Genomic DNA, 174,704 nt, shown 5'->3' on the forward strand with positions numbered 1-174,704 from the left:
CGCGACGCCCGGTCGTCCGGAACGACTGGCGGCCCGGACCATGGCGGGCCGCAACGGGGTGCCGGAGGACTTCGCCGGCGTGGTCGTGTTCCTGGCCTCGGCGGCGTCGTCGTACCTGACCGGGCAGACGATCTTCGTCGACGGCGGCTTCTCCGCCACCTGACGCCGGGCGAGACCGGGGTGTGGCCGGCTCAGGCGACGCGCGGCCGCCACGCCGCCGGGTTCGGGGTGTCGGACACGTAACCGAGGTTGGCCAGTTCCGACAGGTCCGCGGTCCGGATGTCGTACCGGCGGTCGTACGCCACGTGCGAACCGGGGTGCGACTTGGCGACGCTCTTCATCTCGGTCGCCACCGCGACGGCCTCACGGGGATCGGTGAAGTGCCGCTGCTGCGACAGCGCCACCCCGATCGACAGGGTCGGCAGCTTCGCCTGGATCGGCCTGCCCTGCCTGTCGTGCGATTCGATGTAGCCCCGTTCGGCGTCGTGCGGGTCGCACAGCGCCGCCGCGCGGGTCTCGAACTCGGCGATCGCGTGCCGGGTGATCGGAGCGACCAGCAGCGGGTCGCACATGATGATGAAGTCGTCGCCACCGACGTGCCCGATGAACGCGTGAGGTGGACCGGCGGCCAGTGCCGCCCGGTGCAGTGATCCGGCGAGCGCCTGGATGAACTCGTCGCCCCGGACGAAGCCGTAGGCGTCGTTGACGCTCTTGAACTGGTTGATGTCCACGTAGCCGAGGGCGAACGGCTCGCCGCTGTACACCCACTCGGCGATCTCGGCCAGGATCCTGGCGTTGCCGGGCAGGCCGGTCAACGGCGAGACCTCGCGGATCTCCCGGTGGCGGCGCAGGGCGGAACGCACCCGCGCGACCACCTCGGCGGCGTCGAACGGCTTGACGACGTAGTCGTCCGCCCCGACGGTCAGTCCGGCGATCCGGTCGGCCGACAGGCCCTTGGAGGTCACCATGATGACCGGCAGGCTCGCCGTCATGGGGTCACCGCGGAGCTGCCTGGTCAGTTCCAGGCCGTCGATCAACGGCAGATCGACCTCCATCAGGACCAGGTCGGGGCGGCGCCGGGATATCTGCGCCAGCGCCTGGTAGCCGTCGCGCGCGATCGACGTCTCGAATCCGTTGTCGCGCAACTGTCCGGCGAGGTATTCGGTGAGCTCCGAGTCGGGGTCGACGACCAGGACGAGCTCTGAGGGGGTGTCGAGGGGGCCAGTCATCAGATCACCGGTCGGGTTCGGGGGTGGTCGCGTCGTCGACGAGTCCGCGCAGCCGCCGGATGGCCGCCGCCGGGTCCTGTGCGCCGTAGACCGCGGTCCCGGCGACGAACGCGTCGGCGCCCGCCTCGGCCGCCGCCTCGATCGTGTCGGCGGCGATCCCGCCGTCCACCTCGATGCGCAGTTCGAGGTCGCCGGCGACCCGCCTCGCGGCGCGCACCTTGTCGAGCAGTTCGGGGATGAACGCCTGGCCGCCGAAGCCCGCCTTGATGGTCATGATCAGCAGGGTGTCGAACTCGGGCAACAGGTCCAGGTACGGTTCGACCGGGGTGTCGCGGTCGATGGCGAGTCCCGCCTTGGCACCGGCGGCCCGCAGGTCCCGGGCCAGTCCGACGGGGTCGTCGCACGCCTCGGCGTGGAAGGTCACGTTGTACGCGCCCGCCTCGGCGTAGCCGGGCGCCCAGCGCTTCGGGTCGGTGATCATGAGGTGGCAGTCGAGTGGCAGCGGTGTGGCCGCCTTGAGCGACTTGACCACCGGGAGCCCGATGGTCAGGTTCGGCACGAAGTGGTTGTCCATGACGTCCACATGCAGCCAGTCGGCCTCGCCGGAGACCTGCTGGGCCGCGTCGGCCAGCCGCGCGAAGTCGGCGGACAGCAGACTGGGGGCGATCACGGTTCGTCGGGTCGGCACCCGGACAGTGTATTCGCTTCACCGCCGGGGCGTACAGGCCCGACTACGCCACAATTTCGCAACGTGAGATCACTCCGGCCGGTCGGGCCGGTCACCTGCGGTTTCACCGGTTCGGCCCCGGCCGCCATGATTAGCAGTCGCGAAACATCGCAAAGCCCGGCCCGGGCCACCCGCGCGGAGCGGTCGGCGCCCGGCCGTGACCTGCCGAGACGAGGAGTCGACGCCTTCGTCGGTGGCGATGCGGGTCCGGCGACCGGACCGTCGGCGCCGGGCGATACCGTCCCGTTGCGTCGTCACCCCCAAGGAGCCCCAATGAAAGTCGTACTCGCCGGTGGATCGGGAACACTCGGTCGCGCCATCGCCGCGGACCTCACCTCCCGAGGCGACGAGGTGGTCGTCCTGACGCGCGACCCGCGCCCCGACCTGCCGGTCCGGCAGGTGACGTGGGACGGCCGCACCGTGGGCGACTGGGCGGAGGAACTGGTGGGCGCCAACGTGATCAACCTCGCCGGCGCGCTCGTCGACCGGCCGGCCACCCCCGCCAACGTGGAGCTGTTGACCCGGTCGAGGGTCGAGCCGACCCGGGCGCTGGTCAAGGCCGCCGAGGGTCTCGACACTCATCCCGAGGTGTGGCTTCAGATGAGCACCCTGGCCATCTACGGGCACGCGGGCAACGCCGCCCTGACCGAGACCGCCCCGATCCCCGCCGACGGGCCACCGCAGATGACCGGGGTGGCCACCGCGTGGGAGGCGGCGGCCGGCACCACCCCCGCGCGCCGCCTGGCGCTGCTTCGCACCGGTGTGGTGCTGGACCGGGGTTCCCCCGCGATGCGACGTCTGACCGGGCTGGTCCGGTGGGGACTCGGCGGCCGGGTCGGCAGTGGGCAGCAGTGGGTGAGCTGGATCCACATCGCCGACTTCCTGCGGATCGTCCGGCGCTGCCTGGACGACCCGCAACTGTCCGACGTGGTGCATGTGACGGCTCCGCACCCGGTCCGCAACGTGACGTTGATGTCGTCGCTCCGCACCGTGCTGCGCCGTCCGCCCGCCCCGCCGACACCCGCGCCGCTGGTGAGGCTGGGCGCCCGATTCCTGCGGACCGACCCGGCGTTGGCGTTGACCGGGAGGCACTGCGTTCCCGCCAAGCTCATGCAGGCGGGTTTCGAGTTCCGCCACCCGATGCTGCTTCCCGCACTACGGGATCTGTTGCGGGACTTAGAGGCTGTCTTTGGACCTCGTTCGTGGCGAGCGGCGATCCGGTCGAGTGCATTCGCAAGGCGGAGGAGGTCCTACGTACCGGTGTTGTACGCAGGACCTCTGACAACGCCGCGAGGCGCCGACCGGTCGTCGCGCAGTAGAACAGCAGGTTCGAAGACAGCCTCTTAGAGGCGGCCTACTCCTCGTCCTCCCCGGTCGGGTCCGGGGTGCTGTGGTGGCGCCAGAATCCGCAGAAGGTGATGCGGTCCTTGGCGATGCCGCGCTCGTTGACGAGGTGGCGCCGGACCGCCCGCACCATCGACGACTCGCCTACGACGAGGATCTGCGGGTCGCCGTCGGGGAAGTCGGCCGAGGCGACGGCCTTCTGAAGCTGTTCGCTCTCGACCACCGACCGGCCGTCCCGGGTGAACCATTCGACGCCACCTCGGGCGGGGACGGTCACCGGTTGGCGGTCGGCGTCGACGGGGACCTCCACGAAGGCCGTGACAACCCGGTCCTGCCCGATCGAGTCGAGGACGCCCGCCACCGCCGGCAGCCCGGTCTCGTCGGCCACCAGGAGGAACCAGTCGGCGTCGTCGCGCGGGACGAACATGGCGCCCTGGTCGATGATGCCGAGCCGGTCGCCGGGCCTGACGGTCTGCGCCCAACGGCTGGCGGGGCCCTCGTCGCCGTGGACGACGAAGTCGACGTCGATCTCGCGGAGTTCGGGGCGGGCGGCGCGGACGGTGTAGTTGCGCACGACGGGACGCTCGTCGTCGGGCATGGCGTAGTACGCCTCCCACAGCCGTTGTCCCGGCGCCGGCTGCGGGAAGACGGGGCGTTCCTGGCCGGGCAACGGCAGGATCAGCCGGAACCACTGGTCGTGTCCGACGAACTCGAAGTGCCGTTCGTCGAGTTCACCGACGGTGACGCGCACGAAGTTCGGGCTGATCCGGGCGACACCGGTCACCACTGCGGGGAACGGGGTGGTCATGTCACGGCTCCTGCTTCCGGTCGGCACGGCAAGCCTCACGGCTACCCATGAAGGCGAGCCTAACCTAACCCATGCGACCCCGTCGCGCCATCCGCCCCACGGACCACGTCAGTCGCGACGCCGCAGCAGCGCGCCGAACATGGCGTCGGTGCCGTGCCGGTGCGGCCACAACTGCACGTGCGGGCCGGGACCGAGGTCGGGCATGTCCGGAAGGAACCGACGGGTGTCCAACGGGTCCACACCGGACGCTCCACCGACGATCTCGACCGTCTCCGACACCACCGGTGAACAGGTCACATAGGCGATGACCCCGCCCGGCCGCGTCAGGCGGACCGCCGCCGCCAGCAACTCCCCCTGTAGACCGACCAGGTCCGGTACGTCGTCGGCGGACCGCCGCCACCGCGCCTCCGGCCGTCTCCGCAAGGCGCCGAGCCCACTGCACGGGGCGTCCACGAGCACCCGGTCGAACAGGTGGCCAGGGTCGAACTCCCGCCCGTCGGCGTGGACGACGTCCACCGGCAGTCCCCGTGTGGTCTTCCTCACCAGCTCGGCGCGGTGCTCGGCCACCTCCACGGCGGTCACCGCCGCGCCGCGCCGCGCCGCGAGCGCGCCCAGCAACGCCGCCTTCCCGCCGGGGCCGGCGCACAGGTCCAGCCACCGGTCGTCCGGTCCCTCGACGGGCACCGCCGGCAACGACTCGGCCAGGAGTTGACTCCCCTCGTCCTGCACGTGGGCGCGGCCGTCGGCGATCGCGGGAATCCGGCCGGGATCGCCCCCCTCGGTGAGGTGGACGGCGTACCGGGACCAGTAGCCGGGCAGACCGTCCGCCCGCGCCGCCAGTTCCTCGGGCGTGATCAGGCCCGGGCGCGCGCACAGGTGCACCGAGGGCGCCAGGTTGTCGGCACCCAACGCCTCGGCGAGTTCGTCGTCGCCGCCGAGGGAACGGGCGAACTCCCGCACGATCCACTCGGGATGGGCGAACTCCAGTGCGAGGTCGGCTACCGGGTCGCCGGTCGCCAACGAGTCGAGCCACGACCCCGCGTCCCGCTGCGACACCTTCCGCAGCACCGCGTTGACGAATCCGGCGGTGCGGTGCCCCGCGACGCGGCGCACCAGCGACACCGAGGTGTCGACCGCCGCGTGGGCGGCCACGCGGGTCTTGAGTAGCTGGTACGCGCCCAGTCTGAGCACGTCCAGGACCGGCGGGTCGATGCGTGCGGCCTCGCGGCGCGCAGCCGCCTCGATCACCGCGTCGAGCGTGCCGCGGTTGCGCAACGTGCCGTAGGCCAACTCGGTCGCGAACGCGGCGTCCCGGCCGCCGAGGTGGTGGAAGTCGAGCAGCCGGGGCAGCACGAGGTTGGCGTAGGCGTCGTCCTCGGTGACCGCCGCCAGGGCGCGGTAGGCGATCAGGCGGGGATCGTCGTCGGTGGCGGCGCGCCCGGTGCCGCCCGGAGTGGAACGCTCCGTCACTCGAATCGGATCCCGTCGGTCTCGCGCAGTCCCCGGGTCCACGCGGTGGCGTCCATCATCGCCTTGCCCGGTGGCTGCACCCGGTCCAGCACGACGGGGTCGGTGGCGGTCCCCACCGCGACCGTGTGCTTGTCGATCCGCAGCTCGCCGGGCGCCAGGCGCGACCCCGACGTGTCCACTGCGACCGGTCCGATCCGGAACCGCTCGCCCTGCCAGGTAGTCCAGGCGCCGGGTGCCGGTGTGACGGCACGGATCCGGCGGTCGACCGCGAACGCGGGGTCACTCCAACGGACCCGGGCGTCGTCGACGCCGATCTTGGGTGCCGAGGAGACCCCGTCGGACGGTTGCGGCACCGCCCTGGCCTCCCCCGCGTCGATGCCGTCCAGGACCTGGCGCAGCAGGACCGCGCCGGTGTCGGCGAGCCGGCCGAGCAGGTCGCCGGAGGTGTCGGTCGGCCGCACGGCCTCGGTCACCGTGCCGAACACCGGCCCGGTGTCGAGACCGGTCTCCAGTTGGAAGACGCTGGCGCCGGTGACCTCGTCGCCGTGCAGCACCGCATGCTGTACCGGCGCCGCGCCACGCCACGCGGGCAGCAGCGAGAAGTGCAGGTTGATCCAGCCGTACCGGGGAATGGCCAACGCGGCGGCGGGCACCAGGGCACCGTAGGCGACCACCGGCACGCAGTCGGGGGCCAGGTCGGTCAGGCGTTGCAGGAACTCCGGCTCCCGTGGCCGGGCCGGGGTCAGGACCTCCACGCCGCGCGCGTCGGCCCAGGCCGCCACCGGGGAACGGGACAGCCGGCGGCCTCTACCGACCCTGGCGTCCGGGCGGGTCACCACCGCCACCAGTTCGTGACCGCTGTCGGCGATCGCCTCCAGCGACGGGACGGCGACCTCCGGCGTGCCCGCGAATACCAGCCTCATCACCTGTGGAATACCCCTCGTCGCGGTTCGTGCGGACTGACCTTCACCTTCACCGCGTCGTTGTACCACTCGGCGGCGCGGATCTCCTTCATCGCCGCCTTACGGCGCTCGGCGTCCATCCGTTCGATGAACAGGACACCGTCGAGGTGGTCGGTCTCGTGTTGCAGGCACCGCGCCATCATCCCGGTGCCGACGATCTGCATCGGGTCGCCGTACTCGTTGTAGCCCTTGGCGATCACGTTCATCCTGCGGACCGTGTCGAAGTAGAGCCCCGGGATGGACAGGCAGCCCTCGGGGCCGTCCTGCTCCTCCTCGTCGGGGAACTCCAGCACCGGGTTGACCAGGTGGCCCATGACGTCGTCCACGTCGAACGCGAACACGCGCAGGCCGACTCCCAGTTGCGGTGCGGCGAGCCCGGCGCCGCCCTCGTCGAGCATGGTGTCGGACAGGTCGCGGACCAGGCGGCGCAGTTCACGGTCGAAGGTGACGACCTCGTCGGCCGGCGTCCGCAGGACGGGATCACCGAACAGCCTGATGGGTTGGACAGTCATGCCGGCCTTCCGTGGGGTTCGACATCTGGAGACACAGGGTGACAAGTCTAGTTGCCCGGTATCCCGTGCCGTCGCGGCGCCGTTGCCGCGACGGTGGCGGGTCCGTGGCGCGGCGATGATCGACGCCACGCCGGAACGGGTAAGCAGGGGTGGGACCCGGTCCGGTGTGATTCCGGACCGGCTACCGCAGCCGCGGCGAGCGTCTACGGTGGTCACGGAGGCGGTCCCGCCGACATACCGGAGAACGTTTCGCCTGGGTTGGGCGCGGGCGAGACCTCACGGGTGCCCGGTGGGACGGCGATCCGGGGACGTCGCCGCCGCCGCGGCTCCGCACGTTCAGGAGGAGGTAGCACCGGATATGACCACGATCAAGTCACCGTTGTCGAAGGAGGCGCGGGAGGTCGCCGGAAAGGCGTTGCAGGGGGCGCTGGTCGACCTGCTCGACCTGGCGCTGGTGGGTAAGCAGGCCCACTGGAACGTGTACGGCAGACACTTCCGCTCGATTCACCTGCAGCTAGACGAGGTGGTCGCGTTCGCGCGCACCTCGTCGGACACCGTCGCCGAGCGGGCCGTGGCGATCGGGGTGGCCGCCGACGGCCGTGCCTCGACGATCGCCGAGACGAGTGGGCTGCCCCCGATCGACGCGGGTCAACTGTCCGACGACGACGTGGTGAAACTGTTCATCGACGCGTTCGGCACGATCATCGGGCGGATGCGGGAACGCATCGACGTGACCGCCGACCCCGACCCGGTGACCCAGGACGTGCTCATCGGCATCACCTCGGAGTTGGAGAAGCAGTACTGGATGTTCCAGGCGGAACTCGCCTGACGCCCCGCGCGCCGGCCGAACCTCGGTCGGCGCGCGGCGGCCGGTCGCGGAGACCTCCGGGCACCGGCGGAGTGAGGCACGGCGGGCCGCTCAGTGCGTCCGGCAACCGATCGGCGCGTCCTTGAGCAGCAGGCGGTTGGCCACGACGAGCACACCGATCATCACGACACCCACCGCGACGCCCACCCGGGTCTCCGGCAGCGGCAAGTCGAGGTCCACTCGCCAGATACGGCCGCCCCAACTGACACCCATCGCGGTCTCGGCCACCACCACCGGCAGGAAGGCCGGCAGCGCCGACGGAAGGGCCTTGAACGGGGACAGGCGCGTGAACAGCGACGCGATGACCCAGCCGGCGAAGAAGTGGACGGTGAAGACGACCGCGAACTCCACGAACACCAGTCCCCACCGCCCACCGTGGTCGAACAGGTGGGGGCCCTCGATCTGGTAGTGCCACCCGTTGGCCTGGAACACCAGGTACTCGACCAGGTACGCGGCGGCCGAGGCGGCGGGGAGGATGACCCCGCAGACCGCCAGTGCCGCCCACGTCCCGCCCCAGGTGAAGCTCCGCCGGGTGACGCCGTGGGCGACGTAGGGACGCAGACACGCGGCGGTCAGGATGATGCCGGTCGTCAGCAGCCAGTAGCGCGGGGCGTAGGAGGCGAAGTCGAGCACGGAGACGTCCGGCGTTCCCAGTACGGAGACCACGGTGAGAATTCCGGCGGTGATCAGGTACAGCAGTGCCCACACGTACAGGAAATAGCGCAGGTTGATCCGCAGGAGGTCGCGCGCGACGTCCCACGCCGAGGGCGCGGTGTGGTGACTCATCGGTTCCCCTTCCGGGACGTGGGGAGTCGCCGGGGACTCCGGGGTGTGCCGGTCACGGTCGACCGGCGGGGCCGGGTGGGACGGGAAGGTTCCGGCCGGACCGGTGGATGAAGAGCGCGGTGGCGAGGACACCGGCGAGGACGATCAGGTTCTCGACCCGGACGCCGGTCTCCCCGGCGACAGGGGCCAGTAGGCCGGTGCGCCACTGCACCGACTCGGCGTAGAACGGCAACATCAGCAACGGCACGAGCAGAACCGTTCCCACGAGTCCCCCGTAGCGCCGGTATCCGGTCACGATCGCCCACCCGGTGACCAGGTACGCCAGATACAGCAGCGCGAACTCGGCACCGTGCCCGACGACGGCGGCGGGTCCGGCGACCAGGTCGACGCCGTCGGGGAACTGGGTCCCACCGCTCCACCGGAACACCAGCCGTTCCACGAGGAATCCGATCTGCATGATCGCGGCGTATCCCACGGCGGTGCCGAGTACGACGGCGAAGGCGGCGGCGTCGAACCGGCGGCGGGTCACGCCGTGCGCGATGTAGACCGGCAGGAACCGCGCCGAGAGCATGGTGCCGAGGAAGAGGACGAAGTACTGCGGTATCCAACGCGCCCCCTGCCACACGCTCGACGGCTCGTCGGCGACCGACAACACGATCGACGCGATGACGATGAACGCCGCCACCACGATCACCCAGAACCCGGCCGAGGCGAGCGCGAACCGGGTCGCGAGCCCGGTCGCCGGAGTGGCCGTTCCGGGCCGCGCGGCGGTCACGGTGTCTCCCGCTCGGGGTCGGTGAGGTGGATGAACAGGTCCTGCAGCGGGACCGGGCCGATCTCCAGGCCCGCCGAGGTGGCCTGGCGGCGCTGTTCGGCGTCCAGGCCGCCGAAGACGGTCACCTGGCTGGTGGCGCCGAGTGTCTGTCGTCCCAGGACGCGCATGCCGGAGGTGAAATCCTCGACGTCCCGGCTCGGGCCGGTCACGGCCGCGCCGCGTTCCCGCATGTCGTCGGCGGACTCGTGCAGCACCAGTCCGCCCCTGTCGAGGATGACGACCTCCTCGAACAGTGACGAGACCTCCTCGATGAGGTGGGTGGACAGGATCACGGTCCGCGGGTGGGCGAGGTAGTCGTTGAGCAGTTCCTCGTAGAACGCGTACCGGGAGGGTGCGTCCATGCCGAGGTGGACCTCGTCGAAGAGGGTGACCGGTGCCCGGCTCGCCAGCCCGAGGGTGACGCCCAACGCCGAACGCATGCCACGGGACAGCTGGGTGACCCGTTTGCGGGTGGGGATCCGGAACCGTTCGACGAGCTGGCCGGCCCGTTCCTCACTCCAGTAGGGGCGATGCGCGGCGGCGAACCGGAGGACGGAGGACACCCGGTCGCTCTCGAAGACGTCGCCGCCCTCACGGATGAGGCAGATCTGGGAGACGATCTCCGCCGCCTCGAACGGCGCGGTGCCGCCGACGGTGATCTCACCGGACGTGGGGCGGCGGAACGCGGCGGCCAGGGACGCGAACGAGGTCTTGCCGGAGCCGTTGCGTCCCAACAGGCCGTAGATCCTCCCGCCCTCCAGGTGGAGGTTCAGGTGGTCGAGGGCGCGGGTGTCACCGTAGTCGAGGACCAGATCGTCGGCGGTGATGGACAGGGTCATGAGGGCTCACCGATCTCGTGCTGTCGGATGTGGTCTACGACGTCGTCGAGGGGGACGCCGATGGTCTCGGCCTCGGTGATCATCGGATCGACGACGTCGGTGAAGAAGCGTTCGCGGTGTCGCGTGCGCAGCCTTTCGCGGGCGTCGGCGCTGACGAACATGCCGACCCCCCGTCGCTTGTAGAGGATGTCCTCGTCCACGAGCGACTGGAGGCCCTTGGCCGCGGTGGCCGGGTTGATCCGGTATGCGACCGCGAACTGGTTGGTGGACATGACCTGCGCCCCCTCCGCGAGCGCCCCGGACAGGATGTCGCCCTTGATCCGTTCCGCGATCTGCCGGTAGATCGGGCTGCGATCGTCGAACACCGCCGCCTCCTGGCCCCGAGGTTCTATGGTTCATTACTTGACCAATGAACCATAGGACAAGAGCCGTCGACCCGCCCACCCAGGGGACCGGCGGCGGTCAGGACGCGGGCCGGACCGCCCCGAACGGGCCCTCCCCCGGGCGCCACACCGTCCAGGCGCCGTCACGGAAACCACCGAGCATCGCGATCTCCACAAGCTCGTCGGTGCCGGGATGCCACGCCAAGGCCACGTCCCCGAAGTCGATCGTCAGCCCCGATCCGGGTTGTGCGGACGTCGCGGTCACGACGAGCCCGATCAGCGAACGCAGCGCGTCGGTCCATCCGGCGGCGGCCGCGGTGACCGGGCCGGCTCGGGAGACGACGACGGGCGGCACGAAACAGGAGAGCACCGGTTCGTCCGGGCCCGTCTCCGTATCGAACCTCAGCTGCACGTAGTCCTGAACGAAGATCACCGAGTAGAGCCGGCAACGGACGAGCCGCGCCGACAACGACGGCAGGGGTTCCCTCACGCGGGGGAGCCTAGCGGCCGGTGGGGCGTCGGGTCACCACAGTTCGCGGGGATCGACCTGCACCCGCACCACGTCACCGGGCTTCTTGAGACTGCGGGCCGCCGAGGCGCGGTGCAACTCCGCGGCCAGCCGCATCCCGTCGCGCCGGGTGGTGCGCAGCAACAACCGCTCGGTCTCCGCGTCCACCGGGATCGGACCCAACACGTCGGTACCGGTCGGGAGTTCGGTGAGCGCCATGAGCTCCGCGACCGACGCGGGACGCCCCGTCAACGCGACCATCCGCACCAACGGTGGGAACCTGAGCTCGTTCCGGGTGCCCAGTTCACGCGCGGCGAACCACGCCGGATCCCAACGCAGCAACGCCTGCACGGTGGGCAGACCGCCGTCCGCGACCACCACGACGCTTCCGCCGTCCGCCGCCGGGCGCGCCAGGGCCGCGGCGGCGAACCAGCGCCGCAACGCCTCCTCCTCGGCGCGCAGGTCCGCGCGGCTCAGCAACGCCCAGGTGTCCAGCAGCAGTACGGCACCGTACCCGCCGACGGCGACCGGTTCCGCGCCCGGCGTCGCGACCACGATCGCGGGACCGGCGGCGACCTCGCCCAGGATGCGGTCCCCGCCGGAGGTGTGCACCGGCACCCCCGCGAAGGCCCGGCCCAGCTCCTCGGCGGTCCGGGCGGCGCCGATCACGTTGGCCCGCAACCGCCTGCCGCCGCAACCCGCGCAACGGTGGTCGGCGGCCGGACGGCCGCACCACCGGCAGGCCGGTGTCGCCCCCGACGACGGCAGCCCCAGTGGGCCGGAGCACTGCGCGCACTGCGCCCTGCGACGACAGTCCGCGCAGGAGACGGCCGGAAGGTAGCCCCGCCGGGGCGACTGGACCAGTACCGGATTCCCGTCCCGAAGCGCCTTCTGCGCCGCCCGCCACGCCGGGGTGGGCAGCCGCGCCGCACCGGAGTCGGGGTCGGCGGCCAGGTCGGCGTCGTCGCCGACCGGCACCACTCGCGGCGACGCCCGCCGCACCGTCTCCCGTTCGGCGGTCACCGCCGTGGCCCAGCCGCTCTCCACGAGCAGCTCCGCCTGGGTGCTGCGGGTCCAGCCGGCGATCACCGCGGCGCAGTCACCGAGTTTCGCACGGGTCAACAGCACCTCCCGCGCGTGGGGGTAGGGCGCGTGCGGCTCGGCGTGCGAGTCGTCGCCATCGTCCCACAGCACCACCAGGCCCAGATCGGCCACCGGCGCGAACACCGCCGCGCGTGTCCCCGCCACGACCCTGACCGTCCCGCGCCGCGCCGCCAGGAACGCCCGGTACCGCTTGGCCGGTCCCATCGCGGCCGACAGACAGACGTGCCGGTCGGGTCCCAGGACCCGGGTGAGGGCGGCGTCGAGGGCCTCGAGGTCACGTTGATCGGGCACTATCAGCAACGCGCCCCGGCCGCCGGCCGCGGTGGCGGCGGCGGCCTCGGCGAGCCTGGTCCGCCAGTCCTCCCCCGGGAGCGCCTGCCACACCACCCGGGGGTGCCTGCGGGCGCTCAACGCGGTGAGGAAACGCTCCCCGTGGGCGTAACGCCGCCATCCGGCGGCGGGCGGTTCCACGATCGGGCCGGCCCGCCCCGGCGGCTCCTCCTGCTCGATCCGGGCCTGACGCGGTGGAACCGCCAGCCGCAACACGTCCGACAGGTTTCCCGCGTAACGGTCGGCGATCTCCCGGGCGAGTTTCGCGACCGGCTCCGACAACACCGGTTCGGGTGACACCAGCTTCTCGATCGGATGCAGTCTGCCCTCGTACCGGGTGTCGGTGGCCAGTTCGATCACGAAACCCGACAGCAGCCGTCCCGCGAAGCGCACCTTGACGCGGCAACCCGGCCGCACCCGGTCGGCCGTCTCCTCGGGCACCAGGTAGTCGAACAACCGGTCCAGGTGTGGAAGCGGGCTGTCGACACACACACGGGCCACGGTCCGAGGGGGCGTGTCGAACAGCATGCGCCATTTCTACCCGGTGCCGCCGACATCTCGCGGCGGCACCGGGGTGGGGCGTCTCACCAGTAGTAGCGCGGCGAGTGGGCGCAGTCGAGCCCGTCGGCGGCCTCGACCTCCGCCGAGGCCAGCCACCGCGACAGGTTCCACGTCCAGGGCGCGTCGTCCTCCTCGCCCAACGCGGCGTCGATGAACGACAGGGCGCACCGGCGTTCCTCCCCGTCGAGGCCGTCCAGGCCGCCCACCGTGTCGGCGGAGAGTCCACTCAGGTAGTCCCAGTCGGTTCCCGCCACGCCGGGATCGTCGAGGTTGTGCCGGAGGATGAGCGCGTCGGGGTTCACCGCCGCCAGGCCGAGGACGGCCGCGGCGCCGGTACACATGACGGCCCGCGACAACCAGCCCGCCCGCAGTCGCCGGCCGCAGGCCAGCACCAGGACGAAGACCACCGCGATCCACAGCTCCACCACGAAGATCCAGACCCGCAGCCGGGTGAGGCCGTACGCCTCGGAGTACAGGGTCATCCGGAACAGCGCCGACGCCACGACCAGCAGCGACATCACCGCCAACGCCCCCAGCGCGCCCCGCAGCAGGAGGCGGTCGGCGCGGGTGTCGCGGGCCGCGCGCCACGCGACCACGGCGATGACCGCCAGACTCAACACGCTGACGACCGACAACTGCCAGAACCCGGAGCGCGCGTACTCGGCGTAACCGACGTCGGCGTCCACAAGGTACCGCGCTCCGCCGAACAGCACGCCCGCCTGCACCGCGATGAACACCGCGAACACCAGGTTCACCGCCAGCAGCGGGATCAGCCATTCGAGCCGTCGCGTGCCGGGCGTCGTGTCCCCCAGGGCGTCGTCGAATCGCGGCCGGGTCACCGCCTGGTAGAACAGGCCGACCAGGAGCGGCAGCACGAACACCGCCAGTACCGTCCGGAACACGAGCGGGCCGACCGCGAAGTCCGGGAGCACCAGGTCGACGACCCGGGCGAAACCGGGGTCGGCGGCGGCGAACAGCCCTCCGAACACCAGCAGCAGGACGACCGAGGTCAGTCCTATTCGGACACCGCGCATGCTGCCGCGACGTGCCGCGTCGCGCACTCCGCGCCCGAACCACATCCCGGCGCCCGGCAACGCCAGCAGCGGCGCCAGTCCCAGCGGCAGCCAGGCGGCGAACCGCCGGGGCAGCGCCACGGTGTACCAGGTCATCACCAGGGCCACCAGTACGGTCAGGGCGACGAGCCACCCGGCGTCACGCCACGTCGGGACCGTCCACAGTGCTGCGGTCAACGCCGCGGCCGTCCAACGCACCGGGCCGCCCCGGCGGTCCAGCCACAGCGCGGTCGCCAGTACGGCGAGCCCCCACAGCGTCACTCCGACGCCCACGTACGGCAGGTACGGGATCAGGCACGCCACCGCGAACGCGAGGCCGGCGGCCACCGCGAGCAACCACCCGGACATGCTCCGGGGTGTGCCGCGCCACCAGTCCCCGATGTCCACCGGGCGCGGCGTGCCCGGCGGCGCGCCCGGGGGCGGCACCGGCGGCGGCACCGGCGGCGGCACGGTCATCGGTTCAGAATTCGACATCAATGTCCTCCGATTGAGGTAGAACGACCTCGACGGCACAGCCGACGGGGGTGTCCGCGATCCGGATGGCGCCGCCGTGCGACTCCACGGCGGACTTGGCGATGGCGAGGCCCAGACCGGTTCCGGCGCCGGTGGCGCGCTGCCCCCGGGTGAACCGCTCGAACACCCGCAGGCGTTCGCCGGGTGGGATCCCCGGCCCGGTGTCGGCGACCCGGATCGTGACGGTCACGCCGTCCCGCCACGCCGACACCCGCACGGTCGCACCGCGCCCGCCGTGCTTGACGGCGTTGACCACCAGGTTCCCCACCACCTGCCGCAGCCGTTCCCGGTCGGCGTGGACGGTGAGGGCCTCGGGTACGGCGACCGTCACCCTGCCGGCGGACTCGGGGACGGCCGCGAGGCAGTCCTCGATCAACGGCCGCATCGCGAACCGTTCCCACCGCAGTGCCGTCGCCCCGGTGTCCAGCCGGGACACGTCGAGCAGCTGGTTCACCAACGTGCCGAGCCGTTCGGTCTGTGCCGCGGCCTCGGCAAGGGCGGCGGGAGTGGCGTCCGATACGCCGTCCGCCAGGTTCTCCAAGGTGGCGCGCAGCGCCGAGACCGGTGTCCGTAGTTCGTGGGCGACGTTGGCGATGACCTCCCGGCGCTGCCGGTCGGCGGCGGCGAGATCGGCGGCCATCAGGTTGAACGCGTCGGCGAGTTGGCCGACCTCGTCCCGCGCCGTCGCCCTGACCCGGCGGCTGTAGTCGCCACGCGCCATCGCCTTGGCCGCGTCGGTCATCTGACGCAGTGGCGACGTCATTCCGTGCGCCAGGACCTGTGAGGTCACCACGGCGGCGACCGCGGCGGTGGCCGTGGTCTTGGGCGGCATCATGCCCAGGCCGAACCACAGCACGCACAGTCCCGCCCCGCCGGAGCACAGCAGCAGCAGGCCGACCTTGACCTTCAACGAGGGGATCGGGTCGAACGGTCGGGGCAGAAGGTCCATGAGGGCACGCAGACGCCGGCGCATGAGTCATCGCATTCGGTGGTCGGGTCGGTGGGGGCGGACGGGTGGGGGTCAGCGGTCGGGCGGTTGGAGGGCGTAGCCGACGCCGTGGACGGTGCGGATCAGTTCGGCACCCAGTTTCCGGCGCAGCGAGCGCACGTGACTGTCCACGGTGCGGGAGGCGGTCGGTCCGGCCCAGCCCCACACGGCGGTCAACAACTGTTCGCGGGTGGCGACGGCGCCCGGTCGCCGGCACAGCCACCAGAGAAGGTCGAACTCCAGCGCCGTGAGGTGCACCGGCTCCCCCGCGCGGGACGTCTCCCGGGTCGCCGGATCCACGACGAGGTCACCGAGGTGGACCGCAGCGTCGGTCTCGGCTCCGGGGTAGCGGCTGACACGTCTGAGCAGAACGCGCACCCTGGCCGCGAGCTCGCGCATGCTGAACGGCTTGGTGAGGTAGTCGTCGGCGCCCACGGCCAGACCCACCAACAGGTCGGTCTCCTCGTCGCGGGCGGTGAGCATGAGGACCGGTACCGGTCGCGCCGCCTGCACCCGGCGGCACACCTCCAACCCGTCGATGCCCGGAAGCATGACGTCCAGCACGATCAGGTCGGGCCGGAAGCGGGCGGCGTCCTCGACGGCGGCGAGGCCGTCCGTGCTGACCTCGACCAGGTGCCCCTCCGACCGGAGCCGCGCGGCCACGGACTCGGCGATGACCGGCTCGTCCTCGACGACGAGGATCCGGTGCGGCGCGGGGGTGCTTCTGTCCATGCCCCGAGGTTAGAAACAGTTCGTGCAGACGACGCCTCGGGCATGTGAAGATTCTGTGATGATCCGGCCGTCAGTCGAGGATGGTCTGCCAGCCGTCCCGGCGGGCGACCACCGCGCGGTCGCCGCGGATCACCACGGGCCGTTCGATGAGCCGCGGGTGGGCCGACATCGCGGCCAGCCACCGGTCCCGGTTCTCGGCGTCGCGGGGCCAGTCGGCCATCCCCAGGTCGCGGTACTCGGCCTCCCCGGTGCGGCACAGTTCCCACGGTTCCAGGCCCGCGCGGTCGAGCACGTCGGCGAGTTCGGCCGGGGTGGGCGGATCGGCGCGGTAGTCCCGCACGGTGACCGGCAGGTCGCCGGAGGTGAGGAGGGTGTGCGCCGCCCGGCTCTTCGAGCAGGCCGGGTTGTGCCAGATCGTCACCGGTTCCATGGCGGTCCTCTCGTCGTGTCCGGACCCGGAATCATCTCATCCGCCGCCGAACAGCACGTCAGGCGGCCCGGTGCCCGGCCATCCGCTCTCGCAGGCGTCGGCGGACCTCCTCGATCGGCGGACCGAACGACTCGCGGCGGAGGGCGGACAGCCGCGACCGGAACTCCCGGACGACGTCGGCACCGGCGGTGCCGAACTCGGAGACGAACTCCGGCTCCGGCAACCCGAAACCCTCGTCGCTGATCCTGACCTGCCATCCGGTCATACCGACCGTCCGGATCCTGATCGTCCTACCGGGAGCCGCGCCGACCGCCGTCAGCTCCCCCGCCGCGGTGAGGAAGCCCCGTTGCGCCGGGTCGGTCGCGGTGGCGGGGTCGGTGAGCCGCGTGACGCCGTGGACGTCGAGGAGACGGTGGTAACCGCGCAGGTAGCCCGTGCTGAGCAGTCGCAACAGTGCGGCCAGCTGGTGTTCGAGCGTGTCCTTTCGGTACTCGCCGAACGCGCGCGGCCGGAAGGCGACCGTCGCGGAGTCACCCCGCCCGGTCATCTCGGCACGGATGCGGTTGTCCGGTGACACGACCTTGACCGTGATGCGGGCGGCACGTTCCGCGAGCGTTCCCATGCGCTTCCCCTTCGAGGCGAAGTGTTCCGGATCCCGTAACCCCGAGTCCAGACTGGAGCGGCGGTCACCGCGCGACACTTGCGCCCGGCTTCCACCGAAGACCGAATCCACCTGTCGCAAGTGAACGGACGGAACCGAGGACATGACCTCAGAGTTGAGAATCGACGACATCACCGACCTGTGGCGGACCGGCGCGGTGCACCTTCGCACCGCGGCGGTCCAGTTCGCCAAGGCCGCGCAGAGCGCACACGACAGTGCCGCCGACCAGGACGCGGCGTTCACCCGTACGTCCGGTGGCCGGGGGCCGCTGTATCCGGTGTGGACGGCGCTGCGGAACCGGTTGCAGGACGAGGTGTTCGTCAAGAGCCGCGACAACCTGGTACGCGCGGGCGAGGTGCTGGCGGCCGTCGCGGTGGACTTCGCCGAACGGGACGCCGGGCACTCCGCCGAACTCGACCGGGTGCGCGAACAGGTGGAGGACGGCCCCGAATACGAGCGCCCACCGACGGTGCCCACCGCACCGTCCAGCGACGACCCGCAGTGAACCCCGCACACCCGCCCCCGATGGGAGACCCGCATGACCGACGTCGATCCGGATTTCGCCGGACCCAGCCGTGACAAGGCCGCCGAGATCGCGCTCGTCGACGACGCCGCGATCGAGGCGGCCGTCGACCGCGTGATCGAGGCGGCGGTACGACAACGCACGAAGGAGGTGAACTCCGACCTGGGGGCCTCGGGCATCCCCGGCCCGTACCCCGACGACATGTTCCCGACCGAGGCGGACTACCAGTGGGTGAGAACCTGGTTCACGCCGTTCTACGACCGGGATCCCACGCTGGTGACCGGGATGGCGGCGTCCCTCGCCGGCGCCAAGGGCGCGTTGAACTCCGGTCGCGCCACCGTGGTGGCGAACGCCTCCAGCGCGGTCGAGCAGTGGGCGGGCGCCACCCGTGACGACTTCAAGACGTACTTCCTGGATCCGTTCCCCAACGCGGTCGCCAACCAGAAGGTGGTCGTGGACGAGCTGTGCGTGGTGTTGGCGGGATACGAGGCGGTGCTCCGGCAGGGCCGCCGTGACGCCGAGAAGATCGCCGACGACACCGCGAAGGTGCTGGACTCGCTGGACGACTGCACCAGCGCGGAGGTGTTGGTGGTGCTGGGCATCATCACGGCCGCCACCACCGTCATCGGCGCGATCCCGGCCGCCGGGGCGGCACTCGGGCTGGGCGGCTCGATGGCACTGATCCGAGGCGGTGCGCAGTTCGGCGCCGCAGGCGTGGAGTCGGCCAGGATCAAGGGGGACACCGTGGAGGGGGTCCTCCAGTCGATGGTCGACGGCTGCAAGGCGCTTCAGGACACGATGGACGGTGTGGAGCAGGGCCTGGCGGACGCGCTGTCGGAGAGCGGTGAGGCGGTCGGACGGGTGTTGTCGGCCGGGAATCCGCTCGACGTGACCGCGTTGCTGCCCCACGAACCGAACGGGGACGGCGTCACCGACGTGACCGACGGTGACCGGCCGGGTTCCGAGGAGTGGCGCGGTAGACGGTGACGCGGGCCGGGACCGGGTGGGACCGTCGGTCCCTCCCGGTCGTCAGTGGTCCGTTCAGGACGGCCGGTCGAGGTGTTCCGCCAGTTCGCGGAGCATCGCCTTACGGGACCGGACGCCGCACAACACCCGCCGCAGGACACCGCCGTCGATGACGAGCTGGATCGGCAGGTGTTCGCCGGTGACACCCCATTCGGCGGCGCGTCCGGGTGACTCCGCGACGTCGACCACCTCGACGCGCAGGCGTCCGGTGGTCAGCGCGACGATCTCGGCGAGCTGGCGCCGGTAGACCCGGCTGCTCAGGTCGGTCTCTGCCGTGAAGACCAGGAGGGTGAGGTCGCCGACCGGCGCGGTGACGCCCTCTGGGGCCTGGACCGTCTCGTAGTGCGGGTCGCGCCGCCATTCCACCATGGTCTTCCAGCGGTTGTCGCCGGCGTGGTAACTGAGGAAGGCGTCGTCGAGCAGCGCCCGCGAGGTGGTCGTGAACGTGTAGTGCCGGTGGCAGTCGCCGTCCCTGAATTCGAGCGAGAAGGCGTCGGACTGGGGCAGGAAACAGGTCTGGATGTATTCCTGCGGGGCGGTACCGAGGATGGCGATGGCGTGTTCGCCGCGTCCCAGTGATTCGAGGTGGGTGGAGATCTGCGCGGGGGTCGCGTCGTCGGAGATCCGGTCGAAGTCGGATTCGAGGAACATCGTCAGTCGTCCTTCCCGGTGGCGAACGACCACAACAGCTCCGAGACCCGGTCGAGGTCGCATCCGGTGTGCGGCGGATCGGACTCCCAGGTGAAATCGGTGCCCCAGTCGTACTCGATGTGGATGGTCCGTCCGCGGTGGTTCTCGCACTCGACCCGGCCGGAGCGTCCTCCGGCGATGAACCGCAGGATCGACTCGACCTGTGAGGCGTCGCCGGGGAATCCCTCGTCGCGGACCACCTCCGGGCGGCCCTGCTGCGTGAAGGCGAAGGAGTAGCGCAGGAGAGGGCTGGGGCGGCGTTCCCAGTCGCTGTAACGGATGTCCCGGCGGATCCGGCGCCGGGCCAGGTCCTCGGATTCGGTCATCGACACCTCGCACTCCCAGCCGGGGAACAGTCCGTACACCCGCCGGTCGATCGCGGGGTCTCCGGAGGGGGTCAGGTCGGCGGCGGCGGGAAGGACCGCGACGGCACTGTCGAATCCGTACGTGGCCAGGCGCAGTCCGCCGACCGCGATCATCGGCGGCGCGGTGAACAACTCGTCCAGGTGGCCGCGCGCGAACGACACGAACCGCCGCACGTCCGCCTCGTCGGTCCGCCGCGCGACGTTGACCTGGAACAGGACCCGTTCACCCGGGTGAGGCAGGTACAGGATCCGCACCCTCGGACCGCCGGTCCCCTCCCAGGTGTCGTCCAGCCCGGGCACCGGCTCCAGCGGCAACTTCTCGCGCAGTGCGGCGAGCACGTCCATGTGGATTCCCTTGTGGCGAGTGGGGGGGTGTCGGTCGTACCGTAACCGGGTGCGTCAAGCCGCCGGGGCGATCGGATAACGTGGCCGTCCATGACCCGTTCCATCGCCGTCGTCAGCGGATACTTCAGCCCACTCCACGTCGGCCACATACGGATGATGCGGGAGGCGCGCGGGCTCGCGGACCTGCTGGTCGTCGTCGTCAACAACGACGCCCAACAGGTCCTCAAGAAGGGGCGGGTCGTCATCCCGGCCCGTGACCGGGCCGAGGTCGTCGGAGCCGTCGGCGTGGTGGACGAGGTGGTCCTCGCCGTCGACGAGGACCCGTCGGTGCGGGAGACGTTGCGGCTCTTGCGGAAGCGGTACCCGAACGATCGGATCGTCTTCGCCAACGGTGGTGACCGCAGTGACGCCGGGCTGATCGCCGAGGCCGACGTGTGCGCGGAGTCGGGCATCGAGATCGTCTTCGGTGTCGGCGGGGCGGACAAGGCCGACTCCAGCTCGCGGATCATCGCCGAAACCGGCCTGTGAAGGGCGACCGCCGGCGCCGGGCGTCCTCTCGGAACGTGACGGCACGGCGCGGCGAGCCCGGCGTGCCGTCACTCCGGGCTCGCCGGTTCGTCGCCTCAGTCGCGCGCGTGCCAGGCGGCCAGGATCTCGGCCTCCTTCTCGCGGGTGAGCGCCTTGTACCGGCTGCCCTCGGCGTTGGGGACGGGCCGCTCGTCCAGCGTGGCGTACCAGTCGCGGGCGGTCTCGGCCAGCGGCCGGATGCGCAGGCCGGCGGCGATGGCGGTGCTCGTGTCGCGGCTGAGGAAGCCCGCGTACTCCGGCAACGGCAGCCACAGCCCCAGGCTCTGCTCCCCCGACCAGGGTTTGACCCCGTGCTCCTGCAGGAACTCCTGATCGACCCAGGTGAAGCGGGGTGAGACGTCCAGCCCTTCGGCGATCTGCGTGAGGAAGTCGGCACGGGTCATCGGGAGGCTGATGCCGTCGTACACGCCGGTGGTGTCCGATTCGGCGGCGTCGAGGATCCACTCCGCCAGGTCGCGGACGTCGACGTACTGGACGAGTTCGTCCGGTGCGCCCGGCGCCAGTACCTCGCCGCCTTCGGCGATCCGGTCGGGCCAGTGGCCGAAGCGGTAGCTCGGGTCGCCGTTGCCGACGATGAGTCCGGCGCGGACGACGAACGCCCGGCCGGGTTTGGCGGCGAGGACCAGGTTCTCGCAGGTGACCTTGCTGGCGCCGTACTTCTCGATGTCGGGGTCGAGGCTGTCGTCGGGGACGGGGTCGCGCAGGACGCCCGTCTCGACGGTCTGCCCCGGTGTCGCCTCGTCGGCGTACGCGCTGCACGAGGACACGAAGGTCCAGTGCCCGGTCGTGGCCGCGAGGGTGTCCAGGGCGCTCTTGACCTGGCCGGGGAGACGGGCGACGTCGACGACGGCGTCGAAGTGTTCGCCCGCCAGGGCGCTCAACCCGTCCGGGGAGTCCCGGTCGGCCTTGACGAAGCGGGCGCCCTCGGGCGGTTCGCCGCTCTCGCCGCGCGCGACGACCGTGACGTCGTGTCCGCGTGCGAGGGCGGTGACGGCGACGGCCTTTGACAGGAAGACGGTTCCTCCGAGGACAAGCAATCTCATCGTTTCACCTTGCCGCATCGGGCCCGGTGGGGCCAACCGCATTCGCTGACGGCAGATACGTCAACCGGAGTTGACAACACCGGATTGTCAATGTAAGTTGACAGCATGACCGACACCACCGAACTGGTCACGGCCGCCGCCGGCGCCGATCCCGCCGACGGACTCCGCGCGGTCGCCGCGCTGCGCCGCCTGCTGGAACACCTGGAGGCCGCGCAGGTCCGCAACGCCCGGGAACAGGGCTGGCCGTGGCAGCGCATCGCCGTCGAACTCGGCGTGACCCGACAGGCCGTCCACAAGAAACACCGTAGGAGCTGAGGCACGTGTTCGAGAAGTTCAGCCGTCGCACCGTCCGGGCGGTGCACACCGCCGTCCGCACCGCCCAGCAGGACGACTCGCCGACGATCGAGGAGGAACACCTCCTCTTCGGCATCCTGTCCGAAGCAGGACCCGTCTCGCGCCGGGTCCTGGGATCGCGGATCACTCCAGAGGCACTGCGCGAGGCCTTCGCCCGCGCCCGGCGGCGCGGCGACCTCAGCGAGACCGACATGGCCGCGCTCCGCCGGATGGGCATCGACGTCCGGTCCGCGACCGCGGCCCTGGAGTGGCGCGACGAACCACGCCGTGCGCGACCCCGGCGCCGCTTCGGAGGCGGTCACCGGCCGTTCAGCCCGGACTCCAAACGCGCCCTCTCGGGCGCGGTGGCCGAGGCCCGTGAGATGGGGGCCCGCCGGATCGAGGACGTGCACGTCCTGCTGGCGGTGCTGCGCGGCGGCGGTCTGGCCTCCGGCGTCCTCACCGACCTCGGCCTCGACTACCAGGCGGTCCGCCGCGCCCTGGGTGGCGGCTGAGCACGCGGCGCCCCGACCGTCGCGGGCCGGGGCACCGCCGCGCCCGTCGTCCACCCGGCCGCCAACCAGGTCAGTACCGCCAGCGTCAGGAACGTCGGTACGACGAACGAGTACGGCACGGCGTCGGGGAACACGTTCCACAACACGCCACTCAACCGGTTGGCGATCATCAGGTGCAGATGGGACACGGCGGCACCGACGGGGAAGGCAAGCAGCACGAGACCGACACCACGCCGGCCCAGCGGCCCTCGGGCCGCGACACCGAAGGCGACCAGGGTCGGCAGGACCGGCACCGCCCAGATCGCGATGTCGGTCGGTCGCGGCCACCACGCCAACGCCACCAGGACCACACCGGACGCGGCGCCGACCACGGCGAGGCTCCGGAAGGCGGGGCGGGGCGCCACGGCGCGCGTGGCCACCGCGGCCACACCGAGGAGCGCGACGATCACTGCCGCCTGCGCCGCGTTCCAGCCGCCGGTGAACGACGCGCCGAGGCCGAACTCCTCCGACCACAACATGGTCGGCGCACCACCGGCGGCACTCATCGCCACGACGGCCAACCCGTTGCGCGTGGACGCCGCCACCGGCCGGGGCCGGGAACGGCTCCACCACTCCGCCACGACCACCGCCACCACGACCGCGGTACCGGCGGCGACGAGCCGGGCGGGTGTGTCGTGGTCCTGTGTGAACAGGTTGACCGGCGACGACACCACCGCCAGCCCGAGCACGGGCGACACGGCCGTTCCGAGACCGGCGAACCGTACCGCCATGCCGAGCACCAGCAACGCCAGTCCCGCCCATCGGAACTCCCACAGCCAGCGGACTTCCCACGGACGGTCGGCGTCGGCGAGTCCCAGCCACCACGAGCCCGCGCACCAGAGCGCGATCCCGGCGACCGCCGCCGCGGTCCCCGCGGGCACGAGGAGACGGCGGTCGACCGGGGCCGCCGGAGGGGGTGCCGGAACCGGCCGCGCGTGTCGTCCGGTGTGGAGCCAGGTGAGCACGAAGGCCGTGACCGGGACGAGCACCGGCAACACCCGGGACGCGACCGGATACACGCCCTCGGCCACGAGGCCCTCCCCCACCGCCGTGAGCGACTGCAGGAACCACCACGGCGCCTCCGCCGGGGCCGACGCGACATCGTCGGTGTGGCCGACGAGGACTCCCAACCCGACTGCGATCAGGTGCAACAGGGCGACCGCGCCGATCGTCCCGGTCAGCATCGCCCCGGTGCGACTTGCGCGCCGCGCCGTCACGGCGAGCAGTGGGATCACCGTGGCGCTCCACAACGCCACCGACAGCAGGGCGGGCCACGGCCACAGCCGGGTGTCGGGCAGCCACATGACCAGCAGCGCCACCGACAGGAGCAGTACACCGGTCACCGGTCGGGGGCGCCGGTCACGGAGGCGGCTCCCCACCAGGCCGAACGCGGCGGCGATCAATCCGATGGCGATGAACCGGCCCGCGCTCGCCAGGCGCGAATCGGGGTGGGGAGAGTATCCGCTCAACAGCACGGTGACGATCGGCCAGGCGGAGGCGGCCACGGCCACCGCCACGACCGCCGAGGCGACCGCCCGCAACAGTGGCACGACCGCCGACGGGTGTGCGTTCGGCCGCTCCCGCCCGGTTTCCGGTGTGCTGGTGGCGAGGCTGAGGGCGAAGCGCAGGCTCCGCAGTGCCGTGGTCCATCGGGCGGCGCCGGGGGTGTCCCGCAGCCAGGCCACCTCGGCCCGCCATTCCCGGTACATGTCGTCGGCTTCTTCGGAGGGCCATCGGTCGGCGGCCCGGCGCAACAGCCGGTCCACCAGGGTGTCGAGTGGTCTCATGCGGTCTTCGGCCTTCCCACTCCGGGCACTCCCGAGATCTGCCGGTACAGCGCGTGCAGTTCCGTCCGGGCGTGTTCGGCGCCGTCGGGCGTGAGCGTGTAGTAGCGCCGGGCCGGCCGGCCGGCGTCCCGGGGGTCTACGTCCTCCCAGGAGGCCGCGACCCAGCCCGCCAGGGTGAGCCGCCGCAGGATCGGGTACAGGGTGCCGCTGGGCAGGCCGGTCTCGGTGATGAGTTCCATGCCGTATCGCGGCGTGTCCGGTTCGGTCAGCAGGGCGGTCAGCACCGCCGCCAGGGCGGGTGTCATACGGAGTCCGTCAACCATGCTCGGAATCCTACATAGGTCAGTATAGAAAAACAACATAGTCGCGACCTGGCATTACGCCCAGACACCTCGGGGGGAGTCACCCGGCGACACCCGGAAGAGCCGCACCGGGCGACCGTCCGGTCACCGGTATACCGGTCGATCACCGGATGCCGTTTGGTTCGATGTAAGGACTCGTATCTCTTCTGAAGGTGACACATGACTGAGCCGACCATCGCGTTCACCGGCGCGACGATACTTCCGATCGACGGCGACCGGATCGACGACGGCGTGGTGATCATCGAAGGCGGTCGCATCGCGGCCGTCGGCGGATCCGGCACACCGATTCCCGCCGGAGCCGAGATTCGCGACGTCAGCGGCAAGTGGATCGTCCCCGGCCTCGTCGACGCCCACGTCCACCTCGGCACCAGCGAGGAGGGCGAGGGCTGGGCCGGTAACGACACCAACGAGATGACCGAACCGGTCACCGCCCACGTCCGGGCGCTGGACGCCATCAACCCCGCCGACCTCGGTTTCGGCGACGCGGTGGCCTCCGGGGTGCTCGCCGTCAACGTCAACCCCGGCTCGGGGAACCCGATCGGCGGCCAGACCGTGGCGATCAAGACGGTCGGCCGGACCGTCGACGAGATGGCGATGCGCACCCCCAGCGGCCTGAAGTCGGCGCTGGGCGAGAACCCCAAGCGGGTCTACGGCGAGCAGAAGAAGACCCCCAGCACCCGGTTGGGTACCGCCGCCGTCATCCGGGGCGCGTTCGTCGACGCCCAGAACTACCAGGCGAAACTGGCCGCCGCCGAGCCCGGCAAGCCCGTCGACCGCGACCTGAAGCTGGAGGCGCTGTCCCGGGTGCTCAACCGGGAGATCCCGTGGCGGCAGCACTGCCACCGCGCCGACGACATCGCCACCGCCATGCGGATCGCCGAGGAGTTCGGCTACGAGCTGGTGCTCGACCACGGCACCGAGGCCCACCTGCTGGCGGACATCATCGCGGAGAAGGGCATCCCGGTTATCATCGGCCCGCTGATGGTGTCCCGCACCAAGGTCGAGGTCCGCAACCGCTCGATCGCCAACCCCGGCAAGCTGGCGGCCGCCGGCGTCACCATCGCCATCACCACCGACCACCCGGTGGTGCCGATCGGCAACCTGATCCACCAGGCGGCGCTGGCCGTCAAGGAGGGCCTGGACCGTGACGAGGCGATGCGGGCGCTGACCATCACTCCGGCGACGATCATGGGAGTGGCGGACCGGATCGGTTCTCTGACGCCGGGCAAGGACGCCGACTTCTGCGTCTGGTCGGGCGACCCGCTCGACCTGTACAGCAGGGTGGAGGTCGCCTACGTCGAGGGCGCCGAGGTCTACCGGCACGAGTCGGCGGCCTGACGCCTCCGGGTCACCGGGTGGCGGAACGCGCGCGCCCACCACCCGGTGACCCGACCGGACGCCCCGTCTCCCGGTGTCTCCCGCCGACCGGAGCCCACCCCGACGAGCTCTCTCCACAGTGGTCATGGTGCGTCGAGGCCGGTGGACACGACACCCGACTTGCGTTGTCTCCCAATGCTTGGCATGATCTGCCGAATCGAGGAGGGTTCCGCGCGGCCTGAGGACGCCGCCACACCCGAGCCGATGCGGTCCCTTTGGAGGGGGACCGTCGTCATGCCCACCGACCGTGTGTCGGCGGCCGCGCCATACCTTTTCGGCGCTCCACCGAGCCACACGGCCACCTGAAAGGCAACACGGTGAAGAGACGAACACCCGCCATCGCGGCCATCGCCGCACTGACCGGGCTCTCAATGCTGGGAGCCGGTCCGGCACACGCCACCGCGTACGACACCACGACGGTCGGCGTCAACATCGTCGGCGGTTCCCCCGCCACCGAGGACTACGAGTTCATGGCGTCCCTGCAGTACAAGGACCAGGGCGACCGCCACAGCCCGGTCCGCTGTGGAGCGTCGCTCATCGACCCCGAGTGGCTGGTGACCGCCGCGCACTGCATCGCCGGTGGCGACGGCACGCCGCTGGATCCGGCCGAGTACATCGTGAGTGTCGGCTCGACCGACCACACCACCAGCATCCGCATGGAGGTGGAGAAGTTCATCCCCCACCCCACCTGGGGTGAGTTCGGTGAGTCCATGGGCGACATCGGGCTGATCAAACTGGCCCAGAGCGCACCCTCCGCGGTGGACACCACCGGCCTGATGCAGTCACCCGCCGTCGGCACCGAGGTGCGCACCCTCGGCTGGGGTTTCACCGAGGTGGACGACCCGACCTCGATGCCCGTCGAACTGCAGCAGATCGACACGACGGTGCTGGACGACAAGTCGTGCGTGAACGGCGACTTCTACGACATCACCCTCAACGACGTCTGCCTGGAGACCGAACCGGCCGTCTCGGGTCCCTGCACCGGTGACTCCGGAAGCCCCGCACTGCGCAGGTTCGGGGGCGTGTGGCGGGTCTTCGGCGTCAACAGCCGCGGCCCCGGCGAGACCGGCTGCATCAACGGCAACCAGGTGTTCACCGAGACCTGGCCGTACAACGAGTGGATCCGCGAACACGTGTTGAGCGACAAGTGATCCCGCGCTGGTGAGAAGCCGTCCGCGGTATCGGCGCCGACACACCCGCACCGATACCGCGGACGGCTTGATCCGTCACGCTCCGAGGGTCGGCCGCCCCGTCTTCCGTCGTGTCACACGGGTTTGGCATGATCCTCCGATCGAGAAGGGTCGATGCGGCTGGAGGACGCCGCCGCGGCCCCGTCGATGCGGTCCCTTTGGAGGGGGACCGTCGTCATGCCCACCGACCGTGTGTCGGCGGCCGCGTCGTGCCTTCACGGCGCTTCGTCGAGCCACACGGCGACCGAGAGGTTACAAGTGAATCGAAGGACACTCGCCATCGCGGCGACCGCCGCGCTGACCGGACTCTCCCTGCTGGGAGCCGGTCCGGCACACGCCACCGAATACGACACCACGACCGTGGGTGTCAACATCGTCGGCGGCTCACCCGCCACCGAGGACTACGAGTTCATGGCGTCCCTGCAGTACAAGGACCAGGGCGACCGCCACAGCCCCGTCCGGTGTGGAGCGTCGCTCATCAGCTACAAGTGGCTGGTGACCGCCGCGCACTGCATCGCCGGCGGCGACGGCACGCCACTCGACCCGAGCGAGTACACGGTGAGCCTCGGCTCGACCGACCACACGGCCGGAACCGAGATCGACATCGAGAAGTTCGTCCCCCACCCGTCGTGGGGCGAGTTCGGTGAGTCCATGGGCGACATCGGCCTGATCAAACTGACCAGGAGCGCACCGTACGGCCTTGAGAAGGTACGGACGGCCCCGGCCCCCGCCGTGGGATCCGACGTCCGTGTCCTCGGTTGGGGCTTCACCGCCGTGGACGACCCGGCGTCGATGCCCACCGAGCTCCAGGAGCTCGACACCACCCTGCTCGACAGGGAGTCGTGCGTGCACGGCGACTTCTACGACATCACCGACAACGACATCTGTGTGGACGTCGACCCCGGTGTGCAGGGACCATGCACCGGCGACTCCGGCGGCCCGGCCCTTCACGAGGTGAACGGCCGCTGGGTGGTCATCGGTGTCAACAGCCGGGGCCCCGGCGAGACCGGTTGCATCAACGGCACCCAGGTGTACACGGCGACCGCACCGTACTACAAGTGGATCGTCTCGCACCTGTTGAACGACGTATAACCGAGAACGGATTAAGAAGCCGTCCGCGGTATCGGCGCCGACACACCCGGCACCGGTCCGCGGACGGCTTCGTCCGTGGCCGCTGGAACGCTACAGCGGCACGACCTTCGTGTCGGCCCAGACCCGCCACTCGGCGAGTGCGGTACCGACCACCGCCAACTGCGAACGGACGGCGGTGGGGCCGGTGGAACCCGGCGTGGTGCGGCCCGCCAACGCCCCCTCGACGGACAACACCTCACGTACCTGCGGCGTCAGGTGCTCACTGATCCCCGCCAGGTCGGAGTCGGAGATCTCGTCCAGTTCGATGCCGAGCTTGCCGCAGTGCGCCACCACGGCACCGGTCACCTCGTGGGCGTCCCGGAACGGCACGCCGCGGCGCACCAGCCAGTCGGCGATCTCGGTCGCCAGCGAGAAACCGCGAGGCGCCGAATCGGCCATGACGTCGGTGTTCACCTTCATGGTCCGGATCATGCCGGTGACGGCGGGCAGCAGCAGGGCGAGGTTGTCGAGCGAGTCGAAGACGGGTTCCTTGTCCTCCTGGAGGTCCTTGTTGTACGTCAACGGCAACGACTTCAGGGTGACCAGCAGCGCGGTCAGGTTGCCCACCAGCCGGCCGGACTTGCCGCGCGCCAGTTCCGCGATGTCGGGGTTCTTCTTCTGCGGCATGATGGACGAACCGGTGGCGTAGGCGTCGTCGAGTTCGATCCAACCGAACTCCGAGGAACTCCACAACACGACCTCCTCCCCCAGCCGCGACAGGTGGATGCCGACTGTCGCCGCGACGAACAGCAACTCGGCGGCGAAGTCACGGTCGGCGACACCGTCCATGGAGTTCGCCGCGCAGGAGTCGAATCCCAGTTCGGCGGCGACCGCCGCCGGGTCCAGCGGCAGCGAGGATCCCGCGAGCGCGCCCGAACCCAACGGTGACACGGCGGCGCGGCGGTCCCAGTCGCGCAGCCGTTCCAGGTCACGCAGCAGCGGTTGGACGTGTGCGAGGAGCTGGTGCCCGAATGTCACCGGCTGGGCGTGCTGCAGGTGCGTCATGCCGGGTACCGGCGCGTCGACGTGAGCGCCCGCCTGCGCCACCAGGGCGTCGATCAGGTCGATCAGGTCGGCCGCCAGGCCACGGGCGTGGTCGCGGCAGTACAGCCTCAGGTCGGTGGCGATCTGGTCGTTGCGGGAACGTCCGGCGCGCAGTTTCCCGCCCAGCGGGCCGAGCCGTTCCACCAGGCCGCGTTCCAGCGCGGTGTGCACGTCCTCGTCGGCGATGCTCACCTCGAATCCGCCGGACGCCACCGCCTCGCCCAGTTCGGTCAGGGCGGTGAGCATCTTGTCGAGTTCCGCGTCGTCCAGCAGGCCGGCCCGGTGCAGTACCCGGGCGTGGGCGCGCGACGCGAGCAGGTCGTACGGCGCGAGCCGCATGTCGAAGGTGATGCTGGCGTTGAGCATCTCCAGTGCCTCGGCCGGGCCGCCGGCGAACCGGCCCCCCCACAGCTTGGTCACGGTGTGTGGCTCCTCGTCGTTCGGAAGTGGTGCGGGGCGTCCGTCTCCGGACGCCCCGTGGCGGATCAGAGGCCCTTGACGCGGGCGTCCCGCGCGGCCGCCAGTTTGGACGGCAGGCTCCACAGTTCCACGAAGCCCTTGGCGAGCGACTGGTCGAAGGCGTCGCCCTCGTCGTAGGTGGCGAGGCCGAAGTCGTAGAGGCTGGCCTCGGAGCGCCGTCCGGTGACGGTGGCGCGTCCACCGTGCAGCGTCAGCCGCACCTCACCGCTGACGTGCTTCTGCGTATCGTCGATGAACGCGTCCAGCGACCGCTTCAGCGGCGAGAACCACAGGCCGTCGTAGACCAGTTCCGCCCACCGCTGATCGACGCCCCGCTTGAACCGGGCCACGTCGCGTTCCACCGTGACGTTCTCCAGCTCCTGGTGCGCGGTGATGAGCGCGATCGCGCCGGGAGCCTCGTAGACCTCGCGGCTCTTGATGCCGACGAGCCGGTCCTCGACCATGTCGAGCCGTCCCACGCCCTGCGCGCCGGCCCGGGTGTTCAGTTCCGAGACGACCTCCAGCGGGGTCTTGGTCTCGCCGTCCAACGCGACCGGGATACCGCCGTCGAAGGTGATGACGACCTCGTCGGGGTCGCGGGCCACGGCCGGATCCGAGGTGTAGGAGTAGATGTCCTCGATCGGCGCGTTCCAGATGTCCTCGAGGAAGCCGGTCTCGATGGCGCGGCCCCACAGGTTCTGGTCGATCGAGTACGGCGACTTGGCCGACACGTCGATCGGGAGGTTCTTGGACTCGGCGTACTCGATGGCCTTGTCCCGGGTCCACGCGAAGTCACGCGCCGGCGCGATCACCTTCAGGTGCGGCGCCAGCGCCGCAAGGCCGGCCTCGAACCGCACCTGGTCGTTGCCCTTGCCGGTGCAGCCGTGCGACACGATCGTGGCGCCGTGGGCCTTCGCGGCGGCGGCGAGGTGCTTGACGATGAGCGGCCGGGACAGCGCCGACACGACCGGGTAGCGATCCATGTAGAGGGCGTTGGCGCGCACCGCCGGGAAGCAGTACTCCGAGGCGAACTCGTCGCGGGCGTCGACGACCTCCGACTCCACCGCGCCGCACTCGATGGCGCGCTTGCGGATCAGCTCCAGGTCCTCGCCGCCCTGGCCGACGTCGATCGCCACCGCGATCACCTCGCCGCCGGTCTGCTCCGCCAGGTACGGAATCGCCACGGAGGTGTCGAGTCCTCCGGAGTAGGCGAGCACTACGCGTTCAGTCATCTCTCTCTTCTTTCGGATCAACAGGTTCCGGTCTCGCCGGTACGTCTACTGTGTTGTCACTCCCGGCTGTGCCGGGTGCTTTCCCGCCCAGGTGAGCAACTGCTCCCCCAGTTCGGCGCCGGTGAGGCCGTCCCTGGCCACCACCAGGATCGTGTCGTCACCGGCGATGGTGCCGACGATGTCGCGAAGCCCGGTGCGGTCGATGGCGCTGGCCAGGAACTGGGCCGCCCCGGGCGGGGTTCGCAGTACCGCCAGGTTCCCGGAGTGGTCGGCGCCGGTGAGGAGTTCACGCAGCAGCCTCAGCAACCGGTCCGGCGGCTGGGTGGCCGCCCGCAGCGGCCCCTCACCCTCGGGTGGCAGGACGTACGCGGGCGGGCTGGCGTCGGTACCGCGGACCTTGACGGCGCCCAGCTCCTCCAGGTCCCGTGACAGGGTGGCCTGGGTGACGGTCACGCCGTCCTCGGCGAGCAGTTCGGCGAGTTCGGTCTGGGAGCGGACGGGCCGGTCGCCGATGATCCGGCTGATGCGCGCATGCCGCGCCGCCTTGGTGAGAGGTGTGTTCATACCTCCACCTCATCATCCGCCGGGACCGGGGACGTCGCCATACCCGGCAGCGCCCGCAGGTCCGTGTTGAGCAGCCAGGCCAGCAACGCCTTCTGGGCGTGGAGCCGGTTCTCCGCCTGGGTGAGGATCCGTGACCGGGGGCCGTCCATGACCTCGTCGGTGATCTCCTCGCCCCGGTGGGCGGGGAGGCAGTGCAGGACGATGCCGTGGTCGGCGGCGTGGCCGAGCAGTTCGGCGTTGACCTGGAACTCCGACAGGGCCGACAACCGAGCCGCTCCGTCGTGCTGGCCCATCGACACCCACGTGTCGGTGGCGACGACGTCGGCACCGGAGACGGCGGCGACGGGGTCGGTGAGGACGGTGACGCTGCCGCCGGTGGTCCGGGCGAGCCGGTCGGCGGCGTCCACGACGGTGGGGTCGGGTTGGTAGGCGGCCGGTCCCGCGACCCGGACGTGCGCCCCGGCGAGGGCCCCGGCCAGCAGGTAGGAGTGCGCCATGTTGTTGGCGGCGTCGCCCACGTAGGCGATCGTCACGCCCGCGGTCCGGCCGAACTCCTCCTCGACGGTCATGAGGTCGGCCAGGAGTTGGCAGGGGTGGAAGCCGTCGGTGAGGGCGTTGACGACCGGCACCCCGGAGGCGTCGGCCAGCGCGCGGATCCGTTCGTCGCCGAAGGTCCGGATGACGATGCCGTCGACGTAGCCGCTCAACACCCGAGCCGTGTCCTGAATGGATTCTCCCCGGGACAGTTGGCTCGACTGGGCGTCGATCACGACCGGATTGCCGCCGAGTTCGGCGATGCCGACCTGGAACGAGATGCGGGTCCGGGTGGACTCCTTCTCGAACAGGACCGCCACGGAACGGGGTGCGGGGGGCACGGCCTGGTCTGCCCCGGTGAGTTGCTGACGCGGCATGGCCCCCGGTGTGGGCCACGCCAGCAGCGGGCGCGCCCGGTACCGGTTCGCCTTGAACCACTTGCCGGACTCGATCAGGTACCGCTGTTCACCGGCGGTGAGGTCGTCGTCGCGCAGGAAGTGTCTCACGGTCGACCTCCCGGCGGGTACACCACGTCCAGGGCGGATCCGAGCGCGGTCAGGAACCGGTCGACGTCCTCGGCGCTCACCGTCAACGGCGGCGCGATCCGCAGCACGTCGGGCCGCACCGGGTTGGCGAGCACGCCCAGGTCGCGAAGCGCCGCGTCGAGGTCGGCGGCACGATCGTCACGCAGCACGATCCCCCACCACAGGCCCCGGCCACGGACGGTCGCCACTCCCGGGTGCGCCATCGCGGTGACACCGGCGACGATCTGGTCGCCGCGCTTGACGACGTCGGCGAGCAACCCCTCCGCCTCGACGGTGTCGAGCACCGCGAGGGCCGCCGCCGCCGCGACCGGGTTGCCGCCGAACGTGGAACCGTGGTCTCCCTTGCCGAACAGGTCGCCGTGGCCGCCGACGCCGATGCAGGCGCCGATCGGCAGCCCGCCGCCCAGTCCCTTGGCGAGGGTGACCACGTCGGGGGTGACGCCCTCGTGCTGGTGGGCGAACCACGCGCCGGTACGACCGACACCGGACTGGATCTCGTCGAGCACCAGCAGCGCGCCGTTGTCGTCGCAGATCCGCCGGGCCGCCGCCAGGTAACCGCCGCCACCGGGGACGACGCCCGCCTCGCCCTGGATCGGTTCGAGGAACACCGCGGTGGTGTCGGCGTCCACGGCGTTCGCCAGCGCCTCGACGTCACCGTGGGGAACGAAGTCCACCCGGTTCCCGAAGGGCGCGAACGGTTCCCGGATGGCCTCCTTGCCGGTCAGCGACAGGGCGCCGAGGCTGCGGCCGTGGAATCCGTCGACGGCGGCCACGAACCGGGTGCGGCCGTTGGCGGCGCCGTACCGCATCGCCAGCTTCAGGGCGCACTCGTTGGCCTCGGTGCCGCTGTTGGCGAGGAAGACCTTGCCGGGCAGTCCCAGCAGCGCCAGCAGCTTCTCCGCCAGGGCGACCTCGGGCTCGTGCAGGAACAGGTTCGAGGTGTGGGCGATCCGGCCGACCTGCGCGGCGACCGCGCCGGTCAGCGCCGGGTGCCCGTGTCCGAGCACACTGGTGGCGATGCCGCCGATGAAGTCCAGGTAGGGCTTGCCGTCCACGTCGTAGACGGTGGTGCCGTCGCCGTGGGACAGCGCCACGGCGGGGACGCCGTAGTTCGGCATCATGGCCGCGGTGAACCGGGTGCGCAGGGCTTCGGTGTGACTCATTCGGGCACCACCATCGTGCCGACTCCTTCGGAGGTGAAGACTTCCAACAGGACGGAGTGGGGTACCCGTCCGTCGATGACGTGGGCCTGCGGGACGCCGCCCTCGACGGCGCGCAGGCAGGCCTCCATCTTGGGGACCATTCCGGCCGACAGGTGCGGAAGCATCGCCGACAGTTCCGGTCCGGTGATCTGGCTGATCCGGCTTCCCGGATCGGGCCAGTCGGCGTACAGGCCGTCGACGTCGGTCAGCACGACGAGCTTCTGCGCGCCGAGCGCCGTCGCCAGGGCGCCGGCGGCGGTGTCGGCGTTCAGGTTGTGCAGTACGCCGTCCACGTCGGGTGCCACGGTGGAGATGACCGGGATGCGCCGGGCGTCGAGCAGGTCGGTGATGGCGGCGGTGTTGACCGCGGCCACGTCGCCGACCTGGCCCACGTCGACCGGGTTGCCGTCGACGACGGCGTGCCGCCGTTCGGCGGTCAGCAGCCGGGCGTCCTCACCGGACATGCCGACCGCGAACGGCCCGTGTTCGTTGATCAGCCCGACCAGTTCCCTGCCCACCTGGCCCACCAGCACCATGCGGACCACGTCGATGGCCTCGGGGGTGGTGACCCGCAGGCCGCCGCGGAACTCCGACTCGATGCCCAGCTTGTCCAACATAGACGATATCTGCGGCCCACCGCCGTGGACGACGACCGGCTTGAGCCCGGCGTACCGCAGGAAGACCATGTCCGCGGCGAACGCCGCCCGCAGCTCGGGGTCCACCATGGCGTGGCCGCCGTACTTGACGACCACCAGCTTGCCGTGGAACCGGGCGAGCCACGGCAGCGCCTCGATGAGGGTCTGCGCCTTACCGAGTGCGTCCCGGACTCCGGGGCTCATCTGATCGAGTGTCATGACGAGTACGCCGAGTTCTCGTGCACGTAGGCGTGTGACAGGTCGTTGGTCCACACGGTGGCGGTGTGCTCACCGGCGTGCAGGGCGATCTCGATGGCGACGGTGCGGCCGGTGAGGTCCACCTTGGAGCGGTCTTCGGCGGCGGCTCCGGCGCGGCAGATCCACACGCCGTTGACGGCCACGTCCAGGGCGTCCGAGTCGAACGCCGCGTCCGTGGTGCCCACGGCGGCCAGGATCCGGCCCCAGTTGGGGTCCTGCCCGAACAGTGCGCACTTGACCAGGTTGTTGCGCGCCACCGACCGTCCGACCGTGACCGCGTCGGCCTCGCTCGCGGCGCCGGTGACGGTGATGGCGACCTCCTTGGTGGCGCCCTCGGCGTCGGCGAGCAGTTGCATCGCCACGTCACGGCAGGCCCCGGTGAGCGCGGCGGTGAACTCGGCCGGGTCCGGGGTCACGCCGGAGGCGCCGGAGGCCAACAGCAGGACGGTGTCGTTGGTGGACATCGCGCCGTCGGAGTCGAGCCGGTCGAAGCTGAGCCGGCACGCCTCGCGCAGCGCCGCGTCGGCGATGGCCGCGTCGAGGGAGGCGTCGGTGGTGAAGACGCACAGCATGGTGGCGAGGCCGGGCGCGAGCATTCCGGCGCCCTTGCCCATGCCGCCGATCCGGTAGCCGTCGGCGTCGACCGCGACGGTCTTGGGAACGGTGTCGGTGGTCATGACGGCCTCGGCGGCGTCCCGGCCTCCGTCGGGCGTCAGTGCGGCGACAGCGGCGTCCACGCCCGGCAGCAGCCGGTCCATCGGCAGGAACTCGCCGATGAGCCCGGTCGAGCAGACGGCGACCTCGACGGCGCCGACCCCGAGTCCGGCGGCGACCCGTTCGGCGGTCTCGTGGGTGTCCTGGAAGCCCTTGGGACCGGTGCAGGCGTTGGCTCCGCCGGAGTTGAGCACCACGGCCTTGAGCCGGCCGGTGGTCAGTACCTGGCGGCTCCACTTGACGGGGGCGGCGTGTACGCGGTTGGCGGTGAACACACCGGCGGCGGTGTACTCCGGGCCGGTGTTGACGACCAGGGCCAGGTCCTTGGCGCCGGAGGACTTGATCCCGGCGGCGACGCCGGCGGCGGTGAATCCGGGTACGTCGGTGACGGTCACGGCGCGACTCCGTCCACGGAGAGTCCGGCGGTCTCGGGGAGGCCGAGCATCAGGTTGGCGCACTGCACGACCTGGCCCGCCGCTCCCTTGCCGAGGTTGTCGATGGCGGCGGTCACGATGATCCGGTCGGCGTCGCGGTCGACGGTGGTCTGCAGGTGGCAGGTGTTGGACCCCAGCGTCGCGGCGGTCTGGGGCCACACCCCCGGCTCCAGCACGTGGACGAAGGGTTCGTCCCGGTACGCCAGGGCCAACGCCTCGTGGACGTCCTCGGAGGTCAGGCCGGGGCGGGTGGGTTTGACGGTGACGGTCGACAGGATGCCGCGCGGCATCGGGGCGAGCACCGGCGTGAACGACAGGCTCCGGGCGCCGGTCGCCTGCTTGATCTCGGGGACGTGCTGGTGCGCGCCCACCTTGTACGGGCTGAGGGAACCCGCGACCTCGCTGGCCAGCAGGTGCGGCTTGGCCTGACGGCCCGCGCCGCTGGTGCCGGACGCGGCGACCACCACGACGTCGTCGGGCGAGCCCAGTCCGGCCGCCAGGACGGGGGCCAGGGCGAGCGTCGTCGCGACCGCGTAGCAGCCGGTGGCGGCGACCCGCTCGGCGGTGGCGATCTTCTCGCGCTGGCCGGGCAGTTCGGGCAGGCCGTAGGTCCAGGCGCCCGCGTGCGGGCCGGAGTAGTAGGCGGCCCAGGCGTCGGCGTCGGTGAGCCGGTGGTCGGCGCCGAGGTCGACGATCCGGGTGCCCTCGGGGAGCCGGGCGGCGAGCGCGGCGGACTCGCCGTGCGGGAGCGTCAGGACGACGAGGTCGGCGTCGGCGAGGGCCTCCGAGGTGGTGGGGACGAAGTCGCGTCCCGCCAGGGATCGCAGGTGCGGGTGCACCTGGGTGATCGGCGCACCGGCGTTGCCGTGCGCGGTCGCCGCGACGACCTCCAGATCCGGATGCCCGGCGAGCAGTCGCAGCACCTCACCACCGGCGTAGCCGCTGGCGCCTGCGATCGCGACCCGATGTCCCACGGGGGTTCCCCTTCGAGTGAGTTCTCAGCCCTGAATTTCTATGCATCAGACCGTATCATAATGCGTGAGAGGTCGGCAGCCGGTTTTTCGGCGGCGTGTTCGGGCAGGTCACGACGGTGCGGCGAGATTCACCCGGTGGCCATGCGGCGTGACCCGATTGGTCACCCATGTCACGGCAAGCGCTGTCATACTCAGTGGTCTTCGCTGGTCTCGCCAGTCGCGAGACCCACTCCTCTCCCCCAAGGAGCCGGCCGATGAAACGCCGAACCGTCCTGCGCGGCGCCGCCGTTGGCGCCGCACTCGCCACCACCGGACTGATGGCGGGCACCGCCTCAGCCAACTCACCCCACGCGTCGGTCTGCGTGACCGAACAGCGGACGAACCGACTGCTCACCTTCCGCCGCGACACCGAATGGACCGAGGAGAACGTCGTCTGGAGCTGGAACCCCGGCGTCGGCGGCTGGTACAACCTGTCCGACGTACGGTTCCGCCGCGCCACCGGATTCGGCAGGGTGGCGCTGGCCGCCGCCAGCGGAGGCAACGCCGGGATCATCCGGCTCACCGGCAACCGGGAACACGACCTGGACGACCTGCTGTGGTACGGCGAGCCGGGCGGCAACCCGCACGCGATCGAACGCGTCCCCGGTTCCGGCGTCGTGGTGACCGCCTCCTCCCACGGCCACCTGGACGTCTACGCGCCCTCCCGGCCGTCACACCCCGACACGCTGCGGCACGTCCAGACCGTCGAACTGCCCGGCGCGCACGGCGTGCTGTGGAGCCCGAGCCTGCGGGTGCTGTGGGGCATCGGCGACGAGGTGCTGAAGGCGTACGAGGTCACCGGGAACGGCCGGGACTCCCGGCTGGTCGAGACGGGCGCGCAGGTCACCTTCCCCGGACTGGGCCACGACCTGCAACCCGATTACGGCCACAAGGGACGGTTGCTGATCACCGACACCTACGCGGCCTACGAGGTGGACACCCGCAGCCTCACGGCGACCGTGATCCTGGAGGGCAGGCTCATCAAGTCCTACGTCCGCGACAAGTGGGGCGAGGCGATGTGGCTGCAGGCCGAGGACCTGCCGCCGCGCCGATGGAGTAGCGACGTGGTCCACTTCGACACCGAGGACAAGCTTCACCCGGAGGGCCAGATCTACAAGGCCCGCCTACTCAACCCCGAGTTCGACTGACCCGTCTTTTTCGGCTTGGTTGGCCATACGACCATCGAAGGGCGTCGAATCGTACCTGATGTCCGATTTTTCGGTGTCGTATGACCAACCAAGCCGGCTTTTTGACCAACCAAGCCGCGCTCAGGGGTCAGGACTTCACGGCGGCGAGGAAACCCACGAAGTCCGTAACCGAGACGTCGAGCACCGGGGAGTCGTCGCCCAACTTGGAGTCCCGCAGCTTAAACCGCCCGGCGAAAGCCCGCCCTCTACGCAGTTGTTGCCTGAGTTCGCGCTACTGCGTCGTGCTCTACGCCAGGTTGAGGCAGTCATCACTTCTCGCATCTTCCCTGCGAAAATCAGGACTTCACGGCGGTGAGGAAGCCCGCGAAGTCCGTAACCGAGACGTCGAGCACCGGGGAGTCGTCGCCCAACTTGGAGTCCCGCAGCTGAAACCGCCCGGCAAACGCCCTGCCCTCGACACAATTCGCGCCCTGCGGTTGGCTTCGGCTGGATTTACGCCACGTACCTGTGGTCATAGCTCAAACTCCTCAATCGGTACGGAAACCTACGTTGCGGGAGTCTTAACGATACAGCTGGTTGCCGGTTCATCACACGCATCGATCGTCCCGAAGCCGACCAAGCCCCGCTCAGGGATCAGGACTTCACCGCGGCGAGGAATCCCACGAAGTCCGTAACCGAGACGTCGAGGACCGGGGAGTCCTCACCCAACTTGGAGTCCCGCAGCTGAAACCGGTCCATCCGCGACCGCGCCTCCACGCAAGCCCCACCAGAGTTATTGCTGCGGCTGGGCTTCCGCCATGCAGTCATCGACGAACTCCTCGATCGGTACCGAAAGCCGCTCTATCTCGTTGAAGTCCTTACGATACATCTCTACCGTTTTCGGCTCGGAATCGTATCGGCAGCCGGCACGCGTCTCGATGTATACGACGGGAGGCTCCTCCGCGTCGAAGTCGATGAGGATGAAACTGCCTGCCATTGCCGGATGAGAACCGACACTGAAAGGCAACACTCCGATTGTCACGTTCTCGCGGCCGGCCGCGTCCCGGAGTGTTCGGATCTGTTCGCCCGTCACCTCTTGACCTCCCACCGCCCGACGCAAGGCCGCCTCATTCTCGATCAGGTGGATCGCAGGTCGGCTCGGCTGCATCGCGAGGTGGTGCTGGCGAGCCAGCCGAGCGTTGAGAATCTTGGCGGACGAGGCGGAATCATGCAACCAGTCGCGTTCGTGGTTGGCGCGAATATAGCCCTCCGTCTGGAAAAGGCCGGTGGTGAATTCGGATTCATAAATGAAGATACGGGCTGCACGCCGCTCCATCTCGATGTACTTCTGTGCGTAACGCGGAATACCGCCCGCATACTGTTCCATCCAACTGTGCTTCTCCTTGGACTCCGCCAACGCTATGAGTTCTCGTTCCTGCGCTGTGGAAGCGCCGTATATCCGACACAATCCCACGATGTCCATGATGGCCAGCCTGGTACCGCCCGCTTCGATCGCACGGAGCTTGGCACGCGATATACCGAGTGCTGCCGCCGCATGACTGATGGACCATGCCCTCGCCTCGCGCAGTTGCCGGAAGGAGTTGCCGAGAGCGCGGCGGGGAAACGGTGGGAGGTCGTCCATCGGGTCATTATCACCGCGCAGTCACTCATTGTCACTGTCGGGAATGAGCAGAACACGGTGGCGATTTCCGCCGGCGTTTTCATGCCAAGTCATACCGACGGTCGCATCCTGCCGGTGGCCGGACGGGGGTCTGAAACTCCGGGGCTACGTGCCTTCAGATGACAGCCTGCGGCGCCTAGCGTCGTGAGTGGTCGGTGTGGTGACCTCCCGCATTCACATCGGCTCGGCGGTCCCGGTGCGCCCGCGCCGGGACCGCCTTCATCGACGACGCGAGACGGAGGCCGGACATGGAGACGGGGAGACCGTTGCCGGGCAGGCACGAGGACTACGAGGGCTGGTGCCGCGACTGCGGCGCGTACTTCGGTGTGGGGATCAGGTGGCCGTGCCGGTCCGCCCGGATCGTGGGCACCGCCGCGCGGAGCGGGGGTGACCACTCGTGACCACATCGGACGGAATCGTGGATCTGGGAAGCCTCGACGTGCGCGGAGTCGTCGTCGGTGGCAGGTGGGAACCGGGCAGCACGACGGTATGGCTGGTCGCCGACCTCGGCGACGGGACAGGGCTCACCGACGTGGGTTACTGCCAGATGGCCGACCCGGCCTTTCCGAACCTGGTGGTCTTCCCGCACCACCAACGCTGGGTGCGCGACCGCGACGCCAGGCCCGACGTGATCGCCGCCGCGCGCCGGATGTGGCACGAGACGGCCCGGCACCGGGAGGCCACGCCCGGAACCCGTGACCGGAGACCGAATCCCGCCGCCCGGCACCGGGAGCCGTCGTGAAACCCGAGATCTGCTCGCTGTGCCCGGACTGCCTCGGCCGACCCGAGGCACGGGCGGCCTGCGTCCGTTGCGCCGGAACCGGTCACGTCCCGTTCCGGTGCGGCCGCCCCACCCGCAGGACCGCACCGTGAGGGGTTGAAGCCGCCCGGGCCGGAACCGGTGGGGGTTCCGGCCCGGGCCACTCCACGACTGCGGCGCAGCACACCCCGGACCGGCCGAACCGTTGCCGGAGTGGCGGTTCAGGTGGCGTCGAGGTACCGCAGCACCGCCGCCACCCGCCGGTCGGACTCGCCGTCCGGCGACAGGCCCAACTTCGCGAAGATCGACCTGATGTGCTTGTGCACCGAGTTGTCGGTGATGAAGAACCGTGCCGCGATCGCGGTGTTGCCCAGTCCCTCCGCCATGGCGGACAACACCTCCCGTTCCCTCGGGGTCAGCCCGGCGAGCCGGTCGGCGGAACGCCGCCTCGCGAAGAGCTGCGACACCACCTCCGGGTCGATCGCCGTCCCGCCCTCGGCGACCCGCCGCAACGCGGTGACGAACTCCGAGACCCGGCCCACCCGCTCCTTCAGCAGGTAGCCGACACCCCGGGAACCGTCGACGAGGAGGTCGGTCGCGAAACTCTCCTCCACATAGGCCGAGAGTACGAGCACCGCCAGGCCCGGTTGCGCGCGTCGTGCCGCCACCGCCGCCCGGATGCCCTCGTCGGTGTGCGTCGGCGGCATCCGCACGTCCACCACCGCGACGTCGGGACGGTGAGCGGACACCGCCGCCAGCAGCCCGTCCGGATCCGCCGCCGAGGCGACCACGTCGACGCCCTCGGCCCGCAGCACCAGGGCCAGTCCCTCGCGCAGCAGCGCGTCGTCCTCGGCTATCACTACCCGCACGGCAACTCCACCTCCACAAGGGTCGGTCCCCCGACCGGACTGTCGATCCGGGCGGTGCCGTCGTGTGCCTCCACCCGGCGGACGATCCCGGTAAGGCCGGAACCGTCACCCGCCGCCGCACCGCCCCGGCCGTCGTCACGGACCTCGATCCGCAACACGTCCCCGGTGCGCCGCACCGTGACCGCCGACTCGTTCGCACCACTGTGGCGTGACACGTTGGTCAACGCCTCGGCCACCACGAAGTACGCGGTGCTCTCCACCCCCGCCGCGCAACGCACCGTCACGTCCACCGTCACGGTGCACGGGACCGCGCAGTCGGCGCCCAGCGCGCTCAACGCGCCCGCCAGTCCACGGTTCTCCAGAACGGGAGGCAGGATCGACCGGACCACGGTACGCAGTTCCGCCAGGGCCTGTTCGGCGGCGTCCTGGACCCGTTCCAGTATCGGGTCGGCCTGTTCCGGGTCACGGCGGACCACCTGCCGCGCAGCGCCGGTCAACATGGCCACCGCCACCAGCCGGTTCTGCGCGCCGTCGTGCAGGGCACGTTCGATCCGGCGGAGTTCGGCGGCGTGGGCGTCGAGGGCGGCGGCGCGGCTGGCGGTGAGCTGGGAGACGCGGGCCGACAGGTCCACGCCGGGGTGGGGACGCAACATCCGCCGGCCCCACCGTGCCTGGAAGTCCGCGATCCGGGGGCTCACCACCAGCCACAGCGCGAGCCACACCGGCGAGGTCGCCGCCACGATGAACGCCTCCCGCCAACTGGTGATCTGCACCAGGCCGTTGAGGGCGCCGGCCTCCTCGGGGGGAAGCAGCGTCCACCACAGCGGCGCGGTCGCCTCGCGGACGGCGTTGACGGGGAACTGGAATCCGATCAGGCACACGAGGCTGCCCGCGACGCCGTGCGACACCAGCCACACCAGATCCCGCCGGATCGACGGGTCGTGGAAGCCCTCGGCGATGCCGGTGGGCAGTGGCCCGTACGGCGACGGCACCGGTTCGCCGAAACGCGCGAGGCGACGACGTTCCAGGTCCGCGACGGCCCTGATCACCCGCAGCCACGGTCGCACCAGGAACCACCCCACGCCGATCAGGCAGCTCGCGGTGACCGCCAGTGTCGCCGCCGCCGTCACCAGCGCGAGCATCCCGGTGACCAGCCCCAGGAACAGCCGCCCGGCCGCCGTGAGGGCACGGCGGAACACCGTCGCGACCGCGCCGGACCGGGATCGGGGTGGTGACACGTCGTCTCACGTTTCGTCGGGGGATCGACTGGACTGTACGTGCCTGCCGGGTCCGTCACCAGTCCCGGGCCGGGCCGGTGGCGAAGAGTACAGCCTGCTGTACCCCGGATCGGGTAGCTGACGGGATTGGTGTGGAAGGCCCCGGTCCATAGCGTGTCGAGTGTCCGAACGACATCGACATGGAGGCGTGTGATGACCGATCCCTACCGGATCGACGACCCGGCAACTTCCACCGGGGAGGCCCCCCGTCCACGGCGGGGATCCGCCCTGACGACGACGCTGTGGATCCTGGCGGCGGCCCTCGCGGGTACCAACACGGCCATGTCCGTGACCGGGAACGAACTGATCGGCGCGTTCTTCGGGGCCGCCGCCCTGGTCTGCGTGACGGTCGCGATCGTGCGGCACGTGAAGGCGCGCCGGTCATGACCGTCTCGGGCACGACGGAGGCGCCGGCCGGTACCGCGACCGCGATCCGCCTCGACGGGGTGTGCAGGCGCTACCGGGACGGCGACCGGACGGTCACGGCACTCGACGCGGTGGACCTGCGCATCCCGGTCGGCCGCTTCACGGCGGTCATGGGGCCGTCCGGCTCGGGCAAGAGCACCCTGCTGCACTGCGCGTCGGGGCTCGACACCCCCACCTCGGGAACCATCCGCATCGGAGATACCGAGATCACGGGGATGCGCGAGACCGCCCGCACCCGGCTGCGGCGGGAACGCGTCGGGTTCGTGTTCCAGTCGTACAACCTGATGCCGTCGCTGACGATCGGCGACAACATCACGCTGCCGTTGCGCCTGGCCGACCGGCGGCCCGATCACGCCTGGCTCCACGACCTGATCGGGCACGTCGGCCTGCGTGGCCTGCTGAACCGCCGACCCTCGGAGTTGTCTGGCGGACAGCAGCAGCGCGCCGCGCTGGCGCGCGCCCTGGTCGCCCGACCCGACGTGGTGTTCGCCGACGAACCCACCGGGGCACTCGACCTGCGCACCGCCGCGGAGGTGCTGGACCTGTTCGGCCGCATGGTGTCGGAACTGGGCCAGACCATCGTCATGGTCACCCATGACCCGGTCGCGGCGGCCCGCGCCGACGTGACGGTCGTGATGTCGGACGGCCGGATCGCCGACACGCTCGCGCGTCCGTCCGCGGAACGGCTCGCCCACCGGCTGGCCCGTCTGGAGAGGGGCGCCGCGTGACCCCGATGCTGGTTCCGGCGTGGCACATGGCCCGCGCCCGGCTGAGCGGCCTGGTCGCCGTGGTGTGCGCGGTCGCCGGCGGCGCGGCGATGGTCACCGCCACCGGCGTGATGGTCGAGACCGGTGTCGCCGGGGGTGTGCCGCCGCAACGCCTGTCGGCGGCCGACGTGACCGTGTCGGCGTCGCAGTACGTCGTGCAGGACGAGGAGTTCGACGTCCTGCTCCCCGACCGGGTGCCACTTCCGGCGGACGTGGCCGAGGTCGTCGCCGGAATCCCGGGCGTGGCGGCGGTCGCGGGCGACGTGAGCTTCCCGGTCACCGTCACGACCGGTTCCGGAACGGTGGCCTCCACCGGCCACGCCTGGGAGGTCCTCGCCCTCGGCGCCGCCGGCCCCGGCACCTCCCCCGGCGAGGACGAGGTCGTGCTCGACGACGACCTCGCCGCCCGCGCGGGCGCGGCGGCGGGTGACACGGTCACGTTGCGGGCGGGCGGGCACGAGACGACCGTCATGGTGTCGGAGGTGGCGGCGCTGCCCGGGACCGGGCTGTATCTCTCCTCCAGCGCCGCGACGACGCTCGCCGGTCGCGACGCCGGCCCCCGTTCCGGCACGGTGGACGCGTTGGTCGTGGACGTCGCGGCCTCGGCGGACGTGGCGGCGACCGCCGACCGGATCCGGGCGGCGCTACCGGAACTCGTCGTCGCCACCGGCGCGACGAGGGGCGACGTCGAGCACCTGGCGAGCGGAGCGGGCCGGGCGACCCTCATCGGTCTGGCCGCCTCCATGGGCGGGACCGTGTCGCTGATCGTCGGCTTCATGGTGGCCGCGGCGTTGTCGGTCTCGGTCGCCGGGCAGCGGCGTGAACTGGCACTGTTGCGCGCGGTCGGGGCGACGCCCCGCCAGGTACGGCGGCTGATCGCCGACCAGTGCACCCTGGTCGCCCTCGCCGGTCTCCCGGTGGGCGTGGCAGTCGGATACCTGTCCGCCGAGTGGTTCGGAGAACTGTTGTCGTGGGCGGGGCTGCTGCCGGAGGGGATGCCGCTGCGGTTCGGGCCGTTGCCGGGGGTCGCGGCCGTACTGACGTCGCTGCTGGTCGTACGGATCGCGGCGGCCTCGGCGGCACTGCGGGCGTCCGGGATGTCCCCGACCGAGGCCGTCGCCGAGTCCAAGGTGGAACCGAGGCGGCCCGCCCCGTGGCGGTTGCGGGCCGGTCTGGCGATCATGGCGTTGTCGGCGGCGACCGGTCTCACGCCGCTGCTGCTGCTGCCCGGCGAAGCCGCGGTCGTCTCGGCGGTCACGGGTGTCGTTCCGGGAATGGTCGGGCTGGCGTTGGCGGGTCCGTCGCTGGTGCGGGCCGTCACGGGCCGACTCCGCCGGCGGCTGCGCCCCGGCGGCCCCGTGTCGGTCTGGCTGGCGGTGCACAACAGTCACGGCTACGCGCTGCGTACCGCCGGGGGCATCACCGTGCTCGCGTTGGCACTGGGCCTGACCGTGGTGCAGGTACACGGCCAGACCACCATGTCCGAGGCGGTGTCGGCGGAACGCGCCGCCGGGATCGACGTGGACGCCACCGTCACCGTCGCGGGCGGCACCGGCGACCGGACGCTCGTCGACGCGCTCTCCGACCGGCCCGGGGTCACCGCCGCCGTCCCGTTGATCCACACCAGCGTGGTGTGGCCGTACGAACAGGACGGAAAGGCGCGCGCGGAACAGTACCCGGTGTCGGCGTTCGGAGCGGACCTGTCGGCGCTGATCGACCTCGGAATCGTCGACGGCGACCCGCGCCGGTTGACCGGCGACACGGTCGCCGTCGACGCCGCCACCGCCTGGGTGGAGGACGTGTCCGTGGGTGACCGGCTCGACCTGATACTGGCCGACGGAACACCGGTGTCACCCGAGGTGGTGGCGGTCTACCGGCGCGGTATGGGCTTCGGCCCGATCGTCGCGTCGGCGGACCTGATCACCGCACACACCGGGCGCGGCTACGACACGGTCCTGGTAGCCGGGGACGTCGAATCGGTCCGGCGATGGGCCGAGTCGACCCCGGGCGTGTCGGTCCGGGCCGGAGTGTCGGCGGCGGGACTGGGCGACGACGGACTGACTCCGGACCAGTGGGTGAACCTGGTGGTGTCGGCGGCGCTGCTCGGATACGTACTGCTCGGCGTGGGTAACAGCCTCGTCGCGGCCACCACGCGGCGGCGCGGCGAGTTCGCCGTGCTGCGGCTGGTCGGTGCCACACCGGCTCAGGTGCGGCGAATGATCCGCCGCGAGACGGCACTCGTCTGCGGTATGGCGGTGGTGGCGGGCCTGGCCCTGTCGGTACCGGTGATGAGCCTGCTCGGGTGGGGACTGCTCGGACATCCGTGGCCGCAGGGACCACCGTGGCTGATCCCGGCCACCGTGGCGCTGGTGTGCGCCGTCGCCTACCCGGCCATGCTGCTGCCGACCCGGCGCGCGTTGCGGAGCAGCCCGACGGTCGCCGTCGCGGTGGCGTGAACCATCCGGTGGGCGGCCGAATACGGGTGCGTCCGGCCGCCCACCGGAGCTAGGGTGAGCCGCATGACGACCGAGACCACGACCGAATCCGGCGCTCCGTTGCCCAAGTTCGAGCTGGCGTTCCCCGGCCCGCTGCGCGACACGCTGGTAGCGGCGGTGCTGTCCGGGGCGAAGACCTCCACCACCGGTCTACTGGCCGGTTACGAACTGGAGAACGAGCCGCTTCCGCAACCGGGCGATCGCTCCGTCCTGGTCGACTCCGAGGACCGGCCGGTGGCGGTCGTGGAGATAAGCAGCGTCCGCGTGGTGCAACTGTCCGACGTGGACCTCGCCCACGCGGTGGACGAGGGTGAGGGCCACACCACCATCGAGGACTGGCGGGCCGACCACGAGACGTTCTGGCACGGCCCGGAGTCCCGCGCCGAGCTGGGCGCCGACTTCACCGTGACAGATTCCACCCCGGTCGTCCTCGAACGGTTCACCGTGGTCGAACGGCTCGACGGGGCGGCTGGCGGCTGAGCCCGGCGCCTGCACCCCGGTCGGTGACCCACCGTCACACGCGGCGCCGCCGCAACGCGAGGAGACCCACGCCGATCGCGATCAACATGGCCGCCGCCCACCACAGGCCGCCCACCGGGGAACCGGTCACCGGCAGGCCGTCCGACCCGTCACCCACGGGTCCGGCGTCGTCATGGTCGCCGGGACCGGCCGCGTCATCGTCGCTCGGCGAGGGCACCGGCCCGGTCGAGACCGTGGCGCTCGGGTCGGGAGAGTCGGTGGACGTCGGGGTCTCAGTGGGAGACCCACTCGGATCGGGCGAGTCGGTGGGGTCCGGTGAGTCGGTCGGGCTCGGTGAATCTGTCGGATCAGGCGAATCCGTGGGGCTCGGCGAATCCGTCGGATCGGGCGAATCCGTGGGATCCGGCGAATCGGTCGGGCTCGGCGAGACAGTCGGATCCGGCCCGGGATCCACCTCGGTGTCCTGGCAGGACTCGTTGTTCGTGGTGTCGGACTCCCTGCTGCCGGTGTAGACCTGGGCGCAGTTCGTCAGCACGGTGCCTGCGGGCACGTCGGGATTCACCCGCACGGTGAAGTCGAAGGTCACATCATCGCCGGGTTCCAGGGTGCCCAACGGACAGGTCAGGGTGAGGCCACCCCCCGGGCACTCCTGTGGGCGATCGACCACCGTGATGGTGGTGCCGTCGAGTGAGTCCTCGACGGTGACGTCGACGGCGGCCGAGGGACCGTGGTTGACGACCGTGATCGTGTACGTGACGGTGCCGTCCGGGTTGACGGTCGCCGGTCCCGTCTTGGTGATCTCGACGTCGGTCGTCGTGTACGCCGGGGTGATGGTCTGCGTCTGCGCGGAGCCGGCGTTGGAAGCGGTCGCGGAGGCGCTGTTGACGATGTTGGTGCCGTCGGACAGATCCGGATCCACCGTCACCGGGATCTGGAACTCGACCGATTCGCCCGGACCCAGCGAGGTCCCCGCGCCACCACAGGTCACCGTCGTGCCCGAGATCGTGCACCCGGCGGGCGGATCACCCGGGATGAGCCCGGCACCCGGTACGTCGGTGACGGTGACGTCCTCGGCCGTCTCGTCGCCGTCGTTGCTGACCGTCACGGTGTACACCGCCTCGGCGCCGATCTCCAGCGGGTCCGGGGAGACCGACTTGTCGACCCGCAGTTCGGCCGCCTCGGTCTCCCGGCTCCCGTCCGCTCCGGCCGCGCCCGCCGCGGTCGGCCCGGTCGCGATCGACCCGACCAACCAGGTCGCCGCCACCACCGCCACCGACAACGCCGCGATACGCCGTCCACCGTCGACCATCGATGTCCCCCGTGTTCCCCCGTGATCGACCTCACGGTAGACAATCGGACGGCACATGTCCCGGATTCCGGCCCGGGTGTCCCGCTCCTGATCGTGCTCGCCGAAGCAGTCACGCCCAGGCGACGGTCGCGCGGAGGTCGCCCCCGGGCGGGCGGACTCCCCCGAAGCCCCCGATGTCCTCACCAGGCTGCCGGTTCCAGACGGAACGTCAGCCGATCAGATCGCACCAGAACGACACCCGCGACGTCTCTCCGATGACGCCTTCGGTGGCGCCGAACTCGCGACCGACGTAGTCGGCCAGGTCGGTGCCGTAATAGATGGTGTCGATGCCCCAGACCGAGAACACCGGATCGCCCGAACGGTCTCGACCTCCCGGCAGGAACCGGTGCGCGTACACCGGTATCAACCGGGGAGCCCGTTCCAGCAGTCCACGCGCGGCGGTGACCGCCTCCGCCTCATCGGTCGGTTTCGGCCCCCATACCGGGTGCCAGACGCCCCGGCGAACGTCGTCGAGGACGGTGCGGATCGGCCAGTCGATCCACCGGCGCAGTTCCGCCGGGTCGCCGTCGCGCCAGTCCGGCCACGGCGCGTCCCAGGCGTAATACGCGTCCGGGTCGCGGGGTCTCAGAGGCTGTCTTTGAACCTCGTTCGTGGCGAGCGGCGGTCCGGTCGAGTGGATCGCAAGGCGGAGGAGGTCCTGCGTACCGGTGTTGTACGCAGGACCTCCGACAACGCCGCGAGGCGCCGACCGGTCGTCGCGCAGCAGAACAGCAGGTTCGAAGACAGCCTCTCAGTCGGTCACCGGTAGACCGGCGGCCAGGAACTCGCGGTGGTCGGCGGCGAATTCGATGCCGAACCGGGCTTCCAGCCGGGTGAACTCGGCGTCGGTCAGGCCGGGTGCGATGCCCGCGACACCCGACTCCGCCAGTCGTCGGGCGGCCGCGGTACCGGGGCGGGTCGTCGTCATCCGGCCACGGTATCCGCGGCCTTCACAGGCACGCGCGCAGGGCCGCGACGATCCGGGCCGCCCGGCGGTCGCGAATCCGTCCATGGTGGAGTCCGTTGGTCACGTAGCCGAAGCCGATTCCGGTGTCCGGGTCGGCGAAGCCGAGAGCGCCGCTCATACCGGCGAACCCGAACGCGCGGGGACCGTACCAGGACGTGTCGCGGGTGGGCAGTGCGAAACCCAGCCCGAACCGGCTCGGTACGCCGGTGACGAGGTCGATCCCGGCCGACTCCTCACGTGTGGCGGCGGCGACCGTGTCCGTGGACAGGATCCGGTGCCCGTCCGGTGCCGACACGAGTGCCGCGTAGAACCGCGCCAGCGCCTCGGCCGTGCCCGTCCCGTTGCTGGCCGGGATCTCCACCAGTTGCTCGGCGGGGTCGTCGTGGTCCAGCGGCGGCTCACTGATCACGAAACTCCTGTCCCGCAATGAATCCGTCGTCCCCCACGGGAGGGGCCGCCGACAGGTGGAGGCCGTCGCCGATCGCGTGCCGTCGGTTCCGGTGACGATCCGGGCGGCACGACGCCACTCCTCCTTCGGGAGTCCGATGTGGAAGTCGATTCCCGCCGGACCGGTGATCTCCTCGGCCAGGAGGGTGCCGAGGCCACGGCCGTCGACGCGGCGCACCAGTTCCGCGACGAGCCAACCGAAGGTGAGCGCGTGGTATCCGTGCCGCGTCCCCGGTGGCCAGCAGGGCGCCTGACGTTCCAGGGCCTTCACCACCGCCCGTCCGTCGAGCACGTCGGCGCGCGGCAGCCGGCGGTCCAGTGCGGACAGTCCGGCACGGTGGGACAGCAGCCACCGTACCGGAATCCGCGCCTTTCCGGCGGCGGCGAACTCCGGCCAGTATCGCGAGACCGGGGCGTCGAGATCGATCAGGCCGCGTTCGGCCAACAGCAGCGCGCAGGCGGCGGTGACCCCCTTGGTCGCGGAGTACACCACGGTCAGGGTGTCGCGCCGCCACGGTTCGCCGGTGAAAGGATCGGCGCGGCCGGCCCACAGGTCGACCACCTTGCGGCCGTGGTGGTACACCGCCACGGCCGCACCGGTCTCACCGTCTAGGGCGATGCCGCGCGCGAACGCCTCACACACGGCCGCGTACCCCGTCGCGCACTCACCGTGGATCGGGCTCACGGATCTCCTCCCCCGCCCGGCCGGAACCGGGGACATCGACCTGGTGTCCAGGTCGATGTCGCCGGCTCCGGTGAAGAGACGGGACGGGTCAGACGCCGCGCAGCTCGGCGCCGAAGCGTTCCGAGGCCACCGCCACGGCCCGGTCCCGGGCCGCCACCGCCTCCTCGGCCGTCAGCGTCCGGTCGGGGGCGCGGAACGTCAGCTTGTACGCCAACGACTTGCGCCCGGCGCCGACCCGCTCGTCCCGGTAGACGTCGAACAACCGGATGCCCTCCAGCAGCTCACCCGCGCCGTCTCCGAGGGCCTCGGCGACCCGCGCGGCGGGTACCTCGTCGTCCACGACCACGGCGACGTCGATCAACGCCACCGGGTAGTGCGACATCCGGGGTGCGGGCGTCACCTCCGCCGTCGGGAGCCGGGACAGGTCGAGTTCCATCGCCGCCACGCGGCGCGGGATCTCCAGGGCGTCGCACACGGCCGGATGCAGTTCTCCGGCGTGACCGATCACCTCGTCACCGACGCGCAGTGCCGCGCACCGGCCGGGATGCCACGGCGCGTACCGTGCCGCCTCCACCGTCACCTCCACACCGGCCGCCTCCGCGACCGTGCGGGCGGCGGCGACGGCGTCCGTCCAGTCGGCGGGACGCGGAGCGCCCCACCAACCGCCGGGTTCGGCGTCACCGGTGATCGCGACGGCGAGGTGTTGCGGCTGGTCGGGACGCAACCGCCCGGCGGCCTCCAACTCCTCGTCGGTGGGCCGCCGGTGCACCGGTAGCCGCGGTGGCTCCACCCGCTCCCAGTCCGGGCGCGGGTGGAACACCACGCCCAGTTCGAAGAGGCCCACGTCCCGGATGCCCCGGTCCACGTTGGTCTTCAGCGCGCGAAGCAGTCCCGGCAGCAGTGTGGTGCGAAGCGCCGACTCGCTCTCCACCAGCGGGTTGGCCAGCCGCAGCACGTCACGGCGCGGGTCGTCGTCCGGTAGGCCGAAACGGTCGAGGACCGCGGTGTCCAGGAACGGGTAGTTCAACGCCTCGACGTATCCGGCCTCGGCCAGGACCCGGCCGATCTGCCTGCGGCGCCGCTGGCGCGCGGTCAGGCCGCTGCCCGGTGGCGCGGTCGGCATCGCGACGGGCACCTTGTCGTAGCCGTCGAGCCGGACGACCTCCTCGACCAGGTCGGCCCGGTCGGTCACGTCGGGGCGCCAGCTCGGCGGGACGACCTCCAGGACCTCCCCGCCCGCCTGGACCACACAACCGGCGGCGGTGAGCCGGGCGATGACCTCGGTGTCGGTGTAGGGGACGCCCACGATGCGGCCGGGAAGCTGCGGGTCGAGGTAGATCGGCTCGCGCGCGACCCGGTGGTCGACGTCGGCGACCCGCGCGTCGGCCACACCACCGCCGTACTCGACGAGCAGTTCGACGGCACGCTGCACCGCGACGGCGCACAGGGCCGGATCGCTGCCGCGCTCGAACCGCTTGGCGGCCTCGCTGGCGAGGCGGTGGCGTCGCGCGGTCGCGGCGATGGACCGCATGTCCCAGTGGGCCGCCTCGAAGAGGACGTCCACGGTGGACGGCGCCACCTCGCTAGTCTGTCCGCCCATGACGCCCGCGAGCGAGATGACCCCGGTGTCGTCGCAGATCACCATGTCCTGCGGGTCGAGCCGGCGTTCCACGTCGTCGAGTGTGGTCAACCGTTCGCCGGCCCGGGCGCGGCGCACCACCAGGCCGCCCTTCAGGGTCGCCAGGTCGAAGGCGTGCAACGGCTGCCCGAGTTCCAGCATCAGGTAGTTCGTCACGTCCACGGCCAGTCCGATCGACCGCATCCCGGCGTGGGACAGCCGACGGCGCAACCACTGTGGACTCGGCGCGGTGGGGTCGATCCCGGTGACCGCGCGGAGCGCGAACCGGTCACAGCCCTCGGTGTCCTCCACCGACAGCGGGTAGGGGGACTCCTCGGTGGCGGTGGGCTCCAGCGTCGCCAGCGCCGGGTCCGTGAACTCCACGTCCAGCCGGTGGGCGACCTCCCTGGCGACGCCGCGCATCGAGAAGCAGTGACTCATGTCGGGCGTGACGGCCAGCTCGAAGATGACGTCGTCCAGCCCGACCGCGCCACGGGCGTCGGTCCCGGGTTCGTGTCCGGCGCCCTCGGGCAGCACGATGATGCCGTCGTGGTCGTCGCCCGCGCCCAGTTCCCGCGAGGAGGCGATCATGCCGTCCGACACGCGACCGTAGGTCTTGCGGGCGCTGATGGCGAATCCGCCGGGCAGCACCGCGCCGGGCAGGGACACCACGACGAGGTCACCCTCGACGAAGTTGCGTGCCCCGCACACGATGCCGCGCGGCTCGGACTCACCCACGTCCACCCGGCAGAACCGGATCGGCTTCTTGAACCCGGTCAACTCCTCTATCTCGACGACCCGACCGATCAGCAGTGGACCGGACACGTTGTCGCGCAGGTCGTGGACCTCCTCGACCTCCAGGCCCGAGGACACGAAGGCGGCGTCCAGGGTCGCCACGTCGATGTCGGCCGGCAGCGCGGCGTAGTCGCGCAGCCATGACAGTGAGACTCGCACGGGCCTATTCCTCCGTTCCGAGAGCCAGCGGGAAGCGCACGTCCCCGTCGAACATGTCACGCATGTCGGTGACGCCGTGCCGCAGCATGACGGCGCGGTCGACGCCCATCCCGAACGCGAAGCCACTGTAGACGTGCGGGTCGATGCCGCACGCGGTCAGGACCCGGGGATTGACCATCCCGCAACCGCCCCACTCGATCCAGCGTGGCCCGTCCTTGTGCGCGGCGAACCACACGTCCAGTTCGGCGCTCGGCTCGGTGAACGGGAAGTAGGACGGACGCAACCGGATCCGCACCTCCGGCCCGAACATGGTGCGGGCGAAGTGCTCCAACGTCCCCTTCAGGTGCGCCATCGTGATGCCCCGGTCCACCACCAGGCCCTCCGTCTGGTGGAACACCGGGCTGTGGGTGGCGTCGACCTCGTCGGTCCGGTAGACCCGGCCCGGCGACACCGCGTAGATCGGCGGCTCCTGCGTCAGCATCGTGTGGATCTGCACCGAGGAGGTATGGGTCCGCAACACCAGACCGGAATCCGACCGCCCGGCCGCGGCGAGGTAGAACGTGTCCATCATGGTGCGTGCCGGGTGGTCGGGCGCGATGTTGAGCGCGTCGAAGTTGAACCACTCCGGTTCCACCTCCGGCCCCTCACCGACCTGGTACCCCATCCCCACGAACAGGTCCGCGATCCGGTCGGTCATCAGGTTGATCGGGTGCCTCGCCCCGCGCCGCCGCCGCACCACCGGCAGGGTCACGTCCACCGTCTCCTCACGCAGCACCCGCTGCGCGGCCTCGGCGGCCAGCACCTCCGCCCGCGCCTCGTACTCGGCCGAGACCTCCTGCCGGGCGGCGTTGACCCGCTTGCCCGCGTCCGACTTGGCGGCGGGCGGCAGGGCACCGATCTCACGGCGCGCCAACGACACCGGCGCCTTGTCGCCGAGGTGCTGGTGTTTGATCTGGTTGAGCGCGTCGAGATCGGGCGCGGCGGCGAACGCCTTCCGCGCCGCGTCCACCGCTTCGGCTAGCGACTCCGGAGACAGGTACGCCACCTGCTTCGGGTCGTAGGGATCGCTGTGATAGCTCATCGATTGGTCACTTTCGGTGATCGGACCGGTCAGGCCCTCGGAAGTCTAAGGCGGCCACCGGGTCACCGGACCGGCTGATCCCCTTCGAGTGGAGGGCGGGACTCCGCCGTCAGCGCGGCCGGACACACCGGCGGTGCACACGGCTGAGCCGTCCGCCCACCGGGGCGCTGAGGCGGGTGAGATATGCGAGAACTACCGCCGCAGCCCGCCACCGGCGGGCCGGATAAACATGAGTACGGCCGGTACGCGGCCTGATCGACTCACCGGGGTCTCCTCTTGGCGTGTTCTCCGGCCGAAGCATACAGGCACACCGCCGCAGCCGTCGCCAGGTTAAGGCTCTCGGCGGCACCGTAGATCGGCACCCGGACCCGCAGATCGGCGGCCTTCGACAGGTCCGCCGGGAGGCCGTGCGCCTCGGAGCCGAACAACCACACCGTGGGTCCCGCCAGCGCACCCGAGTCGACGGCCTCGTCGAGTCCGGTGTCGCCGTAGGCGTCGGCGGCCAGCACCCGGCAGCCGTCGGAACGGAACGCGTCGAGATGACCGGCGGTGTCACCGCCGCGCACCAACGGGACGTGAAAGAGACTCCCGGCCGACGCGCGCACGCACTTGCCGTTGTACGGGTCCACCGTCTCGTCGGGGAAGACGACCGCTCCGGCGCCGGCCGCGTCGGCGGTGCGCAACACGGTGCCGGCGTTGCCCGGGTCGGACACGCCGTGCAGGACCACCGCGAGTCCGGTGCGGGGCGCGGTGCCGTCCAGGTAGTCGCAGACCGCGACGAGCCCCTGTGGACGGACGGTCTCGGCGAGCCCGGCTAGCGCCTCCTCGGTCACCGCCGTGACTCTCGGCGCCGCGGCCGTCAGTTCCGGATGGCGTCCCCCGGCCTCCGCCGTGGCGAACAACTCCACCACGACCTCGCGCCCCAACGCCTCGCGCACCGCCTGCGGTCCCTCGGCGAGGAAGGTGCGGGTCTGGTCGCGGTACTTGCGGCGCAACAGCTTCCGGACGGCGACAACCCGGGACGACCGCGCGGAGAGCGGGGTCGTCCCGGGTTGGATGCCCGTCATCAGGCGGCGGCGTCGGTCGCCGGCAGAGCCGAACGCGCGGCCTCGACCAGCGCGGTGAAGGCGGCGGCGTCGGTGACGGCCAGATCGGCGAGGACCTTGCGGTCGACCTCGATCTCGGCGGCCTTCAGGCCCTGGATGAACCGGTTGTAGGTGATGCCGTTCGCGCGGGCGGCGGCATTGATGCGGGTGATCCACAGCCGGCGGAAGTCGCTCTTGCGGGCCCTGCGGTCCCGGTACGAGTACTCCATCGAGTGGAGCAGCTGCTCCTTGGCCTTGCGGTACAGCCGGGAGCGCTGGCCCCGGTAACCCTTGGCGGACTCAAGGGTGGTGCGGCGCTTCTTCTGGGCATTGATCGCCCGCTTAACGCGTGCCACGGGTTGTTCTCCTCATCGTGACCGGCCGGTCGGGGAACCTGACGGTCTTGGGTCTGGCGGTGCGGACGATTACTTACCGAGCATCTTCTTGACGCGCTTGACGTCGGCCTTGGCCATCTCGGTGGTGCCGGCCAGGCGACGGGTCAGCGTCGAGGCCTTGTGCTCCAGGTAGTGACGACGGTTGGCCCGCTGACGGAGGATCTTCCCGGAGCCGGTGATCTTCACGCGCTTGCCCATGCCGCTGTGGCGTTTCATCTTCGGCATCGGTGTCTCCTTTGGTGGTTACTCGGACGCGGTCTCTTGCTCGGCCACGTCCGACCTCTTACCCGGACGGGGTGCCGCCACAGGCTGCTTGGCGCGGTGAGGCGCCAGCACCATGATCATGTTGCGACCGTCCTGTTTGGGCGCCGCCTCGACGACTCCCAGGTCGGCGACCTCGTCCCCGAGCTTCTTGAGCAGCCGGAGCCCGAGTTCGGGACGGCTCTGCTCACGACCCCGGAACATGATCGTGATCTTGACCTTGTCTCCGGCCTTCAGGAACCGGATCACGTGACCCTTCTTGGTCTCGTAGTCGTGATCGTCGATCTTGGGGCGGAGCTTCATCTCCTTGATGACAGTCTGCTGCTGGTTACGCCTGGCTTCGCGAGCCTTCAGCGCGGTCTCGTACTTGTGCTTGCCGTAGTCCATCAGCTTGCACACGGGCGGACGGGCGGTGGGCGCAACCTCGACCAGATCCAGGTCGACGTCGGCGGCCAGTTGCAGAGCCTTGTCAAGTGAGACGATGCCCACCTGTTCACCCTGCGGACCGACGAGCCGGACCTCACGAGCCCGGATCTGTTCGTTCACGCGCAAATCGCTGATGTGGCCTCCTTGGTAGCGCGATACGTGCACATGGTGCATGACCGATCGCTCGCGAAGACCCCCGCCACACGACGAAAGCCCCGGCTGACGCCGAGGCCCCTGACTGCTCCGGTGCGCACCGGAGGGCGCGCACGCCCGCGAGGCGTAACCTCCACGGGCGACCGGACCCGGCCACTCTGCGGTGTGTCACCGTGGTGGACGGGTGGGAGCGGGGCTCCGCTTGCGGCGTCGCGAGCGCTCCGTCACCGATCCGCGGATCGACGCACGGTGAAACTCACGACGCGGTCCATGACAGCCTAGCAGATCAGCCGGAACGGTGATCGGCCAGCGCCGCCCGCAGCCGCTTGACCCCCGCCACCGCGTACTGCTTGTCCACCGCCTGGATGGCCATGACCGAGACCACGTCGTCGTCGGCGAGCTCCAACTGCGCCCAGGAGGCCCCCTTGGGGAACGACACGGACTTGACCACCTCCCAGGGCAGCTCGTGCGACCCGATGACGTTGCGAACCGCCACGCCGGTATCGGTGACCCACACCCGGGGACGGCTGAACAACAGGATGCCCCCGGCGAACAGCAGGCCCAGCCCGATCATCGTGTACTGGTCCGCCGCGTGGAATACACCGCCACCCTCGGTCGTCCCGCGAAGTCCGGTGGCCACGACGCTGCAGATCGCCACGACGGCCACGGCGGCGATCCAACACACCCGGCTGGTCTTGCGGGGCCGCGAGACCAGTTCCCGGGACGGGGTCGGCTTGTCCATACCGCCGAGTGTGCCAAACCGCCGTGACCGGCCCCGCCGCCGGGTACGGGAACCGTGACCGGGCACCGGCATCCCGGCACACCCTCGCCCGGGCGCCGGCCTCTAGCCTTCTCGGTGTGCATATCGACGATGCGGAACCCCTGGCGCCCGAACGGGTCACCGGCGCGGTGACGGCGGTGGTGGGCGCGGCCGACACCGCGCAGGTACTCGGATCGGGCGACGTCCCCGTACTGGGCACTCCCCGGGTCCTGGCGTTGGCCGAGGCCGCCACGGTGTCGGCGCTCACCCGCCGCATGCCGACCAGATGGACCAGCCTGGGTGTGGAGGCGTCGGTGCGGCACGTCGCGGCGGTCGCGGTGGGTTCCCAGGTGACGGCGGCGGTGGTGCTGCGGGCGCGGGAGGGCCGGGATCTCGACTTCGAGTTCACCGTCACCGAGGCGGGCGGCCGGCTGGTGGCCACCGGCCGGATCCGGCGGCGGCTCATGGAGCGCGCCCGGTTCCTGGAGCGGGTCGGCGCACCGGTGGTGGCGGATTCGCAGGCCCCGGAGGGGGTGCCGGTGCGGGTGGAGTGGGACCGGCTCCCGATCCGGCGGCGTACGGGACGCCCGGCCTGAGAGGCGCTCAGGGCAGCCGGTCGATCTCCAGGGTGGAGTCCATCGCCAGCAGTGGCCGTGGCTCCCCGGTCACGACCGGCCAGCCACGGCGGCGCTGCGCGCACCAGGTGACGTGCCCGGCGGCGAGTTTGCCGTGCTGGTGGGAGCGGGAGAGGATGAGGCCCACGTCGTGCGCGGCCTCCTGGTCGAGGTCGAGGACGACGGTCACCGGCAGCGACCGCAGCACCTTCAACGCGTCACGGTCACGGCGGGGGGCCTTGGACCACGCCTCGGCGAGTGCGCAGGCGGGGACCGCCAGCACGATGCCCTGTTCGGCGGCGGTCCACACGACCGCCTGGGGGTACGGGGACGATGCCGCGAATCCGACGATGGCCGAGGAATCCAGAATGCGGCCACCGATCACGAAACCGGTCCACCCTTCTCGTCGTTGACGCCGAGCACGTCGCGGGCCCATGCCAGGTGTTCGGCGCTGGGCTTCTGGCCCTTGCGCTCGAACAGGTCCCGAAGCTCCGACAGTGCCTGGTCGCGATCCAGGCGGGTCTGGATCGCCTCCACGACGTAGGTGGAGATGTCCGGTGCGCCACCGGATGCCACTATGCGCCTCACCTGTTCGGCCTGCGCGGCGGGCAGCTCGATGCTCACACGTTCGGTGTCGCTCATGGATTAGAACCTACCGCGCGCCCACGGTGGCCCGGCCGCCACCGACCCCTCCGCACCGGATGCCACGGGTGCTCACGCGCCCGACGGAACGCGCCGGTGTGCGCGCGTTCCGTCGGGGTCCGGGGCCGTCCCCGGCGGGCGTCAGTTGACGTAGGAACCCACGGCCGGCTTGGCCGCGAGCTGGGACGTGGCGCGGGTGACACCCGGGTCGAGTGACTGCTCCACGAAGATCGCGTGCCACAGGCAGAACACCAGGATCGTCCACACCTTGCGGCTGTTGTCGGCCTTGCCCTCCCGGTGGTCGCGCAGCAGGCCCCGCACGTATTCGAGGTCGATGAGGTGCCCGCAGCCCGCCGTGGCGAGGATGTGGTCGGCCCACTCGAACATCTCGGCGGCCAGCCAGACCCGGGTCGGCGTCGGGAAGCCCATCTTGGGCCGGTTGACGATCGCGGGCGGCACCACCTTGTTGAGGGCCTGCCGCAGCGCGTACTTGGTGTGGTTGCCGCGCAGCCGCACCTTCTCGTCCAACGGCACCTTCGAGGCGACCTTGAACACCTCGACGTCCAGGAACGGCACCCGCACCTCCAGGCTGTGCGCCATCGACATGCGGTCGGCCTTGACGAGGATGTCGCCGCGCAGCCACGTCTTCATGTCCACGTACTGCATGCGGGTGGTGTCGTCCAGGCCCTCGCACTCGGCGTAGATGGGGGCCGTGATGTCGGTGTAGACCACCGAGGGGTCGTAACGGCGCAGGATGCGCTGCTTCTCCTCCTCGGCGTAGATGTTGGCGTTGCCGACGAACCGGGTCTCCAGGTCGGTGGTGCCGCGTTCCAGGAAGCTCTTGCCCTTGACGCCCTCGGGGATGACCCTGGACACCGCGCGCAGTCCCGAACGCACCGACCTCGGCAGGCCCTGGATCGACTGGAGCGACAACGGCTCCCGGTAGATGGGGTAGCCCGCGAAGAACTCGTCGGCGCCCTCCCCGCCGAGTACCACGGTGACGTACTCGGCGGCCTTCTTGGCCACGAAGTACAACGGCACGAGCGCCGGGTCGGCCACCGGGTCGTCCAGGTACCACACGATCTGCGGCAGCGCCGACATCATCTCCTCGGCGCCGATCTTGGTGCCGATCGCCTTGACGCCCAGGTGCTCGGCGGACTCCAGCGCGACGTCGAGCTCGTTGTAGTGGCCGGGCACGTCGAAGCCCATGGTGAAGCTCAGGATGTCGGGGTTGAACTCACGGGCCAACGCGACCACGCCGGTGGAGTCGATGCCGCTCGACAGGAACGCGCCGACCGGCACGTCGGCACGCATGTGCATGCGCACCGACTCACGCAGGGTCGCCAGGATCTCGTCGTACAACCGCTGCGGGTCGTCGACGGGGCGGGGGTGGAAGGTCGGCTCGAAGTACTTGGTGGCCGTGACCGGGCTGCCCGCCGTGAACTGCACGTAGTGACCGGCGGCGATGCGCTGGACCGCCCGGTGCATGGTGCCCGGCTCCGGCGGATACTGCAGGGTCAGGTAGTGGGCGAGGTTCTTCTCGTCCAGGTCCTTGGGGTCGGTGAACGGCATGAGGGCCTTCTTCTCGCTGGAGAAGTAGACGCCCTCGTGGGTGTGCAGGTGGAACATCGGTTTGATGCCGAACGGGTCGCGCGCCCCGTAGCCACGGCGTTCCTGCCGGTCCCAGATGACGAACGCGAACATCCCGCGCAACCGGGTGGCGACCTCGGCCCCCCAGTAGTGGTACCCGGCGAGGATCACCTCACTGTCGCCGTCGGTGGCGAAGGTCGCCCCGAACCGCTCGATCAGTTCGGCGCGCAACTCCTTGTAGTTGTAGATCTCACCGTTGTAGGTCATGACGTAGCGACCGTCGGCGTACCACAGCGGCTGGTGGGAGGACTCGACGTCGATGATCGACAACCGCTTGTGCGCGATGACCACGTCGTTGTCGATGAGCTCGACACCGGTCTCGTCCGGTCCCCGGTGGTGCAGCCGCTCGTTGGCCTCGGCAATGGCCGCGCGATGAGCCGGAGCGCTCGCGTCGGCACTGATGTAGGTCAGCAATCCGCACATGCCTACATCCTCGCACCCGTCGCGCCGAACTCGACAAGGCGGGGAAGATCGGCATAGTGTCGATTCAGGCACGCTCGCCGCCGCCCCGTCACCGGCGAACGCCAGTACCATTGCACCGGCCGCCGACCTGCCCGGCCTCCGTCCGCACGCCCGCCGGTGCCCGGGTGACGGTGCAGGGCACGCGGCCCGGACGGTTCGGAGACCACAGCCACCTCACGCCGCACTTGAGTCGAAAGGGCTACAAGACGATGTCAGAAACACAGGCCGACACGCCCGCCGAATCCGGCGCCAAGTCCGGTGAACGCCCGCACGACCCCAAGTACCCCCAGAAGTTCCTCGACTTCATGCGAGGCGGCTGGGGATCCTCGGAACTCACCGGCCTGGTGGCGGTTCCGCAGGCGGTGCACCACGCCCGGCGACGCGACGCCGTGTCACAGGCGTTCCCTGGTGACGTCCTGATCATCCCGACCGGGCACGAGAAGGTCCGCGCCAACGACACCTTCTTCCGGTTCCGCGCCGGCAGCGACTTCGCGTGGCTCACCGGCGACTACGACCCCGAGGGCGTCCTTGTGATGCGCCCGCACGCGGGCGGCCACGACGCCGTCCTGTACCGGCGCCCGCGCAAGTCCAAGGACTCCGACGAGTTCTTCCGCAGCGCCCAGTACGGCGAACTGTGGGTGGGGCGGCGCCACTCCCTCGACGAGACCGCCACCCGGTTGGGGATCGAGACCCGCGACCTGGAGGAACTGGAGGGCGGCCTGACCGAGCTGGCCGCGGCCGGCCCCCGGGTGCTGCGTGGCTACGACGCCGGAGTCGACAAGGCGATCCCCGCCGAGACGCCCGTCGAGAACGAGGACGGCACGACCGCGATGACCCGGGACCGGGAACTGGCAGCGGTGCTGTCGGAGCTGCGGCTGGTCAAGGACGAGTGGGAACTCGCCCAACTGCAGGACGCGGTCGACATCACCGTCCGGGGTTTCGAGGACGTCGCGCGCATGCTGCCCGCCGACCGGTCGATCTCCGAGCGGGTCATCGAGGGCGTCTTCGGGATGCGCAGCCGCCTGGAGGGCAACGGCATCGGTTACGACTCGATCGTCGGCGCCGGTTCCCACGCCACCACGCTCCACTGGATCACCAACGACGGGCGGACCACGCCGGGCGAACTGATCCTGATGGACATGGGCACCGAGAACAACCACCTCTACACCGCCGACGTCACCCGCACCGTGCCGGTCAAAGGCACGTTCACGCCACTGCAGAAGCAGGTGTACGACATCGTGTACGCCTCACAGCAGGCCGGCATGGACGCCGTCAAACCGGGCGTGCCGTACCGGGACATCCACGAGACCTGCATGCGGGTGCTGGCCGAGGGCTTGAACGACCTCGGCATCCTGCCGGTGAGCGTGGACGAGGCGATGGCCGAGGACTCGCTGGTCTACCGCCGCTGGACCCTGCACGGCTTCGGCCACATGCTCGGCCTGGACGTGCACGACTGCGCGGCCTCCCGGATGGAGCACTACTGGAAGGGCGACCTGGCCGAGGGGCACGTGCTCACGGTGGAGCCGGGCCTCTACTTCCAGACCGACGACGAGCTGGTTCCGGAGGAACTGCGCGGCGTCGGCGTCCGCATCGAGGACGACATCCTCGTGACGGCCGAGGGCCACCGCAACCTCTCCGAGGGGCTGCCCCGCACCTCCGGCGACGTCGAGACGTGGCTCGCCGCCCAGCGTGAGGCGGGACCGCGCATCGCCGGGCTGGACTGACCCGCAGCACCGCATCGGGGCGGCACGCCGTGACGGCGCGCCGCCCCGTTCCGCGCCCGGACGGCGTCACCCGGTGGCCGCGTCGGGTTCGGCGCCCGGCAGCGGCACCCGCCACTCCACCCGGGTCCCACCGTCGGGGACGGGCGTGATCGTGAAGGAACCGGCGAGGCGTTCGGCGCGCACCCGCAGGTTGCGCAGGCCCCCCGCCGACTCCTCACTGCGCAGCCCCACGCCGTCGTCCTGGATGGCGAGCGCGATCTGGTCGGCCTCGGCGCGCAACGAGACCTCGACGCGGCCCGCTCCGGCATGCCGCGACACGTTCGACAACGCCTCCCGCAGCACCGCCAGGAGTTGGGGACGCAACCGTTCCGGGACGAGACTCTCCACCGGCCCGGAGAACGTCAACGCCGGCCGGAACCCCAGGCCCGGTGCCGCACCGTCGACCACCTCCCGGACCGCGTGGTGCAGGCCGTCCTCGTCGAACCGGTGTAGCTGGAAGATGCTCGCCCGCAGGTCTCGTATCGTGGCGTCGAGTTCGTCCACCGCCAGGTTCAGTCGCTCCACGACCTCGGGGCGGGCGGTGAGGTGGATGGCGCTCTGCAGCCGCAGTCCGGTGGCGAACAGTCGTTGGATCACCAGATCGTGCAGGTCCCGGGCGATCCGTTCCCGGTCCTCGAACACCGCGAGGTCGGCACGGTCCTGTTGCGCGCGGGCACGTTCCAGCGCCAGGGCCGCCTGGCCCGCGAAGCTCTCCAGCAGCGCGATGTCCTCACTGGAGTAACCCGCCGGGCTGGCGGGGGCGCTCGCGACGATCAACGCGCCGTGGCAGGTCTCGGTCGTGGCCAGTGGCGCGATGACGGCGGGACCGGTGCGCAACCGGATCGGCCAGTCGGTCGCGGTTCCCAGGTCGTGGACGATCGCCGAACGGCGACCGGTGACCACCTGACCCAGTGCGTCGCCGGTGAGGCGCAGACCGGCGCCGGCGAGTTCGAAGGTGCCCTCGGCGGTACCGGCCACCTCCACGGTGAGCCGGTCGGCGGTGGCGTGGTCGCGCAGGACGACCATCGCCAGGTAGGCGTTGCCGGTCTCGCGGGCGCGGCTGGCCACCAGGTGCAGGGCGGCCTCGGGATCGACGGTGCCCAGCAGCAGGTTGGTGATCTCGGCGGCGGCCTGGAACCAGCGTTGCCGGCGATTGCTCAACTGGTAGAGCTGGGCGTTCTCGATGGCCACCGCCGCCGCCGCGGACAACGCGGCGATGACCTCCTCGTCGTCCTCGTTGAACGCGGCCCCGCCGTGTTTGTCCGCCAGGTACAGGGCGCCGAACACCTGTTCCCGGATGCGGATCGGCACCGCCAGCAGGCCCCGCATCACCGGGTGCCCGGCCGGATACCCGGTGAATCCCGGAGCGCGGGTGACGTCGGCCAACCGGACGATGCGTTCGTGCCGGATGACCTCGCCCAGCAGGCCGTCGCCGGTGGGCTGCCCGGTCATCCGGGCGGCCTCCTCGGGGGTCAGGCCGTCGGTGTGGAAACCGACGATCGTCTTGTGCGGGCCGGTGACCCCCAGCGCGGCGTACCGCGCGTGGCCGAGGGTCCGGGCGGCGGCCACGATCCGGTCGAGGACGCCGGGCAACCGCAGGTCGCTGCCGATGCTGACCACGGCGTGCAGCAGCCCCCGGAGTCGTTCACGTCCACTGGTGACGTCCCCGACCCGGGTGAGCAGTTCGGACAGCAGTACGTCGAGTTGCACGGTGGACAGGCCGGACCGGCGGGCGGCGGCCGAATCCCCGGGTGGTGCGTCGGATTCGGTCACGGTTCCGATACTATCCGCCGCCGCGGCCATCCACGGTGTACGGTTCGCGGCGGAATCACCGGTACACCACGGCATCCGAGGGGATGCGCCGTGCCGCCGAATGCGGTAGACCGGAACGATGATCGGTGTCTTCCTGCTCGACGACCACGAGATCGTCCGCCGCGGCCTCTGCGACCTGCTCGACCGGGAGCCCGACATCGAGGTGGTCGGTGAGTCCGGGACGGTCGCGGAGGCGCTGGCCCGAGTCCCGGCGGTGCGTCCGACGGTGGCCATACTCGACGCCCGGTTGCCCGACGGCAACGGCATCGAGGTGTGCCGCGCGCTCCTGGCCGACGACCCCGGACTGCGGGCGCTGATCCTGACATCCTATGAGGACGACGACGCGCTGTTCGCGGCCATCATGGCGGGCGCGGCGGGGTACCTGCTCAAGCAGATCAGGGGGACCGACCTGGTCACGGCCGTGCGGACGGTCGCGGCGGGACGCTCGTTGCTGGACCCGGCGGTGACCGGACGGGTCCTGCAACGCATCCGGGCGGGCGCCGACGCGGGGCGCGCACTAGGGACGCTGAGCGAGCGGGAACGCGTCGTGCTGGAGCTCATCGCCGAGGGACTCACCAACCGCCAGATAGCCGAACGACTGCGGTTGGCCGAGAAGACGGTCAAGAACTACGTCTCCAGCCTGCTCACGAAACTCGACCTACGCTCGCGCACCCAGGCCGCCGTCCTGGCGACCCGGCTGCGGCGCCCACCGGAGTGACCGGCGACGCCGCCCCGAGAACTTTCTCGGCCGGGCATTGCAACCGCCGGTCGCAGAGTCTCCGTCAGTACCGGTGACGGCCGACCACTGAATGGGGACGCAGGTGAACCCTGAATCCGAAGCAGAGTACCGCGAGTTCGTCGTCTCTCGGTACGCCCAGTTGGGGCGATTCGCCTACGTCCTGTGCCGGGACTGGCACCAGGCGGAGGACGTGGTGCAGAAGGCGCTGACGAAGCTCTACCTGCACTGGCCCAAGGCGGTGATCCGTTCACCCGACGCGTACGTGCGACGCATCATCGCCAACGGTCTCAGCGACGACCGGAGAACCGGCTGGTTCCGCCGGGAGAGGCCGAGCCGTGAACTACCCGACCGGCCCCGCCCCGATCCGGCCGAGGGCTCCGCGGAACGGATGACGGTGCTACACGCGTTGTCCCGGTTGCCCGCCGGGCAGAGGTTGGCGGTCGTCCTCCGTCACTGGGAGGACATGTCGGTCGAGCAGGCCGCCGAGATCATGGGCTGTTCCACCGGCAACGTGAAGAGTCAGACCGCGCGGGGGCTGCAGACGCTGCGCGGCCTGCTTGTCGAGGAATCGAATCCGATGCAGGCCAATGGAGCGAACAGATGACCGAGGACTTGAGGGAACGTATCGACGCGGAGCTGCCGGATCCGCCCTTCACGATCGACGTGGACGAGACGGTGGCGAGGGGCCGGCGGATCCGGTACCGGCGGCGGGCGGTCACCGCGGTGGCCGCGGTGACCGCGTCCGTGATCGCGGTGACCGTGATCGCTCTGGCCGGGGACGCACTGCCGACCGCGGCACCTCCGGCGGACGAGGCCGACGTCACCTCGGCACCCGAACCGGAGCCGCAGCCGTGGCTGACGCTCCCGGAGCTCGACCCCGACAAGGAGTACGAGTGGTTCGACGAGGGGGCCGTCACGAAGACGGATGCGACCGACGCCTACTCCGCCGCCCTCCTGGAGTTCCTGGACCTGAGGTACCCCGGCCACGAACACCCCGACACGTCCTCGGGGACGAGCGTCGAGCCCGTCGGAGAGGAGGCGCCGGAGTTCTTCCGGGTGACCCGACAACTGATGGAACTGACCTGGTCGGGTCCGGACGACGGCTACGACCCGCGACCGGTTCACCTCCAGCCGCTGTACACCCTCGGATACGCGAGCGGGAACGACATACAGACACCCGCCTACATCAAACCGGAGGCGACCGGCGGATTCGAGGAACTGGCGGTCGAGATCTGGCCGGCGGGAGGTTACACGGAGGGTGAAGGGGGGCCGGTCGACCTCATCGAGTGCGAGTCGTACCGCGAGGTCACCGACTTCGACGGAGAATCCGTCGTGGACATCACCTGCACCGAACTGGACGGCCCCGACGGAGAACTGGTCCGGCAGTCCGTCACCGAGGTGTCGCACAGCAAGACCGGCGACACGTTCGAACGGATCCTCCGCACGGTGACGTACCGTCACGACGGGACGGCGGTCGTCGTCGAGAGCCGGGTGGCGTCCCTGGAGCGGACGCCGCAGACCCCGTTGGCCGACCTCGGCGACTGGTGGCCCGCCATGACACCGGAGGACCAGCGGGAGCTCATCGCCACCTTGCCCGACGCGGTCGTGAAGTGATCGCACACCGGTGGGCCGGCGACACGAGGACGCCGGCCCACCGGTGCGGTCAGCTCCCGAACGCGGGTTCGGGTTCCCGGACCCTGCCGGTGGGCGTCACCGCCTCGGTGGGCTCGCCACCGGTGACGGCCTCGTCGTCGCCGTCGAGCGGCTGCGGCGCGGCGCGGAACACCGCCTCGTCGAGCGTCTTCTCCGACCTCGACACCAGCACCGGCACGACGATCTGGCCGGCCACGTTGGTGGCGGTGCGGATCATGTCGAGGACCGGGTCGATCGCCAGCAGCAGTCCCGCGCCTTCGAGCGGGAGTCCGAGGGTGCTCAGCGTCAGCGTCAACATGACGAGCGCCCCGGTCATCCCGGCCGTGGCCGCGGAGCCGATGACCGACACGAACGCGATCAGCAGGTAGTCGCCCACTCCCAGTGGAACGCCGAACACCTGGGCGACGAAGATCGCCGCCAACGCCGGGTACACCGCGGCGCAACCGTCCATCTTGGTGGTGGCCCCGAAGGGCACCGCGAACGACGCGTAGTCGCGGGGCACGCCGAGCCGCCGGGTGACGACCGCCTGCGTCAACGGCATCGTCCCCACCGAGGAACGCGAGACGAACGCCAGCTCGATGGCGGGCCACGCCTTCCGCAGGAAGGTGATCGGGTTGACTCGGGCGAACACCCGCAGCAGGACCGGGTAGACCACGAGCATGACGATCAGCGAACCGACGTAGACGTCGACGCTGAAGGTCAGCAGCGGCGCCAACAGGTCCCAGCCGTACGAGGCGACGGCGTTGCCGATCAGGCCGGCGGTACCGACGGGGGCCAACCGGATCACCCACCACAGCGCCTTCTGGACCAGGTCCAGCACCGACCGGTTCAGGTCCAGGAACGGCTTGGCCTTCTCCCCCACCGCCACGGCGGCGGCACCCAGGACGATCGCGATGAACACGATCTGGAGCACCTGGACGTCCACGAAGGACTGGACGATGTTGGTCGGGACGAGACCGGTCAGGAAGTCGGTCCAACTGCCGGTGCGTTCGGGTGCGGCGGCGCCGTCGACGGCGATGTCCACGCCCTTGCCGGGATCGGTGAGCAGGCCGATGCCCAGGCCGACCGCCACCGCGATCAGCGAGGTGACCATGAACCAGCCGAGCGTCTTCCCGACCAACCGGGCCGCGCCGGAGAGCTTACGCAGATTGGCGATGCTCACCACCACGGCGGTGAACACCAGCGGCGGTACCGCCAGTTTGAGCAGTTGTACGAACAGCGTGCCGACCTGGTCGAGGGTGCCGGTCAGCCAGTCGAGCTGCCAGTTCCGCGCGGCGAAGCCCGCGGCCAGGCCGACGACCAGACCGATCAGCAACTGCGCGGAGAAGGGGACTCTCCTGATGAGAGCGAACATGTGAAGGACTCCAAGGGGATCGCGGCGCTCCGGGCGACGCGACGACGGATCGTGCTCAGGGGCACAGCGGCGCACGGCGGCATGACGCGGCGCACGCGCAGGCTGCGGGGAGAAGAGGGGTGATGCGGTGAGGGACCGCGAAGGTGTCAGCTACGACACAGCAGGGTGGACACGCGGCAGTAGTCGACGTGACGACGTCGCACCAGCCACACGGATACCACCGAGAAGTTCATCGCCACCCACCCTAGACCTCCGGGCGGTACGACGCCACCGAACGTGAGCCATGCCGCACCGGTGCACCGCCACGCCCGGATCCGCCGGTTATGGAACTTCTCTGGCCGACGTCGATAGCGTCCGCCTCCCCACTCGAACTTCGGGAAGGAAGCGACGCCCATGAGACGTAAGGGCCGCAAGGCCGCCCTGATCGCCGCGGTCGTGTCCGCGGTCATGATCGCGGGTCCCGCCGCAACCGCCACCGCCGACGATCCCGGCACGTCGGCGGCGCCGTCGGTGGCCGAGATCAAACTCGACAACGCCGCGCGTGCCGCCGCGGCCCCCACCATGTACTTCGGGGCGAAGCCGCTCTCGGACGTGACGACGGCTGCCACCGCAGCGGCGAACGCCGCCTCCTGCGCGATCACCCCCAAGTACGCCACCGCGCTGGTGATCGCGATGACCTGGCCGGAGGTCTCACCGAGCGGCGAGGCGCCGTCGCCGATGACGTTGTCCCGCTACGACACCCAGTCGTCGCTGGGCGACCCGCAGGACCGCGCCGACGGCCTGTGGTTCCATCCCGGCATCGGGATGTGGCAGCTCGACTCGGCGGGCCTGGGCACGACCTTCACCGCCATGGAGGCGATGGACACCGAGACGGCGGCGAACCGGATGGCGCCGTTCATCGTGAACAAGTACTGCGGCCGGATCAACGCCGGAGCCACCGCCCCGTCCGCCCGGGCGAGCGCGTGGGCCGACTGGGTGGCGTGCCGCAGCGGCGCGTGCGACACCATCTTCTGGCGGATCTACAACAACGGTGTGACGCCGGTGCAGGGCGTCGGACGCTACGGCGGAGGCGAGGCGCGGGAGTGCCGGTTCAACGGCGTCACGCAGGCGTGCCTGTACGTGGACCCGGCACAGGCCGAGGGCGCCGACTGGTGGGCGCGTCCCGGCGGTGGCCGCTCACCGGTGGCCGCGCCCTTCTACGTGTTCAAACAGCAGGTCAACGGTAAGACGACCGAGGTCCGCTACTGGCTTCGCGCCGACTCCGGCGCGGGCACCGACGTGGTGGCCACCCGTGCCTTCGGGACCAACGCGCGCGGCGGCCTGGTCTGGCGGACCGGGTCGGGCTTCTGCGACCTCACCACCGGCACCGGCTCCTGCTGAGCCGGTCGGCACGGCCGCGGCGTCGCCTCCCGGCGCCGCGGCCTCCGCGTGTCGCCCGTCACGCGACCGGGGTGGCGCCGACGACGCGGCGGTGTACCTCGTCGATACCGGCGGAGGGCCAACAGCCGGCACGCAGCCCCGCCAGCCAGGCCGCGCCCACCGCCGGGTCGGCGGCGACGCTGACCGGACCGTGGGGTCCGGCGGCCAGTCGCTCCAGGAGGGCGGCCCGGACGGGGGTGGGGCCGGCGAGCAGGCCGCCGGCGAGTACCACCGCCGAGTCGGCGGGCCCGTCGAGTTTCGACAGCGACGCCGCCAGCAGGTCGGCGGCTTCACGGGCGAGGCGGGCGGCGGTCCGGTCGCCCGCGTCGGCGAGCCCGCAGACCGTCTCGGCGAAACCGGCGATCTCCGCGGGCGGCATCCGGTAGCACTCTGCGACGATCTGCTCGAAGTCGTCGGTCCCGAAGTGCTGGGCGATGACGGCGCCCAGCGGTCCGGCGGGCCGTCCCGCCGCCATCGCGTCGACGGTGTGACGGATGGCCGCCCGGCCCAGCCAGAAGCCGGACCCCTCGTCACCGAGCAGCCAGCCGAGCCCGTCCACGGTGCGCCCCACCTGCCAGTCGGTGATGCGGGCGGCTATCGCACCGGTTCCGGCGATGAGCACGCGGCCCTCGGGGTGCGCGCTGCCCGCCGCGTACGCGATGACGGCGTCTCCGACGATCTCGACGGGGCAGGCCATGCCCAGGCGTGGCCACACCTCGCTGATGGCGGCGGCCACCTCCGGGCGGCTCGCCGCGGCGGCCCCGGCCATGCCGATGACCCCTGCCACCACGTCACCGGCGTCGATTCCGGTGAGGGTGGCGGTGACGGCGGCGTGGAGTTCGGCGGTGACGTCCGACAGTGCCACGGTGTGGGGGTTGGCGGCACCGGCACCGCCCTCGCCGATCACGCCCCCGTCCCCGTTCATGGCGATCGCGACGGTGGAGGTGCCGCCGATGTCGATTCCCAGCAGGATGGATGCCATGGCCTGATCATGCTCTGTGACGACGTCCTGCACAAGTCCACGACGTTCCCGGTCCGGAAGGTTGACCATCGCCGCCAATCGTAGTAATTATTGTCTATGTCTGAATGTCATGGAAGAAATTTCACATGACCGCCGCCCATCCTCCCGGCGGACTCCTCAACCGGCTCCGCACCGAGGCCCCCGGAATGCCGTCCGCACTGCGCCGGATCGCCACCCGCGTACTGGACTCCCCGGAGTCGGCAGCCACCGCGTCAATCATGGAACTCGCGGCCGCCGCCGGCACCTCACCGGCCACGGTCACGCGGTTCTGCCGCGCGCTGGGCCACCCCGGTTACGCCGCACTACGACTCGCCATCGCCACCGAGCTCGGCAGGGCGGCCCAGGCCAGGTGGGACACCGACATCGACCGGCAGATCGACCCCGGCGACCCGGTCGACCGGGTCGCCCGCGCGCTCGCCGCCTCCGGCGCGCGGGCGGTCACCGACACCGCCGCGCAGTTGCCCCCCGCACTCGTCGACGAGGTCGCGACCGCGATCGCCTCGGCGGGCCGCGTCGAGATCTTCGGCCTCGGCAGCTCCGGAAACGCCGCGCGGGAGATGGCGTTCCGGCTCGAACGCATCCGCGTCCCCTGCCGACACCGCGACGACACTCACAGCGCCTTGACGAACGCGGCGCTGCTGACCGAGACCGACGTCGCGGTGGGGATCTCCCACAGCGGACGCACCTGCGAGGTGATCGAGACGCTCACCGAGGCGGGCAGGCACGGAGCGCTCACCGTCGCCATCACCTCGTTCCCCGGCTCGCCGCTCGCCGACCGGGCTCGCGTGGTGCTGCCCACCCAGCCCTTCGACCCCGGCATCGGATTCGTCCCGCTGTCCACACTCCACGCCCAACTCACCGTACTCGACCTGCTCTACGTCACCGTGGCGCAACGGTCCTTCGCCCGCACCAGCGCGGCGCTCGACATCACCGCCGCCGCGGTCGCCGGTCACCGCCTGCCGGGCGGCGGCCGGCGCGGCGCCCCTTAAGCCCACGGGGGAACCGGGAGGTCAACGGCGACCACACCGGACACTCAACCGCCTTCGAGGGAGACCCTCATGACCACCAGACCCACGACCCGAATCGTCGCCGCGGCGGTGGCCGGCCTGCTGACGGCCGCCGCGCTGATCGCCACCGCCACGGCCGCACCCCGCACCGCACAGGCCGCCGACTGCGGCGCCCTCTTCGACGACTTCCACTACGACTCCCACACCGATGCCGACCTCGCCGCACGTGGCTGGACGGTCCGCGCCAACCAGGGCGGACCGGGCGTGCCGGGCGCGCAGTGGCCCGCGTCCAACGTGTCGTTCCCGACCGTCGACGGCGACCGGGCACTCCGGTTGACCGCCCAGACCGACGGGACGGCCGCGGGCACCTCACACGCCGAGATGTTCCACCAGCGCAAGTTCTACGAGGGCACCTACGCCGCCCGCGTCAGGTTCAGCGACGCACCCGTGGTCGGCGCCGACGGCAACCACCTGGTGGAGACGTTCTTCACCATCACGCCGCTGGCCTACGACATGGACCCCGACTACGGGGAGATCGACTTCGAGTACCTGCCCAACGGCGGCTGGGGCGAGACCGGGAACATCTTCTACCAGACGACCTGGGAGACCTACCAGAACGACCCCTGGGTGGCCGACAACATCCACACCTCGCAACGGCGGAGCTTCGCAGGCTGGCACGACCTGGTGTTCACCGTGTCGGGAGGCGAGGTGCGGTACTACATCGACGGTGCGCTCGCCGCGACCCACGGCGGGAAGTACTACCCCGAGACCCCGATGTCGATCAACTTCAACCTGTGGTTCATCGACCTGGCCGCGCACACCGGCGGCGTAAGCCGGTACGTGCAGGACGTCGACTGGCTGTACTTCAGCCAGAACGAGGTCGTCGCGCCGGCGGAGGCGGTCGACCGGGTCGCGGACCTGCGCGCCGACGGGGTCGGCCACACCGACACGGTGGACCCGTCCTGCACCCCGACCGGTCCCACGGACCCGCCCACCGACCCGACCGACCCCCCGGCCGACTGTGACGGGGCGACCGCCTGGCAGTGGAGCGCCGTCTACCTGGAGGGCGACCGGGTCACCCACGCCGGCAGGTTGTGGGAGGCCAACTGGTGGACCCAGGGCTCGGAACCGGGCCTCACCGCACAGTGGCGGGATCTCGGCCCCTGCTGAGAACACACCCGGACCGGGCCGACCGCCACCGTGGTCGGCCCGGTCGAGAGCTCCTGGATCATCGAACCGTCCGGCTCGGAACGCTCAGCCGTACAGCTTCTCCCGGTACCGGGGGCCGTAGTGCTCCACCAACTGCTCCAGGGTCTCCGGGGTGTCCTGCACGGCCTTGACGATGTGCGCGTGCGGCGGCATCGCGTCGGGGCGCCAGCTCTCCGGATCCCACAGCTTCGCACGTAGGAACGCCTTGGGACAGTGGAAGAAGATCTGCTCGATGTCGACCACGATCGCCAGGATCGGGCGGTGGCCGCGGACGATCATGTCGTCGAAGAACGGCGCGTCGCGCACCAACGTGGCCCGCCCGTTGACGCGGAGCGAGTCACCCCTGCCGGGGATCAGGAACTCCAGTCCGACGTGGGGGTTGGCCAGGATGTTGCGGTACCCGTCGGCGCGCCGGTTACCGGGACGTTCCGGCAGGGCGATCGTGGTGTCGTCGAGGACGGTGGCGATGCCGGGCGGGTCGCCCTTGGGCGAGACGTCGCAGTTGCCCTCGGCGTCGGAGGTCGCCACCAGGCAGAACGGTGAGGCGGCGAGCCAGGCGCGGTCGGTGTCGGTGAGCGCCGTCCGCTCCTTCGTCACCGCGCGGGCCACGGGTTCACCGATGAGTTCCCGCAGCTCGGCCTCGGTGTCGATGGTGACGATCTGGTCTGCTCCGGTCACGTCCACGTCTCCTCACGTCGGTGGCCCCCAACGTAGCGCGGAATCCGGGACTCAACCGGTGGAGACGGTGCTCCACTCCTCATCGGACAGCTGCACTCGGAAGTCCCAGTGGCGGCGGGTCTGCTGGACGTCGGTGAAGTAGACGGTCTTGCCGTAGGGCTTGTCGGGATCTCCGAAGCCGTAGAGGAGGTACTGCTCCCCGGCCCGGAACTCGAAGTCGCGGGTGGTGGACGCCGAGGCGTGCACGAACCTGCCCGGTTCGTCGAGGATCCGGAACGACCAGGTGTAGGGCGGCCGGCCGCGGTCGCCGATCGCCTCCACCCGCATCCAGGCGGTCGGCTGCATGCCGTCGAGCACCTGTTTGGCGTTGCCCGCGCCCACGGACCTCGACAGGACGAAGGTGCCCGCCAGGCCGATCACGATCATGGCGGGTGCCGCGATGTAGTTGGCCGGAGACTCCAACACGAGGTAGAGGAACACGGCCGCGACCGCGTCGGCCACCAACATGTACGGAATGAGCATCCGCATCCGGTTCTCGACGCGGACACGGGATGTCAAGGTGCCGATGTCATCGGAGTCCAGAGGCATGAGGGCATCATGCCACCGGTGCGCCAGTGCCGCCTCCGCCGTCGGCGTCGTCGGGGATCATCCGATGGACCAGTTCACGGATGACGTCGTCCAGCGGGTGCTCCGCGAGCACGTCCGGTGTGGTGAGCGTGTCGAGGAAGTAGCCCGACATGGTCAGGTACATGAGGACCACCGCCATACGGCCGCCGGGCATGCCGGTGCCGACATGGAACTCGGTGGTGTCGGCCAGCTCCGCCCGGAAGGTCTCGGTCAGCACCGCGGCCAGTTCCGGCCGGCGGGTGGCCTCCAACCGCAGTTCCAGCATCGCCAGGTGGCTGTCGGGGTCGGCGCGCATCCGGTCTACCAGTTGGTGGAGCAGGACGTCGAGGAGTTCGCGGCCCGGTGGGATCCGCATCGTCTCGTCCACGAGCGCGGGGTCGGGGGTGAGGCGCTCACGGGTGCGCGTGGTGACCTGTTCCAGCAGCCGCCCACGGTTGCTGAAGTAGTTGGAGGCCGTGCCGGTGGGAACGCCGGCCTCGGCGTCCACCGCCCGCAACGTCAATCCGCGCATGCCCTGTCCCGCGAGCACTCGGATCGCGGCGTCGAGCAGGGCGGCCCGGCGTTCCGGATTCTGTCGCATGGTTCCTCGTTTCGTGGTCGTGGCCTTCATCACTGCAATCAGAGTACCGCAAGTGAAGCACTTCAGATACAGTGGTCTCATCGCGTGGAAGGGCCACGCGGGAACCGGAGCCGAGATGCGAAAGCTCGTATACTACGTGGGCACCACACTGGACGGTTACATCGCCGGTCCCAACGGCGAGTACGACTTCCTGCCCATCGAACCGGATGTCACCGAAGCGCTCCTCCCGGAGCTGCCCGAGACCATCCCCACCCTGGCACGGGAACACATGGGACTGACCGACACCCCCAACCGGCGTTTCGACACCGTGCTGATGGGCAGCGCCAGCTACCAACCCGGCCTCGACGCGGGCACCACCAGCCCGTACGACCACCTCGACCAGTACGTCTTCTCCAAATCCCGGACCGGCGAGTACCCCGGCGTCACCATGGTCCGCGACGACGCGGTCGACTTCGTGGCCGACCTCAAACGCCGCGACGGCGCCGACATCTGGCTGTGCGGCGGCGGCAAGCTCGCCGCCTCCCTGGCCGGATTGATCGACGAACTGATCATCAAGCGCTACCCGCTCGTCATCGGCGCGGGCATCCCGCTGTTCGACGGTCCGTTCCGGGTGTCGCGGTGGACGCCGTTCCAGGTGCAGGAGTTCGCCAGCGGCGCCCTCGTGACCCGCTACCGGACGACGTGAGTCCCGGTGTGTCCTCGAAGGTGACCGGCGCGTCGAACGCGGCGCGCCGGGCCGCCCGCCGCAGCACCGCCAGCACGGCGGGGCCCGCCAGCAGGATCGCCACCAGATTCGTGACCGCGCGCCCGGTGTCCCAGCCGAAGGTGGAGGTGGTCAGGGTGAAGACCGCGAACCGGTGCAGGTTCTCCACCACCGGCGCGCCCGGAACGAAGGACAACTGGGTGTCGACGCCCGCGGTGAACGGCCAGAACCACATGTTCATCACGAAACCGAAGGCGTAGGCGGCCACCACCCCGTACCCGGCGAGCATCGCGATCTCCGCCCTGCCAGTGACCCGTTTCGGCAGCAGTCCGGCGCCCAGGCCGATCCAGGCCGAGGACACCATCTGGAACGGCAGCCACGGCCCCACCCCGGCCGTGAGCAACGCCGAGGCGAACAACGAGACCGCGCCCAGTACGAACCCGAAGCCCGCGCCGAAGACCCGGCCCGCCAACACCAACAGGAAGAACACCGTCTCGATGCCGGCGGTGCCGGCGCCCAGCGGGCGCAAGGCCGCGTTGACGGCCGCCAACACCCCCAGCATCGCCAGCGCCTTGGGATCGATGCCGCCCGAGGAGATCTCGGCCAGCACGATCGCCAACAACACCGGCATCACCAGGACGAAGAGAAGCGGCGCGTCGGCCGAGTGCGCCACGGCCTCCGGCTCCGGGGCGACGAACAGCGGCCAGAAGAACATCACCACGCCCGCCAGTCCGGCGAGCACCAGGATCACCGAGGTACGCGGCCGGATCCCGATCACCGCGCGGACACCGACGGAGGTCACGCCACGACCTCCGAGTCGGACAGGGCCGCCTCGACCTGCGCGACGGTCAACCACTGCTGCGGAGCCATGACCTTGGCCACCTGCGGCGCGAACGCCGGGGAGGACGTGACGATCCGCGCGGTCGGCCCGTCGGCGACGAACTCGCCCTCCGCCATGACGACGACCCGGTCGGCGACCGCGGCGGCGAACTCCACGTCGTGGGTCGCGACCACCACCGCGCGCCCCTCGTCGGCCAACCGGCGCACCACCGTACGGAAACGCTCCTTGGCGTGATGGTCGAGCCCCCGGGTGGGTTCGTCCAGCAACATCACTCCGGGCGCGGCGGCGAGCTGCACCGCCAGCACCAGGGCGAGCCGCTGTCCCTCCGACAGGTCCCGGGGATGCCGCGCGTCGGGAACGCCCGGCGCCAGGGTGTCGAGCAGCGCTCGGCACGTCCCCGGCGGCACCCGCGATTCACGGTCGCACTGGCGGCATTCGGCGGCCACCGTGTCCAGGTACAGCAGGTCGGACGCGGTCTGCGGCACGAGACCGACGAGTGCGCGCGCCCCGGCCGCGCTCACCCCGCCGGGGTCCACACCGGCGACGTCGACCACACCGGACGCGCGGGTTCCGGAGCCCTGCAACGCCCACAACAGCGAGGACTTCCCCGAACCGTTGCGGCCCATGAGCGCCGTGACCCGACCGCCCGGCAGGTCCAGGTCGACGCCCCGGACGGCGATGTCCCGTCCATAGGAGACCGTCAGTCCCCGTGCCCTCAACACGGGCGTCGCGTCGTTCGCCGGTCGCGGCGGTGGGCGCCGCCCGGCCAGCCGTTCCCGCAGTTCGGTCGCGCGCCTGCGCGCGTCGCGTACCGACAGGGGCAGCGGGTCCCAACCGGCCGCACGGCCCAGGCGCACCACCGGCGGCGCCACGTCGCTGTGCCGCATCATGTCGGCGGGTTCACCGGACACCACGGTCCCGTCTCCGGGCAGGTGCAACAGGCGGTCGGCGTACTGCAGCACCCGCTCCACCCGGTGTTCGGCGACGACCACGGTTGTCCCCAGATCGTGCACCAGCCGCAGCAGAGCGCCGAGCACGTCCTCCGCCGCGGTCGGATCCAACGCGGAGGTCGGCTCGTCGAGGACCAGGACGGCGGGATGGTTCGTCAGCACCGCGCCGATCGCGACCCGTTGCTGCTGCCCACCGGACAACGTCCGTAGTGGACGATTCCGGAGTTCCGCGATGCCGAGCAGGTCCAGGGTCTCCTCCACCCGTTTGCGCATCACCTCGGCCGCCAGGCCGCGCTGTTCCATGCCGTACGCCAACTCCTCCTCGACCGTGTCGGTCACGAAACCCGCGAGGGGATCCTGACCCACCACGCCGACGACCTCGGCGAACTCCTGCAGTGGCAGACGCGCCGTGTCCAGCCCGCCGACCGTGACGCGGCCTCGCAACCGCCCGCCGGTGAAGCGCGGAACCAGGCCGTTGACCGCTCCCAGCAGAGTGGACTTGCCGACACCGGTGCGTCCGGTCACCAGGCACAGCTCCCCCTCCGGGATGTGCAGGTCGACGTCGCGCAGTGCGTCGGAGTCGGCTCCGTCGTATCGGAACGACACCTTCTCGAACCGGATCACGCGACGGACTCCCTCGGTGCGGTGGTGGCCGGTCGCGCGGCGGCCGCCGGCGCGACGTCGATGGTCGTGACCGGCGGAGGCGCCAGCCAGGCGGGCAGCACGCCCGACAGGATCGCCACCACCGGCAGCACGGTGACCTCCGGCCAGGTCAGCGGGCTCAACGTCGGATACAGGTCGGCGGGGTCCACCCGCGTGGAGAGGAACATGAGCCCTCCGGTGGCGAGTCCACTGGCGACGACGGCGAACTCGGCCGCCCGCCATCGATCCGGGCGGTATCGGCTACGCCCGACCCGGCGGCCCCCCAGCAGGAGGCCCACGACCGCCACGGCCAGGCCGCCCACCAACATCGGGAAGCCCAGATAGCGGGGTGTCGAACCGTCCATGACCCCGTACATGCCCGCGCAGACTCCCAACATGCCGAGGATCACCAGTCCGCCGGTCAGCAACCGGGCCCGCGCCGGAAGCGGGCCGGTGCGGCCGTACCCCCGCGAGGCCATCGCGGCCGCCAGCGCGAGTGAGCGGTTGAGGGCGTCCTCCAAGACCGGGATGAGGATGCCCCGCAGCGCCCGCAGTCCGCGTTGCCGCCCCGCGCGCAGCCGGCGCGCGCGCCGCACCCGCAACACGCTCTCGACCAGTTGCGGCGCGACACTCAACGCCACCACGACGGCCGTCCCCACCTCGTAGAGCGCACCCGGGAGCGCCTTGAGCAGCCGTTTCGGGTTCGCCAGGGCGTTCGCGGCCCCCACACACACCAACATGGTGGCCAGCCGGAGACCGTCGTAGAACCCGCCGAGCAGTTGCTCGACCGCGACCGGACCGAACAGTCGGATACCGGCCGCCCACTCCGGCAGCGGGATCTGCGGGAGCGTGAACAGGATGACGTCGCCCTGTCCCCCGCCGAAGACGATGCGGAACACGACGCGCATCGCGATGATCACGCCGCCCACGATCAGGTACATCCGGAAGGCCAGCGCCCAGGGAGCGTCACCGCGCCGCCGGGCCACCACGAACCCGCACACCGCCAGGATCAGCAGCAGCAACAGCGGATTGGTGGTGCGGCCGGCGGCTGTCGCCAGTCCGATCGCCCACAGCCACCACGCGCCGGGGTGAAGGGCACGCGGCAGCCGAGTGTGTCGAAGGCCGGTCGGCGGCCGCATAAGGCCGCGTCGGCCCTCTGCCGCGACCGGCGGCGCCAGCCGACCACGCAACTGCCGGCGATCAGGGCGGCGATACCGCCCAGGGCGACCAGAGTGGACGTGGGGACACCGGACGCACCCGACTCCGCCGAGGTGTTGCGCATGTCGTCGTCGCCGCCCGTCCAGCCGGGCGCCTCGGTGGGAGACACCTCGGTGCCGGGCAGCGGCGCGTCCGACGGCGGGTCGTCGGCGGTGGTGGTCTCCTCCTCCGTCGGCGTGTCCTCGCCGGAGCCCGCGGAATCTCCGTCGCCGTGGTCCTCGGTGCCGTCCCCGGCGGGGCCGCCCGTGGTGCCCGCGTCGTCACCGGAATCCGGTGCGGCGGGACGGACCGGGTCGATCCGAGGCGGCGGGTTCGTCGTCTCGTTCTTGTCCTTGGAGAACGACCAGCCCTCGAAGCTGCCCGGCGGCGGCTTCCGGTTCGTCACGCCCCATCGGCTGTACGACCAGTCGCCACCGTCGGGAGAGTGCCAGTACGCCCAGTACGCGGTGGCGGGCGGGGTGTCGATACAGGACTCCTCGGCGGGTCCCGGCTTACCCTCGATGCGACAGATGAAGGCCTCACCCCAGCGGTTGGTGCCGGTGATCTGGATGCCCGCGTTCTTCAGCGCCGTCAGACCGGTCGCCTGGTCGCCCGGGGCGCAGCGGATGACGACGTCACCCCCGAGCTCCTGGAAGTCGACGACGACGGTCACCCCGTTCGCGTCGGGGCAGTAGCCGGGGGTTCCCCGGCCGTGATCGATGGCGTACGCGGCCGACGACGTCACCGGGCCGACGGCCACCAGCAGGCCGAACACGAGGACGAGTGCGGCACCGGCCGCGCGCGGAATGCGACCGAGTCGGCGTGAAGCGATCATCGGGTGGTCTCCTCACGACGGGTGATGTACAGGGTGACGACGCCCAGGACCAGCAGCGCCGCCCCGGTGCCGAAGACCGTCGCCACGGGGGAGCCCGTGACGGGCAGGGTGCCGCGTGGTGGCCCGGCCGCAGAGTCCTTCGGCGGGCCGGAGAGGTCGCCCGGCGGATCGCCGTCGCCCGGGTCGGTGCCGGGTCCGGGGTCCACGGTTCCGATGTCGCCCAACGAGACCCGGCTCAGCGCGAGCATCGCCTGCGCCGTCGCGCGCCGCCACTGGTCGCGCTGGAACACCGGGATGCCCTCTGCCCGCGCGGCGGCGAGCGAGTCGCCGTTGTAGGCGATGGTGCCGGCCTCCGCCGAGGCGGCCCCGGCGTCGTCGGCGGTGATCTGGTGCGCCGCCACCCATGCCGCGGCCTCGGCGGCCGCCTCGTCGTGTCCGGTGGCGGCGAGGGCCTGACCCGCCAGGCCGGTGCTGTTGGTGTTGGGTGCGGCCGTCGGACCCGAACCACCGAACGAACCGTCGTCGTGCTGGATGCCGAGCAACCACTCGGCGCCGAGGGCCGCACCTTCGGCGGCGCCGGCGGAGGAGTCGTGCGCGGCGGCCGACAGCAGCGCCTGAACGGCCATTGCGGTGGAGTCGGGGTCGAGGACGGCCGAGCCGCCCTGCGAGTCACAGTCGCCACCGACGGTGCCGCCCCCGAACGCGTACGGGTAGAGGCGGAACCCGCCGGAGGAGCACTGCTGGTCGAGCAGGAAGTCGACGGCCTCCTGCGGAACCCCGCCACTGCGCGCGAGTCCCGCCACCGCCAGCGACTGGGCGAAGGTGTTGCTGCCGTCGACCGAGGGCGCGAACACCTCGTCCTTGACCCGGCCGTGTTCCGGGCCCAGTTCCGGCCCGGCGATCAGGTCGAGGGTCTCCCGGCGCAGGTCGTACTCTCCGAACGCCTCGGGGTCGGAACCGGTGATGACGGCGGCGTACAGCAGTTTCGCGGTGGCGCCGGCGATCCGCTGCCCCGGTTCGCTCCAGGCGTCGAGGCTGTTGTAGTCGCGCACGTGGACCTTCAACGTCTCGGTGATCAGGTCGATCGTGCGCTGGTCTCCCCCGGCGGCCTCCAGGCCGATGAGGGCGTCCACGGTGAGGCCCCAGTCCGGGGTGCCGATCATTCCGGGGACTCCACCGGTGGTGGGGTCGACCTCGCCGGCCAGCCAGGCGGCGGCGGACGCGGCCTCGGCGTCGAGGGGTTCGGCGTGGGCGGGGGCGGCGAAGGTCGCCGCGACGGCGGCGGCCACGACGGCGAGGGCCGCCGTCCTCCGGGCGAGGAGTGGGGCACGGACCATGGGGGTCCTTTCGGGGCGAGCGCGCGGCGCCGACCCCTGGCGAACACCGAAGAATCGAAAAGCCCCAATGCATTCACGTGGTGAATGCGTCGGGGCCGGCCGGTTCGGACGTTCGCCGGGCTCCGCGCTGCAGACCATGACAGTGGAAGCGGTCACGTCGCACGTCAGGCATTCCGGCTCGCGGCTCACGCCACTCACGGTTGCAGGTCAGCGCCGGATTCCCACCGGCTTCCCCTGTGCGTGCGATGATTCGGTTGTGAGGGTCGGGTGACCCTGATGGCAGGATAGCCGCTACCGGAAGGGCGCACCAGCCCCCGGACCGCGACGAAGAACACAGGAGCCGCGGCGATCATCCATGATGGAGTCACATCGGGCGGCCGGCGTTCGCATCCGGATTCCCTCCCCCCGCCGACGATCCGCGTGATCTCCGCGCGAATCCGTTACGGTGAGGCGTGACGATCGACTCCCCCACGTCGGCACCGCCCGCGCCGCATCGCACCCACCCGATACGGGAACTGTGGCCGCCGCTGGTCGCCGGAATCCTGATCGGCGCCATCCTGGTCGCCGAGATCGGTTTCCTCCTCGTCCCGGCGCTCCAACCCGAGACCGGCAGGATGTCGCCGGCCCTGGAACAGGAACACGTACCACTGGAATACGTGATCGTGGACGACTCGGAATGGCTCATGCATCCCGGCACCCGGTGCGCGTGGCCCCGGCTCGGTTCCCCCTGGGAGGACGTCACGAGCGACTGGGATCACCCCGAGTACCACAACATGGGTGGACAGATCATCACGTTGAGCGACAACTGGGGAGCCACCTTCCTCGTCGGCCAGCTCAACAAGGAGTACGTCGGGTACTCCGGTCCGGACGACCTCAAGGACGCCAACGAGGACCAGGTCGACCACAAGATCGAGAACTACTACCACGACAGCGACGGCAATCCGCTCAACCCCGAGGAGAGCGACGTCGACACCTGGCGGTACGACTTCGGCGGGCACGCCGGTGTCGTCTCGGTGCGCACGCTGACCTGGGACGAACCCCAGGTCGGAGACACCTCCGAACTCCTGATCAACGCGGTGATCGACGTCGACGGCGACCGCGCGGTCGGGGTGGCGATCGCCCTGCCCGCCTCCCAACAGGACCAGTACATGGTCGTCATGTCCGCGCTGTTGCAGATGCGCTTCGTCGACGCGTGACCGACTCGCCGCGGTGACCGGCGGGCGGCGGCGCCCCCGCCCGCTCGGACACCGCCGCGCGGCTACGCCGAGAACGGCCGGCTCAACTCACCGCCTGCCTCACCAGTGCGACGATCCGCTTCTCGACGGCGGGGGTCATCGCCTTGAGGGCGTACGTCGTCGGCCACATGTCGCCGTCGTCCAGGTTCGCCGGGTCGTTGAAGCCCAGGGTCGCGTACCTCGACTTGAACTTGCCCGCGCTCTGGAAGAAGAACACCACCTTGCCGTCCCGCGCGTAGGCGGGCATCCCGTACCAGGTCTTCGGCGTGAGCTCCGGCGCCTCGGCGGTGACGATCTCGTGGAGCCGCTGTGCCAGTTCCCGGTCGGTGCCCTCCATCTCGGCGACCTTCGCCAACAGCGTGGCCTCGCCGTCGGCCTTCGAGGCACGCGATCCCCGGCGGGCCTCCGCCTTGATCTCCTGCGCGTGCTCCTTCATGGCGGCACGTTCCTCGGCCGAGAAACCGGCGGAGGACTTCGCCGCCGTGGCCTTGCGCGTGCTCTTCTTCGCGGTCATGGTTCTCTCCATTCGTTCCGTCCGACTTCCCGACCGGGTCGTCACGATGCTAAATCCGTCCGCGACCTGCGGTTCCGGATTCCGGATCGGTCCGCGGCCCGGTCGCCGGGGCCACGTCACCAGGTGACGCGATCCGGCGACCACCACGATTCCCGCCGTGGAGGGGTTCCGCATCCGTGCTCACCACCGAATCGACCACGGGACGTCCCACCGAGCGTCGCGGCCGTGCCGCGCCGACCTCCCGGTTTGCGTTGGAGTGCACTCCAGCGCCTAGCGTCGTGCCGTATCACGAGAGATGGAGAAGCGCATGGAACACCGTTATCTCGGTCGGACCGGACTGAAGGTCGCCGAACTGTGCCTCGGGACGATGTTCTTCGGAGGTGCCACCGACGAGAAGACAAGCCACCGGATCCTCGACGAGTACGTCGCGGCGGGCGGCGACTTCATCGACACCGCCGACGTGTACGTCAAGGGCGAGTCCGAGTCCGTCATCGGGCGCTGGCTGGCCGGTCGCGACCGTGACGACCTGGTCATCGCCACCAAGGTGTACGGCCGGATGGGCGAGGGCCCCAACGACGAGGGCCTGAGCCGCAGGCACATCCTGTCGGGGGTGGAGGCGAGCCTGCGCCGCCTCAAGACCGACCACATCGACGTCTACTACGCCCACGTCTTCGACGACGCGACCCCGCTCGAGGAGACCCTGGCCGCGTTCGACGCCCTGGTCTCCAGCGGCAAGGTCCGGTACCTGGGTGCCAGCAACTTCACCGGATGGCAACTGCAGAAGGCGCTCGACCTGTCGGCACACCACGGCTGGGCGAGGTTCGACGCGCTGCAACCGCTGTACAACCTGATCGACCGGGAGACCGAATGGGAACTCCTGGAGGTCTGCCGGCGTGAGGGACTCGGAGTCATGCCGTGGAGCCCGCTGCGCGCCGGCTGGCTATCCGGCCGCTTCGCCAGGGGCATGACGGAACCGCCCGCCGACACCCGGGTCGCCAAGGAGGGCTCCTGGCAGGCGTTGTCGAAGGACGAACGCGCCCTGCGGGTCTTGGACGTGCTGCACGAGCTGGCCGCCGAGACCGGCAGGACGGTCTCGCAGTTGGCGTTGCGCTGGCTCATCCAGGCCGACCACGTCACCTCGCCGATCATCGGCGCGCGCACCGAGGCGCACCTGGCCGACAACCTCGGCGCGGTGGGTTGGGAACTCACCCCCGAGCAGGTAGCCCGACTCGACACGGCGAGCGACCGGCCGAAGGTGTACCCCTACGACGTACTCGACCGCTTCGTGCGGCGGCCGAGCTGAGAGGGGGTCCCCGCGCGCCCCGGGGTGCGCGGGGACCACTCGTCACGGCGACGGGATCAGCAACGGCGGTACGGGTACTTGATCAGGGTGCAGTCGGTCCGCTGCTGGATCCAGCGCTTCCAGCACTCCATGCCGTCGCGGTCGTACTGCCACCAGCCGGCGTACTCGCACGACTCGCCGGCACGGGCGGTGGTTCCCGCGACCAACCGGCTCAGCAGGCGGTCCGCGAACGCGTTCACCTTGTACATTCGTTCTCCATTCGGATACCGGCCCCATGCGAGACCGCACGGGTACCCTTCGACCGTCTGGACCGGACATCCCGAACCCCGCGCGCGGCGCGTCGGTCACGTGGTGTCACGGCCGACGTGAAAATCAGGGGACTCCCACCGCGCCGGTGGTTAGCATCGCCCGATGAGACCCTTGACCGGCGCAGACTTCCCCGACCTGTTCGCGAACTGCTCCAAGCGCGAGGCGGCGGCGATCCCGCCACCGGACCTCGACGCGGTGGAGTGGGCCGAGATCGACTTCCTGGCCTGGCGCAACCCGCGCACACCGCAACGCGCCTACGTCGCGGTACCCCACGGCGCCGGGGTGATCGGCCTGGTCTTCCGCATGGCGGCCAACCGGAACACCGCCGGGGCCATGCGGTCGACGATGTGCGAGTTGTGCCACACCGTCCACTCGTCGGGCGGCGTCACACTCTTCACCGCCAACAAGGCCGGAGTCGCGGGGCGGCGGGGCGACAGCGTCGGCTGTTACATGTGCACCGACCTCGACTGCTCGCGTTACATCCGCGGCGTGAAACGCCCCAAACGGATCCAGCCGCCGAGCACCCTGACCGTGGACGAACGGCGGGACCGGCTCCGCACGAAACTCGACGGACTGGTGGGCATGGTCATGGCGGGCTGACCCGGTCGTCCGGTCGGGAGCGGCGGGAACGACTTCGAGGACGGGTACGGACACGACGTCAGGCTGGTGGGTCGTGGCACGACCCCGGCACGGATCGGGAACCGATTCCCGTGCCGGCGACGCGCCCCGACCGGCGGAGGTGGCCGTCCACCGGCGTGGACCCGCCGCCGTCGGCACACCGGAAACAGGCGTTCACCTGCCGGAACGCCGCACCGGTGCGAGATCGTCACCGCGCCGACCGCGGGCCGGGGCGACGCACGGGTGCGGCGTCGCGGGGTGATCGGGGCGGTCACCGGGCGGCGGGACCTGTTTCGATGGAATCCCCCGACGAAAGGTCCCCTGTGAACCTGTCACCTCCACCTCCACAGAATCCGGGTCCGCCCGGGTACCCCGGCGGCGCGTACCCGCCACCGCCGCCGCCCGAGCCGGGCGGCGGCCCGCTGCCGGGCCCCGGTATGCCGCCACCGGTCGATCTGGCCGCCACCGGCCCGAAGCCCACCGGCCGCCCGGTGACGGCGATCCTCACCGGCCTGGTCATGGGCGGTCTGGCGCTCTTCTTCATCATCGCCGCGATCATGGAGTTCGCGGAGATGGTGCCGACCGGCGTCCCCTACGACTCGATCCAGAACATCCGAGGCGCGTACTTCGCCCTGATGGGCGTGGTCGCGCTGGTGGCCGCCGTGCTGGTCATCGTCAACGGCGACTTCGGCCGGGTCTTCGCCGCGAGTGTGGCGGGTGCCGCCATGTGGGAGGCGGCGGAGTGGTGGCAGTACATACTGCTGATCCTGTTCGACGGCAACACCGGTGATCCGTCGGAGGACTGGTGGATCCGCGCGGTCCCGCCGTTGCTCGGCGGGTTCAGCGGGATCGTGGCGTTGATCATGCTCGCCATGCCCAAGTTCAGCGACTGGTCGTCCGACCGCCGGAGGCCGAGGACCTGAACGACGGCCCGGCGGCGTGCCGCCGTCGGGCCGTCCGGTGTTCAACGGGGGGCGAGGAACTCGATCCGGTTGCCGTGCGGGTCGTCGACGTAGAACCGGTGCATGCCGGCGGGGTTGACCGGTGAACCCTCCGCACCGTTGAGCCGCATGGGATGGTCGTGGAGTTCCTCGTCCCAGGTGACCCCGTGCCCGGCCGCGGTGAGGCGGTCGGCGAGGGAGCGCAGCGATTCCAGGTCGCCCCACACGATCCCCGGGTGTCCTTTACGGGCGGGCCGGAACTCCGCCTCGACGCCCAGGTGCAGTTCGATCCCCGGTTGCCCGTCGAGCCGGAACCAGCAGCCGCCTCGGGCGGCCAATCGGGCGGGTTTGGCGACCTCGGCCATGCCGAGCAGTTCGCCGTAGAACGTTCTTAGGGTGTCCTCACTGCCCGCCGGGCAGGTCAGTTGGACATGATGAACACCGAAATACATGCCGTCTCCGTTCGTGGGATGATGTTTGACATCTTAACAAGACGGACGTACGGTTTGTTTGAGAGGTGGCACCGGGCCCCGCAGTCCGGCACCGCCGACCACTTGTGCCGTCCGGCGCCGGCCACATGCGCGGTCCGGCACCGCCGGGCGTGGCACGTCCGGCAGACTGAACACGAATACGGACAAACGACTTGGGAGCATCAGTGCCGAGCATCGACACCTTCGCCGCGCGCGCCGACCTGAGAGTCGGCGACCAGAACTACGAGATCTTCCGGATCGACAAGGTCCCCGGCCATGAACGCCTGCCGTTCAGCCTGAAGGTCCTGCTGGAGAATCTGCTGCGCACCGAGGACGGCGCGAACATCACCGAATCGCACATCCGTGCCCTCGGCGGATGGGACCCCAAGGCCACGCCCAGTGTGGAGATCCAGTTCACGCCGGCACGGGTCATCATGCAGGACTTCACCGGCGTGCCCTGCGTCGTGGACCTGGCGACGATGCGGGAGGCCGTCGCCGACCTCGGCGGCGACCCGGGACGGATCAACCCGCTGGCACCGGCCGAACTCGTCATCGACCACTCCGTGATCGTCGACTACTTCGGACACCCCGACGCCTTCCAGCGCAACGTGGAGCGGGAGTACCAGCGCAACCACGAGCGCTACCAGTTCCTCCGGTGGGGGCAGACCGCCTTCGACGAGTTCAAGGTGGTGCCGCCGGGAACCGGCATCGTCCACCAGGTCAACATCGAACACCTCGCGCGCGTCGTCATGACCCGCGACGGCGTCGCCTACCCCGACACCTGCGTCGGCACCGACTCCCACACCACGATGGAGAACGGCATCGGCGTCCTGGGCTGGGGCGTCGGCGGCATCGAGGCCGAGGCCGCCATGCTGGGGCAGCCGATCTCCATGCTCATCCCCCGCGTCGTCGGCTTCAAGCTGACCGGGGAACTCCCCGCCGGTGCGACCGCCACCGACCTGGTGCTCACCGTCACCGAGATGCTGCGGGCACACGGCGTCGTCGGCAAGTTCGTCGAGTTCTACGGCGAGGGCGTCGGCGCGGTGCCGGTCGCCGACCGCGCCACCCTGGGCAACATGAGCCCCGAGTTCGGCTCCACCTGCGCGATCTTCCCGATCGACTCCGAGACCATCTCCTACCTGGAGCTGACCGGCCGGGACGAGCACGCCCTCGCACTCACCGAGGCGTACGCCAAGGCGCAGGGGCTGTGGCACGACCCGTCGCGGGAACCCGAGTACAGCGAGTACCTCGAACTGGACCTGGCCACCGTGGTCCCCTCGATCGCGGGTCCGAAGCGTCCCCAGGACCGCATCTCGCTGTCCGACGCGCAGGCGGCCTGGCGGTCCTCGGTGGGCGACTACGTCGACGGCGACAGCATCCAGGGCCCGGCCGACGAGGCCTCCGCCGAGTCGTTCCCGGCCTCGGACTCCCCCGCCGTCACCCGCGACGGCGAGGGGGACAAGCCGCACCCGGCGCACCTCGACGGCCGTCGCCCGCACCGGCGCACGCCCGTGACGCTCGCGGACGGCACCGAGTTCGAGCTGGACCACGGTCACGTGGTCATCGCCGCCATCACCTCGTGCACCAACACGTCCAACCCGTACGTCATGGTCGGGGCCGCGCTGCTGGCCAAGAACGCCGTCGACAAGGGACTGTCCCGCAAGCCGTGGGTGAAGACCTCGCTCGCGCCCGGGTCGCAGGTCGTCACGGGATACCTGGAGCGGGCCGGCCTCACGCCGTACCTCGACAAGCTCGGCTTCAACCTGGTCGGTTACGGCTGCACCACCTGCATCGGCAACTCCGGTCCGCTGCAGGAGGAGATCTCGCGGGCCGTCAACGACGCCGACCTGGCGGTCACCTCGGTCCTGTCCGGCAACCGCAACTTCGAGGGCCGGATCAACCCGGACGTGAAGATGAACTACCTGGCGTCGCCGCCGCTGGTCGTCGCCTACGCGCTCGCCGGATCGATGGACTTCGACCTGGGGAACGACCCGCTGGGCACCGACGCCGACGGCGCGCCGATCATGCTGGCCGACATCTGGCCGTCCGCCGAGGAGATCGCCGAGGTCGTGCACTCCACCATCGGCCGTGAGATGTTCACCCGGGACTACGCCAACGTCTTCGAGGGCGACGACCGCTGGAAGTCGCTGCCGATCCCGACCGGCGACCGTTTCGAGTGGGCCGACGACTCCACCTACGTGCGCAAGGCACCCTACTTCGACGGGATGCCCGCGCAGCCGGAGGCGGTACGGGAGATCACCGGCGCCCGGGTGCTGGCGAAACTGGGCGACTCGGTGACCACCGACCACATCTCCCCCGCCGGCGCCATCAAGGCAGACTCGCCCGCCGGAAGGTACCTGAAGGAGAACGGCGTCTCGCCGGCCGACTTCAACTCCTACGGGTCGCGGCGCGGCAACCACGAGGTGATGATCCGGGGAACCTTCGCCAACATCCGGCTGCGCAACCAGATCGCGCCGGGCACCGAAGGCGGCTTCACCCGCGACTTCACCGTGGACGACGGCCCCGTCACCACGATCTACGACGCCGCGCAGAACTACGCCGCCGCCGGCACGCCGCTGGTGGTGCTCGCCGGCAAGGAGTACGGCTCCGGTTCCTCCCGCGACTGGGCGGCCAAGGGGACGTCACTGCTGGGTGTCAAGGCGGTCATCGCCGAGTCCTACGAGCGCATCCACCGGTCGAACCTCATCGGGATGGGCGTGCTCCCGCTCCAGTTCCCCGAGGGCGCCTCGGCGGAGTCGCTGGGACTCGACGGCAGCGAGGAGTTCGATTTCTCCGGTGTCACCGGCCTGAACGACGGCATCCCGCAGACCGTCCACGTGACCGCCACCCGTCCCGGGGCGGACACGCCCACCGCGGAGTTCGACGCCGTGGTGCGGATCGACACCCCCGGTGAGGCCGAGTACTACCGGCACGGCGGCATCCTGCAGTACGTGCTGAGGTCGTTGATCGCCAAGAAGTGACCCTTCCACCTCGGCGGCGCGGTACCGGTCCGGTACCGCGCCGCCGTGCGTCACGGCCCGGTCGGCGCCGGAGCGCGGCCGGATCGGCAGTGCACTGTGGAACCCACTACGCGGCGGACGCCGGGCGGTCCAGGGCTCGCGCCATCCGTTCGACCGCCTCGGTGAGTACGGCCCGCGACGTGGCGATGTTGAGCCGCACGAATCCGGCGCCCTCGGCACCGAACGAGGTGCCGTTGTGGACACCGAGCCTGCCCTTCTCCAACAACACGTCGGCGGCGTCGGCGCCGAGTCCGTAGGCGCGCAGGTCCAGCCAGGTCAGGTACGTCGCCTGCGGCGGCCGGTAACCCACCTCGGGCAGCCGCTCGGCCAACAGCGCGGCGAGCAGCGTCCGGTTGTGGTCGAGACCGGTCCGCACCTCGTCGAGCCAGTCGACGCACTCGGCGAAGGCCGCACGCCCCGCAAGCGCACCGAACAGTCCAGCGGCGGCCCACAGGTCGTCGGGCAGGTCCGACACCTCGGCCGCCGGCCCCGGAATCAACAGGGCCGCCTTCAACCCGGCCAGGTTCCACGCCTTGGAGGCGGAGTGGAGGGTGAACGCGCGGGCCGCCGCCGGGTGGTCGATCGAGGTGAAGGGGATGTGCCGCTCGCCCGGCATGGTCAGCGGCGCGTGGATCTCGTCACTGATGACGGTGACGCCGTGCCGTTCCGCCGTATCGGCGACGGCGATCAGCTCCTCGCGGGTGAGCACGTGCCCGGCGGGGTTGTGCGGGTTGCACATCAGGTACACCGAGGCGCCCGCCAGGTCGGCGTCCAACCGGTCGGGGTCGAGTCGCAGCCCCGCACCGGTGTCGGCCAACGGGCTGGCGACCACCTTCCGGCCGGCCCGGCCCACGAAGGAGTAGAACGGCGGGTAGACGGGCGTGGAGATGACGACCCGGTCGCCCGGCCGGCTGACCGCGTCCAGTGCCGCGACCACGCCGCCCATCACGTCACCCACCAGGATCGGCACGGAGGGATCGAGGGACCAGCCGTACCGGTCGGACGCGAAGCCGCAGAACGCCTCGGCGTATCCGCAGTCGGTCGCGTAGCCGGTGTCACCGGCCTCGACCGCCTCCCGCAGCACCTCCCGGATCGGCTCCGCCAACGGCGTGTCCATCTCGGCCACCCACACCGGCAGCACGTCGGCGGCGTAGTGCCGCCACTTCACGCTGTGGCGTCGCCGCAACCGGTCCAGGGTCAGGCTCTCCAACGGGGAACTCGGTATATCGGCCATGCCTCATGATGCCCGAGCCGTCACCGGCTCGGCTATGGCGGAAGTCACCCGCCCCACCGATGCGCCCGCCCCACCCATTGACCGCCTTGGGTGGCCACAGGCCCTTCCAGGCGCCCGAAACATACCGAATGCCCGATTCATTCCCGGCCCCAGACCACCCATGGCGGGATCTCCGGGCCGCTCGGTGGCTGTCACACCGGTTTCCACAGCTCGATCGACGAATCGTTGGCGGTGACGATGGTGACTCCATCCGGGCTGAACGCGATCCCGGTGAGGTCGCCGCCCCTGTGCAGGAGCGGGCTGCCCGGCAGTGAAGTGAATCGCTGCCGGGTCGTCATGTCCCACAGATCCAGCCTGCCCGAGGTCTCAATCCTCCCGTTCGACGCCAGGATGGCACCGTCATGACTGAACTGGAGATGATTCCCGTTGCCGCCCGGTGCCTCCAACATGTCGGCCCGCTTCCAGTCGGCCACTTCGTACAGTTGGATACGGCCGGAACCCAACCCGCTGACCGCGAAAAGCGAGCCGTCCGGACTGAAAGCGACCGCACCGCCCAATCCGTCGAAGACCGCTTCCGGCGAGAACGTCCGCCGCCAAGTCGCCGTGTCCCATACCTCCAGGATCGTGCTCTCCAGACCACCTCCCACCGTCGCCAATCGGATGCCGTCCGGACTGAAGGCGATGCCCTCCAGACCGGTCACCTCCCATGCCGACGACGTGAGTGTCGTGACGGTCGTCCGCGTGGTCACGTCCCACACCAGCACCTGATCGTCGCGGCCGAAGGCTAGTAGGCGGCCGTCCGGACTGAACGCCATCGGGGTTCGCCGGTCTCCCTCGAGCGTGGCAAAGCGCTCGCGGCGAGAGACTTCCCAGATACCGACACCCTCACGGGATACGGCCAGCAGGTCGCCGTCCGGATGGAACGTCATCCGATCCCCGGTGTCGAATGCGGTCGGATCCTCCTCGTACGGGAGGACGTCGATACCCTCACCCGATGTGTTCCACAGTTCCAGGGCCTCCTCACGTGTGAAGGCGAGGACGGAACCATCCGGGCTCAACGCAAGCGCCCTGACGTCGACGTCCTCGAGGAAGGTCTCGGAAGCCCACCTCCGGCCGTCGCCGGAGGTGCTCGGCGATGGTGACGACGTCGCGGTGTCGTCGGATCGGGCGGGTGGGTCATCCCCACTCAACGCGAACGGGATCACGACCGCCGCCGCCACCCCCAGGCCACCCGCCAACAGCACCCGGCGGCGAAGACGAGCGGCCCTCGGCGTGACGTCCGCGCCGTCACCTTGGGCATCGTCCTGATCCTCGACCGGTGGGTCGGTGTCGGCGTGGTACATGTCGGAACCGCGTTTCGACGACTCGATCCTCTCGGGTGGGGAGTCTTCGTCCGTGCGGGTGCGCATCACCGCCGGAGTCACGGGTTCGGGATCGCCGGGTGTCGTCGCACGTTCAGGCGCCGGTGCCGGAACGGCGGGCGATACCGGCGCTGTCGTGGATCGGCTCGCGAGCAAGGGCGAATCACGTGAATCCGAAGCTTCCGACGGCGGCTTCACCGCAGCTGTATCGGATACCGTCGTGGACCGATCAACGTGGCCGCTCGACAACGCACCATGTGCGACGACCTGTTCCAACTGGTCGACGACGATGGGCGCGATCCCCAACTCCCGGTGCAGAAGTGTCGCCACCAGGGGCATACGGCTGGCCCCGCCGACCAGGAATATCCCGCCCAACTCGGTCGCGCGGACACCGGCCCCCTCGACGACCGACCGAACCACCGCGACCGCCCGGTCCAGCAACGGGCGCGCCAACGTCTCCAGTTCGGCACGCGTCAGATGGACATCGCGATCCAGGATCGGCACGTACAGGTCAGCGGTGGTCTGCCGGCTCAGACGTTCCTTGGCCAACCGGATGTCCCGATCGAGGTCGTGACGTCCTCGACGCTCGGCGGCGGTCCCGGGGTGCGAGAACCAGTTCCAGTCGCCCACCTCTCCGACACGTTCGCGAAGCTCGGCGGCGATGGCCGCGTCGATGTCGATGCCGCCCAGCTCGTCGAGACCGCTCGCGGCGGTGACGTCGAACCCGCGCGCTCGTCGGGTCACGACACTGACGTCGAACGTGCCGGCACCGAAGTCGTAGACCAGGATGGAGGTACCCGGTGCGACCGCGTGATCCAACTGCTCGACGAGGTAGTAGGCGGCGGCGACGGGCTCGGGAACCAGGCGGACCTTGGACAATCCCGCTCTGCCGCATGCTTTCCGAAGCACCTCGCGCCGTGGGGCACCCCACACGGCCGGGTGCGTGACCGCTACGTCCTGCGGGACTTCGCCCATGACCTGGACGCACTCGCGCCGAACACGCTCCAACACCGCGGCGAACAGGTCGACGACTCGCCACTCGCGATCACCCAACAGGACGGTACCGTCGTCGACTCTGCGTTTCGGATGTGGTTCCAAGCGGGCCGGTGCCGTCCTCGCCGATTCCAGTGCGTCCCGGCCTGTCACCAGTCGTTCGTCACCGTCGACGAACACCGCCGACGGCAACAGGGGCGACGAGTCGAACAGCAACGACTGCACCCGGCCGTCACGCCGCCTCACCACCGCGACAGTGTGGGAGGTCCCGAAATCGATGCCGAGCGCACCGTTGTGAGAAGGGAACACAGGTTCAAGCCTAAGTGAGCACGACGGGAGAACGAAACGTCCACATGGACCTCACGTGGCGTCGGTCTACTCACAAGTCGACGGATGCTCGGTGGCTGTGAGGATTCTCAGGAGCCGTCGCGGATCCGTGGCATGCTCGGCGGGTGAGCATGGACTGGACGCCGTACTTCGACAAGACGACCGGGCTACCACCACGCGAGCTGTACCTGGAGGCCGTGGAACGGTTCTCCGGGCCCGGTCTCGCCGTGGACCTCGGCTTCGGCGCGGGGAACGAGACGATGGATCTGCTGTCCCGAGGCTGGGAGGTCGTCGCGGTCGACGCCGACCCGGCCGCCGCACCCCGGCTGCACGCCAGGGCCGACGGCGCCGGTGCCGAACGGCTCACGACGGTCACCGGGACGATCGAGGACTTCGACATGCCGCGGGCGGACCTGGTCCACGCCGGTTCCAGTGTCTTCTTCGTACCGGCCGCCCGCTTCACCGAGACCTGGGACCGGATCGTGGCGAGCCTGCGGCCGGGCGGCCGGTTCGCCGGGAACCTACTCGGTGAACGCGACGACTGGGCGGCCAATCCGGCCATGACGCCGGTCAGTCGATCCACTCTGGACGAGATGCTGGCGGGCCTGGAGGTCGAACACCTCCACGAGCAGGACGAGGACGGCCGTTCGATGCAGGGTCCCAAGCACTGGCACGCCTACCACGTGGTGGCGCGGAAACCGTGACGGTTCAACCCGCGACGACGTCGTCCCCGACCCGGATCGTGCCGGTCTCCAGCGGCACGAGGTAGATCCCGAACCAGCTCGCACCGTCCCGCCGCCGGTGCTTCGCCAGGCTGCGCAACGGCTCGCGCCCGATGTCGCCGGTCTCCGGCGCGATGGTGGTCATGACACAGCGGTCGCATTCCGCCGCGACCCGGAAGCCGAGCCCCGCGACCGTGACGTGTCGCCACCCGGTCTCGGCGAACGGCACGGGTGAGTCCACCACGACGTTGGGCCGGAACCGGGACATCGGCACGGGCTCCACCGGCTCGTCCAGTTCGGACTGTCGTGCGGTCACCCACTCGTTGAGCCGGTCGAGGGACGTCGTGCTGGTCAACAGGATCGGGAAGGCGTCGGCGGTGGAGACGACCTCTCCGGGGCGCCCGGCCGGGTGGCCGACCCGCCGGGACGCCGGGTCGTCCTGATGCGTCAGCCGGACCGGGATCCCCAACAGGCCGGTGAACCACGCCGCGGCGGCCTCACCACAGTCGGCGGCGGTGAACCGGGTACCGAACACCGAGACCGCCCGGCGCGGCGCGTTCTCCGCCAGTCGCACGGTGAGCCCCGCCCCACCGGGCGCGTGGAAGTCCACCACGTCCGGCATACGGTACGCCGCCCTCACCCGCAGCAGCCGCGGATGCTCCCGGGCGGTGACCTGGGCACCGTCGCGGTCCACCAGTAGCAGTCGGCGGTCCCCCGCCAGCCCGTACGGCGCGACGGCGGCCTCGGCGACGTCGTTGGGCGCGATCGACTTCATCGGATGTACATGCAGTGACACGATCCGCATCCGCACGACTCTATGCCGCCGCCGGGTCGCACAGTGGAACCGGGTCCTCCGTTCCCGCCCGAGACGCCGGGCGGGAACGGAGGACCGCTCGGTCAGCCCGAGGTGACGGTGACGTCGTCGACGGCAGCCTCCACCAGGCTCGCGGAGCCGGCGTCCGCCGCCGTGACCACGATGCGCACCGTCTGACCGGCGTAGGCCGACAGGTCGTAGGCGTGGTCGCTCCACGCGGCCGCCCGGTCGGTGGCCGCGCCGGTGAAGGTCTGCAACACGACCGTGCCCGCGCCGGTCACGACGGAGATCCGGAGGTGATCGGTGGAACCGGAGTTGTTGAGGTGCGCCAGATACGCGCTCAGGGTCAACTCCGCCGACGCACCCGCCGGTAGCGCTATCGCGGGAGACGTCGCGGTGGTCACGCCGTTGTCCACGTCGTGACCGCCCGCGTCGGAGCCGGCGGCCGGCCCGGTGACCAGGCACTGCGACTCGCTGGCGCAGTCGCCGCGTTGCAGCACCGTGCCCAGGTACGTCGTCTGCGCGGGGTCGCCGCGCTGCCACTGACCGGCGGTCGCGGTGTCGCCGCCACCGGAGTTCACCGTCCACCCCTTGTCGGTGGAGAAGTCGTCGGAGAAGACGACGACCGGTCCGGTCACGGTACCGACCGTGAGGTCGAATTCGGCGGTCTTGGTGCCGGTGGTCCCGGTGGCCGTCACGGTGACGGTGTACTCGCCGTCGGGTGTGCCGGAGGTGGTCCCGACAGTGAGTGTCGCGGTGCCGCCGGAGGTGACGGTGCCGGGTGAGACCGAGGCGGTGATCGCCGACGACGAGGTCGCGGCCGACAGTGTCAGCGACTGGGCGGCGCCGGCGACCGTGGTGGTGGCCACAGTGGCGGTGAGGTCGTCACCGGCGTCCACCCGGCCGTTGCCGGGGTCGACCGACACCGCGAAGTCGCGGCCCGCCTTGGTGCAGGCGGGGTCGCTGCCACCGGGCACGCTGACGGCGTCGAAGGCCGCCTTGGCGGCGTCGTACTCGGCGCAGGTGGCGAAGACCGGGGTGCTGGCGGCGAAGTTGAGCGCCGCCCGCCGCGCCTGCGCGTATGTCCAGCCGGAGTTCTTGCCCAGCAGCGCGCCCATCCAGATCTTCCCGGCGTCCTCGATGCCGATGCCGGTGAGGGTGCTGCCGTCGCACGTGGTGCTGCCCGGCTTGCCGGGTCCGCCGGCGGCGGTGCCCTCGGCCGTCAGGTAGAACCAGTGGTTGATGGGGCCGGCCGCGGCGTGGACCTCGGTGCCCGGGATCGCGGTGCTCCAGCAGTCCGGGTCGCCGAGCGCGCCGGGGTCGGGCATGTTCCGGATGAGGAAGTCGGCGCGTTCGCCGACCAGGTAGTCCGGCGCGTCGTTCCCGGTGGTGGCGGGTTGGGCGTCGTACCACTCGGTGAGCGCGCCGAAGATGTCGCCGGTGCCCTCGTTGAGGCCACCGGTCTCGTTTCCGCCGCCGGAGCCGCCGGGCGTGGTCTGGAAGATGCCGTGTCCCAGTTCGTGCGCGACGACGTCGAGCGGGACCAGTTGTCCGCCCGGGGCGCGGCCGAAGGTCGCGGAGCTGCCGTTCCAGTAGGCGTTCTGGGCGCTGAGTCCGACGTAGAGCGGGTAGCCGCCGCCGTTGCCGTTGATGCCGTCGCGGTCGAGCCAGTCGGCGAGCATGTCCCACTGTTGTCCGGCCGCGTACATGGCGTCCACGCAGGCGGTCACGAGGTCGGAACCGGTGGCGTTGCCCCAGGTGTCGTCGGCGTCGGTGTACGGGCTGGATCCCTGGCGGGCGCACGAGAGGTTGGGGCGGGCGGGATCACGCATCACGTACGAGCCGCCCGAGGAGGTGGTTCCGAACTGGACCGTGCCGCCTCTGCCGTTGTACCAGGTGTTGCCGGTGCCGGCGCGGGTCCGGTCGTAGCGGGTGATCACGTCGCCGTCGGTGGCGTCGGTGAAGACGTGGGTGAGGGTGGGGAGTCCGTCGTCGGTGCGGCCGGTGACCACGGTCTCCCAGGCCAGAACCGGGTCGTCCCAGGCGAGTACGACCAGTTCCGGTGCGGAGGTGACCCGTCCTCCGGTGTCGTCGGCGGCGGTGCCGGCCGCCGCCGAGGCCGTCACGTCCGCCCGTACGTCGAGGTCGAGGACCTCCGACTGGCCGGTCTGGGTGTACCGGACGTCGCCGGCGCCGTCGGTGACCACGACGACGTCTCCGCCGACGACCGGCAGGTCGTGGTGGGTGCGGGAGTACGACACGAAGTGCAGGCCGAAGGCGGTGGTGACGTCGAGTCTGTGGAACTGGTCGCCGGGTGCGGCGAGGATGTCGGCGGTGGGGTCCGCCATCAGGCGGTCGGCTCCGTCGACGGCGTGGGCGGTGTTTCCGTCATCGGCGAAGGTACCGGGATCGCCGCCGGGTTCGGCCGACGCGACGCCGGACAGTGCTGCCACGGTGAGCCCGGACACCAGGCTCACGGCCAATAGCCGTCTCATAAGGAGGGTCTCCTCTCGGGGGCATCCGGCTGAGGAGGTGTTCAGCCGTCTGCCACGCACAGTGGCAGACCCGCGATCGAGGGTCAATCGGCCGCCGTTCAGCGAACCGGACACATTGACATTTACGCACGTCAATATGAAGCGCAGGTGGATTCAGTGAAATACCGCGCCGGAACGCTTACCCTCGAACAGATCGAAGGCGTCCGGCACCTTCACACGGTGACCGCGGAAGAGTTCCAGCTCGGCGGCCGCCGCCCGATCGAACCAGCCGACGTCGCACGTCTCGGAGGTGACCTGCGGCGTCCCCGAGACCCACTCGGCCCGGAAGACCGCGCAGTACGTCTGCACCCGCGGCGTGTCGGAGATCCGGCGATTGTCGTACAGGCCGTACAACGCGACCGCCCGCACCTCCATGCCGGTCTCCTCGCGCGTCTCGCGCTCGGCGGCCTCGGCGGGGGTCTCACCCACGTCGGTGAGACCGCCCGGCATGCACCACTGTCCACAGTCCCGGCGCCGCGTCAACAACAGCCTGCCGGAGCCGTCGAAGACCGCCGCGTCCGCCGTCGCCAGCGCCGTGCGCTCGGTCAGGTCCGCCAGGAACAGCCGTTCCAACTCGTCGGCGCTCCGGGTCTCGGTGAGCGCCAGCGCCTCCGCCGCCAGCCGCCGCACCCGGTGATACCTCGCCCGGTCGTACTCGTCCGTCCCGTAGTACAGACCCGCCGCCGCGATGCCGCGCAGTTCCTCGGCCAGTGCGATCAACCGGTCGGCCGGTGTCATCCCTCCACCTCGACGGTGTCGCGGACGGACAGGTCGGTGCGGAGATCGGACAGCATGGTGTGTGCCCGCCGGACCTCCGCCAGGCGCTGCGCCTCCAGGTCGGCGACGGCGAGACCGTTGGCCTTCCCCGGCGCCCGGTCCAACACCCTGCCCTCGGGGTCGAACACGGCACTGCCACCGCTGAGCGTCCACGGCGCCAGACCGCCCACACCCCCGGCGAACACCACGTAGAACGTGTTGTCCAACGCCCGTGCCGCGTGGTAGAGGTCGCGGCGGTGCTCACCGCCCACGTTGAAGGCGCCGCCGGTCACGTAGGCGTGGCAGCCGTCGGTGGCGGCGGCGCGGGCGTGCTCGGGGAACGTCGCGTCGTAACAGACGCCCACGCCCAACCGCCAACCGTTGACCACGACGGTCGTGCCCCGGTCCCCGGCCGTGAACGACGCCTTCTCGACCGCCACGAGGTGCTGCTTGTGGTAGACGTCGCGCACCACCCCGAACCGGTTGACCAGCAGCGTGGCGATGTGGCGGCGCGGCCCCTGCCGGACGCTCGCCCCCACCAGGACGCACAACCGGTGACGCTGCGCCATGTCCCGCAACGGGTCCAGCCGTCGGTCACCCACCTGGCCGTGGAAGTCCACCTCCAGGTCGCACAACGCCGGGCGGCTCTCCCACGTCGGCGGGTGGTACCCCGGCAGGAACAGCTCCGGGAACACGACGACGTCGGCCCCGGCGTGGTCGGCACGGTCGATCAGTCCGGCCGCGGTGTTGGCGTTGGCGATGATGTCGCCGGGGATCGAGGCCGCCTGCACCGCGGCCACCCGCAGGAACGCGGAGGGGTCGTCTGGGTGGGTCACCCCACCATGGTGCCAGCGGAGCCGTCCCGGCCGGCCGCCGCCCGCTCCACCGTGCCTACCACGGCGGGGAATCCGGCAACACATACGTCCTCATTGCGGACCACACGTGCGCCTGTCAGGATCAATGGGTGCCTAGGGTCAGTCCAGAACGTCTGAATTCCCGCCGCCGCGAGATACTCGCCGGCGCGCGGGCCTGCTTCGCGCGGCACGGTTACGAGGGCGCCACCGTCAAACGCCTGGAGGAGGAGATCGGCCTGTCACGCGGCGCGATCTTCCACCACTTCAAGGACAAGGACTCACTGTTCCTCGCCGTGGCCGAGGACGACGCGATCCAGATGGCGGACACCGTCGCCCGGCACGGTCTGGTACAGGTCATGCGGGACCTGGTGGACGACGCCGACCGGCCCGAGATCACCGGTTGGCTGGGCAGCCAACTGGAGGTGAGCCGGCGGCTGCGCACCGACGCCGACTTCGCCAAGGCGTGGGAGGACCGCAAACAGGCGATCGCGACCGCGACCCGGGACCGGCTGCGGCGGCAACGGGACGCCGGGAACCTGCGGACCGACCTGCCCGTGGAGGTACTCGCCGAGTTCCTCGAACTGGCCTACGACGGGCTCATCACCCACCTGGCGATGGGCAGTCCCGCCGCCGACATCACCGCGGTCCTCGACATGGTGGAGACGGCCGTCCGGCGGCCTGCCTGATCCACCGGTTCACGAGCCGTCGGCGGCGGGCCGATGATAGCCGTGGTTGACACCGTAGGCGCGGAAACCGATCGACCCGTAAAGCGCCCGCGCCGACGGGTACGCGTCGTCACCGCGGGCGCACACCCGGGCGTGACGGGCACCGAGTGTCCGGGCGGCGCGGAGCGCGGCGAGGATCGCCGCGGTGGCCAGGCCGTGCCGCCGGTGTTCCGGCGCGCAACCCACCGGTTCGAGGCAGACGGTGTCGATCCGTGCGTCGTACCAGACCAGGCAGAACGCCACCGGTTCACCGTCGTGCTCGACGATCCAGTCGAGCCCGGGCAGGTAGCCGGGTTGCCGCATCAGCTCCCGATAGGCCGCGGTGTCTACCCGCGACGGCGGCAGACCCGGCAACGAGAAGGCGGCACGGTGCACGGCGGCGCGACCGGGGGCGTCCGAGGCGTCGCGCACCGGGCGCAACCGGTACCCGGCCGGTACCCACGGCTCCGGCACATCCGTCAGGTCGCGACGCATGTGGACGAAGAACGGCCCACCGTCCCTCCTGGTGAACCCCCGTTCAAGGAGTGCCCGGGCGGCCCAGGTCTCGGCGTCGCGGATCGTGGCGGTGAGTGCCGCACCGCCCGCCTCGGCCGCACACCAGTCGACGACCTCCCCCGCCAAGCCGGGAAATGCCGGGTCCACCTGGAACTGGAAGCCGCCGGACAGGTCGAGCCACGCCCAGGCGACGGGCCGTCCGTCCTGCTCCCACCAGGCGGTGGGCCATTCCGGTTCGCGGCCGGTGTGCTGGAACCGCATCCAGATCAGTTCACCCGGGTGGATGCGTGCGTCCGGCCCCCACAGCCGTGCGGCGAGTTCCCTCAGGCGTGGCAGGTCTCGAACCGGATCGGTGAGGCGACGCGACGCGATCATCCGGGCAACCTATAGGCCGCCGCCGGCACCGTCAACCGGATTGCCCACCGGCCACACCATCGCCCGCAGCAGCCGTTCCGCCTCCGCCTCGGGGTCGGCGGTGAGTCCGGTGTGGACGGGACCCGCCCTGACCACGGTGCTTCGCGGCGCGACCAGCCACCGGAAGCGGGCACCCAGCCGTTCCGCGGCGGCGGGACCGGCCTCCGGGCCTCCGGCGCAGACCCGGGCGACCACGTCGAGCGCGCGGCGGATACTCGCCTCGTCGGCGCCCGGATCCAGTGCCCGCAACCTGTCGACGTCCAGCGCGAACCGCGCCGACAGGTGCAGTGGCCGCTGGCTGTACAGCAGCACACCGGCGTTCATGCACTCACCCCGGTCGACGCGCGGCACCACCTGCACGACCGCGTACTCGTATACGACCCGTCCCGCGTTCACCGGCGGTCCCCCCTCGCCCCGAAGCCGCGCAGCCAGTCCGGCCGGTTGTCCACCGGCGGTGCGGCCGCCCGCCCGGCCCGTACGGCCGCCGCGGCCGAGTCGAGCCAGTGTTCCCGCCGCGCCAGGCGGTCCGACAGCACCGAGACGTAACGGTCCCGCCGGGACTCCTCGTCCAGCCACTCCTCGGGGACCTGCGCCACCACCTCGGTCAACAGCTCCTCCGTCACCAGTGGAGCCAGCGCGGTGTCGGCCGCCACCAGGTCCGGTGAGGACTCCAGCAGCGCGTGGCCCCCCGCGTCGTACGGGCGGGCGGGGAAGGCGTCGGCGGTCGGCCAGTTGTGGTGGAAGGTCAACGCGGCCCCGTGGTCGATGAGGTACAGCCGACCGTGCCAGCACAGCATGTTGGGGTTCCGCCACGTCCGGTCCACGTTCCCGGTGAAGGCGTCGAACCACAGCACCCGGCCGGCCAGCGCCGCGTCCACCGGCTGCTCGGCGGCGTCGAAGTCGAGGGAACCGGGCAGGAAGTCCATGCCGAGGTTGAGGCCGGGGCTGTTGGTGAGCAGTTCCTGCACCTCCTGATCGGGCTCCGACCGGCCGAGTGCGGGATCGACGGTCACCGTCACCAGTCTGGGCACCGGCAGCCCCAACGCCCTGCCCAGTTCACCGCAGATCGTCTCGGCCACCAGGACGCGGCGGCCCTGCCCCGCGCCGCTGAACTTCACCACGTAGACGCCCAGGTCGTCGGCCTCCATGACCCCCGGAAGTGATCCGCCCTCGCGCAACGGCGTCACGTATCTGATCGCCTCGACCTCATCAAGCACGACATCAGAGCTTATGTGGTGCGGCGGCGCCACCACGCACCAGTGGCCGGTGGCCTCCGGCCCCCCGTCGGGCCGGTGTCCACCCGGCATCGGCCCGCGCCGGTGGCGCCGGAGGCGGCTACGGTGACCGCCATGGCGACGCTGTGGGAGCGATGGGGAGTGGTCCTGACGGTGACGGCGCTCGCCCTCCCGGTGGCGGCGGGTGTCGCGGCGGCGGCGACGCGAAGACGGCGGCGGCTCGGAGAGCCCACCGCCGTCGCGTGGTATCGGTCGTGTTGTGAGGTCGGGGCGGTGGTCGGGACCGTCCCGTGGCTGTGGATGGTGTTCACTCCGGCGGACGGACCCGGTGGTCACCGGCTCGTGCCGCTGGTGGACCTGGTCGAGGTGATCGGCCGGGACGTGGGAGACGCCGTCGTCCAGATCGGTGGCAACCTCGCCGTGTTCGCCGCCGCCGGTTTCGCGGCGGCGGCGAGGTGGCGGGTGCCCGTCCGGTGGATCGGGGTCGCGGCCTTGTGTGCCGCCTCGGCGATCGAGGCGGCACAGGCCGTGCTCGACATCGGACGTGTGTCCTCCGTCGACGACGTGCTGTTGAACGTGTGCGGCGCGCTCATCGCGGCGCGCCTGGGACGGCGGTTGTCAGTCCCGGCGGTCGCGCCAGCCTGACCGGGCGCGCTGCTCGGACCGGTCGTGGCGTCCCCGGTCGCCGAACCTGCGCTCGCCCCGGTCCTCCCAGCGTCCACCGCGCGAGTCGTCCCGGCGTCCACCGCGCGGGCGGTCGTCGAAGCGGCCGTTGCCACGGCCACGGTCGTCGCGCTGGTGGCGCCGGTCGCGGTCGTCATGTCGCGGACCGCCGCCCTGGCCCCGGTAGGGCTTGCCGCCGCCGTGCCGCTCGCGGGGTGGCCGGTCACGGTACGGACGGGGCTGCTCGGGTTCGATCAGGCCGGAACGTTCCTTCTCGGCGCGGTCGCGCAGCCGGGCGGCCTCGCCGTGGAGTCGGGCCGCCTTGGCGGCCAGCGCCTCGGACTGCGCCAGGAGCGCGTCGGCCTCCACCTGGGCGGCCTCCGCCTCACGGGCGACGGTGTCCGCCTCCATGTCGGTGAGCGACCGGGCGCCGGTGATGCGCACCAGTTCCTCGTCGAACGCCCCGGTCACCAGGTGACGGGAGACGTCGACGTCGACCCGCTCCAGCATCCCGAAGACCGTCTTACGCTGGTGCGGGAGTGCCAGGGTGACGACGATGCCGCTGCGGCCGGCGCGGGCGGTACGCCCGGCACGGTGCAGGTAGTCCTTGCCGTCGCGGGCGGGGTCGACGTTCATCACCAGGTCGATGCCGTCGACGTGGATGCCCCGGGCGGCGACGTCGGTCGCCACGAGCGCGTCCACCTCGCCGTCCTTGAAGTCGTCGAGGACGCCGGTGCGCGCCTGCTGGGTCATGCCGCCGTGCAGTGCCGCCGCGCGTACGCCCGCCTGGCGGAGCTGTGCGGCGACCCGGTCGGCGCCCATCTGGGTGCGCACGAACACGATGGTGCGGCCCTTGCGCCCGGCGATGGCCGCGGTCACGGGGGCCTTGGTGTTCGGTTTGACGACCAGGACGTGGTGGCTCATGGTGGTCACCGCGCCGGCGGAGGGGTCGACCTCGTGGGTGACCGGCTTGTCCAGGTAACGCTTGACGAGCGTGTCGATCTCGCGTTCCAGCGTCGCGGAGAACAGCATGCGCTGCCCGCCCGACGGGATCAGGTCGAGGATGGCGGTGACCTCGGGTAGGAAGCCCATGTCGGCCATCTGGTCGGCCTCGTCCAGGACAGCGACGGACACCCGGTCCAGGAAGCAGAACCGGCGGTCGATCAGGTCGCGCAGGCGGCCGGGGGTGGCCACGAGCACGTCCACGCCCTGCTTGAGCGCGTCGATCTGGCGGGACATGGACGTCCCGCCGCACACGACCTTCATCTCCAGGCCGAGGATGTTCGCGTAGGGGTCGAGGGCGTCGGCCACCTGCATGGCCAGTTCGCGGGTGGGGGTGAGGATGAGGCCGCGGGGCCGCTTGGCCTCGCTGCTCTCGCCGTCGGCCGCGAGGCCGACCAGCAGCGGCAGTCCGAAGCTGAGGGTCTTACCGGATCCGGTCCGTCCCCGGCCGAGGACGTCCTTTCCGGCGAGGGCGTCGGGGATCGTCGCTGCCTGGATCGGGAACGGCGTGGTGACGCCGCGCCGACCGAGTTCGGCGACGATCGACGCGGGCAGCCCGAGTTCGGCGAAGCCGGGTACGGCCTGCTCGGTCGATTCGGGCATGACGGGTTGCTCTAGTTGAGCAAGGGTCATCAAGGAACCTTCCACAGTAGTCAAAGCACGTACCGCGGAAAGACTCTCGGGATATCGCCTGTTTGCGATTCAAGTGAGAATTCGTCGGGACGCGCCCGGGGCGTCGGATTCTCGACGCCGGTAAATGGGTCAAACAGTGGTCAACTGTAGTGCACGGAATCGGCACCACCAAGGCGGGGCGGCAGCGCCGTCGGTCACATCGGTCGATACGCCTCCGCGCGGGTCTTCAACTCGGCCAACCTGTCGCGCCAGAACTCCCTGCGTGTGGCGGCGGTCTCCGGGTCGGGAAGTCGTTCGTGCCGAAGCCGAACGGCCGCGCGATGGTCTCCCCTGGACACGAGTTCGACGGCCACGCGGGTGTCGTCGGGGGTGAAGTCGAACCGGAGTCTGCGGGGGCGGTCGGCCGTGCGGGGCGACAGCGGATCGCCCGGCAGCCACCGGGCGCGACGGTCCGCCGAGTCCCACCAGTCGAAGACCTCGTCGGACGACAGGCCGACCGTGACGCTGACGCCGATCTCGAAGGTGCCGTCGGGACGTTCGCCCGGCAAGCGCATTCCACGGTCCTGCTCGTATCCGACGGTGATCGTCTGCGCCCACCACTCCGGCACCCGGTGTTCACCGGCCAGGTGGGCCGCGATGTCGGCGTGCCGCCTGGTCGTGGCACCCCAGGCGTCCAGCACCGCGAACCAGCTCCGCCAGTCGCCGCCGGTGTTCTCGATCAGCGCCTCGTCCGACGCCCTCCGCCGTGGTGCGGTCATGAGCCGACCATACGGGAAATCCGTCCACCGACCGGGCGAACCCGATCGGAACCGGCTGCGTCAGATCGACATGAGGAGATGGATTATCCCCGTGGCCGCCGTGGCACTGCTGACCGCGGCCTGTGGACGAGGCGAGTCGGACGCCGCACCCGCCGACGACGGAGGCGAGTTCGACACGCGGGCGCAACAGGTGGCGACCGCCTGGCAGGCGGTGGAACCCGCCGACTACTGGGGCGGTGACGCACCGGTGCTGTTGGACCGGCCGGTGGTCGCCACGCCGGACGGTGAGGAGTTGACCGAGGCGCAGTCCTCCGCCGTGGCGAACGGGTGGTACGTACTGGACGCCGCACTGCCGGACTCCTCCCCGCCGGGCGAGATACAGGGGATCACCGTGGACACCTGGTCGGCGGAGCAGGCGTGGGAGGCGCTGGCCATCGGCGGAGAGCCACCGGCCGACTGCCCGAGGGAGCCCGTGCCGGACGAGACCTCCGGCACCGGTGACGACGGCACCACCTCGCACACCGCCGTGTGCGGAGTCCTCACCGTCACCGACGTGCGGCCGGGAACCACGACCCGGTGGACCAGCCTGGGTTCGCTGGAGGTGCCCGCCTGGCTGTACACGGTGGACGGTCTGTCCGAGCCGATCAGCCAGGTCGCCTTCGACACCGCCGAATCCCCGCAACCGGCCCCGTTGGACGTTCCCGACTTCACCCCGCCCGCCGGACTGACCGGGGCGGCGGGCATCGAGTCGGTCGACGGTGCCGAACTTACCTACCTGCTCGCGGGCGGCGCGTGTGACACCGACTTCCAGCCGCTCGCGTACGAGACCCGGGACGCGATCGTCGTCGCCGGGACCATGAAGACCGACGACACACAGATGTGCACCGAGCAGCTGACGTACACGCCGGTCACGGTGGAACTGACCGAACCGGTCGGCGACCGCATGGTGATCGACGCCGCCAGTGCCACTGTCCTGCGCATCGGCGGGTACTTCCCCGCCTGACCGCCACACCACGGTCCCGGAACCACCGGCACGCGGGCCGGCCCCGGGACCGGTGCCGCCGCCCACGCCGGGCATGGGCGGCGGCACCACCACCGGCCGGTCAGGCGTCGCCGGGAAGGATCACCTGGGGACGGTCCTTGCGGAAGAACCGGTTGGACGCCGGCAGCGCGAGCAGGATGATGACCGCCAGATAGCACACGATGCTCACCACCATGGACACGACGGTGAACGCGCCGTACCAGGAGGGCAACACGGCCATCCCCGCCTCGGTGGCCTCGCCGATGTCGACGCCGTCGGTCGGGCCCATTCCGGACAGGAGGCCGGCCAGTCCGGCGGTCAGCAGGCTGCACACCAGCATCAGGCCGCTGAACACCCACGTGGTGATCCGGGCCGGGTTGCTGCCCCTGAGGTTGAACACCGCCAACACCAGGTAGATCAGCGCGGGAACGATGGTCACGATGAGCGTCAGGGCGTCACCGCCGCCGCTCACCGAGTTCACGATGTCGGGTGCGGCGCCCTGCTCCTCCAGATTGGCGCGCATCGCCTCGGTCATGTCGGCGCTGTACATGAGGCTGAACACGACGCCGACGGCCGTCAGCGCCACCACGAGGAACTGCAGCACTACGGCGGTGGTGACGGTGCCCGGGCGGGTCCGGGGCCCCGGTTGTGAGAACTGTGGCGCGGAGTTGGTCATTGTCTGCTCCGATGTCGTCCGACTCTGTCGCCACCGACCATATGGGTCCACCGGCCGGTTTCCGTCCGGCTTCAGGGGAAACACCGTCTACTGCCCACGGTCGGCCCGTCTCCGCCCCGGGGGTGGGCCGCTCCTACCGGGGGACGACGCGACCTCGTCCCGAGGTCGCAAACCGGGTGGCCGGGCAGACGCCGACAATTCGGAAGCGCTAAGTCCACCGGCACGAATCCGGACTCGAAGGCGCGGATCACCGCCTGGGTCCGGTCACGGACCGACAGCTTCGCCAACACCGCCGCCACGTGCGTCTTCACGGTCTCGGTGCCGAGATAGAGGTCGGCCGCGATCTCCGCGTTGGACAGTCCGGCGGCCATCAGTCGCAACACCTCGGACTCCCGTTCGGTCAGACCTGCCGACCGCAGGCCGTCACCGCGACCGCGGTGCGCCGCCGCGAGTCTCCGCACCGCCTCCGGGTAAAGCAGGGCGTCACCACCTGCCACCAGGCGCATCGCCGCGATGAGGTCGGCCGGACGGGTGCGCTTCAGGAGGAAACCGGCCGCTCCCGCCCGCAACGCCTCGTAGACGTAGTCGTCGTTGTCGAAGGTGGTGACCACGATGATCCTCGGGGCCGGACGGACGTCCCGGAGGATCTGCCTGGTCGCCTCGATGCCGTCGACGCGGGGCATCCTGACGTCCATCAACACGAGGTCCGGACGGAGGCGGCGTGCCTCGGCCACGGCGGCGACCCCGTCGTCGGCCTGCCCGACGACCTCGAAGTCGGCTTCCGCGCCGACGATCACCGCCATCCCGGAACGGATCAGCTCCTCGTCGTCCGCCAACAGCACCGTCGTCACGGCGCCGACCTTAGCGGGAGCGCGGCGGAGACCCGCCAGCGACCGTCGCGCGGGCCACCGTGGACCTCGCCGCCCAGGATGGCGGCGCGTTCGGTGAGTCCCGCCAGGCCGAATCCACCGCCGCCGCCGGCCCTGGTCATCCCGGCGGCCCCGATCGGGTTCACCACCTCGATGCGCAGCCACCCCTCGGTCTCGGTGATCGTGACCGTCGCACTGCCGTCGCCGTAGCGGAGCGCGTTGGTCACGCTCTCCTGCACGATGCGGTACGCCTCCCTGGACAGGTGCACCGGCAGTTCCGGCATCGGATCGGGGATCCGGGTGGTGAGCCGCAGTCCCGATTCGGCCAGCAACCTGGGCAGGGCCGACAGGCCGGGTCCGGCGTGGTGGGTGGTCTCGTCGCGCAGCACCTCCAACACCTGGTCGAGTTCGGCGACGGCGTCCCGGGCGGTCTCGGCCACGATGCGCAACGCCCGACGGGTGAACTCGGGATCGGTGTCGAACACGCGGTCGGCGGCCTCCGCCTGCACCGTCACCACCGACAGCGCGTGGCCCACCGAGTCGTGGAGTTCCCGGGCGATGCGGTTACGTTCGGCGAGTCGTCGTTCCCTGGCACGGCTCGCCGCCAGCCGGTCGGCGGCACTGGGGCCGAGCATCCGTTCCGCGGCCCGGCGGAGCACGGTGCCCGTCCCGGCGACCACGTACACCAGGCCGGCAGCCGCCACCGGAGCGATGATCGGTCCCCACCACGCCTGCCATTCCAGACCGGCGAGGACGCCGGAGGCGAGTCCGCGGTCGGGCAGAACCGGCAACAACGCGACCAGTGCCAGGAACGGCACCAGGGCCAGGGTCACACCACTGAGGACGCCGCCCACCCCCAGGTGGATCAGCAGCCATCCCGCCTGCCGGGAGCGGTCGGCCCAACCGGTGGCGCGGCCGGTCTCGGTGAGCCCGGTCGCACCCAGCAGCGTGCGGGCGAGGAACGCCGATGCCGGCCGGATCGGCAACAGCGCCCCGGCCAGCGCCACCACCGGAAGGCACGCCAGGAACAGCACCGGGTCCACCACCGACATCACCGCGGTCGGGGTGGGGCCGCCCCAGATCGCGATCCGGACGACCTCCGCACCGAGCATGAACGGCATGACCAGGCCGCCGCCCACGATGAGCCACAGCCATCCCCGGTAGGTGGCGGCGCTGGTCAACGGGCGCAGGATCACGCCGCGATCCTCGCACGACGTTCCCGCCCGCAGGAACGGCACGTCCCGGCCGTCGCCTGGTGGTAGTCGACGGTGACGAGCAGCAGGCCGGCGGCCCACACGGTGAAGCAGGTGTACACGAACCAGCCGACCCAGGTGGCCAGTCCGGTCTCCACCGGATCGAACAGGTGCGTCACGTTGACGGCGGTTCCGAAGACCGACACCGGGATGAGCATCGCCAGACCGAACAGCGACGGCGCCAGCAGCATCCAGCGCGGCAGCCGCCACCGGTGGGTCATCGCGACGGCCAGGCCCACGCCGATGGCGGCCATGACGGCGGTGTCGGCGAACCCGGGCGAGGTGAGGGTGACGCCGTCGAACACGTCCGGATCGGCCAGGCCGATGCCGCCGCCGAACGCCCAGTGCAGTTTCAGGGCCGCGTAGCCGCCCGCCGGGATCACCGTCAGGTACGCCGCGATCCGTGCCGCCCGGCTCAGGTCGCGGCGGGGTGCCTCGGCGCGGCCGCAGCGGGCACAGGCGCCCCGGGAGGTCCGCTGGTATCGCACCGTGCGCAACGCGAGGTAGCCGGCGACCGCCACTGCGGCCACCCGGCCCAGCATGCCGAGCCAGTCCGGTGCGAACGGCAGTACGTCGGTGCCGCCGAACAGTTCGACCACCGACAGGATCACGAGCATCAGGTCCATGGCGATCGCCCCCGCCCAGGTCGCGTACCCGACGAGCAGGGCGACGCCGAGCCAGCCCGCGGTGAGGACCAGTCGCCGGTGGGACGGTCGCGAATCGATGTGTGTCGTCATGTCTCCACGATCGTGGAGACGGGGGCGGACGCCCTCGCCTGCGCAGGTGATCCGGCTCCCCCACGCGGGGGAACGGTGGTGTGCACCGACCCGATCGCGGTGCGGGCCGTAGCGACAACGTCGGGAACCGGCTCAGGCGGCCGCCAGAAGCGCCTCGGCGGCGTCGGTACGGGTGTACAGGACGAATCGCCCGTCGCGGTGCCGGCTCACGAGACCGGCGGCGTGCAGCAACCCCAGGTGTTGCGACACCGCACCGTTGGAGAGGTCGCACTGCAACGCCAGGTCTCCGGTGGACCGTGGATGGACCAGGGCGGCGAGGATGGCCGCGCGGGACCGGCCGATGACCTCGGCGAGGGCCGCCGGCACCACCGGTGGCGGCGCCGTCGACCACAGTAGTCCCAGACCGCGCGCCGGATACCGGACGGTCGGCTGCCAGGGGCGGTTCACCACCGAGAACACCCCGTCGCCGACGAACACCGACGGCACCAACAACAGACCGCGACCCTCCAACGCGATCCGCCGGCGGAACGTGCTTCGGATCGTCAGTCTGCCGTCGTTCCACGACACCTTGTCCGAGAGTCCGGCGAACAGACGCACGGCGCCCCCCTCGGCCAGGCGGCGCGCCCGGTAGGTGACGTCCGCGTCGCACACCGTACGGATCCGCGGCCAGTGCGGCGCCAGCGCGACATCCCAGTACCGGCGGACGGCGTCGACGAGATCGGGCAACACGCGAGCCGGGTCGTCGCGCAACGCCTTCAACCGGTGGGTGGGTTCGCCCGGCAGCATGTCGACGCCGTCACGTATCCGTTCGGGGTCCATCGCGGCGAGCCCCGCCAGTTCCATGCCGATGTCTGGTCCGGTGACGGCCGGCGGCGGCGCCAGAAACGCCGGGAGCACTCTGCCCGGCACGGGCACGAGGTCCGACAGCAGGCCCAGATCCAGGTCGGCGGCCCGCAGCCTCGGCACGGTGTGGGACACCCACCAGGCGTGATCGGGGTGCGATCGGGGTTCCTTGAGGACCCGGAGACTGCCCACCACCTCCCACAGCGGAGACCTGGCCAGCCGGGTCACGGCCACGTCGTCGGCCGACATTTCGAGTTCGATCACTTCGGCTCCCGTCCGTCGGATTCGGCCCAGGCTAAATCCCGGGCGGGCCGAGGCTCCACCACGGACGTTGTGACGGTGACTACGACTCTTCCCCACGACGGCACCGCGACCCGGCGCCCACTGTTCCGGCAACCGGAGTTCCGCCGGCTCTTCATGTCGGCGGCGCTCGCCAGATTCGGCAGCCACGTCGGCCATCTCGCACTCCCACTGGTGGCCGTGGTGACGCTTGACGCATCACCGTGGCAGGTGGGCCTGCTGGGCGGCCTGGGAACCGCGGCCTTCCTGGTGGTGGGCCTCCCGGCCGGTGCCTGGGTGGACCGTATGCGGCGTCGCCCGTTGATGATCACCGCCGATCTGGTCCGTGCCGCGCTGATCGTGTCGATCCCGATCGCGTGGTGGTTCGACGCGCTGTCGATGCCGCACCTCTACGCGGTGGCGCTGGCCGCGGGAGTCGCTACGGTGTTCTTCGACGTCGCCGCCCAGAGCCTCCTGCCCCGGCTGGTCACGCGTCCCGACCTGACCTCGGCGAACTCCGCGCTGGTGTCGCTCGACTCGGTCGCGAACATCACGGGACGGGGTCTGGGCGGCCACCTGGTGCAGTGGCTCACCGCCCCCGTCGCCCTGTTGACCGAGGCGGTCGGCCTCCTGTGGTCGGCCGCGTGTCTGGCGAGACTCCGCACCCACGAGCCCACTCCGGAGCCCGCGACGGAACGGACACGGCTGCGCCGCGACGTCGGAGAGGGAGTGCGTCACGTGTTCGGGCATCCCCGGTTGCGTCCGCTGGCCGTCGGCGGGGTGCTCGTCAACCTGTTCATGACCATGCTGTTGACCATCGCCCCGGTCCTCCTCGTCGCCGAACGGGGGCTGTCGGCGTCGGTTCTGGGCGGATTCCTGGGCCTCGGCGGCGCCGCCGGCCTCGCAGGGGCCGCCCTGGCACGGCGGATCTCGGCCCGGCTCGGTTCCAGCCGGGCGATCTGGCTGGTCGGTGCGCTGGCGGCCCCGGGGGCGCTCTGCCTACCGCTGCTGGCGGTCCCGGACCGGTGGTGGCTGGCGACACCGGGTTGGCTGCTGTTCGCCATGGCGATCGGCGTCGACAACGTACTGAAGATCTCCTACCGGCAGGCCGCCACTCCCGACCGGCTGGCCGGGCGGATGAACGCGACCTTCCGGTTCCTGTTCACCGGCGTCGTGACGGTCGGGGCGGTCTCGGCCGGAGCCGTGGGCGAACTGTACGGCGCCACCACGGTGCTGTGGATAGCGGCGGCGGGCCTGGCGACCAGCTGGCTGGCCGTGTACTTCTCCCCGTTCCGGAAGAGCCGGGACCTACCGGTCGAGTAGGCGCCGTGAACCGGCGGGAATCGGCCGTCAGGCCAGGTCGAGGCCCTGGCCGCCGGGAGGGTTTCCCGGGTCGTCTCCCCCGTCGTCACCACCGTCATCACTCGTGGACGGTTCGGGCTCAGAAGGTGACGTCGTGTCGGTCGGTTCCTCGGTACTGGTCTCGTCCTCCGACGGTTCGGGAGACGACGGTGACCCGTCGGGCGACGGCGACTCCGATCCGCTCGGCGACTCCCACTGGCCGCCGTCTTCCCAGCCGCCGTCGTCCACGGAGCTCTCCTCCGCGTCGTCCTCGGGTTCCCTGGTCTGCACGGTGGTGCGGTCCCGGTCGTCGCCGGGTTCGGTGACCGCCGGGGTCTCCCACGGTCGCCACGCGGCGGCCGTGCCCACCGCGGCCAGGATCGCCACCGCCACGAGCACCGCGACGAGCTGGGAACGCCGCCTGCGGTCCGGCCGTCCGGTCGCGGCCTCGGAGGCCGGTGCGGCCTCGACGTCGGTCACCACCGGTTGCGACTGTGTGTCACCGGGTGCGGGGACCCGGACGATCGCACCGGTCGCGGTGTCGGTCACCGAGTCCATCGGCTCCGTCGAGTCGCCCTGCGGGAGTCCCGCGGCGAGGTGGCGGCACCGTTCGGCGAGGGCGGCACCGCTCTCCCAGCGGTCGGCCGGTGACTTCGCCAGGCACTTCATGACCAGTTCGGCCACCGGCGCGGGCACGTCCTCGGGCAACGGCGGGGGTTCCTGGTGGAGTTGCGCGTGGATGACGGCGGCGGGGACGTCCCCGGTGAACGGCTTGCGCCCGGCCAGGCACTCGTACGCGACGACTCCCAGCGAGTAGATGTCGGAGGCGCCGCCGAGTTCCTCGTCGTAGAGCTGTTCGGGCGACACGTAGGCGACGGTCCCCATGACCTGCCCGGTCGCGGTGAGGCCGGATTCGCCGTGGGCGCGGGCGATGCCGAAGTCGACGACCTTGATGTTGCCGTCGTCGAGGACGAGTATGTTGCCGGGCTTGACGTCCCGGTGGATGACACCGGCCTGGTGGGCCGCGTCGAGCGCCTGGGCGCACCTGCCGATGATCGCCATCGTGTCACCGGCGGGGAGCCTGCCCCGTTCGGCCAGCATCACCGACAACGCCCTGCCCGGCACGAACTCCATCACGAGGTAGGAGATGACGGTGTTGTCGTCGGGGTGGTCCTCCCCGTAGTCGTACAGGTCGACGATGCCGGGGGCGCGGAGCGCGGCCGCGGCCCTCGCCTCGGCGCCGAACCGTTCCCGGAACGCCTTCGTCGTCGACAGCGACGCGTGCAGGATCTTGACGGCCACCTGGCGGTTGAGCCTGGTGTCGGTGCCGCGCCAGACCTCACCCATCGCTCCGCCGTCGACGCGTTCGTCGAGACGGTAGCGCCGTCCGAGAATGTCTCCAACCTGCACGTTCAGCTCTTTCGGGTAGACCGGTCGTCAAATATGCCACGTCCGTCCGACGGCGCGAACCTCACGCCCCGGGACAGACCGGACAGCGGCGGAGGTGTATGGCGGCCCGTCACACCGCTGCGATACCCACAATCGGTGTCGTCCACTCGTCGTCGGGTCACGGCCCCCACCACGCGCGGGCGGTCCGCCCTATCCTGGTGGCATGCCTCGCTACGAATACCGGTGCCGCACCTGCGCACAGACCTTCGAACTGTCCCGCCCCATGGCCGAGTCCGGGGATCCGGCCCCCTGCCCATCCGGCCACGAGGACTCGGTGAAACTGCTGTCGACCGTGGCTCTGGCGGGTGCGCCGGTGTCGGTGTCCGGCGGCGGCGAGGGCGGTGGCGGCTGCTGTGGTGGCGGCTGCTGCGGCGGCTGACCGTCACGCCGCCGAACGCACCTCCGCCGGCTCGGCCACGGGCACCTCGACCACGTCGCCGTCGGTGTGCCCGTGGTCGGGCGCGTTGCGTCCCAGCGCGATCGTGCCGGCGATGAGCAGGACCGCGCAGCCGACCGCGGGCGCGATGAGCGCCGGGTCCTGCGGCAACGGCTCTCCCAGCAGTCCCGCCCCTGCCAGCACCGACGCCACCGGATCGGCGACCTGCGCGGCGGCGTAGGCGATTCCGAAGTAACCCACCGCGTAGGACTTCTGGAGCAACACGGTGGCCACGATCAGCATCGTGGGCACCACCAGGGTGAACCAGTGCACGAGGTTCGCCAGGTCGGTCTGCATTCCGGCGCCCACCAGGCGCACGAAGGTCGAGACGGTCCCGGTGGCGACACCGGCGCCGACGGCGAACACCAGCGCCTTCATCGGTCCGGAACAACGACGACCGAGGAGCTGGCTGACCACCACGACCGTCAACACTGCGGCCAGGAACATCACGGCCGCGCCGTCGGGCAGGACCGGGTTGTCGGCGTCGTGGATCGGGATCATCAGCATCAGCCCAGCCAGGCCGATCGACACCGCGACCGAACCGAGCAGTTCGGCCTTGCGCGGTCGCCGGCCGTGGAGTTTGGCCGCCAACGGCACGGCGTACACCAGCGTGGTCATGCTGATGGGTTGGATGATCGTCAACGGCGCCATGCTCAGCGCGACCGCGTGCAGGCAGGCACCGGTGAAGCTGATGGCCCCGCCTATCCACCAGCGCGGTTGCCGCATGAGCCGGCGGTTCGCCCCGAGTTTCACGGCGTCGAGTTGCTGGATCGCGGCGCCCAGGGCGTAGCCGAACGCGCCCGCGAAGGCGATGAGGACCCCCCACCATTCCTGAGTCATCGACGGATACCGCCACTCACAGCCGGTACGGTCATTCGACGATCGCCCTCTCCATGTCGCCCGCCACTGCGCCGCGATCCTGTCACACCCCTCCATTCCGGGGCGGAGCCGCGTCCGCACACCACCCGCGGTGATCCGACGGCGACTCGACCGGTGGGCTTATCCCGTTGCGATCGCGGGGGTGGGACTTCGAGAATAGGAGGTCATGACCACCTCGACATCGACGATTCGGCGGCTGGGCCCCGACGATCACGCCTCGTGCGTGGCACTTTCACTCGATCGCGGCTGGAGCCCCGAGTCCCGCAAGTGGCGGTTCCTGCTGGAGCACGGCACCGGTCACGGCGTCGTCGACGACTCCGGCCGCCTGATCGCCGCGGTGACGGTGACCGGCGGGGAGGGCCGCGCGGCCGTGGGGATGATGCTGGTGGCTCGGGACCACGCCCGTCGCGGCATCGGGGAACGGCTGATGCGGCACGTGCTCTCCGTCTCACACGGGTCGCTGGTGACGCTCTATGCCACGGCGGCGGGACGGCGTCTGTACCGGCGACTCGGATTCGAGGACGTGTCACCGGTGACCACGCATGTCGGCCGGTTCGTCTCCGGTGCCACGCCGCCGGGCCGGGTCCGGCCCGCCACCCCGGAGGACCTCGACGCGATCGCCGCGGTGGACCGGGCCGCCCACGGGAGTGACCGCCGAGCACTGCTGTCGGCGTTCGCCGGCCTGGCCGACCGGACGCTGGTCGTGACGGGGCCGGACGGCGGGGTGACCGGATTCGCGGCACGCTGGCGCAACGACGGCACGATGATGATCGGCCCGGTGGTGGCCGCCGGCGACTCCGACGCGCTGGCACTCATCGGGCGTCTCGCCGAGGACTCCGACCTGCCGGTCCGGCTCGACCTGGAACACCGGCTCACGGCGGTGCGTGAGTGGGCCACGGCCCACGGCCTGGCGCCGGGTTTCGACACGACGCTGATGGCGCACGGCCGGAGCGACCTGCCGGGGTCGCGGGAGCACCGTTTCCAACCGATGTCGGTGGCGATCCACTGATCCGCCGGGTGCGTGGTCGGCGGGCCGGGCCGGTCGCTCCGCTTTGGTAGAAAGTGACGGGGAGACACCGCGTCGCCGCCGCATCCGACGCCGTCTCCTCCGGCACCGTGACCGGTGTCGTCCCTACCGCCGAGAGGACCCTTCGTTGGTGCTTCGCAAACTCAAGGCCGCCTTCGCCGCCGGTGTCGAAGTCGACACCGTTCTGACCGAGACCCACGTCACCCCCGGGGGCACCGTCCGGGGGGAGGTCCGTCTCACCGGCGGGCGGGAGGACCATCGCGTCCAGCACGTCACCCTCGACCTTCAGTCCGATGTGGACGGGGCAGACCCGGTGGACCTGGTGTGCCACCGCGCCGGCGAGGGCTTCGCCCTGCCCGCCGGCAGTCCACAACGGGTGGAGTTCGCGGTCCCGCTGCCGTGGGAGACCCCGGTCACCGGCATCGGCGGCCAGGCCCTGGAGGGCGTCCGGATCGGCGTGGTCACCGAACTCGCCCTCGAACACGCCTTCGACAAGGGAGACCTCGATCCGCTCAGTGTGGAACCACTGCCCAGCCAGCACGCCGCCCTCAAGGCGGTCGACACGCTGGGGTTCGTGTTCCACCGGGTACGCATGTCCCCGGGCGGCCTCACCGGGTCCGAGCTGCCGCTGCGGCAGCAGTTCGAGTACTGGACGGCCGGTGGCTTCCGGGAGGCGTTCCGGCTGCTGCGGCTGGGTTTCGTGACCGGACCGGCCCATCTGGACGTCCACCTGGAGGTGGACAAGCACGAGGACGGCAACAGCACCGGCGGGGCCGCGATCGGCCACGTCCGGATCGGTCACGAGGACACCGACGTCTGGGACCGGCTGCGGACCGAACTGCAACGCCTCGCCGACCGCCCGGGCATGTTCGGCTGATCGGGTGTCACCGCCGCGCGCACGACCACCGGTTGCCGGTTAACCTGGTGCCAAGCTCGTTACCACCCCTCCCGAAAGGATCCATCCGTGGTTCTTCGCATCCTCAAGGCCGCTCTGGGCGTCGGAGTCACGGTCGACAGTGTCCTCACCGAACGCACCGTCACTCCAGGGGGGACGCTCCAGGGCGAGGTGAAGTTCACCGGCGGCGACGTCGACCAGAAGGTCGAGGGCATCACCCTGGAGTTCACCGCGCTCGTCGAGCGCGACGACAAGGGGGAGACCGCCACCACCACCCACCACTTCCACCGCGCCCAGGTGTCGGGTCCGTTCCAACTGGCCAAGGGCACCGCCCATTCGGTGCAGTTCGAGGTCCCGGTGCCGTGGGAGACCCCGTTGAGTTCACTGGCCGGTCGGCCGCTGCCGGGCATGACCCTGGGTGTGTCGACGGAGTTGGCCCTCGACAAGGCGTTCGACAAGGGAGACCTCGACCCGTTGACCGTCGAGCCGTTGCCGGTGCAGGCGGCCGTGCTCGACGCCATGGAGTCGCTGGGATTCGTGTTCCAGACCGCCGACCTGGAGGACGGGACGATCGCCGGATCCCACATGCCGTTCTACCAGGAGATCGAGTACTGGCCGTCCGGTGAGTTCCGTGACTCGTTCAAGGAGCTGGAGCTGACGTTCGTCACGGGAAAGACCACGACGGACGTCGTGTTGCAGGCCGACGACCACGGAAGCCTGCTGAGCCCGGGCCACGACACCTACCAGCGGTTCACGGTCTCCAACGACGACGCCGGTGACATGGTGGAGGCCCTGCGGACGCAGTTGCAGCAGTTGGCCACCCGCCGCGGCGCGGCTGGCTGAGACCGGCACGGTCGGTCCCGAGTCGCGGCCCGACGGCCGATCCCCGCACTGGCGCACCCCGGTTACTGTGGCGGGACGCGAAGTCCCTCACGGAAAGGACCACGGGAAATGGTCTTTCGTAAGCTAAAGGCGGCGTTCGGCGCGGGGGTGTCGGTCGACACGGTGCTGGCCGCTCCGCACGTCACTCCGGGATCGATGTTGCAGGGTGAGGTCCGGTTCACCGGTGGTGGCGTGGACTACCGGGTACAGGGCATCACGATCGAGTTCAACGCGGTCGTCGAGGTGGAGAGCGGGGACAACGAGTACCGCACCACCTACGACTTCCTGCGCGCCGAGGTGGCGGGGCCGTTCTCCCTGGAGTGCGGTGCCGCCCACGCGGTCCCGTTCCAGATCCAGGTGCCCTGGGAGACGCCGTTGTCGTCGGTGGCCGGCCACCACCTCCCCGGCATGCGGCTCGGCGTCGCCACGGAACTGAAGCTGGAGGGTGCGCTCGACAAGGGCGACATGGATCCGCTGGTGGTGGAACCGCTGCCCGTGCACAACCAGGTGTTGTCCGCTCTGGACCGTCTCGGCTTCGTCTTCCACAAGGCCGACCTGGAGGCCGGCACGCTGCGTGGATCGCGGATGCCGTTCTACCAGGAGATCGAGTACTGGTCGGCCGGTGAGTTCCGTAACGCCTTCAAGGCGCTGGAACTGACCTTCGTGACCGACGAACGCTCCACCCACGTGATCCTGGAGGTGGACCGGCCGGGCGGTTTCCTGAGCGCCGGCGGCGACGCCTACGGAAGCATCCGCGTCGGCAACGACGACCGGAACGACCTGCTCCCGGCGCTGCGGGACCAACTGACCCAGCTCGCACGCCGTCGCGGCCTGTTCCGGTGAGGCACGCACCGCCCGGGTGCGAGCCCGGGCGGTGCCGCCCGACGTCCCGGCGCGGCCGGGCGGCGGGTTGAATGGGGGGCGGCGCACGAGGGCGCCCGGGAGGTTACGGGGGGACGATGACGGACCGGCACCAGCGGATGGACCTGACCGCCACGGTGGACTTCGGCACCGCCGAACTGGTCGCCGACCCCCGCCACCCGGGCGGGTGGACCCTGCTGGTGAACGACGTCGCACAATCCTATGTGGATCTGGAAGATCCCACCCGGCTGGAGATGATGTACGCCCGGCTTGTGGCCGGGGTCGTGGACGCCGTCCTCCCCGAGGGCCGCGCCGTCGACGTACTCCACCTGGGCGCCGGGGGCCTCACCCTGCCACGTCACCTGGCGGCGTCCCGGCCCGGCAGCCGCCAACTCGTGATCGAGGTCGATCGCGGTCTCGCCGAGTTCGTCCAGTACGGCCTGCCGGTCCCGCCCGATTCGGGGATCAGGCTACGGCTGGCCGACGCGGCCGACGCGATCCGCGAGCACGCCCCCGACAGCACGGACCTCGTCATCTCCGACGTGTACCGCGGCGGCGACATGCCCACGGCCGTGTCGGGCACCGGTTTCGCGCAGTACGCCCGGCGGGCACTGCGACCGGGCGGCCTCTTCGTGCTCAACGCACTCGACGCCGCGGGACTGCTGGCGACCAGGCGACACGCCGCCACGGTGACGGCGGTGTTCGACCACGTCGCGGTGGTCGCCACCCCGCAGATGCTGCGCGGCCGCCGCGACGGCAACACGCTCGTCGTCGCCGCCGACCGGCCCCTCCCCGAACACGCGATCGTGGCGGCCTCCGGCAGACACGGCGCCACGGCGCGGGTGCTGACCGGTGAGGCGCTGGCCCGGTTCATCGGCGGCACCTCGCCGTTGCAGGGCTGACCCGCCCGGCACCCGAGAGGGTCGGGCGGAGGAGGTCCACACGGTGTGACGGGTCTCTCGCGCCGGAATGGAACCGGGCCGCGGATCGCTTAGCCGACCACACCCCAGGTCGACCGATCGGGCCGGCCCGGCCCGTCAGGAGGAGCCATGCCAGCCGTAACCCCCACGGACCTGCTGGTCCTGCCCCGGATCACCGCCACCGGTGGAAGGTCCCGGACCGTCACCGCCGTGGTGGACTCCCACCGGACCCTTGAGGGCGCCGGATTCCCGGTGCGGCGACCGTTCCCGATACCCGGGATGACGCAGGCCGACCCGTTCCTGCTGTTGGACCACATGCTGGCCGCCTACGAACCCCACGAGGCCAAGGGCGCACCGTGGCATCCCCACCGGGGGTTCGAGACGGTGACCTACCTGATCGACGGAACGCTCGTCCACCACGACTCCAACGGCGGCGGAGGCGTCATCGGCGACGGCGACACCCAGTGGATGACGGCCGGTTCCGGCATCCTGCACGACGAACTCCCCAGTGAGGAACTCGTCGTCAAGGGTGGCCGGTTCGACGGCGTGCAACTGTGGGTGAACCTGCCCAAGGCCGCGAAGTGGACACCGCCGCGGTACCAGGACATCAAGGGCGAACGGCTCACCATGCTGTCCTCGGACGACGGCGGCGCGATCGTACGACTCATCGCCGGGCGGATCGGCGCCCACGAGGGGCCGGGTCTCACGCACACCCCGATCACGCTGGCGCACGCGTCACTGTCGCCGGGTGCCCGGTTGACCGTCCCGTGGAGCCGTGACTTCTCGGCCATGGCGTACGTCCTCTCCGGGGACGGCCGCGCCGGAGAGGACGACCGTCCGCTGGGAGACGCTCAACTCGCCGTCTTCGGCGCGGGCGACTCGCTGACGGTCACCGCCGGACGGGAACAGCACGGCCGCACCGGCCGGTTCGAGGTCCTGCTGCTGGGCGGCCTGCCGTTGCACGAACCCGTCGCGCGCTACGGCCCCTTCGTCATGAACACCAAGGCGGAGATCCTGCAGGCCGTCGAGGACTTCCAGGCCGGCCGTATGGGAACCGTCCCGGCGACGCACCTGGGCTGACCGGTCCACCGGGGCACGCACGTCGTGTCCCGGTGGCGGGTCACCGATCGTACGGCGGGTCCTCGCCGACCAGGCCGTCCACCGACTCGCGGATCAGGTCGGCGTGACCGGTGTGCCGGGCGTACTCCTCCACCACGTCGACGAGCAGGCGCCGCAGACTGACCGGGTACTCCGCCGGCCGCCGCGTCGACTGGTCGAGGCCGCCTTCCGCCAGGGCCGCCGCGGTCGCGGCCCTGGAACGTTCCACCGCGGACTCCCACAGCGAGTACAGCTCCTGCGGTGTATCCCGGGCGGCGGTGTGCCAGACCCGGTCGGGGTCATCGTCCGGGTCGGCGCCGTTGAGCGGTGGACCGGGATCCTCACCGCGCAACCGCCAGACGAAGTAGTCGGCCTCGACGACCGCCAGGTGTTTGAGCAGACCTCCCAGCGTCATCGAGGAGGCGCCGACCGTGGCGGAGAGCCCGGCGGCGTCGAGGCCGCCGCACTTCCAGGCGAACGTCGCCCGTTGCCGGTCCAGAGACCCGAGGAGGGTCTCGATCTCGTCGCCGTGGGTGGGAGGTTCCCGCAGGATCGGGTAGTCGGGTGTGGTCATGGTGGAGAGGCTACGGCCGACCCCGGACGTTTCGCATGCGGACGCGGACCGCCGCGACGTCCGGCACCGGCCCGACCGCCCGGGCGCGGTTCCCACCGGAGTCGTGTCGCGGCCCACGACCGGCCGCTTCGCACCACCGGCGGGGCCGGCGGTGCGCGTCCCGGCGCGTCGTTCGGCGGTCGCGATCCTCGAGGGACCGTCCACCGGGCTCCCGCGAACCGGCCGCCTCCACACCGGACCGTTGCTACAGTGCCGGATGGGAGTGCCGTGACCGGCCTGATCCACACCGGCCGGCCGCCGCGCGGACCCAGCGGACGAGACGACCGGACGCGAGCGGAGCACACATGACGCAGACCGACCGGACGAACCCTCCCACCGCCAAGCTCACCTTCGGGACCATGACCACGATGGTCATCGGCTCCATGGTCGGCGCCGGGGTGTTCTCACTCCCCTCACGCTTCGCCGAGGAGACCGGGGTCGCCGGAGCGCTCATCGCGTGGGTCGTCGCGGGCGGCGGCATGCTGATGCTGGCGTTCGTGTTCCAGTTCCTCGCCACCCGACGCCCCGACCTGGACGCCGGTGTCTACGCCTACGCGAAGGCCGGTTTCGGCGAATACCCGGGGTTCTTCTCCGCCTTCGGATACTGGGCCAGCGCCTGCGTGGGCAACGTGACGTACTGGGTCCTCATCATGTCGACGGCGGGGGCGCTGTTCCCCTTCCTGGGAGCCGGGGACACCCTCGTGGCGGTCCTGCTCTCCTCGGTGGGACTGTGGGCGTTCTTCCTGCTGATCCGGCGCGGCACCGAGCAGGCCGCCGCCGTCAACCGCGTCGTCACGGTCGCGAAACTGCTGCCGATCGGGGTGTTCGTGCTGCTCGCCCTGTTCCACCTGGACCCGGCCGTGCTGGCCGCGAACTTCGCCGGAGACGACTACGCGGGATCGTTGTTCGACCAGATCCGGGGCACGATGCTGGCGACCGTGTTCGTGTTCCTCGGCGTGGAGGGCGCCAGCGTCTACTCCCGGCACGCGCACCGCCGCCGCGACATCGGGCGTGCCACGGTGCTCGGCTTCCTCAGCGTGTTCGCGGTGTTCGCGTCGGTGACGATCGTCTCCTACGGCATCCTCCCCATGGAGGAGATCGCGCGGTTGCGGCAACCGTCCATGGCCGGTGTGCTGGAGTCCGCGGTCGGCACGTGGGGTTCGGTGTTCATCGGGGCGGGCCTGATCGTGTCCGTGCTGGGCGCGTACCTGGCGTGGACGCTCATGGCCGCGGAGGTGCTGTTCGTGGCGGCGAAGGACCGCGACATGCCCCGGTTCCTGGCGCGGTCGCGCGGCGACGACGTGCCGGTGCCCGCGCTCGTCCTGACGACCGTGCTGACGCAGGTGGTCCTCGTCGTCACGCTGTTCTCCCAGGACGCCTTCAACTTCGCCCTCGAACTGACCAGCGCGCTGACGTTGATCCCGTTCCTGCTGGCGGCCGCGTTCGCGGTCAAGGCGGCCACCGGACCGGGCGCGGCCCGGACGCACACGGTCGTCGCGGTACTCGCGACCGGTTACACCCTGTTCCTGCTGTTCGCCGCGGGGCTGAAGTACCTCCTGGTGTCGTTCATCGTGTACGCCCCCGCGTCGATCCTGTTCGTGATGGCCCGCCGGGAACAGGGAAGGCGACTGTTCTCCCCCGGTGAGGCGGTCATCCTGGGGGTGTCGGTACTCGGCGCGGTCACCGGTGTGGTCGCGTTGGCGACGGGATGGATCCGGATCTGACGGCGACGACGGGAGAACCACATGACCGCGCAGGCGGCGACCCGGCCTCACGGGGTGTACTCGGAGGTCGGTGTACTTCGGAAGGTCCTGGTGTGCGAACCGGGCCTGGCACATCGCAGACTCACCCCGACCAACTCGGACGAGTTGCTGTTCGACGACGTCATGTGGGTCGATCAGGCGCGACGCGACCACGCCGGCTTCGTCGCCGAACTGCGTGGCCGGGGCGTGGAGGTCGTCGAACTCCACGAACTGCTGGCCCGGACCCTCGCCGTTCCCGGTTGCGTGGACTGGCTCCTCGAACGGAAGATCACCGTCGACGAGGTGGGCGCGGGCCTGGTCGACGACACCCGCGCCTTCCTCGGCTCTCTCGAACCGGCGGAGCTGGCGCGGTACCTGATCGGCGGGTTGGCGACCTCCGACCTGCCCGAGGAGTTCCGCTCCGAGTTCGTCGCCCTGGCCAGGGAGTCCACCGGGGCACGCGAATACCTCATGCCTCCGCTTCCCAACACCCTCTACACCCGCGACACCACGTGCTGGTTGTACGGCGGTGTCACACTGAATCCGTTGTACTGGCCCGCCCGGCATGACGAGACCCTGCTGATGAAGGCCGTCTACCGGTTCCACCCGGACTTCACCGGCGCCACCGTCTGGTGGGGCGATCCCGAACGGCACTGGGGCCGCGCCACGTTCGAGGGCGGTGACGTGATGCCGGTGGGTGGAGGGGTCGTGCTGATGGGCATGAGCGAACGCACCTCCCGGCAGGCGATCACCCAGGTGGCGGCGGCACTGTTCCGCGCAGGGGCGGCCGAACGGGTCGTGGTGGCGGGAATGCCGAGACTGCGGGCGGCGATGCACCTGGACACCGTGTTCACCTTCGTCGACCTCGACACCGTGACGGTGTATCCACGCATCGTGGACGGAGTGCACGCGTTCTCGCTGTACCCGGAGGACGGTCCCACCGGGCTGCGGGTGGTGGACGAGGGACAGGGCGCCTTCCTCCCCACCGTCGCCGCCGCCCTGGGCCTGCCGGAACTGCGGGTCATCGAGACCGGCGGCGACGTCTACGCCTCGGAGCGGCAGCAGTGGGACAGCGGCAACAACGCCGTGGCCGTCCGGCCCGGCGTGGTGTTCACCTACGACAGGAACACCCAGACCAACGCCCTGTTGCGGCAGGCGGGGATCGAGGTGATCACGATCGCCGGTGGCGAACTCGGCCGGGGACGCGGCGGAGGGCACTGCATGACGTGTCCCCTGATCCGGGATCCGGTGACGTACTGACCGGCGGCCTCTTCGGTGCCGTGCCCGTGAGGCCCGCTTTTTGCCGGCCGCCGCCCGGCTTCGGCGCGGTCGCACCGTCCCCGTCGCGCCGACGGCATTGCTAACGTCTTAAGGGACCGTCTGCAATCATCACCCTGCCGCCGGTACGCCGCCTCGCCGCCGTGCCCCTCCCCCGGGTTGACCGCATGGACCTTCACATCCGTCCCCGTCCCGCCCGCGGCCGCCGTCTCGTGCCGCTCCTGGCCGGGATCGCCCTGTCGATCGCGCTGACCGGCTGCGGCGGCTCCGACGACACGGCCGGTGAGGACCCCGCGCCACCGCGGATCCCACCGTCCTGCCCGGAGGACGACGGCACCGGCACCGTCACCGAACCGGCGCTGCGAGGCGAACTGCTCGCCATGCAGACCGCCGACCAGGAGGAGTTGACCTCCGCGACGGGCGCCGACGGTTCCCGGGAACGCACCGCGCGTCTCGGCGAGATCATCGACGAGTACGGCTGGCCCGTCGTGGACATGGTGGGCGCCGACGGCGCGAGTGCGGCCTGGCTCGTAGCCCAGCACGCCGACCTCGACCCGGACTTCCAGAAGCGGGCGCTGGACCTGATGTGGCAGCACGTCGAGGACTGCCAGGTCGACCCCACCGAACTGGCCTACCTGCACGACCGGGTCGCGGTCGCCGACGACCGGCCGCAGCGTTTCGGCACCCAGTTGCGGTGCGGCGAGGACGGTGCGGTCCCGGCGACGCCACTCGAGGACGAATCCGCCGTGGACGGGTTCCGTGCGGCGGTGGGCCTGGCGCCGCTGGCGGAGTACAAGGCGGAGTTCGAGGCCGGGTGCACCGACACCCCGCAGTGAGGCGGGACGGCACCGCCCCGGTGGCTCCCCGGATGCGGCGAAGTAGGACAATCAGAACGAATGGCCGGTGCGTGCCCACCCTCGCATCGGCCATTCCCGTGAGAACCACTCGCGCGCACCGGGACCGCACCACTCCACGATGGACCGAAGTCACGTGCGCGCACCGGAACCACCGGCCCGCGTGACCGTGGCTCAGCCCTTCAGGAAACGGCGGAGCCTGGTCAACGACCAGGTGTTGACGACGTCGTCGGGAGTCAGCCAGGCGCGCTGCGCGATGCCGATGCCGAACCGCTGGTGGTCGAGGTGCGGTATCGCGTGGGAGTCGCTGTCGATCGAGAACTTCACCCCGTGGTGCCTGGCGAGCCGGACGAGGTCGGCGGGCAGGTCGGAGCGATCGGGGTAGGAGTCGATCTCCATCACCGTGCCGGTGCGTGCCGCCGCCTTGAACACCGCCTCCCAGTCGGCGTCCACCGGCCCCCGCCTGCCGATCTTGCGGGTCGTCGGATGCCCGATGACGTCGACTCCGGGATTCTCGCAGGCGGCGATGAACCGGGCGGTCATCTCCGCCTTCGACTGCTGGAAGTGGGAGTGGACCGACGCGACCCGTACGTCGAACTCGGCCAGGATCTCCTCCGGCCAGTCCACCGAACCGTCCGGGCCGATGTTGAGTTCGGTGCCGTGCAACAGGTGCATCTTCGGGTGGGACGCCTGCAGCGCGCGCAGTGCCTCGCGCTGCGCACGTGCCTTGTCCAGGGTCATGCGCTGCATCGCCAGATCGGGGGCGTGATCGGTCACGGCGTAGTAGGAGTACCCGCGCCGGGCCGCCGCGGCGACCATGTCCTCGAGCGAGGCGATGCCGTCGGTCAGGTCGGTGTGGGTGTGCAGGTCTCCCTTGAGGTCGGAGATCTCCACGAGTGTCGGCAGTTCACCCCGCAACGCGGCGGCGACCTCACCGTGTCCCTCCCGCATCGGCGGCGGCACGTACTGCATGCCGAGCGCGGTGTAGATCTCCGCCTCGTCCGCCGCGGCCAGCACGGTGTCACCGTCGAACAGGCCGTACTCGGACAGCTTCCACCCCTTCTTGACCGCCATCTCCCGCACCGCGACGTTGTGCTCCTTGGACCCGGTGAAGTACTGCATCGCGGCGCCCCAGGACTCGGCGGGAACCACACGCAGGTCCACCTGCAGTCCGGCGGAGGTGCGGACCGACGTCTTCTTACGGCCCGAGGCGATGACCTCGGACACGTAGGGTTGCTCCTTGAACCGGTCCATGATCTCCGGTGAGGCCACCGCGAGCACGTCCACGTCGCCGACGAGGTCCTTCATCCGGCGCAGCGAACCGGCGTAGTCGATGCGTTCGGCGTACTCCGACAGCGACTCCACGACCCGTTCGGCGACCTCCATGGCGACACCGATGTGGACCTTGCCCTGCGCGGCCTCCAACTGTGCGATGCCGCGCAGCAGGTTGTCGAGGGTCTTCGGTCCCATGCCCTTGACGCCCTTGAGCCTGCCGCCCTCGATGGCCTCGGCCAGGGCGGCGGGCGAGTCGATCTGGAACCGATCGAACAACATCATCGCCGTCTTCGGTCCCAGGGTCGGCACCCTCGTGAGCCGCCGCACGCCGTCGGGCACCTTGGAGCGCAGGTCGTCCAACTGGCGGAAGCTGCCCCGTTCCAGGTACTCGGTGACCTTCTTGGCGATGGCGTCCCCCACTCCCGGCACCTGCCTGACGTCGGCGGAACCGATGTCGCGCGGGTATCCGGCGATCGCCTTGGCCGCCTTCTGATAGCTGCGGACCCGGAACGCGTCCCCGCCGGTGAGGGCGAAGAGTTCGGCGTACTCCTGGAGGGCGGCTGCCGCCTCGTCGTTTGTCCGTGGCATGCCGCCAGCTTAGGACGAGGGTGCGACGGTGAGACCGGTTTGCACCGGGCAGGCGGCGGTGTCCGCACCGTCGGGCGACTGTACCGGCCAGCCGGTACAGTAATCACATGACCGACACCAGGACCCGCCTACTGGACGCCGCGACCGACGTCCTGCTGCACGACGGCGCACAGTCCCTCACGTTGGAGGCGGTGGCCGCTCGCGCCGGCGTCTCCAAGGGCGGACTGTTCTATCACTTCCCCACCAAACAGGCACTCGCCGAGGCGATGGTCGACCGCTTCGTCGCGGAGTTCACGACCGCACTGACCGAGGCGGGCGACCGCCCGGGCGCGGCCACCCGCGCCTACCTGCGCGCCTGCGTCTCGGAGACCCACCCCGGCCCCGGTACCGGACGCGCCGCGGCGGCCCTGTTCGCCGCCGCCCTCGTCGAGCCGGCGGCCCTGGAACCGTTGCGGCGCTGCTACGACCGTTGGCAACACCGACTCGAAGACGACGGCATCGATCCGGCCGTGGCCACCACCGTGCGGCTCGCCGCCGACGGTTGGTGGCTCGCCCGGCTCGCGGGCCTGGCCGCCCCATCCCCGGGGCGGCACGAAGAGGTGTTCGCCCAACTGTCGGCACTCGTCGACGAGGCCGCCGAGGCATGACCCCGCCACGCTGGATCCTCCGAGGCATGTGGACGACCGACATCGGCTTCGCGGTCTACTGGACGGCGGTCGCCACGGGCCTCGTACGACCCTTCGGGCATCCGATACTCGACGACTGGAACTGGTCGTTCCTGGTGCTGGACCTGACCGCCGCCGCGACCGGGGCGTGGGCACTGCGGTCGCTGCGGCGCGGCGGCGACGGCCGGGTGCCCACCGCGGTGTCGCTGGCGTTGACACACGCGGCCGGCGTCACCGCCCTCAACTTCTGGACGCTGCGCGGCGACTTCGACCTCGTCTGGTGGCTGCCCAACCTGTGGCTGACGTGTTTCCCCGTCGTCGCGTTGATCGTCCTGACAGGTCGAGCGCACCACGCCACCGCCCGCACTCACCGACAGTGACGAGTCTCTGTGCGCACTGTAGGCGGATTGTGGGAGCGGCGGGCACAATCCATGCGGTCCCGGCATCCGGGCTCCTCACACATCGACGAAGCCGCCGCGAACCGGCTCCCGGCCGGGTTCCGTCACGACGATCAGGAGAAACCATGAGCATCCTCAACAGACTGGCCGACCGGGCGCTCGCGCGTCTCCTCGCCGACTCCACCGCCGAGGCCGGCGCCGGATGCCCCACCGAGTGCGGCGCCTGGAGCGCCTGCGTCATGAGCCCGGCCCACTGCACCGGCGGCTGGCACCGCAACCGCACCTGTGTGAACTCCGCCTGTAACACCTACACCCAGGTCGGCTGCTGCTGAGCCGCTTCCGGCGGCCCGGCGGGTCCCTCCAGTCCCCGGGCCGCCCCCCCGCACCGGCCGTCGCCGGGCGGGCGGTGTGACCGTCCGGTGATCGATCCGGCATCGTCGAACCCCTCCCCCTCGCCGCCGGAACCGGCGAGGCCCGTCGCGCCGAACAGTCGATGGACCGGCACCTCCGCCCGTGATCTGATCGGACGAACACGAGCCGCCGTATCCGTTCGCCGACGGCGAAAGACACCGCCGCGACGAGACGACCGCGGCATGCGACGGTCACGGACGTCGACGGGAGGACTACGATGCGGACCCTCACCCGTCGCGCCCTCTACATCGGATCGGCCTGGCCCCTCGGAGTCGCGATCGGGTTCCTCTCGGTGGTATGCCATCCGGCGATCGGGCTGCTCTGGCCGTCATCGCCGCCGCCGCGGCCCTGGACGGCCTCCTACAGTCCCGCAGGCTCCGCCGCGAAGCGCCCCACCCCGCCGACCGGCCGTGACACCGGAGCCCGGTCACGACGGCCGACTCGACCGTCACACCCGGTGCGGCTCCACGGCCAGTTTCACCGCGAAACCCGCCAACACGCCGCCCATGACGGCACGCTGCGCGCGCATCCAACCCGGCCGTCCGGTGAGGAACCGGGACAACGACGCGGCCGACAGCATGATCACTCCGTTCACGGCCACCGCCACCGTCACCTGCACCAGGCCAAGCCACAGACTCTGCGCCGCCACCGCGCCCCGTTCCGGTTCCACGAACTGCGGCAGCAACGACACGTACAACATCGCGATCTTCGGATTGAGCAGGTTGGTCACGTACCCCATGGAGAACAACCGCAGTCCCGACACCGGCTTCAACGGGCGGGGCGTGAACGGCGAACCCGCCCCCGGCCGGAACGCCTGCCACGCCAGGTACAGCAGGTACACGGCCCCACCGAACTTCAGGACCGTGTAGGCGACCGGCACGGTCGTGAACACCGCCGTCAGACCCGCCACCGCCGCCACCAGGTAGGTGAGGAAACCCGCCGCGACACCGCACAACGACACGACGCCGGCCCGCCGCCCCTGGGACAACGCCCGCGACACCAGGTAGAACATGTTCGGTCCGGGCATCAACGCCATCCCCAACGCGACGGCCGCCATCCCGGTCACCGCGGTCCACTCCACCATCCGCGCACCCTCCTCCATCGTGAACGGACCGACGATATGCCCGCCACCGGCCGCCCGGCGGGGGATGTGGTCCAACTCTCCACCGAGAACCGACACGCCCGAGGACGGATCGGGGACCCCGCGAGGACGACGTCACCGACACTGTGTGTGACGGGAACACGTCCGTCCCGTCACCTCCACCTCGAACAGGAAGCCCGAGACCATGCGAATCAGTTTCCGGAGTGTGGCCGCGACGGCATCCGCCGCCACACTCCTCGCGGTCGGACTGTCCACCGGCCCCGCCCACGCCACCGGAGAGATCCTCGGCGCCGACTCGCCCGACGCCGTCGCCGGTTCCTACATCGTCGTCCTGGACGACTCGCTCAGCGCCACCTCCACCGCCGACACCGCCGCGTCACTGGCATCCCGGTACGACGCCCACGTCACCCACACCTACACCGCCGCGCTGCGCGGCTTCGCCGCCGAGATGTCCGAAGCGGACGCCGAACGACTCGCCGCCCACCCCGACGTCGCCTATGTCGAGCAGGACGCCCGAGTGAGCCTCGACGGCACGCAGTCCAACCCGCCGTCGTGGGGCCTGGACCGGATCGACCAGCGCAACCTACCGCTCGACGCGCGTTACACCTACCCCAACACCGCCTCCAACGTCCGGATCTACGTCCTCGACACCGGGATCCGCACCAGCCACGACGACTTCGGCAACCCGAGCCGCGCGAGCTGGGGCACCAACACGATCGACGCGAACGACACCGACTGCAACGGCCACGGCACCCACGTCGCCGGCACCGCCGGGGGCGCGGCCCACGGTGTCGCCAAGGCCGCGAAACTCATCGCCGTCAAGGTCCTCAACTGCGCCGGAAGCGGCACGATCGCCTCGGTCGTCGCCGGCGTCGACTGGGTGACGGCCAACGCGGTGAAGCCCGCGGTGGCCAACATGAGCCTGGGCGGCGGCGCCAACACCACACTCGACAACGCGGTCGCCGCGTCCGTCTCGTCCGGGATCGTCTACACCCTCGCCGCCGGCAACAACAACGGCGACGCCTGCGGGCACTCCCCCGCCCGCGTGTCGCAGAGCTCGGCCGCGATCACCGTCGGCAACTCCACCAGCACCGACGCGCGCGCCTCGTCGTCCAACTGGGGGAGCTGCGTGACACTGTTCGCGCCGGGCACGTCGATCACCTCGGCGTGGCACACCGGCGACACCGCCACCAACACCATCAGCGGCACCTCCATGGCGGCACCCCACGTCGCCGGCGCCGCCGCCATGATCCTGTCCACCAACCCCGGCTGGACGCCGCAGCAGGTGAAGACCCGGCTGGTCGACGACTCCACGAAGAACGTCATATCCGACCCCAAGGGCAGCCCCAACCGACTGCTGTACGTCGGTTCGGGTGAACAGGGCACCGCCCCCGTCGTCGACTACGTCTTCTGCGAGAGCGGCAACTGGCGGTTCATCTGCCACATGTCGTACGCCGCCGAGGGCACCGTCACGATCCGGTGGACCTACAACGGGTCCGCGTACCCCGCCGGTGACGGCCGCACCGTCGTCAACGGCAACTGCGCACGCAACAGCAGCCCCCGCGTGACCGTGACCGTATCCAACGCCGCCGGCGCCGACACCGCCTCCACGGTGTTCCAGTGCCGCCAGATCTGGCAGTGACCGACGGGGCGCGGCCGGTCGGGAGACGCCCGCCGGCCGCGCCCGACCACCTGCGGATGTCCCACCCCGGTGGTTGAATCGGCGCGTGTACATCGCCCTCGTCCCCGGCCGCTCCGGAGACGGCTGGTACCTGCGGCTCGACGGGGACGGGGAACCCGTCGGCACCGCCCACCACACCGACGACCTCGCCGCCCGGATCCGGGAACGGGACCACCACGAGACCACGCCGCGCTGGGTGCTCGCCGAGACCCGCCGCGTCTACCCGCCACTGCTGGCCGCCGGCGCCAGGCTCGACCGCTGCCACGACGTCACCCTCGCCGAGGCGATCCTGCTCAGCGCCGAGGGGCACGCCGGGAGGCCACACCACCCGGCCGCCGCCCACGCCCGGCTCCACGGCCTGCCCGTTCCCGATCCCGAACCGGTCCACGTCGACGACGGCGCGCTGTTCGACACCCGCCCTCCGGCCGACCCGCGACGCACCCTCGACATGCTCGTGGAGGTGCACCGCGACCAACTGCGGCGCACGAGGACTCACGGCCCCCGGCTGGCCCTGTTGACGGCCGCCGAGTCCGCCGGAGCGCTCGTCGCCGCCGAGATGACCCACCACGGCCTCCCCTGGCGCACCGACGTCCACGACGCCGTCCTCACCGAACTGGTCGGCCCGCGTCCCGTGAAGGGCCTGCGTCCCAAACGGCTTCAGGCACTCGCCGACCGGATCGGCGACGCCTTCGGCCACCACGTCAACCCCGACTCACCGCAACAGGTCGTCGAGGCGTTCCACGCCGCCGGGCACCCCGTGGACACCACACGCGCCTGGGAACTGCGACGCGTCGACCACCCCGCCGTCGCCCCACTGCTCACCTACAAGGAACTGTCCAGGGTGTACACCGCGCACGGCTGGAACTGGCTGCGCGACTGGGTGTCGGACGGCCCGGCCGGTCCCGCCTCACCCGCCAAACGGTTCCGGCCCGAATACGTCGTCGGCGGAGTCGTCACCGGCCGCTGGGCCACCGACGGCGGCGGCGCCCTCCAGATCCCCAAGGCCGTCCGGTCGGCCTGCCACGCCGACCCGGGTTGGAGTCTCGTCGTCGCCGACGCCGCACAACTGGAACCGCGGGTCCTGGCGGCCATGTCCCGAGACGACGCCATGGCCGCCGCCGCAGGTGCCGACGACCTGTACGCGGCGCTCGCACCCACCTTCGGAGGCAGCAGGCAGGACGCCAAGATCGCCCTGTTGTCGGCCATGTACGGCGGCACCGCCGGCAACGCCACCGCGTTGCTGACGGTACTGCGACGCCGATTCCCCCGCGCGCACCGCTACGTCGAGACCGCCGCCCGCACCGGCGAGACCGGCGGCCTGGTCTACACCTGGCTGGGACGCGGCTGCCCACCGCCGTCCCAGCGCTGGTGGAGCGCACGCACCGAGTCGACCCGCGCCGGGCGTGATCGGGGACGGTTCACCCGCAACTTCGTCGTCCAGGGCACCGCCGCGGAATGGGCGATGGCGATGATGGCGCTGCTGCGCACCGGTCTCCACGACGAGTCCCTCGGCGAACTCGTGTTCTTCCAACACGACGAGATCATCGTCCACTGTCCCACCGAGAACGCCCCCGCCGTCGTCGAGCTGATCCAACCCTGCGCCGACGCCGCCACCCGGCTGCTGTTCGGCGACACACCGGTGCGCATCCCGCTCAACGCCAAGACCGTCCAGAACTACGCCGAGGCGAAGTTACCGTCACCCGGAGCCACGACGCACACGTCCCGGCGCGGCGTCACACGCGGATCCGTCGCCAACCTCGCGTGCGACTCCACGTCGAACCGCTCACCGCCGTAACACAGCTTCTCCCGCTCCACGCCCTCGGAGAAGAACCCCGCCCGCGCCGCGACCCCACCCGACGCCGGATTGTTCACGCGATGCCCCAACTCCAGGCGGTGAACCCCCGCCACGTCGTGAACCCACGGGACCAGCGCCGCCAACGAATCGGCGACCACGCCACAGCCCCGCGCCCGCGACGCCAGCCAGTACGACACCCAGCCGCAATCGTGCCGGTCGATACCGGTGACCGCGATGTTCCCCACCGGGACGTCGTCGGCGGCGGTGATCGCGAAGGCGAAACCACTGTCACGGGACACCAGGCCGCACGCCCAGTCCAGCCACCGGTTGGCGCTGGCGTCGTCGACGATCGGTTCCGCCGCCTGCTGCGCCATGTCCGGCGTCGCGAACGCCTGCCTGACCGCCGCCACGTCACCACGACGCCACGGCCGAAGAATCAAGGGAGTCTCCCGGTCGAAACGCATAAGCCACTGTCACATGCGGCGACCCCGCCCGGGGGGCCGGTCGGCGCGGTTGTGACCGCCGCACCGACCCGCCCCCGGCCGTCATTCGGTACGCAGGGCGGTGGCGATCGGTGCCCGCGCCGCGGCCCGCGCCGGCAGGTACGCACCCGCCGCGGCGATCAGCACACCGGCCACCGCGGGCAGGACCAACATCGGCGCGTCCCACACCCGCAGTAGCGACACCGGAACGTCCAACGCCGCCGCCTCGGCCGCGACCGGCACCACCACCGCGTGAACCGCCACCCCCAGCCCGATGCCGACCACCCCGCCGACCACGCCCAGCCACGCCATCGAGGTCACCATCATGGTCGTCACCTGGCGCGGCGTCATCCCGATCGACTTCAGCACGCCGATGTCGCGGCGGCGTTCCCGCGCGTTCAACACGACGGTGTGGAAGACGCCGAGGGCCGCCACCGTCCCCAACAACACCGTCACGGTCGTCGACAGTCCCGCAATGGTGACGGTGTAGGAACTCGGGCCGCCCTCCACCCTCGGGATCAGGCCGGGGTCGGCCGCCGTCACGGCGGCGGCGTACGCGGCGGGGTCCGTGTCCGGCGCCAACCGCACCTCGTACTGCACCCGGCGGTCGAGGTCCACGTCGACCGGTCCCAGCCGGGCCAGGGTCGACACGTCGCCGTACAGGACGGCGTGGTCACCGCCCATGATCATGCCGACCACCCGTACCTCGGTGCGGGAGTCTTCCACCGCGACCACGAAGCGGTCGCCCACGGCGATCCCGCGCTCACGTGCCAGGCGGGACGTCACCACGACGTCGCCCGGCGCGGTGAACCACTCCCCCTCCACCAGCTGCTCCGGGTAACCCATCACGGTCGAGTCGCCGCGAAGGAACTCGGCGTCGATCCCGCCGTTCATCCCGACGACGGTCACCGGCACGTACAGGTTCGCCACGACCTCGACCACACCGGGCAGTCCACCGAGCAGCTCCCGCGAGCCCTCACCGTTCTGCGACGGCGCGACCTCACCCACCTCCGGGTCACCCGGAAGGACCCGCACCTGCACCGCCTCCGACCTGGCCGACACCTCTCCGTGGTTCACGACCGTCACGACCAGTCCCGTCGCCAGGGACGCCGTGGTGATCCCCAGCACGATCGCCGCCAGCGTCAGGCCGGTCCTCCCCGGCCGCGCCAGCGACAACCCCAGTCCCAGGCTCATCGCGCGCGGCAGCCGGCGACCGGCCAGCCACCGTTGCGCCCGCGCCGCCCGGCCGTCACGGGGGAGCGCGCCGGCACTGATCGTCTCGGTGGCCGAAAGCCGCCGCGCCCGCGACGCCGGAACCGCCGCCACGGCGGCGACCAAGGACGGCACCCCCAGGAGCACCGCAACGTCCACCCACCGGTCCGCCGACACCACGCCCAGACCCGACGCCCGGAACGACTCCGACAGCAGCAGTTGCGCCCCGACGTCGCCCAGCACCGTGCCCGGTACCGTCCCGGCGACCGCCGGGATCGTCACCATCAGGAGATAGACCCACATCACCTGCGAGGGCGTGAATCCCAGCGACTTCAACACGCCGATGTGCCGCATCCCCGACACCACGGCGCCGCCCACCACGTTGGCCACCATGAGCACCGCCACCACCAGGCCCAGGATCCCGAACGCGGTCAGGAACACCACGTAGCGGCCCGGTCCCGCCGACACCGACTCCTTCACCACCAGATAGGACTGCGTCGCCGCCACGGCGTCCTCCGCCGGGCCGGCCGTCGCCGACGCCACACCCTGGGCGACCTGTGCCGCGGTGTCGTGCGCCGAGAAGCGGAACAGCATCTGCGCGGCCGTCGGCCGCCACCGCGACACCTGCTCCGGAGTCGCCCAGGCGTCCGCAGACCGGCTCAGGCTGTGGGCGTAACCCACGATCGTCAAGGCCGCACCGTCCGGCCCCTCGAAGGACACACCCTCCGGGTGGAAGTCCTCCCGGTCGTACGACGGCGGCCGGTTCAACACGATCTCACCCGGCCGCTGCGGCCACCTGCCCTTCCACAGGTCGAGCCGGTCCACGTCCCCACCGGGGGACGCCCTGCCCGCCACCGTCAACGGGCCGCCCATCATGCCCGGTATGTCCACTCCGTACGGTACCCGCACGACCGTCACACCGAACGGCCCCGCCGCGGCCGTCACACCGCTCGCGTCAGCCGTGGCCGCCACCTCGTCCACCGACGCGGCGGCCAGATCGAACGTCACCACCGCGTGCGCGCCACGCTGCTGTTCGAAGGCCCGCGCGAACGGCCCCGACGCGGCACTGACCAACGCCAACGCCACCACCAGGGTCGCGCTCGACAGGAACACCACCACGCCGATGATCACCGTCTGCATCCGGCGGCGACCGACCGCCGCCCTCGCCACCCGCCACGTCGCGGTCACGCCGCCGCCTCCAGCCCTCGCTCGGAGACGATCCGGCCGTCGGACATCTCCACCAGCCTGCCCGCGCACCGCGTCGCCAACCCCCTGTCGTGAGTCACCAGCAGAAGGGTCTGACCGATCTGGTTGAGGTCCAACAGCAGATCCATCACCTGCTCCCCGGCCCGACTGTCCAACGCCCCGGTCGGCTCGTCGGCCAACAGCAACGCCGGACGGTTCATCAACGCCCGTGCCACCGCCACCCGCTGCCGCTCACCACCGCTCAACACCGACGGGTACACGTCGGCACGGTCGGCGATACCGAGCTCGTCCAGCAGCTCCCGGGCGCGCCGCCTCGCCTGCGACGCCGGCTCCCCCGCCAACTGCGCCGCCAACGCGACGTTGTCGAGCGCGGGAAGGTCGTCCAACAGGTTGAAGAACTGGAAGACCATCCCGATCCGCCGCCGCCGGAACAACGCCCGCCGTCTCTCGTTCATCGCACCTAGGTCCTCCCCGTGCACCACCACCGAACCCGCCGACGGACGATCCAGACCCGCGATCAGGTTCAACAGCGTCGACTTGCCGCAACCCGACGGACCCATCACCGCGACGGCCTCACCCTGGTGGATCCGCAGGGACACGCCGTCCAACGCCACCGTGTCGCCGTACTCCTTGCGCAGGCCGTCCACCCTCACCACGGGCGGGGCCTCATTCATCTCCATCACGCCCCCGACGCTAAGCCGCACCGCCACCCGGTACATCACCCCGGCGATCCCACTTCCGGGCCGGGTCATCCCCCGGATGTACTCACGACCACCCACGGAACGATGCGCCCGGCCCGGACCGTCTGCCACAGTTGACCGGTGTGGCGATCCGATACCGGCTGGCTCCCGGCCGCCCTGGCGGCGGCCGTCGCCGCCACCCTCGTCCTGGCGATCGCACTGGCCCACACCCGGCGCCTGCACCGACGCGCCCTCGAACGGCAACGCTGGCTGCTCGAACGCGAACACCAGCACACCACCCGCGTCGCCGTCGACGCCGAACGCGCCCGGATAGCCCGCGAACTCCACGACATCGTCAGCCACAACGTCAGCCTCATGGTCGTCCAGGCCAACGCCGCGAGAGAGGTCCTCGACACGATGCCGCGAGAAGCCGCCGGCGCACTCACCGCCGTGGAGACCGCAGGACGTGACACCATGACCGAACTACGTCACCTGCTCGGTGTACTGGCCCCCGACCAGAACGGCGAAGACGACGACCCGCCCCTCGCTCCACAGCCCGGCCTCGACCAGCTCGGCCGGCTCGTCGACCGGATCGCCTTCGCGGGACTACCGGTCGAGGTCCGCATCAGCGGCGAACCCCACCCACTCCCCACCGGAATCGACGTCACCGGATACCGCATCGTGCAGGAGGCCCTCACCAACGCCCTCAAGCACGGCACCGGAGGCGAGGCGGAGGTCGCGATCAAGTACACCCGGCACCACCTGCGCGTCGAAGTCCTCACCACCGGACCCAGCGTCCTCAACGGCGACCCCGCCACACCGGGCACCACCACCGGCCGAGGACTGACGGGCCTCCACGAACGAGTATCCGTCTACGGTGGAGTGTTCGACGCCCGGCGACGACTCGGCGGCGGATTCCGCGTCCGCGCCCGGATACCACTGCGACGACCATGACGACACACCCCGCACCCCGAGTGCTCATCGCCGACGACCAGGAACTGGTCAGGACCGGATTCCGGATGATCCTCACCTCCCGGGGCATCACCGTCGCCGGAGAGGCCGCCGACGGCCTCCAGGCCGTCGAGGCCGCGACCCGGCTACGCCCCGACGTCGTCCTCATGGACATCCGGATGCCCCACCTCGACGGCCTGGAGGCCACCCGCCGCACACTCGCCGCCGTACCCGACTGCCGCGTCGTCATCCTGACCACCTTCGACCTCGACCGGTACGTGTACGCGGCACTGGCGGCCGGAGCCAGCGGCTTCCTCCTCAAGGACGTCACCTCCGACCACCTCGTCGCCGCCGTCCGACTCGTCGACACCGGCGACGCCCTACTGGCACCGTCCATCACCCGCCGCCTCGTCGAGAGGTTCGCCGCCGCCGACCGGATCCCCGGCGAACCACACGCCGTCCACCGCGACCTCGCCGCGTTGACACCACGCGAACTCGAAGTCCTCGGCCTACTCGGCAGAGGACTGTCCAACACCGAACTCGCCGGACTACTCGTCCTCAGCGAGGCCACCGTCAAGACACACGTCGCGCGCATCTTCACCAAACTCGGCCTCCGCGACCGGGCACAGGCCGTCGTCGTCGCCTACGAGACCGGCCTCGTATCACCGGGCGACCGGTGACGACGGCCACCCGACCTCACGTTCCCACCCCGCCGGGCGACTACAGGGCGATGAACGACACGACACCATTCGCACACGCCGTCCACAGGCACGGCACGACGGTGCTGCGAGTGTGCCGCGCCGTACTCGGCCCGGGACAGGACGCCGAAGACGCCTGGTCCGAGACGTTCCTGGCGGCGCTACGCGCCTGGCCCGACCTCGCCCCCGACACCCACATCGAGGCGTGGCTGGTACGGGTCGCACGACGCAAGGCCGTCGACGTCATCCGGACCCGGGCACGACAGGCCGTACCCACCGACCGGATACCCGAGACCCCCTCCGACACCGACGACCCCCAACACCACGACCGCGACGTGTGGGCCGCGGTCGCCGCACTCCCCGAACGACAACGCCTCGCCCTCGCCTACCACTACCTCGGCGGCCTACCCCACACCGAGACCGCCGGCATCATCGGCGGCACACCCGACGCGGTCAGACGCGCCGCCGCCGACGGCCTCAGAACACTCCGACGCACCCTGCCCCACGACGACACACCGAAAGGACCGTCCCGATGAACCACGACGACACCGCGCTCTTCCCCGTCGACACCGACACGCTCACCCGCCTCCACCACCGGCTCGCCCGCACCGCCGACGCCGAAGGCCTCCTCGACGTCACGTACCACCTCGTCGACAGCCCGATCGGACGGCTACTGCTCGCCGCCACCGACACCGGACTCGTCCGCGTCGCCTTCGAAAGCGAAGGAGTGGACCGGATCCTCCAAGACCTCGCCACACACCTCGGCCCCCGCATCCTCGCCGACGACACCCGCCTGCGGACCGCGGCGACCCAACTCCACGAGTACTTCCGCGGCGAACGCCGCGAATTCGACCTGCCGCTGGACCACCGGCTCTCAACCGGATTCCGAGGCACCGTCCACCGGATCCTGCCCCGAATCGGTTACGGACAGACCCGCTCCTACTCACAGGTCGCCGCGCTCGCCGGAAACCCCCGGGCCGTACGGGCGGTCGGGACGGCGTGCGCCACCAACCCGCTGCCCATCGTCGTGCCCTGCCACCGCGTACTGCGCGCCGACGGCACCACCGGCGGCTACGTCGGAGGAACCGACGCCAAGGCCACCCTCCTCCGACTGGAGAAGGCCGCGTGACCACCCCGGGCCGCAGGCGACATCGAGACCAACCCGGCGGCGGGCGACGCCCCGCACCACACGAGGCGGCGCCCCGTCACCCCAAACCCGCCACCAGATCCTGCACCTCCCCGTAACCCGGCGCCCCCACCACCGCGCCCCCGTCGCGGACCGCCGTCGCGGTGCCGACCACCGCCCGCAACGCCGACCTGAACAACAACGACCCGGTACTCACCCTCGCCACCCCCAGACCCGTCAACTCCGCCACGTCCGGCCCCTCCGGCGAGAACAACACGTTCAACGGCGCCGCCACACCCGCCACCAACGCCGCGACATCCGCGGCGGTCACCGCCCCGGGCACGAACACACCGTCCGCCCCCGCCCGCACGTAACGCGCCGCCCGCTCCAACCCGGACTCCAACGGATCCTCCACACCACACCAGAACCCGTCCGTGCGGGCGTTGACGAACAGATCCGGGCTGCGACGCTTCACCGCCGACACCACGGCCGCATGCCGCTCCGCCTCCACCAACACACCACCGGGCCGACCGTCCTCGATGTTCACCCCCGCCACACCAAGGCCCGCCAGATACGCCACGAAGTCCGCCACCTCCTCCGCGTCCTCGCCGAAACCACCCTCGACGTCGACGGTCACCGGCACCGGAAGCCTCACCAGCGACCGCGCCAAGGCCACCGTGTGCTCCCGCGTCACCCCCGCACCGTCGGGAACGCCGGCGGCGGCCGCCACCCCCAGACTCGTCGTCCCGACCGCCTCGAACCGCGCCTCCACCAGTACCGCCGCGGACGCGAAATCCCAGGCGTTCGGCAGCAGCAACGGCACGGCACCGTGATGAAGCGCATGGAAGTCACGCATCGCAGACCACCTCACACCGCACCGGCACTCGGCCGTCACCGCCGGAGGCAAACCCCACGTCCACGACCCGCCACGCCCGCTCCTCCAACGCCTCACAGACACCCACCGCCAACGCCACGGCGTGCGCCGCCCCCGGACACCCGTGCGCGCCCGCACCGAACGGCAGACCCGTCAGATCCACGCCGACCACATCACCCGCGGCCAACCCGACACCACCGGCGCGGACCGGCACCGACACCCGCCTGACCGTCGACCGCACCGGCTGACGGGCCCGCAACACCTCCGCCACCACGTCCGCGGGCCTCACATCCGAAGGTCCACCCGCCACCGCGACACCGATCAACCCCGCCGTCGCCTCACACGCCTGCGCCAGCACCCCGATCGCGGCGGCGGTGGACTCGTCGGCGACACCGCCGAAGGCGGCGACCAAGGCCGCCACCCCGGCATCCGCCGCGGCGTCGGCGGTACCGGCGAGGTAGTGGGCCGCCACCGCCCGGACCGCCGCCACATCCGGGCGGGCCAGGCCGATCGCCTCACCGAGGACGGTGACCGGCACGTCCCGGGCGATCCGCGACATGACATCACAGGGGACACCCACGGTCAACCGGTCGCGGGTCTCCTCACGTGCCCGCGCCCGCAACACGTCGAGGTCCAGCGGCGCCAGGAGCCGCACCGCGGCCTCGCGTCTACGGGCGTGATCGGCGCCGTGCGAGAAGCGCGCCACCGAGTGCCGCAGCCAGCGGAGTCCGCCGACGGGCCCCGGCTCGGCGGGCGGCGGAACGAAGGACGATCCGGTGAGGACGTCGACCGCATCGGGTCCCGTGACGACATGAGAAACGGAGGTCATGCCGACACCGTAGGGCCGGAACACTTCGGCCGGCGCCGAAACATCCGGTGGCCGCACCCGACGGACGACGTCAACCCGGCGCGCCGGAGGCGGCACCGGCGTCGACCGTCCGCAGCAGCGAGGCTGCGCCGCCGCAACGGTAGTCGGCGTACGCGTTGAGACTCAACGACGTCCTGCCCGCCACCACGGTCATCGGGATCAGGTACATTCCGCCGCCACCGTCGACGATGAACAACAGATCCACTTCATCGGGGTCGTAGGGCACGAGTCGTCCCCGGTCGGCTCCATGGTTCCGCCGTGGCGCGATCGCCACGAGATAACCACCGGTGGATTCGTCGATCCGTACACAGGTCTTGACCTGGACCGTCTTGAAGCCCTCGGAGGTCGCCGCCACGAAGTCGTAACCGACCGGCTCGACGGGGACCGAGACGGGCTGCCCACGGAGCAGGAACCACGCCATCGCGATCGACGGCGCCGCCTTTCGCAGTTGGTTCAGGTCGGTAGGTATGGCGAGCAGGGGTACGGTCGGCAGACGATCAGGAGGGTTCAGATGAGCCAGCGACAAGCCCAGCCTGTGGGCGTTGGCCTTCACCGCCACGCGGGAGTTGGCGGACCGCGATTCGAGGCCGAGCATGTCGAACAGTTCGTTCCAGCTGCGGGCCTTCGGAACCACGTCGCGTAGGACCGCGTCCGTCCACCGGCGGCGCCCGGTGAAGTGCGCGGTCTGCAGCCCGAGTTCACCGGCACGTCGTTGCGCCGCTCGCATGCTGCCTCGTGAGTTCGGCGTGAGTTTGAGATGTCGCAGCACGGCCGACCACGATCGGGCCGCCGCGACGGCGGCGACCAGGTCCGCGTCAGACCACGACACCCTTCGCATTCGAGTCATCCACGGAACGTAACCGAAGGGTGCGACAGGAACGTGACGACAAAAACGGACATTCCGGTACCGGAATGTCCGTCAGAGTCGGGTTGGCGGGATTCGAACCCACGATCTCCACACCCCCAGTGTGGCGCCTTAGCCAAGCTAGGCCACAACCCGAGTGTCCTCGGTTTCAGACGAGGACGGGACTACTCTAGCGCAGGCGTCGTGGCGCGCCACCGCGCCCCCGGGTCACTTGCGTGCCGGCTTGCCGCGCTTCTCACGCGCCTTGACGGTGATGGCGATCGGCGAGCCCGTGAACCCGAAGTCCTCGCGCAGCCTGCGTTCGATGAACCGCACGTACTGGGGGTCGAGGCGCCCGGAGGTGAACAGGACGAACTTCGGCGGCCGGATCCCCGCCTGGGTCATGAAGAGCACCTTGGGCGCCTTGCCTCCCCGGATGGGGTGCGGCCGGGCGGCGATGAGTCCGGATATCCACTGGTTGAGTTCACCGGTGGGGATCCGCTGTTCCCACCCGGCGAGCGCGGTGCGCAGCGCCGGGGCGAGTTTGGCGACCGCCCGGCCGGTGGAGGCGGAGATGTTGACCCTCGGCGCCCACGTGATCCGGGCGAGTTCCCGGTCGATCTCCCTGTCGAGGTAGTACCGGCGGTCCTCGTCGACGAGGTCCCACTTGTTGAAGGCGATGACGAGTGCCCGGCCGGCCTCGACGACCTGGGAGAGGACGCGTTGGTCCTGTTCGCTGATGGGTTCGGAGGCGTCGAGGAGCACGACGGCGACCTCGGCGGCCTCCACGGCGGACTGGGTGCGCAGCGAGGCGTAGAACTCGGTGCCCGACGCCTGTTTGACCCGTTTCCGCAGCCCCGCGGTGTCGACGAAGCGCCAGGTGTCGGAGTCGAGCTCGATGAGGCTGTCGACGGGGTCGACGGTGGTTCCGGCGACGGAGTCGACGACGACGCGGTCCTCGCCGGCCAGCCGGTTCAGCAGGCTGGACTTGCCGACGTTGGGGCGCCCGACCAGGGCGACCCGGCGGGGACCCGACTCGGTGGCGTAGTCGGCTTCGGGGAGTTCCGGCATCCGGTCGAGGACGACGTCGAGCAGGTCGCCCGAGCCGCGGCCGTGCAGGGCGGACACGGGGTGGGGCTCGCCGAGTCCCAGTGACCACAGTGCCGCCGCGTCGGCCTCGCTTCGGGCGTCGTCGACCTTGTTGGCAACCAGGATGACCGGCTTCTTACTGCGGTGGAGGATGCGTACGGCGGCCTCGTCGGCGTCGGTGGCTCCGACCTGGGCGTCGATGACGAGGATGATGACGTCGGCGGTGGCGATGGCGATCTCGGCCTGGGCGGCGATCGCGGCGGCGCGGCCCTCGGCGTCGGGTTCCCAGCCTCCGGTGTCGACGACGGTGAAGCGGCGCCCGTTCCAGACGGCGTCGTAGGGGATGCGGTCGCGGGTGACGCCGGGGGTGTCCTCCACGACGGCCTGGCGGCGGCCGATGAGCCGGTTGACCAGGGTGGATTTCCCGACGTTGGGCCGACCCACCACGGCCACGACGGGGGCCGCCTCGTCGGGGAGGTCGGAGGTGTCGGGTCCGGTGTCGGTCCAGACCTGGTCATCGGTCATTGTGCGCTCCTGAGTCTTCTGCGGTGTGCGGTGTGAGGGGCTGTGGATGCCGTGTCGTCGTGCCAACGCCGACGGGCGGCATCGGATGCCCGGTTGCGGCGTCCGCCACACCGGCCGGGGTGTCGTTCTCCCGTTTCCTCAGGCGGTGCCCGTGGTCTTGTGTGCCAGCAGTTCGTGGAGTGCCGTGACCACCTGGTCGAGGTCGAGGTGTGTGGTGTCGACGACGACGGCGCCGGGGGCGGCGTCGTGCGGCCGGGTGGTCTTGGCGTCGGCGGTGTCGCGCCGGTGGATGTCGGCGGCGGTGGCGGCGAGGTCGGCGCCGTTCTGGCCGCTGCGGCGCTTGGCGCGTTCGGCGGGGTCGGCGGTGAGGTAGATCTTGAGGTCGGCGTCGGGTGCGACGACCTCGCCGATGTCGCGGCCTTCGACGACGATGCCGTGGGCGGCGTCGGCGATGATGGCGCGTTGCGCGGCGATGAGGTGCCGGCGTACTTCGGGGATGCCGGAGACGGCGGACACGTGCGCGGTGACCTCGGGCCCGCGGATGGCGTCGTCGACGTTCTCGCCCTCGATGCGGGTGTAGCGGTCCTCGGGGGTGGTGCCGAACTCGAAGCCGGTGTCTTCGACGACCTTGATGATGGTGGCGGTGTCGGTGAGGCTGACGGCGGACCGCAGTACCGCGAGTGTGGCGGCCCGGTACATGGCGCCGGTGTCGAGGCAGGCGGCGCCGAGTTCGGTGGCGAGCCGGCGGGAGACGCTGGACTTGCCCGACCCGGATGGTCCGTCGATGGCGATGACTCCGTCGAACTCGGTTCTGCTGGGCACGCTTGGTCTCCTCGTCGTTCCGGTGGTGGCCACTCTCAATGATGCCTGGTGTCGGTGAGCGGCCGACGAGTCGGGTTGGGGTGGGCGCCGCCCGGCTCAGGGGGTGCGGCGACGGGGGCGGCCTGCGGCGACGACGCGTGCGACGAGTCGTGGTGTGAGCCGGGCCTGGGCGGCGAGGAGTCGCAGGGCGGCGGGGAAGATCACTTCGTCTCGTTCGACGGCGACGGCGTAGACGAGTCGGCGGGCGACCTGTTCGGGGCTGAGTCGGGGCAGGATGCGGGAGACGGCGGGCAGGTTCTCGGCGGAGCCGGGGTTGTTGGTGAAGTATTCGCTGGTCACCTCGCCGGGGACGACCTCGGTGACTCCGACGCCGGTGCCGGCGAGGTCGGCGCGGAGCCCCTCGGTGAGGCCGCGCAGCGCCCAGCGCGCGGAGGCGTAGCCGCCGGCGGCGGGCCACACGACCCGTGACACCGGTGAGTTGACGTTGACGACGCGTCCGCTGCCGCGCCGGACCATCGCCGGTAGGAGGCCGGTGGTGAGGTATCCGGCGGCGAGGTAGGGGACGGCCGCCATGTGGGCGAACTCCTCGGGGGTGGTGTCGTCGAGGTGGGTGAACCGGCCGGCTCCGGCGTTGTTGACGAGGATGTCGGGGGTGCCGTGGTCTTCGGTGACGGTGGCGACGAGTGCGGTGGCGCCGTCGAGGGTGCCGACGTCGGCGGGGATGGCGTGAGCGGTGCCGCCGTCGGCGGTGATGCGGTCGGCGAGCCGCCGGAGTCGTTCGGCGCTTCGGGCGGCGAGGAGCGTGGTGGCGCCGTGGCGGGCGAACTCGCGGGCGACGGCGGCGCCGATGCCCATGGAGGCGCCGGTGATGAGGACGGTGCTTCCGGTGATGCGCATTGTCGCCTCTTCGTTCGCGGGGGTGGTGGTCACGATACCGCCGGGTGGGGCCGGGCCGGGTCGCGTGGTGGATGGCGGGTCGGTCGGTCGTGGGAGGGGGTGGTCGGGTGGCCGGTGGATTCGCGGGGTGATCCGGGACACCGGACGGTCACCGGCGTGATGCGCGGGGTCACACAGTGTCATTCCTGGTAGACCGGTTGACCCGTGGCTTGTCGGTTGTCATATTGTCTACCGTAGGACACCCTCCTCCCGGCCTGACCTGCTCGGATCCGAGTTACGGTCGGGTCCGCGACCGCACCGGCGGTGCCCCCCTTGTCGCCGGTCCCGGTCGCCAGCCCCGTCCCCTAGCGTCCGTAGGAACCCGTGAGCCGATTCGACCGCTGCCCGCCCCACCGGGGCGGAAGCCTGCCCTCGTGTGGGCGGGCGTGGGCGGGCGCGGCCCGGGTGTTCCCCGTCGCCGAGCGGGTGCCTCCCTGCGCCGCCGGTTAGCGGTCTCCTCCCCGGTTCACTCCGCGCCGCCGCGCAGCCTCACCACTCGGAGGAGGCGTCAGTCATCCCCCGCCGTGATCGGTCCGCACCGCCGGCAATCACCCCGCCACCGGTCGGTGGCCTCGAAGGAAGTTGAGGACGTTGTCGATTAACACTGAGGTAGCCACCGAGCCGGGGCATCCGGCGATCCGGGTGGATTCGGTTTACAAGGTCTTCGGGCGGCGTCCCGAGCGGGCGGTCGGGCCGTTGGCCGAGGGCGCGCACCGGGACGAGATCGCCCACATGAACGTGACGGCCGCCGTCATCGACGCGTCCTTCGAGGTCAGGCGTGGCGAGGTCTTCGTGGTGATGGGCCTGTCGGGTTCGGGCAAGTCCACGTTGATCCGGATGTTGAACGGGTTGCTGGAGCCGACGGCGGGCAGCGTCGTCATCGACGGTGACGAGCTGGCGGGGATGCCCGCCAAGGCGTTGCGGCAGGTGCGGCGGGACAAGATCAGCATGGTCTTCCAGCATTTCGCGCTGCTTCCGCACCGCACGGTCTTCGACAACGTCGCGTTCGGCCTGGAGGTCGCGGGTAGGTCGCCGGAGGTATGCCGTGAGGCCGCCACCGAGGCGATCGGCATGGTGGGGCTGACGGGTTGGGAGGACAAGCTCCCCTCGGAGCTGTCGGGTGGTATGCGGCAGCGGGTCGGTCTGGCCCGCGCACTGGCCGCGGGTACCGACATCATGCTGATGGACGAGGCGTTCTCGGCGCTGGACCCGTTGATCCGGCGGGAGATCCAGGACCAGCTCCTGGCGCTTCAGAAGCGGCTGCACAAGACGATCGTGTTCATCACCCACGACCTGAACGAGGCGATGCGTCTGGGCGACCGCATCGCGGTGATGCGGGACGGCAGGATCGTGCAGATCGGCACGGCCGAGGAGATCCTGACCCGCCCTGCCAACGACTACGTGGCGGAGTTCATCGCCGACGTGGACCGGACGAGGGTGTTGACGGCGGCGTCGGTGATGGATCCGCCGAAGCGTTCCACGGTGGACGACGACGTCCCGGTGGTGATGGAGGACACTCCGGTGGCGGAACTGTTCGCGCCGTGTTCGGAGTCGGATCTTCCACTGCAGGTGACCGATTCGGAGGGGCGACTGGTCGGGGTGATCCCGCGGTTGACGTTGTTGAGCGCGCTGGGGCAGGTCGGTGGGGAGCCGGATGAGCCGGATGCCGCGTCCCGCCCGGTGCAGGAGGTGAAGGCGTCGTGATGCGTGACGGGTTCATGGAGTCGGTCGGCGACTGGATCGACGAGGCGTTGTGGGACCGGATTCCGGCGATGCCGGTCGGCGGCTGGTTCGAGTCGGCGGTGGACTGGTGCAAGGTCGCGATGCGGGACTTCTTCCGGTCGCTGTCGGACGGCATCGAGTCGCTGGTGGAGGGTTTGACGGACGTCCTGACGTTCCTGCCCTCGGTGGGGATGGTGCTGTTGTTCGCGGCGCTGGCGTGGTGGCTGCGTGGTTGGCGGTTCGGGTTGACGACGCTGGCGTGCATGCTGGTGGTGGCGTGGACGCCGTTCTGGGAACAGACCATGATGACGTTGGCGCTGGTGCTGGTGGCGAGTACGTTCGCGCTGGTGTTGGCGGTGCCGATAGGTGTCCTGGCGGCGGAGAACCGCCGGGTGGCGGCGGTGGCGCGGCCGGTCCTGGACTTCATGCAGACGATGCCGGCGTTCGTCTACCTGATCCCGGCGGTGTCGTTCTTCGGGGTGGGTCTGGTGCCGGGTGTGCTGGCGACGGTGGTGTTCTGCATGCCGCCGGGGGTGCGGCTCACCGAACTCGGTCTGCGGCAGGTCGACAAGGAGGTCGTCGAGGCCGGCGAGTCGTTCGGTGCCTCTCCGGCGACGATCCTGGGCCGGATCAAGTTGCCCTTGGCGCTGCCGACCATCATGGCGGGCGTCAACCAGGTGATCATGTTGGCGCTGTCGATGGTGGTCATCGCCGGAATGGTCGGCGGTGACGGCCTCGGCAAGGTGATCATGAGCGCCCTGAACAACGTCGACCTGGCGCGTGGTTTCAACGCCGGTCTCGCGGTGGTCATCATCGCGATCTTCCTCGATCGCACGTCGGACGCGATCGGTTCCCGCTCGAAGGTGGCCCGCGCGCAACGCGCCATGGCCAAGGTCTGACTTCTCTCCCCCCTCTCGCCGCCGACGGCGGCATCGAAAGAAACGGAAGGTACGCATGAGATTCTCGAAGTTGTTGCGCACGACGACGGCCGCGGCGGCCGGGCTGATGTTGGCGGGCACGATGGCCGCCTGCGGTGGCGGCGACGAGTCGGGTGGCAGCAAGGAACTGACCATCGGCTACATCAACTGGGATGAGGCCGTGGCCGCCAGCAACCTGTGGAAGGTGATCCTGGAGGACGAGGGCTACGAGGTCGAGCTGGAAGAGCTCGAACCCGGCCTGATCTTCGAGGGCCTGTCCAACGGCGACATCGACTTCTTCCTGGACGGCTGGTTGCCGACCACGCACGCGAGCTACATCGAGAAGTACGGCGACTCGCTGGAACAGGTGGGCGTCTGGTACGACAACGCGTCGCTGAGCATCGCGGTGCCCTCTTATGTGGAGGACGTGAACTCGCTGGCCGATCTGGCCGACAACGCCGACACCTTCGGCGGCGAGATCATCGGCATCGAGGAGGGCGCCGGCCTGACCAAGGCGACGCAGGAGCAGGTCATCCCGACCTACGGACTGGACGGCGTCATGAAGCTGGTGACGTCCAGCACTCCGGCGATGCTGGAGGAACTCGACACCGCGATCGCCAACGAGGAGCCGATCGTCGTGACGCTGTGGCACCCGCACTGGGCGTACGCGAACTACGACCTCAAGGACCTCGAGGACCCGGAGGGCACGCTCGGCACCGCCGAGGAGATCACCACCCTCGCCCGTGAGGGCTTCGGGGCCGACTTCGCGGACGTTAACGCGATGCTGGCGAAGTTCAAGATGGACGACCAGCAGCTCGGTGAGCTGGAGGAGCTGGTGCTCAACCAGAACCCGGACGATCACATCGCGGGTGCCGAGGCGTGGCTGGAGGCCAACCCCGACTTCGTGGACACGTTGAAGTAACGCCTCAGAGGCTGTCTTCGGTCCTCGTTCGTCGCGAGCGGTGTCCGGTCGAGTGCATTCGCAAGGCGGAGGACGCAATGCTTCAGAAGGTCCGTGCGTACCGGTGTTGTACGCACCGGTTCTTCAGCGGCGCTGCCTTCGACAACGCCGCGAGGCGCCGACCGGGCGACGCGCAGCAGAACAGCAGGGTCGAAGACAGCCTCTTAGACGTCGCGCGGGGAGTCGGTCGATGCGACCGGCTCCCCGTCGTCGTGTCGGGTGGTGTCACGGGAGGCGTCGGGCACGGCCGGCGCCGATCCGTACCGACCCTTCGCGGCCGTGTCACAGCTCGCGTCTCGCGACTGCGCCACATCTCCGCTTCGCGGCCGTACTACATCTCCGCTTCGCGACTGCGCTACATCTCCGCTTCACGGTAGAGCGACGCGATCTCGTCCGGGCGCAGCCGCCGCAGGGTGCCGGGTTTCAGGTTGCCCAGCCGGACCTGGCCGATGGCGGTGCGTACCAGGCGGTTGACGGGGAGGCCGACCTCGGCGAGTAGCCGCCGCACGAGGTGTTTGCGGCCCTCGTGGACGACGACCTCGACGAGGGCCTGGTCGTGGAACTCGTCGATGACCTTGAAGTCGTCGACGGTGACGGGGCCGTCTTCGAGGACGACGCCGGAGGCGAGTCGCCTGGCTATGGCGGGACCGGCGAACCCGGTCACCTGGCAGCGGTAGGTCTTGGTGATGCCGTGCGAGGGATGCGACAACTTCTGTGCGAGTTCGCCGTCGTTGGTCAGCAGCAGCAGCCCCTCCGAGTCCAGGTCGAGTCGCCCGACGTGGAACACCCGTTCGGGGATGCCCGCGGTGAACTCCGTCAGGCCGCGGCGTCCCTGTTCGTCGTCCATCGAGGAGACGACGCCTCGGGGCTTGTTGAGGGCGTAGTGGACGAGCCGCACGTCGGTGATGATGCGTTCCCCGTCGACGTGTACGACGTCGACGGCGGGGTCCACGCGGCGACCGAGGACGGCCTTCTGCCCGTTGACGGTGACCCTGCCGGCGGCGATGAGGTCCTCGCACACGCGCCGGGAACCGACCCCGGCACCCGCCATCACCTTCTGGAGTCGTATCCCGTCGGTCTCGGTGGGACGGCGGTTGTCAGGTTTCACTTGTTTCACCGATTTCTGTGATGTCGTTCGGCAGGAACGGTGCCAGTGGCGGCAGTTCCGCCACCGAGTTCAGTCCGAGTTTGTCGAGGAACATGGAGGTGGTGCGGTACAGGTGGGCGCCGGAGTCGGGGTCGGATCCGCATTCCTCGATGAGCCCGCGGGTGGTGAGGGTGCGGATCACGCCGTCGCAGTTGACGCCGCGGATGGCCGAGATGCGGCCACGGGTGACGGGTTGCCGGTAGGCGACGACCGCGAGGGTCTCCAGGGCCGCCTTGGTGAGGCGGACCTGTTGGCCGTCGAGGACGAACCGTTCGACGTGGGCGGCGTACGCCTCGCGCGTGTAGTACCGCCATCCACCGGCCTGCCGCCGCAGGTCGAAGCCGCGGCCGTCGCCGGTGTACTCGGCGGCGAGCCGTCGGAGCGTGTCGGTGATCTCGGTCTCGGTGCGGCCGAGGACCTGGGCGAGGACGGTCTCACCGACGGGTTCCTCGCACACCAGCAGGATCGCCTCCAGGGTCGCGGCGAGGTCTTCGGTGTAGGGCAGCGGCGGCTCGGGCGCGGGAGGGGACGCCGGGGCCTCGGGTTCCCGCACCGGGTCGGGCGGCGGTGGGGGCGCGGGGTGCGCCTCGACGGGTTCGTCGGGTGGTGTGTCGGATCGTTCGCCGCGTTGCCACGGTGGCGACCAGTCGGCGAGTTCGTCGGCGAGGCCGCCACCGCCGACGGGGGTCGTCGCGGAGTCGTTGTCGGTCATGTCCCCTCCTGGTCGGCGTGCGGGCGGTCCTGTGCCGGTGTGTCCTGCCCGGATCCGGCGTACTCGTCGACGTCGACGGCGTCGGCCCGGTCGCCGGCGATCCACCTGACGGTGAGTTCCCCCAGTGCCTGTACCTGGTCGAATCCGACGAGTCCCTCCCGGTACAGCTCCAGCAGTGCCAGGAACCGGGCGACGATCTCCAGGGTGTTCTCGCAGTCGGCGGTCAGCGAACGGAACGTCGCGCTGCCGATGCGGCGTAGACGTCGCTGAAGAATGATCGCATGTTCTCTGACGCTGACCCGCACCATGTGGACGTGGTCGGTGCCGACGGTGGGTGGTGGTTTGGGTCGCAGTGCCTGCGCGGCGAGGGCCGCGAGCTGCTCGGGTGTGACGGCCAGCACCAGTTCGGGCAGCGCGGCGGCGTATCTGGGTTCGAGTCCGCAGGTGCGGGGGTGTCGCAGGGAGGCGGCCTGTCCGAGCCGGTCGATGTGGCCCGCGGCCTCCTTGAACGCCTTGTACTGGAGGAGCCGGGCGAACAGCAGGTCGCGGGCCTCCAGGAGGGCCAGGTCCTCCTCGTCCTCGACCTCGGCGGAGGGCAGCAGCCGGGCGGCCTTGAGGTCGAGGAGGGTGGCGGCGATGAGGAGGAACTCGCTGGCCTCGTCGAGGTCCCAGTCGTCTCCCAGCGCCTTGGTGTATGAGATGAACTCGTCGGTGACCTGGTGGAGCGAGACCTCGGTCACGTCGAGTTTGTGCTTGCTGATGAGCTGCAGCAGCAGGTCGAACGGCCCCGTGAAGTTGTCCAGGGTGACCTGGAATCCGGTGCGCTCGTCGGCGGGGGGTTCGGCGACGGCGACGTCGTGGGGCGGGTTGTCCGGCGTGTGCACGCCGACCAGCGTAATGGCCGTGGCGGGGGCGCCGGAAACGGCGCTCCGCGCGTGGCCGGTCAGCGCCGGTCGTCTTGCGCCGCGATCACCTCTCGGGCGAGCTGCCGGTAGGCGCGGGCACCCGACGACGCGGGCGCCCACGTGGTGATCGGCTCGCCCGCCACGGTGGTCTCGGGGAACCGGACGGTGCGGGTGATGACCGTCTGGTACACCCGGTCGCCGAACGCCTCCACGACCCGCTGCAGCACCTGCCGCGAGTGGGTGGTGCGGGAGTCGTACATGGTGGCGAGGATGCCGTCCAGTTCGAGGTCGAAGTTGAGCCGTTCCCGTACCTTGTCGACGGTGTCGAGGAGCAGGGCGACACCGCGCAGGCTGAAGAACTCGCATTCGAGGGGGACGAGGACGCCGTGGGCGGCGGTGAGCGCGTTCACGGTGAGCAGGCCGAGCGAGGGCTGGCAGTCGATGATGATGAAGTCGTATTCGCTCATGACCGGTCGCAGCAGCCTGGCGAGGGTCTGTTCGCGCGCGACCTCGTTCACCAGTTGGATCTCCGCGGCCGACAGGTCGATGTTGGCGGGCAGTACGTGCAGGCCCGCGACGTTGGTCTTGACGATGACGTCCTCGATGGAGACGTCGCTCTGCATGAGGAGGTTGTAGACCGTCAGTTCCAGCGTGTGGGGGTTGACGCCGAAGCCGACCGACAGGGCTCCCTGCGGGTCGAAGTCGACCAGCAGGACCTTGCGGCCGTACTCGGCGAGGGCGGCGCCCAGGTTGATGGTCGTGGTGGTCTTGCCCACGCCGCCCTTCTGGTTGGCCATGGCCACGACCCGGGCGGGACCGTGCCGTTCCAACGGTTGCGGCTGCGGAATCTCACCGCGCCCGGTGTACGCCTCCGGGTCGGCGGATGCGGCGTCGCCGTCCAGTTCGGACGCCGGCTGGGCGGCACCGCGCAACGCCGCCCACTTGTCGTTGTCTGGACTGTTCACCTAACGCCCTCCTGCGATGAGTCCGGCGCCACTCTGCCTTCCCGGCCGCCGATCTCGATTCCGTTCTGCGGAAGCCGAAACCGTTGAAGCCCGCCTCTGCGACTGTACGCCACTTTACCGATGCGCGCACGACGGCCGCGCCGCGTCGTACCCGGCGTGAGAGATCGGCGCGCGTGAGGATCGGTGACACCCGGAACGATCATGCTATGTCACCGCGCCCGGGGGTGCGAACTCGCGTACACCTCTCTGAGTCTATCGACTGTCACAAGTGTGTAGATCTGTGTGGTGCTCACTGCGGCGTGCCCCAACAGTTCCTGTACCACCCGGACGTCCGCGCCGCCGTCGAGCAGGTGGGTGGCGAAGGAGTGGCGCAGTGTGTGTGGACCGATGCCGGACGGGAGTCCCGCCACCTCGGCCGTCTTGCGCAGGATGAGATGGGCGCCCTGCCGGGTGAGCGGCCCGCCTCGGGAGTTGACCAGCAGCCGGGGGTGCCGGGGTGTGAAGGTGGGCCGGGCGGTGGAGAGGTAGGCGGCCACGGCGCGGCGCGCGTAGCCGCCCAGTGGCACCGTCCGGGTCTTGCCGCCCTTGCCGCGCAGTGTGACCGCCGCGGCGTCCAGGTCGACGTCGTCGACGTCGGCGGTGACGGCCTCCGACACCCGGGCGCCGGTGCCGTAGAGCAGTTCCAGTAGGACCGCGTCACGCAGTCCTCGCGGCCCGGGGGTGACGGTGGCGGCCTCCAGGAGCCGGGTGACGGAGTCCACGTCGATCGCCTTGGGCAGCCGCAGCGGCGCGCGCGGCAACGGCTGGTCGGCGGTGGGGTCGGTGGCGCACAGCGACTCGGCGAGGGCGAACCGGTGGAGTCCCCGCACGGCGCTTCCGGCGCGTGCGACCGAGCGCGCCGCCAGTGGCGGATGTTCCTCGTCACCGGCGGCGAGGGCGGCGAGGTGGTCGGCGACGTGTCGCGGCGTCACCCGCGTCAACCGGTCGATTCCGAGGGAGTCGAGCCGCGCAAGGTACCGGTCCAGGTCCCGGCGGTACCCGGCGATCGTGTTGGCGGTGTGGCCGCGCTCGACGACCAGGTGGTCCAGGAACTCCCGGACCACCTGGGCCGCCGTGGGCGTCGTCAGTGCAGGACCTCTTCGGGCTTGACGGCGGGCAGGCCGTGGGCCTCGGCGACCGGCCCGTAGACGAGGTGCCCGTCGTGGGTGTTGAGCCCCAACGCCAGGGCCGGGTCCTTGTGCATGGCCTGCCGCCAACCGTGGTTCGCCAGTTCCAACGCGTACGGCATCGTCACGTTGGTCAGGGCGTACGTGGAGGTGTGCGGCACCGCGCCGGGCATGTTCGCCACGCAGTAGAAGATCGAGTCGTGCACCTGGTAGACCGGGTCGGCGTGCGTGGTGGCCCGGGAGTCCTCGAAGCAGCCGCCCTGGTCGATGGAGATGTCCACCAGGACGCTGCCGGGCTTCATCCGCGACACCAACTCGTTGCTGACGATCTTGGGGGCCTTGGCGCCGGGCACCAGGACCGCGCCGATGACCAGGTCCGCGTCGAGGACGGCCTTCTCCACCTCGTAGGCGTTGGAGGCGATGGTCTGGAGGTGGCCCTGGTAGATGCGGTCGGCGGCGCGCAGCTTGTCGATGTTCTTGTCCAGCAGCATCACCTCGGCCTGCATGCCCAGGGCGATGGCGGCGGCGTTCATCCCGGACACACCGGCGCCGATGACGACGACGCGGGCGGCGTGGACGCCGGAGACGCCGCCCATGAGGACGCCGCGACCGCCGCCGGACCGCATCAGGTGGTAGGAGCCGGCCTGGGGTGCGAGCCGGCCGGCGACCTCGCTCATCGGCGCGAGCAGCGGGAGGGCGCCGTCGGCGGTCTCGACCGTCTCGTAGGCGATGCCGGTGACCCGGCGTTCCAGCAGGGCGTCGGTGCACTCCCGGGAGGCCGCCAGGTGCAGGTAGGTGAACAGGGTCTGGCCGGGGCGCATCCGGTGGTACTCGGAGGCGATCGGCTCCTTGACCTTGAGGACGAGTTCGGCCTGTTCCCACACGTCGTCGGCGGTGGCCAGCATGTGGGCGCCCGCGGCGATGTAGTCGGCGTCGGGGATGGAGGAACCCTCCCCCGCACCGGATTCGATGACCACCTCGTGGCCGTGCCGCACGAACTCGTGAACCCCGGCCGGGGTTATGGCCACCCGGTACTCGTGGTTCTTGACCTCGCGAGGAATCCCAACCTTCACTGTCCCGCTACCTTTCGTCATGGCCACCGGCTTGAGGCTAAGCGCTTGTGGGATTCCCCGGGCGGCCCCGCGCCGAATCGGACCCGCCGGCGGGTTCGGGACCGCCGGCCGCACGGGTTCGCCGACGCGTCGACGTCGACGAACAATGTCGGGGACAGGATCACATGCCCGTTGAATCCTTGTCAAGCAGCCCCACGGGCCTAAATAAGTAAGCCGAACGCGGACTGTGACCATTGATTCATAGGGTGTGACGAATGTCCAGTCGTTGGGCGGCGGCGAGGACCGCCACCGCGGTGACGCCGTTGCGGATCCGGCCGTCCATGACGCCCGCCACCGCCTCCGGCAGCGGCCACCACCGGAGGGTCAGATCGGCCTCCTCCTGGGACCGGACGTGCCGGTCCGCCACGGGCACCGGCGACAGCCCGCGCGCCAGGAAGACGGGGATCCGCTCGTCCATGGCACCCGGTGACGGGAAGACGTCGATCAGCGGCTCCATCGTCTGCGCCGTCAGGTCCACCTCCTCGGCCAGTTCGCGCCGCGCCGTGACCGCCGGGTCCTCCCCCGGGACGTCACGCAGACCGGCCGGGATCTCCCACAGCCGCTGCCGCACCGGGTGACGGTACTGGTACACCAGGGCGACCCGGAGGTCGTCGTCGACGGCGACCACCGCCACGGCACCCGGGTGACGCATGTAGATCCGGTCGGCCCGGCTGCCGTCGGGCATCACCACCGTGTCGCGGTCGATGGCGAAACGGAACCCCCGGTACTCGGTACGCGACGCGGTAACCGGGAAGTCGTGTGTGGACATCACACCGCCGTGGTCTCGGGCCGGCCGCTGAAGTCGAGGCGGTCGGTCAGTGAATGACGAAGTGCCGCGCCGATGAAGGCCGCGAACAACGGGTGCGGCCGGGTCGGCCGCGACTTCAGTTCCGGGTGCGCCTGAGTGGACACGAAGAACGGGTGCAGTTGCCGGTCCAGTTCCAGGAACTCGACCAGGCGGCCGTCCGGCGACAGTCCCGAGATCGTGAAGCCCGCCTTGGCCAGCTCGTCACGGTAGGCGTTGTTCACCTCGTAACGGTGCCGGTGCCGTTCGCTGACGGTGGTCTCACCGTACGCCTCCGCCACGATCGAACCCGGTTCCAGCACCGCGGTGTAGGCGCCGAGCCGCATGGTGCCGCCCATGTCACCCCTGCCGGCGACGATGTCGGTCTGGTCGGCCATCGTGGAGATCACCGGGTGCTCGCACTCGGCGTCGAACTCTTCGGAGTTGGCGCCCGCCAGTCCCGCAAGGTCCCGCAGCACCTCGATCGTCATGCAGTGCAGCCCCAGGCACAGCCCCAGGGTGGGCACTCCGTGCCGGCGGGTGTGCCGGATGGCGTTGATCTTGCCCTCCACGCCGCGGGATCCGAACCCGCCGGGGATGATCACCCCGTCGACCCCGGCCAACAGCCCGGCCGTGGTCTCGGCGTCGACGCAGTCGGAACTCTCGATCCAGCGGATCTTGATGCTGGCGTGGTGGGCGAACCCGGCGGCACGCACCGCCTCCACCACCGACAGGTAGGCGTCGGGCAGGCCGACGTACTTGCCGACCACCGCCACCGTCACCTCCTCGCGGGGGTGATGCACCCGTTCCAGCAGGTCGTCCCAGGCGGTCCAGTCGACGTCCTTGAACGGCAGGTCCAGGCGGCGCACCACGTACGCGTCGAGGCCCTCCGCGTGGATGACCTTGGGGATGTCGTAGATGCTGGCCGAGTCGGCCGCCGAGATGACCGCCTCGGTGTCCACGTCGCAGAACAGGGCGATCTTGCGCTTGAGCGGTTCGGGGATCTCACGGTCGCTGCGGCACACGATCGCGTCGGGCTGGATGCCGATGTTGCGCAGCGCCGCCACCGAGTGCTGGGTGGGCTTGGTCTTGAGCTCACCACCGGCGGCCAGGTACGGCACCAGCGACACGTGGATGAACAGGCAGTTGTCGCGGCCGACGTCGTGACGCAACTGCCGGATCGCCTCCAGGAACGGCAGCGACTCGATGTCGCCGACGGTGCCGCCCACCTCGGTGATGACCACGTCGGGGATGCGGCCCGCCGCATCGTCGGTGTCGGGCGCCGCCATCGCGCGGATACGCGCCTTGATCTCGTTGGTGATGTGCGGGATCACCTGGACGGTGTCGCCGAGGTATTCGCCCCGGCGTTCCTTGGCGATCACGTCGGAGTAGATCTGCCCGGTCGTGATGCACGACCGGCGGGACAGACCCCGGTCGAGGAACCGTTCGTAGTTGCCGACGTCGAGGTCGGTCTCGGCACCGTCGTCGGTGACGTAGACCTCGCCGTGCTCGTACGGATTCATGGTGCCGGGATCGACGTTCAAATAAGGGTCGATCTTCTGCATCACGACGTGAAGGCCGCGCGCGGTGAGCAGACTGCCCAGGCTGGAGGCGGTCAGCCCCTTACCCAGTGCCGAGGTCACACCACCGGTGACGAAGATGTGTTTGGTGGTGCGAGTCTGAGAAGAAGCCGAACTGGCCAATGCCATCTCCCGTGGTCGGAGCCTGATGTGGTCATCCACGGGATTCCACGGTAACACCTCCGGCGGCCTCGATGGATTCGGGCCGTGCCTGAACCGCCAGGTCGGTCGGTTCGGCGCGGCCGTCGCGCACGTGCGCCCGCGCCAGCACCCGCTGCGCCATGATCACCGCCAGCGGCATGGTGATGGCCGCGGCGGCACCCACCGGGACCAGCCCCTGCCCGCCCAGCAGCCCGCCCAGCAGCGTCGCGATGATCGCCCCGACGAAACCGGCCCGGGCGCTGGGGTACAGGCCGAACGACCGCTTCAGCCCGCCGGAGGGGCGCAACAGCACCACCCAGGCGAACACGATGGAACCCAGCAACAACACCGTCAACGGGTTACCGACCGTGGCCAGCACGTCCGCCTCCAGCGTCTCCCGGATCCGGCCGGCGCCCGCGCCGCCGAACACGTCGGCCACGAAACTCCCCAACGCGCCGCGCTGGGACTCGTCCCTGGCCAGGTCGGCCACCGCCAACGCCACCAGCAGCCCCAGCCCCGCGAAGGAGGCCCACGCCAACCGGGCGAAGGTCAACCAGCCGCCGGGCGCCATACCGGCGGCCAGGCACACCGCCACGGTCAGACCGACCGCACCGGCCGGATCGTCACCCAGGTAGGGGCTCCCGACGATCCAGATGCCCACACAACCGGCCGCCACGATCACCAGGGGGCGATAGGCGCGCGTGACGCCCTGGGCGGCACAGCCCGCCGCCATCATCAGCGACGTCGCGAACACACCCAGTCCCAGCGGCCCCAATCCCGCGTTCCCGGCACTGTTGAGGGCGCTGTAACCGGCGATGCCGTCGAACTGCAGTCTCGCGCCGGTCAGGACGTCGGCGCCGACCACGACCACACCGACGAGACTCACCGTGATCATCAGGCCCATCGGACTGCGCCGGCGTGGCGCCACCAGCACCAACGCCGTCAACACCAACACGATGAGCACCGTGGACGCCATCAGCGCCACCATCGGGTGCGACGCCCGCCACCACGGGATGAAGTCGACCAGCGTCGCGGCGGGCAGCGCCAACGCCAACGCCGTCGCGGCACTGACCACCGCGCGGAACGTCCAGATCGTCGGGACCCGGCGGGCGGCCTGCCCGGCACCGCGCCGGATCCGGTGCAGGATCGGCGTCGCCGCCACGAACAACAGCAGCCCCGCGATCGCGACCACGGTGAGCAGTCTCATGATGGCGTCCTGCTGCGCGGCGGCCTCGGCGTCCACATCGGTCAACTGCGCGACCACCGACGCCATGTCGGAGTCACGTCCCTCCAGGACCGCGGCCGGAACACCCGCGAACGGGCTCGGCATCGGCCGGTCCAGCGCCGACACCACGGTCGGCGCCAGGTCGATCAGGCGCAGATAACCCTCACGGCCGGTCCCCGCGGCGGTCAGCCACCCGCCGTCGAATCCGCCGCCCTGCGCGATCACCGCGTGCAGGTGCGGGGACGCCGACACGTCCGACAGTCCCGCGACCATCAACAGCGAGTCCACCGGACGGGCCGCGACGATCCGCGCCAGCACCGCGTCGGCGGCCGCGACCGCCTCGGCCCGTTCGGAACCGTCCTCGGGCAACCGCCCCAGATCCACCATGGACAGCAGGCATTCGGTGAGCAGGGCACTCAGCGCGTCCGGGTCCTCCGGCACCGTGGCCGCGTAGCGGTCCACCCGCCCGGTCGGACTGGCCGCGCCCCAGGCCGCACCCGGCCCGATCGCGGTCGCGCACCGCACCGCACCCGGCAGCGACCCGATCTCCACACCGGGCTCGTCGGTGCGGTTGTTGTTGGCGATCAGTTCGAGTTGGTTCACATAGGCCGACGCGGTGTCGGGGGCCTGCTCGACCGTCTCCGGAGACACACCGCTGCAACCGTTGTCACCGACCCGGGTGCCCGCCGACGCGGCCGCGCCCGCCGACAACGTCAACCAACCGTCCAACGGACACGTCACAGTGGACGCCGAATCCACCGACAGCGACGCCACCGCACCGGTGTCGGCCAACTCCCACAGTGTCGGGGTGTTCCGCGGATCCACGTCACCCCACCGCAGACCGGGGATCCCCACCACGACCGCGTACGTCGCGTACGACTCCGGCCGATGCGAGGGCGCCCGGTCGGGAAGCAGTTGCACCGCGGTCGTCAACGCCAGCACGACCACCGCCGCCCACGCCGCCACGAGCCGCCAGTGGGCGCGCCACAACCGGCTGCCGTGGCTGCGCGCCTTGACCCTCCAGTGCACCGGCGGGGGGTCGGTCGCCGGAACCTCGGGCTTCTCCTCGCTCATCGACCGGTCAGTTCCCGGTACAGGGCGTCGATCTGGTCGACCGTGTCGGTCTCCGACGGCCAGGTCGCCGCCTGCTCGGGACCGGCCTTCGCCAGCCTCGCCGACTCCTCCGGATCCGCCAGCAACTCACGCACCGCGGCGTCGAGCGCCGCGGGATCACCGGTCGGGATCAGCCGCGCGGCCTGCCCCACGAGTCCCGGCACACCACCGGCCCGGGTCGCCAACAACGGCCTTCCCGCCCGCAGCGCCTCCTGCGCGAACATCTGGCGCGTCTCGGAGTCACTGGTGACCACCGCCAGATCGGCCGCCGCCAACAGGTCGGCCACGTCGGACCGGTGCCCCAGCAACAACACCGGCGCGCTCCGCTGCGCCACCCGGTCCGCCAGCTCCGACCGGATCGGGCCGTCCCCGGCCACCACCACCAGCGGCACCGGGTCCATGTCCCGCCATCCCGCCGCCACGTCGATCAACATGTCGATCCGCTTCACCGGGTGCAACCGGCCCACGGTCAGCACAACCGGGCGGTCCTCCGCCCCCAGCTCGGCCTTCACCTCGGCGGCGTCACGCACCGCCGCAGGAAGCGGCGGCGCCGCGACCGGCGCGTACCTCACGTCCACACCCCCCGAGGCCAACACGGCCCCCACCTGGTCGGGGTCGGTGCACAACGACACCGCGGCCCCCCGCGCGACGGCCTTCTCGGCCTCCCGCAGCAACCGGTCCCGAACACCGCCACCGGAGGTGTCCAGGTGGATGTGCCAGCTCACGACCAACGGCACGCCAGGCACACCCGCCACCCGCGACACCAGGCCGGCCCGCAACCCGTGGGCGTGCACGACGTCCGGCGCACCACCCCCCGGCCCCCGCAACGCCTTACGCAGCGCCCAGCACGCGGCGGCATCCTTCACCGGGTCCATCGACGCGGAGATCTCGATCGGCACGAACCGGGCACCGGTCTCCCGGAACCCGAACCGTTCCTCGGTCGCGGCGGGGCCGAACACGGTCACCCTGTCACCCCGCGCCGACAGCTCCCTGGTCAACGAGACCACGTGGGTGCCGATCCCCCCGGTACTGGTCCCCAGCACCTGTGCGATTCGCCTGCCGCTCACTGTCTTGAGTCACCTTTTCCTGAAATCGCCACCGTCGTGCGACGCGCGCGCTGCCCGCACGGCCACGCCCCACCGGCTGTCCGCCTCACCGATACTGCCGTACCCGCCGAGCCGACCGTCGCCGCCCCGGGGCACGGGTGAATCCGCTCCCGTCAACCACTGCGCCTCCGGAAGAGCCTGCCCGCGACCGAACCCACCAACGGCCGCATGTCCCTGCGGTCGACCAGGAACGCCACGGCACCGAACACCAGCAGAACGGTCAGGCCCGACGCCGCCAACGCCACGACCGCCACCGGCAACCCCATCGACGCACCGAACAACGACGACACCCACCAACCCGCCGCCGCCGACACCGCCGACGACACCACACCCACCAGGGCCGCCCGCCACACACCGGTCAACGACGCACGACCGGCACGCCACGCCACCGTCGCCGCCAACGCGGCGCCCAACACCACCATGCCCACGCTGTTGCCGACACCCACGGCCAACGCCCGGTCGGCCACCGGCATCACGACACTGCACACGATCGCCGCCACATAGGCGACCGCCCAGCCACCCACCGTCGCCACCGCCGCGGCCACCGTCGCCCCCCGCGCGTACAACGCACGGGTCAACAGCGGATAGAGGGAGAACCCGACCAGTCCGGGAGCCAACGCCACCAACGCCGCCGACATCGCCGGCACCACCGCCAACCCGGGGTCGACGTCGGCGGTACCACCGACCTCGGCGAACACCGTCGCCAACGGAACCGCCAACCCGATCAGCGCCGCCGCCCCCAGAAACGCCAGCAGCACCACCCGCCGCGTCGCCGTCGACAGGGTCGTGTCGTACCGTTCGCGGTCGCCGACACCGTGGGCCTCGGCCAGCGCCGGATACGACGACAACGCCAACGGCATCGCGAAGACACCCCACGGGAGCATGTACAACGTCAACGCGATGGAGAACAGGCCGACGGTGCCCTTGAGGCCGCCGTTGGTCAACCCCAGGATCAACAACAGCGACAGTTGCCACGCGGCGATGCTCAACCCACCGGCCACCGCCATCGTCCGCACGTTGCGGGTGACGTCACCACCGCCGAACCGCAGCGTCGGCCGCAACCGGATCCCGACCCGCCGCAACGGGATCAGCAGGCAGAACGTCATCACCACCGTCGCCAGGGTCGTACCGATCGACAGCACCAACTCCTGGCCCAGACTCACCTGCGCCGCGTCGGCACCCTGCGGCGCGACCAGCCCGTACACCACGTACGCCGCGATCACCGTCAGACTCGACAACAACGGCGCCAACGCCGGCCACGCGAACCTGCGATGCGTGTGCAGGACACCGGTCAACACCACACCGATGCCGTACAACGGCAACTGCGGCGCGAACACCTGGATCATCCTGGTGCCCATGGCGATCTCGGCGTCCGGCGCGTCACCGGCCAACAACCGCATCACCGGCTCGGCCAGCACGGCCACCAACACGCCCATCGGCACCAGCAGCAGCACCGACCACGTCAACAGGCCCGAAGCGGTCCGGTTGACGACCTCCGGTTGCCGCCGCGCCAACGGCGCCGCCAACAACGGCACCACCAACGCCGCCAACGCCCCACCCGCGGCGATCTCGTACAGGATGTTGGGCACCCGGTTGGCCGTGTTGTAGACGTCCAACACACCACCCATGCCGACCGCCCACGTCAGCACCAGGATCCGGCCCAGCCCCGCGATGCGCGACAGCATCGTGATGCCGCTGATCAACGCGGCGTTCTTTCCGACCTTCTCCCCCGGCAGGTCAGTCACGTCAGTGACGACAGGCTGCCGGGTCACGGATTGCGCGGCTTCCGGCCGAACTCGTCGATCTCCCGCAGCACGGGCGTACGGGCGATCACCTGAGTGAAGCTGACCTTCTCACTGGTGAGGATCAACGCCGTGACCCCCGACAGCAGGACCCCGCGCAGCAACGGACCGCTGCGCGCCGCCATCGACAGGCCCATCAACGCGCCGATCGCGTTGGCACCGCAGTCACCCAGCATCGTCTCCTCCCCGAGATCCTCGGGGAACAACGCCGTCGCCGCGCCCATGGTGCCCGCCGCGATACCACCGGAGAGGTCGTCGCGCGCCGACAACGGCGACGTCACCGCGGTCGCCACCTTCAACGCCCGGCCCGGCCGAAGGTCGAACAGGTTCATCAGGTTGGCGGTCCCCGCGATCAACGCACCACCCAGCAGGGTGTTGGCGACCGCCCCGAACCTACCGCCACGCCGGGGGGCGGGCCGGTCGGCGTCGATGAGGGCGGCCGCGATGAGCCCGGCCAGACCCGCCCCGACGATCTTCACCGCCCCGGAGGTGACGCGACCGTGAGCCAACGCACCGAGGTGGCCCTTGAGTCCCTTCGCCTGGTGCCTGGGCTGCGCACCCACCACGTCGTCGTACAGGCCGACCGCTCCGGCTCCCAGGCCGGCGGTCAGCGCCGCCGCCGCGTGACCGGGACGCCGCGCGCTCAACGCCGCCCCCACCGAGGCACCGATGGCGGCCGCCGGCCCCTCCTTCAGGCTCACCGTCTGGCCGTGGTGGTTGATCCGGTCGAGCCCGGCCGCCGCCGGCGAACGCGAGATCGCCGCCATGGCCGCGCGGGCGGCCAGCGCACCGGCCCCCACCAGTGCCAGGCGACGGAGATTACGAGCGAGCATTCCCACGGGTTACTCCAAAGATGTCAACTGCGGGGTGAGGGGGAGGTGTCCGGTCAGGACGGCTGGGGGACCAGGGACGTCGCCGAGTCGCCGGTGCCGTAGTGTCCGGCGGTTCCGGCGATACGTTCCGGCAACGCCATGATGGTGGCGAGCTGCCCTTCGGGACCGGCCGCGTTGTCGACCGTCGAGATCGTCTCCGCCAGGGTCTGATCCGCCATGATGGACGCGACCACGTTGCCCTCACCGGCGATCGTGGGCGCCGCGCACACCACGGGACCGGCCTGCCCGAACTGATCGAGGAAGGTCACCACGTTGGTGTTCTGACCGGTGGCGTCGGTACCGGCGTACGGCTTACCCGTGACGACGATGACCGCCGTGGCGCGCTCGGCCAACTCGACGTCCTCGGTCACCATCTGGAGCCGTTCCAACGCCTCGATGACGGCCGCACGGTCGTCCACGGTCGCCGAACCCTCCGCCAGCAGCACCGCCGCCAGCAGCGCCCCGGCCGACTCGACACCGTCGTTGTTGTTCGGGGGGTCGACGTTCTCGGGGGTCAGTTCGGCCACCAGGTCGACCAACTGGTCGCTGTTGCCGGGGTCGAAGAACGTGTCGGTGAACGTGAGCTGACCGGCGTTCTCGGCCCCCGAATAGGCCAGCATGTCGGTGATCCCCTGCACGTGCGCCGGGTCGGCGGCAGCCGCCGACAGCACCAGGACGTGCTGCTCCTCCAGGGTTCCCGCCAGCGCCGAGGGGGCGACCGCGGTCGCGAAGTCCTGTTCGTTGGCGGCGTTGGTCTCCAACTCCAACACCTGGTCCCGCAACGTCGCGTTGTCGTCGCGCAGGGTGGCCACGGTCTCCGACATGACTTCGAGGGTGGGACCGTTCAGCGCCGTGGTGCCCAGGACCAGGCCGATGGCCAACGCCAGGAACACCGCCGTCACCGATACGAGGTGGTAGCGAAAGTTGATCACGAGAAAAGCCTTTGTATCTGGAAGATCAGACCGTCCCACCAGTCCGCGACGATTTCCAGGAAGGTGAGACCGACTGTGGAAGCCCCGATCGCCGCGGCCATGGCCGCGATCGCCGACAACACCAGCAACAGCATCGCCGACACGGGGACGTTCTGCTTGTAGAGACGGCTGACGCCCTTGGCGTCGACGAGTTTCCCGCCGACGCGCAGCCGGGTCAGGAACGTGGAGGCCATACCCGCGCGCCCCTTGTCCAGGAACTCCACGAGGGTGGCGTGGGTCCCCACCGCGACGATCATCGTCGCGCCCTTCTCGTCGGCCATCAGCATCGCGATGTCCTCGCTGGTCGCCGCCGCCGGGAAAGTCTTGGCGGCCACGCCCAGGCGTTCCACCCGGGGAAGACCGGGGGCGCGCCCGTCGGCGTAGGCGTGGACGACGACCTCCGCGCCGCAACGCAGCACGTCGTCGGACGCGGAGTCCATGTCACCGACGATCATGTCGGGCGTGTAACCGGCCTCCACCAGCGCGTCGGCCCCGCCGTCGACGCCCACGAGCACGGGCTTGAACTCCCGGATGTACGGCCGGAGGACCTCCAGGTCCTCCTTGTAGTCGTAACCACGCACCACGATCAGGCAGTGCCGCCCGGCGAAGTCGGTGTCGACGTCGGGGATGCCGACACCGTCCAGCAGCAGCTCACGCTCCCGCTTGAGGTACTCCATCGTGTTGGCGGCGAACGCCTCCAACTGCACCGACAGGCCCTCACGGGCGTCGAGCATGGCCTGGGCGACGGACTCGGCGTCGTAGCGGTGCCCGGAGGCGATCTGCTCGTCACCGGCGTAGACGACACCGCCCTCGATACGGAGCTCGGTGCCCTCCTTGACCGCGTCGAAGATCTCCTCACCGACGTCGTCGACGACCGCGATACCGGCCTTGACCAACACCTCCGGCCCCAGGTTGGGGTAGCGACCCGAGATCGAGGGCTTGGCGTTGACGACCGCGGCGACCTCCGCCGCGACCAACGAGTCGCCCGCGACCCGGTCGATGTCCATGTGGTTGATGACGGCGATCTCACCGGGGTTGATCCGGCCCGCCAACCGCTTGGTGCGGCGGTCCAGCCTGGCGATGCCGACGACCGCGTCGGCGGGGACCTCACGGTCACTCCGCCGGCCGGGAAGGCGCAATGTAGGTAGACGCATCTTCTCTATCTTGACATCGGGTCAACGACAACCGGCGCACGGCGCGCCGCCGCCCCGGCGACCGCCCTTGCACCGCCGTGACGACACTGACCGCCGCTACCGGCCGCCGCGTCCCTTGCTCTTCGCCGCGACCGCCAGCAGCTCCTCGGCATGCGCGATCCCGAGGTGGCTGTCAGGCATTCCGGCAAGCATACGGGCAAGCTCGCGCGCCCGTTCAGCGTCCTCCACCCGATGCACACCCGACACCGTCACCGCGCCACCGGTGTCCTTGCTGACCACCAGATGCAGGTCCGCGAACGCCGCCACCTGCGGCAGGTGCGTGACCACCAACACCTGATGCCGCGACGCCAACCGCGCCAGGCGCCGGCCGATCTCCACTGCCGCCTCACCACCCACGCCCGCGTCGACCTCGTCGAACACCAGCGTCGGCGGGCCACCCGCACCGGCGAACACCGCCTCGATGGCCAACATCACCCGCGACAGCTCACCACCGGAGGCGCCCTTCTGCAACGCGGTCGCCGGAGCCCCGGGGTGGGCACACAACTGGAGCTCCACCTCGTCGGCACCGTCGGCGGTCACACCGCACTCCACACCGTTCACCGTCAGGTCGTGCCCACCACGACCGGCCGGACGCGGCGACACCGACGCCACCACCCGAGCGTGGGGCATCGCCAGGCCGGCCAGTTCGGCCGTGACGGCGTCGGCGAACCGGCCCGCCGCGGCCTGCCGCGACGCGGTCAACTGCGCCGCCAGATCGGCGGTCTCGGCCGCCGACCTGTCACGGTCGGCCTCCATCGCCGCCAACGCCTCGTCGGACACGTCGAGATTCGCCAACCGCGTCCGCGCCTGCTCCGCCCACGCCAACACCCCGGGCAGGTCCTCCGCGTACTTGCGGGTCAGGCCCTTCAACTCGGCGCGGCGTTCGAAGATGCGGGCGAGCCGGTCGGGATCGGCGTCCAAGCCCTCCAGGTAACCGGTCAACTCGGCGGCGACGTCGGCGATGCCCGCCACCGCCGCCTCCAACCGGTTCCCCAGTTCACCCAACACCGGATCGGTGTCGGCCTGCCCCAGCAGCGCCCGGTAGGCACCGCCCACCAGGCTCGTGGCGTCCGCCCCGTCACCGGTGTCGTCACCGGCCAACGCACCGTACGCCTCCGCGGCGGCCACCCGAAGCGCCTCCGCGTGCTCCAGGCGGCGCGCCTCCTCGGCCAGCTCCTCCTCCTCGCCGGGCTGCGGGTCGATCCGGTCGATCTCGGCCAGTCCGAGCTGGAGTACGTCGGCCTCCCGCGCCCGCTCCCGGGCGTCACGGCGCCGCTCCGCCAGCTCGTCGGCCAGCGCCCGCCACCGCTCGAAGGTCTCCCGGAACGTCGTGGCGATCTTCTCGTGCGCCTGACCGGCATAGCGGTCCAGCGCGGCCCGCTGCTCCGCGGGCTGCAGCAACCGCATCTGGTCCGACTGACCGTGAATCGACAACACCTGGGTGCCGATGTCACCCAGCAGCCCCACCGGCGCCGACCGGCCCCCCACGTGCGCGCGCGACCGGCCCTCGGACGTCAACGTCCGGCTCAACAGCAGCTCGTCACCCTCCAACTCGGCCCCGGAGTCGGCGATGCGCTGCCGCAACACCTTGTCCCCCCGCCGGACCCGCAGGCGACCCTCCACGACCGCGCGCTTCTCCCCAGGACGTACCCGCCCGGCGTCGGCCCGGCCGCCGAACAGCAACCCCAGTCCGGCCACCACCATCGTCTTACCCGCGCCGGTCTCACCGGTGATCACCGTCAAGCCGTCGGACAACGGCAACGTCGCGTCCTCGATAACCCCGAGTCCGGTAATGCGAAGCTCATCCAGCACGGTTAAAGACCCTAGTAGCCACCGCCGACACATTCCAGTCGGAGTTCACACCCGGCGCCGACCATCGGTGACCGACCGGACACGTTGCGACACAACGGCAGTAGAACGACCCCCACGCCACCGGCACGTCACGCCAACCGATGCCCGCGCCAACCGTCCACCGGCAGGTCGAACTTCGCGACCAACCGATCCGTGAACGGCCGATCGGCCAACCTGACCACCCGCACCGGCTCCACTCCGCGCCGCACCGTCACCGAGCTCCCCGGAGGCAACCGCACGGCACGCCGACCGTCGCAACTGAGCACCGCCGGCGGCGCGTAGGGCTCCACCGTCACCCGGATCACCGAACGGGGCGACACCACCAACGGACGCGAGAACAACGCGTGCGCGCTGATCGGAACCAGCAACAGCGCCTCGACCTCCGGCCAGACCACCGGACCACCCGCCGACATGGCGTGCGCCGTCGAACCCGTCGGCGTCGCGCACACCACACCGTCGCACCCGTACCGCGACAGGCTCCGGCCGTCCACCTCGATCAGGACCTCGAGCATCCGGGACGGCTCACCCTTCTCCACGGTGGCCTCGTTCAACGCCCAGGTACGCCCCACGACACGACCCTCGTGGGTGACCTCCGCGTCCACCGTCAACCGCTCCTCCACGCGGTAGTCACACGCGGCGATCCGCTCCACCGCGACACCGACGTCGGTGACCTCCGCCTCGGCGAGGAAACCGACCCGGCCCAGGTTCACACCCAGCAACGGCGTGCCCGTCGGACGCGCCAACTCCGCCGCCCGCAGGAACGTCCCGTCCCCACCCAGCGCCAGAACCATCTCCACGTCCTGCGCGGCCGTCGCGGGGTCACTCTCCACCACCGAGACCCGGCCCAGCTCGGCGGCCTCCTTCGCCAACGCCCGCACCTCGAAACCGGCCGAGGACAACGCCTCCGCGACCACCGCGGTCTGCTCGGCGATGTCCGCCCGCCCCGTGTGGGTCACCAACAGGACCCGGCGCCGCCCACCGCTCATCCCGACGCCTCCTCCGGACCCGACACACCCACCACCACCGAACGGATCCGCTCCTCCGTCATCGGTTCGGCGTCCCGGCGCAACGCGCAGAAGAACTCCACGTTCCCCGACGGACCCGGCAGCGGCGACGCCACCACGTCCACCGCGACCCAACCCAGTTCGGCGGCGGCCGCGGCCACGTCCACGACCGCGTCGGCCCGCACCCGGGGGTCCCGCACCACCCCGCCCGAGCCCACGCGGCCGCGACCGACCTCGAACTGGGGCTTGACCATCGGCAGGATGAACCCGTCGGGTCGCGTGCACTCCGCCAGCGCGGGAAGCACCAGCCGCAGCGAGATGAACGACAGGTCCGCGACCGTCACGTCGACGCGCCCCCCGACGTCGTCGGGCGACAACGACCGCACATTGGTGCGGTCTCGCACCACCACACGCGGATCGCTCTGCAACGACCACGCCAACTGGCCGTACCCGACGTCGACGGCGACGACCTGGGCGGCGCCCTCCCGCAACAACACGTCGGTGAACCCGCCGGTGGACGCGCCCGCGTCCAGACACCGGCGACCTTCGATCGACACACCGACATCACCGAAGGCGGCCAGGGCACCGCGGAGTTTGTGGGCACCGCGGGAGACGTAGTCGTCGCCGGCGTCGGCCACGACGATCGGATCGGCCGGGTCCACACCGGCGGCGGCCTTCCCCGCCGGCAATCCCCGGACCCGGACCTTCCCGGCGTCGATCAGTTCCGCGGCGTGTGCCCGGGAACGCGCCAGCTTCCGCCTCACGAGTTCGGCGTCGAGCCGCCTACGCGCCGCCATCGGCGGCCCCTCCTCCGGTCATGCCTCGTCGACGGCCGTCAGCGTGTCGGCGAGGACCTGCTGCACCGTCTCGAACACCGCGACGTGCTCCGGGGTCGCCAATCGGTCCAGGGCGTCCAATCCGGCCAACGCCGCCTCGGCCTCGGCCAGTACGTCCCCGATGTCGGCCGGGTCCGGGACCTCCGAACGCCGCGCCAGGTCGGCCGGGGAGAACCCCATCACGCCGCCCCACCGGAGGATCCGGGGGCCCGCTTGGCGGTCTTCTTCACGGTGGTCTTCTTCGCCGTGGACTTCTTGGCGGTGGACTTCTTGGCCGCCGACGCCTTCTTGACCGTCTTCTTCACGGTCTTCTTGGCCGCCTTCTTCGCAGTCGTCTTCCCGGCGGCCGTCGCGGGCCGGCCCTCGGCCGCCGCCGCCCGTTCCCGGGCGTCCCGCAACTGGATCTCCAGGTCGCGGATCCTGTCGTTCAGGTCGGCGACCTCCTCCGACGTCGCCAACCCGACCTTCCCGAGAGCACGATCCAATTCGAACCGGATCAGCTTGGTCAGGTTCTCCCGGTTCGCGGTCCCCGCGTTCAACAGGTCCTCCGCCATGCCCTGCAGATCCTCGACCTTCGCCCCGCTCTGATCGGCGAGCGACCGGATGACCTGTGCCGCCTTCTTCCGGGACGCCTCGGTCACACCGAGCACCAGCTCGAGATAAGCGCGCCACGCGTCCTGCATCGTCTGCCTCCTTCGGAAGGGTTCTCCGCTACGCTACCTTCCCACGACCGGAACCGGACCGCAGAACCCACTCTCACCACCGATTCCACCTGCGAACACCACGCAGTCCATCGATGGACGTTTTCGGCGTCACACAACCGGAAGGCGTCCGAAACCGATGCGGTACGGTGCGGTGCGTTGGTATTCCCCAAAGAACTGTGGAGATTGAGATGGCGACAGCCGAAGACTGCAAGAAGGCCCTGGAGAGGTTGGCCAAGCACATCGCCGCCAACAATGAGAAGGTCAAGAACAAGCCCGACCTCGACCGGCGGCTGGCCTGCGACATCACCGACCTTCAGATCTCCTTCCACGGCCGGTTCAGCGGCGGCGAACTCGGCGGCATCGCCGAGGGAGACGACCCCGACGCCCAGATCCGTCTCATCACCGGCAGCGACGAACTCGTCGCCCTGGTCGACGGGCGCCTGGAACTCGGGAAGGCGTACGCCAGCGGCAAGGTCAAGCTCAAGGCCAGCCTGCTGGACATGCTGAAGCTCAAGAAGTTGATGTAACTCCGGCTGGTTGGACAATCCGAGCACGTCCAGAGCCTGAGCCGCCGTATCGCCGGCGGCCTCCGGTACGGGGATCTGAGGGGTCAGATCCCCGTCGTGCTTTCGCGGTGCGACCCCGCCGCCTACCGCGTTCTCCGGCGGGGCGGGGGTACGCCCCCAGGTGAACTCCGCGAGCGCCCGCAACGCGTCCAGCGGATCACCCGCGCCCGCCAACCGCACGACCCCCGCCGTCTCGGAGACCCGCCACCCCTCGCACCGCACCGAGCCGTCACCGTCACGGCCCACGACCGGATGTGGATCGTTCACGCCGCCCAGATCCCACGCCAGGTACCGGGGGCGCGCGTGCGGCGGCGTCGCCAAGACGTCCCACGGTGACATGGAACCGCTCAACACCATCAGACCCGGATACCCCGCCGCGTTACCGCCGGCGATGTCGGTGTCCCAACGGTCGCCCACCACGAGCGGCCGGCGCGCGCCCGCCTGTTCGGCCGCCTGGCGGAACATCAGCGGCCCCGGCTTGCCCGCGACCAGATCCGGTGATCGGCCCACCGCGGCCGCCACCACCGACACCAGGGAACCGTTGCCGGGGAGTTCACCACGCGGAGACGGCATCGTACGGTCGGGGTTGGTGGCGGCCCACAGTGCGCCCTCCCGCACCGCCACGGCGGCCTCGGCGAGCTGTTCCCACCCGATACCGGGCCCGAAGCCCTGCACGACGGCGGCCACCGCCGTCGACTCGGCCGGCCACACCGGCCGGAGCCCCACCGACGAGATCTCGGCGGCCAACGCCGAGGTCCCCACGACCATGACGTTGCTCCCCGAGGGCAGGCGCTCCCGCAGCAACACCGCGACCGTCTGCGCCGAGGTACGCACCTCGTCCGGTTCGGCGGGCACACCGCGTTCCGAGAGCAGCGCGGCCACCTCCGTGGCACTACGGGACGCGTTGTTCGTGACGAAGACTGGGGGGACCCCGGCGGCACGAAGTGACTCGATGGCCTCCGGTGCCTGCCGGATCGGCTCACCCAACAGGTACACCACGCCGTCGAGGTCCAGGAGAGCCGAATCATGGCGTGCGGTCAACCGCTCGGGTTCGCTCCACAACCACGTGGTCTCGTCAGCCATCCAGACAGCGTAAAGGACCGCCACCCGGGATCATCCCGGGTGGCGGTCCACATCAGTCGACGGGCCGATCGTCGTCGTCGGGCTCGGCGAGCCACGCGACGCCCTCCAGCTCCAACAGTCGTTCACCGGCCCCGAGTTCGTCGTCCTCGTCGGACGCAGCGACCCGGGTGAACCACTCCCGTGCCTCGGCGACCCGGCCCTGTTCGGCCAACGCGTCCGCGAACGCGTACCGCAACCGCGGCAACCACGGCTCGGCACGATTCGATTCGAGTTCGGGGACCTGCAGCATCGCCACCGCGGCGGCCCCCTGCCCCATGTCGCGGCGGGCGCCGGCCGCCACGATGAGCAGTTCGATCCTGGTCTCGTCGTCGACCTTGGCGCCTTCCAGGTCGCGGTAGGCGTCGACGGCCCTTTCCGGCCGTCCCAGTGCCCGCTCGGCGTCAGCGATCATCGCGAGGTGGGCGCGAGTGCCGGTGAGGCGTTGCGCGGTGCGCAGTTCGCCGATGGCCAGCTGCCACTGCCCGGCGTGGTACGCGGTGACACCCACCGCCTCACGGACGACGGCGATCCGGGACGCGAGACGTCGGGCCACCAAGGCGTGCGCGAGTGCCCGTTCGGGGTCCTCGTCCAGCAGGCGGCCCGCCGCGACGAGGCGCCGACCGGTGTTCTCGGCCAGGCCCTTGGGCAGCGAGCGCAGACCGGCGCGTGTGTCGGCGTCCAGGTCCCGGTAGTCGACGTCCTCCGGTACCGGGATCTCACCCCGCTCGTCGTAGTCCTCGACCGGCTCGTCGGCCGGCTCCGTCTCGGCGGCGTCGGGCCGGGCGTGGACCGGGTCGGGTGTTGGTTCATCGGCGGACACGGCGGGCTCGTTCTGCTCCACGGCCTCTGTCGGTTGATCGGTCACCTCGGGCGCGTGCACCGGGTCCGCGGTCGCCGCTTCCGCCGACAGTTCCGTCACGTCGCCGTCGGGATCGACCACCGGGCCGGCATCGCGGAACCCACCGGAGCGCGGGCCACGGTCGTCACGGTCGCGGAAGCCGCCACCGGAGCGACGGTCATCGCCACCTCGGAACCCACCGGAGCGCGGGCCACGGTCGTCACGGTCACGGAAACCGCCACCAGAACGGCGATCGTCACCGCCCCTAAAACCACCCGAACGCGGGCCACGGTCATCGCGGTCGCGGAACCCGCCGGAACGGGGACCGCGATCGTCGCGGTCACGGAAACCGCCGGAACGCGGGCCGCGGTCATCACGATCGCGGAAGCCCCCACCGGAGCGTGGACCACGGTCATCACGGTCACGGAAACCACCGGAACGGGGGCCACGGTCGTCGCGGTCGCGGAAGCCGCCACCGGAACGACGGTCGTCGCTGCCACGGAAACCACCGGAACGGGGGCCACGGTCATCACGGTCACGGAAGCCCCCACCGGAACGGCGGTCATCGCCACCACGGAAGCCACCACCCGAACGGGGACCGCGGTCATCGCGGTCGCGGAACCCACCGCCGGCACGGGGGCCACGGTCGTCGCGGAAACCACCAGAGCGACGGTCGTCGCTGCCACGGAAACCACCGGAACGCGGGCCACGGTCATCACGGTCACGGAAGCCGCCACCCGAGCGCGGACCGCGATCGTCACGGTCACGGAAGCCCCCACCGGAACGGCGATCGTCACCACCACGGAAACCACCAGAGCGCGGACCGCGGTCATCACGGTCACGGAAACCGCCACCGGAGCGACGGTCATCGCCGCCTCGGAACCCACCACCCGAACGGGGGCCACGATCGTCGCGGTCACGGAAGCCCCCACCGGAACGGCGATCGTCACCACCACGGAAACCACCAGAGCGCGGACCGCGGTCATCACGGTCACGGAAACCGCCACCCGAGCGACGGTCATCGCCACCACGGAAGCCACCGGAGCGGGGGGCGCGATCGTCGCGCGACGCACCGCGATCCCGGTCCGATCGTCCACCGTGCTTTCCACCTTGACCGGAGGAGAAGCCGCCACGGCCGCCCTTGCGGTCGTCGTCCCGTCGCCGATCGGAACCCTCGTCGTTTCGGCGTGAATCATCGGAAGCCATGGCGATCACCTTTCCTACCGCCGGGACGAAACCGCGACGGGCCGCTGTGCAATTTCAATATCGATTGATCTTCGGCGGTGTACTCGCACCGCAAGAACCGGTTGCCCCAGAGGACGCCACCTTAACCCCGTCGCCCGCAGTATGTGCGTCAGGGTCCGTGTTCCGGGCATGACGAAGCCGGGTTGACCTCATCGAGGTCAACCCGGCTTCTGTTGTTTTTGTCCGGCGGTGTCCTACTCTCCCACTCCCTGTCGGGGGCAGTACCATCGGCGCGGGAAGGCTTAACTTCCGGGTTCGGGATGGGACCGGGTGTTTCCCTTCTGCTGTGGCCGCCGGCACGTTCGTGTGCCACGTGTCACCGTGTGCCTGTCCACCCCAAAGGGGGTGGTGGCCGTCCCCCACGCGTGTGTGGGGGTGGTGTGTGGTTTCAGGTTCGTATAGTGGGTGCGTCGTATCGCGTGTGGTGTGTTAAGTGGTCGGCCTGTTAGTACCAGTCAACTGAACACATTGCTGTGCTTACATTTCTGGCCTATCAACCCAGTCGTCTAGCTGGGGGCCTTCACACCCGAAGGTGTCGGAGACCTTATCTTGAAGCGAGTTTCCCGCTTAGATGCTTTCAGCGGTTATCTCTTCCGAACGTAGCTAACCAGCCGTGCCCCTGGCGGGACAACTGGCACACCAGAGG

General features: G+C 70.7%; 171 protein-coding genes, 1 tRNA gene, 2 rRNA genes, 4 pseudogenes and 1 riboswitch (1 of these 179 cut by a window edge). Of the genes and pseudogenes, 61 read left to right on the forward strand and 117 right to left on the reverse strand.

Features of this window, described 5'->3' with window-relative positions:
• Nucleotides 1-163: the 3' end of an SDR family NAD(P)-dependent oxidoreductase gene (locus LX16_RS09735; protein WP_147136324.1), read on the forward strand. It extends 608 nt beyond the left edge of the window; 163 of the gene's 771 nt are visible here — the last part of the coding sequence; the start codon falls outside the window, past its left edge; the stop codon is at nucleotides 161-163.
• A gap of 28 nt (nucleotides 164-191) precedes the next feature.
• Here LX16_RS09735 and LX16_RS09740 read toward each other — a convergent pair whose 3' ends face one another.
• Both LX16_RS09740 and rpe read right to left on the reverse strand, forming a co-directional pair.
• Nucleotides 192-1,229 (reverse strand): GGDEF domain-containing response regulator, encoded by a 1,038-nt coding sequence (locus LX16_RS09740; RefSeq protein WP_147136327.1) that lies wholly within the window; start codon nucleotides 1,227-1,229, stop codon nucleotides 192-194.
• A gap of 4 nt (nucleotides 1,230-1,233) precedes the next feature.
• Nucleotides 1,234-1,917 (reverse strand): ribulose-phosphate 3-epimerase, encoded by a 684-nt coding sequence (gene rpe, locus LX16_RS09745; RefSeq protein ID WP_147136330.1) that lies wholly within the window; start codon nucleotides 1,915-1,917, stop codon nucleotides 1,234-1,236.
• Between the two features lie 312 nt (nucleotides 1,918-2,229).
• On the opposite strand from rpe, the gene LX16_RS09750 reads away from it, so the two are divergent.
• Nucleotides 2,230-3,303, forward strand: a complete 1,074-nt coding sequence (locus LX16_RS09750; RefSeq protein ID WP_147136333.1) for an epimerase — start codon at nucleotides 2,230-2,232, stop codon at nucleotides 3,301-3,303.
• A 7-nt stretch (nucleotides 3,304-3,310) separates the two neighbouring features.
• Here the strand turns inward: LX16_RS09750 and LX16_RS09755 are convergent, their stop codons facing one another.
• From LX16_RS09755 to def, 4 genes are all read right to left on the reverse strand, one after another.
• The gene (locus tag LX16_RS09755; RefSeq protein ID WP_147136336.1) at nucleotides 3,311-4,108 is read right to left on the reverse strand and encodes a siderophore-interacting protein; all 798 of its coding nucleotides are present in this window, start codon (nucleotides 4,106-4,108) and stop codon (nucleotides 3,311-3,313) included.
• Nucleotides 4,109-4,216: 108 nt separating this feature from the next.
• A complete protein-coding gene (locus tag LX16_RS09760; protein ID WP_147136339.1) occupies nucleotides 4,217-5,620 on the reverse strand; it encodes an RsmB/NOP family class I SAM-dependent RNA methyltransferase in 1,404 nt (467 codons plus the stop codon).
• Complete coding sequence (fmt, locus tag LX16_RS09765) at nucleotides 5,575-6,501, reverse strand: methionyl-tRNA formyltransferase (protein WP_147136342.1); 927 nt, start codon at nucleotides 6,499-6,501, stop codon at nucleotides 5,575-5,577. Before fmt ends, LX16_RS09760 begins: the two co-directional genes overlap by 46 nt.
• A complete protein-coding gene (gene def, locus LX16_RS09770) occupies nucleotides 6,501-7,052 on the reverse strand; it encodes a peptide deformylase (RefSeq protein WP_147136345.1) in 552 nt (183 codons plus the stop codon). The genes fmt and def overlap by 1 nt, the downstream gene beginning before the upstream one ends.
• A 358-nt stretch (nucleotides 7,053-7,410) precedes the next feature.
• Here def and LX16_RS09775 point away from each other — a divergent pair, with 358 nt between their 5' ends.
• Complete coding sequence (locus LX16_RS09775) at nucleotides 7,411-7,881, forward strand: Dps family protein (protein WP_147136348.1); 471 nt, start codon at nucleotides 7,411-7,413, stop codon at nucleotides 7,879-7,881.
• Between the two features lie 90 nt (nucleotides 7,882-7,971).
• Here LX16_RS09775 and LX16_RS09780 read toward each other — a convergent pair whose 3' ends face one another.
• The 11 genes from LX16_RS09780 to LX16_RS09830 all read right to left on the reverse strand — a co-directional run bounded on the left by LX16_RS09780 (nucleotide 7,972) and on the right by LX16_RS09830 (nucleotide 17,603).
• Nucleotides 7,972-8,706, reverse strand: coding sequence for a hypothetical protein (locus tag LX16_RS09780; protein ID WP_147136351.1), 735 nt, complete (start codon nucleotides 8,704-8,706; stop codon nucleotides 7,972-7,974).
• A 52-nt stretch (nucleotides 8,707-8,758) separates the two neighbouring features.
• Nucleotides 8,759-9,481, reverse strand: coding sequence for a hypothetical protein (locus LX16_RS09785; protein WP_147136353.1), 723 nt, complete (start codon nucleotides 9,479-9,481; stop codon nucleotides 8,759-8,761).
• On the reverse strand, nucleotides 9,478-10,359 hold the full coding sequence (locus LX16_RS09790) for an ATP-binding cassette domain-containing protein (protein ID WP_147136355.1): 882 nt from the start codon (nucleotides 10,357-10,359) through the stop codon (nucleotides 9,478-9,480). The genes LX16_RS09785 and LX16_RS09790 overlap by 4 nt, the downstream gene beginning before the upstream one ends.
• The gene (locus LX16_RS09795; protein ID WP_147136357.1) at nucleotides 10,356-10,724 is read right to left on the reverse strand and encodes a GntR family transcriptional regulator; all 369 of its coding nucleotides are present in this window, start codon (nucleotides 10,722-10,724) and stop codon (nucleotides 10,356-10,358) included. Before LX16_RS09795 ends, LX16_RS09790 begins: the two co-directional genes overlap by 4 nt.
• A gap of 97 nt (nucleotides 10,725-10,821) precedes the next feature.
• Nucleotides 10,822-11,232, reverse strand: coding sequence for a hypothetical protein (locus LX16_RS09800; protein WP_147136360.1), 411 nt, complete (start codon nucleotides 11,230-11,232; stop codon nucleotides 10,822-10,824).
• A 33-nt stretch (nucleotides 11,233-11,265) separates the two neighbouring features.
• The gene (locus LX16_RS09805) at nucleotides 11,266-13,212 is read right to left on the reverse strand and encodes a primosomal protein N' (protein ID WP_158645542.1); all 1,947 of its coding nucleotides are present in this window, start codon (nucleotides 13,210-13,212) and stop codon (nucleotides 11,266-11,268) included.
• A gap of 56 nt (nucleotides 13,213-13,268) precedes the next feature.
• Complete coding sequence (locus LX16_RS09810) at nucleotides 13,269-14,792, reverse strand: DUF4153 domain-containing protein (protein ID WP_147136363.1); 1,524 nt, start codon at nucleotides 14,790-14,792, stop codon at nucleotides 13,269-13,271.
• The gene (locus tag LX16_RS09815; RefSeq protein WP_147136366.1) at nucleotides 14,779-15,780 is read right to left on the reverse strand and encodes a HAMP domain-containing sensor histidine kinase; all 1,002 of its coding nucleotides are present in this window, start codon (nucleotides 15,778-15,780) and stop codon (nucleotides 14,779-14,781) included. Before LX16_RS09815 ends, LX16_RS09810 begins: the two co-directional genes overlap by 14 nt.
• A gap of 72 nt (nucleotides 15,781-15,852) precedes the next feature.
• Nucleotides 15,853-16,551 (reverse strand): response regulator transcription factor, encoded by a 699-nt coding sequence (locus LX16_RS09820; protein WP_147136369.1) that lies wholly within the window; start codon nucleotides 16,549-16,551, stop codon nucleotides 15,853-15,855.
• Nucleotides 16,552-16,621: 70 nt separating this feature from the next.
• The gene (locus tag LX16_RS09825; RefSeq protein WP_244615743.1) at nucleotides 16,622-16,981 is read right to left on the reverse strand and encodes an ArsC/Spx/MgsR family protein; all 360 of its coding nucleotides are present in this window, start codon (nucleotides 16,979-16,981) and stop codon (nucleotides 16,622-16,624) included.
• Nucleotides 16,982-17,039: 58 nt separating this feature from the next.
• On the reverse strand, nucleotides 17,040-17,603 hold the full coding sequence (locus LX16_RS09830) for a hypothetical protein (protein WP_147136371.1): 564 nt from the start codon (nucleotides 17,601-17,603) through the stop codon (nucleotides 17,040-17,042).
• 142 nt (nucleotides 17,604-17,745) lie between these two features.
• On the opposite strand from LX16_RS09830, the gene LX16_RS09835 reads away from it, so the two are divergent.
• Nucleotides 17,746-18,147: a hypothetical protein gene (locus LX16_RS09835; protein WP_147136374.1), complete on the forward strand. Its 402-nt coding sequence runs from the start codon at nucleotides 17,746-17,748 to the stop codon at nucleotides 18,145-18,147.
• Between the two features lie 33 nt (nucleotides 18,148-18,180).
• A complete protein-coding gene (locus LX16_RS09840; RefSeq protein WP_147136377.1) occupies nucleotides 18,181-19,152 on the forward strand; it encodes a hypothetical protein in 972 nt (323 codons plus the stop codon).
• A gap of 54 nt (nucleotides 19,153-19,206) precedes the next feature.
• On the opposite strand, the gene LX16_RS09845 is transcribed toward LX16_RS09840, so the two are convergent.
• Together LX16_RS09845 and LX16_RS09850 are read right to left on the reverse strand one after the other, a co-directional pair.
• Nucleotides 19,207-19,842, reverse strand: a complete 636-nt coding sequence (locus tag LX16_RS09845) for a hypothetical protein (protein ID WP_147136380.1) — start codon at nucleotides 19,840-19,842, stop codon at nucleotides 19,207-19,209.
• A gap of 2 nt (nucleotides 19,843-19,844) precedes the next feature.
• Entirely contained in the window at nucleotides 19,845-20,591 is a 747-nt protein-coding gene (locus tag LX16_RS09850) for a hypothetical protein (RefSeq protein WP_147136383.1), read from the reverse strand.
• A 90-nt stretch (nucleotides 20,592-20,681) separates the two neighbouring features.
• Here LX16_RS09850 and LX16_RS09855 point away from each other — a divergent pair, with 90 nt between their 5' ends.
• The gene (locus LX16_RS09855) at nucleotides 20,682-21,119 is read left to right on the forward strand and encodes an adenylyltransferase/cytidyltransferase family protein (RefSeq protein ID WP_147136386.1); all 438 of its coding nucleotides are present in this window, start codon (nucleotides 20,682-20,684) and stop codon (nucleotides 21,117-21,119) included.
• A 95-nt stretch (nucleotides 21,120-21,214) separates the two neighbouring features.
• On the opposite strand, the gene LX16_RS09860 is transcribed toward LX16_RS09855, so the two are convergent.
• On the reverse strand, nucleotides 21,215-22,222 hold the full coding sequence (locus LX16_RS09860) for an NAD-dependent epimerase/dehydratase family protein (RefSeq protein ID WP_147136390.1): 1,008 nt from the start codon (nucleotides 22,220-22,222) through the stop codon (nucleotides 21,215-21,217).
• A 105-nt stretch (nucleotides 22,223-22,327) separates the two neighbouring features.
• Here LX16_RS09860 and LX16_RS09865 point away from each other — a divergent pair, with 105 nt between their 5' ends.
• Complete coding sequence (locus tag LX16_RS09865; RefSeq protein WP_147136393.1) at nucleotides 22,328-22,537, forward strand: helix-turn-helix domain-containing protein; 210 nt, start codon at nucleotides 22,328-22,330, stop codon at nucleotides 22,535-22,537.
• A gap of 5 nt (nucleotides 22,538-22,542) precedes the next feature.
• Nucleotides 22,543-23,070, forward strand: coding sequence for a Clp protease N-terminal domain-containing protein (locus LX16_RS09870; protein WP_147136396.1), 528 nt, complete (start codon nucleotides 22,543-22,545; stop codon nucleotides 23,068-23,070).
• On the opposite strand, the gene LX16_RS09875 is transcribed toward LX16_RS09870, so the two are convergent.
• Nucleotides 23,034-24,896, reverse strand: a complete 1,863-nt coding sequence (locus LX16_RS09875; RefSeq protein ID WP_147136399.1) for a hypothetical protein — start codon at nucleotides 24,894-24,896, stop codon at nucleotides 23,034-23,036. The genes LX16_RS09870 and LX16_RS09875 overlap by 37 nt on opposite strands.
• Nucleotides 24,893-25,219, reverse strand: a complete 327-nt coding sequence (locus LX16_RS09880) for a PadR family transcriptional regulator (protein ID WP_147136402.1) — start codon at nucleotides 25,217-25,219, stop codon at nucleotides 24,893-24,895. The genes LX16_RS09875 and LX16_RS09880 overlap by 4 nt, the downstream gene beginning before the upstream one ends.
• Nucleotides 25,220-25,417: 198 nt before the next feature.
• On the opposite strand from LX16_RS09880, the gene LX16_RS09885 reads away from it, so the two are divergent.
• The 3 genes from LX16_RS09885 to LX16_RS09895 all read left to right on the forward strand — a co-directional run bounded on the left by LX16_RS09885 (nucleotide 25,418) and on the right by LX16_RS09895 (nucleotide 28,917).
• Nucleotides 25,418-26,596, forward strand: a complete 1,179-nt coding sequence (locus tag LX16_RS09885; protein ID WP_147136405.1) for an amidohydrolase — start codon at nucleotides 25,418-25,420, stop codon at nucleotides 26,594-26,596.
• A 356-nt stretch (nucleotides 26,597-26,952) separates the two neighbouring features.
• Complete coding sequence (locus tag LX16_RS09890) at nucleotides 26,953-27,786, forward strand: S1 family peptidase (RefSeq protein ID WP_147136408.1); 834 nt, start codon at nucleotides 26,953-26,955, stop codon at nucleotides 27,784-27,786.
• Between the two features lie 297 nt (nucleotides 27,787-28,083).
• Nucleotides 28,084-28,917: a S1 family peptidase gene (locus LX16_RS09895; protein ID WP_158645543.1), complete on the forward strand. Its 834-nt coding sequence runs from the start codon at nucleotides 28,084-28,086 to the stop codon at nucleotides 28,915-28,917.
• Between the two features lie 90 nt (nucleotides 28,918-29,007).
• Here LX16_RS09895 and argH read toward each other — a convergent pair whose 3' ends face one another.
• The 8 genes from argH to argC all read right to left on the reverse strand — a co-directional run bounded on the left by argH (nucleotide 29,008) and on the right by argC (nucleotide 37,551).
• Nucleotides 29,008-30,420 carry an argininosuccinate lyase gene (gene argH / locus LX16_RS09900; RefSeq protein ID WP_147136414.1) on the reverse strand — a complete coding sequence of 471 codons (1,413 nt, stop codon included), beginning with the start codon at nucleotides 30,418-30,420 and terminating at the stop codon, nucleotides 29,008-29,010.
• A gap of 65 nt (nucleotides 30,421-30,485) precedes the next feature.
• Nucleotides 30,486-31,691, reverse strand: coding sequence for an argininosuccinate synthase (locus LX16_RS09905; protein WP_147136417.1), 1,206 nt, complete (start codon nucleotides 31,689-31,691; stop codon nucleotides 30,486-30,488).
• 45 nt (nucleotides 31,692-31,736) lie between these two features.
• Nucleotides 31,737-32,255, reverse strand: coding sequence for an arginine repressor (locus LX16_RS09910; protein WP_147136420.1), 519 nt, complete (start codon nucleotides 32,253-32,255; stop codon nucleotides 31,737-31,739).
• Nucleotides 32,252-33,295 (reverse strand): ornithine carbamoyltransferase, encoded by a 1,044-nt coding sequence (argF, locus tag LX16_RS09915; protein ID WP_147136423.1) that lies wholly within the window; start codon nucleotides 33,293-33,295, stop codon nucleotides 32,252-32,254. The genes LX16_RS09910 and argF overlap by 4 nt, the downstream gene beginning before the upstream one ends.
• A complete protein-coding gene (locus LX16_RS09920; protein WP_147136426.1) occupies nucleotides 33,292-34,497 on the reverse strand; it encodes an acetylornithine transaminase in 1,206 nt (401 codons plus the stop codon). Before LX16_RS09920 ends, argF begins: the two co-directional genes overlap by 4 nt.
• Nucleotides 34,494-35,375, reverse strand: a complete 882-nt coding sequence (argB, locus tag LX16_RS09925; RefSeq protein WP_244615744.1) for an acetylglutamate kinase — start codon at nucleotides 35,373-35,375, stop codon at nucleotides 34,494-34,496. Before argB ends, LX16_RS09920 begins: the two co-directional genes overlap by 4 nt.
• Nucleotides 35,376-35,386: 11 nt before the next feature.
• A complete protein-coding gene (gene argJ, locus LX16_RS09930; protein WP_147136432.1) occupies nucleotides 35,387-36,538 on the reverse strand; it encodes a bifunctional glutamate N-acetyltransferase/amino-acid acetyltransferase ArgJ in 1,152 nt (383 codons plus the stop codon).
• Complete coding sequence (gene argC, locus LX16_RS09935) at nucleotides 36,535-37,551, reverse strand: N-acetyl-gamma-glutamyl-phosphate reductase (RefSeq protein ID WP_147136436.1); 1,017 nt, start codon at nucleotides 37,549-37,551, stop codon at nucleotides 36,535-36,537. Before argC ends, argJ begins: the two co-directional genes overlap by 4 nt.
• Nucleotides 37,552-37,805: 254 nt before the next feature.
• Here argC and LX16_RS09940 point away from each other — a divergent pair, with 254 nt between their 5' ends.
• Nucleotides 37,806-38,738 carry a DUF6528 family protein gene (locus LX16_RS09940; protein ID WP_147136440.1) on the forward strand — a complete coding sequence of 311 codons (933 nt, stop codon included), beginning with the start codon at nucleotides 37,806-37,808 and terminating at the stop codon, nucleotides 38,736-38,738.
• Between the two features lie 335 nt (nucleotides 38,739-39,073).
• Here the strand turns inward: LX16_RS09940 and LX16_RS09950 are convergent, their stop codons facing one another.
• The 3 genes from LX16_RS09950 to LX16_RS09960 form a co-directional block, all read right to left on the reverse strand.
• Nucleotides 39,074-39,253 carry a DUF397 domain-containing protein gene (locus LX16_RS09950; protein ID WP_147136443.1) on the reverse strand — a complete coding sequence of 60 codons (180 nt, stop codon included), beginning with the start codon at nucleotides 39,251-39,253 and terminating at the stop codon, nucleotides 39,074-39,076.
• Between the two features lie 118 nt (nucleotides 39,254-39,371).
• Nucleotides 39,372-39,545 carry a DUF397 domain-containing protein gene (locus LX16_RS09955; protein ID WP_147136447.1) on the reverse strand — a complete coding sequence of 58 codons (174 nt, stop codon included), beginning with the start codon at nucleotides 39,543-39,545 and terminating at the stop codon, nucleotides 39,372-39,374.
• Complete coding sequence (locus tag LX16_RS09960; protein ID WP_147136451.1) at nucleotides 39,511-40,359, reverse strand: helix-turn-helix domain-containing protein; 849 nt, start codon at nucleotides 40,357-40,359, stop codon at nucleotides 39,511-39,513. The genes LX16_RS09955 and LX16_RS09960 overlap by 35 nt, the downstream gene beginning before the upstream one ends.
• Nucleotides 40,360-40,646: 287 nt before the next feature.
• Between LX16_RS09960 and LX16_RS26560 the strand changes: the two genes are divergently transcribed.
• Together LX16_RS26560 and LX16_RS09965 are read left to right on the forward strand one after the other, a co-directional pair.
• On the forward strand, nucleotides 40,647-40,799 hold the full coding sequence (locus tag LX16_RS26560; protein WP_158645544.1) for a hypothetical protein: 153 nt from the start codon (nucleotides 40,647-40,649) through the stop codon (nucleotides 40,797-40,799).
• Nucleotides 40,796-41,140 carry a hypothetical protein gene (locus LX16_RS09965; RefSeq protein WP_147136454.1) on the forward strand — a complete coding sequence of 115 codons (345 nt, stop codon included), beginning with the start codon at nucleotides 40,796-40,798 and terminating at the stop codon, nucleotides 41,138-41,140. The genes LX16_RS26560 and LX16_RS09965 overlap by 4 nt, the downstream gene beginning before the upstream one ends.
• A gap of 239 nt (nucleotides 41,141-41,379) precedes the next feature.
• On the opposite strand, the gene LX16_RS09970 is transcribed toward LX16_RS09965, so the two are convergent.
• Nucleotides 41,380-42,027 (reverse strand): response regulator transcription factor, encoded by a 648-nt coding sequence (locus LX16_RS09970; RefSeq protein ID WP_147136457.1) that lies wholly within the window; start codon nucleotides 42,025-42,027, stop codon nucleotides 41,380-41,382.
• Nucleotides 42,018-43,265: a sensor histidine kinase gene (locus tag LX16_RS09975; protein ID WP_147136460.1), complete on the reverse strand. Its 1,248-nt coding sequence runs from the start codon at nucleotides 43,263-43,265 to the stop codon at nucleotides 42,018-42,020. The genes LX16_RS09970 and LX16_RS09975 overlap by 10 nt, the downstream gene beginning before the upstream one ends.
• Nucleotides 43,266-43,457: 192 nt before the next feature.
• Between LX16_RS09975 and LX16_RS09980 the strand changes: the two genes are divergently transcribed.
• The 4 genes from LX16_RS09980 to LX16_RS09995 all read left to right on the forward strand — a co-directional run bounded on the left by LX16_RS09980 (nucleotide 43,458) and on the right by LX16_RS09995 (nucleotide 47,472).
• Complete coding sequence (locus tag LX16_RS09980; protein WP_147136463.1) at nucleotides 43,458-43,691, forward strand: hypothetical protein; 234 nt, start codon at nucleotides 43,458-43,460, stop codon at nucleotides 43,689-43,691.
• Complete coding sequence (locus LX16_RS09985; protein WP_147136466.1) at nucleotides 43,688-44,458, forward strand: ABC transporter ATP-binding protein; 771 nt, start codon at nucleotides 43,688-43,690, stop codon at nucleotides 44,456-44,458. Before LX16_RS09980 ends, LX16_RS09985 begins: the two co-directional genes overlap by 4 nt.
• A 5-nt stretch (nucleotides 44,459-44,463) precedes the next feature.
• The gene (locus tag LX16_RS09990; RefSeq protein WP_244615786.1) at nucleotides 44,464-46,953 is read left to right on the forward strand and encodes an ABC transporter permease; all 2,490 of its coding nucleotides are present in this window, start codon (nucleotides 44,464-44,466) and stop codon (nucleotides 46,951-46,953) included.
• Between the two features lie 63 nt (nucleotides 46,954-47,016).
• Nucleotides 47,017-47,472, forward strand: coding sequence for an ASCH domain-containing protein (locus tag LX16_RS09995; protein WP_147136472.1), 456 nt, complete (start codon nucleotides 47,017-47,019; stop codon nucleotides 47,470-47,472).
• A 34-nt stretch (nucleotides 47,473-47,506) separates the two neighbouring features.
• Here LX16_RS09995 and LX16_RS10000 read toward each other — a convergent pair whose 3' ends face one another.
• From LX16_RS10000 to LX16_RS10045, 11 genes are all read right to left on the reverse strand, one after another.
• Complete coding sequence (locus tag LX16_RS10000; RefSeq protein ID WP_158645545.1) at nucleotides 47,507-48,781, reverse strand: DUF7507 domain-containing protein; 1,275 nt, start codon at nucleotides 48,779-48,781, stop codon at nucleotides 47,507-47,509.
• 208 nt (nucleotides 48,782-48,989) lie between these two features.
• Nucleotides 48,990-49,178 (reverse strand): hypothetical protein, encoded by a 189-nt coding sequence (locus LX16_RS10005; protein ID WP_147136478.1) that lies wholly within the window; start codon nucleotides 49,176-49,178, stop codon nucleotides 48,990-48,992.
• A gap of 393 nt (nucleotides 49,179-49,571) precedes the next feature.
• Entirely contained in the window at nucleotides 49,572-49,748 is a 177-nt protein-coding gene (locus LX16_RS26565; RefSeq protein WP_158645546.1) for an SMI1/KNR4 family protein, read from the reverse strand.
• A 22-nt stretch (nucleotides 49,749-49,770) separates the two neighbouring features.
• Nucleotides 49,771-50,955, reverse strand: coding sequence for a serine hydrolase domain-containing protein (locus LX16_RS10010; RefSeq protein WP_425304411.1), 1,185 nt, complete (start codon nucleotides 50,953-50,955; stop codon nucleotides 49,771-49,773).
• Nucleotides 50,956-51,007: 52 nt separating this feature from the next.
• Complete coding sequence (pheT, locus tag LX16_RS10015) at nucleotides 51,008-53,491, reverse strand: phenylalanine--tRNA ligase subunit beta (RefSeq protein WP_147136484.1); 2,484 nt, start codon at nucleotides 53,489-53,491, stop codon at nucleotides 51,008-51,010.
• 4 nt (nucleotides 53,492-53,495) lie between these two features.
• Entirely contained in the window at nucleotides 53,496-54,572 is a 1,077-nt protein-coding gene (pheS, locus tag LX16_RS10020; RefSeq protein ID WP_147136488.1) for a phenylalanine--tRNA ligase subunit alpha, read from the reverse strand.
• A gap of 260 nt (nucleotides 54,573-54,832) precedes the next feature.
• A complete protein-coding gene (locus tag LX16_RS10025; protein WP_147136491.1) occupies nucleotides 54,833-55,639 on the reverse strand; it encodes a TrmH family RNA methyltransferase in 807 nt (268 codons plus the stop codon).
• On the reverse strand, nucleotides 55,639-56,013 hold the full coding sequence (gene rplT, locus LX16_RS10030; protein WP_147136494.1) for a 50S ribosomal protein L20: 375 nt from the start codon (nucleotides 56,011-56,013) through the stop codon (nucleotides 55,639-55,641). The genes LX16_RS10025 and rplT overlap by 1 nt, the downstream gene beginning before the upstream one ends.
• 69 nt (nucleotides 56,014-56,082) lie before the next feature.
• Nucleotides 56,083-56,277, reverse strand: coding sequence for a 50S ribosomal protein L35 (gene rpmI / locus LX16_RS10035; protein WP_147136497.1), 195 nt, complete (start codon nucleotides 56,275-56,277; stop codon nucleotides 56,083-56,085).
• 18 nt (nucleotides 56,278-56,295) lie between these two features.
• Nucleotides 56,296-56,859 (reverse strand): translation initiation factor IF-3, encoded by a 564-nt coding sequence (infC, locus tag LX16_RS10040; RefSeq protein WP_147136500.1) that lies wholly within the window; start codon nucleotides 56,857-56,859, stop codon nucleotides 56,296-56,298.
• A gap of 319 nt (nucleotides 56,860-57,178) precedes the next feature.
• Nucleotides 57,179-57,634, reverse strand: a complete 456-nt coding sequence (locus LX16_RS10045) for a PH domain-containing protein (protein WP_147136503.1) — start codon at nucleotides 57,632-57,634, stop codon at nucleotides 57,179-57,181.
• 122 nt (nucleotides 57,635-57,756) lie between these two features.
• On the opposite strand from LX16_RS10045, the pseudogene LX16_RS10050 reads away from it, so the two are divergent.
• Nucleotides 57,757-58,149: pseudogene (locus LX16_RS10050) on the forward strand (thioesterase family protein); the annotation flags it as partial.
• Between the two features lie 106 nt (nucleotides 58,150-58,255).
• Here LX16_RS10050 and LX16_RS10055 read toward each other — a convergent pair.
• From LX16_RS10055 to asnB, 3 genes are all read right to left on the reverse strand, one after another.
• On the reverse strand, nucleotides 58,256-58,651 hold the full coding sequence (locus LX16_RS10055) for a PIN domain-containing protein (RefSeq protein WP_147136506.1): 396 nt from the start codon (nucleotides 58,649-58,651) through the stop codon (nucleotides 58,256-58,258).
• Nucleotides 58,648-58,908, reverse strand: coding sequence for a hypothetical protein (locus LX16_RS10060; RefSeq protein ID WP_147136509.1), 261 nt, complete (start codon nucleotides 58,906-58,908; stop codon nucleotides 58,648-58,650). Before LX16_RS10060 ends, LX16_RS10055 begins: the two co-directional genes overlap by 4 nt.
• 141 nt (nucleotides 58,909-59,049) lie before the next feature.
• On the reverse strand, nucleotides 59,050-60,981 hold the full coding sequence (gene asnB / locus LX16_RS10065) for an asparagine synthase (glutamine-hydrolyzing) (RefSeq protein WP_147136512.1): 1,932 nt from the start codon (nucleotides 60,979-60,981) through the stop codon (nucleotides 59,050-59,052).
• A 248-nt stretch (nucleotides 60,982-61,229) separates the two neighbouring features.
• On the opposite strand from asnB, the gene LX16_RS10070 reads away from it, so the two are divergent.
• Nucleotides 61,230-62,744, forward strand: coding sequence for an aminopeptidase P family protein (locus LX16_RS10070; protein WP_147136515.1), 1,515 nt, complete (start codon nucleotides 61,230-61,232; stop codon nucleotides 62,742-62,744).
• A 66-nt stretch (nucleotides 62,745-62,810) separates the two neighbouring features.
• Here the strand turns inward: LX16_RS10070 and LX16_RS10075 are convergent, their stop codons facing one another.
• Nucleotides 62,811-64,586, reverse strand: coding sequence for a GAF domain-containing sensor histidine kinase (locus tag LX16_RS10075; protein ID WP_147136518.1), 1,776 nt, complete (start codon nucleotides 64,584-64,586; stop codon nucleotides 62,811-62,813).
• An 88-nt stretch (nucleotides 64,587-64,674) separates the two neighbouring features.
• On the opposite strand from LX16_RS10075, the gene LX16_RS10080 reads away from it, so the two are divergent.
• The 3 genes from LX16_RS10080 (at nucleotide 64,675) to LX16_RS10090 (ending at nucleotide 66,948) form a co-directional block, all read left to right on the forward strand.
• Entirely contained in the window at nucleotides 64,675-65,313 is a 639-nt protein-coding gene (locus LX16_RS10080; RefSeq protein WP_147136521.1) for a LuxR C-terminal-related transcriptional regulator, read from the forward strand.
• Nucleotides 65,314-65,416: 103 nt separating this feature from the next.
• Nucleotides 65,417-65,938 carry a SigE family RNA polymerase sigma factor gene (locus tag LX16_RS10085; protein WP_147136524.1) on the forward strand — a complete coding sequence of 174 codons (522 nt, stop codon included), beginning with the start codon at nucleotides 65,417-65,419 and terminating at the stop codon, nucleotides 65,936-65,938.
• Nucleotides 65,935-66,948, forward strand: coding sequence for a hypothetical protein (locus tag LX16_RS10090; RefSeq protein WP_147136527.1), 1,014 nt, complete (start codon nucleotides 65,935-65,937; stop codon nucleotides 66,946-66,948). The genes LX16_RS10085 and LX16_RS10090 overlap by 4 nt, the downstream gene beginning before the upstream one ends.
• Before the next feature lie 49 nt (nucleotides 66,949-66,997).
• Here LX16_RS10090 and LX16_RS10095 read toward each other — a convergent pair whose 3' ends face one another.
• Nucleotides 66,998-68,329, reverse strand: a complete 1,332-nt coding sequence (locus tag LX16_RS10095) for a dicarboxylate/amino acid:cation symporter (RefSeq protein WP_345740685.1) — start codon at nucleotides 68,327-68,329, stop codon at nucleotides 66,998-67,000.
• A 405-nt stretch (nucleotides 68,330-68,734) separates the two neighbouring features.
• Here LX16_RS10095 and LX16_RS10100 point away from each other — a divergent pair, with 405 nt between their 5' ends.
• Complete coding sequence (locus LX16_RS10100) at nucleotides 68,735-69,721, forward strand: hypothetical protein (RefSeq protein WP_147136533.1); 987 nt, start codon at nucleotides 68,735-68,737, stop codon at nucleotides 69,719-69,721.
• Between the two features lie 58 nt (nucleotides 69,722-69,779).
• On the opposite strand, the gene LX16_RS10105 is transcribed toward LX16_RS10100, so the two are convergent.
• Nucleotides 69,780-70,742 (reverse strand): N-acetylglucosamine kinase, encoded by a 963-nt coding sequence (locus LX16_RS10105; protein ID WP_158645547.1) that lies wholly within the window; start codon nucleotides 70,740-70,742, stop codon nucleotides 69,780-69,782.
• 125 nt (nucleotides 70,743-70,867) lie between these two features.
• On the opposite strand from LX16_RS10105, the gene LX16_RS10110 reads away from it, so the two are divergent.
• Entirely contained in the window at nucleotides 70,868-71,770 is a 903-nt protein-coding gene (locus LX16_RS10110; RefSeq protein WP_147136539.1) for a MurR/RpiR family transcriptional regulator, read from the forward strand.
• Between the two features lie 69 nt (nucleotides 71,771-71,839).
• Nucleotides 71,840-72,958, forward strand: coding sequence for a carbohydrate-binding protein (locus tag LX16_RS10115; protein ID WP_147136543.1), 1,119 nt, complete (start codon nucleotides 71,840-71,842; stop codon nucleotides 72,956-72,958).
• Nucleotides 72,959-73,042: 84 nt separating this feature from the next.
• Here the strand turns inward: LX16_RS10115 and LX16_RS10120 are convergent, their stop codons facing one another.
• The 3 genes from LX16_RS10120 to LX16_RS10130 are packed head-to-tail and all read right to left on the reverse strand — an operon-like array spanning nucleotide 73,043 to nucleotide 74,882.
• Complete coding sequence (locus LX16_RS10120) at nucleotides 73,043-73,675, reverse strand: pyridoxamine 5'-phosphate oxidase family protein (protein ID WP_244615746.1); 633 nt, start codon at nucleotides 73,673-73,675, stop codon at nucleotides 73,043-73,045.
• 51 nt (nucleotides 73,676-73,726) lie between these two features.
• On the reverse strand, nucleotides 73,727-74,263 hold the full coding sequence (locus tag LX16_RS10125) for a hypothetical protein (protein ID WP_147136546.1): 537 nt from the start codon (nucleotides 74,261-74,263) through the stop codon (nucleotides 73,727-73,729).
• A 7-nt stretch (nucleotides 74,264-74,270) separates the two neighbouring features.
• Complete coding sequence (locus tag LX16_RS10130) at nucleotides 74,271-74,882, reverse strand: TetR/AcrR family transcriptional regulator (RefSeq protein WP_147136549.1); 612 nt, start codon at nucleotides 74,880-74,882, stop codon at nucleotides 74,271-74,273.
• Between the two features lie 115 nt (nucleotides 74,883-74,997).
• Here LX16_RS10130 and LX16_RS10135 point away from each other — a divergent pair, with 115 nt between their 5' ends.
• Nucleotides 74,998-75,567 (forward strand): dihydrofolate reductase family protein, encoded by a 570-nt coding sequence (locus LX16_RS10135; protein WP_147136552.1) that lies wholly within the window; start codon nucleotides 74,998-75,000, stop codon nucleotides 75,565-75,567.
• Here LX16_RS10135 and LX16_RS10140 read toward each other — a convergent pair.
• The 5 genes from LX16_RS10140 to LX16_RS10160 all read right to left on the reverse strand — a co-directional run bounded on the left by LX16_RS10140 (nucleotide 75,452) and on the right by LX16_RS10160 (nucleotide 81,387).
• Complete coding sequence (locus LX16_RS10140) at nucleotides 75,452-76,300, reverse strand: ECF transporter S component family protein (protein WP_425304422.1); 849 nt, start codon at nucleotides 76,298-76,300, stop codon at nucleotides 75,452-75,454. The genes LX16_RS10135 and LX16_RS10140 overlap by 116 nt on opposite strands.
• A gap of 83 nt (nucleotides 76,301-76,383) precedes the next feature.
• Nucleotides 76,384-78,000: an ABC transporter ATP-binding protein gene (locus LX16_RS10145; RefSeq protein WP_147136556.1), complete on the reverse strand. Its 1,617-nt coding sequence runs from the start codon at nucleotides 77,998-78,000 to the stop codon at nucleotides 76,384-76,386.
• Entirely contained in the window at nucleotides 77,997-79,124 is a 1,128-nt protein-coding gene (locus LX16_RS10150; protein WP_244615787.1) for a CbiQ family ECF transporter T component, read from the reverse strand. The genes LX16_RS10145 and LX16_RS10150 overlap by 4 nt, the downstream gene beginning before the upstream one ends.
• Entirely contained in the window at nucleotides 79,028-80,050 is a 1,023-nt protein-coding gene (locus tag LX16_RS27535; protein WP_244615747.1) for a hypothetical protein, read from the reverse strand. The genes LX16_RS10150 and LX16_RS27535 overlap by 97 nt, the downstream gene beginning before the upstream one ends.
• Nucleotides 80,047-81,387: a prenyltransferase/squalene oxidase repeat-containing protein gene (locus tag LX16_RS10160; protein ID WP_147136562.1), complete on the reverse strand. Its 1,341-nt coding sequence runs from the start codon at nucleotides 81,385-81,387 to the stop codon at nucleotides 80,047-80,049. Before LX16_RS10160 ends, LX16_RS27535 begins: the two co-directional genes overlap by 4 nt.
• A gap of 145 nt (nucleotides 81,388-81,532) precedes the next feature.
• Nucleotides 81,533-81,646: riboswitch (cobalamin riboswitch) on the reverse strand.
• 193 nt (nucleotides 81,647-81,839) lie between these two features.
• On the opposite strand from LX16_RS10160, the gene LX16_RS10165 reads away from it, so the two are divergent.
• The gene (locus tag LX16_RS10165) at nucleotides 81,840-82,583 is read left to right on the forward strand and encodes a hypothetical protein (protein ID WP_147136565.1); all 744 of its coding nucleotides are present in this window, start codon (nucleotides 81,840-81,842) and stop codon (nucleotides 82,581-82,583) included.
• Nucleotides 82,584-82,665: 82 nt separating this feature from the next.
• Here LX16_RS10165 and LX16_RS10170 read toward each other — a convergent pair whose 3' ends face one another.
• On the reverse strand, nucleotides 82,666-83,136 hold the full coding sequence (locus LX16_RS10170) for an iron chaperone (protein ID WP_147136568.1): 471 nt from the start codon (nucleotides 83,134-83,136) through the stop codon (nucleotides 82,666-82,668).
• A 307-nt stretch (nucleotides 83,137-83,443) separates the two neighbouring features.
• On the opposite strand from LX16_RS10170, the gene LX16_RS10175 reads away from it, so the two are divergent.
• Nucleotides 83,444-84,439, forward strand: coding sequence for an aldo/keto reductase (locus LX16_RS10175; RefSeq protein WP_147136571.1), 996 nt, complete (start codon nucleotides 83,444-83,446; stop codon nucleotides 84,437-84,439).
• A gap of 56 nt (nucleotides 84,440-84,495) precedes the next feature.
• Here the strand turns inward: LX16_RS10175 and LX16_RS10180 are convergent, their stop codons facing one another.
• Nucleotides 84,496-84,687 (reverse strand): hypothetical protein, encoded by a 192-nt coding sequence (locus LX16_RS10180; RefSeq protein ID WP_147136575.1) that lies wholly within the window; start codon nucleotides 84,685-84,687, stop codon nucleotides 84,496-84,498.
• Nucleotides 84,688-84,850: 163 nt separating this feature from the next.
• On the opposite strand from LX16_RS10180, the gene LX16_RS10185 reads away from it, so the two are divergent.
• Nucleotides 84,851-85,348 carry an FBP domain-containing protein gene (locus LX16_RS10185; RefSeq protein WP_147136579.1) on the forward strand — a complete coding sequence of 166 codons (498 nt, stop codon included), beginning with the start codon at nucleotides 84,851-84,853 and terminating at the stop codon, nucleotides 85,346-85,348.
• Between the two features lie 341 nt (nucleotides 85,349-85,689).
• Nucleotides 85,690-86,289, forward strand: a complete 600-nt coding sequence (locus LX16_RS10195) for a hypothetical protein (protein WP_158645548.1) — start codon at nucleotides 85,690-85,692, stop codon at nucleotides 86,287-86,289.
• Between the two features lie 41 nt (nucleotides 86,290-86,330).
• Here LX16_RS10195 and LX16_RS10200 read toward each other — a convergent pair whose 3' ends face one another.
• The gene (locus LX16_RS10200; protein WP_147136585.1) at nucleotides 86,331-86,759 is read right to left on the reverse strand and encodes a VOC family protein; all 429 of its coding nucleotides are present in this window, start codon (nucleotides 86,757-86,759) and stop codon (nucleotides 86,331-86,333) included.
• Between the two features lie 203 nt (nucleotides 86,760-86,962).
• On the opposite strand from LX16_RS10200, the gene LX16_RS10205 reads away from it, so the two are divergent.
• Nucleotides 86,963-89,758 (forward strand): aconitate hydratase, encoded by a 2,796-nt coding sequence (locus tag LX16_RS10205; RefSeq protein WP_147136588.1) that lies wholly within the window; start codon nucleotides 86,963-86,965, stop codon nucleotides 89,756-89,758.
• Nucleotides 89,759-89,864: 106 nt separating this feature from the next.
• On the opposite strand, the gene LX16_RS10210 is transcribed toward LX16_RS10205, so the two are convergent.
• Both LX16_RS10210 and LX16_RS10215 read right to left on the reverse strand, forming a co-directional pair.
• A complete protein-coding gene (locus LX16_RS10210; RefSeq protein WP_211354378.1) occupies nucleotides 89,865-91,031 on the reverse strand; it encodes a MalY/PatB family protein in 1,167 nt (388 codons plus the stop codon).
• 191 nt (nucleotides 91,032-91,222) lie between these two features.
• Nucleotides 91,223-93,634, reverse strand: a complete 2,412-nt coding sequence (locus tag LX16_RS10215) for an Hsp70 family protein (RefSeq protein ID WP_158645549.1) — start codon at nucleotides 93,632-93,634, stop codon at nucleotides 91,223-91,225.
• 209 nt (nucleotides 93,635-93,843) lie between these two features.
• Here LX16_RS10215 and LX16_RS10220 point away from each other — a divergent pair, with 209 nt between their 5' ends.
• The gene (locus LX16_RS10220) at nucleotides 93,844-94,416 is read left to right on the forward strand and encodes a methyltransferase domain-containing protein (protein ID WP_244615788.1); all 573 of its coding nucleotides are present in this window, start codon (nucleotides 93,844-93,846) and stop codon (nucleotides 94,414-94,416) included.
• Nucleotides 94,417-94,420: 4 nt separating this feature from the next.
• Here the strand turns inward: LX16_RS10220 and LX16_RS10225 are convergent, their stop codons facing one another.
• From LX16_RS10225 to LX16_RS10240, 4 genes are all read right to left on the reverse strand, one after another.
• Nucleotides 94,421-95,239, reverse strand: a complete 819-nt coding sequence (locus LX16_RS10225; RefSeq protein WP_147136594.1) for an MOSC domain-containing protein — start codon at nucleotides 95,237-95,239, stop codon at nucleotides 94,421-94,423.
• A 92-nt stretch (nucleotides 95,240-95,331) separates the two neighbouring features.
• Nucleotides 95,332-97,743, reverse strand: a complete 2,412-nt coding sequence (locus LX16_RS10230; RefSeq protein WP_147136597.1) for a M4 family metallopeptidase — start codon at nucleotides 97,741-97,743, stop codon at nucleotides 95,332-95,334.
• 153 nt (nucleotides 97,744-97,896) lie between these two features.
• On the reverse strand, nucleotides 97,897-98,520 hold the full coding sequence (locus LX16_RS10235) for an NUDIX hydrolase (RefSeq protein ID WP_147136600.1): 624 nt from the start codon (nucleotides 98,518-98,520) through the stop codon (nucleotides 97,897-97,899).
• Complete coding sequence (locus LX16_RS10240; RefSeq protein WP_147136603.1) at nucleotides 98,517-99,374, reverse strand: carbon-nitrogen hydrolase family protein; 858 nt, start codon at nucleotides 99,372-99,374, stop codon at nucleotides 98,517-98,519. Before LX16_RS10240 ends, LX16_RS10235 begins: the two co-directional genes overlap by 4 nt.
• A 128-nt stretch (nucleotides 99,375-99,502) precedes the next feature.
• Between LX16_RS10240 and LX16_RS10245 the strand changes: the two genes are divergently transcribed.
• Nucleotides 99,503-100,078, forward strand: a complete 576-nt coding sequence (locus LX16_RS10245; protein WP_147136606.1) for a TetR/AcrR family transcriptional regulator — start codon at nucleotides 99,503-99,505, stop codon at nucleotides 100,076-100,078.
• A gap of 9 nt (nucleotides 100,079-100,087) precedes the next feature.
• Here LX16_RS10245 and LX16_RS10250 read toward each other — a convergent pair whose 3' ends face one another.
• The 3 genes from LX16_RS10250 to LX16_RS10260 are packed head-to-tail and all read right to left on the reverse strand — an operon-like array spanning nucleotide 100,088 to nucleotide 102,243.
• Nucleotides 100,088-100,987, reverse strand: coding sequence for a GNAT family N-acetyltransferase (locus tag LX16_RS10250; protein WP_147136609.1), 900 nt, complete (start codon nucleotides 100,985-100,987; stop codon nucleotides 100,088-100,090).
• 9 nt (nucleotides 100,988-100,996) lie between these two features.
• A complete protein-coding gene (locus LX16_RS10255; RefSeq protein WP_211354379.1) occupies nucleotides 100,997-101,422 on the reverse strand; it encodes a DUF3037 domain-containing protein in 426 nt (141 codons plus the stop codon).
• Complete coding sequence (locus tag LX16_RS10260; RefSeq protein ID WP_147136612.1) at nucleotides 101,419-102,243, reverse strand: HipA family kinase; 825 nt, start codon at nucleotides 102,241-102,243, stop codon at nucleotides 101,419-101,421. Before LX16_RS10260 ends, LX16_RS10255 begins: the two co-directional genes overlap by 4 nt.
• Before the next feature lie 132 nt (nucleotides 102,244-102,375).
• Between LX16_RS10260 and LX16_RS10265 the strand changes: the two genes are divergently transcribed.
• Nucleotides 102,376-102,906, forward strand: a complete 531-nt coding sequence (locus tag LX16_RS10265) for a VanZ family protein (protein WP_147136615.1) — start codon at nucleotides 102,376-102,378, stop codon at nucleotides 102,904-102,906.
• Here LX16_RS10265 and LX16_RS10270 read toward each other — a convergent pair.
• Together LX16_RS10270 and LX16_RS10275 are read right to left on the reverse strand one after the other, a co-directional pair.
• Complete coding sequence (locus tag LX16_RS10270; RefSeq protein ID WP_147136618.1) at nucleotides 102,880-104,559, reverse strand: DEAD/DEAH box helicase; 1,680 nt, start codon at nucleotides 104,557-104,559, stop codon at nucleotides 102,880-102,882. The genes LX16_RS10265 and LX16_RS10270 overlap by 27 nt on opposite strands.
• Before the next feature lie 194 nt (nucleotides 104,560-104,753).
• Nucleotides 104,754-105,317 carry a hypothetical protein gene (locus LX16_RS10275; protein WP_147136621.1) on the reverse strand — a complete coding sequence of 188 codons (564 nt, stop codon included), beginning with the start codon at nucleotides 105,315-105,317 and terminating at the stop codon, nucleotides 104,754-104,756.
• Between the two features lie 91 nt (nucleotides 105,318-105,408).
• On the opposite strand from LX16_RS10275, the gene LX16_RS10280 reads away from it, so the two are divergent.
• Entirely contained in the window at nucleotides 105,409-106,320 is a 912-nt protein-coding gene (locus LX16_RS10280) for a hypothetical protein (RefSeq protein ID WP_147136624.1), read from the forward strand.
• Between the two features lie 100 nt (nucleotides 106,321-106,420).
• On the opposite strand, the gene LX16_RS10285 is transcribed toward LX16_RS10280, so the two are convergent.
• The 5 genes and pseudogenes from LX16_RS10285 to LX16_RS10305 form a co-directional block, all read right to left on the reverse strand.
• Entirely contained in the window at nucleotides 106,421-107,014 is a 594-nt protein-coding gene (locus tag LX16_RS10285; RefSeq protein WP_147136628.1) for a hypothetical protein, read from the reverse strand.
• Nucleotides 107,015-107,235: 221 nt separating this feature from the next.
• Nucleotides 107,236-107,865: pseudogene (locus LX16_RS10290) on the reverse strand (response regulator); the annotation flags it as partial.
• Complete coding sequence (locus LX16_RS10295) at nucleotides 107,862-109,079, reverse strand: sensor histidine kinase (protein ID WP_147136631.1); 1,218 nt, start codon at nucleotides 109,077-109,079, stop codon at nucleotides 107,862-107,864. The gene LX16_RS10295 and the pseudogene LX16_RS10290, both read right to left, overlap by 4 nt.
• Nucleotides 109,076-109,873 carry a hypothetical protein gene (locus LX16_RS10300; RefSeq protein ID WP_147136634.1) on the reverse strand — a complete coding sequence of 266 codons (798 nt, stop codon included), beginning with the start codon at nucleotides 109,871-109,873 and terminating at the stop codon, nucleotides 109,076-109,078. The genes LX16_RS10295 and LX16_RS10300 overlap by 4 nt, the downstream gene beginning before the upstream one ends.
• A gap of 132 nt (nucleotides 109,874-110,005) precedes the next feature.
• The gene (locus tag LX16_RS10305; RefSeq protein ID WP_211354380.1) at nucleotides 110,006-110,980 is read right to left on the reverse strand and encodes an ArsR/SmtB family transcription factor; all 975 of its coding nucleotides are present in this window, start codon (nucleotides 110,978-110,980) and stop codon (nucleotides 110,006-110,008) included.
• Between the two features lie 75 nt (nucleotides 110,981-111,055).
• Between LX16_RS10305 and LX16_RS10310 the strand changes: the two genes are divergently transcribed.
• A complete protein-coding gene (locus LX16_RS10310) occupies nucleotides 111,056-112,318 on the forward strand; it encodes an MFS transporter (RefSeq protein WP_211354381.1) in 1,263 nt (420 codons plus the stop codon).
• 27 nt (nucleotides 112,319-112,345) lie between these two features.
• Here LX16_RS10310 and LX16_RS10315 read toward each other — a convergent pair whose 3' ends face one another.
• Nucleotides 112,346-113,746: a serine/threonine-protein kinase gene (locus LX16_RS10315; RefSeq protein ID WP_147136637.1), complete on the reverse strand. Its 1,401-nt coding sequence runs from the start codon at nucleotides 113,744-113,746 to the stop codon at nucleotides 112,346-112,348.
• Nucleotides 113,747-113,948: 202 nt separating this feature from the next.
• On the opposite strand from LX16_RS10315, the gene LX16_RS10320 reads away from it, so the two are divergent.
• Nucleotides 113,949-114,164 (forward strand): FmdB family zinc ribbon protein, encoded by a 216-nt coding sequence (locus LX16_RS10320; RefSeq protein ID WP_147136638.1) that lies wholly within the window; start codon nucleotides 113,949-113,951, stop codon nucleotides 114,162-114,164.
• 3 nt (nucleotides 114,165-114,167) lie between these two features.
• On the opposite strand, the gene LX16_RS10325 is transcribed toward LX16_RS10320, so the two are convergent.
• Nucleotides 114,168-115,061, reverse strand: coding sequence for a DMT family transporter (locus LX16_RS10325; protein ID WP_147136641.1), 894 nt, complete (start codon nucleotides 115,059-115,061; stop codon nucleotides 114,168-114,170).
• A 262-nt stretch (nucleotides 115,062-115,323) separates the two neighbouring features.
• Between LX16_RS10325 and LX16_RS10330 the strand changes: the two genes are divergently transcribed.
• From LX16_RS10330 to LX16_RS10355, 6 genes are all read left to right on the forward strand, one after another.
• Nucleotides 115,324-116,109 (forward strand): GNAT family N-acetyltransferase, encoded by a 786-nt coding sequence (locus LX16_RS10330; protein ID WP_158645550.1) that lies wholly within the window; start codon nucleotides 115,324-115,326, stop codon nucleotides 116,107-116,109.
• Between the two features lie 148 nt (nucleotides 116,110-116,257).
• Nucleotides 116,258-117,004: a sporulation protein gene (locus tag LX16_RS10335; protein ID WP_158645551.1), complete on the forward strand. Its 747-nt coding sequence runs from the start codon at nucleotides 116,258-116,260 to the stop codon at nucleotides 117,002-117,004.
• A gap of 87 nt (nucleotides 117,005-117,091) precedes the next feature.
• A complete protein-coding gene (locus tag LX16_RS10340; RefSeq protein ID WP_147136651.1) occupies nucleotides 117,092-117,865 on the forward strand; it encodes a sporulation protein in 774 nt (257 codons plus the stop codon).
• Nucleotides 117,866-117,973: 108 nt separating this feature from the next.
• Complete coding sequence (locus tag LX16_RS10345; RefSeq protein WP_147136654.1) at nucleotides 117,974-118,747, forward strand: sporulation protein; 774 nt, start codon at nucleotides 117,974-117,976, stop codon at nucleotides 118,745-118,747.
• A gap of 116 nt (nucleotides 118,748-118,863) precedes the next feature.
• Nucleotides 118,864-119,667, forward strand: coding sequence for a spermidine synthase (locus LX16_RS10350; protein ID WP_147136658.1), 804 nt, complete (start codon nucleotides 118,864-118,866; stop codon nucleotides 119,665-119,667).
• Nucleotides 119,668-119,814: 147 nt separating this feature from the next.
• Entirely contained in the window at nucleotides 119,815-120,765 is a 951-nt protein-coding gene (locus LX16_RS10355; RefSeq protein ID WP_147136662.1) for a pirin family protein, read from the forward strand.
• Nucleotides 120,766-120,805: 40 nt separating this feature from the next.
• Here the strand turns inward: LX16_RS10355 and LX16_RS10360 are convergent, their stop codons facing one another.
• Nucleotides 120,806-121,357 (reverse strand): DinB family protein, encoded by a 552-nt coding sequence (locus tag LX16_RS10360; RefSeq protein ID WP_147136666.1) that lies wholly within the window; start codon nucleotides 121,355-121,357, stop codon nucleotides 120,806-120,808.
• 344 nt (nucleotides 121,358-121,701) lie between these two features.
• Here LX16_RS10360 and LX16_RS10365 point away from each other — a divergent pair, with 344 nt between their 5' ends.
• From LX16_RS10365 to LX16_RS10375, 3 genes are all read left to right on the forward strand, one after another.
• Nucleotides 121,702-123,120 carry a basic amino acid/polyamine antiporter gene (locus tag LX16_RS10365; RefSeq protein WP_147136669.1) on the forward strand — a complete coding sequence of 473 codons (1,419 nt, stop codon included), beginning with the start codon at nucleotides 121,702-121,704 and terminating at the stop codon, nucleotides 123,118-123,120.
• 21 nt (nucleotides 123,121-123,141) lie between these two features.
• Nucleotides 123,142-124,398: an arginine deiminase gene (locus tag LX16_RS10370; RefSeq protein WP_147136672.1), complete on the forward strand. Its 1,257-nt coding sequence runs from the start codon at nucleotides 123,142-123,144 to the stop codon at nucleotides 124,396-124,398.
• A gap of 185 nt (nucleotides 124,399-124,583) precedes the next feature.
• Nucleotides 124,584-125,252: a DUF6624 domain-containing protein gene (locus LX16_RS10375; protein WP_211354382.1), complete on the forward strand. Its 669-nt coding sequence runs from the start codon at nucleotides 124,584-124,586 to the stop codon at nucleotides 125,250-125,252.
• Nucleotides 125,253-125,444: 192 nt separating this feature from the next.
• Here the strand turns inward: LX16_RS10375 and polX are convergent, their stop codons facing one another.
• Nucleotides 125,445-127,133 carry a DNA polymerase/3'-5' exonuclease PolX gene (gene polX / locus LX16_RS10380; RefSeq protein ID WP_147136675.1) on the reverse strand — a complete coding sequence of 563 codons (1,689 nt, stop codon included), beginning with the start codon at nucleotides 127,131-127,133 and terminating at the stop codon, nucleotides 125,445-125,447.
• 107 nt (nucleotides 127,134-127,240) lie between these two features.
• Here polX and LX16_RS10385 point away from each other — a divergent pair, with 107 nt between their 5' ends.
• The 3 genes from LX16_RS10385 (at nucleotide 127,241) to LX16_RS10395 (ending at nucleotide 128,528) form a co-directional block, all read left to right on the forward strand.
• The gene (locus LX16_RS10385) at nucleotides 127,241-127,780 is read left to right on the forward strand and encodes a TetR/AcrR family transcriptional regulator (protein ID WP_147136678.1); all 540 of its coding nucleotides are present in this window, start codon (nucleotides 127,241-127,243) and stop codon (nucleotides 127,778-127,780) included.
• Between the two features lie 26 nt (nucleotides 127,781-127,806).
• Entirely contained in the window at nucleotides 127,807-128,178 is a 372-nt protein-coding gene (locus LX16_RS10390) for a DUF5360 family protein (RefSeq protein ID WP_244615748.1), read from the forward strand.
• Nucleotides 128,179-128,321: 143 nt separating this feature from the next.
• The gene (locus LX16_RS10395) at nucleotides 128,322-128,528 is read left to right on the forward strand and encodes a hypothetical protein (protein WP_147136682.1); all 207 of its coding nucleotides are present in this window, start codon (nucleotides 128,322-128,324) and stop codon (nucleotides 128,526-128,528) included.
• A 527-nt stretch (nucleotides 128,529-129,055) separates the two neighbouring features.
• Here LX16_RS10395 and LX16_RS10400 read toward each other — a convergent pair.
• Nucleotides 129,056-129,691 (reverse strand): LysE family translocator, encoded by a 636-nt coding sequence (locus LX16_RS10400; RefSeq protein WP_147136685.1) that lies wholly within the window; start codon nucleotides 129,689-129,691, stop codon nucleotides 129,056-129,058.
• Between the two features lie 202 nt (nucleotides 129,692-129,893).
• Between LX16_RS10400 and LX16_RS10405 the strand changes: the two genes are divergently transcribed.
• Together LX16_RS10405 and LX16_RS10410 are read left to right on the forward strand one after the other, a co-directional pair.
• On the forward strand, nucleotides 129,894-131,351 hold the full coding sequence (locus tag LX16_RS10405; protein WP_147136688.1) for a S8 family peptidase: 1,458 nt from the start codon (nucleotides 129,894-129,896) through the stop codon (nucleotides 131,349-131,351).
• Nucleotides 131,352-131,436: 85 nt separating this feature from the next.
• Entirely contained in the window at nucleotides 131,437-133,185 is a 1,749-nt protein-coding gene (locus tag LX16_RS10410) for a bifunctional 3'-5' exonuclease/DNA polymerase (RefSeq protein ID WP_244615749.1), read from the forward strand.
• Nucleotides 133,186-133,229: 44 nt separating this feature from the next.
• On the opposite strand, the pseudogene LX16_RS27540 reads toward LX16_RS10410, so the two are convergent.
• From LX16_RS27540 to LX16_RS10425, 3 genes and pseudogenes are all read right to left on the reverse strand, one after another.
• Nucleotides 133,230-133,649 (reverse strand): annotated as a pseudogene (locus LX16_RS27540) (GNAT family N-acetyltransferase); the annotation flags it as partial.
• Nucleotides 133,650-133,730: 81 nt separating this feature from the next.
• The gene (locus tag LX16_RS10420; RefSeq protein WP_147136695.1) at nucleotides 133,731-136,067 is read right to left on the reverse strand and encodes an FtsX-like permease family protein; all 2,337 of its coding nucleotides are present in this window, start codon (nucleotides 136,065-136,067) and stop codon (nucleotides 133,731-133,733) included.
• Nucleotides 136,064-136,759 carry an ABC transporter ATP-binding protein gene (locus tag LX16_RS10425; RefSeq protein WP_211354446.1) on the reverse strand — a complete coding sequence of 232 codons (696 nt, stop codon included), beginning with the start codon at nucleotides 136,757-136,759 and terminating at the stop codon, nucleotides 136,064-136,066. The genes LX16_RS10420 and LX16_RS10425 overlap by 4 nt, the downstream gene beginning before the upstream one ends.
• Before the next feature lie 147 nt (nucleotides 136,760-136,906).
• Here LX16_RS10425 and LX16_RS10430 point away from each other — a divergent pair, with 147 nt between their 5' ends.
• From LX16_RS10430 to LX16_RS10445, 4 genes are read left to right on the forward strand one after another with little or no spacing between them, the layout of a single operon-like run.
• Entirely contained in the window at nucleotides 136,907-137,719 is an 813-nt protein-coding gene (locus tag LX16_RS10430) for a sensor histidine kinase (RefSeq protein ID WP_147136698.1), read from the forward strand.
• Nucleotides 137,716-138,396, forward strand: a complete 681-nt coding sequence (locus LX16_RS10435; protein ID WP_147136701.1) for a response regulator — start codon at nucleotides 137,716-137,718, stop codon at nucleotides 138,394-138,396. Before LX16_RS10430 ends, LX16_RS10435 begins: the two co-directional genes overlap by 4 nt.
• Nucleotides 138,397-138,446: 50 nt before the next feature.
• Nucleotides 138,447-138,950 (forward strand): RNA polymerase sigma factor, encoded by a 504-nt coding sequence (locus LX16_RS10440; RefSeq protein ID WP_147136704.1) that lies wholly within the window; start codon nucleotides 138,447-138,449, stop codon nucleotides 138,948-138,950.
• Entirely contained in the window at nucleotides 138,947-139,543 is a 597-nt protein-coding gene (locus LX16_RS10445) for a methylated-DNA--[protein]-cysteine S-methyltransferase (RefSeq protein WP_147136707.1), read from the forward strand. The genes LX16_RS10440 and LX16_RS10445 overlap by 4 nt, the downstream gene beginning before the upstream one ends.
• A gap of 76 nt (nucleotides 139,544-139,619) precedes the next feature.
• Here the strand turns inward: LX16_RS10445 and LX16_RS10450 are convergent, their stop codons facing one another.
• The 7 genes from LX16_RS10450 to LX16_RS10480 form a co-directional block, all read right to left on the reverse strand.
• The gene (locus LX16_RS10450; protein ID WP_147136710.1) at nucleotides 139,620-140,396 is read right to left on the reverse strand and encodes an isocitrate lyase/PEP mutase family protein; all 777 of its coding nucleotides are present in this window, start codon (nucleotides 140,394-140,396) and stop codon (nucleotides 139,620-139,622) included.
• Nucleotides 140,389-141,243: a hypothetical protein gene (locus LX16_RS10455; RefSeq protein WP_147136713.1), complete on the reverse strand. Its 855-nt coding sequence runs from the start codon at nucleotides 141,241-141,243 to the stop codon at nucleotides 140,389-140,391. Before LX16_RS10455 ends, LX16_RS10450 begins: the two co-directional genes overlap by 8 nt.
• Nucleotides 141,244-141,313: 70 nt before the next feature.
• Complete coding sequence (locus tag LX16_RS10460) at nucleotides 141,314-142,129, reverse strand: group I intron-associated PD-(D/E)XK endonuclease (RefSeq protein WP_147136716.1); 816 nt, start codon at nucleotides 142,127-142,129, stop codon at nucleotides 141,314-141,316.
• A 78-nt stretch (nucleotides 142,130-142,207) separates the two neighbouring features.
• Nucleotides 142,208-142,282: transfer RNA gene (locus LX16_RS10465), tRNA-Pro, on the reverse strand.
• A 72-nt stretch (nucleotides 142,283-142,354) separates the two neighbouring features.
• Entirely contained in the window at nucleotides 142,355-143,740 is a 1,386-nt protein-coding gene (gene der, locus LX16_RS10470; protein ID WP_147136720.1) for a ribosome biogenesis GTPase Der, read from the reverse strand.
• A gap of 138 nt (nucleotides 143,741-143,878) precedes the next feature.
• Nucleotides 143,879-144,562 carry a (d)CMP kinase gene (cmk, locus tag LX16_RS10475; protein WP_147136723.1) on the reverse strand — a complete coding sequence of 228 codons (684 nt, stop codon included), beginning with the start codon at nucleotides 144,560-144,562 and terminating at the stop codon, nucleotides 143,879-143,881.
• Nucleotides 144,563-144,658: 96 nt separating this feature from the next.
• Entirely contained in the window at nucleotides 144,659-145,459 is an 801-nt protein-coding gene (locus LX16_RS10480) for an SDR family NAD(P)-dependent oxidoreductase (protein WP_158645553.1), read from the reverse strand.
• Between the two features lie 630 nt (nucleotides 145,460-146,089).
• On the opposite strand from LX16_RS10480, the gene LX16_RS10485 reads away from it, so the two are divergent.
• From LX16_RS10485 to LX16_RS10495, 3 genes are read left to right on the forward strand one after another with little or no spacing between them, the layout of a single operon-like run.
• The gene (locus LX16_RS10485) at nucleotides 146,090-147,202 is read left to right on the forward strand and encodes a quaternary amine ABC transporter ATP-binding protein (RefSeq protein ID WP_244615750.1); all 1,113 of its coding nucleotides are present in this window, start codon (nucleotides 146,090-146,092) and stop codon (nucleotides 147,200-147,202) included.
• Nucleotides 147,202-148,119 carry an ABC transporter permease gene (locus LX16_RS10490; protein ID WP_147136730.1) on the forward strand — a complete coding sequence of 306 codons (918 nt, stop codon included), beginning with the start codon at nucleotides 147,202-147,204 and terminating at the stop codon, nucleotides 148,117-148,119. Before LX16_RS10485 ends, LX16_RS10490 begins: the two co-directional genes overlap by 1 nt.
• Nucleotides 148,120-148,174: 55 nt before the next feature.
• A complete protein-coding gene (locus LX16_RS10495) occupies nucleotides 148,175-149,059 on the forward strand; it encodes a glycine betaine ABC transporter substrate-binding protein (protein WP_147136733.1) in 885 nt (294 codons plus the stop codon).
• A 394-nt stretch (nucleotides 149,060-149,453) separates the two neighbouring features.
• Here LX16_RS10495 and LX16_RS10500 read toward each other — a convergent pair whose 3' ends face one another.
• The 19 genes from LX16_RS10500 to LX16_RS10590 form a co-directional block, all read right to left on the reverse strand.
• Nucleotides 149,454-150,206: a pseudouridine synthase gene (locus LX16_RS10500; protein ID WP_244615751.1), complete on the reverse strand. Its 753-nt coding sequence runs from the start codon at nucleotides 150,204-150,206 to the stop codon at nucleotides 149,454-149,456.
• Complete coding sequence (scpB, locus tag LX16_RS10505) at nucleotides 150,196-150,957, reverse strand: SMC-Scp complex subunit ScpB (RefSeq protein WP_147136736.1); 762 nt, start codon at nucleotides 150,955-150,957, stop codon at nucleotides 150,196-150,198. The genes LX16_RS10500 and scpB overlap by 11 nt, the downstream gene beginning before the upstream one ends.
• Nucleotides 150,954-151,841 carry a segregation and condensation protein A gene (locus LX16_RS10510; protein ID WP_211354383.1) on the reverse strand — a complete coding sequence of 296 codons (888 nt, stop codon included), beginning with the start codon at nucleotides 151,839-151,841 and terminating at the stop codon, nucleotides 150,954-150,956. The genes scpB and LX16_RS10510 overlap by 4 nt, the downstream gene beginning before the upstream one ends.
• 59 nt (nucleotides 151,842-151,900) lie before the next feature.
• Nucleotides 151,901-152,794 (reverse strand): ParA family protein, encoded by an 894-nt coding sequence (locus LX16_RS10515; RefSeq protein ID WP_425304423.1) that lies wholly within the window; start codon nucleotides 152,792-152,794, stop codon nucleotides 151,901-151,903.
• 242 nt (nucleotides 152,795-153,036) lie between these two features.
• Nucleotides 153,037-153,954: a tyrosine recombinase gene (locus tag LX16_RS10520; protein WP_147137443.1), complete on the reverse strand. Its 918-nt coding sequence runs from the start codon at nucleotides 153,952-153,954 to the stop codon at nucleotides 153,037-153,039.
• Nucleotides 153,951-155,066 carry an alanine dehydrogenase gene (ald, locus tag LX16_RS10525; RefSeq protein ID WP_147136741.1) on the reverse strand — a complete coding sequence of 372 codons (1,116 nt, stop codon included), beginning with the start codon at nucleotides 155,064-155,066 and terminating at the stop codon, nucleotides 153,951-153,953. The genes LX16_RS10520 and ald overlap by 4 nt, the downstream gene beginning before the upstream one ends.
• Nucleotides 155,067-155,304: 238 nt before the next feature.
• Nucleotides 155,305-155,874 carry an NUDIX domain-containing protein gene (locus LX16_RS10530; protein WP_147136744.1) on the reverse strand — a complete coding sequence of 190 codons (570 nt, stop codon included), beginning with the start codon at nucleotides 155,872-155,874 and terminating at the stop codon, nucleotides 155,305-155,307.
• A complete protein-coding gene (locus LX16_RS10535; RefSeq protein WP_147137446.1) occupies nucleotides 155,874-157,598 on the reverse strand; it encodes a CTP synthase in 1,725 nt (574 codons plus the stop codon). The genes LX16_RS10530 and LX16_RS10535 overlap by 1 nt, the downstream gene beginning before the upstream one ends.
• Nucleotides 157,599-157,623: 25 nt before the next feature.
• Entirely contained in the window at nucleotides 157,624-159,909 is a 2,286-nt protein-coding gene (locus LX16_RS10540) for a hypothetical protein (RefSeq protein WP_147136747.1), read from the reverse strand.
• Nucleotides 159,906-161,015 (reverse strand): glycosyltransferase family 4 protein, encoded by a 1,110-nt coding sequence (locus tag LX16_RS10545; RefSeq protein WP_147136750.1) that lies wholly within the window; start codon nucleotides 161,013-161,015, stop codon nucleotides 159,906-159,908. The genes LX16_RS10540 and LX16_RS10545 overlap by 4 nt, the downstream gene beginning before the upstream one ends.
• Nucleotides 161,016-161,167: 152 nt before the next feature.
• Nucleotides 161,168-162,799, reverse strand: a complete 1,632-nt coding sequence (murJ, locus tag LX16_RS10550; protein ID WP_147136753.1) for a murein biosynthesis integral membrane protein MurJ — start codon at nucleotides 162,797-162,799, stop codon at nucleotides 161,168-161,170.
• Between the two features lie 23 nt (nucleotides 162,800-162,822).
• Nucleotides 162,823-163,689 (reverse strand): hypothetical protein, encoded by an 867-nt coding sequence (locus LX16_RS10555; protein ID WP_147136756.1) that lies wholly within the window; start codon nucleotides 163,687-163,689, stop codon nucleotides 162,823-162,825.
• Between the two features lie 53 nt (nucleotides 163,690-163,742).
• Nucleotides 163,743-164,660, reverse strand: a complete 918-nt coding sequence (locus tag LX16_RS10560) for a copper transporter (protein ID WP_158645554.1) — start codon at nucleotides 164,658-164,660, stop codon at nucleotides 163,743-163,745.
• The gene (gene steA / locus LX16_RS10565; protein ID WP_425304424.1) at nucleotides 164,657-165,838 is read right to left on the reverse strand and encodes a putative cytokinetic ring protein SteA; all 1,182 of its coding nucleotides are present in this window, start codon (nucleotides 165,836-165,838) and stop codon (nucleotides 164,657-164,659) included. Before steA ends, LX16_RS10560 begins: the two co-directional genes overlap by 4 nt.
• A 111-nt stretch (nucleotides 165,839-165,949) precedes the next feature.
• Nucleotides 165,950-167,704, reverse strand: a complete 1,755-nt coding sequence (recN, locus tag LX16_RS10570) for a DNA repair protein RecN (protein ID WP_147136762.1) — start codon at nucleotides 167,702-167,704, stop codon at nucleotides 165,950-165,952.
• Between the two features lie 128 nt (nucleotides 167,705-167,832).
• Nucleotides 167,833-168,729: an NAD kinase gene (locus tag LX16_RS10575; RefSeq protein WP_147136764.1), complete on the reverse strand. Its 897-nt coding sequence runs from the start codon at nucleotides 168,727-168,729 to the stop codon at nucleotides 167,833-167,835.
• Nucleotides 168,726-169,544: a TlyA family RNA methyltransferase gene (locus tag LX16_RS10580; RefSeq protein ID WP_147136767.1), complete on the reverse strand. Its 819-nt coding sequence runs from the start codon at nucleotides 169,542-169,544 to the stop codon at nucleotides 168,726-168,728. Before LX16_RS10580 ends, LX16_RS10575 begins: the two co-directional genes overlap by 4 nt.
• Nucleotides 169,545-169,562: 18 nt before the next feature.
• A complete protein-coding gene (locus tag LX16_RS10585; RefSeq protein ID WP_147136770.1) occupies nucleotides 169,563-169,763 on the reverse strand; it encodes a hypothetical protein in 201 nt (66 codons plus the stop codon).
• The gene (locus LX16_RS10590; protein ID WP_147136775.1) at nucleotides 169,763-170,266 is read right to left on the reverse strand and encodes a hypothetical protein; all 504 of its coding nucleotides are present in this window, start codon (nucleotides 170,264-170,266) and stop codon (nucleotides 169,763-169,765) included. Before LX16_RS10590 ends, LX16_RS10585 begins: the two co-directional genes overlap by 1 nt.
• A 209-nt stretch (nucleotides 170,267-170,475) precedes the next feature.
• Between LX16_RS10590 and LX16_RS27545 the strand changes: the two genes are divergently transcribed.
• Nucleotides 170,476-170,814, forward strand: coding sequence for an SCP2 sterol-binding domain-containing protein (locus LX16_RS27545; RefSeq protein WP_147137452.1), 339 nt, complete (start codon nucleotides 170,476-170,478; stop codon nucleotides 170,812-170,814).
• 162 nt (nucleotides 170,815-170,976) lie between these two features.
• Here LX16_RS27545 and LX16_RS27550 read toward each other — a convergent pair.
• Together LX16_RS27550 and LX16_RS27080 are read right to left on the reverse strand one after the other, a co-directional pair.
• Nucleotides 170,977-171,936: pseudogene (locus tag LX16_RS27550) on the reverse strand (HAD-IIA family hydrolase); the annotation flags it as partial.
• 52 nt (nucleotides 171,937-171,988) lie between these two features.
• Nucleotides 171,989-172,795, reverse strand: a complete 807-nt coding sequence (locus LX16_RS27080) for a tetratricopeptide repeat protein (protein WP_147136777.1) — start codon at nucleotides 172,793-172,795, stop codon at nucleotides 171,989-171,991.
• A 33-nt stretch (nucleotides 172,796-172,828) separates the two neighbouring features.
• On the opposite strand from LX16_RS27080, the gene LX16_RS27085 reads away from it, so the two are divergent.
• On the forward strand, nucleotides 172,829-174,004 hold the full coding sequence (locus LX16_RS27085) for a hypothetical protein (protein ID WP_147136780.1): 1,176 nt from the start codon (nucleotides 172,829-172,831) through the stop codon (nucleotides 174,002-174,004).
• 235 nt (nucleotides 174,005-174,239) lie between these two features.
• Here the strand turns inward: LX16_RS27085 and rrf are convergent.
• Both rrf and LX16_RS10620 read right to left on the reverse strand, forming a co-directional pair.
• Nucleotides 174,240-174,356: ribosomal RNA gene (rrf, locus tag LX16_RS10615) — 5S ribosomal RNA — on the reverse strand.
• Between the two features lie 127 nt (nucleotides 174,357-174,483).
• A 23S ribosomal RNA gene (locus LX16_RS10620) occupies nucleotides 174,484-174,704 on the reverse strand; the annotation flags it as partial.

It is taken from the genome of Stackebrandtia albiflava, from assembly GCF_007994225.1.
In the GTDB taxonomy this organism is placed as follows: domain Bacteria; phylum Actinomycetota; class Actinomycetes; order Mycobacteriales; family Micromonosporaceae; genus Stackebrandtia; species Stackebrandtia albiflava.

Bases quoted from the DNA above. Each gene is read 5' to 3' on its own strand.
- LX16_RS09740 (WP_147136327.1), bottom strand. From the start codon at position 1,229: ATGACTGGCCCCCTCGACACCCCCTCAGAGCTCGTCCTGGTCGTCGAC.
- LX16_RS09750 (WP_147136333.1), top strand. From the start codon at position 2,230: ATGAAAGTCGTACTCGCCGGTGGATCGGGAACACTCGGTCGCGCCATC.
- LX16_RS09755 (WP_147136336.1), bottom strand. From the start codon at position 4,108: ATGACCACCCCGTTCCCCGCAGTGGTGACCGGTGTCGCCCGGATCAGC.
- fmt (WP_147136342.1), bottom strand. From the start codon at position 6,501: ATGAGGCTGGTATTCGCGGGCACGCCGGAGGTCGCCGTCCCGTCGCTG.
- def (WP_147136345.1), bottom strand. From the start codon at position 7,052: ATGACTGTCCAACCCATCAGGCTGTTCGGTGATCCCGTCCTGCGGACG.
- LX16_RS09775 (WP_147136348.1), top strand. From the start codon at position 7,411: ATGACCACGATCAAGTCACCGTTGTCGAAGGAGGCGCGGGAGGTCGCC.
- LX16_RS09780 (WP_147136351.1), bottom strand. From the start codon at position 8,706: ATGAGTCACCACACCGCGCCCTCGGCGTGGGACGTCGCGCGCGACCTC.
- LX16_RS09790 (WP_147136355.1), bottom strand. From the start codon at position 10,359: ATGACCCTGTCCATCACCGCCGACGATCTGGTCCTCGACTACGGTGAC.
- LX16_RS09805 (WP_158645542.1), bottom strand. From the start codon at position 13,212: ATGCTGTTCGACACGCCCCCTCGGACCGTGGCCCGTGTGTGTGTCGAC.
- LX16_RS09810 (WP_147136363.1), bottom strand. From the start codon at position 14,792: ATGTCGAATTCTGAACCGATGACCGTGCCGCCGCCGGTGCCGCCGCCG.
- LX16_RS09815 (WP_147136366.1), bottom strand. From the start codon at position 15,780: ATGGACCTTCTGCCCCGACCGTTCGACCCGATCCCCTCGTTGAAGGTC.
- LX16_RS09820 (WP_147136369.1), bottom strand. From the start codon at position 16,551: ATGGACAGAAGCACCCCCGCGCCGCACCGGATCCTCGTCGTCGAGGAC.
- LX16_RS09825 (WP_244615743.1), bottom strand. From the start codon at position 16,981: ATGGAACCGGTGACGATCTGGCACAACCCGGCCTGCTCGAAGAGCCGG.
- LX16_RS09830 (WP_147136371.1), bottom strand. From the start codon at position 17,603: ATGGGAACGCTCGCGGAACGTGCCGCCCGCATCACGGTCAAGGTCGTG.
- LX16_RS09835 (WP_147136374.1), top strand. From the start codon at position 17,746: ATGACCTCAGAGTTGAGAATCGACGACATCACCGACCTGTGGCGGACC.
- LX16_RS09840 (WP_147136377.1), top strand. From the start codon at position 18,181: ATGACCGACGTCGATCCGGATTTCGCCGGACCCAGCCGTGACAAGGCC.
- LX16_RS09845 (WP_147136380.1), bottom strand. From the start codon at position 19,842: ATGTTCCTCGAATCCGACTTCGACCGGATCTCCGACGACGCGACCCCC.
- LX16_RS09850 (WP_147136383.1), bottom strand. From the start codon at position 20,591: ATGGACGTGCTCGCCGCACTGCGCGAGAAGTTGCCGCTGGAGCCGGTG.
- LX16_RS09855 (WP_147136386.1), top strand. From the start codon at position 20,682: ATGACCCGTTCCATCGCCGTCGTCAGCGGATACTTCAGCCCACTCCAC.
- LX16_RS09860 (WP_147136390.1), bottom strand. From the start codon at position 22,222: ATGAGATTGCTTGTCCTCGGAGGAACCGTCTTCCTGTCAAAGGCCGTC.
- LX16_RS09865 (WP_147136393.1), top strand. From the start codon at position 22,328: ATGACCGACACCACCGAACTGGTCACGGCCGCCGCCGGCGCCGATCCC.
- LX16_RS09875 (WP_147136399.1), bottom strand. From the start codon at position 24,896: ATGAGACCACTCGACACCCTGGTGGACCGGCTGTTGCGCCGGGCCGCC.
- LX16_RS09880 (WP_147136402.1), bottom strand. From the start codon at position 25,219: ATGGTTGACGGACTCCGTATGACACCCGCCCTGGCGGCGGTGCTGACC.
- LX16_RS09885 (WP_147136405.1), top strand. From the start codon at position 25,418: ATGACTGAGCCGACCATCGCGTTCACCGGCGCGACGATACTTCCGATC.
- LX16_RS09905 (WP_147136417.1), bottom strand. From the start codon at position 31,691: ATGACTGAACGCGTAGTGCTCGCCTACTCCGGAGGACTCGACACCTCC.
- LX16_RS09910 (WP_147136420.1), bottom strand. From the start codon at position 32,255: ATGAACACACCTCTCACCAAGGCGGCGCGGCATGCGCGCATCAGCCGG.
- LX16_RS09920 (WP_147136426.1), bottom strand. From the start codon at position 34,497: ATGAGTCACACCGAAGCCCTGCGCACCCGGTTCACCGCGGCCATGATG.
- argB (WP_244615744.1), bottom strand. From the start codon at position 35,375: ATGAGCCCCGGAGTCCGGGACGCACTCGGTAAGGCGCAGACCCTCATC.
- LX16_RS09940 (WP_147136440.1), top strand. From the start codon at position 37,806: ATGAAACGCCGAACCGTCCTGCGCGGCGCCGCCGTTGGCGCCGCACTC.
- LX16_RS09950 (WP_147136443.1), bottom strand. From the start codon at position 39,253: ATGACCACAGGTACGTGGCGTAAATCCAGCCGAAGCCAACCGCAGGGC.
- LX16_RS09955 (WP_147136447.1), bottom strand. From the start codon at position 39,545: ATGACTGCATGGCGGAAGCCCAGCCGCAGCAATAACTCTGGTGGGGCT.
- LX16_RS09960 (WP_147136451.1), bottom strand. From the start codon at position 40,359: ATGGACGACCTCCCACCGTTTCCCCGCCGCGCTCTCGGCAACTCCTTC.
- LX16_RS26560 (WP_158645544.1), top strand. From the start codon at position 40,647: ATGGAGACGGGGAGACCGTTGCCGGGCAGGCACGAGGACTACGAGGGC.
- LX16_RS09980 (WP_147136463.1), top strand. From the start codon at position 43,458: ATGACCGATCCCTACCGGATCGACGACCCGGCAACTTCCACCGGGGAG.
- LX16_RS09985 (WP_147136466.1), top strand. From the start codon at position 43,688: ATGACCGTCTCGGGCACGACGGAGGCGCCGGCCGGTACCGCGACCGCG.
- LX16_RS09990 (WP_244615786.1), top strand. From the start codon at position 44,464: ATGCTGGTTCCGGCGTGGCACATGGCCCGCGCCCGGCTGAGCGGCCTG.
- LX16_RS09995 (WP_147136472.1), top strand. From the start codon at position 47,017: ATGACGACCGAGACCACGACCGAATCCGGCGCTCCGTTGCCCAAGTTC.
- LX16_RS10000 (WP_158645545.1), bottom strand. From the start codon at position 48,781: ATGGTCGACGGTGGACGGCGTATCGCGGCGTTGTCGGTGGCGGTGGTG.
- LX16_RS26565 (WP_158645546.1), bottom strand. From the start codon at position 49,748: ATGACGACGACCCGCCCCGGTACCGCGGCCGCCCGACGACTGGCGGAG.
- LX16_RS10010 (WP_425304411.1), bottom strand. From the start codon at position 50,955: ATGTCCCCGGTTCCGGCCGGGCGGGGGAGGAGATCCGTGAGCCCGATC.
- pheS (WP_147136488.1), bottom strand. From the start codon at position 54,572: ATGAGCTATCACAGCGATCCCTACGACCCGAAGCAGGTGGCGTACCTG.
- LX16_RS10025 (WP_147136491.1), bottom strand. From the start codon at position 55,639: ATGACGGGCATCCAACCCGGGACGACCCCGCTCTCCGCGCGGTCGTCC.
- rpmI (WP_147136497.1), bottom strand. From the start codon at position 56,277: ATGCCGAAGATGAAACGCCACAGCGGCATGGGCAAGCGCGTGAAGATC.
- LX16_RS10045 (WP_147136503.1), bottom strand. From the start codon at position 57,634: ATGGACAAGCCGACCCCGTCCCGGGAACTGGTCTCGCGGCCCCGCAAG.
- LX16_RS10060 (WP_147136509.1), bottom strand. From the start codon at position 58,908: ATGAGCGACACCGAACGTGTGAGCATCGAGCTGCCCGCCGCGCAGGCC.
- asnB (WP_147136512.1), bottom strand. From the start codon at position 60,981: ATGTGCGGATTGCTGACCTACATCAGTGCCGACGCGAGCGCTCCGGCT.
- LX16_RS10070 (WP_147136515.1), top strand. From the start codon at position 61,230: ATGTCAGAAACACAGGCCGACACGCCCGCCGAATCCGGCGCCAAGTCC.
- LX16_RS10075 (WP_147136518.1), bottom strand. From the start codon at position 64,586: ATGGCCGCGGCGGCGGATAGTATCGGAACCGTGACCGAATCCGACGCA.
- LX16_RS10080 (WP_147136521.1), top strand. From the start codon at position 64,675: ATGATCGGTGTCTTCCTGCTCGACGACCACGAGATCGTCCGCCGCGGC.
- LX16_RS10090 (WP_147136527.1), top strand. From the start codon at position 65,935: ATGACCGAGGACTTGAGGGAACGTATCGACGCGGAGCTGCCGGATCCG.
- LX16_RS10100 (WP_147136533.1), top strand. From the start codon at position 68,735: ATGAGACGTAAGGGCCGCAAGGCCGCCCTGATCGCCGCGGTCGTGTCC.
- LX16_RS10105 (WP_158645547.1), bottom strand. From the start codon at position 70,742: ATGGCATCCATCCTGCTGGGAATCGACATCGGCGGCACCTCCACCGTC.
- LX16_RS10110 (WP_147136539.1), top strand. From the start codon at position 70,868: ATGACCGCCGCCCATCCTCCCGGCGGACTCCTCAACCGGCTCCGCACC.
- LX16_RS10115 (WP_147136543.1), top strand. From the start codon at position 71,840: ATGACCACCAGACCCACGACCCGAATCGTCGCCGCGGCGGTGGCCGGC.
- LX16_RS10125 (WP_147136546.1), bottom strand. From the start codon at position 74,263: ATGCCTCTGGACTCCGATGACATCGGCACCTTGACATCCCGTGTCCGC.
- LX16_RS10130 (WP_147136549.1), bottom strand. From the start codon at position 74,882: ATGCGACAGAATCCGGAACGCCGGGCCGCCCTGCTCGACGCCGCGATC.
- LX16_RS10135 (WP_147136552.1), top strand. From the start codon at position 74,998: ATGCGAAAGCTCGTATACTACGTGGGCACCACACTGGACGGTTACATC.
- LX16_RS10140 (WP_425304422.1), bottom strand. From the start codon at position 76,300: ATGTTCTTCTGGCCGCTGTTCGTCGCCCCGGAGCCGGAGGCCGTGGCG.
- LX16_RS27535 (WP_244615747.1), bottom strand. From the start codon at position 80,050: ATGATCGCTTCACGCCGACTCGGTCGCATTCCGCGCGCGGCCGGTGCC.
- LX16_RS10160 (WP_147136562.1), bottom strand. From the start codon at position 81,387: ATGGTCCGTGCCCCACTCCTCGCCCGGAGGACGGCGGCCCTCGCCGTC.
- LX16_RS10170 (WP_147136568.1), bottom strand. From the start codon at position 83,136: ATGACCGCGAAGAAGAGCACGCGCAAGGCCACGGCGGCGAAGTCCTCC.
- LX16_RS10175 (WP_147136571.1), top strand. From the start codon at position 83,444: ATGGAACACCGTTATCTCGGTCGGACCGGACTGAAGGTCGCCGAACTG.
- LX16_RS10180 (WP_147136575.1), bottom strand. From the start codon at position 84,687: ATGTACAAGGTGAACGCGTTCGCGGACCGCCTGCTGAGCCGGTTGGTC.
- LX16_RS10185 (WP_147136579.1), top strand. From the start codon at position 84,851: ATGAGACCCTTGACCGGCGCAGACTTCCCCGACCTGTTCGCGAACTGC.
- LX16_RS10200 (WP_147136585.1), bottom strand. From the start codon at position 86,759: ATGTATTTCGGTGTTCATCATGTCCAACTGACCTGCCCGGCGGGCAGT.
- LX16_RS10210 (WP_211354378.1), bottom strand. From the start codon at position 91,031: ATGGCCGATATACCGAGTTCCCCGTTGGAGAGCCTGACCCTGGACCGG.
- LX16_RS10220 (WP_244615788.1), top strand. From the start codon at position 93,844: ATGGACTGGACGCCGTACTTCGACAAGACGACCGGGCTACCACCACGC.
- LX16_RS10225 (WP_147136594.1), bottom strand. From the start codon at position 95,239: ATGCGGATCGTGTCACTGCATGTACATCCGATGAAGTCGATCGCGCCC.
- LX16_RS10230 (WP_147136597.1), bottom strand. From the start codon at position 97,743: ATGAGACGGCTATTGGCCGTGAGCCTGGTGTCCGGGCTCACCGTGGCA.
- LX16_RS10235 (WP_147136600.1), bottom strand. From the start codon at position 98,520: ATGACACCGGCCGACCGGTTGATCGCACTGGCCGAGGAACTGCGCGGC.
- LX16_RS10250 (WP_147136609.1), bottom strand. From the start codon at position 100,987: ATGATCGCGTCGCGTCGCCTCACCGATCCGGTTCGAGACCTGCCACGC.
- LX16_RS10265 (WP_147136615.1), top strand. From the start codon at position 102,376: ATGGCGACGCTGTGGGAGCGATGGGGAGTGGTCCTGACGGTGACGGCG.
- LX16_RS10270 (WP_147136618.1), bottom strand. From the start codon at position 104,559: ATGACCCTTGCTCAACTAGAGCAACCCGTCATGCCCGAATCGACCGAG.
- LX16_RS10275 (WP_147136621.1), bottom strand. From the start codon at position 105,317: ATGACCGCACCACGGCGGAGGGCGTCGGACGAGGCGCTGATCGAGAAC.
- LX16_RS10285 (WP_147136628.1), bottom strand. From the start codon at position 107,014: ATGACCAACTCCGCGCCACAGTTCTCACAACCGGGGCCCCGGACCCGC.
- LX16_RS10300 (WP_147136634.1), bottom strand. From the start codon at position 109,873: ATGACGACACACATCGATTCGCGACCGTCCCACCGGCGACTGGTCCTC.
- LX16_RS10320 (WP_147136638.1), top strand. From the start codon at position 113,949: ATGCCTCGCTACGAATACCGGTGCCGCACCTGCGCACAGACCTTCGAA.
- LX16_RS10325 (WP_147136641.1), bottom strand. From the start codon at position 115,061: ATGACTCAGGAATGGTGGGGGGTCCTCATCGCCTTCGCGGGCGCGTTC.
- LX16_RS10345 (WP_147136654.1), top strand. From the start codon at position 117,974: ATGGTCTTTCGTAAGCTAAAGGCGGCGTTCGGCGCGGGGGTGTCGGTC.
- LX16_RS10350 (WP_147136658.1), top strand. From the start codon at position 118,864: ATGACGGACCGGCACCAGCGGATGGACCTGACCGCCACGGTGGACTTC.
- LX16_RS10355 (WP_147136662.1), top strand. From the start codon at position 119,815: ATGCCAGCCGTAACCCCCACGGACCTGCTGGTCCTGCCCCGGATCACC.
- LX16_RS10360 (WP_147136666.1), bottom strand. From the start codon at position 121,357: ATGACCACACCCGACTACCCGATCCTGCGGGAACCTCCCACCCACGGC.
- LX16_RS10365 (WP_147136669.1), top strand. From the start codon at position 121,702: ATGACGCAGACCGACCGGACGAACCCTCCCACCGCCAAGCTCACCTTC.
- LX16_RS10370 (WP_147136672.1), top strand. From the start codon at position 123,142: ATGACCGCGCAGGCGGCGACCCGGCCTCACGGGGTGTACTCGGAGGTC.
- LX16_RS10375 (WP_211354382.1), top strand. From the start codon at position 124,584: ATGGACCTTCACATCCGTCCCCGTCCCGCCCGCGGCCGCCGTCTCGTG.
- polX (WP_147136675.1), bottom strand. From the start codon at position 127,133: ATGCCACGGACAAACGACGAGGCGGCAGCCGCCCTCCAGGAGTACGCC.
- LX16_RS10385 (WP_147136678.1), top strand. From the start codon at position 127,241: ATGACCGACACCAGGACCCGCCTACTGGACGCCGCGACCGACGTCCTG.
- LX16_RS10390 (WP_244615748.1), top strand. From the start codon at position 127,807: ATGTGGACGACCGACATCGGCTTCGCGGTCTACTGGACGGCGGTCGCC.
- LX16_RS10395 (WP_147136682.1), top strand. From the start codon at position 128,322: ATGAGCATCCTCAACAGACTGGCCGACCGGGCGCTCGCGCGTCTCCTC.
- LX16_RS10400 (WP_147136685.1), bottom strand. From the start codon at position 129,691: ATGGTGGAGTGGACCGCGGTGACCGGGATGGCGGCCGTCGCGTTGGGG.
- LX16_RS10405 (WP_147136688.1), top strand. From the start codon at position 129,894: ATGCGAATCAGTTTCCGGAGTGTGGCCGCGACGGCATCCGCCGCCACA.
- LX16_RS10425 (WP_211354446.1), bottom strand. From the start codon at position 136,759: ATGAATGAGGCCCCGCCCGTGGTGAGGGTGGACGGCCTGCGCAAGGAG.
- LX16_RS10435 (WP_147136701.1), top strand. From the start codon at position 137,716: ATGACGACACACCCCGCACCCCGAGTGCTCATCGCCGACGACCAGGAA.
- LX16_RS10440 (WP_147136704.1), top strand. From the start codon at position 138,447: ATGAACGACACGACACCATTCGCACACGCCGTCCACAGGCACGGCACG.
- LX16_RS10445 (WP_147136707.1), top strand. From the start codon at position 138,947: ATGAACCACGACGACACCGCGCTCTTCCCCGTCGACACCGACACGCTC.
- LX16_RS10450 (WP_147136710.1), bottom strand. From the start codon at position 140,396: ATGCGTGACTTCCATGCGCTTCATCACGGTGCCGTGCCGTTGCTGCTG.
- LX16_RS10455 (WP_147136713.1), bottom strand. From the start codon at position 141,243: ATGACCTCCGTTTCTCATGTCGTCACGGGACCCGATGCGGTCGACGTC.
- LX16_RS10460 (WP_147136716.1), bottom strand. From the start codon at position 142,129: ATGACTCGAATGCGAAGGGTGTCGTGGTCTGACGCGGACCTGGTCGCC.
- der (WP_147136720.1), bottom strand. From the start codon at position 143,740: ATGACCGATGACCAGGTCTGGACCGACACCGGACCCGACACCTCCGAC.
- LX16_RS10480 (WP_158645553.1), bottom strand. From the start codon at position 145,459: ATGCGCATCACCGGAAGCACCGTCCTCATCACCGGCGCCTCCATGGGC.
- LX16_RS10490 (WP_147136730.1), top strand. From the start codon at position 147,202: ATGCGTGACGGGTTCATGGAGTCGGTCGGCGACTGGATCGACGAGGCG.
- LX16_RS10495 (WP_147136733.1), top strand. From the start codon at position 148,175: ATGAGATTCTCGAAGTTGTTGCGCACGACGACGGCCGCGGCGGCCGGG.
- scpB (WP_147136736.1), bottom strand. From the start codon at position 150,957: ATGACCGACAACGACTCCGCGACGACCCCCGTCGGCGGTGGCGGCCTC.
- LX16_RS10530 (WP_147136744.1), bottom strand. From the start codon at position 155,874: ATGTCCACACACGACTTCCCGGTTACCGCGTCGCGTACCGAGTACCGG.
- LX16_RS10535 (WP_147137446.1), bottom strand. From the start codon at position 157,598: ATGGCATTGGCCAGTTCGGCTTCTTCTCAGACTCGCACCACCAAACAC.
- LX16_RS10540 (WP_147136747.1), bottom strand. From the start codon at position 159,909: ATGAGCGAGGAGAAGCCCGAGGTTCCGGCGACCGACCCCCCGCCGGTG.
- LX16_RS10555 (WP_147136756.1), bottom strand. From the start codon at position 163,689: ATGCTCGCTCGTAATCTCCGTCGCCTGGCACTGGTGGGGGCCGGTGCG.
- LX16_RS10575 (WP_147136764.1), bottom strand. From the start codon at position 168,729: ATGAGCGGTGGGCGGCGCCGGGTCCTGTTGGTGACCCACACGGGGCGG.
- LX16_RS10580 (WP_147136767.1), bottom strand. From the start codon at position 169,544: ATGGCGGCGCGTAGGCGGCTCGACGCCGAACTCGTGAGGCGGAAGCTG.
- LX16_RS10585 (WP_147136770.1), bottom strand. From the start codon at position 169,763: ATGGGGTTCTCCCCGGCCGACCTGGCGCGGCGTTCGGAGGTCCCGGAC.
- LX16_RS10590 (WP_147136775.1), bottom strand. From the start codon at position 170,266: ATGCAGGACGCGTGGCGCGCTTATCTCGAGCTGGTGCTCGGTGTGACC.
- LX16_RS27545 (WP_147137452.1), top strand. From the start codon at position 170,476: ATGGCGACAGCCGAAGACTGCAAGAAGGCCCTGGAGAGGTTGGCCAAG.